This is a genomic window from Bradyrhizobium sp. AUGA SZCCT0105, from assembly GCF_018129565.1.
GTDB lineage: Bacteria > Pseudomonadota > Alphaproteobacteria > Rhizobiales > Xanthobacteraceae > Bradyrhizobium.
Genome location: NZ_JAFCMK010000001.1, coordinates 904,142 through 1,134,827 on the forward strand (window position 1 = coordinate 904,142; position 230,686 = coordinate 1,134,827).

The 230,686-nt window shown below is 64.0% G+C and carries 187 protein-coding genes, 1 tRNA gene and 3 pseudogenes (1 of these 191 only partly in view); 100 read left to right on the top strand and 91 right to left on the bottom strand.

Annotation, left to right across the window (positions count from 1 at the left end; translation table 11 throughout):
- Window positions 1-248, top strand: partial view of a hypothetical protein gene (locus tag JQ573_RS04345; protein ID WP_212311558.1) — the 3' portion only. The gene continues 85 nt to the left of window position 1, outside the view; the window shows 248 of its 333 coding nt (coding positions 86-333); its start codon lies off the left edge, out of view; it ends in the stop codon at window positions 246-248.
- Window positions 249-255: 7 nt separating this feature from the next.
- Here the strand turns inward: JQ573_RS04345 and glgA are convergent, their stop codons facing one another.
- Window positions 256-1,710, bottom strand: coding sequence for a glycogen synthase GlgA (glgA, locus tag JQ573_RS04350; protein WP_212311557.1), 1,455 nt, complete (start codon window positions 1,708-1,710; stop codon window positions 256-258).
- Complete coding sequence (glgC, locus tag JQ573_RS04355) at window positions 1,707-2,969, bottom strand: glucose-1-phosphate adenylyltransferase (protein WP_212311556.1); 1,263 nt, start codon at window positions 2,967-2,969, stop codon at window positions 1,707-1,709. Before glgC ends, glgA begins: the two co-directional genes overlap by 4 nt.
- A gap of 246 nt (window positions 2,970-3,215) precedes the next feature.
- Here glgC and JQ573_RS04360 point away from each other — a divergent pair, with 246 nt between their 5' ends.
- Entirely contained in the window at window positions 3,216-4,448 is a 1,233-nt protein-coding gene (locus tag JQ573_RS04360) for a rhodanese-like domain-containing protein (protein WP_212311555.1), read from the top strand.
- Between the two features lie 465 nt (window positions 4,449-4,913).
- On the opposite strand, the gene JQ573_RS04365 is transcribed toward JQ573_RS04360, so the two are convergent.
- From JQ573_RS04365 to JQ573_RS04375, 3 genes are all read right to left on the bottom strand, one after another.
- The gene (locus JQ573_RS04365; RefSeq protein ID WP_212311554.1) at window positions 4,914-5,918 is read right to left on the bottom strand and encodes a hypothetical protein; all 1,005 of its coding nucleotides are present in this window, start codon (window positions 5,916-5,918) and stop codon (window positions 4,914-4,916) included.
- Between the two features lie 495 nt (window positions 5,919-6,413).
- Complete coding sequence (locus tag JQ573_RS04370) at window positions 6,414-7,712, bottom strand: serine hydrolase (RefSeq protein ID WP_249131209.1); 1,299 nt, start codon at window positions 7,710-7,712, stop codon at window positions 6,414-6,416.
- Window positions 7,713-7,817: 105 nt separating this feature from the next.
- Entirely contained in the window at window positions 7,818-9,194 is a 1,377-nt protein-coding gene (locus tag JQ573_RS04375) for a PLP-dependent aminotransferase family protein (RefSeq protein ID WP_212311552.1), read from the bottom strand.
- Between the two features lie 81 nt (window positions 9,195-9,275).
- On the opposite strand from JQ573_RS04375, the gene JQ573_RS04380 reads away from it, so the two are divergent.
- Window positions 9,276-9,710: a DUF983 domain-containing protein gene (locus tag JQ573_RS04380; protein WP_249131210.1), complete on the top strand. Its 435-nt coding sequence runs from the start codon at window positions 9,276-9,278 to the stop codon at window positions 9,708-9,710.
- A gap of 245 nt (window positions 9,711-9,955) precedes the next feature.
- Here the strand turns inward: JQ573_RS04380 and JQ573_RS04385 are convergent, their stop codons facing one another.
- Window positions 9,956-11,155, bottom strand: a complete 1,200-nt coding sequence (locus tag JQ573_RS04385; RefSeq protein WP_249131323.1) for a multidrug effflux MFS transporter — start codon at window positions 11,153-11,155, stop codon at window positions 9,956-9,958.
- Window positions 11,156-11,471: 316 nt separating this feature from the next.
- Between JQ573_RS04385 and JQ573_RS04390 the strand changes: the two genes are divergently transcribed.
- The gene (locus JQ573_RS04390) at window positions 11,472-12,806 is read left to right on the top strand and encodes an MFS transporter (RefSeq protein ID WP_212311549.1); all 1,335 of its coding nucleotides are present in this window, start codon (window positions 11,472-11,474) and stop codon (window positions 12,804-12,806) included.
- 92 nt (window positions 12,807-12,898) lie between these two features.
- Here the strand turns inward: JQ573_RS04390 and JQ573_RS04395 are convergent, their stop codons facing one another.
- From JQ573_RS04395 to JQ573_RS04410, 4 genes are all read right to left on the bottom strand, one after another.
- Window positions 12,899-13,531, bottom strand: coding sequence for an aspartate/glutamate racemase family protein (locus JQ573_RS04395; RefSeq protein ID WP_212311548.1), 633 nt, complete (start codon window positions 13,529-13,531; stop codon window positions 12,899-12,901).
- A gap of 91 nt (window positions 13,532-13,622) precedes the next feature.
- Window positions 13,623-14,633: an amino acid ABC transporter substrate-binding protein gene (locus JQ573_RS04400; RefSeq protein WP_212311547.1), complete on the bottom strand. Its 1,011-nt coding sequence runs from the start codon at window positions 14,631-14,633 to the stop codon at window positions 13,623-13,625.
- A 13-nt stretch (window positions 14,634-14,646) separates the two neighbouring features.
- Complete coding sequence (locus JQ573_RS04405) at window positions 14,647-15,996, bottom strand: aspartate aminotransferase family protein (RefSeq protein WP_212311546.1); 1,350 nt, start codon at window positions 15,994-15,996, stop codon at window positions 14,647-14,649.
- Window positions 15,997-16,001: 5 nt separating this feature from the next.
- On the bottom strand, window positions 16,002-16,877 hold the full coding sequence (locus JQ573_RS04410) for a MurR/RpiR family transcriptional regulator (protein WP_212311545.1): 876 nt from the start codon (window positions 16,875-16,877) through the stop codon (window positions 16,002-16,004).
- Between the two features lie 108 nt (window positions 16,878-16,985).
- On the opposite strand from JQ573_RS04410, the gene JQ573_RS04415 reads away from it, so the two are divergent.
- The 14 genes from JQ573_RS04415 to hemC all read left to right on the top strand — a co-directional run bounded on the left by JQ573_RS04415 (window position 16,986) and on the right by hemC (window position 32,451).
- On the top strand, window positions 16,986-18,185 hold the full coding sequence (locus JQ573_RS04415; protein WP_212311544.1) for an ABC transporter permease subunit: 1,200 nt from the start codon (window positions 16,986-16,988) through the stop codon (window positions 18,183-18,185).
- A gap of 1 nt (window position 18,186) precedes the next feature.
- Entirely contained in the window at window positions 18,187-19,308 is a 1,122-nt protein-coding gene (locus JQ573_RS04420; RefSeq protein WP_212311543.1) for an amino acid ABC transporter permease, read from the top strand.
- Window positions 19,309-19,435: 127 nt separating this feature from the next.
- Window positions 19,436-20,230, top strand: a complete 795-nt coding sequence (locus JQ573_RS04425; RefSeq protein ID WP_212311542.1) for a FadR/GntR family transcriptional regulator — start codon at window positions 19,436-19,438, stop codon at window positions 20,228-20,230.
- Window positions 20,231-20,254: 24 nt separating this feature from the next.
- Window positions 20,255-21,673 (top strand): amidase family protein, encoded by a 1,419-nt coding sequence (locus JQ573_RS04430; RefSeq protein WP_212311541.1) that lies wholly within the window; start codon window positions 20,255-20,257, stop codon window positions 21,671-21,673.
- A gap of 41 nt (window positions 21,674-21,714) precedes the next feature.
- Window positions 21,715-23,160, top strand: a complete 1,446-nt coding sequence (locus tag JQ573_RS04435; protein WP_212311540.1) for an amidase family protein — start codon at window positions 21,715-21,717, stop codon at window positions 23,158-23,160.
- Window positions 23,161-23,377: 217 nt separating this feature from the next.
- Window positions 23,378-24,598 (top strand): ABC transporter substrate-binding protein, encoded by a 1,221-nt coding sequence (locus JQ573_RS04440; RefSeq protein ID WP_212311539.1) that lies wholly within the window; start codon window positions 23,378-23,380, stop codon window positions 24,596-24,598.
- A 404-nt stretch (window positions 24,599-25,002) separates the two neighbouring features.
- Window positions 25,003-25,755 carry a hypothetical protein gene (locus JQ573_RS04445; RefSeq protein ID WP_212311538.1) on the top strand — a complete coding sequence of 251 codons (753 nt, stop codon included), beginning with the start codon at window positions 25,003-25,005 and terminating at the stop codon, window positions 25,753-25,755.
- Between the two features lie 124 nt (window positions 25,756-25,879).
- On the top strand, window positions 25,880-27,472 hold the full coding sequence (locus tag JQ573_RS04450) for a flavin monoamine oxidase family protein (RefSeq protein WP_212311537.1): 1,593 nt from the start codon (window positions 25,880-25,882) through the stop codon (window positions 27,470-27,472).
- Window positions 27,469-27,879, top strand: coding sequence for a cytochrome c (locus JQ573_RS04455; protein WP_249131211.1), 411 nt, complete (start codon window positions 27,469-27,471; stop codon window positions 27,877-27,879). The genes JQ573_RS04450 and JQ573_RS04455 overlap by 4 nt, the downstream gene beginning before the upstream one ends.
- 20 nt (window positions 27,880-27,899) lie before the next feature.
- Window positions 27,900-28,388 (top strand): Rid family hydrolase, encoded by a 489-nt coding sequence (locus JQ573_RS04460; RefSeq protein ID WP_249131212.1) that lies wholly within the window; start codon window positions 27,900-27,902, stop codon window positions 28,386-28,388.
- A gap of 130 nt (window positions 28,389-28,518) precedes the next feature.
- Entirely contained in the window at window positions 28,519-29,937 is a 1,419-nt protein-coding gene (locus JQ573_RS04465) for a M20/M25/M40 family metallo-hydrolase (RefSeq protein WP_212311536.1), read from the top strand.
- Window positions 29,937-30,755: an aspartate dehydrogenase gene (locus JQ573_RS04470; RefSeq protein WP_212311535.1), complete on the top strand. Its 819-nt coding sequence runs from the start codon at window positions 29,937-29,939 to the stop codon at window positions 30,753-30,755. The genes JQ573_RS04465 and JQ573_RS04470 overlap by 1 nt, the downstream gene beginning before the upstream one ends.
- Window positions 30,755-31,375 (top strand): bifunctional nicotinamidase/pyrazinamidase, encoded by a 621-nt coding sequence (pncA, locus tag JQ573_RS04475; RefSeq protein ID WP_212311534.1) that lies wholly within the window; start codon window positions 30,755-30,757, stop codon window positions 31,373-31,375. Before JQ573_RS04470 ends, pncA begins: the two co-directional genes overlap by 1 nt.
- Before the next feature lie 65 nt (window positions 31,376-31,440).
- Entirely contained in the window at window positions 31,441-32,451 is a 1,011-nt protein-coding gene (hemC, locus tag JQ573_RS04480; RefSeq protein ID WP_212311533.1) for a hydroxymethylbilane synthase, read from the top strand.
- Between the two features lie 9 nt (window positions 32,452-32,460).
- Here hemC and JQ573_RS04485 read toward each other — a convergent pair whose 3' ends face one another.
- Genes JQ573_RS04485 through JQ573_RS04495 form a run of 3 tightly spaced genes read right to left on the bottom strand, consistent with a single transcriptional unit; the run spans window position 32,461 to window position 35,005 of the window.
- A complete protein-coding gene (locus JQ573_RS04485; RefSeq protein ID WP_212311532.1) occupies window positions 32,461-33,150 on the bottom strand; it encodes a DUF1045 domain-containing protein in 690 nt (229 codons plus the stop codon).
- A gap of 20 nt (window positions 33,151-33,170) precedes the next feature.
- Complete coding sequence (locus tag JQ573_RS04490) at window positions 33,171-34,343, bottom strand: alpha-D-ribose 1-methylphosphonate 5-triphosphate diphosphatase (RefSeq protein WP_312011355.1); 1,173 nt, start codon at window positions 34,341-34,343, stop codon at window positions 33,171-33,173.
- On the bottom strand, window positions 34,340-35,005 hold the full coding sequence (locus JQ573_RS04495) for a chloramphenicol acetyltransferase (protein WP_212311530.1): 666 nt from the start codon (window positions 35,003-35,005) through the stop codon (window positions 34,340-34,342). The genes JQ573_RS04490 and JQ573_RS04495 overlap by 4 nt, the downstream gene beginning before the upstream one ends.
- A 210-nt stretch (window positions 35,006-35,215) precedes the next feature.
- On the opposite strand from JQ573_RS04495, the gene phnC reads away from it, so the two are divergent.
- The 4 genes from phnC to phnE (JQ573_RS04515) all read left to right on the top strand — a co-directional run bounded on the left by phnC (window position 35,216) and on the right by phnE (JQ573_RS04515) (window position 38,847).
- Complete coding sequence (gene phnC, locus JQ573_RS04500; protein WP_212311529.1) at window positions 35,216-36,031, top strand: phosphonate ABC transporter ATP-binding protein; 816 nt, start codon at window positions 35,216-35,218, stop codon at window positions 36,029-36,031.
- A 75-nt stretch (window positions 36,032-36,106) separates the two neighbouring features.
- Window positions 36,107-37,036 carry a phosphonate ABC transporter substrate-binding protein gene (gene phnD, locus JQ573_RS04505; protein WP_092124685.1) on the top strand — a complete coding sequence of 310 codons (930 nt, stop codon included), beginning with the start codon at window positions 36,107-36,109 and terminating at the stop codon, window positions 37,034-37,036.
- An 81-nt stretch (window positions 37,037-37,117) separates the two neighbouring features.
- A complete protein-coding gene (gene phnE / locus JQ573_RS04510) occupies window positions 37,118-38,002 on the top strand; it encodes a phosphonate ABC transporter, permease protein PhnE (protein WP_173641362.1) in 885 nt (294 codons plus the stop codon).
- Window positions 37,999-38,847, top strand: a complete 849-nt coding sequence (phnE, locus tag JQ573_RS04515) for a phosphonate ABC transporter, permease protein PhnE (protein WP_212311528.1) — start codon at window positions 37,999-38,001, stop codon at window positions 38,845-38,847. The genes phnE (JQ573_RS04510) and phnE (JQ573_RS04515) overlap by 4 nt, the downstream gene beginning before the upstream one ends.
- A gap of 177 nt (window positions 38,848-39,024) precedes the next feature.
- On the opposite strand, the gene phnF is transcribed toward phnE (JQ573_RS04515), so the two are convergent.
- Window positions 39,025-39,750: a phosphonate metabolism transcriptional regulator PhnF gene (gene phnF, locus JQ573_RS04520; RefSeq protein WP_212311527.1), complete on the bottom strand. Its 726-nt coding sequence runs from the start codon at window positions 39,748-39,750 to the stop codon at window positions 39,025-39,027.
- 104 nt (window positions 39,751-39,854) lie between these two features.
- Here phnF and phnG point away from each other — a divergent pair, with 104 nt between their 5' ends.
- The 9 genes from phnG to JQ573_RS04565 are packed head-to-tail and all read left to right on the top strand — an operon-like array spanning window position 39,855 to window position 46,831.
- On the top strand, window positions 39,855-40,328 hold the full coding sequence (phnG, locus tag JQ573_RS04525) for a phosphonate C-P lyase system protein PhnG (protein WP_212311526.1): 474 nt from the start codon (window positions 39,855-39,857) through the stop codon (window positions 40,326-40,328).
- 4 nt (window positions 40,329-40,332) lie between these two features.
- Window positions 40,333-40,941 carry a phosphonate C-P lyase system protein PhnH gene (phnH, locus tag JQ573_RS04530; protein WP_212311525.1) on the top strand — a complete coding sequence of 203 codons (609 nt, stop codon included), beginning with the start codon at window positions 40,333-40,335 and terminating at the stop codon, window positions 40,939-40,941.
- A 3-nt stretch (window positions 40,942-40,944) separates the two neighbouring features.
- Window positions 40,945-42,048 carry a carbon-phosphorus lyase complex subunit PhnI gene (locus JQ573_RS04535; RefSeq protein ID WP_212311524.1) on the top strand — a complete coding sequence of 368 codons (1,104 nt, stop codon included), beginning with the start codon at window positions 40,945-40,947 and terminating at the stop codon, window positions 42,046-42,048.
- Window positions 42,045-42,929, top strand: coding sequence for an alpha-D-ribose 1-methylphosphonate 5-phosphate C-P-lyase PhnJ (locus JQ573_RS04540; RefSeq protein ID WP_212311523.1), 885 nt, complete (start codon window positions 42,045-42,047; stop codon window positions 42,927-42,929). The genes JQ573_RS04535 and JQ573_RS04540 overlap by 4 nt, the downstream gene beginning before the upstream one ends.
- The gene (phnK, locus tag JQ573_RS04545; protein WP_212311522.1) at window positions 42,922-43,719 is read left to right on the top strand and encodes a phosphonate C-P lyase system protein PhnK; all 798 of its coding nucleotides are present in this window, start codon (window positions 42,922-42,924) and stop codon (window positions 43,717-43,719) included. The genes JQ573_RS04540 and phnK overlap by 8 nt, the downstream gene beginning before the upstream one ends.
- A gap of 8 nt (window positions 43,720-43,727) precedes the next feature.
- A complete protein-coding gene (gene phnL, locus JQ573_RS04550; RefSeq protein WP_212311521.1) occupies window positions 43,728-44,426 on the top strand; it encodes a phosphonate C-P lyase system protein PhnL in 699 nt (232 codons plus the stop codon).
- Window positions 44,427-44,439: 13 nt separating this feature from the next.
- Window positions 44,440-45,594, top strand: coding sequence for an alpha-D-ribose 1-methylphosphonate 5-triphosphate diphosphatase (locus tag JQ573_RS04555; RefSeq protein WP_212311520.1), 1,155 nt, complete (start codon window positions 44,440-44,442; stop codon window positions 45,592-45,594).
- Window positions 45,591-46,184 (top strand): phosphonate metabolism protein/1,5-bisphosphokinase (PRPP-forming) PhnN, encoded by a 594-nt coding sequence (gene phnN, locus JQ573_RS04560; protein ID WP_212311519.1) that lies wholly within the window; start codon window positions 45,591-45,593, stop codon window positions 46,182-46,184. The genes JQ573_RS04555 and phnN overlap by 4 nt, the downstream gene beginning before the upstream one ends.
- A gap of 35 nt (window positions 46,185-46,219) precedes the next feature.
- Window positions 46,220-46,831: a pyridoxamine 5'-phosphate oxidase family protein gene (locus tag JQ573_RS04565; protein ID WP_212311518.1), complete on the top strand. Its 612-nt coding sequence runs from the start codon at window positions 46,220-46,222 to the stop codon at window positions 46,829-46,831.
- 24 nt (window positions 46,832-46,855) lie between these two features.
- Here the strand turns inward: JQ573_RS04565 and JQ573_RS04570 are convergent, their stop codons facing one another.
- Together JQ573_RS04570 and JQ573_RS04575 are read right to left on the bottom strand one after the other, a co-directional pair.
- Window positions 46,856-48,580, bottom strand: coding sequence for a SulP family inorganic anion transporter (locus tag JQ573_RS04570; protein WP_212311517.1), 1,725 nt, complete (start codon window positions 48,578-48,580; stop codon window positions 46,856-46,858).
- 51 nt (window positions 48,581-48,631) lie between these two features.
- On the bottom strand, window positions 48,632-49,228 hold the full coding sequence (locus JQ573_RS04575; protein ID WP_212311516.1) for a TetR/AcrR family transcriptional regulator: 597 nt from the start codon (window positions 49,226-49,228) through the stop codon (window positions 48,632-48,634).
- Window positions 49,229-49,432: 204 nt separating this feature from the next.
- On the opposite strand from JQ573_RS04575, the gene JQ573_RS04580 reads away from it, so the two are divergent.
- Both JQ573_RS04580 and JQ573_RS04585 read left to right on the top strand, forming a co-directional pair.
- The gene (locus tag JQ573_RS04580) at window positions 49,433-50,677 is read left to right on the top strand and encodes an efflux RND transporter periplasmic adaptor subunit (protein ID WP_212311515.1); all 1,245 of its coding nucleotides are present in this window, start codon (window positions 49,433-49,435) and stop codon (window positions 50,675-50,677) included.
- A gap of 23 nt (window positions 50,678-50,700) precedes the next feature.
- Window positions 50,701-53,883 carry an efflux RND transporter permease subunit gene (locus JQ573_RS04585; RefSeq protein ID WP_092124700.1) on the top strand — a complete coding sequence of 1,061 codons (3,183 nt, stop codon included), beginning with the start codon at window positions 50,701-50,703 and terminating at the stop codon, window positions 53,881-53,883.
- A gap of 39 nt (window positions 53,884-53,922) precedes the next feature.
- On the opposite strand, the gene JQ573_RS04590 is transcribed toward JQ573_RS04585, so the two are convergent.
- The 4 genes from JQ573_RS04590 to JQ573_RS04605 all read right to left on the bottom strand — a co-directional run bounded on the left by JQ573_RS04590 (window position 53,923) and on the right by JQ573_RS04605 (window position 56,840).
- Window positions 53,923-54,141 (bottom strand): hypothetical protein, encoded by a 219-nt coding sequence (locus JQ573_RS04590; protein ID WP_076828992.1) that lies wholly within the window; start codon window positions 54,139-54,141, stop codon window positions 53,923-53,925.
- A 243-nt stretch (window positions 54,142-54,384) separates the two neighbouring features.
- On the bottom strand, window positions 54,385-55,185 hold the full coding sequence (locus JQ573_RS04595) for an SDR family NAD(P)-dependent oxidoreductase (RefSeq protein WP_212311514.1): 801 nt from the start codon (window positions 55,183-55,185) through the stop codon (window positions 54,385-54,387).
- A 1-nt stretch (window position 55,186) separates the two neighbouring features.
- Entirely contained in the window at window positions 55,187-55,741 is a 555-nt protein-coding gene (locus tag JQ573_RS04600) for a carboxymuconolactone decarboxylase family protein (RefSeq protein WP_212311513.1), read from the bottom strand.
- A 148-nt stretch (window positions 55,742-55,889) separates the two neighbouring features.
- A complete protein-coding gene (locus JQ573_RS04605) occupies window positions 55,890-56,840 on the bottom strand; it encodes a hypothetical protein (protein ID WP_212311512.1) in 951 nt (316 codons plus the stop codon).
- A gap of 213 nt (window positions 56,841-57,053) precedes the next feature.
- On the opposite strand from JQ573_RS04605, the gene JQ573_RS04610 reads away from it, so the two are divergent.
- From JQ573_RS04610 to JQ573_RS04625, 4 genes are all read left to right on the top strand, one after another.
- Complete coding sequence (locus JQ573_RS04610; RefSeq protein ID WP_212311511.1) at window positions 57,054-60,527, top strand: indolepyruvate ferredoxin oxidoreductase family protein; 3,474 nt, start codon at window positions 57,054-57,056, stop codon at window positions 60,525-60,527.
- A 235-nt stretch (window positions 60,528-60,762) separates the two neighbouring features.
- On the top strand, window positions 60,763-61,194 hold the full coding sequence (locus tag JQ573_RS04615) for a hypothetical protein (RefSeq protein WP_212311510.1): 432 nt from the start codon (window positions 60,763-60,765) through the stop codon (window positions 61,192-61,194).
- A gap of 316 nt (window positions 61,195-61,510) precedes the next feature.
- The gene (locus JQ573_RS04620; RefSeq protein ID WP_212311509.1) at window positions 61,511-63,091 is read left to right on the top strand and encodes an alkaline phosphatase; all 1,581 of its coding nucleotides are present in this window, start codon (window positions 61,511-61,513) and stop codon (window positions 63,089-63,091) included.
- Between the two features lie 164 nt (window positions 63,092-63,255).
- Window positions 63,256-64,074 (top strand): aldo/keto reductase, encoded by an 819-nt coding sequence (locus JQ573_RS04625; protein WP_212311508.1) that lies wholly within the window; start codon window positions 63,256-63,258, stop codon window positions 64,072-64,074.
- Between the two features lie 91 nt (window positions 64,075-64,165).
- Here the strand turns inward: JQ573_RS04625 and JQ573_RS04630 are convergent, their stop codons facing one another.
- Window positions 64,166-64,384, bottom strand: coding sequence for a hypothetical protein (locus tag JQ573_RS04630; RefSeq protein WP_212311507.1), 219 nt, complete (start codon window positions 64,382-64,384; stop codon window positions 64,166-64,168).
- A 232-nt stretch (window positions 64,385-64,616) separates the two neighbouring features.
- Between JQ573_RS04630 and JQ573_RS04635 the strand changes: the two genes are divergently transcribed.
- From JQ573_RS04635 to hpaD, 3 genes are all read left to right on the top strand, one after another.
- Complete coding sequence (locus JQ573_RS04635; protein ID WP_212311506.1) at window positions 64,617-65,897, top strand: amidohydrolase family protein; 1,281 nt, start codon at window positions 64,617-64,619, stop codon at window positions 65,895-65,897.
- Window positions 65,898-65,959: 62 nt separating this feature from the next.
- Window positions 65,960-66,259, top strand: coding sequence for a helix-turn-helix domain-containing protein (locus JQ573_RS04640; protein ID WP_249131213.1), 300 nt, complete (start codon window positions 65,960-65,962; stop codon window positions 66,257-66,259).
- 23 nt (window positions 66,260-66,282) lie between these two features.
- A complete protein-coding gene (gene hpaD / locus JQ573_RS04645; RefSeq protein ID WP_212311505.1) occupies window positions 66,283-67,137 on the top strand; it encodes a 3,4-dihydroxyphenylacetate 2,3-dioxygenase in 855 nt (284 codons plus the stop codon).
- Window positions 67,138-67,155: 18 nt separating this feature from the next.
- On the opposite strand, the gene JQ573_RS04650 is transcribed toward hpaD, so the two are convergent.
- Both JQ573_RS04650 and JQ573_RS04655 read right to left on the bottom strand, forming a co-directional pair.
- Window positions 67,156-68,394, bottom strand: a complete 1,239-nt coding sequence (locus JQ573_RS04650; RefSeq protein ID WP_212311504.1) for a PLP-dependent aminotransferase family protein — start codon at window positions 68,392-68,394, stop codon at window positions 67,156-67,158.
- Between the two features lie 61 nt (window positions 68,395-68,455).
- Entirely contained in the window at window positions 68,456-68,998 is a 543-nt protein-coding gene (locus tag JQ573_RS04655; RefSeq protein WP_409334630.1) for a DUF3124 domain-containing protein, read from the bottom strand.
- 59 nt (window positions 68,999-69,057) lie between these two features.
- Between JQ573_RS04655 and JQ573_RS04660 the strand changes: the two genes are divergently transcribed.
- From JQ573_RS04660 to JQ573_RS04675, 4 genes are all read left to right on the top strand, one after another.
- On the top strand, window positions 69,058-70,803 hold the full coding sequence (locus JQ573_RS04660) for a cation:proton antiporter (protein ID WP_212311503.1): 1,746 nt from the start codon (window positions 69,058-69,060) through the stop codon (window positions 70,801-70,803).
- A gap of 256 nt (window positions 70,804-71,059) precedes the next feature.
- Window positions 71,060-72,136, top strand: coding sequence for a 3,4-dihydroxy-2-butanone-4-phosphate synthase (gene ribB, locus JQ573_RS04665; protein ID WP_050402376.1), 1,077 nt, complete (start codon window positions 71,060-71,062; stop codon window positions 72,134-72,136).
- Window positions 72,137-72,303: 167 nt separating this feature from the next.
- Entirely contained in the window at window positions 72,304-73,518 is a 1,215-nt protein-coding gene (locus tag JQ573_RS04670; RefSeq protein ID WP_173641390.1) for an acyl-CoA dehydrogenase, read from the top strand.
- 135 nt (window positions 73,519-73,653) lie between these two features.
- Window positions 73,654-74,571: an MBL fold metallo-hydrolase gene (locus JQ573_RS04675; RefSeq protein ID WP_212311502.1), complete on the top strand. Its 918-nt coding sequence runs from the start codon at window positions 73,654-73,656 to the stop codon at window positions 74,569-74,571.
- A 49-nt stretch (window positions 74,572-74,620) separates the two neighbouring features.
- On the opposite strand, the gene JQ573_RS04680 is transcribed toward JQ573_RS04675, so the two are convergent.
- Window positions 74,621-75,478 carry a DUF1499 domain-containing protein gene (locus tag JQ573_RS04680; RefSeq protein ID WP_212311501.1) on the bottom strand — a complete coding sequence of 286 codons (858 nt, stop codon included), beginning with the start codon at window positions 75,476-75,478 and terminating at the stop codon, window positions 74,621-74,623.
- A 270-nt stretch (window positions 75,479-75,748) separates the two neighbouring features.
- Window positions 75,749-77,377, bottom strand: a complete 1,629-nt coding sequence (locus JQ573_RS04685) for a fatty-acid--CoA ligase (protein ID WP_212311500.1) — start codon at window positions 77,375-77,377, stop codon at window positions 75,749-75,751.
- A gap of 76 nt (window positions 77,378-77,453) precedes the next feature.
- Between JQ573_RS04685 and JQ573_RS04690 the strand changes: the two genes are divergently transcribed.
- Window positions 77,454-78,680 carry an extensin family protein gene (locus tag JQ573_RS04690; protein ID WP_409334631.1) on the top strand — a complete coding sequence of 409 codons (1,227 nt, stop codon included), beginning with the start codon at window positions 77,454-77,456 and terminating at the stop codon, window positions 78,678-78,680.
- A gap of 26 nt (window positions 78,681-78,706) precedes the next feature.
- Here JQ573_RS04690 and JQ573_RS04695 read toward each other — a convergent pair whose 3' ends face one another.
- On the bottom strand, window positions 78,707-79,384 hold the full coding sequence (locus tag JQ573_RS04695) for a L,D-transpeptidase (RefSeq protein ID WP_212311499.1): 678 nt from the start codon (window positions 79,382-79,384) through the stop codon (window positions 78,707-78,709).
- Between the two features lie 362 nt (window positions 79,385-79,746).
- Here JQ573_RS04695 and JQ573_RS04700 point away from each other — a divergent pair, with 362 nt between their 5' ends.
- Together JQ573_RS04700 and JQ573_RS04705 are read left to right on the top strand one after the other, a co-directional pair.
- Window positions 79,747-80,724 carry a magnesium transporter CorA family protein gene (locus tag JQ573_RS04700; RefSeq protein ID WP_212311498.1) on the top strand — a complete coding sequence of 326 codons (978 nt, stop codon included), beginning with the start codon at window positions 79,747-79,749 and terminating at the stop codon, window positions 80,722-80,724.
- Between the two features lie 131 nt (window positions 80,725-80,855).
- Entirely contained in the window at window positions 80,856-81,077 is a 222-nt protein-coding gene (locus JQ573_RS04705) for a hypothetical protein (RefSeq protein WP_176532935.1), read from the top strand.
- A 143-nt stretch (window positions 81,078-81,220) separates the two neighbouring features.
- On the opposite strand, the gene JQ573_RS04710 is transcribed toward JQ573_RS04705, so the two are convergent.
- Window positions 81,221-81,973 (bottom strand): SDR family NAD(P)-dependent oxidoreductase, encoded by a 753-nt coding sequence (locus JQ573_RS04710; protein WP_092124720.1) that lies wholly within the window; start codon window positions 81,971-81,973, stop codon window positions 81,221-81,223.
- Between the two features lie 37 nt (window positions 81,974-82,010).
- Entirely contained in the window at window positions 82,011-82,652 is a 642-nt protein-coding gene (gene pdxH, locus JQ573_RS04715) for a pyridoxamine 5'-phosphate oxidase (protein ID WP_212311497.1), read from the bottom strand.
- 108 nt (window positions 82,653-82,760) lie between these two features.
- Between pdxH and JQ573_RS04720 the strand changes: the two genes are divergently transcribed.
- Together JQ573_RS04720 and JQ573_RS04725 are read left to right on the top strand one after the other, a co-directional pair.
- The gene (locus tag JQ573_RS04720; RefSeq protein WP_212311708.1) at window positions 82,761-83,168 is read left to right on the top strand and encodes an RT0821/Lpp0805 family surface protein; all 408 of its coding nucleotides are present in this window, start codon (window positions 82,761-82,763) and stop codon (window positions 83,166-83,168) included.
- Window positions 83,169-83,292: 124 nt separating this feature from the next.
- A complete protein-coding gene (locus tag JQ573_RS04725) occupies window positions 83,293-84,264 on the top strand; it encodes a DnaJ C-terminal domain-containing protein (RefSeq protein WP_212311496.1) in 972 nt (323 codons plus the stop codon).
- Between the two features lie 391 nt (window positions 84,265-84,655).
- Here the strand turns inward: JQ573_RS04725 and JQ573_RS04730 are convergent, their stop codons facing one another.
- Together JQ573_RS04730 and JQ573_RS04735 are read right to left on the bottom strand one after the other, a co-directional pair.
- Window positions 84,656-85,420 (bottom strand): anti-sigma factor, encoded by a 765-nt coding sequence (locus JQ573_RS04730; RefSeq protein WP_092124723.1) that lies wholly within the window; start codon window positions 85,418-85,420, stop codon window positions 84,656-84,658.
- Window positions 85,421-85,487: 67 nt separating this feature from the next.
- Complete coding sequence (locus JQ573_RS04735) at window positions 85,488-85,976, bottom strand: sigma-70 family RNA polymerase sigma factor (protein WP_092124724.1); 489 nt, start codon at window positions 85,974-85,976, stop codon at window positions 85,488-85,490.
- A 174-nt stretch (window positions 85,977-86,150) separates the two neighbouring features.
- On the opposite strand from JQ573_RS04735, the gene JQ573_RS04740 reads away from it, so the two are divergent.
- The 4 genes from JQ573_RS04740 (at window position 86,151) to JQ573_RS04755 (ending at window position 90,140) form a co-directional block, all read left to right on the top strand.
- Complete coding sequence (locus JQ573_RS04740; RefSeq protein WP_212311495.1) at window positions 86,151-86,750, top strand: histidine phosphatase family protein; 600 nt, start codon at window positions 86,151-86,153, stop codon at window positions 86,748-86,750.
- Between the two features lie 75 nt (window positions 86,751-86,825).
- Window positions 86,826-87,914, top strand: coding sequence for a chorismate synthase (gene aroC / locus JQ573_RS04745; protein WP_212311494.1), 1,089 nt, complete (start codon window positions 86,826-86,828; stop codon window positions 87,912-87,914).
- A 132-nt stretch (window positions 87,915-88,046) separates the two neighbouring features.
- Window positions 88,047-89,240, top strand: a complete 1,194-nt coding sequence (locus JQ573_RS04750; RefSeq protein WP_212311493.1) for an adenylate/guanylate cyclase domain-containing protein — start codon at window positions 88,047-88,049, stop codon at window positions 89,238-89,240.
- 12 nt (window positions 89,241-89,252) lie between these two features.
- Entirely contained in the window at window positions 89,253-90,140 is an 888-nt protein-coding gene (locus JQ573_RS04755) for a DMT family transporter (RefSeq protein ID WP_212311492.1), read from the top strand.
- A 6-nt stretch (window positions 90,141-90,146) separates the two neighbouring features.
- Here JQ573_RS04755 and clpS read toward each other — a convergent pair whose 3' ends face one another.
- Window positions 90,147-90,452, bottom strand: coding sequence for an ATP-dependent Clp protease adapter ClpS (gene clpS / locus JQ573_RS04760; RefSeq protein ID WP_212311491.1), 306 nt, complete (start codon window positions 90,450-90,452; stop codon window positions 90,147-90,149).
- A gap of 256 nt (window positions 90,453-90,708) precedes the next feature.
- Here clpS and JQ573_RS04765 point away from each other — a divergent pair, with 256 nt between their 5' ends.
- A complete protein-coding gene (locus JQ573_RS04765) occupies window positions 90,709-91,557 on the top strand; it encodes a DUF1194 domain-containing protein (protein WP_173641407.1) in 849 nt (282 codons plus the stop codon).
- Between the two features lie 204 nt (window positions 91,558-91,761).
- Here JQ573_RS04765 and JQ573_RS04770 read toward each other — a convergent pair whose 3' ends face one another.
- The 12 genes from JQ573_RS04770 to JQ573_RS04825 form a co-directional block, all read right to left on the bottom strand.
- A complete protein-coding gene (locus tag JQ573_RS04770) occupies window positions 91,762-92,607 on the bottom strand; it encodes a nucleotidyltransferase domain-containing protein (protein ID WP_212311490.1) in 846 nt (281 codons plus the stop codon).
- Window positions 92,608-92,661: 54 nt separating this feature from the next.
- Window positions 92,662-93,903 carry a class I SAM-dependent RNA methyltransferase gene (locus JQ573_RS04775; RefSeq protein WP_212311489.1) on the bottom strand — a complete coding sequence of 414 codons (1,242 nt, stop codon included), beginning with the start codon at window positions 93,901-93,903 and terminating at the stop codon, window positions 92,662-92,664.
- On the bottom strand, window positions 93,896-94,669 hold the full coding sequence (locus JQ573_RS04780) for a TlyA family RNA methyltransferase (protein ID WP_312011356.1): 774 nt from the start codon (window positions 94,667-94,669) through the stop codon (window positions 93,896-93,898). Before JQ573_RS04780 ends, JQ573_RS04775 begins: the two co-directional genes overlap by 8 nt.
- A complete protein-coding gene (locus tag JQ573_RS04785; RefSeq protein ID WP_212311488.1) occupies window positions 94,666-95,229 on the bottom strand; it encodes a nucleoside 2-deoxyribosyltransferase in 564 nt (187 codons plus the stop codon). The genes JQ573_RS04780 and JQ573_RS04785 overlap by 4 nt, the downstream gene beginning before the upstream one ends.
- A 136-nt stretch (window positions 95,230-95,365) precedes the next feature.
- Window positions 95,366-97,294 (bottom strand): 1-deoxy-D-xylulose-5-phosphate synthase, encoded by a 1,929-nt coding sequence (gene dxs / locus JQ573_RS04790; RefSeq protein ID WP_092124734.1) that lies wholly within the window; start codon window positions 97,292-97,294, stop codon window positions 95,366-95,368.
- Between the two features lie 546 nt (window positions 97,295-97,840).
- Window positions 97,841-98,092 carry an exodeoxyribonuclease VII small subunit gene (locus JQ573_RS04795; RefSeq protein ID WP_092124735.1) on the bottom strand — a complete coding sequence of 84 codons (252 nt, stop codon included), beginning with the start codon at window positions 98,090-98,092 and terminating at the stop codon, window positions 97,841-97,843.
- 125 nt (window positions 98,093-98,217) lie between these two features.
- Window positions 98,218-99,144 carry a histone deacetylase family protein gene (locus tag JQ573_RS04800; RefSeq protein WP_212311487.1) on the bottom strand — a complete coding sequence of 309 codons (927 nt, stop codon included), beginning with the start codon at window positions 99,142-99,144 and terminating at the stop codon, window positions 98,218-98,220.
- A gap of 109 nt (window positions 99,145-99,253) precedes the next feature.
- A complete protein-coding gene (locus tag JQ573_RS04805) occupies window positions 99,254-100,924 on the bottom strand; it encodes a bifunctional UDP-sugar hydrolase/5'-nucleotidase (protein ID WP_212311486.1) in 1,671 nt (556 codons plus the stop codon).
- A gap of 76 nt (window positions 100,925-101,000) precedes the next feature.
- Window positions 101,001-101,762 (bottom strand): crotonase/enoyl-CoA hydratase family protein, encoded by a 762-nt coding sequence (locus JQ573_RS04810; RefSeq protein WP_212311485.1) that lies wholly within the window; start codon window positions 101,760-101,762, stop codon window positions 101,001-101,003.
- 240 nt (window positions 101,763-102,002) lie between these two features.
- Window positions 102,003-102,731, bottom strand: a complete 729-nt coding sequence (locus JQ573_RS04815) for an alpha/beta fold hydrolase (RefSeq protein WP_212311484.1) — start codon at window positions 102,729-102,731, stop codon at window positions 102,003-102,005.
- 116 nt (window positions 102,732-102,847) lie between these two features.
- Entirely contained in the window at window positions 102,848-103,411 is a 564-nt protein-coding gene (locus JQ573_RS04820; protein ID WP_212311483.1) for a DinB family protein, read from the bottom strand.
- 25 nt (window positions 103,412-103,436) lie between these two features.
- Window positions 103,437-104,327 carry a LysR substrate-binding domain-containing protein gene (locus tag JQ573_RS04825; RefSeq protein ID WP_212311482.1) on the bottom strand — a complete coding sequence of 297 codons (891 nt, stop codon included), beginning with the start codon at window positions 104,325-104,327 and terminating at the stop codon, window positions 103,437-103,439.
- Window positions 104,328-104,513: 186 nt separating this feature from the next.
- On the opposite strand from JQ573_RS04825, the gene JQ573_RS04830 reads away from it, so the two are divergent.
- The 3 genes from JQ573_RS04830 to JQ573_RS04840 are packed head-to-tail and all read left to right on the top strand — an operon-like array spanning window position 104,514 to window position 106,340.
- Window positions 104,514-105,188, top strand: coding sequence for a hypothetical protein (locus tag JQ573_RS04830; RefSeq protein WP_212311481.1), 675 nt, complete (start codon window positions 104,514-104,516; stop codon window positions 105,186-105,188).
- Between the two features lie 16 nt (window positions 105,189-105,204).
- Entirely contained in the window at window positions 105,205-105,606 is a 402-nt protein-coding gene (locus JQ573_RS04835) for a nuclear transport factor 2 family protein (protein WP_212311480.1), read from the top strand.
- A 41-nt stretch (window positions 105,607-105,647) separates the two neighbouring features.
- Entirely contained in the window at window positions 105,648-106,340 is a 693-nt protein-coding gene (locus tag JQ573_RS04840; protein WP_212311479.1) for a VOC family protein, read from the top strand.
- Window positions 106,341-106,504: 164 nt separating this feature from the next.
- On the opposite strand, the gene JQ573_RS04845 is transcribed toward JQ573_RS04840, so the two are convergent.
- Window positions 106,505-106,738: a DUF6894 family protein gene (locus JQ573_RS04845; protein WP_212311478.1), complete on the bottom strand. Its 234-nt coding sequence runs from the start codon at window positions 106,736-106,738 to the stop codon at window positions 106,505-106,507.
- A 495-nt stretch (window positions 106,739-107,233) separates the two neighbouring features.
- On the opposite strand from JQ573_RS04845, the gene rpsU reads away from it, so the two are divergent.
- Both rpsU and JQ573_RS04855 read left to right on the top strand, forming a co-directional pair.
- On the top strand, window positions 107,234-107,530 hold the full coding sequence (rpsU, locus tag JQ573_RS04850) for a 30S ribosomal protein S21 (protein WP_092124744.1): 297 nt from the start codon (window positions 107,234-107,236) through the stop codon (window positions 107,528-107,530).
- A gap of 38 nt (window positions 107,531-107,568) precedes the next feature.
- Window positions 107,569-107,820, top strand: coding sequence for a hypothetical protein (locus tag JQ573_RS04855; protein ID WP_212311477.1), 252 nt, complete (start codon window positions 107,569-107,571; stop codon window positions 107,818-107,820).
- A 405-nt stretch (window positions 107,821-108,225) separates the two neighbouring features.
- Here the strand turns inward: JQ573_RS04855 and JQ573_RS04860 are convergent, their stop codons facing one another.
- The gene (locus JQ573_RS04860; protein WP_212311476.1) at window positions 108,226-110,004 is read right to left on the bottom strand and encodes an acyl-CoA dehydrogenase; all 1,779 of its coding nucleotides are present in this window, start codon (window positions 110,002-110,004) and stop codon (window positions 108,226-108,228) included.
- 220 nt (window positions 110,005-110,224) lie between these two features.
- Between JQ573_RS04860 and JQ573_RS04865 the strand changes: the two genes are divergently transcribed.
- Window positions 110,225-110,299, top strand: a tRNA-Gln gene (locus tag JQ573_RS04865).
- Between the two features lie 18 nt (window positions 110,300-110,317).
- Here JQ573_RS04865 and JQ573_RS04870 read toward each other — a convergent pair.
- Complete coding sequence (locus tag JQ573_RS04870) at window positions 110,318-111,625, bottom strand: hypothetical protein (RefSeq protein WP_212311475.1); 1,308 nt, start codon at window positions 111,623-111,625, stop codon at window positions 110,318-110,320.
- A gap of 956 nt (window positions 111,626-112,581) precedes the next feature.
- Between JQ573_RS04870 and JQ573_RS04875 the strand changes: the two genes are divergently transcribed.
- Both JQ573_RS04875 and JQ573_RS04880 read left to right on the top strand, forming a co-directional pair.
- Window positions 112,582-113,106 (top strand): MauE/DoxX family redox-associated membrane protein, encoded by a 525-nt coding sequence (locus JQ573_RS04875; protein ID WP_212311474.1) that lies wholly within the window; start codon window positions 112,582-112,584, stop codon window positions 113,104-113,106.
- Between the two features lie 254 nt (window positions 113,107-113,360).
- Entirely contained in the window at window positions 113,361-114,863 is a 1,503-nt protein-coding gene (locus tag JQ573_RS04880) for a chromosome partitioning protein ParB (protein WP_249131216.1), read from the top strand.
- Between the two features lie 1,714 nt (window positions 114,864-116,577).
- On the opposite strand, the gene JQ573_RS04885 is transcribed toward JQ573_RS04880, so the two are convergent.
- Together JQ573_RS04885 and JQ573_RS04890 are read right to left on the bottom strand one after the other, a co-directional pair.
- The gene (locus JQ573_RS04885; RefSeq protein WP_212311473.1) at window positions 116,578-117,723 is read right to left on the bottom strand and encodes an ATP-binding protein; all 1,146 of its coding nucleotides are present in this window, start codon (window positions 117,721-117,723) and stop codon (window positions 116,578-116,580) included.
- Between the two features lie 6 nt (window positions 117,724-117,729).
- On the bottom strand, window positions 117,730-118,119 hold the full coding sequence (locus JQ573_RS04890) for a hypothetical protein (RefSeq protein ID WP_212311472.1): 390 nt from the start codon (window positions 118,117-118,119) through the stop codon (window positions 117,730-117,732).
- A gap of 580 nt (window positions 118,120-118,699) precedes the next feature.
- On the opposite strand from JQ573_RS04890, the gene JQ573_RS04895 reads away from it, so the two are divergent.
- Window positions 118,700-119,191: a hypothetical protein gene (locus JQ573_RS04895; RefSeq protein ID WP_212311471.1), complete on the top strand. Its 492-nt coding sequence runs from the start codon at window positions 118,700-118,702 to the stop codon at window positions 119,189-119,191.
- A 358-nt stretch (window positions 119,192-119,549) separates the two neighbouring features.
- Here JQ573_RS04895 and JQ573_RS04900 read toward each other — a convergent pair whose 3' ends face one another.
- The 3 genes and pseudogenes from JQ573_RS04900 to JQ573_RS04915 all read right to left on the bottom strand — a co-directional run bounded on the left by JQ573_RS04900 (window position 119,550) and on the right by JQ573_RS04915 (window position 121,934).
- Window positions 119,550-120,101, bottom strand: coding sequence for a phospholipase effector Tle1 domain-containing protein (locus JQ573_RS04900; protein ID WP_212311470.1), 552 nt, complete (start codon window positions 120,099-120,101; stop codon window positions 119,550-119,552).
- A 22-nt stretch (window positions 120,102-120,123) separates the two neighbouring features.
- Window positions 120,124-120,693 (bottom strand): annotated as a pseudogene (locus JQ573_RS40880) (phospholipase effector Tle1 domain-containing protein); the annotation flags it as partial.
- A gap of 59 nt (window positions 120,694-120,752) precedes the next feature.
- Complete coding sequence (locus tag JQ573_RS04915; RefSeq protein ID WP_212311467.1) at window positions 120,753-121,934, bottom strand: hypothetical protein; 1,182 nt, start codon at window positions 121,932-121,934, stop codon at window positions 120,753-120,755.
- Window positions 121,935-123,127: 1,193 nt separating this feature from the next.
- Between JQ573_RS04915 and JQ573_RS04920 the strand changes: the two genes are divergently transcribed.
- From JQ573_RS04920 to JQ573_RS04940, 5 genes are all read left to right on the top strand, one after another.
- Window positions 123,128-123,928, top strand: coding sequence for a hypothetical protein (locus JQ573_RS04920; RefSeq protein WP_212311466.1), 801 nt, complete (start codon window positions 123,128-123,130; stop codon window positions 123,926-123,928).
- A gap of 567 nt (window positions 123,929-124,495) precedes the next feature.
- Window positions 124,496-126,922, top strand: a complete 2,427-nt coding sequence (locus tag JQ573_RS04925; RefSeq protein ID WP_212311465.1) for a hypothetical protein — start codon at window positions 124,496-124,498, stop codon at window positions 126,920-126,922.
- Window positions 126,923-126,945: 23 nt separating this feature from the next.
- A complete protein-coding gene (locus JQ573_RS04930; RefSeq protein ID WP_212311464.1) occupies window positions 126,946-128,049 on the top strand; it encodes a hypothetical protein in 1,104 nt (367 codons plus the stop codon).
- 56 nt (window positions 128,050-128,105) lie between these two features.
- Complete coding sequence (locus tag JQ573_RS04935; protein ID WP_212311463.1) at window positions 128,106-128,576, top strand: hypothetical protein; 471 nt, start codon at window positions 128,106-128,108, stop codon at window positions 128,574-128,576.
- A 120-nt stretch (window positions 128,577-128,696) separates the two neighbouring features.
- A complete protein-coding gene (locus JQ573_RS04940) occupies window positions 128,697-129,635 on the top strand; it encodes a S1/P1 nuclease (protein WP_212311462.1) in 939 nt (312 codons plus the stop codon).
- 428 nt (window positions 129,636-130,063) lie between these two features.
- Here the strand turns inward: JQ573_RS04940 and JQ573_RS04945 are convergent, their stop codons facing one another.
- Entirely contained in the window at window positions 130,064-130,423 is a 360-nt protein-coding gene (locus JQ573_RS04945) for a hypothetical protein (RefSeq protein ID WP_212311461.1), read from the bottom strand.
- Between the two features lie 1,134 nt (window positions 130,424-131,557).
- Here JQ573_RS04945 and JQ573_RS04950 point away from each other — a divergent pair.
- From JQ573_RS04950 to JQ573_RS05025, 16 genes are all read left to right on the top strand, one after another.
- A complete protein-coding gene (locus JQ573_RS04950) occupies window positions 131,558-134,515 on the top strand; it encodes an FG-GAP-like repeat-containing protein (protein ID WP_249131217.1) in 2,958 nt (985 codons plus the stop codon).
- Window positions 134,516-134,640: 125 nt separating this feature from the next.
- Window positions 134,641-138,228: an RHS repeat domain-containing protein gene (locus tag JQ573_RS04955; protein ID WP_212311460.1), complete on the top strand. Its 3,588-nt coding sequence runs from the start codon at window positions 134,641-134,643 to the stop codon at window positions 138,226-138,228.
- 6 nt (window positions 138,229-138,234) lie between these two features.
- Window positions 138,235-139,032 carry a hypothetical protein gene (locus JQ573_RS04960; protein ID WP_212311459.1) on the top strand — a complete coding sequence of 266 codons (798 nt, stop codon included), beginning with the start codon at window positions 138,235-138,237 and terminating at the stop codon, window positions 139,030-139,032.
- 432 nt (window positions 139,033-139,464) lie between these two features.
- Window positions 139,465-141,726, top strand: a complete 2,262-nt coding sequence (gene gspD / locus JQ573_RS04965) for a type II secretion system secretin GspD (RefSeq protein ID WP_249131218.1) — start codon at window positions 139,465-139,467, stop codon at window positions 141,724-141,726.
- The gene (locus tag JQ573_RS04970; protein WP_212311458.1) at window positions 141,726-142,946 is read left to right on the top strand and encodes a type II secretion system F family protein; all 1,221 of its coding nucleotides are present in this window, start codon (window positions 141,726-141,728) and stop codon (window positions 142,944-142,946) included. The genes gspD (JQ573_RS04965) and JQ573_RS04970 overlap by 1 nt, the downstream gene beginning before the upstream one ends.
- Window positions 142,943-143,410 (top strand): GspH/FimT family pseudopilin, encoded by a 468-nt coding sequence (locus JQ573_RS04975; RefSeq protein ID WP_212311457.1) that lies wholly within the window; start codon window positions 142,943-142,945, stop codon window positions 143,408-143,410. Before JQ573_RS04970 ends, JQ573_RS04975 begins: the two co-directional genes overlap by 4 nt.
- A gap of 22 nt (window positions 143,411-143,432) precedes the next feature.
- Window positions 143,433-143,945: a type II secretion system major pseudopilin GspG gene (gene gspG, locus JQ573_RS04980; protein WP_249131219.1), complete on the top strand. Its 513-nt coding sequence runs from the start codon at window positions 143,433-143,435 to the stop codon at window positions 143,943-143,945.
- 100 nt (window positions 143,946-144,045) lie between these two features.
- Window positions 144,046-144,477, top strand: a complete 432-nt coding sequence (locus tag JQ573_RS04985) for a prepilin-type N-terminal cleavage/methylation domain-containing protein (RefSeq protein ID WP_212311703.1) — start codon at window positions 144,046-144,048, stop codon at window positions 144,475-144,477.
- Window positions 144,474-145,163, top strand: a complete 690-nt coding sequence (locus tag JQ573_RS04990; protein WP_212311456.1) for a prepilin-type N-terminal cleavage/methylation domain-containing protein — start codon at window positions 144,474-144,476, stop codon at window positions 145,161-145,163. The genes JQ573_RS04985 and JQ573_RS04990 overlap by 4 nt, the downstream gene beginning before the upstream one ends.
- A 13-nt stretch (window positions 145,164-145,176) precedes the next feature.
- On the top strand, window positions 145,177-146,010 hold the full coding sequence (locus tag JQ573_RS04995; RefSeq protein WP_212311455.1) for a general secretion pathway protein GspK: 834 nt from the start codon (window positions 145,177-145,179) through the stop codon (window positions 146,008-146,010).
- 11 nt (window positions 146,011-146,021) lie between these two features.
- On the top strand, window positions 146,022-146,501 hold the full coding sequence (locus JQ573_RS05000) for an A24 family peptidase (protein WP_212311454.1): 480 nt from the start codon (window positions 146,022-146,024) through the stop codon (window positions 146,499-146,501).
- A gap of 2 nt (window positions 146,502-146,503) precedes the next feature.
- Window positions 146,504-148,279 carry an ATPase, T2SS/T4P/T4SS family gene (locus JQ573_RS05005; protein ID WP_312011357.1) on the top strand — a complete coding sequence of 592 codons (1,776 nt, stop codon included), beginning with the start codon at window positions 146,504-146,506 and terminating at the stop codon, window positions 148,277-148,279.
- A 43-nt stretch (window positions 148,280-148,322) separates the two neighbouring features.
- The gene (locus JQ573_RS05010) at window positions 148,323-149,465 is read left to right on the top strand and encodes a PilN domain-containing protein (RefSeq protein WP_212311452.1); all 1,143 of its coding nucleotides are present in this window, start codon (window positions 148,323-148,325) and stop codon (window positions 149,463-149,465) included.
- Window positions 149,462-150,043 carry a type II secretion system protein GspM gene (gene gspM, locus JQ573_RS05015; protein ID WP_212311451.1) on the top strand — a complete coding sequence of 194 codons (582 nt, stop codon included), beginning with the start codon at window positions 149,462-149,464 and terminating at the stop codon, window positions 150,041-150,043. The genes JQ573_RS05010 and gspM (JQ573_RS05015) overlap by 4 nt, the downstream gene beginning before the upstream one ends.
- Window positions 150,040-150,543, top strand: coding sequence for a hypothetical protein (locus tag JQ573_RS05020; protein WP_212311450.1), 504 nt, complete (start codon window positions 150,040-150,042; stop codon window positions 150,541-150,543). Before gspM (JQ573_RS05015) ends, JQ573_RS05020 begins: the two co-directional genes overlap by 4 nt.
- 433 nt (window positions 150,544-150,976) lie before the next feature.
- Window positions 150,977-152,515, top strand: a complete 1,539-nt coding sequence (locus JQ573_RS05025) for a hypothetical protein (RefSeq protein ID WP_212311449.1) — start codon at window positions 150,977-150,979, stop codon at window positions 152,513-152,515.
- A gap of 399 nt (window positions 152,516-152,914) precedes the next feature.
- On the opposite strand, the gene JQ573_RS05030 is transcribed toward JQ573_RS05025, so the two are convergent.
- From JQ573_RS05030 to JQ573_RS05040, 3 genes are all read right to left on the bottom strand, one after another.
- Window positions 152,915-153,388: a hypothetical protein gene (locus JQ573_RS05030; protein WP_212311448.1), complete on the bottom strand. Its 474-nt coding sequence runs from the start codon at window positions 153,386-153,388 to the stop codon at window positions 152,915-152,917.
- A gap of 339 nt (window positions 153,389-153,727) precedes the next feature.
- A complete protein-coding gene (locus JQ573_RS05035; RefSeq protein ID WP_212311447.1) occupies window positions 153,728-155,392 on the bottom strand; it encodes an HAD-IIIC family phosphatase in 1,665 nt (554 codons plus the stop codon).
- A gap of 246 nt (window positions 155,393-155,638) precedes the next feature.
- Window positions 155,639-155,938 (bottom strand): hotdog domain-containing protein, encoded by a 300-nt coding sequence (locus tag JQ573_RS05040; protein WP_212311446.1) that lies wholly within the window; start codon window positions 155,936-155,938, stop codon window positions 155,639-155,641.
- A 26-nt stretch (window positions 155,939-155,964) separates the two neighbouring features.
- Here JQ573_RS05040 and JQ573_RS05045 point away from each other — a divergent pair, with 26 nt between their 5' ends.
- The 3 genes from JQ573_RS05045 to JQ573_RS05055 all read left to right on the top strand — a co-directional run bounded on the left by JQ573_RS05045 (window position 155,965) and on the right by JQ573_RS05055 (window position 160,161).
- Window positions 155,965-158,460, top strand: a complete 2,496-nt coding sequence (locus tag JQ573_RS05045) for a carboxypeptidase-like regulatory domain-containing protein (protein ID WP_212311445.1) — start codon at window positions 155,965-155,967, stop codon at window positions 158,458-158,460.
- A gap of 362 nt (window positions 158,461-158,822) precedes the next feature.
- Complete coding sequence (locus JQ573_RS05050; RefSeq protein ID WP_212311444.1) at window positions 158,823-159,212, top strand: hypothetical protein; 390 nt, start codon at window positions 158,823-158,825, stop codon at window positions 159,210-159,212.
- A gap of 1 nt (window position 159,213) precedes the next feature.
- Window positions 159,214-160,161, top strand: a complete 948-nt coding sequence (locus JQ573_RS05055) for a UDP-glucuronic acid decarboxylase family protein (RefSeq protein WP_212311443.1) — start codon at window positions 159,214-159,216, stop codon at window positions 160,159-160,161.
- Window positions 160,162-160,201: 40 nt separating this feature from the next.
- On the opposite strand, the gene gspM (JQ573_RS05060) is transcribed toward JQ573_RS05055, so the two are convergent.
- The 12 genes and pseudogenes from gspM (JQ573_RS05060) to JQ573_RS05110 form a co-directional block, all read right to left on the bottom strand.
- On the bottom strand, window positions 160,202-160,774 hold the full coding sequence (gspM, locus tag JQ573_RS05060; protein WP_212311442.1) for a type II secretion system protein GspM: 573 nt from the start codon (window positions 160,772-160,774) through the stop codon (window positions 160,202-160,204).
- A 3-nt stretch (window positions 160,775-160,777) separates the two neighbouring features.
- Window positions 160,778-161,827, bottom strand: a complete 1,050-nt coding sequence (locus JQ573_RS05065; RefSeq protein WP_212311441.1) for a PilN domain-containing protein — start codon at window positions 161,825-161,827, stop codon at window positions 160,778-160,780.
- Complete coding sequence (locus JQ573_RS05070) at window positions 161,827-162,762, bottom strand: general secretion pathway protein GspK (protein WP_212311440.1); 936 nt, start codon at window positions 162,760-162,762, stop codon at window positions 161,827-161,829. Before JQ573_RS05070 ends, JQ573_RS05065 begins: the two co-directional genes overlap by 1 nt.
- Window positions 162,759-163,496 carry a type II secretion system protein J gene (locus JQ573_RS05075; protein WP_283815041.1) on the bottom strand — a complete coding sequence of 246 codons (738 nt, stop codon included), beginning with the start codon at window positions 163,494-163,496 and terminating at the stop codon, window positions 162,759-162,761. The genes JQ573_RS05070 and JQ573_RS05075 overlap by 4 nt, the downstream gene beginning before the upstream one ends.
- Window positions 163,493-163,963, bottom strand: a complete 471-nt coding sequence (locus JQ573_RS05080) for a prepilin-type N-terminal cleavage/methylation domain-containing protein (RefSeq protein WP_212408684.1) — start codon at window positions 163,961-163,963, stop codon at window positions 163,493-163,495. Before JQ573_RS05080 ends, JQ573_RS05075 begins: the two co-directional genes overlap by 4 nt.
- Window positions 163,932-164,381, bottom strand: coding sequence for a prepilin-type N-terminal cleavage/methylation domain-containing protein (locus JQ573_RS05085; protein ID WP_212311437.1), 450 nt, complete (start codon window positions 164,379-164,381; stop codon window positions 163,932-163,934). The genes JQ573_RS05080 and JQ573_RS05085 overlap by 32 nt, the downstream gene beginning before the upstream one ends.
- A gap of 9 nt (window positions 164,382-164,390) precedes the next feature.
- On the bottom strand, window positions 164,391-165,596 hold the full coding sequence (locus JQ573_RS05090; protein ID WP_212311436.1) for a type II secretion system F family protein: 1,206 nt from the start codon (window positions 165,594-165,596) through the stop codon (window positions 164,391-164,393).
- A gap of 7 nt (window positions 165,597-165,603) precedes the next feature.
- Entirely contained in the window at window positions 165,604-167,319 is a 1,716-nt protein-coding gene (locus tag JQ573_RS05095; protein WP_212311435.1) for a GspE/PulE family protein, read from the bottom strand.
- Window positions 167,320-167,497: 178 nt separating this feature from the next.
- A complete protein-coding gene (locus JQ573_RS05100) occupies window positions 167,498-168,130 on the bottom strand; it encodes an RNA polymerase sigma factor (RefSeq protein ID WP_212311434.1) in 633 nt (210 codons plus the stop codon).
- Window positions 168,131-168,369: 239 nt separating this feature from the next.
- Window positions 168,370-170,265, bottom strand: coding sequence for a lipopolysaccharide assembly protein LapB (locus tag JQ573_RS05105; RefSeq protein ID WP_249131220.1), 1,896 nt, complete (start codon window positions 170,263-170,265; stop codon window positions 168,370-168,372).
- Between the two features lie 129 nt (window positions 170,266-170,394).
- Window positions 170,395-170,829 (bottom strand): annotated as a pseudogene (locus JQ573_RS40885) (tetratricopeptide repeat protein); the annotation flags it as partial.
- An 85-nt stretch (window positions 170,830-170,914) separates the two neighbouring features.
- Window positions 170,915-172,972 (bottom strand): tetratricopeptide repeat protein, encoded by a 2,058-nt coding sequence (locus JQ573_RS05110; RefSeq protein ID WP_409334632.1) that lies wholly within the window; start codon window positions 172,970-172,972, stop codon window positions 170,915-170,917.
- Between the two features lie 498 nt (window positions 172,973-173,470).
- Between JQ573_RS05110 and JQ573_RS05115 the strand changes: the two genes are divergently transcribed.
- Window positions 173,471-175,402 carry a substrate-binding domain-containing protein gene (locus JQ573_RS05115; protein WP_212311431.1) on the top strand — a complete coding sequence of 644 codons (1,932 nt, stop codon included), beginning with the start codon at window positions 173,471-173,473 and terminating at the stop codon, window positions 175,400-175,402.
- A gap of 162 nt (window positions 175,403-175,564) precedes the next feature.
- Window positions 175,565-176,059: a type II secretion system major pseudopilin GspG gene (gene gspG, locus JQ573_RS05120; protein ID WP_212311702.1), complete on the top strand. Its 495-nt coding sequence runs from the start codon at window positions 175,565-175,567 to the stop codon at window positions 176,057-176,059.
- Window positions 176,060-176,066: 7 nt separating this feature from the next.
- Here the strand turns inward: gspG (JQ573_RS05120) and JQ573_RS05125 are convergent, their stop codons facing one another.
- The 3 genes from JQ573_RS05125 to JQ573_RS05135 all read right to left on the bottom strand — a co-directional run bounded on the left by JQ573_RS05125 (window position 176,067) and on the right by JQ573_RS05135 (window position 181,382).
- Window positions 176,067-176,783, bottom strand: a complete 717-nt coding sequence (locus tag JQ573_RS05125; protein WP_212311430.1) for a hypothetical protein — start codon at window positions 176,781-176,783, stop codon at window positions 176,067-176,069.
- A gap of 32 nt (window positions 176,784-176,815) precedes the next feature.
- Complete coding sequence (gene gspD, locus JQ573_RS05130) at window positions 176,816-179,125, bottom strand: type II secretion system secretin GspD (protein WP_312011358.1); 2,310 nt, start codon at window positions 179,123-179,125, stop codon at window positions 176,816-176,818.
- Window positions 179,126-179,234: 109 nt separating this feature from the next.
- Window positions 179,235-181,382: a hypothetical protein gene (locus tag JQ573_RS05135; protein WP_212311428.1), complete on the bottom strand. Its 2,148-nt coding sequence runs from the start codon at window positions 181,380-181,382 to the stop codon at window positions 179,235-179,237.
- A gap of 357 nt (window positions 181,383-181,739) precedes the next feature.
- Between JQ573_RS05135 and JQ573_RS05140 the strand changes: the two genes are divergently transcribed.
- From JQ573_RS05140 to JQ573_RS05150, 3 genes are all read left to right on the top strand, one after another.
- Window positions 181,740-182,246: a hypothetical protein gene (locus tag JQ573_RS05140; RefSeq protein WP_212311427.1), complete on the top strand. Its 507-nt coding sequence runs from the start codon at window positions 181,740-181,742 to the stop codon at window positions 182,244-182,246.
- A gap of 290 nt (window positions 182,247-182,536) precedes the next feature.
- Window positions 182,537-195,934: a filamentous haemagglutinin family protein gene (locus JQ573_RS05145; RefSeq protein ID WP_212311426.1), complete on the top strand. Its 13,398-nt coding sequence runs from the start codon at window positions 182,537-182,539 to the stop codon at window positions 195,932-195,934.
- Window positions 195,935-196,102: 168 nt separating this feature from the next.
- A complete protein-coding gene (locus JQ573_RS05150) occupies window positions 196,103-197,011 on the top strand; it encodes an FkbM family methyltransferase (RefSeq protein ID WP_212311425.1) in 909 nt (302 codons plus the stop codon).
- A gap of 115 nt (window positions 197,012-197,126) precedes the next feature.
- Here the strand turns inward: JQ573_RS05150 and JQ573_RS05155 are convergent, their stop codons facing one another.
- On the bottom strand, window positions 197,127-199,100 hold the full coding sequence (locus JQ573_RS05155; protein WP_212311424.1) for a substrate-binding domain-containing protein: 1,974 nt from the start codon (window positions 199,098-199,100) through the stop codon (window positions 197,127-197,129).
- 607 nt (window positions 199,101-199,707) lie between these two features.
- Between JQ573_RS05155 and JQ573_RS05160 the strand changes: the two genes are divergently transcribed.
- Entirely contained in the window at window positions 199,708-202,812 is a 3,105-nt protein-coding gene (locus JQ573_RS05160; RefSeq protein ID WP_212311423.1) for a DEAD/DEAH box helicase, read from the top strand.
- A gap of 841 nt (window positions 202,813-203,653) precedes the next feature.
- Complete coding sequence (locus tag JQ573_RS05165) at window positions 203,654-205,204, top strand: porin (protein WP_212311422.1); 1,551 nt, start codon at window positions 203,654-203,656, stop codon at window positions 205,202-205,204.
- 82 nt (window positions 205,205-205,286) lie between these two features.
- Here the strand turns inward: JQ573_RS05165 and JQ573_RS05170 are convergent, their stop codons facing one another.
- The 5 genes from JQ573_RS05170 to JQ573_RS05190 all read right to left on the bottom strand — a co-directional run bounded on the left by JQ573_RS05170 (window position 205,287) and on the right by JQ573_RS05190 (window position 209,361).
- Window positions 205,287-205,631, bottom strand: coding sequence for a hypothetical protein (locus JQ573_RS05170; RefSeq protein ID WP_212311421.1), 345 nt, complete (start codon window positions 205,629-205,631; stop codon window positions 205,287-205,289).
- Window positions 205,632-205,700: 69 nt separating this feature from the next.
- Window positions 205,701-206,735, bottom strand: coding sequence for an LLM class flavin-dependent oxidoreductase (locus JQ573_RS05175; RefSeq protein ID WP_212311420.1), 1,035 nt, complete (start codon window positions 206,733-206,735; stop codon window positions 205,701-205,703).
- Between the two features lie 224 nt (window positions 206,736-206,959).
- A complete protein-coding gene (locus JQ573_RS05180) occupies window positions 206,960-207,883 on the bottom strand; it encodes a glutathione S-transferase family protein (RefSeq protein WP_212311419.1) in 924 nt (307 codons plus the stop codon).
- A gap of 112 nt (window positions 207,884-207,995) precedes the next feature.
- Complete coding sequence (locus tag JQ573_RS05185) at window positions 207,996-208,754, bottom strand: SDR family NAD(P)-dependent oxidoreductase (protein WP_212311418.1); 759 nt, start codon at window positions 208,752-208,754, stop codon at window positions 207,996-207,998.
- A gap of 37 nt (window positions 208,755-208,791) precedes the next feature.
- Window positions 208,792-209,361, bottom strand: coding sequence for a TetR/AcrR family transcriptional regulator (locus JQ573_RS05190; RefSeq protein ID WP_212311417.1), 570 nt, complete (start codon window positions 209,359-209,361; stop codon window positions 208,792-208,794).
- A 103-nt stretch (window positions 209,362-209,464) separates the two neighbouring features.
- On the opposite strand from JQ573_RS05190, the gene JQ573_RS05195 reads away from it, so the two are divergent.
- Together JQ573_RS05195 and JQ573_RS05200 are read left to right on the top strand one after the other, a co-directional pair.
- Window positions 209,465-210,253 carry a crotonase/enoyl-CoA hydratase family protein gene (locus JQ573_RS05195; protein ID WP_212311416.1) on the top strand — a complete coding sequence of 263 codons (789 nt, stop codon included), beginning with the start codon at window positions 209,465-209,467 and terminating at the stop codon, window positions 210,251-210,253.
- A gap of 224 nt (window positions 210,254-210,477) precedes the next feature.
- Window positions 210,478-211,329, top strand: a complete 852-nt coding sequence (locus tag JQ573_RS05200) for a division plane positioning ATPase MipZ (protein WP_212311415.1) — start codon at window positions 210,478-210,480, stop codon at window positions 211,327-211,329.
- Between the two features lie 14 nt (window positions 211,330-211,343).
- On the opposite strand, the gene JQ573_RS05205 is transcribed toward JQ573_RS05200, so the two are convergent.
- The 4 genes from JQ573_RS05205 to JQ573_RS05220 all read right to left on the bottom strand — a co-directional run bounded on the left by JQ573_RS05205 (window position 211,344) and on the right by JQ573_RS05220 (window position 216,071).
- The gene (locus tag JQ573_RS05205) at window positions 211,344-212,849 is read right to left on the bottom strand and encodes a hypothetical protein (protein WP_212311414.1); all 1,506 of its coding nucleotides are present in this window, start codon (window positions 212,847-212,849) and stop codon (window positions 211,344-211,346) included.
- A 61-nt stretch (window positions 212,850-212,910) separates the two neighbouring features.
- Window positions 212,911-213,771 (bottom strand): sugar phosphate isomerase/epimerase, encoded by an 861-nt coding sequence (locus JQ573_RS05210; RefSeq protein ID WP_212311413.1) that lies wholly within the window; start codon window positions 213,769-213,771, stop codon window positions 212,911-212,913.
- 3 nt (window positions 213,772-213,774) lie between these two features.
- Entirely contained in the window at window positions 213,775-215,121 is a 1,347-nt protein-coding gene (locus JQ573_RS05215; protein ID WP_212311412.1) for an MFS transporter, read from the bottom strand.
- A 77-nt stretch (window positions 215,122-215,198) separates the two neighbouring features.
- Window positions 215,199-216,071, bottom strand: a complete 873-nt coding sequence (locus tag JQ573_RS05220; RefSeq protein ID WP_212311411.1) for a phytanoyl-CoA dioxygenase family protein — start codon at window positions 216,069-216,071, stop codon at window positions 215,199-215,201.
- A 98-nt stretch (window positions 216,072-216,169) separates the two neighbouring features.
- Between JQ573_RS05220 and JQ573_RS05225 the strand changes: the two genes are divergently transcribed.
- Window positions 216,170-217,180 (top strand): LacI family DNA-binding transcriptional regulator, encoded by a 1,011-nt coding sequence (locus JQ573_RS05225; RefSeq protein ID WP_212311410.1) that lies wholly within the window; start codon window positions 216,170-216,172, stop codon window positions 217,178-217,180.
- 50 nt (window positions 217,181-217,230) lie between these two features.
- Here the strand turns inward: JQ573_RS05225 and JQ573_RS05230 are convergent, their stop codons facing one another.
- The 8 genes from JQ573_RS05230 to JQ573_RS05265 form a co-directional block, all read right to left on the bottom strand.
- Window positions 217,231-217,764 carry an NADH-quinone oxidoreductase subunit B family protein gene (locus JQ573_RS05230; RefSeq protein ID WP_212311409.1) on the bottom strand — a complete coding sequence of 178 codons (534 nt, stop codon included), beginning with the start codon at window positions 217,762-217,764 and terminating at the stop codon, window positions 217,231-217,233.
- Window positions 217,765-217,776: 12 nt separating this feature from the next.
- A complete protein-coding gene (locus JQ573_RS05235; RefSeq protein WP_212311408.1) occupies window positions 217,777-219,288 on the bottom strand; it encodes an NADH-quinone oxidoreductase subunit C in 1,512 nt (503 codons plus the stop codon).
- A gap of 18 nt (window positions 219,289-219,306) precedes the next feature.
- The gene (locus JQ573_RS05240; protein WP_212311407.1) at window positions 219,307-220,755 is read right to left on the bottom strand and encodes a hydrogenase 4 subunit F; all 1,449 of its coding nucleotides are present in this window, start codon (window positions 220,753-220,755) and stop codon (window positions 219,307-219,309) included.
- The gene (locus JQ573_RS05245) at window positions 220,752-221,414 is read right to left on the bottom strand and encodes a hydrogenase-4 component E (protein ID WP_212311406.1); all 663 of its coding nucleotides are present in this window, start codon (window positions 221,412-221,414) and stop codon (window positions 220,752-220,754) included. Before JQ573_RS05245 ends, JQ573_RS05240 begins: the two co-directional genes overlap by 4 nt.
- Entirely contained in the window at window positions 221,414-222,370 is a 957-nt protein-coding gene (locus JQ573_RS05250; RefSeq protein WP_212311405.1) for a respiratory chain complex I subunit 1 family protein, read from the bottom strand. The genes JQ573_RS05245 and JQ573_RS05250 overlap by 1 nt, the downstream gene beginning before the upstream one ends.
- Window positions 222,361-224,376: a hydrogenase 4 subunit B gene (gene hyfB, locus JQ573_RS05255; RefSeq protein ID WP_249131223.1), complete on the bottom strand. Its 2,016-nt coding sequence runs from the start codon at window positions 224,374-224,376 to the stop codon at window positions 222,361-222,363. The genes JQ573_RS05250 and hyfB overlap by 10 nt, the downstream gene beginning before the upstream one ends.
- Window positions 224,373-224,645: a helix-turn-helix transcriptional regulator gene (locus JQ573_RS05260; protein ID WP_212311404.1), complete on the bottom strand. Its 273-nt coding sequence runs from the start codon at window positions 224,643-224,645 to the stop codon at window positions 224,373-224,375. Before JQ573_RS05260 ends, hyfB begins: the two co-directional genes overlap by 4 nt.
- A 152-nt stretch (window positions 224,646-224,797) precedes the next feature.
- Window positions 224,798-225,697, bottom strand: a complete 900-nt coding sequence (locus JQ573_RS05265; RefSeq protein ID WP_249131224.1) for a CHAD domain-containing protein — start codon at window positions 225,695-225,697, stop codon at window positions 224,798-224,800.
- Window positions 225,698-225,983: 286 nt separating this feature from the next.
- Between JQ573_RS05265 and JQ573_RS05270 the strand changes: the two genes are divergently transcribed.
- From JQ573_RS05270 to JQ573_RS05280, 3 genes and pseudogenes are all read left to right on the top strand, one after another.
- Entirely contained in the window at window positions 225,984-226,418 is a 435-nt protein-coding gene (locus tag JQ573_RS05270) for a MarR family winged helix-turn-helix transcriptional regulator (protein ID WP_212311403.1), read from the top strand.
- Window positions 226,419-226,495: 77 nt separating this feature from the next.
- Complete coding sequence (locus JQ573_RS05275) at window positions 226,496-227,263, top strand: enoyl-CoA hydratase-related protein (RefSeq protein ID WP_212311402.1); 768 nt, start codon at window positions 226,496-226,498, stop codon at window positions 227,261-227,263.
- A gap of 114 nt (window positions 227,264-227,377) precedes the next feature.
- A pseudogene (locus JQ573_RS05280) lies at window positions 227,378-228,268 on the top strand (aldose 1-epimerase family protein).
- Window positions 228,269-228,280: 12 nt separating this feature from the next.
- Here JQ573_RS05280 and JQ573_RS05285 read toward each other — a convergent pair.
- The 3 genes from JQ573_RS05285 to JQ573_RS05295 form a co-directional block, all read right to left on the bottom strand.
- Window positions 228,281-228,481 carry a hypothetical protein gene (locus JQ573_RS05285; RefSeq protein ID WP_212311401.1) on the bottom strand — a complete coding sequence of 67 codons (201 nt, stop codon included), beginning with the start codon at window positions 228,479-228,481 and terminating at the stop codon, window positions 228,281-228,283.
- Between the two features lie 81 nt (window positions 228,482-228,562).
- Window positions 228,563-229,564 (bottom strand): tryptophan--tRNA ligase, encoded by a 1,002-nt coding sequence (gene trpS / locus JQ573_RS05290; protein ID WP_212311400.1) that lies wholly within the window; start codon window positions 229,562-229,564, stop codon window positions 228,563-228,565.
- Between the two features lie 207 nt (window positions 229,565-229,771).
- Complete coding sequence (locus tag JQ573_RS05295; RefSeq protein WP_212311399.1) at window positions 229,772-230,506, bottom strand: SDR family NAD(P)-dependent oxidoreductase; 735 nt, start codon at window positions 230,504-230,506, stop codon at window positions 229,772-229,774.
- Window positions 230,507-230,686: the final 180 nt, after the last annotated feature.

Here is a 230,686-nt window from a genome sequence, read left to right on the forward strand (position 1 = left end):
GAACGCTCCAGGAAAAACTCGAGTCCTTGAGCCGGCATCAGCCCGAGCAGCGGGCGATGTGCCGGCTGCTGAGTGGTCTCGTCGGCAACTACATCGAGGCCTTTGACGAGGAGCCGCTGCCGGTCGCGGTCGCCGACCGCGCCTATGGCCGCCTGCTCGATCTCGTCGCAAGCCTCGATCTGAAGGGCAATCCCGACCGCCGCCTGGCCGACATCAACCGCATCGCGTCCTGCGATCTGTTGAACTGATCGCGCGTCATCCTCGCGCGGCGGCGAGCTCACGATAGAGCGCGGCGTAGCGGCCGGCGCGATTGTGCCAGGAGACGTCGGTGGCCATGCCGGCCTGCTGCAGCCGGCGCCACGTCACCTTGTCGTTGAACAGCAGGTTCGCTGTGCGCAAGCCATGGGCGAGCGCTTCCGAGGTCACGGGTGCGAACTTGACGCCGGTTGCAGGACTTCCTGTGGCCGCGGCTTCGTCGAAGCCGAGCACGGTGTCGGCAAGGCCGCCGACATTGGCAACGATCGGGACCGCGCCGTAGCGCAGCGCGCAGAGCTGGGTGAGGCCGCACGGCTCGAACCGCGACGGCACCGCGAGCGCATCGGAGCCTGCCTGGATCAGATGCGCCAGCGCCTCGTCATAGCCGATCACGACGGCGATCCGTCCGGGGTTGTCGCGCGCCAGCGCGGCGTAGCGATCCTGCAGATCGCGATCGCCGCTGCCGAGCAGCGCGAGCTGAATGCCTTCGCCGAGCAATGTCGGAATGTTCTCCAGCAGCAGGTCGAGGCCCTTCTGCCATGACAGCCGGCTGATGACGCCGAGCAGCATCGCATCCGGTGCCGGCTCGAGCCCGAAGCGCTGCTGCAGCGCCGCCTTGTTGGCGGCGCGCTCCGCGATTTGCCCGGCGCTGAAGCGCGCCGCGATGTCGGGATCGGTGGCCGGATTCCACACATCGATGTCGATGCCGTTGAGGATGCCGCTCAGCACGTCGGAGCGTTCGCGCAGCAGGCCGCCGAGCCCCATGCCGCCGTCGTCGCTCTGGATCTCCCGTGCATAGGTCGGCGACACCGTGGTGATGCGGTCGGCGAATTGCAGGCCGGCCTTCAACAGGCTGATGGTGCCGTAATATTCGACGCCGTGAAGCGAGTAGGCCTCGCCCGGAAGACCGAACGCAGCCAGCATGTCCGGCGAGAATTGCCCCTGATAGGCGAGGTTGTGCACTGTCATCACCGTGCCCGGCCGCGGTTGCCCACCATAATGCAGATAAGCCGGCGCGAGCCCGGCCTGCCAGTCATGCGCATGCACGATGTCGGGGACGAAGCCCTCGATCGCACCCCGGCCGATTTCGGCCGCCATCCGCGACAGCGCTGCGAAGCGGATGCCGTTGTCGGGCCAGTCGCGTCCGTCGGGACCGACATAGGGATTGCCGGGGCGCGCATAGAGATGCGGCGCGTCGAGCGCAACAAGATCGAGGCCGTCATGGGTGCCGCCGAGCACGCGGATCGGGCCGCCGTAAAATTCTCCCCGGTGCAGCAGCGTCTCCGCGGAGGCCAGCGCCTTGAGCACATCGGGATAGCCGGGCACCAGCGTCCGGGTGGCGACGCCGTGCTGTTTCAGCGCCGCCGGCAGCGCGCCGACCACGTCGGCGAGGCCGCCGGTCTTGATGATCGGGTAGACTTCCGAGGCGACCGCGAGGACGCGGATGGGCGTCATGTCGGGAGCCTGTCGATCATCGGTTGCGTGATCAGCGTGATCCCTTGCTCGGTAGTGCGGAAGCGCTTGCCGTCGAACTCGGGATCTTCGCCGACCACCAGCCCTTCCGGAATCCGCACGCCGCGATCGATCACGACGTTTCTGAGCCGCGCGCCGCGGCCGACATTCACATAGGGCATGATCACTGCGTTCTCGACATTGGCGTAGGAATTGACGTGGACGCCGGTGAACAGCAGCGACCGTCGCAGCGCCGCGCCCGAGATGATACAGGCGCCGGAGACCAGCGAGGTCACTGCCTGGCCGCGCCGTCCGTCCTCGTCGTGGACGAACTTGGCGGGCGGGGTGATCTCGGCATAGGTCCAGATCGGCCAGGCGCGGTCATAGAGATCGAGCTCCGGCACGACGTCGGTGAGATCGATGTTGGCGCCCCAATAGGCGTCGACGGTGCCGACGTCGCGCCAGTAGGAGCGGGGATCGTCGCCGGAACGGACGCAGGAATCGTTGAACTGATGCGCCACCGCGCGGCCGTGCTTGACGATATAGGGAATGATGTCCCTGCCGAAATCATGGTTGGAATTGGGATCGGCGGCATCGCGGCGCAATTCATCGAACAGGAATTGCGAGTCGAACACGTAGATGCCCATGCTGGCGAGCGACTTGTCGGGCTTGCCGGGCATCGGCGGCGGATCGGCCGGCTTCTCCAGGAACGACTGGATCAGGCCGTTGTCGTCGACATGCATGATGCCGAAGCCAGAGGATTCGGTGCGCGGCATCTCGAGGCAGCCGACGGTGACGTCGGCGCCGCTCTCGACATGCTGCTTCAGCATCACCTCGTAGTCCATCTTGTAGATATGGTCGCCGGCGAGCACCAGGATGTACTTGGTGCCGTGCGCCTCGAGGATGTCGATGTTCTGATACACGGCGTCCGCCGTGCCGAGATACCAGTTGGTCTCGGAGACGCGCTGGCTTGCGGGCAGGATGTCAAAACTCTCGTTTCGTTCCGGGCGGAAGAAGTTCCAGCCGCCTTGCAGATGTCGGATCAGGCTGTGCGCCTTGTACTGGGTCGCCACCGCGATGCGGCGGATGCCCGAGTTCACGGCGTTGGAGAGTGCGAAATCGATGATGCGGGACTTGCCGCCGAAATACACCGCCGGCTTGGCGCGCCTGTCGGTGAGCTCCTGAAGTCTGCTGCCGCGTCCGCCGGCCAGCACATAGGCGAGGGCGTGACGCGACAATGGTTCATTTCCGACTGATCTCATGGTCATCCTCCCAGAACTCCAGGCGTCGCCCCGCTACCTTCTCTTGTCCGGAAGGCCTGATCGGCGCCACGGGGCCGATTGGAACGTTAGCAAGCGCGCCCCGGTTGGGCAAAGCAGGATGGCGGATTTTCGTTCCCCGAATCCCGGCCTCCGAAGATCGGGGTTGCGGGCTGGTTAAGGCTATTGACGGCGCGCGATTTCGGCCTAGAGCAGGCCTGCGCATTTCCTGCCCAAGGCCGGCATCCCATGACCATTTCTTCCGTCACACCCCAGACCATCCGTGCAACGCTGTTGCTGCGCCGGGAGATCGCGCTGCTCGACGTCAGGCATGAGGCGGACTTCGCCACCGGCCATCCGCTGTTTGCCGCCAACATGGCGGCCGGCCGGATCGCGCTCGAAGCCGAGCTGCGCTTGCCGCGCAAGGACGTGCCGATCGTTCTCTATGACAATGGCGAGGGACTGGTCGCTGCCGCGGCCGGCCAGTTGCGGGCGCTGGGCTACAGCAACGTCGCGGCGCTTGCCGGTGGCTTGCAGGGCCGGAAGGCGGCCGGCTACGAGGTGTTCGAGGACGTCAATTCCTACGCCAAGGCCTTCGGCGAGTTGGTCGAGTCGCGCAGGCATACGCCGTCACTGAGCGCCGACGAGGTCGCCGCGCTGATATCGGACAAAGCCAACATCGCAATCCTCGACGTTCGCCGCTTCGACGAATATGCCACCATGAACATCCCGGGCTCGGTCAGCGTGCCCGGCGCCGAGCTGGTGCTGCGCGCCGGACACGCCGCGCCCGATCCCGACACCACCATCATCGTCAACTGCGCCGGCCGCACCCGCTCGATCATCGGCACGCAGTCGCTGATCAATGCCGGGCTGCCGAACAAGGTGCGGGCGCTGCGCAACGGCACGATCGGCTGGACGCTTGCGAAACACGATCTCGAGCACGGCGCCGGCAAGCGCGGCGGCGTCGGGCCATTCGAGGGCGCCGCCGACAATGCGCGCGACGTCGCCTATCGCGCCGGCGTCCGCCACATCGGCGCGGCTGAGCTTGCCGCGCTGGAAAAGGACGCACACCGCACGCTGTATCGCTTCGACGTCCGCGACGCCGAGGAATACGCCGCCGGTCATCTGGCCCGCTTCCGCCACTATGCGGGCGGCCAGCTGGTGCAGGAAATCGACATGGCCGCGCCGGTGCGCGGCGCCCGCATCGTGCTGACCGACGACAAGAGCATCCGCGCCGACATGACGGCGTCCTGGCTCGCGCAGATGGGCTGGGAGGTCTATGTGCTCGACGGCGGCTATGAGGCCCCACGCGAAGTCGGGCCGCCGCACGTTGTGCCGAGGCCGGATCCCGCGCACCGCTACCGGCGTCCCTATGAAGGCACCGGCGTCGCAGAGCAGGCGATGCAGGCCTATCTCGATTGGGAGTACGGCCTGGTCGACCAGCTGCGCCGTGACGGCACGCATGGGTTTTATGTGATCTAGCGGATGACGCGATAGCCTGCCGTCGCAAGGCCCACTGCTAAAATATCGAAAACAACCCCATGCAAAGTAGCCGGTGGCTGCCGCGTTCGACACGGCAACTTGACTCGTCGGGCAAATCAGCGGTATTCTTCCATTATTCCGAAATTGTGCAGACGCCCCTCTGCTTGCGCAGTGTCATCACCCGCGCATGCGGGTGATCCAGTATTCCAGAGACGGCAGTGCTTGAGCCGAGAGGCCGCGGCGTACTGGATCGCCCGGTCAAGCCGGGCGATGACAGCGGTGGACGAGGATATCGCCTCACATCCTCTCACGATGACGGCTTGTTTCGCGGCTAGACTGTAGACCCTCATGGTGAGGAGCCGGATCGCATCTATCGATGCGATCCGACCTAGGAGCGAGCTTCGCTCGTCTTGACCGCGCTAGCGGGAGTGGTGCACCGAGTTTGCCGTGAGACTCAGCCCGCCGCTACTTCGGCAGCGCCACCGGCGTCAGCTTGAACGGGCCGGGGTCCTTGCCCTTGTTGTCGCCGATCACATAGGACAGCTTGCCCTCGGCCACCCAGCCGACATCGCCGACCTGCGTCACCGAGACCGGCTCGGCCAGACCATCCTTGATGGTGTCGATGCTGGCCTCGCTGCCCTTCACCGTGACCTTGTCGAGCTTGCCGTTGCCCTCGATCAGCAGGAAGCCGCCGCCATGGGCGCGCAGCGCGTCGGCATGGTCGAGCGGCCGCGACGGCTTCAGCTCCGTCACGGCGCCCGCCTTGCCGTCCTTCATCTCGATCTTGAACAGCTTGGCTGGAATGAAGGTCGTAACATAGAGGTTGCCGTCGGCGCCGATCGCGATGCCGTCGAGCCCGACACCGTCCTTGGCCGGCGCGAGTTGCGGATCGGTCGCGAAGGTCGCCAGCGCCGTGCCGCCGGGCTTCAGGCTGTAGACGAACGGCGCGAAGGAATCGCTGACATAGGCGGTGCCGTCGGCGCCGACCACGATGTCGTTGCAGAACGATTTCGGGTCGCTCAGGGCAAAGCTGCCCTTCGGCGCGCCGCTCTTGAGATCGAAGGTCTTCAGCCAAGCGCCCTTGGCGTCGCTCGGCCCCGCGACGCCCATCGCGCTGATGTCGTTGGAGCAGACATAGAGCGTCCCGCTCTTCTCGTCGGCGAGCACGCCCAAGGTCGAGCGGCTGTCCGCAGCACCCGGCTTGACCAGTTGCTCGGCCTTGCCGCCCGAGATCTTGGTCACGCCGCCATGGTTGAAGCTGCCGACGTAAAGCGTCCCGTCGGAGGTCGAGGTCACGCTCTCCGGAAAACTCTTGTCGGGAACTCCGACCGGAGCGGTTTCGGCGCGGGCGATGCCGGCTGTGCCGAGCGCAAGGATGATGACTGCCGTGCTCAGAAGCGATGCGCGGCGGGTCTTGAGCAGTTCTCCCGTTGCGCGCGGATGTGCCGCGTCGCCGTTCTTCTTTATCATGATCGCGTTTCCTCAATGAACCTGGTTGGACCAGGCAGGAATTGTGAGGCGATCGTCTCCGGTCGATGGTTGTTGTCTGCAGGGTTCCCGACCGGATTGTTCACCCGCCTGCCTTGTCATCTCGATATATACGATAGTATATAGCGCAAGGAAAGCTGCAGAGAGGGAAGCAGCGAGCGCCGGAGGGCGCGTCATGGAACGGGAATTGGCGGCGTGCCACCAATGCGTGTGCTGCGCTGGCGTCATCGATGGGCTCGCCGACGATGGTGCAATCGGATTCGAACCACGGATCGGGCTGTTTGCGGATGAGTGTGCGTTCGTCTGCAACGAATGCACCGCGAGCCCTGCAACAAACTCAATGTCGTCCCTGCGAAAGCAGGGACCCATAACCACTGATGCTGATTATCTTGCGTTGCTGGAACGACGAGTCCCGGTCACAACATCCGCTGCGGAGTATGGGTCCCTGCTTTCGCAGGGACGACAGTGGTGCGGCGCTCAGTCCGGGCTGAACGCGTCGTACACCAGCTTCCGGAACGCCGGCGTGATGCGCTGGCGTTCGTTCTGGGTCTGCTCGAGCATGATGTAGATCATGTCGAGCTTCGGATCGACGCCGAAATAGGTGCCGCTGCCGCTGTCCCATTTCAATTCGCCGATCGAGCCGGGCGGCGGTGGCTTGGCAATGCCGGGATCGGTGCGCACGGCGATGCCGTAGCCGTAACCGAAACCGTCGCCGGGGAAGTACCAGTAGTCGCGGCCGACGCCGGAGCCCGGCCCGATATGGTCCGTGGTCATGGTCTTGAAGGCTAAGGGGCTAAGATAACGCTTGCCGTCGAGCTCGCCGCCATAGAGCAGCATCTGCGCAAAGCGCGCATAATCGAGAATGGTCGACACCAGGCCGCCGCCGCCGGATTCCCACTCCGGATGCGCGCGCCGGTCGTTCTCCCCCGCGATCAGGATCGTGTCCGAGGGCAGCGGCTCGGCCAGCCGCGTCCGTTCGGTTTCCGCATCGAGCACGTATCTTGTGTCGTTCATCTTCATCGGATCGAAGATGCGCTCCTTCTCGAACTGATAGAGCGTCTTGCCCGCGACGATCTCGATCACCCGGCCGAGCACATCGGTGGAATGACCGTAGCGCCACATCGTGCCGGGCTGCCGCGACAGCGGCAGCTTGGCCAGCCGCGCCACAAATTCCTTGTTGTCGAACTTGCCGTCGAACAGGTGTCCTGCGCGGTAGAGCTTCTGGATCCAGTCGGCGCCGATATATTCGTAGGTGATGCCCGAGGTGTGCCGCATCAGGTCCTCGATCGTGACCGGGCGGATCGGCGGCACCAGCTCGAGCTTGTCCAGATCGTTGCCGCCATCCGGCTCGATACCGACCTTCACGTCGGCGAAGGCCGGAATGTATTTCGACAGCGGGTCCTGCGGCGACAGCTTCCCTTCGTCGACCAGCATCATCGCGGCGGTGTTGGTGATCGGCTTGGTCATCGAATGTAGCGCGAACATCGTGTCCGGCCGCATCCGCGACCTGGTCGTGACGTCGCGATAGCCGAAGGTCTTCAGATAGACCGGCTTGCCGTGCTGCTGGATCAGGATGACTGCGCCTGGAATTTTTCCTGTCGCTACCTCGTTGTCGAAGAACGCGGTGATGCGTTCGAGCTTCTCCGGCGACGGGGCAGGGGCATCGGTGGCGCACACGGCACTCGATGTGACAAATGCAAGACACAAGATCACGGTCACTGCCTCACGAAGCGTCCGCACGGCAGTGTGGAATGCTCGATCGTATCCGCCTGACATTGAAAGCCGCCCCTGCCTGATGCCCTGGACGCCGCAGTTTTAGCGCAGGCGCCCCCGCACCATAATCATTTTCGGGCGAGTTTATTCCCTAACGATAGTTGAAATTCATACAATTTGCGTGGCGCCGACCGGCGTGCGCACGGCGTTCGACAGCACCTGCAGCGCCTGGCTCAGTTCGGCGCGATTGCGTGCGGCGCCGAGCGATACCCGCAAGCCGCGCGGCGCGGCATCACCTGCCGCAAAGGCGTCTTCGCCGACCACGGCGAGGCCGTTGCGCATCAGGTGCGACAGCAGGTCGGTGCCGTCGAAATGTTTTGGCAGCGGCATCCAGAGATGGTGGCTCGCCGGACGCGCCGCATAGGTAACGCCCTTGAGGAAGCGGGCCGCGAGCTGCTGGCGCGCCGCCGCCTCGTTGCGGATGGCGCGGATGATGTCGGCGGCGACACCGGAGCGCAGCCATTGCGTGACCAGCGCGACCATCAGCGATGGCGGCATCTGCATGGTGGCCTGCATGCCGGCGCGCATCCGCTGCTCGGCGCTCGCATCGGGCGCCAGCAGATAGGCGACGCGCAAGGCGGGCGCGATGCATTTGGCGATGCTCGCGGCGAGGTAGGTGCGTTCGGGAATCAGGGTTGCGATCGGCGCCACCTGCGGCTCGAGCGGGCCGTAGACGTCGTCCTCGATCAGGACGCAGCCGCGCTTCCTGATGATCTCGGCGATCGCCTTGCGGCGCGCCGCGCCCATCGTCGCCGTGGTCGGATTCTGCTGCGTCGGCACCAGATAGACAACCTTCGGCTTGTGCTTGCGGCAGGCCTCGTCGAGTGCGTCGGGACGGGCGCCTTCAGCGTCCATCGCAACGCCGACCAGGCGGACATCCAGCCGCGCCGCCGCGGCCTTGATGCCGGGAAACGTCAACGCCTCCGTCAGCACGACATCGCCGGGCGAGGTCAGCGCCAGCAGCGCGTTGAAGATGATCGCCTGCGACCCCGGATAGATCACGATGCGGTCGGCCGACGCCTGCGGCACGCGCGGCTGTAGCCACGCGGCACCGGCCTCGCGTTCGTCAGCGGTGCCGCCGGGACGCGTATAGCCGAGATAGGCGGAGAACCCGGCCTCGGAACGGATGGTCGCAAGTCCCTGCGCGATGCGCAGGTCGAGATTGGCCTCGACCGGCTGCGGCGGCAGGTTCATCGACAGGTCGATGTTGACGGGCGCGGGCAGGTCGGACGCCGCGCGCGCGGTGGTCTCCGAGACGAAGGTGCCCTGGCCGACGCGGGCGTCGAGCAGTCCGCGCCGCCGCGCCTCGCCATAGGCGCGCGTCACCGTGGTGAGATCGATGTCGAGCGCCGACGCCAGCGCACGGTGGGTCGGCAGCCGTTGGCCGCGCACCAGCCGGCCGCTCGCGATATCGGCGGCAAGCGCATCGACGATGCGTAGGAACATCGGGCCGTGCCATTCCGAAACCGTAGGGATCCAATCCATGCAATCCGGCGCTTTGTCTTTGATTGTATGCTCTCGAATTCATATTGTATGGATCATCAGATCAGGTCAAGGACGACGGTCATGACGGAGACGATTTCCCTTCCCAAGGCAATGTGGCGCGGCTTCACGATGAAGTGCCCGAACTGCGGGCGCGGCCATCTGTTCGGCCGCTTCCTCAAGGTGGCGGATCATTGCGAGGTCTGCGGCGAGGACTTCACCCCGCAGCGCGCGGACGATTTCCCGGCCTATCTCGTGATCGTGGTGGTCGGCCACGTCGTGGTGCCGGCGCTGCTCTGGATGGAGATGACCTACGCGCCGCCGGCCTGGCTGCAACTGGCGATCTGGCTGCCGTTCACGTTGTTCAGCGCGCTCGGACTATTGCAGCCGACCAAAGGCGCGATCGTCGGCTTGCAGTGGCAGCTCGGGATGGAGGGATTTGCGGCGACGCGGCGTGCGGCTGCGCCGGTGCGGGCGCGGACCAACGCCGGCACTGTAGGGCGGATTAGCGGAGCGTAATCCGCCGCTCCACTCGCGAGAAAGTTGGTGGGTTACGCCTTCGGCTAACCCACCCTACACAATTGCGTAGCCCGGATGAGCGAAGCGAGATCCGGGAACAGTAGCCCAGCATATCGCTTCGCTCATGCGGGCTACAGCGCTGGGTCAAATCAGGATCGTAGCCCGGATGGAGCGAAGCGAAATCCGGGGCTCGTGCCGCAGGCGATACCGTCCCGGATTTCGCTTCGCTCCATCCGGGCTACGGATCAAATCGGATGATGATGCGGCCGGAACATGCGGCCCTTTTCCGTCACCAGCACCACGGCGAGCGCGGCCAGCGTGCAGAGGAAGAAGCCGGTCGCAAACGGCAGCAACGTGCCGTCGTAGTCCTGGCCGATCGTGGTGCCGACGCCGATCCCGAGCAGGGTGGTGATGGTGCCGTAGAGCGAGGACGCAGTGCCGGCGATCTTGCCCTGCGGCTCCATCGCGAGCGCAGTGAAGTTCGCCATCATCAGCCCGAATGCGAACATCATCAGGCCGGCGAGGACCATGAACAGCGGCAGCGACAGCGTGTCGGTCTTCACGGCGAGGAACAGCGCGGCGGCGACGACGGCAAAACCGGTCAGCGCGGCGTGCGAGATCACCCGCATGCCGATGCGGCCGACGATGCGCGAATTGAGGAAGCCGGCGATCGCGACGCCGACCGCACACGCGGCGAAGGCGACCGGGAAGTAATGTCCGAGCTTGAAGACCTCGGTGAAGATCTGCTGCGAGGAGAACACGAAGGCAAACAGCGAGCCCTGCACGCCGCCGGCGGCGAGCGCGTAGCCGAGCGTCTGGCGGTTGGTGACGGTCTGACGAAACGCGGACAGCACCTCGGGGATCGCCAGCGACTTGCGCAATTCGAGCGGCAGCGTCTCCGGCATCCGCATCGCGCTCCAGACCAGCGCGATCACGCCGTAGATCATCAAGAGCACGAAGATGCCGCGCCAGTGCGTCAGCAGCATCACGGCCTGGCCGAATGACGGCGCGATCACCGGCACCGCGATGAACACCATCATCGCGAGCGACATCACGCTCGCCATGCGCCGGCCGGCATAGCAGTCGCGCACGATCGAGGTCGCGATCACGCGGGTTGCGGCGGTGCCGAGCCCTTGCAGCGCGCGCGCCAGCAGCAGCGTCTCGAACGACGGGGCCATGATCGCGAGCAGGCCGGCGATGGTGTAGACGGCCATGCCGCCGAGCAGCACCGGGCGGCGGCCGAAACGATCCGACAGCGGGCCCATCACGAACTGGCCGACGCCGAAGCCGACCAGGAAGATCGACAGCACCATCTGCGGACGGTTGGCGTCGGCGATCTGGAACGCAGATCGGATGTTCGGCAGCGCCGGCAGCATCATGTCCATCGCCAGCGGGTTGAGCGCCATGATGGAGGCGATGACGACGACGAATTCCGGAAAGCCCATCGGGCGGTGGCCTGAGGACACCCAGGCATCGGCATTGATGTCAGACACTTAAAACCTCTTGGAAGATTCCAGCATAGCGGCCTTGCTGCATTGCACAATCGGCGTTTTGGGATGGGAGACCGTCGGCGGCGGGTGAGGTAGCCGGGTCATGGAACCGGCCGCGAGGCCGTCGGCTGGTGCTATATCGTTGCTTCTGCAACTATTTTACTCGTCCTGCGCCGGAAGCTCTGCTATCCGGGTACCAGCATCCGTGCCGGGCAGGGCGCATCGCGGCCGATCATGCCCGTACGGACAAGAACGGGTTTGGGGAGGCCAAATGTCCATCGAAATCTCCGCGCGCTCGCGCGGCGCTACGCTGTCGGATGAGGAGCGCAAGGTCCTCACCGCAACGCTCGTCGGCACCACGATCGAGTGGTACGACTTCTTCGTCTACGCCCAGGCCGCGGGCCTGGTGTTCGGCGCGCTGTTCTTTGCGCCGATGAACGCGAACAATCCGCTGCTGGCGCAGATCGTCTCGTTCGCGACGCTCGGCCTCTCATTCCTGTTCCGCCCGTTAGGGGCCATCGTCTGCGGCCATCTCGGCGACCGCTTCGGCCGCAAGAACATGCTCGTCGTCACACTGCTGCTGATGGGCGCTGCGACCGCGCTGGTCGGTCTGCTGCCGACCTACGCGCAGATCGGCGCCTGGGCGCCGGCACTCCTGATTCTTCTCCGCATCCTGCAGGGCTTCTCGGCCGGCGGCGAATGGGGCGGCGCGGCGCTGATGTCGGTGGAATCGGCGCCGCGCGACAAGCGCAGCTTCTTCGGCTCGTTCCCGCAGATCGGCACGCCGCTCGGCATGATCCTGGCAACCGGCGTGTTGTGGGTGCTGACCGCGACGCTCGGCAAGCAGGCGATGATCGAATGGGGCTGGCGGATTCCGTTCCTGCTCTCGATCCTCCTGATCGTCGTCGGCATCGTGATCCGGCGCACCGTCGAGGAATCGCCGGTGTTCCTGGCGATGCAGCGGCGGCACAAGGAATCCTCCGCGCCGCTGCGGGAATTGATGCGCAATCATGCGAAGGAGATCCTGCGCACCGCGCTGATCTTCATGGCCAACAATGCGGCAGGTTACATCCTGATCGCGTTCATCATCAGCTACGGCACCAACACGCTGAAGATGCCGTCGGAGCAGCTGCTGCTGATCGGCACGCTGGCGGCAGTGAGCTGGTTCATCTTCACGCTGCTCGGCGGCATCCTCGGCGACAAGATCGGCCGCGTGCGCTGCTTCCAGATCGGCTACACCCTGATGGTGCTGTGGGCGGTGCCGATGTGGTTTTTGATCGACAGCAAGAACCTGCTGCTGTTCTTCATCAGCGCGGTCGGCCTCACCATCGCGCTCGGCCTGTCCTATGGCCCGCAAGCCGCGCTCTATGCCGAGCTGTTTCCGGCCAAGGTGCGCTATTCCGGCGTCTCGATCGGCTACGCGCTCGGCGCCATCTTCGGCGGCGCCTTCGCGCCGATGATCGCGCAATGGATCATCGGCACCTACGGCCAGTCCTGGCGCGTCGGCGTCTATATCGCGGTGCTGTCGCTGATCTCGCTGATCACGGTGTCGACCATCAAGGATCCGCAGGGCGTCGATCTGAACGTGAATGACGCAGGCGGGTAGGCACTGTAGGGCGGATTAGCCGAAGGCGTAATCCGCCACCGTTCCTCTGCCGCGGTGGATTACGCTGCGCTAATCCACCCTACGCAGCGGCGCTAACCGACGAGCATCGCCTTCAGCTTTCTGACCGCGCTGTCGGGCGTCGTCAGCACCTCGCGGTCGGTAACTTCCGCGACGCGTTCGGCCGCCGGCGCCATGCTGTACTGGGCGAGTGCGATCAGGTCGCAATCGCGCAAGTCCTTGGCTGCCTCGACCACGATGCGATCATGCTCGGCGCGGTCGCCGCGATCCAGCGCCGCCAGCGCGCCCTCGGCGAGTTTCGGCACCAACGTGACCGATGCAGGAAACTCCGGCGGCATCGACACCAGCGTCGGTGGGAAGGTCGAGAGCAGGCCGATGCGCTGTCCCTTCGCCACCGCCTGTTCGATCATCGCCTCGTTCGGCTTCAGCACCGGTATCGGCGCGTGCGCGCGCGCCACCGCCTCGATGCAGGGCCCGAACGCCGAGCAGGTGAAGAGAATGCCGTCGGCGCCGGTGCTTGCCGCGTAGCGGCCCATGGTGAGGAACCGCTCGGTCATGCGCTCGGTCAGCTTGCCGTCGCGCGCGAGGTCGGCCGAAAGGCTGTCGTCGAGCAGGTTCATCAGCCGCGCCTCCGGCCAATGGCGTGCGAATGAGGTCTCGATCGGGACGATCGAGTGCTTCAGGGCATGAATGAGGGTGATGCGCATGTTCGCTGTTTTCTTCTCCCTCTCCCCGCTCTTCGCGGGGAGAGGGTTGGGGTGAGGGGCTCTCTCCCCGTATGCGGGGCGAGGTGATCGGTTACTTGAACGGGATCGCGTACATCAAGCCACCCTTGCTCCAGGTGCCGTTGAGGCCGCGCTCGAGCTTCAAGGGGCTTGCCTTGCCGACATTGCGCTCGAAGATCTCGCCGTAATTGCCGCCGGCCTTGATCGCGGCGACCAGCCATTTGTTGTCGAGGCCGAGCCGCGAGCCGAGATCGCCGGACGCGCCGAGCAGGCGCTGGATCGCCGGGACCTGCGACTTCGTCATCTCGTCGACATTGGCCTGGGTGACGCCGAGCTCTTCGGCTTCGACGAGGCCGTAATGCAGCCAGGTGATGATGTCGCTCCAGACCTCGTCGCCGTTGCGGGTGAACGGGCCGAGCGGCTCCTTGCTGATGGTCTGCGGCAGCACGACGTAATCTTCCGCCTTTGGCGCGGCGGTCGCGACCGCGCCCGCGAGCGCCGAGGCGTCCTGGGTCATGGCATCGCAGCGGCCGCCGAAGAAGGTCTGGTACATGGTGTCGGGGCGGTCGAATACCAGCGGCTTCCAGTCGATGCCGTTGGCGCGGCCGTAATCGCCGAGCGTCACTTCATGCGTGGTACCCTGCGCGACGCAGACGGTGGCACCCTTGAGATCCTTCAGCTCCTTCACGCCGAGGTCCTTCTTCACCACAAAGCCCTGGCCGTCGTAGAAATTGACCGGACCCTGGCGCAGGCCGAGCGTGGTGCCGCGCAGATAGGTCTGTGTCGAGTTGCGGTAGAGCACGTCGATCTCGCCGGACTGCAGCGCCGTGAAGCGGTTCTGCGCGGTCAGCGCGACGTAGCGCACCTTATTGGCATCGCCGAGCACGCCGGCGGCAAGCGCACGGCAATAGTCGACATCGAGGCCCTTGAAGTTGCCCTGCGAGTCCGGCGCCGAGAAGCCGGCAAAGCCGGTCGACACGCCGCACACCAGCGTGCCGCGCTGCTTGATGGTGTCGAGCGTCGCCGCGCTTGCACCGGTGATGCTCGCGGCAAGAACGGTTGCAGTGATCAATCCCCTGTACATTTTACACCTCCTCCTAATGACCAATGTCCTTGAGCGCGCTGTCGACCGCAGCGCCGAGCCTTTCGACGATCATGTCGATGTCGCCGGAAGTTGCGATATAGGGCGGGGCGAGCAGCACATGGTCGCCGCGCTGGCCGTCGGCGGTGCCGCCCGACGGATAGCAGCCGAGTCCGCCGGCAAACGCTGTGGACTTGATCCGCTGATGCAGCTTCAGCTTGGGATCGAATGGCTGCCGCGTGCCGCGGTCGGCGACCAGCTCGATCCCCCAGAACAGGCCGCGTCCCCGGATGTCGCCGACATGGCGATGATTGCCGAAGCGTTCGGTAAGCCGCTGCTCGAGCTGGCGGCCGCGCGCCTTGACCTGGTCGAGCAGCTTCTCCTCGCTGATCACCTTCTGCACCTCGAGCGCGGCGGCGCAGGCGAGCGGATGCGCGAGATAAGTATGGCCGTGCTGGAACGCGCCGGAGCCGTTGCGCACGGTGTCGACGATGGTGCTGCTGGCAAGCATCGCGCCGATCGGTTGATAGCCGCCGCCGAGGCCCTTGGCGACGGCCTGGATGTCCGGCGAGATGCCTTCTTGCTCCCACGCATGCAGCGTGCCGGTGCGGCCCATGCCGCACATCACCTCGTCGAGGATTAAGAGCGCGCCGTGACGGTTGCAGATCTCGCGCACCGCCTTGAAGTAACCGTCCGGCGCCGGCACGCAGCCGGCGGTGGCGCCGACCACGGGCTCGGCGATGAAGGCGGCAACGTTCGCGGGGCCGAGCCGCTGGAATTCCGCCTCGAGCTCGGAGGCGAGCCGCGCCACAAACGCGGCCTCCGATTCATCGTCGCGCTTCTCGTGATAGGCAAAAGCGGGGGTGACATGGCTGAACGCGGGTGACAGCAGCGGCGCATACGGCTCGCGGCGCCAGGCATTGCCGCCGGCCGACAGCGCGCCGAGCGTGTTGCCGTGATAGCTCTGGCGGCGCGCGATGAAGCGCGCACGCTTCGGCTCGCCGCGCTCGATGAAATATTGCCGCGCCAGCTTGATCGAGGCCTCGATCGCCTCCGACCCGCCGCTGACGAAGTAGACATAGCCGAGACCGCCGGGCTCGTGGCCGACCAGCCGCTCGGCGAGTTCTTCCGCGGGCTCCGACGAGAAGAAGCCGGTATGCGCATAAGCAAGCTTGGACGCCTGCTTTGCGATCGCGGCGAGAATCCGCGGATGCTGATGCCCGAGGCAGGACACCGCGGCGCCGCCGGAGGAATCCAGAATGCGGTGGCCGTCCTCCGCGATCAGCCAGACACCGTCGCCGCCGACCGCTTTCGGCGGGGTTTCGCGCAGGCTGCGATGCATCACGCGGCTCTTGTTGGCGGCCATGACGCTCATCCTTTCTCGACAAAATATTGTGACATCTCGGCGAGCCGGCCCTCGGTCTGCTCCAGCCTGCGCTTTGCACCCGCGCCGCCCAGCGTGAAGGCGACGGCAGCAAGCGACTGGGCGACTGCGATCGCACCGGTGAGACTCGGGAAGAAACCGGGCGAGGAGGCGGCCTCGAACAGCAAGAGATGATCGGCGCCCTCGGCCATCGGCGCGCTGATCGTGTCGGCGATCGCGATCAGCGTGGCGCGCGCCTGATGCGCCGCACGCGCGGTCTCGACGCTGACCAATGTGTAGGGCGCAAAGCCGATCACGACCACGGCGTCTTCGGCGCGGAAGGCGCCGTGGTCGAGGTCGAACGGGCCGGAACCGCCGACCAGCTGCACTGCGTCGGGGCGGAACAGGCGAAGCTGATAGGTCAGGAGTTCCGCAACGCTGCGGCAGCTGCGAAAGCCCGTGATCCAGATCCGATTGGCGGCGTGCAGCGCACGCGCGGCGTCCGCGATCGCGCTCGCGGAAATCCGCGCAAGCCCGGCGGCTTCGGCCTCGATCTTGTCGTGCACCAGTTTGACATCGGCATTCGGCCCGGCGCGCCGGCCCTTGGCGCGGCCGGAGAACGGTGAGCCCTGCGCCGGCCGTCGCGCCTCGGTGAGTGCGGCGCGCAATTCGTCCCAGCCGGAATAGCCGAGCGCCTTGGCAAGACGGGTGAAGGATGCAGGATCGGCGCCGGCGACCGAGGCGAGCTCGCGCATCGAGCGGGTGGTGGCGTCGTAATCATTGGCTGCGACAAAACGCCCGACCTCCTGCAAACGCATCGGCAGCGACGGCAATGCGCTGCACAATTCGTTCAGGGGCGATGGTTTCGGCTGAGCCTGGGCCATGAAACATATGTTGCACGAATATCAATTTGGTGCAACATATGAAGTGCGCAGCCCCGAATAGGCTCTTGCGCATGGCAGAAGATCGCTTCTCACTGGGATCCTTGTGCTGTGACGACATCGACGCCGAAACGCCCTCCCGCCCGGGCTCCAAGTCGGTCCTGGCGCCTTTCGCTCAGCGATCCCCGCGTCGCCGGCCTGTTCTGGCAGGTCCTGGTGGTCGCCATCGCGGTCGCCGTCGTCGCCTGGCTGTGGTCGAACGCGGTCCATAATCTCTCGGTGCGGCGCATCTCGACCGGCTTCGCCTTCCTCGGCCGCGAAGCTGGCATGCCGATCGCGGATTCCTGGATCGATTACTCGCCGAAGAACACCTACCTGCGCGCCTTCATCGTCGGCATCGTCAACACGCTGCGCGTCGCTGTCATCGGCATCGTGCTGGCGACCGTGATCGGCACGCTGGTCGGTGTCGCGCGGCTGTCGTCGAACTGGCTGCTGGCGCGGCTCGCCGCCGTCTATGTCGAGGTGCTGCGCGACCTGCCGCTGCTGCTGCAGCTGTTGTTCTGGTACGTGCTGATGCAGGGCCTGCCGGCGGCGCGTCAGGCGTGGAAGCCGGTCGAGGGCGTGTTCCTTTCCAATCGCGGGCTCATCCTGCCGTCGGTCCCGCTGCAGGAGGCCAATTGGTGGACGATCCTGGCGCTGGTCGCTGGCGTGATCGTCTTCACCTTCGTCAGGCGCCGCCTGATCGCGCAGCAGGTGCTCGACGGCAGAGTGCGGCCGGCCTGGCCTTACGCGCTCGGCCTCGTGGTCGCGCTGCCCGCGCTGGTCTCGTGGCTTCTGGGCGCGAGCTGGAGCATCATGCTGCCGGAGCTGCGCGGCTTCAACTTCGTCGGCGGGCTGACGCTGGCGCCGGAATACTTTGCGCTGCTGATCGCGCTCGTCACCTACACTTCGGCGTTCATTGCCGAGATCGTGCGCAGCGGCATTCAGGCGGTGCCGCGCGGGCAGTCGGATGCCGCCAAGGCGCTCGGGCTGAAGCGCAGCTTCGTGTTGCAGCAGATCGTGCTGCCGCAGGCGCTGCGCGTCATCATCCCGCCGATGACCAGCCAGTATCTGAACCTGACGAAAAATTCCTCGCTCGCGGTCGCGGTCGGTTATCAGGACATCGTCTCGATCGCCAACACCACGCTGAACCAGACCGGGCAGGCGATCGAGTCGATCGCGCTGATCATGATGGTGTTCCTCACCATCAGCCTTGGCATCAGCCTGTTCATGAACTGGTACAACGCGCGGATCGCGCTGGTGGAGCGCTGAGATGAGCTCGGTCGCCCACCTTCCGCAGGATCCGCTGCCGATCGGGCCGCGACCCGCACCACGGGCGCTCGGCGGACATCTCACCGCGTGGCTGCGCGCCAATTTGTTCGCCTCGATCCCGTCCAGCATCATGACGCTGCTGCTGCTGTTCGTGCTCGGCAAGGCCTGCATCGGTCTCTGGCAATGGGGCATTGCCAACGCGATCTGGATCGTCTCCGGCAATGACAGCAGCGCCTGCCGCGCGCTGCGCGGCGTCGGCGCCTGCTGGGCTGTCGTCCCCGAGAAGTACCGCTTCATCCTGTTCGGCACCTATCCGTTCGACGAGCAGTGGCGGCCGGCGCTCGCGGTCCTGATCTTCATCGCGTTGTTCGCGGTCTCGAGCCGCCGCAGCTTCTGGCGCAAGGAGCTGTTCCTGCTGTGGGCCGCAGCCTTGATCGCGATCGGCTGCCTGATGTGGGGCGGCTTCCTTGGGCTGTCCTTTGTCACACAGGACCGCTGGGGCGGGCTGCCGGTGACCTTGATCCTCGCGACCTTCGGATTGGCGTTCGGTTTCCCGCTCGGAATTCTGGTCGCGCTCGGCCGCCGTTCGAGGTTGCCGGCGATCCGCTCGCTCTGCGTGCTCTATGTCGAATTGATCCGCGGCGTGCCGCTGATCAGCCTGTTGTTCATGGCGAGCGTGATGTTCCCGCTGTTCATGCCGGACGGCGTCAACATCGACAAATTGCTGCGCGCGCAGATCGCCTTCATCCTCTATGCCGGCGCCTACCTTGCGGAAGTGGTGCGCGGCGGCTTGCAGGCGGTGCCGCGTGGACAATATGAGGCCGCCGATGCGCTCGGGCTGTCGTACTGGGAGAAGAACGCGCTGATCGTGCTGCCGCAGGCGATCCGCCACGTGATCCCGCCGCTGGTCAACACCTTCATCGCCTTCTTCAAGGACACCAGCCTGGTGCTGATCATCGGCATCTTCGATTTGCTGACGACCGCCAAGACCGCGATCGTCCATCCGGCCTGGCAGTCGTTCAGCGTAGAGGTCTACGTCTTCGTCGGGGTGATCTACTTCGCGTTCTGCTTTGCGATGTCGCGCTACAGCCGCGGCCTCGAGGCTCAGCGCGGAACCAACTGAGCGATCGGCTCTCGCCAATTCCTGCAAATCCGGTCGGCCGTCATGCCCGGGATGAACCCCGGGTACGACGATCTTTTGGGGCGATCGCCTCTTGCCAAGCCGTCTCGATCCTATTTATGATCATAAAATGGATAAATCGGCTCTCCCCTCCCTGGACCCGTCGCGGCGCGCCTCGATCAAGCGCAAGCGCTCGGACGCCGTCGCCGATCTGATCCGCAGCCACATCTTCCAGGCCGGCTTGCAGCCGAACGACCGGCTGCCGCAGGAGGTTGAGCTGATCGAGATGTTCGGCTGCAGCCGCTCGACCATCCGCGAGGCGCTCAAATCACTGGAAGTGCAGGGGCTGGTGCAGAACACCACTGGTCCCGGCGGCGGCGCGCGGGTGGCGCCGGTGTCGATCAACCGGATCGTCGGCCTGCTCAGCAACTACTTCTATTTCCAGTCGATCAGCACCGCGCAGATCTATCAGATCCGCCGGCTGATCGAGCCGGAGCTCGCCTTCAGCGTGGTCGGCCATCTCACCGCGGCGCATTTCGCCGCGCTCGACAAGGCGATCGCGGTTCAGGAGCATCATCCCGGCGGCATCGCGGACTGGGAGCACCACCGCCACGCCGAGATCGATTTCCACGACATCCTGATCGAGGCCTGTCCCAATCCGCTGCTCGGCCTGGTCGCCCGCTTCGTCAATGAGGCGATCCGGCATCTGATCGGCAAGCTCGGTGTGCAGGAATTCGCATCCAGCTTCACCTGCGAGAACATCGAGTTTCACAAGCGCCTGATGGCCGCGTTCCGCTCCGGCAACGCCGCGCGCGCCCGGCGCGTGATGCTCGACCATGTGCTGAGCGCCGAAGCCGTGGTCGTTCCAGCGGAAGACCGCCGCATGGATCTGCCGGTGTTTTACCAGCCGTTGCGGCTCGACTGAACAACAGTGTTGGAGGAAGCGGTCATGGTCACGCGACGCGAGAATGAATTGTGGAGCTGGTCGGCCGTCGATCTGGCGCGCGCGATCGCGGCGCGTGTGATCTCGAGCCGGGAAGCCGTGCAATCCAGCCTCTACCGGATCGCGCAGGTCAATCCGGCGTTGAACGCCGTCGTTGAGGTGCTCGCCGATGAAGCGCTGGCCGCGGCGGATGCAGCGGACGCCGCGGTGAAATCCGGCGCGGAGCTCGGCATGCTGCACGGCGTGCCGGTCACGATCAAGGTCAATGTCGATCAGCGCGGCCACGCCACCACCAACGGCGTCGTCGCCTTCCGCGACGTCATCGCGACCGAGGACAGCCCGGTGGTCGCGAATTTCCGCAAGGCCGGCGCCGTCATTGTCGGCCGCACCAACACGCCGGCCTTCTCGCACCGCTGGTTCACCAACAACGATCTGCATGGCGCCACCTATAATCCCTGGAGCCGGCGGCTGACGCCGGGCGGCTCCAGCGGCGGCGCGGCATCGGCCGTCGCCTCCGGCATGGGCGCGATCGCACACGGCAATGATTTCGGCGGCTCGATCCGCTATCCCGCCTATGCCTGCGGCGTCGCCGGCCTGCGTCCGACCCCGGGACGAATTCCTTCGTTCAATCCGTCGGCGACTTCAGATCGTCCGATCACGGCGCAGATGATGTCGGTGCAGGGGCCGCTCGCGCGCTCGGTCGCCGATCTGCGCACGGGCCTCGCCGCAATGGCGCAGCCGGACGCGCGCGACGGCACATGGCTGCCGGTGCCCTTGCAAGGTGCGCCACTCAAGCGTCCGGTCGGCGTTGCGATCGCGGCGGCGCCGTTCGGTGACGAGACGCCGGAGGTCAGCGCAGCGGTGCGTGCCGCCGGACACTGGCTCGCCGAGGCCGGCTTTGCCGTGGAGGAGACCGTGCCGCCGCGGCTCGCGGAGGCCGCCGATCTCTGGCATCGGCTCGTCATCAATGAGGAGCGGCGCGTGCTCGCGCCGATGATCCGCAAGTTCGGCGACGTGAGGGCCCGCTACAATCTGGACGGCCATATTGCGTATGCGCCAGAGCTCGACGGCGATCAGGTGCTGGCCTGCTTCGAGCAGCGGCTGGCCATCGTGCGGGCCTGGCAGCTGTTCCAGGAACGTTGCCCGGTCATCATCCTGCCGGTCTCGGCGCAACTCCCGTTCCGCTTCGATCAGGATCAGGAAGACGCAACGGTGGTGCGCGCGCTGCTCGATGCGCAGCGGCCGCTGCTCGCCGTCCCCGCGCTCGGCTTTCCGTCGGTCGTGGTGCCGACGGGGACCGCCGGCGGCGTGCCGGTCGGCGTGCAGGTGATCGCCGGCCGCTTCCGCGAGGATGTCTGTCTCGCGGTCGCCGAGGTGATCGAGGCGCGTGCGTCGACGCTGACGCCGATCGACCCACGCGACTGAAGGCACGCGGTTTTCGGAACCATCAACAAACACTGAGGATCATGGGAGAGCACAACGTGACGAATGCACCGATCTGGCAATGGTCCGCCGTGGAGACGGCGGCGGCCATCAAGAAAAGCGAAGTGACGTCGGAGCAGGTGGTTCGTGCCCATCTTGACCGTATGCACGCGGCCAATCCGGCGCTCAATGCCGTCGTCGTCGATCTCGGCGACGCTGCGCTGAAGGCCGCCAAGGCCGCCGACGATGCGCTGGCGGCGAGCAAAGGGAAGGGCGGCGAGGTCGGACCGCTGCACGGCGTACCGGTCACGATCAAGATCAACATCGACGTCGAAGGCCAGGCCAATTCGAACGGCGTGGTCGCGTTCAAGGACAACATCGCGCCGGGCGACTCGCCGGTAACGGCCAATCTCAAGAAGGCTGGCGCAATCATCATCGGCCTGACCAACACGCCGGAATTCTCGCTGCGCGGCTTCACCGACAACCCGCTGCACGGCCTGACGCGCAATCCCTGGAACGCGGACGTGACCTGCGGCGGATCATCGGGCGGCGCCGGCGCGTCGATCGCGGCCGGCATCGGCACCATCGCGCATGGCAACGACATCGGCGGCTCGTTGCGCTGGCCGGCCCATTGCAACGGCATCGCCACCATCAAGCCGACCCAGGGCCGGATTCCGGCGTTCAATCCCAGCGCCACGGCGGAACGGCCGCTGATGGCGCAGTTCATGTCGTCGCAAGGACCGCTGGCGCGCCACGTCGCCGACGTGCGCCTCGGCTTGGAGGTGATGGCGCAGCGCGACCCGCGCGATCCCTGGTACGTGCCGGCGCCGTTGACGGGGCCGAAGCCTGCCGCACCGGTCAAGGTCGCGGTCGCAAAGATCCCTGAAGACATGGCGACCGATCGCGGCGTGATCGCGCTTCAGCGCAAGGCGGCCGATCATCTGGCCGATGCGGGCTATGCGGTCAGCGAGGTCGAGGTGCCCGATCTCAACAAGGTCTGGCAGCTCTGGTGCGATCTGATCATGACCGAGACCCGCGTGTTGCAGCAGGACCAGATGCTGGCGACGACGAGTGCCGACTTCCAGAAGACGTTCCACGGCTTCATGGCGCTGGCAAATCCGTTGGATCAGGCCGGCTACATGAAGGCGATCGCGGAGCGCTCGCGCCACATCAGGAACTGGATGACGTTCCTCGAGCAGTATCCGCTGGTGCTGATGCCGACCTCGGTGCGCAGGACGCCGGAGGTCAATGCCGATCTCGGCGGCGACCAGCGCGTCAAGGAGTTGTTCTGGAACGACCTGCGCTTCATTTCGTCGATGAACGTGCTGGGGCTGCCGGCAGCCGTGGTGCCGGTCGGCCTGCATGAGGGATTGCCGGTCGGTGTCCAGATCGTGGGCTCGCGCTATCGCGAGGACATGTGTCTCGATGCGGCCGAGGCGATCGAGCGCAAGGTCGGCATCCTGGCAAGGCAATTGTGGGAGCGGCGCTGAGGCGATTTCGAAACCATCCAGCACTGTAAGGAACGCCGCGGCGAGATCTCGTCGCGGCGTTCGTGCGATCGGCGACGCGCGTGTCGGCGCCCGGCCCACGTTCCTCCACCCGGAATTCTTGCGCGGAATCGCAGAGCGCCATGCCGGCCACGGGGTTGTCGGCGATCCTTGATTGCTTCAGGAGTTCGTCCGAACCATCCGAACCCTTGGGAACGAAATGTCCATCACGAAACGCTCGCCTGTCCTGCTCGCAATTGCGGCCGTGTGTCTCTCCTTTGCGGCCGGCGGAGCTCGCGCGGAGGACGGTGTCCTGCGGGTCGGCATCATCACCGACATGAGCGGGCAATATTCCGACGGCAACGGCCCGGGATCGGTGATCGCGGCGCAAATGGCCGCGGAGGAGATCGGCGGCAAGGTCGGTGGACGCAAGATCGAGATCATTTCGGCCGATCACCAGAACAAGCCCGACGTGGCAACCGGCATCGTGCGCAACTGGATCGACAACAAGGGTGTCGACGTGATCGCCGAAGGCGTCAATTCCGCGGTGGCGCTCGCGATCCAGACGGTCACGCGCGAACGCAAGAAGCTGTTTCTGATCTCGGGCTCCGGCTCATCTGACCTCACTGGCAAGCAGTGTTCGCCGACCAGCGTGCAGTGGACCTATGACACCTATGCCTCCTCGAACGCCACGGCGAAAGCCGTGGTCGCGCGCGGCGGCTCGCCCTGGTTCTTCCTCACGGCGGATTACGCGTTCGGCCAGGCGCTGGAGCGCGATGCCAGCAAGGCAGTGACATCGGCCGGCGGCAAGGTGCTCGGCGCGGTCCGGCATCCGTTCGACACCGCCGATTTCTCGTCCTTCCTGCTGCAGGCCCAGTCCTCCGGCGCCAAGATCCTGGCGCTCGCCAATGCCGGCTCCGACTTCCGCAACGCGGTGTCGCAGGCCGACGAGTTCAACATCCGCGCCAGCATGCAACTCGTCGCGCTGCAGGTGACGCTCACCGACGTGCCCGCGCTTGGCCTCGCGCATGCGCACGATCTGCTGTTCACCGATTCCTTCTATTGGGACCGCACGCCCGAGACGCGCGTCTTCGCCCAGGAATTCTTCAAGCGGCATGGCGCGATGCCGACGGCCTATCAGGCCGGCGTCAACTCGGCGCTGCGGCACTATTTCAAGGCGGTCGCCGCGACCAACTCGGTGGATTCGGAGACCGTGATCGCGCAGATGCGCAAGACCCCGGTGAATGATTTCTTTGCCCAGAACGGCGTGGTGCGCGAGGACGGCCGCATGGTGCACGACATGTATCTGATGCGCATCAAGAAGCCGGAAGAGTCCAAGAGCAAGTGGGATCTCTACGAATATCTCGCGACGGTGCCGGGCGACCAGGCCTTCCGTCCGCTCGATGAAGGTGGTTGCCCCTACCTCGCCAAGGCGCATTAGGACGCGAGGCGGTCAGACCAGAGCAGGCGTTCGGGCACGCAATTGTTGGGGCAGCGTTGATGCCCCGGCTTGACCGGGCGATCCAGTACGCCGCGGCTTCTCTATTCAAGCACCCGCGTCTCTGGAATACTGGATCGCCCGGTCGAGCCGGGCGATGACACCGAGATGAGGTGCGCAATAGCGGCGCGTCGTATCGCGCGAGAACCATCCTCATCGTCGTCCTGGCGAAAGCCAGGACCCATTACCCCCAATGGTCGTTGCTGCGCGACGCTGCGGACCCAATCCCTCTCACAATCACATGCGGTGGCTATGGGTCCCTGCTTTCGCAGCGACGACAGCTGTGATGAAATCAAGCGGAACGTAATCGTGGCGGCCGTAGCACCGCGCTCATATCAAGAGGCACCATGACCAACACCATCGAGGCTCCCGACGGCGGCTACCGCTTCATGCCCGGCGTCAGTCAGTATTCCTGCGGCGTCGGTGCGTTGCCCGGTTATGCCATCGAGCGGGTCAGGTTCTCCGAACCGGTATCCTTGAGCGCAGGGTTTGAACGGATTGCCGAGATCATCAGGGGCGCGGGCCGTCCGCTGACCGCTTTAGCGGCCTGCGAACTGCGCTCGCCGGCGCCGTTCACCGAGGACGGGTTCAAGGCATTCAACGAAATCTACATCAAGACGCTGGTCGCCTGGGGCGTGATGCGCGACGGCGTCAATCCGGTGGCGCGCAGCAACGTCTGTCCAAAGCTCGATCCGCCCGCCGAGCCGTCGTTCCACGCCTTCTGCTACACGGTGCCGGCGGCGAAGGATGCACCGACGAGCTTCGTCGTCGCCGGCAGCGGCGAGTCGGTCGAGGGCAACGCCAATTATCGCGATCATACTGTCGCGCTCGGCGACACCAGCCCGGCCGGCATCCTGGCGAAGGCGCAATTCGTGCTTGGCGAGATGGAACGCCGGATGAGCGCGTTCGGCGGTTCTTGGCGCGACACCACCGCGGTACAGCTCTACACCGTGCACGACGCTTATCCGGTGCTCGAAAGCGAGCTCGGCCGCCGTGGCGTGCTTCGCAACGGCCTGACCTGGCATTTCGACCGGCCGCCGGTGGTTGGACTCGACTATGAAATGGATTGCCGGCGTGTGCAACTCGAACGCGTAGTGTGATGGTTCGGTCGCGTGATGCATCAAAAGCGCGTGTGGGCACATGTGTAAGCGCGTACCCTTTCTTGACACGGGTCGCGTCAACCGTTTCCCTTCGCCATCGAAATCGGCGGCTGGGTGAACGCGGGTGCAGAATCAATCTGTGATCAGGCGGCGGGATTTGCTGGCGCTGATCGGGACCATCGCCGGCAGTTCGGCGGTGTATCAGGCGATGACGAGCCTCGGCTTCGCATCCGAGTCCGCCTACAAGGGCCCGCTCAAGCTCACCGGCGACGTGAAGGGCGCTTCGGTGCTGATTCTCGGCGCGGGGCTTGCCGGCATGACGGCGGCGCTGGAGCTGCGCAAGGCCGGCTACAAGGTCCAGATCCTCGAATTCAACAACCGCGCCGGCGGCCGCAACTGGTCGATCCGCGGCGGCGACAGTTTTACCGAGCTCGGCGGCTTCAAGCAGACCTGCCAGTTCGAGCAGGGGCTCTATCTCAATCCCGGCCCGTGGCGGATTCCCTATCATCACCGTGCGCTGCTCGATTACTGCCGCCGGCTCAACGTGACACTGGAACCCTTCATCCAGCTCAACCACAATGCCTATCTGCACGCGACGCGTGCATTCGACGGCAAGCCGCAGCGCTTTCGCAGCATCAAGGCGGATTTCCAGGGAGGCGTGTCGGAGCTGCTCGCGAAAGTCAGCCAGCAGGGCCGGCTCGACGAGTTCGTCAGCAAGGAAGACCAGGAGATCCTGCTGCAGGCACTGCGCGACTGGGGCGCGCTGGATCGCGACTACAAGTACAATGCCAATCTGCGCTCCGCCGACGTCCGCGGCTATGCGCGCGATCCCGGCGGCGGCCTGATGGGCGATCCGCTGCCCAGCGATCCGATCTCGCTGCAGGAGTTGTTGCGGTCGCGGATGTGGCGCTACGTCCAGAGCTTTGCGCACTATGATTTCCAGACCACCATGTTCCAGCCGGTCGGCGGCATGGACATGATCGGCAAGGCGTTCGCGCGCGAGGTCGGCGACCTCATCCGCTATAACGCCAAGGTCACGCAGATCCAGCAGAACGGCTCGGGCGTCACCGTGAGCTTTGTCGACACCGCCAGTCCCTCCGTGGTGCAGCAGGCGACCGCCGACTGGTGCATCTGCACCATTCCGCTGCCGATCCTGAGCCAGCTGCCGATCGACGTCGGCGGGCCGATGAAGAATGCGATCGATTCCTTGCCCTACGCCGCCTCGGTGAAGGTTGGGCTGCAGTTCAAGCGGCGGTTCTGGGAAGAGGATGAGGCGATCTATGGCGGCATCAGCTACACCGACCTGCCGATCCGGAATATCGGCTATCCGAACTATGGCTTCAACCGCAGCGGCCGCGGTGTCCTGCTCGGCGCCTATTTGTATGAGGGCGCCAATTCCTTCGAGTTCACGGCGATGACGCCGGCCGAGCGAGTCGCCAGCGCGGTCGAGTTCGGCGCCAAGATCCATCCGCAGTACAAAAGCGAGTTCGAGAACGGCGTTGCGGTGGCGTGGCATCGGGTGCCGTTCACGCTCGGCTGCGCCGGCGAATGGACCGAAGCCGGGCGGGCGCAGCATTACCGCAATCTCTGCCAGATCGACGGCCGCATCGCGCTGGCGGGCGAGCACGCTTCGCAGCTGCCGGCCTGGCAGGAGGGCGCCATTCTGTCCGCGCTCGACGCCATTACCCGATTGCACGAGCGCGTGGTGAAGACATGATGGTGCGGACAGGAACATCGGTTGTCGCTGCGCTGGCACTGCTGTCGGCGACTGCGGCCCTCGGGCAGGACAGCGGGGTGACCAAGCGCACCTTCTCTTCCGGCTACCGTTTCGTGGAGATGACCGGCGAGGAGCTGTTCGGCAATGTCTGCCAGGGCTGCCACATGCCGGATGCGACGGGCGCAAGCGGCGCCGGCACCTATCCCTCGCTCGCCGGCAACAAGAATCTCGAAACCGGCAGCTATCCGATCTACCTTGTCGTCAACGGCCGCCGCGGCATGCCGGCGTTCGGCGACATGATGACCGATGGTCAGGTCGCCGCTGTTGTGAACTATCTGCGGACGCACTTCGGCAACACCTATCAGGACGCGGTGACGACCAAGGATGTCCAGGACGCCCGCCGCTAACCACTTTGGAGAAGAGTTCGATGAAATTCATCGGTATCGCACTGGGCGCCGCGCTGTCGGTGATGGCGACCGCTGCCTCGGCTGACGTGGTCAGGCATCCGATTCCCAACTCGACCTTCCCTATCGCGCAGGCGGTGACGGTTACCGGCAACACCACGACGGTCTATGTCAGCGGCCAGGTGCCGCCGGTCGCCAACAAGGATGCCGATCCGTCGAGCCCGCAGGCCTATGGCGACACCAAGACCCAGACCGTCGGCGTGTTCAACCGCATCAAGGCCATTCTGGAAGGCCAGGGGCTTGGCATGGGCGACGTCGTCAAGATGCAGGTGTTCCTGGTGCACAGCACGGCTGCGCCGATGGACTTCAAGGCCTTCATGGAGGGCTACACCCAGTTCTTCGGCGGCAGCCAGCCGAACCTGCCGGCGCGCTCGGTGGTCGGCGTCGCCGCGCTCGCCAATCCCGGCTTCCTGGTCGAGATCGAGGTGATTGCGGCCAAGGACACCAAATAAGGACTCCAAATAGCCGGCGCGAAAGCGCGGAGCATGCGCGCGGAAATTGAAGGGCTCGCCGTCTTGCCAAAGCGCGTGCCGCCTGTCTGAATTCATCTCCAATCAGGTGGTGGAATTCCGGGAGAGCACGATGTCGCACAACGCCCGAAACATGGTTCGATCGCTGCAACTCGCGGCAGCGTTCGTTCCGGTCCTGCTCGCGTCCGGCGCGAGCGCGCAGGGACTGACCGAGCAGCAGCAATTTGCTCGCGGCATCTACCAGGAGCTGGTCGAGATCAACACGACCACCGCGACCGGCGATACGCAGAAGGCGGCGGAGGCGATGGGCGCGCGGCTCCGCGCGGCGGGCTTCCCCGAGGGCGACGTGCATGTGTTCTCGCCGGCACCGCACAAGGGCAATCTGGTGGCGCGGCTGCGCGGCTCCGGCGCGCGCAAGCCGATCCTGCTGGTCGCCCATATCGACGTCGTGCCCGCCAACCGCGAGGATTGGTCGGTCGATCCGTTCAAGCTCACCGAGCAGGACGGCTATTTCTACGGCCGCGGCTCGGGCGACGACAAATACATGGCGTCGGCCTTCATCACCAATCTGATCCGCTACAAGAAGGAGGGCTACAAGCCCGATCGTGACATCATCGTCGCGCTCGAGACCGACGAGGAGATCCTCGATTCCAACGGTCTCGGCATGCAGTGGCTGATCAAGAACCACCGCGACCTGATCGACGCCGAGTTCGCGCTCAACGAAGGCGGCGGCGTCGGCCTGAAGAACGGCAAGGCGATCCGCAACAGCGTGCAGACCAGCGAGAAGGTCTCGATCGGCTACCTGCTCACCGTGAAGGATCGCGGTGGCCATAGCTCGCTGCCGCGCAAGGACAATGCGATCTATCGGCTCGCCGAGGGCCTGGTGCGGCTCTCCAAATACGACTTCCCGATGAATCTCAACGAGACCACGCGGATCTATTTCACCAAGACCGCCGAGGTCGACAAGTCGCATGCCGACGATATCAAGGCCATTTTGGCGCCGCAGCCCGATCCGGCGGCGCTGGCGCGATTGTCGGAGAATCCCGGCTACAATGCGCAGCTCCGCACCACCTGCGTCGCGACCATGCTGGAGGGCGGCCACGCCATCAATGCGCTGCCACAGCTGGCAACCGCCAAGGTGAACTGCCGGATCCTGCCCGGCGAGCCGGTCGAAGGCGTTCAGGCGACGATCGAGCGCGTGCTCGCCGACAAGCAGATCGAGGTGACCCCGACCGGCAAAGCCGTGTTGAGCCCGCCGTCACCCTTGAACGAAGAGATCATGGGATCGGTCGAGAAGCTGTCGAAGGAGTTCTGGCCGAATGCCGAAATCGTTCCCGTGATGAGCACCGGTGCCACCGACGGCAGCTATCTGCGCAATGCCGGAATTCCGACCTACGGCCATTCCGGGCTGGGATCCGATGTCGATGACAACCGGGCTCACGGCAAGGACGAGCGCGTGCTCGTCAAATCGTTCTACGAGGGCGAGGAGTATCTCTATCGCCTGGTCAAGATGCTCGCCGGCGGGAAATGATGGCTGACAGCAAGACAAAGACACGTGTTGCGGTCGCAGGCCTCGGCGCGATCGGCACCGACGTCGTCAAGGCGCTCGATCAGGGCATCGAGGGCCTGACGCTGGTTGCGGTGTCAGCGAACAGTCCGGACAAGCACCGCGGCTGGGTCGAAGGGCTCAAGTCTGCGCCGAAGCTGCTGCCGATCGATGAGCTGGCTGAGGTCGCCGACATCGTGGTCGAGTGCGCGCCGAGCAAGCTGGTGCGCTCGATCGTGGCGCCGGTGGTCGCGCGCGGCAAGACCGCGATCGTGCTCAGCGTCGGTGCGCTGTTGCAGAATGAGGACCTGGTCGACCTCGCGAAGGCGCATGGCGGCCAGATCATCGTGCCGACCGGCGCGCTGATCGGGCTCGATGCCGTCACCGCGGCCGCGGTCGGGACCATCCATTCGGCGAAGCTGGTGACGCGGAAGCCGGTCGCGGGCCTCATCGGCGCGCCGCATCTGGTCGAGAACAACATCCGGATCGAGGGCATCACCGAGCCGCTGCGGATCTTCGAGGGCAGCGCGCGCGACGCGGCAAAGGGCTTTCCGGCCAATCTCAACGTCGCGGTGGCGCTGTCGCTCGCTGGCATCGGCCCCGATCGCACAAGGGTCGAGATCTGGGCTGATCCGACGGTGACGCGCAACACCCATCGGATCGAGGTCGATTCCGATTCCGCGCGGTTCTCGATGATGATCGAGAACATCCCCTCGGAGAATCCGAAGACCGGCCGCATCACCGCGCTATCGGTGGTCGCCTGCCTGCGCAAGCTGCGCGCGTCGTTGCGGATCGGGACGTGATGAAGATCGGGCCCGACGATCTCTTCCTGATCATCGACGTGCAGAACGATTTCTGCCCCGGCGGCGCGCTGGCGGTCGCCGACGGCGACGCCGTGGTGCCGGTGGTCAACCGGCTCGCGGCGCGCTTCGACCATGTCGTGCTGACCCAGGACTGGCATCCGGCCGGCCACAGCTCGTTTGCGACCTCGCATCCGGGCGCCGCGCCGTTCTCCTCGATCACCATGGCCTATGGGCCGCAGACGTTGTGGCCGGATCATTGCATCCAGGGCACCGCGGGCGCCGCGTTTCATCCCGAGCTCGCAACCGAGCGGGCCGAGCTCGTGATCCGCAAGGGGTTCCGGGCCGCGATCGATTCCTATTCGGCGTTCTTCGAGAACGACCTGATAACGCCGACCGGGCTCGCCGGCTATCTGCGCGAGCGCGGCCTCAGGCGCGTCGTGATGGCCGGGCTCGCCACTGATTTTTGCGTGCAGTATTCGGCGCTCGATGCGCGGCGGCTCGGCTTCGAGACCGCGGTCGTGCTGCCGGGCTGCCGCGCCATCGATCTCGGCGGTTCGCTTGCTGCCGCCACCGCGGCGATGCGCGAGGCCGGCGTGGCGCTCGTTGAGGAGATTCCCTGAGCGTGGCCGGGCCGGGGCAAAAACCATTGTTTTGACTGGCCTTTTGTTCTAATCCCCAGCCGTTGATGATCACGCGCAGCGGAGCTTTCGTGTCGGGACAGGTTTTGCGGATAGGGACGCGCAAGAGCGCGATGGCGCTCGCGCAGACGGACGAGGTCGCGCGGCTGCTGCGCGCCTCGGCGGGCGACCTTGCCGTCGAGATCGTCAAGTTCGAGACCCGCGGCGACCAGGACCAGACCAGCAAGCTGTTGCGTCACGGCGGCAAGGGCGGCGCCTTCGTCGCCGAGATCCGGGAAGCCATGCGTGCCGGCACGCTGCAGGCGGCGATGCATTCGCTGAAGGACGTGCCGGGCAACGAGGAGACGCCGGGTCTCGTCCTCGCCGCGATGCTGGCGCGCGATGCGGCCAATGACAGCTTGGTGTTGCGGCCGGGCCTGACGCTGGATGCGTTTCGCGCCTCGCGCGGCAAGGGCTTCATGATCGGCACCAATGCCGTGCGCCGTGCCGCCTATCTGCGGAGGCTGTTTCCGGAGGCGACGGTCATTCATTTCCGCGGTGCCGCCGACACGCGAATTGCAAAACTCGATCGCGGCGCCAAGCAGCGGCTGCCCGATGGCGGCGAGGTGGGGCCGGCGGATGCACTGGTGATGGCGCGCTCCGGCCTCGAGCGCATCGGCATGACCGCGCGCATCGCGCATGATTTCTCCGTCGACGAGATGCTGCCGGCGGTCGGCCAGGGCATCGTCGCGGTCGAATGCGTCGCGACCGACTGGGCGACGCGTGCGCGGCTTGCCGGGATCGACGATGCGCCGTCGCGGCTTGCAGCTGAGGCCGAGCGCGAGGTGCTGTGGGTGCTCAACGGCCATTGCAATTCGCCGATCGCCGGCCACGCCACGCTCGCTGGAAACGAGATGACGCTGCGCGCCTCGGTGCTCGACGAGGCCGGTGCCGGCTTCATCGAGGTGACGCGGCGCGGACCGGCGGACCGGCCGCGCGAGCTCGGCCGCGCCGTCGGGATGGAGCTGCTCGCGAAGGGCGCCGCCGAGATCATCGCCCGCACCCGGGTGGACGAGTAGCGTCCGCCGTTACGCTCGCAACGGCCAGCTGCGGATGATGCGGAAGCGAGAAGCTGGATCCGCTTGCCTGAACAGCGCGATGCGGTCGATCGCCAGCCGCGCAAGCTCGATCGCCGCGAACCGCTCGCGCAGCCGCGCCACGATCGGGCCGCGCCGCTCGTCGCTCAGCCGTCCGGTCAGCGTCATGTGGAAGCGGAATTCCTCCATGACATAAGGATAGCCCCAGCGATCGAGATAGTCGCGCTGCCGCTCCGTGAGCCGTTCGGGCTTGCGCCGCGCGCGATCTTGCGGCGTCAGCGGCGCACGGAATGCGTCGAACTCGGTGACGCAATCGGCGGCAAGCCGTTGCAGATCATCCGAGCGGCGCGCCGGGATCACGGCAATGAAGCCGCTGATGGCATCGACAACAGGTTCGATCACCGGAATGCGCCGCGCGCGGCCGGCGAACGCAGCGCAGGCGTCGAGCAGCTCGGACTCGTTCCTGCCATAGGCAAGCGCAGTGGGTGCCTTCAGCGTGGCGTGAAAACCGTATTTGCGCGGGTCCTCCGTCACCTCGCGCCAGTCGGGCGCGACGCCATCGGAAAACGGCAGGTCGTCGCCCGACACGGCATCGTAGCCGAGCAGTGTCGAACCGAAGCGGTGCAGGGCGCTGTCGGGTGACGGCGCATAATAGATCGCGTAGCGCGGAGTGTTGGCCATGGCGGCAGAACAGGTCCTGACTATGCTGCCGCAACCGTTTTGCGCGGTGCGAGCGAATGAACGAGGCAGCTCGCGTCCGCCAGATGCGCCAGCCGTCCGGCTGATATCACGGCGACGATGCGCGGCCGCAGCGGCACCTTGTCGTCGACGACGATGATGTCGGCGCGGCGGCCGGCGGCGATCACGCCGCGATCGGCAAGCCCTGCCGCGCGTGCCGGTGCCGACGAGATCAGGTCCCAGGCCTTCGCAAGCGGCAGGATGCCGTCGGCGGCGAGGCGGAACGCGGCGAGCAGTTGCGCCGGATAATAGTAGTCCGACGCCAGCACCGAGCAGAGGCCCTGTGCGATCATGTCGGATGCCTTGGTCCAGCCGGTGTGGCTGCCGCCGCGCACCACGTTCGGCGCGCCGAACACGATGAAGTCGCCGGCGGCGGCGGCGTCGCGCGCGGTCTCCTCATTGACCGGGAATTCAGCGATCGTGGCGCCGAGCGCGCGAAACTCCTGGCGCATCGCCGGGCTGTTGTCGTCATGCGAGAGCATCCGAATGTTCGCCGCGCGCGCAGCGGCCGCCAGTCGCGCGATCGAGGCGGGTACCTCGGGACGGCGCGCCACGATCCGATCGAGCATGTCGTTGACGGCTTCGATGGAGAGCCCGGTGCGTTCGGCGAGCTGGTTGCGCTTCTTCGGCTTGACGTTGCTGTGGTCGTTGAAGGCGAACAGATCGATGCGGCCTTCGCTGAGCCATTGAATGATCTCGGCCTCGGCCTCGAGATTGTGGGTCTCGTGACGCAGGTGGAAGCGTGTATCGGCGGCGAGCTGCGGCCGCAGCGCCTCGATCGCGTCGAGCAGCTTGCGTGCATTCTCCGCACTGCGCAGGCCAGGCTCCCAGGACCAGGTCGTGCCATGGAACACGGTGGTGATGCCGTTGGCGATCGCCTGCCGGTCGCTGTCGATCAGCGCCACGTCGGTCGGGAAGTCGACGCCGGGGCGCGGCATCATCTGCCGCTCGAACGCATCGCCGTGCAGATCGATGATGCCGGGCAGCACCAAGAGGCCGCCGGCATTGATGTGGAGCGCGGCGCGGCCCTGTTCGGCGTCGAGTGCGCCGATGTCGCGGCCGGTAGTGCGCAGCGAGGTCTCGACCAACGCACCGTCAACCAGCGTGCGTCCGCCTTCAATGAAAATGTCCGTCACCTTACGGCGCTCCATTGCTTGCTCTGTGATTGGGATACGGCCTCGGCCTCATACTTGTCGAGGAATTCCTCGACCACGAGTTTGCGGAAGTCGGGCAGGACACGACGAAGTGTTTCGTGATCCCAGTCCCACCACGCGAGCGCTGTCAGGCGATCCGCTGCTGTCTCGGAGAAGCGCCGCTTCACCGGCCGCGCCGGATTACCGGCAACGATGGTGTAGGCGGGCACATCCTTGGTCACGATCGCGCCTGCAGCGACGACAGCGCCGGTTCCGACGTTCCGGCCCGGCAGCAGGATCGCGCCATGACCGATCCAGACGTCATGGCCGATATGCACGTGATGCGCACGTCGCCAGTTGAAGAAATCGGTGTCGTCGCTCTCACCGGGAAAATAGGCGCTGGCGCGGTAGGTGAAATGTGCCTGCGTCGCGCGATGCATCGGGTGGTTGCCGGGATTGATGCGGGTCATCGCCGCGATCGAGCAGAACTTGCCGATCGAGGTGTAGGTGATCTGGCTGTCGTTCACGACGTAGGAATAGTCGTCCATGCTGACTTCAAGCAGGATGGTGCGCGCGCCGACCTCGGTATATTTGCCGAGCTTGCTCTCGCGCACCGACGCAGTCGGGTCGATCGTCGGCACAACCGAGAGTGTTTTTCCGGCCATCAGGGCCTCCGCAAATCTTGTAAATCTTTGGCTTCCGGGGAGATGCGGGCTCGTCATCAGGATGCTTGATGACAACATCATGACGTTGCGATGACGTCAAACGAACGGCAGGGAAGGGGTGTGGACGATCGCCGCACTGCAACGCCACGTCACATAACTGTCAAGCACCGGGGATAGCGATGGCCCAACGCGACGCGGTTGGAGCATTGCATGCTGGTGGTGGAAGGTTTGACGTGCCGGTTCGGCACAAAAGCCGCAGTCGATAACGCATCCTTTTCGATCGCGCCGGGCAGCTTTGTCGGCGTGATCGGCCGCTCCGGTGCCGGCAAGTCGACGCTGCTGCGGATGATCAACCGTCTCGCCGATCCGACCTCCGGCCGTATCCTGTTCGAAGGCACTGACGTGACCGCGCTGCGCGGCAAGGCGCTGCGGCAGTGGCGGGCGCGCTCGGCGATGATCTTCCAGCAATTCAATCTCGTCGGCCGCCTCGATGTGCTGACCAACGTTCTGATGGGCCGGCTCGCCCAGATCCCGTCCTGGCGTTCGCTGGCGCAGGTCTGGCCGGAGCAGGACAGGGCGCTCGCGCTGTCCGCGCTCGAGCAGTTCGACATCGCCCAGCTCGCGGCGCAGCGCGCCGATCAGCTCTCCGGCGGCCAGCAGCAGCGGGTCGCGATTGCCCGCGCGCTGGTGCAGGAACCCGACATCATTCTTGCCGACGAGCCGATCGCCTCGCTCGATCCGCGCAACACCAAGATCGTGATGGACGCGCTGCTGCGCATCAACAAGCATTTCGGCATCACGGTGCTCTGCAACCTGCACTCCCTCGACCTGGCGCGAAGCTATTGCGACCGCCTGATCGGCATGGCGGCGGGGCGCGTGGTGTTCGACGGCGCCCCCGCGGCGCTCACCGACCATATTGCCCGCGAGCTCTACGACCTCGAGGCCAATGACGTCATGGGCGCGGCCCCGATGCCCGCGCCCGACGGCGCAACTGCTCCGGCGCTCGGCACCGCTGCCGCGGCCTGAGCGGCGCATTTTCGAAAAACAGGGCAACCGGGCATTTCGCCCGGCCAACAGGCGTAACTACCAAAGAGGGGTAACATGATCACTCGTCGCATCATTCTGGCCGGCGCCGCCGCGCTGGCGTTTGCAGGATCGGCTTCGGCCGAGGACTGGAAGACCAAGTATCCGGAGATCACCTTCGCGGTGATTCCCGCCGAGAACGGCTCCGGCGTTACCGAGCGCTACGGTCCGCTCACCGAGTATCTGTCGAAGGAACTCGGCATCAAGGTGACCCTGCGCGTCGCCAACGACTACGCGGCCGTCATCGAGGGCCAGCGCGCCGGCAACATCCACATCGGTTACTACGGCCCGGCGTCGTTCGCCCGCGCTCGCCTCACCGGCGTCAAGACCGACGCGTTCGTGATCGACGTCAATGCCGACGGTTCGAAGGGCTATTATTCGGTGTTCTACGTGCTCGCCAAGAGCCCGTACCAGAAGGTCGAAGACCTCAAGGGCAAGAATATCGGCCTGGTCGATCCCAACTCGACCTCCGGCAACAACATGCCGCGTTTCAAGCTGAACCAGATGGGGATCGATCCGGAGACCTACTTCTCCAAGGTCGTCTTCACCGGCAGCCACGAGAACGCCGTGCTGGCGCTGGCGCAGGGCACCGTCGACGTCGCCGCCAATTGGTGGAATGCCGACGACGATTCCAACCTGACCCGCATGCTCGCCAAGAACATGGTGAAGTCGAGCGACGGCACGCCGCTGAAGAAGGAGGACTTCCGTATCATCGTGAAGTCCGACCTGATCATCAACTCGCCCTACGCCTATCTCGAGAGCCTTCCCGACGACATGAAGGCGAAGATCAAGCAGGCCTTCCTCGACATGCCGACGAAGGATCCGGAAGCCTTCAAGAAGCTGTCCGACGGCAAGAACCGTCCATGGCAGCCGGTCACCAACGCCGACTACGACAAGACCATCGAGCTGATCAAGTTCGTCGACGCTCTGCGCAAGAAGGGCTCCTGATCGCGCGTCGCCGCTGAATTGGGCCGGGTTTCGACAACCCGGCCCTTTTCGTTCCTCCCTCGAGCAGACTGGCCCGCATCGATGGCGACCGCCATTTCCATCCTTCCAGCGCAGCAATTGGCGACGCTGAACGATGCCTATCGCAAGGCGGTCGCGCGCAAGCGGCTCAAGGCGACGGTGGCGGCCGCGGTGTTCTGCGCGGCGCTGTTTATCGCGGCGCTCGGCGCCGATGTGAACCTGCACACGTTCTTCACCTATTTCGGCAACTTCGTCAGCTATTTCGACCGCATCCTGACGCTGGATTCCGGTGCCCGGGTCTGGACCGATCCGGTGGAATGGTTCTGGGGCCTGAAGAAATGGTTGCGGCTGCTCGGTGAGACCCTCCTGATCAGCTATGTCGGCACCTTGACCGGTGCCGTGTTTGCCTTTGCGCTGAATTTCTTCGCGGCCCAGAACACCTCGCCGGGACCATGGGTGCGCTTTACCGTCCGTCGCCTGCTCGAATTCGCCCGCACGGTGCCGGGTATCGTGTTCGCGCTGATCTTCGTGATCGCGTTCGGCCTCGGGCCGATGGCCGGCGTGCTGGCGATTGCGATCCACACCACCGGGGCGCTCGGCAAGCTGTTCGCCGAGATCGTCGAGAATGCCGACATGAAGCCGGTCGAGGGCATCCGCTCCACCGGCGCGAGCTGGCTGTCCTGCATGCGCTTTGCCATCCTGCCGCAGGTCTCGGCGGGCTACGCCAGCTATGCGCTGCTGCGCTTCGAGATCAACGTCCGCGAGGCGTCGGTGATGGGCTTCGTCGGCGCCGGCGGCATCGGCCAGGAGCTCGTGGTCGCGATCCGCAAGTTCTATTATTCCGACGTCAGCGCGATCCTCGTCACCATCATCGTCACCGTCTTCATCATCGACATCTCGACCGGCTGGCTGCGCGGCCGGCTGTTCGGCAAGGAGACCCGGCGATGAGCCAGCTGCCGAAGCCGGACACCGCGGACTTGCGTGCGAAATACCCCGGCGTGTTCGAACGCCCCGCGTCGGCGCGGCTGGCGATGCCGGCCACGATCGTGGCGGCGATCGCGATCTTTGCATACGGCCTGGTCGATCTCGACTTCTCGCCGTCCAGGCTGATCTCGGGAATGAGCCAGCTCGGCTGGATCACCATGATGATGATCCCGCCCAATCCCGGCGCGTCGTTCCCGCTCTACATGCAGGCGCTCGGCGAGACGCTGTCGATCGCGCTGCTCGGCACCACGCTTGCGGCGGTGCTGGCGCTGCCGGTCAGCCTCTTGGCGGCGCGCAACATCATCCCCTCGAACCTGATCCGCTTTCCGGTGCGCCGCTTCCTGGATTCGATCCGCGGCGTCGATACGCTGATCTGGGCGCTGGTCTGGATCAACGTCGTCGGTCTCGGCCCATTCGCCGGCGTGCTGGCGATCATGGTCTCCGACTTCGGCGCGTTCGGAAAGCTGTTCTCGGAGGCGATCGAGGCGGCCGATCGCAAGCAGGTCGAGGGCATCCGCGCCTCCGGCGGCAATGCGTTGCATGAAATCCGCTTCGGGCTGCTGCCGCAGGTGCTGCCTGTGATCGCCGGCCAGGTGCTCTACTTCATCGAGTCGAACACCCGTTCGGCCACCATCATCGGCATCGTCGGCGCCGGCGGCATTGGGCTCCAGCTCGCCGAGCAGATCCGCGTGCTGGAATGGCAGAAGGTGTCGTTCCTGATCCTGATGATCCTGATCGCGGTCGCCGCGATCGATTTCATCTCGAGCAAGCTGCGCTTTGCCATCATCGGCCAAAGGGCGGTGGTGTAGGAGGTCACCTCGGCCCGCGCTTGCGGGGAGAGGTCGGATTGCGCTCGGCGACGCGAAGCATCGTCCGGTGCAATCCGGGTGAGGGGTTTGTCCCCGTACTCACATCTGTCGGATTCGCGGAGGCAGCCCCTCACCCCAACCCTCTCCCCGCAAGAGCGGGGCGAGGGAGCAGAGAGATCAGCTATTCTCGACCAGAAACTCCACGCGTTCGGCGGCGAAGCGCGAGCGCTTGGTCACTAGCGGCCGGTCCAGCATATCGACGTCGGTCGCGTCGACCACCAGCACCGGCCGGCCCAGCGGCAGGTCGAGCCGCGCGGCGTCGGTCGCATCGGCGATCGCCGCGGTGATCCGGGTCGAGGCGCGGTGGTAATCCTTCACGCCGTAATGCCCGAGCAGCTTCGTCATCGAGCGAACGTCGGCGAACACGCTGCCGGCATCGGGAAACCGCTCGGCCGACAGCCAGGTGGTGGACACGCAGATCGGCGTCCGGTCCGCGAGCCGCACCGCTTCGATCCGGATCAGCGGCGCGCCGATCTTCAAACCCAGCTCGCGCGCGATCTCGCGGTTGGCGACGTCGTTGCCTGCATCGATCAGCTGGCCGCGCGGCTCGTGGCCCCCGGCGCCGACGATCTCCGAGAATCGCGTGCGTGAACGCAGCGGATAGGCAAGGCGCTGGGCTTCGACATAGGTGCCGCTGCCGCGCTCGGCGCGCACCAGGCCGCGCTCCGCCAATGCGGCGAGCGCCCGCCGCACTGTGTGGCGGTTGACCCGGTAAGTCTCGGCGATCTCCATCTCGCCGGGCAGCTTTTCGCCCGCAGCAAAGCGGCCGTCGGCGATGCCGCGCTCGATGCCGTCAGCGACCTGCCGCCACAAGGCGACGCCGGAACTTTCCTGCATGCTCATGGTGCGGTGATACCAGAAATCTTCGGTTTGTCACGAAACAGTCATGGCGCTCGGCTATCAAGTTGTCTAGTATCATAGACAACTTGATGCAAGCAAGGTTGCCCATGAATTCAACCACGAATTCGACCGGACCAGACAGCAAACAAGCCCAGCGCAAGGCCGCGATGACGGTGCTGGCGCACTCCGCCGTGGCCGACATCGCAGGCCGGCTGGCGGCGATCGCGGTGCCCAGCCACGAGAACCTGCGCGAGCCGGAGAACGGCCTCGTGATGATGCGCGGGCGGATCGGCGGTGACGGTGCGCCGTTCAACCTCGGCGAGGCGACGGTATCGCGCGCGGCGGTGCGGCTTGCGACCGGCGAGGTCGGCTTCGGCTACACGCTCGGCCGCGATGCGCACAAGGCGCAGATGATCGCGCTGTGCGACGCCATGGTGCAATCGGCGGAGCTGTCCGGCGAGGTCGAGGCCAAGGTGATCGCGCCGCTGCGTGTCGCGATGAATGCCGAACGCGCCCGCAAGGCTGCCGAGACCGCGGCTACCCGGGTTGATTTCTACACGATGGTGCGCGGTGAGGGATGATGCAATGACGACGATTGCCGAAATGCCCGCAGGCTTTGCCGACAAGGTGCTGTCGGCGCAATCCACATTCCGCTCCGTGATGGATGCGATGGCGCGCCCGGGCAGCGTGCAGCGCGTCGCCGCGAGCGCCGGAACGCCGGCTGGCATGATGCGCGGCGCGGCCGCGATCGCGCTGACGCTGTTCGATCACGACACGCCGATCTGGCTCGATGCCGCGATGTCGGCAACGCCGGATGTCGCCCGCTGGCTGAAGTTTCACGCCAGCGCGCCGGTGGTTACGGATTCCGCGATCGCAAGCTTCGCGCTGATCGGCGATGCCGCAAACCTGCCGGCGCTGGAGCGTTTCGCGTTCGGCAGCAGCGAATATCCTGACCGGTCGACCACGCTGGTCCTGCAGGTCGACAGCCTGACGCAGGGGCCGGCCTTCGAGCTGAAGGGACCCGGCATCGACGGCAGCGCGCTGCTGCAGGCGATGATCAAGCCGCGCGACCTGTTCCAGCGGCTGGCGATCAACGAAGCGCTGTTCCCGCGCGGCATCGACGTCGTGCTGGTCCATGACGACAAGATTGTCGCGATCCCGCGCACCACGCGGCTGATCGCAAGCGGAGTGTGAGCGATGTATGTAGCCGTCAAGGGAGGCGAGCGCGCCATCGAGAACGCTCATCGGCTGCTGGCGCATGAGCGGCGCGGCGATCGCGATGTGCCCGAGGTGTCGCTGGCGCAGATCTCCGGGCAGCTCGCGCTTGGTGTCGACCGCGTGATGACCGAAGGTTCGCTCTACGACCGCGAGCTTGCGGCGCTCGCGATCAAGCAGGCGCGCGGCGACATGATCGAGGCGATCTTCCTGGTTCGCGCCTTCCGCGCCACCCTGCCGCGCTTCGGCGCCACCGAGCCGGTCAATACCGGCGAGATGCAGGTACGGCGGCGCATCTCCTCGACCTTCAAGGACGTCCCGGGCGGCCAGATCCTGGGGCCGACCTTCGACTACACCCATCGCCTGCTCGATCCGCAACTCGCGGACGGCTTTGTGCCGGAACAGCCGGCGACCGCGGAAGCCTCGCAGGCGGCAACGCCGCGAGTCACCGACATTCTCGGCCGCGATGGCCTGATCGAATCGTCGCCGCGGGCCGATGCCGACGCGCCGGTCGGCGACCTCACCCGCGAACCGCTGAACTTCCCGGCCGATCGCGATCTGCGGCTGCAGAATCTGGCGCGCGGCGACGAGGGTTTTCTGCTCGCACTCGGCTATTCGACGCAGCGCGGCTACGGCCGCAATCATCCCTTCGCCGGCGAGATCCGCTTCGGCGAGGTCGAGGTCGAATTCTCAGCCGAAGACGTCGGCTTCGCGGTGCCGCTCGGCTCGATCGAGCTCACCGAGTGCCAGATGGTCAACCAGTTCAAGGGCTCGACGACCGAGGCGCCGTGCTTCACCCGTGGCTATGGCCTCGCCTTCGGCCAGAGCGAGCGCAAGACCATGTCGATGGCGCTGGTCGACCGCGCGCTGCGCGCACGCGAGCTCGGCGAGGAGGCCGCGGCGCCGGCGCAGGACGAGGAGTTCGTGATGTCGCACTCCGACAATGTCCAGTCGACCGGCTTCGTCGAGCATCTCAAGCTGCCGCACTACGTCGACTTCCAGTCCGAGCTCGGCCTGCTGCGCAAGCTGCGGCAGGAGTTCGCGGAAGCCAACGCGGCCGTGGAACTGCAGGAGGCCGCGGAATGAACGCGCCGACGTACAATTTCGCCTATCTCGACGAGCAGACCAAGCGGATGATTCGCCGCGCGATCCTGAAGGCGATCGCGATCCCCGGCTATCAGGTGCCGTTCGCGAGCCGCGAGATGCCGATGCCCTATGGCTGGGGCACCGGCGGCGTGCAGGTGACGGCTGCGATCCTCGGTCCCGACGACGTGCTGAAGGTGATCGACCAGGGTTCGGACGACACCACCAACGCGATCTCGATCCGCAAGTTCTTCGGCAAGACCGCTGGTGTCGCGACCACGACGTCAACGACGGACGCGACCGTGATCCAGACCCGGCACCGCATTCCCGAGGCGTCGCTGCATGCCGGGCAGGTGCTGGTCTATCAGGTGCCGATCCCCGAGCCGCTGCGCTTCCTCGAGCCGCGCGAGACCGAGACGCGGCGGATGCACGCGCTGGCCGAATACGGGCTGATGCATGTCAAGCTCTACGAGGACATCGCGCGCTTCGGCCATATCGCGACCGCCTACGCCTATCCGGTGAAGGTGAACGCGCGCTACGTGATGGACCCGTCGCCGACGCCGAAATTCGACAATCCGAAGATGGACAATTGCGCGGCGCTGCAGCTGTTCGGCGCCGGCCGCGAGAAGCGGATCTACGCGATCCCGCCCTACACCACTGTGGTCTCGCTGGATTTCGAGGATCATCCGTTCACGCGCTACCGCTTCGACGCACCCTGCGCGCTGTGCGGCGCCGATAATTCCTATCTCGACGAGATCGTCACCGACGACAAGGGCGGGCGGATGTTCGTCTGCTCCGACACCGACTTCTGCGAGCAGCGCCAGGCCACCGGCCATCACGGCACCGAGAGCGCGGCGCCGCACAAGGAGAAGGCGCATGTCTGAGCTCTCGAGCCTCGACAACGATCAGCCGCTGCTGGTGGCCGAGGGGCTTGCCAAGAATTACGGCCGGCTCCCGGCCTGCCGCGACGTTTCGTTCGCGCTCTATCCCGGTGAGGTGTTGGCGATCGTCGGCGAGTCCGGTTCGGGCAAGTCGACGCTGCTGCAACTGCTCTCCGCGCAGCTCGCGCCGAGCGCGGGCCGGGTGTCCTACCGGATGCGCGACGGCGTGCTGCGCGATCTCGCCGAGCTCGGCGAATCGGAGCGGCGCTTCCTGTTCCGCACCGACTGGGGCTTTGTGCATCAGGACCCGGCGCAGGGCCTGCGCATGGGCGTCTCGGCCGGCGCCAATGTCGGCGAGCGGCTGATGGCGGTCGGCTGGAATCACTACGGCCGGATCCGCGACACCGCATCGACCTGGCTCGATCGGGTCGAGATCGATGTCGGCCGCATCGACGATGCGCCGAAGACCTATTCCGGCGGCATGCGGCAGCGGCTGCAGATCGCGCGCAACCTCGTCACCGAGCCGCGGCTGGTGTTCATGGACGAGCCGACCGGCGGCCTCGACGTCTCGGTGCAGGCGCGCCTGCTCGATCTGATGCGCAATCTCGTCAGCGAGCTCGGCCTTGCCGCCATCGTCGTGACCCACGATCTCGCGGTCGCGCGCCTGCTGTCGCATCGCGTGATGGTGATGAAGGGCGGCCGCGTCATCGAGACCGGTCTCACCGACCAGGTGCTCGATGATCCCCGCGAGCCCTATACGCAGCTGCTCGTTTCCTCGATACTGCCGCCATGAGCTTGCCAATGACCGCGATGATCGAACTTGCCAACGCCGAGAAGACCTTCACCATGCATCTGCAAGGCGGCGTCGAGCTGCCGGTGGTGCGGGGCGTTTCGTTCCACGCCGATCCGGGCGAGTGCGTGGTGCTGTCGGGCCCGTCGGGCGCCGGCAAATCCTCGATCCTGAAGATGATCTTCGGCAATTATCGCTGCGACAGCGGCCGGATCGGCATCCGCCACCGCGGCAAGGTGATCGATCTCGCGACCGCCGAACCACGCCAGGTGCTGAGCATCCGCCGCTCGACCATCGGCTATGTCAGCCAGTTCCTGCGCGCGGTGCCGCGGGTGGCCACGATCGACGTCGTCGCCGAGCCGTTGATCGTCAACGGCGTGGCGCGCGAGGAGGCCCGCGAGCGCGCCGGGCGCCTGCTGCGTCGGCTCAACATTCCCGAGCGGCTGTGGACGTTGCCGCCCTCGACCTTCTCCGGCGGCGAGCAGCAGCGGGTCAATATCGCGCGCGGCTTCATCTCGGACCTGCCGATCCTGCTGCTAGACGAGCCGACCGCTTCGCTCGATGCGGCGAATCGCGCAGTGGTGGTCGAGCTGATTGCGGAGAAAAAGACCAAGGGCGTCGCGATGGTCGCGATTGTCCATGACGACGAGATCCGCCATCTGATCGCCGACCGTATCGTCGATGTGACCTCGTTCGCGGCTGCTGCCTGAAGGACCGTTTGAAATGACCGCCAAGCAAGACACCATCATCGGCAACGCCCGGCTGGTCCTCGCCGATCGCGTGATCGAGCAGGGCTGGGTTGCGATCGCTGACGGCAAGATCGCCGAATTCGGCGAGGGCAGGGCGCCCGAGGCAGCCGAGGATGCCGGCGGCGATCTCCTGATGCCCGGGCTGATCGAGCTGCACACCGACCATCTCGAAATGCACTACGTGCCGCGGCCGAAGGTGTTCTGGAATCCGGTCGCGGCCGTGATCTCCTATGACGGCCAGCTCGCGACCTCGGGCATCACCACGGTGCTGGACTCGCTTCGGGTCTGGCGCGAGGACGGCGCCGAGGATGTCGACGGCCGCGCCGGCGTGCTCGCGGCGGCGATCTCGGCCGCGCGCGAGGAGGACCTGCTGCGTGCCGATCACTTCCTGCATCTGCGCTGCGAGGTGCCGATGCCTGATGTCGTCGCCGAGGCCAAGGAGCTGATCGAGCGGCCCGACGTGCGGCTGATGTCGCTGATGGACCATACGCCGGGCCAGCGCCAGTTCCGCGACGAGGTGAAGCTGCGCGATTACTACCGCGGCAAGGGCGGCGGCATGACCGATGCCCAGCTCGACGTGCTGTTCGCGCGGCGCTTCGCCTATCAGAAGGAATATGCGGTGGCGAACACCCGCGCCATCGTCGCGCTGGCGCATCAGTACGGGATTCCGCTGGCGAGCCACGACGACACCACGGATGAAAACGTGGTCGACGCCGTCAACGACAAGGTCGCGGTCGCGGAATTCCCGACCACGATGGAAGCCGCGCGCGGGCTGCATGCCGCCGGCATCGACATCCTGATGGGCGCGCCGAACGTGGTGCGCGGCGGCTCGCACTCCGGCAACATCGCCGCCGTCGATCTCGCCAATGAGGGCATGCTCGATATCCTGTCGTCGGACTACATCCCCTCAAGCCTGCTGATGGCGGCGCTGCAACTGCCGCGGCATGTGCCGGCGATCGATCTTGCCGCCGCTGTCCGCACCGTGACCAAGACGCCCGCCGAAGCAGTCGGCCTGTCCGATCGCGGCGAGATCGCGGTCGGCAGGCGCGCCGATCTGATCCGCGTGCACGTCGCGCGCGATCTGCCTGTCGTGCGCAGCGTCTGGCGCGAAGGGGGGAGGGTCGCGTGACCGGTGCGTCCGTCGTCGCCGAGCAGCGCACCGCGATCGGTCCCGGCCGGTTGATCCTGGTGGTCGGCCCGAGCGGCGCCGGCAAGGACACGCTGCTGGGGCTGGCGAAGGGGGCCTGCGCCGACGATCGCGACATCGTGTTTCCCCGCCGCCTGATCACCCGCCAGGCCTCGGCCTCGGAAGACAATGAAGAGGTCAACGCGGAAGCCTTCCAGCGTGCGGTCGCCGCCGGCGATTACGCCATGCACTGGGAAGCGCACGGCCATCACTATGCGCTGTCGCGCGCGATCAACGATGAGATCCGCGCCGGGCGCACCGTGATCGCGAATGTCTCGCGCACGGTGATCGCAGCAGCGCGCCGCCACTACGCCAATGCCGTCGTGGTGTCGATCACGGCGCCGCCGGATGTGCTGGCCGCGCGGCTGGCTGCGCGGGCACGCAGCAGCGACGGCCTGCTCGCACAGCGGCTGGCCCGCACCGTCGACGAAAGCACATCGACGCCCGATTTCACCATCGTCAATTCCGGCACCGCCGACTATCACGCGCGACAGTTCGTCCGCATCATCAAGGGCGAGCGCTGGGACGAGTAGCAAGAGACGAACAGCCACAAAGGAGAACAGCACGAATGTCGGTGATTTCCACGATCGAGCAGCTTGAGGCGATCTACGGCTTCCCGAACGACGCGTCGACCGTGAAGGTCGCCGATCACGTGACGCCGCTCTATCGTGTGCTCATCGAGAAGTCGCCGTTCGTGTCGCTTGCGACCTCGGGCCCCGAGGGGCTCGACTGCTCGCCGCGCGGCGACCTGCCGGGCTTCGTGCGCATCCATGATGCGAAGACGCTGATGATGCCGGATCGCCGCGGCAACAATCGCTGCGATTCGCTGCGCAACATCGTTCGCGATCCTCGCGTCGGGCTATTGTTCCTGATTCCGGGTTCGGGCAGCACGCTGCGCGTCAACGGCCGCGCCTATGTCACCGCCGAGCCGGAGCTGTTGGCCTCCTTCAAGATGGAAGGCAAGGCGCCGCGCACGGTGATCGTGATGAATGTGGACGAGATCTACTTCCAGTGCGCCCGCGCGATCGTGCGCTCCGACCTCTGGAATCCGGACAAGCGGGTCGATCCGAAGGCTCTGCCGACGCCAGGCCAGATCCTGGCCGAGATGAGCGAGCACACGGTCGGCGGCGAAAAATACGATCGCGAATGGCCGGAGCGCGCGCGACAGACGATGTGGTGAACCGCCCGGATAGCCGGATTGAACCTAGGATTGAGTCCGGTCTTCCCAGTCCTCCCAGGCCACGTCGTCATTGATCTCGAGGTAGCGCGAAACGGCGACGCCGATGGTCGGGAAGAAGTTGTTCTCGCCAAGCTGCGCCAACAAGCCGAATTTCTTCAGCTTGTCCTTGACGGGATCCTTGAGCTCGGCAAAGCACAGCTCGATCTCCTTTGCATGCAATGCTTGGTCCAGCTCGGCGAGGACGTCGCCGGCAGTCACGTCCACGCTGGTGACCGGCTCGGCAGCAACCACCAGCCAGCGCACCGGCGTCGGCGACTTCGCCACCGCGTCCAGCGCACGCTCCTTGAAGAACTCGGCATTGGCAAAGAACAGCGGCGCATCCCACCGGAACAGGACCAGCCCGGGGATTTGGCGCGCGTCCGGATATCGCGTGATGTCGTGATAGCCCTTCACGCCGGAGGCGCGGCCCAGTACGGCGGAATGCGGGCGCCAGCCATCCCACAAGAACTCAACGATGGCGATCACGATGGCGAGGCCTATTCCCGGAATCACTCCCAGCACGGCCACGCCGACAAAGCAGACCACCGATAGCCAGAACTCCCACTGCTGAATGTCGTAGATTCGCTTGAGGTCGCCGACCTCAAACAGGCCGATCGCCGCGGCGATGACGACGGCGGCCAATGCGGCGGTGGGCAAGTGCTGAAGCAGGTTTGGTGCCATCAGCAGCAGAAAGGCGATGGCAAGCGCGCCGATGACGCTGGTCAATTGGGTGCGCGCCCCCGCAGCTTCTGCAACAGGCGTGCGCGAACCGCTGCTGCTGATCGGAAAGCCCTGAAAAAAGCCGGCCGCCAGATTGGCCGCGCCGAGCCCTACCATTTCCTGGTTGGGATCAACGCGATCGCCCAATCTTCCCGCATAAGCCCGCGAAAGCACGCTGGTGTCGGCGAATGACACCAGCGCGACGGCGCAACCGCCGATCAGCACTTGCACGATATCGCCATAGCCGATCCAGGGAATGGCGAAACCCGGCAGGCCCTCGGGAAGCGGACCCAGAACCTTCACGCCGAAGCGCGCCCCGAGATCGAGCACGCCGGTGACTGCCGTCGCCGCAACTACGGCGATCAGAATGCTCGGCAACCGCTTGTTCCGCGCGAGCAGCAGGATCACCGCCAAGGTGGCAAGGCCGATCCCGAGGGCGGCCCAATTGGTCTTTCCGTCACGGATCGCTCCGCCGATCGCCCAGAGGCTGCGCAAAGGTCCATCGCCTTCGATGGAGAAGCCGAACAGCTTTGGCAGCTGGCTGATCAGCACGGTCAGGGCGATTCCGTTCATGTAGCCGTAGCGGATCGGCTTGGACAGGAGCTCGGTCAAGAATCCTAACCGTGCGAGGCCCGCCACAATGCATATCGTTCCGGAGACGATGGCCATCATCGCGGCCAAGGTTACCGCGCGCAGGGAATCGCCGCCCGACAGTGGAACGACAACGCCAAGGATGACGGCTGCAAGCGCCGAGTCTGGTCCCAGGACGAGGATGCGGCTCGGCCCGAACAACGCGTACACGAGGAGCGGGATGATCGTGGCGTAAAGTCCGTAGATGCCGGGCAAGCCCGACGCTTCCGCGTAGGCGATGCCGACCGGGACCAGCATGGTCGCGAGCACAAGCCCGGCGAAGATGTCGTGTGGAAGCCACGCCGCTTCATACCGACGGAGCGTCTTGAGACCTGGCAGCCAGCCGGTCCAATGATTCATCGCCGGTCACTCCCAACCCCGTTGGAGCTCGCATGCGCTTGACGTGAACCGCTATCCTCTCGCCTGTTCCTCGAACGCTTTCAGCGACACCGCGGCGATCTCGCGCAATGCGTTGCGGTCGGAGGAGTAGGCCATCACGCCCATCCCAGCAGTGACGGCGGAGAGATAGCGCGCCAGCGCGGCGGGATCGGCGCTCTCAGCCAGATCACCCTCGGTTTTCGCGCGCATGAAGCGCTCGCGCAACTGGTCTTCAGTGTGCATTCGGCGTGCCGCCAGCTCAAACGGAACGTTCGCCGAGCCGGTACCGCAGGCAAGGCCACCCTGGACCAGCAGGCAGCCCGGCGGGTTTGCGGGATCGGTTTGGGCATCGGCGGTGCCGATCAGCAGCCGCTCGGCGACCTCGCGCGCGGTGGGGGCGCCCAAGACCCCTTCCATCCAGGCGTCGCGCTTTTCGGAGTAGCGGTCGAGCGCGGCCTTCAGCAGGCCTTCCTTGCTGCCGAAGGCGGCATAGAGGCTCGGCGGATTGATATTCATCGCCTCGGTGAGCTGGGCGATAGTGGTCCCCTCGTAACCGTGGCGCCAGAACACGTCCATGGCCCGGTCCAAAGCGGCGTCCGCGTCGAAGGCGCGGGGGCGTCCCATTCCCATTTTTGGTTGCTCCGTAAGCCGGGTGCCGTTTCTGTGACGGATTGTCCCTGGCTTATCCTCTTGTTGCACGTAGTGTTTTTCCGCGACTTCCCATTTCCCCACGAATGAGATAATAAATTCATAGTGCTTGATACATAAGTATCTTGCGGACCGGCGTCCAGCTCCACATCTGTAGCGAACACTACAGATATCTGGAGCGCGTGAATGCCCTCGTCAACCCAAAATCCCCGTACCGGCCGTTTCCGACGTGTCGTCGGCGGTGTTGTGATCCTCAGCGCCCTTGCGGTGGCCGGTTCGATTGCGACCGGCCATTATTTCCATGCTGCGCAGGCGACCGCTACCGCCGCCGCCACTGAATCGGCGGTGCCGGTGACCGTCTCCGTGATCCAGCCGCGGCCGACCACCCTGTTCGATGATTTCTCGGGCCGGCTCGAGGCCGTCGACCGCGTCCAGCTTCGGCCGCGGGTGGCGGGCGCGATTATGGCGACCAATTTCACCGAGGGCGCGCTGGTGAAGTCCGGCGACGTCCTGTTCAAGATCGACCCCGCGCCTTACGCGGCCGAGGTCGATCGGGCCCAGGCGCAGCTCGAGGCCGCGAAGGCCCGCGCGGTCTTTGCCGCAAACGAGGTCGAGCGCGGCGCACAGCTGGTCGGCAACAACATTGTCACCAAGCGCGACTTCGACCAGCGCGACAACACCAATCGCGAGGCGATCGCCAACGTCAAGGCCGCCGAAGCCGCGCTGCAGACCGCAAAGCTCAATCTCGACTACACCGAAGTCCGCGCACCGGTCGACGGCCGGGTCGGCCGGATCGAGATCACCGTCGGCAATCTCGTCGCGGCAGGCACCTCGTCGCCGGTCCTGACCTCGCTGGTCTCGGTCAATCCGATCTATGCGAGCTTCGATGCGGATGAAGAGGTCGTGCTGCGCGCGCTGAACTCGATCGCGGACGCGTCCGGCAGGCGCGGCAATCTCGATCAGATCCCGGTCGACATGGTGACGTCGGGCGGCCTCAGCGCCAAGGGGCACATCCAGCTGATCGACAACCAGGTCAACGGGCAGAGCGGCACCATCCGGGTCCGCGCCGTGTTCAAGAACGAAGACGGCCGGCTGATCCCCGGACAGTTCGCCCGCGTCCGCATGGGCCAGCCGAAAGAGCAGACGCTGGTGCTGATCGACGAGCGCGCCGTCGGCACTGACCAGGACAAGAAGTTCGTCATGCTGGTCGGCGACGACAGCCGCGCGGTCTATCGCTCCGTCACGCTCGGCGGCGCGGTCGATGGTCTGCGGATCGTGACCGCTGGCCTGAAATCCGGCGATCGCATCGTCGTCAACGGCCTGCAGCGCGTGCGTCCCGGCGCACTTCTGAAGATGGAAGTCGCCGAGATGGGCGCACGCGGCATGCAACAGGCATCCACTGAAACCAACCAGCACGTCGTGCAGCGCTAGGCGCTGCACGCGGGGGCGGAGCCATGAATCTCTCAAAATTCTTCATCGACCGGCCGATCTTCGCTGGCGTGCTATCGATCCTGATCTTCCTGGCCGGCCTGATCTCGCTGCTGGCAATGCCGATCTCGGAATACCCTGACGTGGTGCCGCCGTCGGTCGTCGTACGGGCGACCTATCCCGGTGCCAATCCGAAGGTGATCGCCGAGACGGTCGCGACCCCGATCGAGGAGCAGATCAACGGCGTCGAGGGCATGCTCTATATGTCGAGCCAGGCGACCACCGACGGCGCGATGACGCTGACGGTGACGTTCCGTCTCGGCACCGACCCCGACAAGGCGACCCAGCTGGTGCAGAACCGCGTGCAGCAGGCCGAGCCCCGCCTGCCTGCCGTGGTGCGCCAGCTCGGCATCATCACCAAGAAGAGCTCGCCCGACCTCACCATGGTCGTGCATCTGCTCTCGCCGAACAACCGTTACGACATGACGTATCTGCGCAACTACGCAGTGCTCAACGTCAAGGACCGGCTGGCGCGGATCGACGGCGTCGGCGACGTCCAGCTCTATGGCGCCGGCGACTATTCGATGCGGGTCTGGGTCGATCCGCAGAAGGCCGCCGAACATGCGCTGACCGCAAGCGACGTCGTTCGCGCGATCCAGGCGCAGAACGTCGAGGCCGCCGCCGGCGTGGTCGGCTCCTCGCCCAGCGTCAAAGGCCTCGACCTCCAGCTCTCCGTCAACGCCGAGGGACGGCTGTCGACCGAGGAACAGTTCGGCGACATCGTGGTGAAGACCGGCTCGGCCGGAGAGGTGGTGCGGCTGCGCGACGTCGCGCGGATCGAACTCGGCGCCTCCGAATACGGCCTGCGCTCGCTGCTCGACAACAAGCAGGCGGTCGCGATCCCGATCTTCCAGGCGCCGGGTTCGAACGCGCTGGAGATCTCCGACCACGTCCGCGCGACCATGGCCGAGATCAAGAAGAACATGCCGGAAGGCGTGTCGTACCAGATCGTCTACGATCCGACGCAATTCGTGCGCTCCTCGATCGAGGCCGTCATCCATACGCTGCTCGAGGCCATCGCGCTCGTCGTGCTGGTCGTGATCCTGTTCCTGCAGACCTGGCGCGCCTCGATCATCCCGCTGATCGCAGTCCCGGTGTCGATCGTCGGCACCTTCGCGGTGATGCATGTGTTCGGCTTCTCGATCAACGCGCTCAGCCTGTTCGGCCTCGTGCTCGCGATCGGCATCGTGGTCGACGACGCCATCGTCGTGGTCGAGAACGTCGAGCGCAACATCGAATCGGGCCTTTCGCCACGCGACGCCACCAACCAGGCGATGCGCGAAGTGTCCGGCCCGATCATCGCGATCGCGCTGGTGCTGATCGCAGTGTTCGTGCCGCTGGCCTTCATCTCCGGCCTCACCGGACAGTTCTACAAGCAGTTCGCGCTGACCATCGCGATCTCGACCGTGATCTCGGCGATCAACTCGCTGACGCTGTCGCCGGCGCTGTCGGCGCTGCTGTTGAAGGGACATGACGAGCCGAAGGATTGGCTGACCCGAGGCATGGAGAAGTCGCTGGGCTGGTTCTTCCGCGGCTTCAACAAGGTCTTCACCAAGTCGTCCGAGAACTACGGCCGTACCGTCACCAAGGTGATCTATGGCAAGGCCGTGGTGATCGGCCTCTACGTGCTGCTGATCGGCCTCACCGGCGTGCTATTCAAGCAGGTGCCGAGCGGCTTCGTGCCGGGCCAGGACAAACAGTATCTGGTCGGCTTTGCCCGGCTGCCCGACGGCGCGACGCTCGACCGCACCGAGGAAGTGATCCGCAAGATGAGCGACATCGCGCTGACCCAGCCGGGTGTCGAGAGCTCGGTGGCGTTTCCCGGCCTGTCGATCTCCGGCTTCACCAACTCGTCCAACGCCGGCATCGTGTTCTCGACCCTGAAGCCGTTCGACGAGCGCAAGGATCCGTCGCTCAGCGGCCCGGCGATCGCGGCGGCGCTCAACAAGAAATATGCCGGCATCCAGGATGCCTTCATCGCCATGTTCCCGCCGCCGCCGGTCAACGGCCTCGGCACCATCGGCGGCTTCAAGCTGCAGATCGAGGACCGTGCCGGCCTCGGTTATGAGGCGCTGAACGACGCGACCAAGGCGTTCATGACGGCGATGCAGAAGGCGCCGGAGATCGCCGGCGTGTTCTCGAGCTTCCAGGTCAACGTGCCGCAGCTGTTCGCCGACATCGATCGCACCAAGGCGTTGCAGCTCGGCGTGCCGGTCACGGAGGTCTTCAACACGCTGCAGATCTATCTCGGCTCCTACTATGTCAACGACTTCAACAAATTCGGCCGCACCTATTCGGTCTATGTGCAGGCGGACGCGCCGTTCCGCGCGCGTGCCGACGACATCAGGCAGTTGAAGGTGCGCTCGTCCTCGGGCGACATGGTGCCGTTGTCGGCCTTGCTGAAGGTCCGCCAGAGCGCGGGTCCGGAGCGTGCGATCCGCTACAACGGCTTCCTGTCGTCAGACATCAACGCCGCTGCGGCGCCCGGCTTTTCGTCCGGCCAGGCGCAGGAGGCGGCAACGCGGATCGCGGCCGAAACGCTGCCGCCGGGTTTTGCCTTCGAATGGACCGACCTGACCTATCAGGAGTTCATCGCCGGCAATTCCGGAATCTGGGTGTTTCCGCTCGCGATCCTGTTGGTGTTCCTGGTGCTCGCCGCGCTCTACGAGAGCCTGGCGCTGCCGCTGTCGATCATCATGATCGTGCCGATGGGCCTCTTGGCCGCGATGTTCGGCGTCTGGCTGTCGAAGGGTGACAACAACGTCTTCACCCAGATCGGCCTGATCGTGCTGGTCGGATTGTCGGCCAAGAACGCCATCCTGATCGTCGAATTCGCGCGCGAGCTCGAATTCGCCGGGCGCTCCCCGATCCGCGCTGCGATCGAGGCGAGCCGGCTGCGGCTGCGGCCGATCCTGATGACGTCGATGGCGTTCATCATGGGTGTGCTGCCGCTGGTGCTGTCGACCGGCGCGGGCTCGGAGATGCGGCGCGCGATGGGCGTCGCGGTGTTCTCCGGCATGATCGGCGTCACCGTGTTCGGCCTGTTCCTGACGCCGGTGTTCTATGTGCTGCTGCGCACGGTCACCGGCATGAAGCCGCTGACGCAGCACGGCGAGGCGACTATCCCCGGAAAAGCACACGCGGCATGATGCCGCGTGTGTGTAAGCCTCGTGTCAGTTTGAAGGGAATCAGGCTGCGATATCGAGCAACAATTGCGACGAGCCGCGGACCAGCACCTTGCGGCCCGCGGGCGTCAGTTCAAACGAATCTCCACGCACCGCAACATAACCGAGCGTGATCAGGCTCTCGACGGCGAACCGGTTCAGCCGTGAAGGGTTTGCTGCGGGAGCCCGCAACGCTTTCAGTGCATCCCACTGATCGGGTCTGAGTTCGAATTCTTCGCTCATTGGTCCAGGCACTCCAGAAGTTCTTGGCGTGCGAGATACAGAGCGCAGATGAATTTCGTGCGACCACAACGAGTCAGGATTTCGATTTATGTGGACGCGCCGTCACATCGCCGTGTCATTGGAATACTTCAAGTTTTTCGAATCATTGTGGCGCATTGCCACGTGATGCCGTCACAGTGATTAATCGCACATCGTCACACAGGTTAATCGTCTCAATTAACCGGCCGGATTCCTCGCTATTCGTTAACCGCGCCGCACGCTGGCGCCGCCATCGACCGGCAACGTCACACCGGTGACGAAATTCGCCTCATCCGAGGCGAGGAACAGCGCGGCATTGGCGACGTCCCAGCCGGTGCCCATCTTGTGGCGCAGCGGCACCTTGCTGTCACGTTCAGCCTCGACCTCGGCGCGGCTCTTCTTGAATTCGCGTGCGCGCGTGTCCACCGCCATCGGCGTGTTCATCAATCCCGGCAGGATCACGTTGGCGCGAATGCCATATTGCGCATTCTGGTAGGCGAGCTGTTCAGTGAAGGCGATCATCGCTGACTTGGTCGCCTTGTAGGCGACGTATGGATAGGTCGTGATCGCGGCCATCGACGAGATGTTGATGATCGAGCCGCGCTGCTGCTGGCGCATGATCGGGATCACATGCTTGGCGGCGAGGATGCAGCTCTTCAGGTTGATCGCCACGCAGCGGTCGAACGCCTCCTCGGTAATGTCGAGCAGCTCGGCATCGCCGCCGGAGAGGCTGACGCCGACATTGTTGTGCAGGATGTCGACGCTGCCCCAGCGGCCATGCGCATCCGCCACCATCGCCTTGATGTCGGCATTTTTGGTGACGTCGGCCTTGAAGGCAACCGCAATGCCGCCCTTGGCCGCGATCAGGTCGACGGTTTCCTGCGCCGACGCCAGATTGTGATCGACGCACAGCACCTTGGCGCCTTCGCGCGCGAAGGTCAGCGCGGTGGCGCGGCCGTTGCCGATGCCCTCGCCGGGGCTCTGGCCGGCGCCGACGACGATGGCGACGCGATCTTGCAGGCGCATGTCACTTCACTCCCGGGATCGGGTACTGCTGCAGTACCTCTTTGTAGGTTGGCTCATTGTCGATCTGCATGGTGGCGAGCACGCGCACCACGGCGCAGTAGAACGCGATGGTCAGCACCAGGTCGGTCATGTGCTCGTCGGACAGATGCTGCTTGATCTCGGCGAAGGTCGCCTCCGACATCGCGAGCTCGCGCACCATCTCGCGGGCGCCCTTGAGGACCGCCTTTGCCAGCGGCTCGAGTTTGGACGGCTTGCCCTCGGTCTCGCCGATCAGGCCCTGGATGTCGTCGTCGGTGACGCCGAACTCCTTGCCGATCTTCACATGATGGGTGAATTCGTATTCCGACTTCTCGAGCCAGCCGACCTGCAGGATCGCAAGCTCGCGCAGCCGCGGGTCGAGCTTGCTCTTGAAGCGGATGTAGCCGCCGATGCCGTTGAAGGCGCGCGCCATGTCCGGCGAGTTCACCAGCAGCTTGTGCAGATTGGTGTTGCGCTTGAGCATGTCGCGATATTCGGGGGCGACCTGGTCGGCTTCGAGATAGGGCAGGCGGGCCATTGTTGTTGTCCTTGCTTCGGCGGCTTGCGAAGGGGCGGCTGAAGCGCGATGAGATTGGGGTTGAATCGTCATCGCGCTTTAGTTCATTGTTTGAGCATGATCTTTTCGGAAAACCGCTTCGCACTTTTCCGGATCATGCTTTAGCGCTTCAGCCGTAAAGCGCTTTGTGCTCGCGCTCGTAGTTGGCGTAGGAGTCCTTCATGCTGGCGCCGTTGAGCAGCATGGTCGCGACCACGGCGTTGTCGGCATCGAACACGGTCGAGCGCACCCACATGCTCTCGGTGCGCTTGCTGCCCGAGAGCGCCACGACCTCGCGCTCGACCCAATAGGTCTCGCCCGGGAACAGCGGCCCGCGCAGCAGGCGGATCTCCTGATCGGCGAACAGCCCGACGGCCGGGCCGCGGACCGGTAGCCGGTCCTCGCGCGCGCGATACTGGAACAGCACGCTCAGCATCTCCATCGGGATGATGGCGCGGCCCCAGGGATTGTACTCCAGCGAATAATAATCCGACGGCTCGGTGATCACCTTGAGCTTGTCGGCCAGCGAGAACGGATAGAGATCGCCCATGTTCTGGTCGAAATCCATCTTGATCGCCTGCCGGGCCGTCTTCATGCCGACCTTGATGTCGGCGAGGATCACGGGATCGGTCAGCGGCTTCAATTCGCCGAGCCTGCGGGCGAGCGCCGTCTCCGTGCCGTCACCGTCGATCGAGGCGGTGCCGCGCAGGATCTCGGTGCCGTCGCGCTTGATCATCCCGATCGTGCAAACGGTCTGGCCCGGCTTCGGCTTCTCGATCTGGGCCTGCACCTCTTCGCCTTCGAACACCGGATTGCGGTAGTGCGCGGACAGGCATCCGGTCATGAACCAGGTCCGGCCCCAGATCCGCTCGCACAGCGGCGCGAACTGGCTGAAATGGGTCGGTCCCTCGATGGTGCCGCCGCGGAAGCCGAGCTTCTGCGCGGTTGCATCGTCGTGAATCGAAGCGTGGGAGTCGTAGGTCTGGGCCTGCAGCATCTGCTTCGGGCTGCGCCAGGGACCCACCAGCAGATTACCGTTCTCCACGATTTCCGTCGTGAATGCGGATTCGACTTTAATCATCCTTGGTCTCCCTTTGCGCGCCACCGTTTCAAAGAAGCCGGGGTTCGGCAAGCCTCGCAAAGCAACAAGGCCGCAACATGAGATATGTGCTGCGGCCATGGAACGGGGCTGTTCATGCATAACAAAATCAGTGCATGCTGATGCATGATCATGGGCAAGAGAATGAGACCGGTTCGGACCGGCGTGACTTGATCGGCGGGGAGCCTGAAACTGATGGCGTTGATGGAAGTTGGACTGGACGACAAGTACCGGTTGGATACGAAACGAATCTTCCTCTCCGGTACCCAGGCTCTGGTCCGATTGCCGATGTTGCAGCGCGAACGCGACCGCGCGCACGGGCTGAATACCGCAGGTTTCATCTCCGGTTATCGCGGTTCGCCGCTCGGCATGTACGACCACGCGCTGTGGCGCGCCAAATCGTTCCTCAAGGAGCACGACATCGCCTTCGTTCCCGGCCTCAACGAGGACCTGGCGGCGACCGCGGTGTGGGGCAGCCAGCAGGTCGGCATGTTCCCCGGCGCCAAGGTCGATGGCGTGTTCGGCATCTGGTATGGCAAGGGTCCCGGCGTCGACCGCTCGCTCGACGCGCTCAAGCACGCCAATTCGGCCGGCACCTCGCCGAATGGCGGCGTGATCGCGCTGGCCGGCGACGACCATGGCTGCCAATCCTCCACCCTCGCACACCAGAGCGAGCAGGTGTTCGCCTCGGCGTTGATGCCGGTGGTCAACCCGGCGACGCTGCAGGATTATCTCGACCTCGGCATCCTCGGCTTCGCACTGTCGCGCTATTCCGGCTGCTGGGTCGGCTTCAAGGCGATCTCGGAGACGGTCGAAAGCTCGGCCTCGATCGTCAGCGATCCCGATCGCATCAAGATCATCATGCCCGACGATTTCGAGATGCCGCTCGGCGGGCTGTCGATCCGCTGGCCGGATCCGCCGCTGGAGGCCGAGCGCAGGCTGCACGGGCCCAAGATGGAGGCGGTCGCGGCCTTCGCCCGCGCTAACCGGTTCGACCGCATCGTGCTGGATTCGAAGCCGGCGCGGCTCGGCATCATGGCGACCGGCAAGGCCTATCTCGATCTGCGCCAGGCGCTCGCCGATCTCGGCATCACCGATGCCGAGGCCCAGGCGCTGGGCCTGCGCATCTACAAGGTGGCGCTGACCTGGCCGCTGGAGGCGCGCGGCGCGCGCGACTTCGCCGAGGGCTTGCAGGATGTGCTGGTCGTCGAGGAGAAGCGCGGCTTCATCGAGGACCAGCTGGTCCGCATCCTCTACAACATGGACGCGTCGAAGCGTCCATCCGTGGTCGGCAAGCGCGACGAGAGCGGCGCGCCGCTGCTGCCGAGCGAGGGCGAGCTGACGCCGACCATGGTGGCGGCCGCCGTCGTCGCGCGGTTGCGCAGGCTCGGCCACCGTAGTCCGATGCTGGAGCAACGTCTGGCAAAACTCGAGGCGTTCGATCGCCCGGCCGAGGGCACGGGCACGGCGAAGCTGCAGCGCACGCCGTATTTCTGCTCGGGCTGCCCGCACAACTCGTCGACCAAGATTCCGGAAGGCAGCCGCGCCATGGCCGGTATCGGCTGTCACGGCATGGCGCTGTCGGTACCGAACCGCAACACCCAGACCATCTCGCATATGGGCGCCGAGGGCGTGAGCTGGATCGGGCAGGCGCCGTTCACCAGCGAACAGCACGTGTTCCAGAATCTCGGCGACGGCACCTACACGCATTCCGGTCTCTTAGCTTTGCGCGCCGCTGCCGCAGCCGGCGTCAACATCACCTACAAGATCCTCTACAACGACGCGGTCGCAATGACCGGCGGCCAGCCGGCCGAAGGCGGCTTCACGGTCGCGCAGATCGCGCACCAGGTCGCGGCCGAGGGCACCAAGCGGCTGGCGATCGTCTCCGACGATCCCGACAAATATCCCGCCAATTACTTCCCGTCCGGCGCCACCATCCACCATCGCCGCGAGCTCGACGCCGTGCAGCGCACCTTGCGCGAGATCGAGGGCCTCACTGTCCTGATCTATGACCAGACCTGCGCTGCCGAGAAGCGCCGCCGCCGCAAGCGCGGGCTGTTTCCCGATCCGGCCAAGCGCGTCTTCATCAATGAGCGCGTCTGCGAAGGCTGCGGCGATTGTTCGGTGGCGTCGAACTGCGTCTCGGTGCAGCCGCTGGAGACCGAGCTCGGCCGCAAGCGTCGCATCGACCAGTCGAACTGCAACAAGGATTTTTCCTGCATCGAGGGCTTTTGCCCGAGCTTCGTGATGGTGCAGGATCCCAAGCTGCGCAAGGCCGACCGCACCGCCGCCGATCCCAAGGCGCTGTTCGCCGACCTGCCGGCGCCGCCTGCGGCCGCGTTGAGCAGCCCCTACAACATCCTGATCACCGGCATCGGCGGCACCGGCGTCATCACCATCGGCGCGCTGCTCGGCATGGCCGCGCATGTCGAGGGGCTCGCCTGCTCGACGCTCGACTTCACCGGCCTGTCGCAGAAGAACGGCGCGGTCATGAGCCATGTCCGACTTGCGCCCACGTCCGACATGCTGACCACGGTCCGCGTCGCGCCCGGCAATGCCAATCTGATCCTCGGCTGCGACCTCGTCGTCGCCACCAGCGTGCCGGCGCTGAGCCGCGCCGAGCGCGGTGTCACCCGCGCCGTCGTCAACGCCGATTTGTTGCCGACCGCGAGCTTCGTGATCGATCCCGATATCGACTTTGAAGCCAGCTCGATGCGCGACGCGCTGAACGGCGCGGTGAGACCGGATGATCTCGACATCCTCGATGCCACCGGGCTTGCCACCGCGCTGATGGGCGACAGCATCGCCACCAACGCCTTCATGCTCGGCTTCGCGTTCCAGCGCGGCGCGATCCCGCTGTCGCTCGAGGCCATCCTGAAGGCGATCGAGCTCAACGGCGCCGCGATCGAGATGAACAAGACCGCGTTCTCGTGGGGCCGGCTCGCCGCGCACGATCTGCCGCGCGTGGTCAGCGCCGCACGCTTCAAGAATGCTGGCGCGGCACCGGCGAAGAAGACGCTCGATGAGGCGATCGCGTTCCGCGCCAAGTTCCTCACCGACTATCAGGACGCGGCCTACGCCAAGCGCTATCTCGATGACGTCGCGCGCGTCCGCTCCGCTGAAGCCGCGGCAGCGCCGGGCTCGCAGGACCTGACCGAGGCCTTTGCAAAGGGCCTGTTCAAGCTGATGGCCTACAAGGACGAATACGAAGTCGCGCGGCTCTATTCCGACGGCGAGTTCAGCAAGGCGTTGAAGGAGCAGTTCGAGGGCAATTCCGGCTTGAAGGTCCTGCTGGCGCCGCCGCTGCTGGCACAGCGCGATCCCGTCACCGGGCGTTTGCAGAAGCGCGAGTTCGGGCCGTGGATCTTCAAGGCGTTCGGCCTGCTGGCGGGTCTGAAGGGCCTGCGCGGCACCGCGTTCGACATCTTCGGCTACACCGCCGAGCGCAAGATGGAGCGTGCGCTGCCGGTGGATTACTCGGCGATGATCCTGCGTCACCTCGACGGCAAGAAGCCGCTCGATTTGCCGCGCCTCGTGACGCTGGCCAAGGCTGCGGACCTCGTGCGCGGCTATGGCCACATCAAGGAAGGCAACGTCGCGCGTTACCGCACCGAATGCGCGCGGCTGGAGCGTGCGATCGGCCAGCCGCTGGCGCAGGCAGCGGAGTAGGCTGGAGCGTATTCGAGCGAAGTGGCTACCGGTTCGCGTGAAGAAAACGCGTCAAAACAAGAACCTAGAAACCCGTTCCGATACCATCGGAACGGCGCTCCAGGTGGCGGGCAGCGGAACTTTCCACAGCCGCCTTGGTTGACCGGTAACCCTGCCCGTAAGCCATGGCTGGATTCGCGCGGCCGGGCTCCTACATGATGGCTGTTCTGTTCGAGTGATTTCAGGAGGCCCTTTGATGGTCCTGAAAAGCGCTTTTGTTGCAACTGTTTGCACCGCGTGCCTGGCGTTGGGTGGCGTGGCGTTGGCTGACGACTATCGCCCAAGCGAGTTCTTCAGCCTCGATCTCTCGCGGGCCGTGCTCTCGCCGAAGCCGCTTGGCCCGCCGGCGCAGTTCGAGCCGGTTCCGGTCGAGGCGAAGACCGACCACGGACCTGATCAGCGCGCCAGTGTCGAACCGAAGGTCGAGCAGCCGAAAGTCGAGCCGCAGAAGGCGGTGCGGACCAGCAGGGTGACGGCACCGCATGAACGCAAGCGCGCAGTGGCGCAGGTTCCGGCCCGCACCAAGCTCGCACGGCGCCATTCGAACCCGCTCGATGCGGAAGCCCGCGACACCAGGATCCAGACCTGGCCGTGCCGCACCGGCGGCATCTGCAACTGGCAGCGGTGAGAGTGCCCGCCGCGCCTGTGCTCTCCCGACGTGCGCCAATCCCAAACCCGTCATCCTGAGGAGCGCGCTCTTGCGCGCGTCTCGAAGGATCGACGGCCCGTCTGTGGCCGATTCATCCTTCGAGGCTCGCTCCGCTCGCGCCTCAGGATGACGGGTTTGGCGTTTGCGCGCTTGGCGCCTGACGCCACCGTTCCGATCTCCATATCCCCGAGTCATCCCGCCGTCGCAAAACCGTCGGCGCAGAGTCAAGAAACCGTAAGGGCGGAGTCAAACGGCGCGGGCAAAACCTTCGTTGCGATTCGACGAAGGTTGTTCGATGCCGACAGCGATCTCCGCGAGGGGGCGAGGCCTCACAAGGCGTCAGCTTCTGGTGCGCTCGGCGTCCACGGCCGCGCTGGCAGGATTGGGCGCGCTGGCAAGGCCCTACCTGAGCCGCGCCGCGGATCGTCCCGCGATCGCGGGCATCCAGTCCGGCGACGTCGCCAGCAATTCTGCTGTCATCTGGGCCCGCGCCGACCGCGCCGCGCGGATGCATATCGAATGCGCAGGGGTCGAGAGCTTCGCCACCATCCTGCGCACGGCGTCCGCCGATGCGCTGCCCGAGCGCGACTTCACCGCCAAGCTGCTGCTCGATGGCCTGCCGCCGGGACAGGACCTGTTCTATCGGGTCCGCTTCGAGGATCGCGACGGCATCGCCGGCGAAAGCCGCATTGGGCACTTCCGCACCGCGCCGGTCGACCGCCGCTCGATCTCCTTCGTCTGGTCCGGTGACGTGGTCGGGCAGGGCTGGGGCATCGACCCCGCGCGCGGCGGCCTGCGCAGTTATCGCACCATGCTGAACGAGCGCCCGGATTTCTTCATCCATTCTGGCGATCACATCTATGCCGATTGCACGGTGCCGCCGCAGCAGACCCTGCCCAACGGCGAGATCTGGCGTAACATCGTCACCGAGGAGAAATCGGTGGTCGCGCACAGCCTCGAACAGTTTCGCGGCAACTACAAATACAACTGGCTCGACGAGAATTTCCGCGCCTTCCATACCGAGGTGCCGATGTTCGCGCAGTGGGACGACCATGAGGTGGCCGACGACTGGTCGCCAATCGGCACCGCCGATGCGACCGGTTACGACACGGACGGCACCTCGCGCCTGGTGGCACGGGCGCGCCGCGCCTTCCACGAATTCATGCCGATGCGGCTGATGCCGGAGCGCGACGGCCGGGTCTATCGTAAGATCCCCTACGGGCCGCTGCTCGACGTCTTCATCATCGACATGCGCTCTTATCGCGATTCCAGCTGGAACAAGCAGGGCGACCCGGACCAGGCATTCATCCTCGGCCAAAGCCAACTCGCCTGGCTGAAGCGGGAGCTGGTGGCATCAGATGCCGTCTGGAAGGTGATCGCCGCGGATCTGCCGATCGGCCTCGTCAGCCTGGACGCCGTCGCGCTCGGCGACGGCCCGCCGGAGCGGCGCGAGCACGAGATCGCCGATCTCTTGTCCTTCATGAAGCGCGCCGGCATTCGCAATACGGTCTGGCTCACCGCCGACATGCACTACACCGCCGCGCATCATTATGATCCGAACCGCGCCGTGTTTCAGGAGTTCGAGCCGTTCTGGGAATTCGTCTCCGGCCCGCTGCATGCCGGCACCTGGTCGCCGGGCGAGCTCGACAACACCTTTGGCCCGAAGGCGATGTACCAGAAGGGCTGCTCGGCCGAGCAGGGCGACAATCTCGCGCCGTGCTTCGGCCTGCAATTCTTCGGCCGCGTCGACATCGACGGCAGGACCGGCGTGATGAAAGTAACGCTGAAGGACGTCGACAACCACGATCTCTGGTCGGTCGACATCGAGCCCCGGCCGGATGCGCGGCCCGGCCAGATCATGGCGCAACATATCTAGGCTCGCGAAAGCCGTCGCGACATCTTGATTGCGGGCGCCTTGCCCGAAGGGCCGGTTTGCGGGCAGACTGCGTGCTGGCAGTTCTGCCAATTTCATTCCCACCAGACGATTTGCTGGCGTGACGTCGTCGATGACATCGGCGTCCCACGCGTCAGGAGCTATCCATGGACAATCTGCAGACACAGGGCATCAGCCTGCCGCAGCTCGGGCTCGGCACCTTCCGCATGCAGGGCGATGCCTGCCGCGCGGCGGTCGAGAGCGCGCTCGGGCTCGGCTACCGGCATATCGACACCGCCGAGATGTACGGCAATGAGGAGGCGATCGGGGCCGCGATCGCCGACGCGAAGGTCGCGCGCAAGGACCTGCATGTGACCACCAAGGTCTGGCACGAGAACCTGGCGCCGGATGCGATCCGGAGAGCGTTCGACACCAGCCTGAAGAAGCTGCGTCTCGACCACGTCGACCTCTATCTGGTGCATTGGCCGTCGCGGAACATGAAGCTGCCGGCTGTCTTCGAGACGCTGATGCAGCTGAAGCAGGAGGGCCGCACCCGCGCGATCGGCGTCGCCAATTTCACCACCGCACTGCTCAAGACCGTTGTCGAGGACATCAAGGCGCCGATCGCCTGCAACCAGATCGAATATCACGCGATGCTGGACCAGACGCCGGTGCGCAAATGTCTCGCCGCGAAGTCGATCCCGCTGGTGGCCTATTGTCCGCTCGCCCAGGGTCGTTTCGCAACCGACGAGACGCTGGCGAAAATCGGCAGCAAGCATGCTGCGACCGCAGCGCAGGTGGCGCTGAAATGGCTGCTCGACCAGGAGGGCGTTGCGGCCATACCGAAGGCCTCGCGCGCAGAAAGCCAGAAGGCCAATCTCGACGCGCTGAAGGTCAAGCTCGACGACGACGACCGCAAGGCGATCGCTGCGCTGCGCAAGGACATGCGCTGCGTCAATCCGGGCTTTGCTCCGGCGTGGGACTGAGTCCTGCGAGCATCGGATGAGGACGTAGAACAAGAAAATGGCTCCGCGAGGAGCCATTTCCGTTGTGTCGGTCTATCGTATGTGTCGGTACTTAGTAGCGGTCCCGCCTGATCACCATCGCGCGGTCATGGTCGTGATGCCAGCCGCGATGCCAGCCACGGTCATGGCGCATCTCGGCCCGCGAGCCCCAGCCACGATCCCAGTGGTGATGGCCGCCGCGCTTGATCACGACGGTCTCGGCGCTCGCGATCGACGGAACGGCCACTGCAAGGGCACCAATCGCCGCAAGAACAAAACCAAACTTTTTCATCTCATCCTCCTCAAATGATGCGAGGAGGCAACCGTGCAGGCGTTGAAACGTTCCTCAGGAACCGAGTGAGTTTTCTGAACGCTTGTTCAGCAACGGCCCCAACGCAACGCTCGCCGCGCGTTCGCTGCACAACCGATGCGTGAGCGTGGCTGCATCTTTCGGTGGCCTTGCCTAACCCCGGCGTCCGACGCATCATCGCGCCATAAGTATCAATGTTTGGGGGGACGTTGCCGTGGGTGAATTTTCACGCCGGGATTTTTTGAAAGGTACGGGATCGGCCGCTGCTGCTGTGATCGCAGGGCCGGCCGCTGCGGCGATGGGGCCGGACGACAAATTCGACCTCGTGATCAAGAGCGGCGACGTGATCGATCCCAGCCAGTCGCTGCGCGGCAAGCGCGACATCGGCATCCGCTGGGGTCTGATCGAGGCGATCGAAGACGAGATCCCTGCCGCGCGCGCCGCCAAGACCATCGACGCATCGGGCAAGCTCGTGATGCCGGGCCTCGTCGATTTGCACTGCCACGTCTATCCCTACGGCTCGGCGATCGGCATTCCCGCCGACGAGCTGGTGCAGTTCCAGGGCACCACGACCGTCGTCTCGGCCGGCGATGCCGGCGTCAACAATCTCGCGGCGCTGCGGCGCTTCATCGTCGCGCAATCGCGGACGCGGATCTATGCCTTCGTCCATATCGCCAACAACGGCCTGTCGGCCTTCCCGGTGGCCGAGCTCTACAACATCGACAACGCCCAGGTCGAAGCCTGCGCGATGGCGCTCGCCGAGAACCCTGACTTCCTGATCGGGGTCAAGGTGCGGATGTCGGAAAACGTCATCTTCAAGCACGGCGTCGAGCCGCTGAAGCGCGGCATCCAGGCCTGTGAGATGTGCGGCTGGCCGGCGCGGATGATGGTGCATATCGGCGGCGTCGAGACCAGGGAGTTGATGTCCGGCATCCTCGACCTGCTGCGGCCGGGCGATATCCTCACCCACGCCTATTCCGGCGCGCCGAACATGTCCGGCGCCTTCACCAACATCGTGCAGGACGGCAAGCTGTTGCCGGCGGCGCTCGCGGCCAAGCAGCGCGGCGTGCTGTTCGACGTCGGCCATGGCGGCGGCAGCTTCGATTTCACGGTGGCCGAGATCGCGATCCCTGCCGGCTGCACGCCCGACACGATCTCCTCCGACATCCACGTGTTCTCGGGCAATTCGCCCGGCATCCCGTTCCTGCCGAACGTGATGAGCAAGTTCCTGGCGATGGGCTCCTCGCTGGAGCAGGTGGTGGCGATGGCGACCTCGGTGCCGGCGCGGATCATCAACCGGACCCCGAAAATCGGCACGCTGCAGCGCGGCGCGCCCGGCGATGTCGCGATCATGGACCTCATCGAAGGCCCGGTCTCCTTCGTCGACACCCGCAACAACAAGCGCGACGGCAATCTGCAACTGAAGCCGGTGCAGACCGTGGTCAACGGCGTGCCGTTCGGCCGGCCCTATCAGGCGCCGTTTTCGGTACGATAGCGGCAAGCCCCGCCGGCTTCCTGTCATTGATACTTGTCAAGGACAGGAAATCCCGCTCGTCGATGATGAGCTATCATGAGGGGCATGTCGTGACCGGGAATCGTTCCTCCATAGACCGATCGGTACGTTCTTCCGCGCCTGGCGGTGCGACGTTTTCCGAAAGCGATTTCCTCCTGCAGCTGGGCGCGGCTGTGCGCGGGGCACGGGCGAATATCGGTATGACACGTCGCGAGCTCGCCCGCCGATCCGGCGTGTCGCAGCGCTACATTGCTCTCATAGAATCGGGCAAGGGCAACGTCTCGATCGTGCTGCTGCTGCGCATTTTGAACGCGTTCCGCAGTGACGCGCCCAAAGCGGCCTGACCGGGAAGGGGAGGATCACGCCGATGGGTGAACTCGTTCTTGCTGCCAAGGTCAGCCACGTACCGTCCCTGATGCTGTCGGAACGCCCGGATCACCCACTGCATGACGCGCGGGCCGGCGCGGTCGCGGCATTGCATGAGCTCGGCCGGCGCGCCAGAGAACGCGGCGTGTCCACCTTCGTGGTGTTCGATACCCATTGGCTGTCCAATTTCGGCTACCACGTCAACGCCAATACCCGGCATCGCGGCTCGTTCACGAGCCACGAGGCACCGCAGATGATCAAGGACCTGCGCTACGACTGGCCGGGGAATACCGCGCTTGCGGAAGCGATTGCACGCGAGGCGGCAGGCGACGGCCTCAATGTGATGGCGCACCGCGTCGAAAGCCTCGGTCTTGAATACGGCACCATCGTCCCGATGCACTACCTGAACCAAGATGGCTCGGCCAAGGTCGTGTCCGTCGCATCGCCGCTCTTCACGTCGATCGAGGAAAGCAGGCTGCTCGGCGAGGCGACCCGCCGTGCGGTCGCGCTGTCCGGCGAGCGGGTCGCGCTGCTCGCCAGCGGATCGCTGTCGCATCGGCTATTGCCGAACAAGCAGCTCGGGCCCGAAGCCTGGACGTCGATCGCCAGTGAATTCAACCGCCAGGTCGATCTGCGCGTTCTCGAGCTGTGGCAGCAGCGCCGTTACCGGGAGTTCCTCGACATGCTCCCGGATTACGCCACGAGGTGTAACGGCGAGGGCGGAATGGCCGATACCATCATGCTGTTTGCCGCGCTGGGCTGGTACGATTTTCGTGGCGCCGCCGAGCAACTCTGCGACTACTTCCCGTCGAGCGGCAGCGGCCAGGTGCATGTGGAATTTCACCTGACCGCGTGAGACGGCGAATGCGGATCGCTAGCCGCGCTTCTCCACATTGCTGCTGCGCGCCGGCACGCCGAACTCCTTGCGGCACACTTCGGCCAGCACCGCGACGCCTTCGCGGATCTGCTCATGCGAGGGGCTGGCGAAGCAGAGGCGGAGCCGGCTGCCGGAATGCGCCTTGCTGGTCGACCATTCCGGTCCCGGATTGATCGAGACCCCGGCGGCAAGCGCCGCCTGATAGAGCTTCATGGTGTCGACATTGTCGGGCAGCTTGACCCAGAGGAAGATGCCGCCCTTCGGCGCCTCGAATTCGGCCGCAGTGCCGAACTGCTCGTTCAGCGCCTCCATCAGCGTGTCGAGCTTGGCGCGCAGGCCCTTGGTCAGCCGCGGCACGTGGGTCGCAAAATGCGGCGCGCAATATTCCGAGAGCACCATCTGCTCCAGCGCGCCGGAGCCGGCGTCGGTCTTCAGCGGCAGCATCCGCGACATGATTTCCCAGGGCGCGACGATGAAGCCGACCCGCAGCGCCGGCGCGATCGACTTCGAGAACGAGCCGATATGGATCACGCCGCCATGCTTGCTCATGGCATAGATCGCGGGCGGCCGTTCGCCGTTCCAGATCAGATCGGCATAGCAATCGTCCTCGAAGATCGGCACGCCGTATTCTCTCGACAGCTTCAGCATCTCGGCGCGGCGGCTTTCGGGGAGGATCGAGCCGGTCGGGTTCTGCACGGTCGGAATGGTGTAGATGTATTTCGGCGTGATGCCGCGCCGCTTGTGATCGGCGAGCGCTGCGGCCAGCGCATCGATCCGGATGCCGTCGCCATCGAGGGGAATGCCGACCGCGCTGACGCCGAGCCGGGTCAGCCGGTTCAGCGAACCCTGATAGGTTTCCTGCTCGATCAGCACGGTGTCGCCCTTGGCGAGCAATGTGTGATTGACCAGGTCGAGCGCCTGCAGCGAGCCGGAGACGATCATGATCTCGTCCGGCGTGCAGGCAATGCCGGCATCGCGCTTCAGCTTTTCGGTCAGGAACTGGCGCAACGGCAGATAGCCCTGCGGCCCGTGCGCGAGGTTGTAGGTCGCGAGATTCCTGCCCTCGCGCTTCAGCACGGCATTGACGGCTTCCAGCAGCCCGTCGACCGGCACCTGGTCGGGATCGTTGTTGCCGCCGACGAAGCTGTATTTGGCGAGCCCGGTCCAGCGCGCGGCCGGCGCAGGCAGGCCGGCCGGAAGCAGCGGTGCAAAGTCGAACTGGGCTGAGGTGGACATGGACGTTTCGCTCCGTGTTGTTGTCGTTGAGAAGGCCCGTGGTAGGGGGCCCTCCATGAAGTCAATTCTTGCCGGTCAGCCTGATCGGGCGACCCTGGCTGATGAAGGCATAGTGCCCGGCACCGACGCTGCCGACCATCAATGCCTCGACCGCCGGTTCCGCGATCTCGCCGGCCGCCGCCCAATCGACCACGAAATTCGCGCCGGTGCCGCCGCGGGTATCGGTCGTGGCGATCGAGATCTCGACGGTCGCAAACGGTTTTAGCGCGATCGGCGATTTGAGGTAACTCTCCACCATCTTGCCTGATGTGTCGAAATAGGCGATCCGCTTCAGCACCAGCGGCCTCGTCTCGGAGGCGTTGTGCACGCTGAGCGTCACCGAAAAATCGGCCCTGAGCTTGCCCTGGCTCATCGACACGCTGGAATAGACCGGCACGTAGAATGCACCGGAGGCGGTGAGGCCTTCCGATGGCATCGCGGTCAGCGAGTTCGCAAAATTTTGTTCAATACTTCCGGGGGATTGTGCTAGCGCCTCTGTCATGCGCACGGTGGGCAGGCAGAGCAAAACTGCCAAGAAAATGCCGCCTGCGCGGATGTGACACATTGCTCGGTTGATCCTCACGCCCGGCCCTCTAGGTTGCGGCAACAGGAAGTCTTTGACGTATGCATGAACTCATTCGCGATATCACGCTCTGTATCCTGTTTGCCTGGGGGATTGGGCTGCTCGCCCATTTCTCCCGGCAACCGCTGATACTGGCCTACCTTATCGCCGGCTTTTTCATTGGTCCATTCGGCATGGGCTGGATCAAGTCCCAGGAGTCGATCAGCGTCATCTCCGAGCTCGGCCTGATCTTCATGCTGTTCATGATCGGGCTGGAAATCGACCTCAAGAAGATCATCCGTGCCGGCAAGGTCATCCTGTTCGCCGGCGCCGGCGAGCTGATCGGCGGCTGCCTGATCGGCGTGGCGTTCTTTGCCGGGATCGGGCTTGCGATTGGCGGCGGCAAGTTCGATGCGGTCTATCTCTGCGTCGCCTGCGCGCTGTCCTCGACCGTGATCATCGTCAAGGTGCTCTACGAGAAGCGCGAGCTGGATACGTTGCCGGGCCGCATCACGCTCGGCGTGCTGGTGCTGCAGGACATCTTCGCGATCCTGTTCCTGGCGGTGCAGCCGAGCCTGGACAATCTGCAGATCAGCGTCGTGCTGCTGTCGATCGCCCGCGTCGCGGTGCTGGTCGCGACCGCGCTGGTGCTCAGCCGCTACGTGCTGCCGCGGCTGTTCCACCAGATCGCGCGCCGGCCCGAGCTGGTGCTGCTCGGCGCGCTCGCCTGGTGCTTCCTGATCGGCGAGATCGCCGAGCGGCTGCATCTGTCGCGTGAGATGGGCTCGCTGGTCGCCGGCGTCTCGATCTCGACCTTTCCCTACGCGCTCGACGTTACTGCCAAAGTCACGACACTGCGGGATTTCTTCATCACGCTGTTTTTCGTCGCGCTCGGCATGACGATCCCGATCCCAGGCTTACAGGTGATCTGGCTCGCGCTTGTCATCGCGGCCTTCACGGTGGTGAGCCGCCTGGTCACGACGTTCACGCCGCTCTATCTGATGAAGCAGGGCCTGCGCGCCAGCCTGCTGCCGGCGATCAATCTGGCGCAGATTTCCGAGTTCTCGCTGGTGGTGATCCAGACCGGCGTTGCCGCCAACCATATCGGGACCGAAACCGCGAATGCGGTCTCATTCGCCTTCGTGGTGCTGGCGGTGCTCTCGACCTTCGCGATGGCCCGCAGCGACCAGATCGTGCGCGGCCTGATCGGTCCGTTGAAGCGGATCGGGCTGCGTGACCTCGACCATCGACGCGAGGGCGGCGGCGCGTCCGGGCAGGAGGGCGGCCAGGAGGAGGGACATGGCGAAATCCGGCGCATCGTCATCCTCGGCTTTTTCCGCGCCGCGAGCGCGCTGATCAGCCAGATCGAGCGGCAGAACCAGTCGTTGCTCGAGCAGATCAGCGTCATCGACTTCAACCCGCTGGTGTTCCGCACGCTGACCGACCGCGGCATGCATGTGATCTATGGCGACATCAGCAATGTCGATACGCTGGTTCATGCCGGCATCGGCAAGGCCGAGATCATCATCCTGAGCGTGCCTGATTTCCTCTTGGTCGGTGCCGACAATGAGAAGCTGGTGCGCCACGTCCGCGCCCTGAACCCGACCGCGAAGGTTGTTGCCACCGCCGATCTCCTGACCGGTGTCGACGACCTCTACACCGCCGGCGCCGACTACGTCACGGTGACCCGGCTCAGCGACGCCGGCGAGCTCTATTCGGTGATCGAGGCCGCCGATGCCGGCCTGCTCGACGACAAGCGCGCCGAGCTGGACGCCCAGCTCAGCGACCGGCGCGAGGTGCTGCCGTAGGCGAGCATGATCCGGAAAAGTGGGGACCGGTTTTCCGACAAGATCATGCTCAAACAAGGCAGCCTTGTAGCCCGGATGGAGCGAAGCGAAATCCGGGGACCGCGCACGCGGAAATGTCCTTCGCTCCATCCGGGCTACAGGCTCCTGTCACCGTCCTGGTATGCCTGCCGGACGCATGGCGGGTTGCATAATGATACTGGCGCTGACATCGGAACCCGGCTAATCCACTGCCTGCATAAAGCGAGATGTCAGGACAATGGCCGATACGATCCAGGAAGTGCTGCAAGCCTTTGCGAAGGGTGAACTCGTCGTCGTCACCGACGATGACGATCGGGAAGGCGAGGGCGATTTGATCGTCGCGGCGTCGTTCTGCACGGCGGAAAAGATGGCCTTCATCATCCGTCACACCTCCGGCATCGTGTGCGCGCCGATCACGACCGAGGATGCCCGCCGGCTGCGGCTCGACCCGATGGTGGCGCATAACGAGTCCAACCACACCACGGCCTTCACCGTCTCGATCGACTACAAGCCCGATGGCGGCACCGGCATCTCCGCCGACGAACGCGCCTCCTGCTGCCGCGCGCTCGCCAATCCCAACGCCGGCGCCAACGATTTTGCGCGCCCCGGCCACATCTTCCCGCTGATCGCGCGCGACGGCGGCGTGCTGCTGCGCTCCGGTCACACCGAGGCTGCGGTCGATCTGTGCCGGCTCTCCGGCCTGCCGCCGGTCGGCGTCATCAGCGAGCTGATGAACGACGATGGAACCGTGATGAAGGGCGAGCAGGTCGCGAAATTCGCCGCCGCCCACAAGCTCAAGCATGTCACGATCGCGGACATGATCGCCTATCGCCAGGCGCGCGAGAAGCTGATCGAGCGGGTCGCGACCTTCACCACCGAAAGCCCGATCGGCCCGCTGCAAGGCTATGCCTATCGCTCGCCCTTCGACGAGATCATGCATGCCGCCTTCGTCTATAACGGCATCGGGGATGGCCGGGACGTGCTGACCCGGCTGCACAAGCCCAATATCGTGACAGACCTCTTCACCGGTCCGGCGCGGATGGAAGCCGTGTTGCGGCACTTCAAGGATGCCGGCCGCGGCGTGCTGGTCTATCTGCGCGACGGTGCCGCCGGTGTTCCGGTCCAGCCGGTGAGCGAGCAGAAATCGGCGGAGGCCGATCGCAACAAGCAATGGCGCGAGGTCGGCGTCGGCGCACAGATCCTGCGCGATCTCGGCATCACCTCGATCCGCCACCTGACCTCTTCGGTGCACGACTACAAGGGTTTGTCCGGTTTCGGCATCGAGATCGTGTCGAACGAGAGGCTGGAGTGCTAGCATAGCACCCGTCATTCCGGGGCGATGCGTCAGCATCGAACCCGGAATCTCGGGATTTTACGCTCTCGCGTGCCCCGGAATGACGACAACCCAATTCAATTGCGCTTCGCAGCATAGCGCTTTAATTTATCCGCCAATTTCCGAGAGACGATGCGAAAGGATGTTTCATGAGCGTGCGCCCCCAGGCCAAGGACAAGCCGGCTGCCGCCAGCTTCCAGTGGGATGATCCGTTCCTGCTCGACGACCAGCTCACCGAAGACGAGCGCCTGATCCGCGACACGGCGCGGGCCTATGCGCAGGACAAGCTGTTGCCGCGGGTCACCAAGGCCTATCTGGAAGAGAAGACCGACCGCGAGATCTTCAACGAGATGGGTGAGCTCGGCCTGATCGGCGTGACGCTGCCCGAGGAATATGGCTGTGCCAATGCGAGCTACGTGGCCTATGGCCTGGTGGCGCGCGAGATCGAGCGCGTCGATAGCGGCTATCGCTCGATGAACTCGGTGCAGTCGTCGCTGGTGATGTATCCGATCTACGCCTATGGCGACGAGAACCAGCGCAAGAAGTATCTCCCCAAGCTCGCGACCGGCGAATGGGTCGGCTGCTTCGGCCTGACCGAGCCGGACGCCGGTTCCGATCCCGGCGGCATGAAGACTCGTGCCGAGAAGGTGGCCGACGGCTACAAGCTCAACGGCGCCAAGATGTGGATCTCGAATGCGCCGATCGCCGACGTGTTCGTGGTGTGGGCCAAGTCGGCCGCCCATGACAACCAGATCCGCGGCTTCATCCTGGAGAAGGGCATGAAGGGCCTGTCGGCGCCGAAGATCGGCGGCAAGCTCTCGCTGCGTGCCTCGATCACCGGCGAGATCGTGCTCGACAACGTCGTGGTGCCGGAAAGCGCACTGCTGCCCAACGTCTCCGGCCTCAAGGGCCCGTTCGGCTGCCTCAACCGCGCCCGCTACGGCATCTCCTGGGGCGCGCTCGGCGCCGCCGAGGATTGCATGCACCGCGCACGTCAGTACACGCTCGACCGCAAGCAGTTTGGCCGCCCGCTCGCCGCCACCCAGCTGGTGCAGAAGAAGCTCGCCGATATGGAGACCGAGATCGCGCTCGGCCTGCAGGCCTCGTTGCGCGTCGGCCGCCTGATGGACGAGGGCAAGATGGCGCCCGAGATGATCTCGATCGTCAAGCGCAACAATTGCGGCAAGTCGCTCGACATCGCCCGCATGGCGCGCGACATGCACGGCGGCAACGGCATCCAGATCGAGTATCACGTGATGCGTCACGCCGCGAACCTCGAGACAGTGAACACCTATGAGGGCACGCACGACGTCCATGCGCTGATCCTCGGCCGCGCGATCACCGGCATCCAGGCGTTCTCGTAAAGCGGCGCCCACCTAAACGTCGTCATGGCCGCGCTTGTCGCGGCCATCCACGTCTTGGGGCTCGCAACGTGGATGCCCGGGACAAGCCCGGGCATGACGAGTTCAAAGAGAATCCGGACATCACGGACAAAAGCCATGGCCGACAACGACGACATCCCGTTCAACCGCGATTTTCCGCTGAAGGCCGGCGTGGTCGAGCAGGTCCGCCCCGGCGTGCGCCGTGTCCTCTGCAACAATCCGAGCCCGTTCACCTTCACCGGCACGGTCAGCTACATCGTAGGTCAGGGCAAGGTCGCGATCATCGATCCCGGTCCCGACGATGAGGCGCATGCGAAGGCGCTGCTCGATGCGGTCAAGGGCGAAACCGTGACGCATATCCTGGTCACCCATACCCATCGCGACCATTCGCCGAACACGCCGCGGATCAAGGCTGCGACCGGCGCGCCGGTCTATGCCGAGGGGCCGCACCGCGCCTCGCGCCCGCGCTTCGAAAGCGAGAAGCACAATCCGGAATCCGGCGCCGACCGCGATTTCCGGCCCGACATCGAGGTCAAGCACGGCGACGTGATCGAGGGCGCGGGCTTCGCGCTGGAGGCGGTCGCGACGCCCGGCCACACCGCCAACCACCTGGCGTTCGCGTGGGCCGAGCGCAGCATCAATTTCGTCGGCGACCATGTGATGGGCTGGTCGACCTCGATCGTGGCGCCGCCGGACGGTTCGATGATCGACTACATGGCCTCGCTGGAGCGGCTGGAGCAGCGGCCCGAGCAGATCTATTTCTCGGGCCACGGCCCGGAGATTCGGGAAGGCCCGCGCTATGTCCGTTTCCTGGCGCGGCATCGCCGGGCGCGCGAAGCGTCGATCCTGCATCGCCTCGGCAAGGGCGAGGCCGACATCCCGACCATGGTGCGGGCGATCTATATCGGGCTCGACCCGCGCCTCGCCAATGCCGCCGGCTATTCGGTGCTGGCGCATCTGGAGGATCTGGTCGCGCGCGGCATCGTGGCGACGGATGGCGATCCGGTGATCGGCGGAACGTACCGGATAGCCTGACTGTCATTCCGGGGTTCGCGCTGCGCGCGCCCCGGAATGACGAGGTGAATCACTTCTTCACCGACTTCGCCGGCGGCGCCTTCGGCGCGACCGGGGCCGCCTTCTTCGCCGGCTTGGCGTTTTCGTTGTCGGCGGCGGAGTTGAGGTCCTCGATCAGCTTCTTGACGCGCGCGGCATTGCTGCCGAGATCGGCGTCGAAATAGCGCGAGGCGGAGCGGATATCGACGCGCGAGTCCTCGTCGTCGGGCGTGACCCGGATCGAGACGTCCTCGCGGAAGCCCATGATCGGCGTGCGGGCCACCGCCTCGATGCGGCCGATCCGGCGCGGCGGCTGCGGCGCGCGTGCGTCGATGACGAGCCATTTGCGGCGGTTCACCAGCCGCAAGGTCATCTCATAGGCACGGTCGACCGGGGTTTCCAGTTCGACGGTTTCGATATCGGGATAGGCGGCGCGCTGCTTCTCGGCCGAATAGAGGCCGGCATAGGCGGCCGGGTTGGTGCCTTCGCCGGTGCGCAGCCGCGCCAGCGCCTCGAATTTCGGCGGGTCGATCGCGTCGGTGGTGACGTCGTAGATCCGCGGCAGCTTGCGGTACTGATAGGTGAGATAGGCCGGGTAGCCGAGGATCGCGGCGTCGATCAGGAACGCGAGCAGGATCCGGCCCATGCCGCGGGTGCCGTTCTGCCAGATCGCGGCGAAGGCGGCCAGCCCGAGCAGGATCGACAGGCCGGCCAAGCCCAGCGCGCCGAAGAAGGTGGCCAGCGCCGGTTTGACCTCCAGGAACCCGAAGCGAACGATGATGATCGAGACCACCACCGCGACGACGGAGAAGATGGCGAGGTTGCGCGACCAGGTGGCGAGACCGGACACGGGCTCCTGCTGGTAGGGAGCGGAAAACCTGCGCGCCATCGTCGAAAAATCTGCCGGTTGAGATGTCCTTGGGCGACCTCAGCCGCCGCCAATGATCGTGTGAGACCACGGACCTGCGGCGAATTCAAGGGATTTGGGGGACGAAGCGTCCTGGACAGGCGGCCATGCCCCGGCCACGGCGTCAACCAGGGTCATTCAAGCCGCAGCAGCTTCGTAGCCCGGATGGAGCAAAGCGAAATCCGGGGCAGGTCTTTCCGTCGAACGCCGAACCCCGGATTGCGCTTCGCTCCATCCGGGCTACGGTTTTCCCTACGCCGCGGCGGTCGGGAAGGTGTAATCCTTGAACTGGTCGCGCAGCGCGGTCTTCAGGATCTTGCCGGTCGCGGTGTGGGGGATGCCGTCGACGAAAGCGACGTCGTCGGGCATCCACCATTTGGCGATCTTGCCGTCCATGAATTTCAGGATGTCCTCGCGGGTGGCGCTCTCGCCCTGCTTGAGCTGCACGATCAGCAGCGGCCGCTCGTCCCATTTGGGGTGATGGACGCCGATCACGGCCGCTTCCGCGACCGCCGGGTGGCCGACCGCGAGGTTCTCGAGATCGATCGAGGAGATCCATTCGCCGCCGGACTTGATCACGTCCTTGGAGCGGTCGGTGATCCGCATGTAGCCGTGCTCGTCCATCGTCGAGACGTCGCCGGTGTCGAAAAAGCCGGCATCGTCGAGGATGTTGCTATCGACCCGGAAGTAGGCTTTTGCGATCGCGGGGCCGGAGACCTTGAGACGGCCGAAGGTCTTGCCGTCCCACGGCAGCTCCTTGCCGGCATCGTCGGTGATCTTCATCTCCACGCCGAACGGCGGGTAGCCCTGGGTCTGCAGGATGTCGAGCCGCTCCTCGCCGGTGCGCGTGTTGAATGGCGGCTTCAGCGTGGCCAGCGTGCCGAGCGGGCTCATCTCGGTCATGCCCCAGGCGTGGCGCACCTGGCTGCCCATGTCGAGGAACGCCTTGATCATCGAGCGCGGCATCGCCGAACCGCCGCAGATCACCATCTGCAGATCCGGCAGCTTGACATTGTTGGCCGCCATGTATTGCAGCAGCATCAGCCACACCGTCGGGACACCCGCGGTATGGGTGACCTTCTCGGTCGACAGCAGTTCGTATACCGAGGCGCCATCGAGCTTCGGGCCGGGCATCACCAGCTTGGTGCCCATCGACGGCGCGGAGAACGCGATGCCCCAGCTGTTGGCATGGAACAAGGGCACCACCGGAAGCATTGTGTCCGACGCGGAGGTGCCGAGCGCGTCCTTCGAGTTGGCCATCAGCGCGTGCAACACGTTGGACCGGTGCGAATAGAGCACACCCTTGGGATCGCCCGTCGTGCCGGAGGTGTAGCACATCGCTGCGGCGGTGTTCTCGTCGAAGGTCTTCCACTCGAACTTGCCGTCGGATGCCGCGATCCAGTCCTCATAGGCGACCGCGTTCTTCAGCGTGGTCTGCGGCATGTGCGCCTTGTCGGTCAGCACCACGTAGCGCTCGACGCTCGGCAGCTGGCTGGCGATCTTCTCCAGCACCGGAACGAAGGTGAGGTCGGTGACGACGATGCGGTCCTGGGCGTGGTTGACGATCCAGGCGATCTGTTCCGGAAACAGTCGTGGATTGACCGTATGGCAGATCGCGCCGATCCCCATGATGCCGTACCAGACCTCGAGGTGGCGCCAGGTGTTCCAGGCGATGGTGGCGACGCGATCGCCGAGCTTGATGCCGTCGCGCTCGAGGCTCTGCGAGACCTTCAGCGCGCGCGCATGGATCTGGGCGTAGTTGGTGCGATGAATGGGGCCTTCGACCGACCGGGTCACGACTTCCTGCGTGCCGTGATATTTGGCGGCGTGCTCAATAATCTTGTGACATAGCAAGGGCCAATCTTGCATCAAGCCAAGCATACGCAAATCCCTCCTCGATCCTCACGCATGATCCGCCGGCATCTTGGACGGCCGGCAGTAAAATCATGGAACTGACATGAACTGTAGCGCGGAGAAAGCAAGCCGAAAATGGCCTGATGGCGCGTTTCGTCGCGGGGGCGCGGCAATGGTTACCGCTGCCGCCGCGCTGCTCTGCCTTGGCATGCAAGCGGGGCCCGCGCAGGCCGGCCGCGGCGCGCCTGGCTTTCCCTGGGACGATCTGTTCGGCACCCGGCCGCACAGGGCGCACAAGGCGGTCCGCCGCTCAGCGGTGCCGCTGCCGAAGCCACGCCCCGCGGAGGCGCCGGCAGCAACTGACGCGCCTGCGGCAGCTCACGCGCCTGAGGCAGCTCACGCGCCTGTGGCCGCGGAGCCCGAGCCGCCAGCGGCTGCGGCACCGCCACAGGCCGCGCCTGCCGAGGCTGCCAGGCCCGGCGAGACGGCCAGGCCGACCGAAGCAGCCAAGCCTGCCGAGCCTCAGAGGCCGCAGCTTTCGGCCTGCCGGCAGGCGCTGACCGAGGAGATCGCGATCGCGCCGAGCATTCCGGATATCCACGGCGCCGGCGGCTGCGGCGGCGAGGATCTGGTGCGGCTCGAGGCCATCGTGCTGCCGGACAAGCGCAAGGTCGCGGTCAAGCCCGCGGCGATCCTCCGCTGCAAGATGGCAAGTGCAGTCGCCGACTGGGTCCGCACCGATATCGCGCCGCTGGCGCAGAGCCTCGGGGGCGGGATCAGCAATCTCGACAATTTCGACTCGTTCGAGTGCCGCGGCCGCAACCGCATCGCCGGCGCGCAGCTCTCCGAACATGGCCGCGCCAATGCGCTCGACGTGCGCGCCTTCGGTCTCGCCAACGGCAAGTCGATCTCGCTGACCGACCGCAGCGTGCCGCGCGATCTGCGCGAGACCGTGCTGCATTCGGTCTGCGCCCGCTTCTCCACCGTGCTCGGCCCGGGCTCGGACTGGTACCACGAGGACCACGTCCATCTCGACCTGATCGAGCGTCGCAACAATTACCGGATCTGCCAGTGGAACGTTGACGATCCTCTGCCGCGTGTCGCGCCGCTGTTGCCGGCCGAGCGCCCCGGAGAGGCGCCGCCGCGCGAGGTCGCCGCAAAATCGGACGCGTCCAAGCCGGACTCATCCAAGCCAGACCGATCCGAAGCCGACCGCGGCAAGGCCGATGAGCCGGATGCGGCGAAATCAGATGATGCGGCCGCGCCCGACGGCGCTGCCGAGACCAAGCCGCAGCCAACAAAAAAGCGCCGGCAAAGCCGGCGCCTTTGATCGCGATTGCTGCGACGTGATTGCGATCAGTAGGTCGTGCCGCCGGCGCCCTGCAGGGCCATCTGCGGCTTGTAGGGCGAGTCGCCGTGCTTCGGCTCCAGCACCACGACGATGGTGCCGAGCTTGACGCGGTTGTAGAGGTCGATGACGTCCTCGTTGGTCATGCGGATGCAGCCCGAGGAGATCGACGAGCCGATGTATTCCGGCTGGTTGGTGCCGTGGATGCGGAACAGCGTGTCCTTGCCGCCCGAGTAGAGATACATCGCGCGCGAGCCCATCGGATTGTCCGGGCCGGGGGCCACGAAGGTCGGAACGCCGAGGCGCGAGATTTCGCCGGGGGTGGGATGCCAAGCCGGCCATTCGGTCATGCTGCCGACCTTGGCAATGCCGGACCATGCCATGGCTTCTTCGCCGACGGTGATGCCGTAGCGGATCGCCTTGCCGTCGTTCAGCACGTAGTAGAGGTAATGGTTGTCGGAATCGACCACGATCGAGCCGGCGGCTTCCTTGCGGTGATATTCGACGATGGCGCGGCGGAACGGCTCGGCCACCGGCGTCTTGACGTAGCTGGTCTTGGCCAGCAGTTCCTTGTCATGCGGCTTGAAGGCGGCGGTGTTGGTGGCCTCATAGGTTGTGGCCTGCATGCAACCCGACAACATCAGGCCTGCGGCCAGGATCCCAAAGGTAACTTTGAACGACGACATGATTACGTTCCAATCGAAAATCCGCGCCTCAAAGCGCCACGATTGCGCCCTAAACGCCACGATTCCATGACGGGCATTATTGCCGAAACGTGCCATTATTCCCAGAGTTTAGATGCCTTTCCCGCATCGCGGGACGTCGCCTGTGGCTTTTTTGCCGCAAGTCTTCTGGTGTGGGGCCAGTTTTTGTGCAAACAGGCAACGCTTGTTCAATCGATGCTGCTTCGACGTCACATTCACCGCCGCCTTGCCGCCACAAAGGTGGATGTCCGGTTAATCGCCCGGTCATGAAGCGCCAGCCAGAATCGCGCTAAGTCGACGGGTCTTGCCAGCCCTGTTCCCAATCCTGTGTCTCGGAGTTCGTGATGCTGTCGGTGTTCGTTCCCTCCGATTTCTCTCTCAAGAAGGCCGCCGTCACCGACCTCGGCGTGCTGCCGGAGGGCGCGGTCTGGGTCGACCTGGTGAACCCGACCGTCGAGGAGGACCGGGCCGTCGAGAAGCTCGCGGGGATTGCGGTTCCGACCCGGGAAGACATGCAGGAGATCGAGATCTCCAGCCGGCTCTATATCGAGAACAGCGCGCGCTACATGACCGCGACGCTGATGTGCCAGTCTGACACCGATATGCCGCGCACCACGGCGGTCACCTTCATCCTGACCGGCCATCGGCTGGTCACGGTGCGCTACGACCTGCCGAAGCCGTTCGCACTGGTCGAGAACAAGCTGGCCCGGGCCTGTTCCCCCGGCCTCACCGGCGAGCAGGTGCTGATGGAACTGCTGGATGCGGTGATCGACCGCTGCGCCGACATTCTGGAGCGCTGCGGGGCCGACATCGACCAGGTCTCCCATGACATCTTCGAACCGGAGAGCCAGCGCCACGGCCACGCCAAGCAGTATTCGCAGATCCTGATCGCGATTGGCCGCAAGGGCGACCTGACCTCGAAGGTCCGCGAAAGCCTGGTCTCGATCGGCCGCCTCGTCACGTTCCTTTCGGCGATCGTGGAGGGCGTGAAATGGTCCAAGGACATGCGCGAGCAGCTCAAGACCATGCAGCGTGACGTGGCCTCACTGACCGACCACGCTTCCTATCTCTCCAACAAGATCACCTTCGTGCTCGACGCCATGCTCGGCGTGGTCAATCTGGAACAGAACAACATCATCAAGCTGTTCTCGGTGATGGCGGTGGTGCTGATGCCGCCGACGCTGATCGCCTCGGTCTACGGCATGAATTTCAAGGCAATGCCGGAACTCGAATGGGCGCACGGCTATCCGTATGCGCTGGTGCTGATGCTGATCGCGGCGATCGTGCCGTACTGGATTTTCAAGTGGAAAAAGTGGCTGTAGCGCTGGTTCCACACGTCGCGTTTTGGGACGCGCTTTCTGCCTTATTTCCTCTGCTAAAATTTGAGCGTTGCGCTGAACGTTTGGGCGAAACTTGTCTGCGATAACGCCCGCCTCGAAGCCGGAGGACAGCAATGGTTGAGAAGATCATAACGCCACGGCGTAACGTCATCGACTTTGCGCGCTATCAACACGACCGCGCAGCAGGCAAGGTGCAGGCGATCTCGCCGAGACTTTGCCGCTACTGTGGCGCTGCGTTGCTGGATGGCGAGGACGAAGACGATTGCTCCAGCGCGTTGAACGACATCGCGCTGCAGCCGCTTGAGAAGAAATCTCGTCGGTTTTATGCGGACTAGAGGCTGAGGCCTTTTGGAGGCAGAAGCCTCGTCTGCGTCGTTACGCCTACAATCGAAGCAATCCCAACGTGACGGCCGCGGCGGCGGCCGGGATCGCCTCGAACCTCTCGCTTCCTTCCCCGAAATAACATCCAAACCACAGCTCAGACGTGCTGGCCACCGTTGATGTGGATCTCGGCGCCGTTCACGTAGGAGCTGGTTTCCGTGCACAGCACGTAGATGATCTTGGCGACCTCGTCCGGAGTGCCAAGGCGATGCATCGGGATTTGCTGGTCGACGATCTTCTCGGTGCCCGGCGACAGGATCGAAGTATCGATCTCGCCCGGTGCGATCGAATTGACGCGCACGCCGACGCGGCCGAAGTCGGATGCCATTTCCCGCGTCAGTGAAGCCAGCGCGGCTTTCGAGGTCGCATAGGCAACGCCGGCGAACGGATGCACGCGCGAGCCGGCGATCGAGGTGACATTCACCACCGCGCCCTTGGCGTGCCTGAGCTCGTCGATCAGTCCACGGGCCAGCATGATGGGCGCGAAGAAGTTGACGCGGAACACGTGCAGCCACGTCTCGATATCGGTGTCCATGGTCCCGAGCCGCGCGCCGCCCGCCCCCTTCGGCGAGATCGCGGCATTGTTGACCAGCGCGTGCAACTCGTCGTTCACCAACCGTTTGCGGATCTCGCTGATGGCGCGAACCGTGTCGTCATGGTCGCCGAAATCGACCTCGATGTGATCTTCCGGTCCAGCGCCCCAGGGGCAGACTTCCGGAAATGCATGCCGCGAGCAGGTGATGACGCGCCAGCCGGCGGAAGCAAACCGGATCGCGGTGGCGTGACCGATGCCGCGGCTGGCACCGGTCAGGAGCAGGGTACGGCGCGGCGCGTTGGAAGGAGGGGACATGGTGTCTTTCAGGTTGGCGTCTTTTAAGCTGTCGTCATCACGGATAGAGCCGCACCTTCGACCATGCGCTGCCGGCGCCGTCGCGGCGGAATTCGATGCGGTCGTGCAGGCGGAACGGGCGGTCGTGCCAGAACTCGAAGCGCTGCGGCGTGATCCGCCAGCCGCTCCAGCCCGGCGGACGCGGCACCTCGCCGATGACGTATCTCGCGCCGGCCTTGGCGATCGCCTGCTCGAACGCGAAGCGACTCTCCAGCGGCTGCGATTGCTTGCTGGCCCAGGCGCCGATTTGCGCCTGCTTCGGCCGGGTGGCGAAATAGGCGTCGGCCTCGGCGTCCGTCACCGGCGTCACCGCCCCGCGGATGCGCACCTGACGGCGCAGCGATTTCCAGTGAAACAGTAAAGCGGCCTTAGGGTTTGCGGCCAATTCGCGGCCCTTGGCGCTGGCAATGTGGCTGTAGAACACGAAGCCGTCGGCATCGAAGCCCTTCATCAGCACCATCCGCACGTCGGGCAGCCCGTCGGCATCGACGGTTGCGAGCGCCATCGCGTTCGGATCGTTCGGCTCGGACTTGACCGCTTCCGCAAACCATTCGCCGAACAGGGCGAACGGCTCCTCCGCCGCGGTGAAATCACCCGATGTTAACGGTGTCGGGTGTTTGATGGAGGTCGTGTCGGTCATGTCAGGAGTCCCGATTTGCATTCGCCCGCGTCCGAGAGCGCGTTTCTAGCCCTATATAGGGCATGGGCGCGCGTTGGCCTATCGGCGATCCACCCTGCGGGCGCGGTGGTGACCTTGATCCTGATCGGCGTCGGTGCAAGCGGCTGCAGCCTGTCGCGCACCGATGCTTTCGCCAAGATGGACGACAAGGATGTGACGGGCTCGATCAACCCGACCCAGGTCAGCGCAGTGATGCCGACCGACAGCGATCTCGCGTTTGCCCGCAACGCCGCCTCCGACGTGCTGACCAAGGGCGACAAGGATTCCAGCCAGCCCTGGGAAAATCCCCAGACCGGCGCACGCGGCTCGGTGACGCCACTGGCCCAGGCCTATGCGGGCGAGGACGGCAAGACGTGCCGGGATTTTCTCGCCAGCTATGTCAATGGAGCCACCGAGACCTGGCTGCAGGGCGCCGCCTGCAAGTCTGGACAAGGCCGGTGGCAAATCCATAGCCTGAAGCCTTGGAGTAAGTCCTGAAAGTTCCGGCCGATGCCGGCGCCAAGCTAGTTGCAAAAATGCCACTGAGCCCCCACATGAAGGCAAAGTGGGCCCGGATGGGTTCCCGGCCACAACTGATTTTCCCGTGAAGGAGACGTGACGGATGCGCGACCCCTATGAGGTCTTGGGGGTGCAGCGGAGCGCCAGCGCTGCGACGATCAAGAGCGCCTATCGCAAGCTCGCCAAGAAGCATCACCCTGATAACAACAAGAATGACCCGAAGGCGGCTGCCCGCTTTGCGGAGATCAACACGGCCAACGAGATCGTCGGCGACGAGGACAAGCGCAAGCAGTTCGACCGCGGCGAGATCGATGCCGACGGCAAGCCGCGCTTCCAGGGATTCCCCGGCGGCGGCGCCGGCGCCGGCGGCCGTGCCGGTCCCGGCGGCTTCGAGTACAGTTTCCGCGGCGGCCCCGGCCCCGGCGGCGGCATGGGTGGCGGCAGCTTCGAGGACATCCTCAACAGCATGTTCGGCAACGCCGCGCGTGGCGGCGCTGGCGCGCGCGGAGGGCGGGCCAGCCCGTTTGAATTCGAAGGCGGCGGGGTCGGCGTCGACCTCGATCTTTCGGTCGCCATGACGGTGTCGCTGGAGGAATCGGCGGGGGGCGGCGACAAGCGCGTCCGCCTGCCGACCGGCCGTGAGCTCAACGTCAAGATCCCGCCCGGCGTCACCGCAGGCCAGCAGATCCGGCTGAAGGGGCAGGGCGACACCGCGCAAGGCCACCCGCCCGGCGACCTCCTGATCACGATCTCGATCGCGCCGCATCCGTTCTTCAAGGTCGACGGCAACGATCTCCGGATCGATCTGCCCATTACCCTCTACGAGGCGGTGCTGGGCGGCAAGGTCCGCGTGCCGACGCTCGGCAGCGCGGTCGAACTGTCGATCCCGAAGAACACCTCGAGCGGCCGTACCTTCCGCCTCAAGGGCAAGGGGCTGTCGAAGGCGGGCGCCGTCGGCGACCTCTATGTCACGACCCGCATCATCCTACCCGACGGGAACGATGCCGAGCTTGAGGCATTGATGCAGACGTGGCGGGAGCGAAATTCCTACAATCCGCGCAGCGATCTCGGCTGACCGCCGAGAGCGCGCCCCAAAAGACGCAAGAGACGCGAAACTGCACCACCCCGGACTCTATCGGGGTAGACGCAGCCGTTGCGAGGGCGTCAATGGATGACCGGCCGTCCGAAGTCCAAAATCTGCGGCGTGCAGATCGGACTCCGGAGAAAGAGTGCGGCCTCGAGAGGGGGACCAGCGCGGTACACAAAACCCCAATCGAGGCCGCGTGCGCCGATCGGCGGATCGGGCGCGGATCATCTTCGCGTGAGCATCCGGTACGACAATGAGACGCGTCCATGACGCGAATCGAAATTTTCAATGTCGGAATTGGGACGCCGAGTGAGGCTGGATTCACTTGCTCGAAACGGCACAATGGAGGCGGCTGATCGCCCCGTAAATCTACGGGAGATCAGCCGCCGTTCTTCTCCATCTGATCGTAGACGGCCTGCGCGACCTGGGTCAGGCGCGTGCGGTCGGTGCCGCCGCTGACGACATAGGCGACGCCGCGATCGGCCCAGAACAGCGCGCCGTCGCCGCCCTGGACGGCATAGCGCATCTGGGTCGCCTCGGTTTTCGCCTTGGCGGTGTAGACCGTGAAGCGCTCGCCGGACGTGCTCTCATACATCAGGAACGACGCCGGCCCGCTCGGCCCCGGCAGCAGGCGGCCGCCGACCAGCTTCAGCCCGGTGAGGTCGGGCGCGCGGACGTCCCAGCCGCAGCGCTTGGTCAGCCATTGCTGCAGATGGTCGCGCTCGCTGCCCGGCACCTCGACGGGATGACGGACCTCGACCACGTAGAGCCGGTGCGCATCCAGCGCATCGAGCGTGAAGCTCTGGAAGGCCGACGGCGTCGCCGCGGCGCCGCGCGCGATCCAGCCGACGCCACCGCCGGCGATGAAGGCCATCAGCGTCGCCGCCACCGCGCCATAGACCCAGCGGCGCGGCTGGCGCACCAGCCGCTCGAGCTCGAGCCGCTTCGGCACCGCCTCGTCCAGCACCGTGTCGTAGCGCGCATGCAATGTCTCGGCCATCGCGCGCCATGACTGCACCCGCGCCGCGTCGTCGGGATGCGTGGCGAGCCACGCCTCGACATCGCCACGGCGTTCGGCCGGCAGCTCGTTGTCGACGTACGCGTGGAGCTCGTCTTCGGTGACGGGGATGTTCGGGTCGGTCATATCAATCGTCTCTGCCAAATCTTGTTCGAAAAACGTTCATGCATAACATCTGTCATCGCGCACATTATCATTTCACCCGCCGGAGCGCCGGGCGCTGGCCCTCGATCGAGGCCCGTACATGGGCGCGCGCGCGGGCGAGGCGGGACATCACCGTGCCGATCGGCACGCCCTGGATGTCAGCGACCTCCCGGTAGCTCATGCCCTCCAGCATCACGAGCAGCAGCACCGAGCGCTGCTCCTCGACCAGCGTCGACAGCGCGCGTTCGATGTCGCGTCCCTCGGCCTCGGTGCCGCTGGCGTCGGCATTGTTGTCGAGCAGCGGCATGAAGGCCGGCCGCCGCGCCAGCGAGCGCCTCCGGTTCTTGTTCAGATTGGTCAGGATCGTGTACAGCCAGCTCCTGACGTCGCCGCCGAGAAACAGCCGCTCCGAGCGCAGCGCGCGCACCAGCGTGTCCTGCACCAAATCATCGGCGATATCCGAGTCACGCACCAGCGCGCGCGCATAGCGGCGGAGCGCTGGAATCATGGCTTCGACACTTTGACGAAACGCGGTCATGCATCCCAGTCTTCGATGGTTGCGGCGATAGCCGCCTTGCTCAACATAACACCCTAACGGCGTGGCTATTCCGGTTGCACCGAGCTGTGCGCATAGCGCCTCGGCTGCGGCCGATTTGGGCTTGTCGCCAGCCGAAGTGCTGGTGTACCTCCGGGCCAGAAAAATTCGAAGCGAATGCCGGTGCCAACGATCTACTACATCCGCCACGGCGAGACCTCATGGAACGCCGAAGGCCGGCTTCAGGGCGTGCAGGATATTGCTCTCAACGAGCGCGGCCGCGCCCAGGCGGCACAATCCGGCCGCATCCTCGCGGATCTCCTGGCGCGCGACGGCCATGACAAGACGACGCTGCCGTTCGTCGCAAGCCCACTGCTCCGGGCCCGCGCGACCATGGAGCTGGTGCGCACCGAGCTGGGCCTGCCGCCGGGCGACTACGCCCTCGACGCGCGGCTGCGCGAGATCGCTTACGGGACGTGGGAAGGCTCGACGTTGGCAGAGGCGCAGGCCGCCGACCCCGTCGTCTATGCCCGCCGCCTGGCCGAGAAGTGGACGGTGTCGCCGGAGGGCGGCGAGAGCTATGTCGACGTGCAGGCGCGGATGACCGAGTGGTACGGCTCGGTGACGTCGGACACCGTCGCCGTCGCCCATGGCGGCACGGCGCGGGCGCTGATGGTGGCGCTCGGCTTCGAGACGCCGGCCTCGGCCGCCGACCTCACAATCGAGCAGGGAGCGGTCTACGTGTTCAGCGCGGCTGGCCTGCGGAAATATAGTTAAGGGCGCCCGGCCAGCCACGTCCTTGGGGTCATGAAACCCGTTTGACGCTGCCGACCCTGCGCGTTACGACACGCTATGTCCTTCAATACTTTCGGCCATATGTTCCGCGTCACGACCTTCGGCGAGAGCCATGGGGTCGCGATCGGCTGCGTGGTGGACGGCTGCCCGCCGATGATCCCTCTGACGGTGGAGGAGATCCAGCGCGACCTCGACCGCCGCCGGCCCGGGCAGTCGCGTTTCACCACCCAGCGCCAGGAGCCGGATGCGGTGAAGATACTGTCCGGCGTGATGGCGCATCCGGAAAGCGGCGTGCAGGTCACGACCGGCACGCCGATCGCGCTCCTGATCGAGAACACCGACCAGCGCTCGAAGGATTATTCCGAGATCAAGGACAAGTTCCGCCCCGGCCATGCCGACTTCACCTATGAGGCGAAATACGGCCTGCGCGACTATCGCGGCGGCGGGCGTTCCTCCGCGCGCGAGACCGCTACCCGCGTCGCGGCGGGTGCGATCGCGCGCAAGGTCCTGCCCGAGGTGAAGGTGCGCGGCGCGCTGGTGCAGATGGGCCCGCACAAGATCGACCGCGAGAAGTGGGACTGGGACGAGATCGCCAACAACCCGTTCTTCTGTCCCGACAAGGACAAGGCGGCGTTCTTCGAAAGCTATCTCGACGGCATCAGGAAGAGCGGCTCCTCGATCGGCGCCGTCATCGAGGTCGTCGCCGAGGGCGTGCCGGCCGGGCTCGGCGCGCCGATCTACGCCAAGCTCGACAGCGATCTGGCTTCCGCGATGATGAGCATCAACGCGGTCAAGGGCGTCGAGATCGGTGCCGGCTTCGGCGCCGCCGAACTCACCGGCGAGGAGAACGCCGACGAGATGCGGACCGGCAACAACGGAACGCGTTTCCTCTCCAACCATGCTGGCGGCATGCTCGGCGGCATCTCGACCGGCCAGCCGGTGGTGGTGCGCTTTGCGGTCAAGCCGACGTCCTCGATCCTGACCACGCGCCGGACCGTGGACCGCAAGGGCGCCGACACCGACATCCTGACCAAGGGCCGCCACGACCCCTGCGTCGGCATCCGCGCGGTGCCGGTGGGCGAGGCCATGATGGCCTGCGTGCTGGCGGATCATTTTCTGCGCGACCGCGGGCAGACCGGGCGCTAAGGCGCGATCACTGCGCCTTAGCTTCTTGTTTGGGCATGATCTTTTCGGAAAACCGCTTCACACTTTTCCGGATCATGCCTTAGCCCCTATATACTGGTAGCTACCGGATCGGGTGCTCGCCTGGGGAATGCCATGAACGCGTCGGAGCTTCGGGACATCATCGAATGGATGATCGGCGGCGCGCGTTCGGCACCGACCCCGGCGCAAATGATGGCGGAATGCTGCGAACGCCTGGTGCGGGCCGGCCTGCCGCTGTGGCGCGTCGGCGTCTTCGTGCGCACGCTGCATCCCGAGATCTACGGCCGCCATTTCATCTGGAGGCTTGGCGCCGAGGTCGAGACCGGCACGGTCGATCACAACATCCTGGACGCCCCGGAATTTGCCGTCAGCCCGCTGGCGATCGTCCTCAAGCAGGGCGTTGAAGTGCGCGCGCGGCTCGACGACCCCGCCAGCACCCGCTTTCCGATCGTCGTGGATCTGCAGGCGGAGGGTGTCACCGACTACATCGCGGTGCCGCTGATCAACACCGCCGGCCCCCCGAACGCCTCGAGCTGGACCACCAAGCAGCCGGGCGGCTTCACCGACGAGCAGCTCGATGCGATCCGCTCGATCACCATCCCGCTGTCGCGTTACATCGAGATCGTCACGCTGCGCCGCACCGCGACGCTGCTGCTCGACACTTACGTCGGAAACCGGGCCGGCGAGCGCATCCTGGGCGGCCAGATCAGGCGCGGTAGCGCCGACACCATGGATGCGGCGATCTGGCTGTCCGACCTGCGCGGCTTCACCGCGCTGTCCGACCGCTTGCCGTCCGAAACCGTCGTGGAGATCCTCAACCTCTACTTCGATTGCCAGGTCACCGCGATCCGCGACCATGGCGGCGAGGTGCTCAAGTTCATGGGCGACGGCCTGCTCGCGGTGTTTCCGGTCGACGAATATCTCGGCGACGAGGCGCAGGTTTGCTCGCGGGTGCTGGAGGCTGCGCGCGAGTCGCGCGCCGGCGTCGAGGCGCTGCAATTCCCCAATGGCGACGCGGTGGAGCGCTTCCGCTTCGGCGTCGCGCTGCATCTCGGGCGCGTGCTCTACGGCAATATCGGCGGCGGCAACCGGCTCGACTTCACCTGCATCGGTCCGGCGGTCAATCTCGCCGCGCGGCTCGAGAAGATCGCCGGCCGCCTCGGCCGCACCGTGGTGGCTTCCGAGCGCTTCGCCGGCATTCACGACAGCGGCTGGAGCGATCTCGGCGAGTTTCCGATCGCGGGATTTGCCAAGGCCGAACGCGTCTACGGCCTGTTCGACGAGGCGCCGATTGCGGCGGCCGGCTAGCGGCTGCGTGCGGTGGCCGACAAGGACGCGCAACATCGCACCGGGATCGCGCTGGTCGTGGCGGCTGCCGCGGCCTGGAGCACCGCGCCGTTCTTCACCCGGCTGCTGCACTTCGATTCCTGGACCATCCTGTTCTGGCGCGGGTTGTTCGGTGGCGGCGCGATTGCGCTCTTCCTGGTTGCCACGCAGGGCTGGCGCGGCGCGCGCGATCTCGTCGTGATGCCCGCGAGCGGATGGCTGGTGGCCGGCCTCTCGACCTTCGGCATGGTGACGTTCATTCCGGCGCTGCAACTGACCAGCGTCGCCAATGTCGCCATTCTCATCGCGATGCAGCCGTTTGCGGCGGCCGCGATCGCCCGGCTTTGGCTCGGTGAGCGGGTGCGGCCCGGCACATTGCTCGCAAGCCTTGTCGCACTCGCAGGTGTGGCGATTACCGTCAGCGGCGCCGGCGGCATCACGGATTACAGGGGCATCGGCCTTGCCTGCGTGATGGTGCTGGCGATTTCGCTGATGACGGTGGTGATCCGGCGGCACAAGGGTACGCCGATGATTGCCGCCGCGGCGCTCTCGAACTTTCTCGGCAGCGCCGTGAGCTTGCCGCTGGGGCTCGGCGTCGGCGCGGTCACCGGCACCGATCTCGGCGTGCTCGCGATGTTCGGGGCATGCCAGGTCGGTCTCGGCCTCACCCTGTTTACGGTCGGCTCGAGATTGCTGCCGTCCGCGCAGGCGTCGCTGATCGCCACGCTTGAAACGCCGCTGATGCCGTTCTGGGTGTGGCTGGCGTTTGCCGAGGTGCCGTCGCCGCGCGCCCTGATCGGCGGCGCGCTGGTGATGGGGGCGGTCGTCGCCGACATTGCGCTGAGCCAGCGGGCGCAGCTCGCGCGGCCAGCGGGCGGGTGATGGCCGCTACTCCTCGGGCTCGGTGGTGAACAGCAGCGGATAACCCTTGGCGCGGCCGGCGTCGGTGGCGCGCGTCGCCTTGGTCTCGGCGATATCCCTGGCAAACACCGCAACCACGCAGACGCCGCGCTGATGCGCGGTCAGCATCACCTTGTAGGCCTGGTCGTCGGTCATGCGGAATTCACCCTTCAGCACGGTGACGACGAATTCGCGCGGCGTGTAGTCGTCGTTGACCAGGATCACCTTGTGTAGGCGCGGCCGCTCGACCTTGGTCTTGGTCCTGGTTCTCGGCTTGACGACGGTATCGGGCATCGCACTCCCTCGCGATTGCCCGTAAGAATACCGTCTTCCTGCACGTGTTGGAACCGTTCGATTTGCACGGCGTCATTGCGGCAACCGCACGGCGCGTGTTGCCGCATTCGGGCAAGCGACGTCCAACCTGCTAGCGACTAACTTGCGGGCCTCTAACTTGCAGGCCTCTAACTTGAATGTGAAGGACAGATGATATCTGCGCTTTTCGCCGCCTGATTTGCGTGTCACCATGACGGGACACGACGGGAGGGCCGCAATGCGCTGGTATGTCTCGATCGGAGCGGTGCTTGTCGCGGGCATGTTGGCCAGCGGCGATGTGGCCGGTGTTGCCGCGCCCGGCCCGGGAACACAGACAGGCCGGCTGGCCGAAAAGGAATCCACGCCGAGCGTCGACATCGAGTTGATCATCGCGGTCGACGTCTCCTACTCGATGGACATGGACGAGCTCGCGATCCAGCGCGAGGGCTATGCGCAAGCGATCGTTTCCAAGGAGTTCCTGCAAGCGCTGAAGGCCGGCCCGAACGGCAAGATCTCGATCACCTATTTCGAATGGGCCGCCTCCAACGACCAGAAGGTCATCATTCCCTGGCGGGTGATCGACGGCCCCGAATCCGCCGATGCAGTCTCCGCCGAGATCATGAAGACGCCGGTGCGCCGCGCCTCGCGCACCTCGATCTCGGGCGCGATCTATTTCGCGATCCCGATGTTCGACGAGAATCCGCATCGCGGCCTGCGCCGCGTGATCGATATTTCCGGCGACGGCCCCAACAACAACGGCACGCCGATCACGCCCGCGCGCGATGCAGCGCTCGACAAGGGCATCGTCATCAACGGCCTGCCGATCATGGTGAAGGAGCCGTCCTACTCGACGATGGATATCGAAAATCTCGACTACTACTACGAGGACTGCGTGATCGGCGGGCCCGGCTCCTTCGTGGTGTCGATCAAGGATCGCGAGAAGTTCAAGGAAGCGATCCGCACCAAGCTGCTGCTCGAGGTCGCCGGCCGCACCCCCGAGCGCCCGATCGTGCGGACCGCCGAGAAGGAGCCGCGGGTCAGTTGCACGATCGGCGAGAAGATCTGGCAGGATCGCTGGGGGCGGTAGCGATTGCGTAGCCTTGTAGATTCGTAGGGTGGATTAGCCGAAGGCGTAATCCACCGCTTCTTGCGCAAGACATGGCGGGTTACGCTGCGCTAACCCGCCCTACAAATCTTCCGACGTCGTTCTTCAGTTTGTAGGATGGGTAGAGCGCAGCGAAACCCGTCAATTTCGTTTCGCCGCGATGGGTTTCGCTGCGCTCTACCCATCCTACGGTTGTTCGCTAACCCCCGAGCAAATATCTTGAACGTCGCTCTCGAGTTCGCGGAGCGTCTGCATCGCGACGGCGTGCTCGGCGGCGCCGATCTGCCGCCACACCTCGGCAACGCGCCCGGCGAGGCCACGCACCGTCACCGGAAAATTCGCCGCCTGCGCCAACGCGCCCTTTTCGTTGATCAGATACTGCCCGTTCAGTGCAAACAGCGCCTGCGCGATACACGCCAGCGCGCGATAGGCGCAGCCGGCGATATGCGTGCCGTCGCCGCGCGGCACGGTAAGCTCGGCATTCTCGATCGCGAACAGGACTTCCCATTGAAAGCGCCGGACCAGCGCCTCGCGCAGGGCCGGCGGGTAAGGCGCAGTCTTCGCCTTCAGCGCCGCGATGAGGCCATCGGGATCATGCAGGGCACGGCACAGCGCCACCTCGCCCATCCAGATCGCCGAGCAGAAGCCGTGCGGATGGCCCGGCTGGTAGTGCATGCTGATCTCGCCGTTCCGGCAGGCATCGATCACCATCGTGACCTGGTCGATGCTGCGGTAGAGCAGGTCGACCTTGCGACCGCCGATCGCAAGCCAGGCGCCGCCGACGATCCAGGGTCCCCATTCGCCGACCGCCGTCACATGGGCAGCGGTGGGATCATCGACCAGGCCCGTGACCGCCGCGCGCAGCCGATCGACGTCCAGCGCGGCGCTGTCCCGGTAGTAGAGGCCGAGATCGGTGTCGGAGGCCTCATGCGCCGTGCCGCGCGCCCGCGAGCCGCCGAGCACGATGGCGGCGACGCCCGGTACGCCAGCAAGGACGGGAATGATGCGCGCGAGCACCGGATCGTGGGACATGCGACGCGGATTATAGCGAGACCGCCGCGGGGCTGCGATAGTCGCAGCAATGTCTCAGCGCGCAAACCGCGCCACCAGCTCGACATGCGGGGTGTGGCGGAACTGATCGACCGGGGTGACGCCGGCGATCTTGTAGCCGCCATCGATCAGGATCTTTGCGTCGCGCGCAAACGTCGCGGCGTTGCAGGACACCGCGACGACCACCGGCACCTTGCTCGCCGCAAGCTGGGTGACCAGCGCCTGCGCGCCTTGCCGGGGCGGATCGAACACGACGGCGTCGTAGTCGCGCAATTCCTGCGGCATCAGCGGGCGTCGGAACAGGTCGCGCGCCTCGGCCCTGAGCGGCTTCAGCCCCGGTGTCGATTGCGCAGCCTTCTGCAGCGCCGCGATCGCGCCGGCGTCGCTGTCGAAGGCGGTGACCCGCGCCTTCTCGGCGAGGCGGAGCGCAAACGGGCCGACGCCGCAAAACAGATCGGCGATGTGCTTGGCGCGTCCGCAATGCTCGCGAACCAGCGCCGCAAGCGTCTCCTCACCCTTGGCGGTCGCCTGCAGGAACGAGCCCGGCGGCAGCACGACCTTCACCTTTCCGATCGCAATCTCGGGCGAGCCGCGCTGCAGCACCAGCTCGCCATGCCGTGTCAGGCGTGTCAGCCGGTGTTTCTCGGCGACCCGCGACAGAGTGGTGATCAGGCTGGTCGGCAGCGCGCCGGAGCCGCGCACATCGACGTCGAGGCCATTGAGGGTCGCGGTCACCTGGATGTCGAGCGGCTTGCCGATCGAGATCAGCGGCTCGGCTGTGGCCCAGGCCGCCTCGAGCGCGCCGTCGAGCGCCGGATCGAGGATCGGACAGCGGTCGACCGGGATGATGTCGTGCGAACCGGCCGCAGCGAAGCCGACCTTGAGCACCTCATGGGTGCCCATGCGTCCGTGCAGCGTGATGCGGCGGCGGCCCGAGCCATGGGCGTCGAGCAGCGGCGCGACTTCGGCCGCGACCTTTGCCTGCGCCAGCGTCTCGACCACGATGTTGCGTTTCCAGGCGCGGTAGGGCGCGTCATTCCAGTGCTGGATCGCGCAGCCGCCGCAGACGCCGAAATGCGGGCAGAACGGCGTGATCCGCTCGGGGCTTTCCTGCATCACCCGCACCAGCCGCCGCCGGTCGGGATGATTGCCCGGAACGTCGTCGACCTCGACCGTTTCGCCGGCCAGCGTGTAGGGCACGAAGATCGATTGCGCGCCGTCGATCGCGACGCCGTCGCCGCGATGGCCGACATGGTCGATGGTGAGACGCTCAGCCACGGCGCGCGCCGAGGAAGAATTCGATGTTGCCGTCGCCGCCCGTGATCGATGATGGGAACACCTGAATGTCGGTGCAGCCGAGCGAGGCGGCAAAGGCGGCGATATCGTCGCAGATCTCCTGGTGCACCATCGCGTTGCGGATGACGCCGCGCTTGGCGTGTTTGCGCGCCGCCTCGAATTGCGGCTTGATCAGCGCCAGGAGATGCATCGGCGCCGCCGCCAGCGACAGCGCCACCGGCAGCACCAGCTTCAGCGAGATGAAGCTGACGTCGATCACGACGACGTCGGGCCGCGCCGGCAGCCGCTTGCCCTCGAAATTCCTGATGTCGGTCTCCTCCATCGAGACGATCTTCGGATGCCCCTGCAGCGAGGGATGCAGCTGGCCGTGGCCGACATCGATGGCGAAGACGAGACTCGCACCATTGGCAAGCAGCACTTCGGTGAAGCCGCCGGTCGAGGCGCCGACATCGAGGCAGACATGGCCCTCGATGTCGATCGGATAGTGCTCGAGCGCGCCGGCGAGCTTGACGCCGCCGCGCGAGACATAGGGATGCGCCGGTTCGGCCGTGAGTGCGGCGCCGGGCGCCACGATCTCGGAGGCTTTTGCAATCTGTTTGCCGTCGGCGGTGACGAGGCCGGCGTCGATTGCGGCGCGGGCCCGGGCCCGGCTTTCGAACAGGCCGCGCTCGACCAGCAGCACGTCGATGCGCTTGCCGGCGGATGCGTCGTTGTCGTTGTCGCCCGGCTTGGTCACTTGCTTGGTCACTTGGCGGCCTGCCGGCGCTGCGCGGCGGCGAGCCGCACGCAGGTCTCGAAGGAGGTGAGGTCGTGCCAGAGGTCGGCCGCAGGCTCCCTCGGCGTCACCAGCGGACTGCCGTGCAGCTCGAGCGCATGCATCATCATCAGATTGTCTGGCAAGCCAAACTCTTCCACCGTCAGTCCCTCCGCGTCGATCAGGCGTCCGTCGGATGCCGGCACGACCTGCTGCAGCCGCGCCACGCGATTGGCGTAGGACGTGGGATCGTTCGAATAAGCGAGGCACAGCTTGCCGCGTCCCGCCATGTAGCCGAGTTCGTAGACGGTGCCTGCGTCGGCACTGGGGCCGCGGAACGGCGTCAAATTGGCGATGACGGCGTCGGCCGACTCCATCATCGCCTCGTTGCTTTTGAAGATGGTGAGTGAAGCGCCGGCGGCTGTGGGATTGATGCTGTTGTCGAGCGGATAGAGTCCAGTCAGCCCGTGATAGGCGCACACCTCCGCCTTGCGGCGGCCGATTTCCACGGCATCCGGCAGGAACACGTCAGGACCTGCCAGATAGATTTTCATGGACTTGCCGGCACCAGGGGCACCGCCCGAGCAATGAGAGCGTTTTCAAGCGAAGTGGGTATCGACTTCGCGTGAAGAAAGCGCGTCAAAACAAAAATCCAGAGCTCCGTTCCGATTCAATCGGAACGGAAAGGCTCTAGGCGAGCTTGACGGTCTCGGTCTTGTAGTCCTTGCCGAGGGTTTCGAAGACCTTGGCAACGATGCTCTTGGCGTCGAGACCCGCGCGGGCATACATCGCCGCCGGCGAGTCGTGGTCGAGGAACACGTCGGGCAGGATCATCGAGCGGAACTTGAGCATGCCGCTGTCCAGCATGGCGTTGTCGGAGAGGAACTGCATGACATGCGAGCCGAAGCCGCCGATCGAGCCTTCCTCGATGGTGATCAGGATCTCGTGGTCGCGGGCGAGCTTCATGATCATCTCCTCGTCGAGCGGCTTCATGAAGCGCGCGTCGGCGATCGTGGCGGACAGGCCGTGGGCGGCGAGCTCGTCGGCAGCCTTCTCGCACTCGGCGAGGCGGGTGCCGAACGACAGCAGCGCGACCTGCTTGCCCTCGCGGACGATGCGGCCCTTGCCGATCTCCAGGGGAATGCCGACTTCCGGCATCTCGACGCCGCGGCCCTCGCCGCGCGGATAGCGCAGTGCGCTCGGACGATCGTTGATCGCAACCTGCGTCGCCACCATGTGAACCATTTCCGCCTCGTCGGAGGCCGCCATGATCACGAAGTTCGGCAGGCAGCCGAGATAGGCGTTGTCGAACGAACCGGCGTGCGTCGCGCCGTCGGCGCCGACCAGGCCGGCGCGGTCGATCGCGAAGCGGACCGGAAGGCTCTGGATCGCGACGTCATGGACCACCTGGTCATAGCCGCGCTGCAGGAAGGTCGAATAGATCGCGCAGAACGGCTTGTAGCCTTCGGTTGCGAGGCCGGCGGCGAACGTCACCGCGTGCTGCTCGGCGATGCCGACGTCGAAGGTGCGGTCCGGGAACGCCTTGTTGAAGATGTCGACGCCGGTGCCCGACGGCATCGCCGCGGTGATGGCGACGATCTTGTCATCCTTCTGCGCTTCCTTGACGAGGCTCTGGCCGAACACGTTCTGGTAGGCCGGCGCATTCGGCTTGGCCTTGGCCTGGGTGCCGGTCGCGACGTCGAACTTGACCACGGCGTGGTACTTGTCGGCGGAAGCCTCGGCCGGGCCATAACCCTTGCCCTTCTGGGTCACGACGTGAACCAGGATCGGACCGGTCTCCATGTCGCGGACGTTCTTCAGCACCGGCAGCAGATGGTCGAGATTGTGGCCGTCGATCGGGCCGACATAATAGAAGCCGAGCTCCTCGAACAGCGTGCCGCCGTCCATCATGAAGCCGCGGGAATATTCCTCGACGCGGTTGGCGCGGTTGGCGAGGATCTTTGGCAGGCGCTTGTTGATCTGCTTGGCCGCCTCGCGCAGCGAACGGTAGGTCTTGCCGGAGTAGAGGCGCGACAGATAGGCGCTCATCGCGCCGACCGGCGGGGCGATCGACATGTCGTTGTCGTTGAGGATCACGATCAGGCGCGAGTTCATCGCGCCGGCGTTGTTCATGGCCTCATAGGCCATGCCCGCCGACATCGCGCCGTCACCGATCACGGCGATAACGTTGTTCTTGCCGCCGGAGAGGTCGCGCGCCACGGCCATGCCGAGGCCGGCCGAGATCGAGGTCGAGGAGTGCGCGGCGCCGAACGGATCGTAGTCGCTCTCGGTGCGCTTGGTGAAGCCGGAGAGGCCACCGCCGGTGCGCAGGGTGCGGATGCGGTCGCGGCGACCGGTCAGGATCTTGTGCGGATAGGCCTGGTGGCCGACGTCCCAGATCAGGCGGTCGCGCGGGGTGTCGAAGATGTAGTGGATGGCGGTGGTCAGTTCGACCACGCCGAGGCCGGCGCCGAAATGGCCGCCGGTCACCGACACGGCGTCGATGGTTTCCTGGCGGAGCTCGTCGGCAACCTGCCGCACCTGCTCGACCTTCAGCTTGCGCAGGTCATCCGGCGTGTGAATAGTGTCAAGAAGCGGCGTTTTACTAAATGTGGTCACAGCGAATTTCCAATTTTTGCCTGTCGGAACGAACGGCCCGACGCGAGATGGGTTGGCGCGCTCACCGCGCAGCGAATTCCAGACACTGGGTGCCGTCCCGGCAGGCCCTGCCTGGTTGTAAGCCTAGATTCACTCCGGATTGGACCACGTGATATGCATCACCTTGGTCGCTCTTCACCCGTCCCGGTTCAGTTTTGTCGAACCATTTGAGATGCATGCCGCCCGAATAATTCGGGCCGCCCGCCACCCTCAAATGCCCATAGAACTGGAAGCATTACACCAAAGCCGTAACCAAAGCCAACCCGATAGGCGGCGCAGGGTTCCTATGCGCTGTTTTGAAAAACCTAGACTTTTCAATGCTTGGGGCCAAAGGCGGGTTCCAATTTGGCCATTTTAGCGGCAGCCGGCCGGTCCGGATCGGCCGGATTCGCAGCCGCAGCCGGTTGCCGCGGTCACTCCGCGGCGTGATGGATTGCCGGAAATAGGCAGCAACAATTGCCCGCCATCGCGGACATCCTGTCGCAGGGTTGCGCCTCGCGGCGCTAGCTACTGCACGTCGAGCGGCTCGGTGCCGGTCGGCTGGCCCGAGGCGTCGGTGGTGATCTTGTCGACGCGGGCTTCGGCCTGGCGCAGCAATTCCTCGCACCGCCGCTTCAGCGCCTCGCCGCGCTCATAGATCGCGACCGATTCCTCAAGCGGGACCTTGCCGTCCTCGAGCCGCTTGACGATCGATTCGAGTTCCTCGATCGCGCGTTCAAAGGAGAGCTTCTTGACGTCGGCTTGAGCGTTTTCGGCCATTATGTGTTCCCGGTGCGCCGATCAGACCGTGATCGGATCTTGTCGTCCAAACATGACCTGTCGCAGGCCATGCTTGCCCCGGCGCAGAATCAATCGAATTTTTGCGGGGGTATTGTGGCGGGGATTTACCCGCCCATCAATGCGGTGACGTGAGATGCCACCGACTCTTTCAGGCCCTCGAGGTCGTAGCCGCCCTCCAGCACGGAGACGACGCGGCCGCCGGCGCCCTTGTCGGCGAGGTCCATCAGCTTGCGCGTGACCCAGCCGAAATCCTCGCCGGTCAGGTTGATCGAGGCCAGTGGATCGCGGTGATGCGCGTCGAAGCCCGCCGAGATGACGACGAGTTCGGGGGAGAACTTCTCGAGCTGCGGCAGGATCAGGTTCTCGAAGGCGGAGCGGAATTTGGTGCCGCCGTCGCCGGGCGCCAGCGGCGCGTTGACGACGGTGTCATGCTCGCCGCGCTCGCCTGAAGCGCCGGTGCCGGGGAACAGCGGCATCTGATGCGTCGAGCAGTACATCACGGTCGGATCGGCCCAGAAGATATCCTGCGTGCCGTTGCCGTGGTGGACGTCGAAATCGATGATCGCGGCGCGCTTGATGCCGTATTTGCGCTGCGCGTGGCGCGCGGCGATCGCGACATTGTCGAAGAAGCAGAAGCCCATCGGCGTCGACTTCTCGGCGTGATGCCCGGGCGGGCGCACCGCGACGAAGGCGTTCTGGTGCGCGCCGGTCATCACCGCATCGGTCGCCGCCACCGCGCCGCCGACGCCGCGCATCACGGCCTCCCAGGTGCCCGGCGACATCGAGGTGTCGCCGTCGATATAGATCATGCCGGAGGTCGGCGCGATGTGGCGCAGCTCGCCGACATAGTGCTCGCCGTGACAAAGCAGCACGCTGTCGAGGTCGCCTTCCGGCGCGAGATCGCGCACCAGCGCCTTGAAGCGGTCTTCGCCGAGCACCTCGGCAACCGCGCGCAGCCGGTCGGGGCGTTCGGGATGTCCGGGTGGGGTCAGGTGATCGAGGCAGGCGGTGTGCGTCAGAAGCAGTGTCATGCAAATTCCCGGCGCATTGGGGGGCGCGTGCGAGGAGCGTCTAATTTAGGCCGTTACCGGCCCGCCGGAAAGGCCTGTCTCCGCCCCACTGATGTTCCATGCCCGCACTTCAATTGATCCGCTCGATCCGCTTTCCGGCCGCCGGGCCGACCGGGCTGTTGGCCTTGAAATAGGCATAGAGCGCATCGACGTCGTAGATGCCGAACTGCTGCGCCGTTCCTTCCTTGAACACCGTGAAGCCGTCGCCGCCCTCGGCGAGATAATGGTTCACGGTGACGCGGTAGCTCGCAGCCGGGTCGATCGGCTTGCCGTCGAGCGACATCCGCGCGGCGATGATGCGCGCGCCGTCGGGCTTGCTCGCATCCCACGCATAGGCAAAGCCCTTCGAGACCTGCAGGGCGCGCGGCCGTTTCGGGTCGGCCCATTGCTGCTCCAGCACGTCCTTGAGCTGCTTGCCGGTCAGCGTCATCGTCACCAGCTGGTTGCGGAACGGCTGGCTGGCGAAGATGTCGGCATAGGTGACGGCGCCGTCCTCGCGCTTGACGATGTCGGTGCGCACGCCGCCGGGATTGGTGAAGGCGATCACCGCGCCGCCATTCGGCTCCGAGCTGGTGGCAAGCAACTGCGCGTCGGCGACGATATCGCCGAGCGGGCTTTCGCCGGTCTCGGCCGGCGTGCGCGACAGCGTTTCCGTCACCGAGCCCGCCGCGCGGTTGGCGATCGGCGCGGCCAGCCGGTCGTAGGATTCCAAAAGCGCGCTCTGCTCCGGGTCCTTGGCTGTGCCGCCGATCTTCACGATGGTGTTGTCGGCCTTGGCGCTGATCACGTCATGGCTGTTCGGATCGAGCCGAAGGTCGATCGCGGTGACCAGCGTGCCGTATTTGTCGCCTGATGTGACGAGCCGCCCGTCGATCTCGCAGACATAGGCCTGGTGGGTGTGGCCGGAGATCACGACGTCGACGGCGCGATCGAACTTCTTGACGATGTCGACGATCGGCCCCGAGATGCCCGGGCATTCATTATAGTCGCCGGTCGGAAAGCCGCCTTCGTGGATCAAGACCACGATCGCCTCGACGCCCTTCGCCTTCAGCTCGGGGACCAGCGCATTGACGGTCTCGGCCTCGTCGCGGAAGTCGAGGCTGGCGACGCCGGCCGGCGACACCAGGTTCGGCGTGTTCTTCAGCGTCAGCCCGATGAACGCGACCGGTATGCCGTCGAATTCCTTGATCTCGTAGGGCGGAAACACCGGCTTGCCTGAGGCCTTGTCGATCGTGGAGGCGGCCAGATAGCGGAATTTGGCCCCCAGGAAGGGATGCGGCCCCAGGCACTTGTCGACCGGGTGGCAGCCGCCATTCTGCATCCGCAGGAGCTCGTCCTTGCCCTCGTCGAATTCGTGGTTGCCGACCGACGAGATCGCAAGCCCCATCATCGACAGCGACTCGATGGTCGGCTCGTCGTGAAACATCGCCGACAAAAACGGGCTCGCGCCGATCAGGTCGCCGGCCGCGACGAAGATATTGTTCTTGTGGCCTTCACGCAGCTGCTTGACGACGGTCGCCACCCGCTCGGCGCCGCCGGCGGGCACCATGATCTTCTTGGTCGCATCAGCGGGATCGGTGACGCGGATGCCGCCCGGTGGCGGCCGCAGATAGCCGTGGAAATCGTTGATCGCGAGAATCCGCAGGTTCACCGGCGCTGCGGTCTGCGCCAGGCAGGGGCCTGCCGCGGCCAGTCCGAGTGTGCAGAGCGCGGCGAGGGGCGTAAGGCGGGGCTGTCTCATGATCTGTCCATGGCATGCACGATCATGGAACACACGATCATGGCGCGACGCCACTACAATTTTGCGACGCTTCGTCTCAATCCTTCGTGCGCGCCATGAAGGCCTTGAAGGCGCTGACCGCCTCGTTGGAGCGCATCCGCTCGCTGAACAGATGGTTCTCCTGCTCGATGCGGCGCGTGACGTCCTCGGGCGGCAGCCGGATCAGGCGGCGCGAGATCGCCACCGCGTCGGCCGGCAGCGCGCAGATCTCGCGTGCCACCTTGTGCGCCTCGACCTCGGCATGTCCCGGCGCCACCACGGTGTTGACGAAACCGGCCACGCGGGCGTCGTCGGCCGACATGGTGCGGCCCATCACCAGCATTGCGAAGGCGCGCTGATGGCCCATCGTGCGCGGCATCAGCAGGCTGGAGGCGCCTTCCGGCACCAGGCCGAAATTGGAGAATGGCGTCGAGAACAGCGCGGCCTTGCTCGCCAGCACATAGTCGCAGTGAAACAGCATCGTGGTGCCGATGCCCATCGCGACGCCGTCGACGGCGGCAATGATCGGCTTCACATTGTGGGCCAGCGAATACAGGAACTTGACCAGGTCGGAGGCGGGCGGCGTCTCGCCGGTCGAGGTGCCCTGCGCGAGCAGGTCCTCGATGTCGTTGCCCGCGGTGAACACGCCGGAGCCGCCGGTGATGATCAGGCAGCGGATCTTCGGATTGTTCTGCGCCTTGTCGATCGCATCGCTGATCGCGCGAAACATCTCCTGGGTGATCGCGTTCTTCTTCTCGGGCCTGCGCAGCCGGATCACGCGTGTGGCGGCTTCGTCGGTGACTATGACATGCGCGGTCATCAAGCAGTCCCAGAGTAAGCGGTCCGAGTGTCGGCCGGCAGCGTCGCCGGCGGAGGTCGTGACTGCTATCCTACATGATCCCGTGCAAGCCCCAAGGGCTCCAGCGTGTTCTGCTCTGCTTTTCCCCGTGGGCGAGCATGAGAACGGCGCAATGCAGTTAACCGGAATTCGCGATTTGCAAGGCGCCGGCCGCGCAAGCCGAACCGGCGCCGTCGCACGTAACCCTGCATCGTGCTCCGCTCAGCCGCGCCCGACGAACGAGCCGATGCCGCGGCCGACCTCCACGCCGTGATGAAGCAGGGCGCCGAGATGATCGCCTGGGACCGACATCGCGTCCAGGCCGTTCTCCGCGGCAAAGCGCTGCATCGGCACATGTGGTGCGTCGTCCTGTCCGTTCCAGAGCAGCACCGGCACGCGCGAGGACAGCACGGCGTCCCTGGCGCCATCGATCTGGCCGAGCGCATCGAAGCAGGCACGCACGCCGCCCTCGAGGTCGGACGTTACCCATCCCGTGAGCTGCGGCGCGGTACGGCGCGCAAACGTCATGAAGGCGCCATAGGTCAGCGGGCCGGCGTTGCCGCGCGGAAATCCGGTGAGGAAGTCCCAGCCGCCGATTGCCAGCGACGCCAGCCGCGCCGGGAAGAACCGGGCGACGCCGACCGCCACCCAGCCGCCCATCGAATGTCCGACCACATGGGCGCGCTCGTGGCCGAGATCGTCGATCACGGCGACGATATCGCCGGCACGTTGTTCCTGATCGTAGAATTCGGGATCGGCGGGCTTGTCGCTCAGGCCATGTCCGAGCGAATCGACGCAGACGACTCGAAAGCGATCGGCGAGCGCGTCGACGACGCCGCACTGCTTCCAGCTGGCGGCGTTGAGCAGCAGGCCGTGCTGCAGCACGATCAGCGGCCCGGACCCTTCAACGGTGTAATGGATGCGCTGGCCCCGATGATTGGCGAATGGCATGTCTGGAGTTCCCCACGTTTCACCTGAGGTGAGCGCGGAGGCGTCGGGATTCAAGACCTTGTTCCGGATCGGGAACCGATCCGCACCGCCGCCACATCGCTTGCGGAACCCGGCGTTCAGCCGCCCCAGACGATGGCTTCGCTCCAGCCAAGGTCCTTGAACTCGGCCGCCCGGAGCGGCGCCTCGCCGGCGGCGAAGAATTCGTCGAGCTGCGGCGGCTTGACCGTGGTTTCGGACAGCATGGCATGGGCCTGGCCGCGATGATGGATCTGGTGCTGAAACAGATGCATCAGAAGGCGATCGCGCCGCTCGGTCTGCACCGAGCTGTCGCGATTGATCTTGACCACGTCATCGAGCCGTTCAGGCGTCAGCGCATCGCAGTGAACGATCAGGCGCTGGTCGATCGCGCCTTGCGCTGCTTGCAGCGCCGCGACCGCCGGGTAGGGCACCTCGTTCGCCCACGCCTTCGGCCCGAGCCAGCCACCTTCGAGCGCGTCGACGTAGAACAGATCGATGACATGGATGTGGTTCAGCGTCGCCTGCAGGCTCGGGAAGAAGCCGGTCCGCGCGGCGGCGAACTCCGCCTGGCCGAGACTGCCGCATGTTGTGAGCAGGCGATGATTGGCCCAGGCGTTGTTGTAAGCAAAGGCGCGAAAGGTCTGAACGAGGCCTGCGGGCATTTCGGTCCTCACTGGATTGAAGGGATCAGGCCGGCGCCGCGGCCAGCCGGCCGACCCGCGACAGCAATAGTTTCAGGATCGGCGATTTATTGGCCTTGTGATAGGCGATCACAAGATCCAGCGTCGGCGCCTCGCCCTGCACCGGCCGCGTCTTAATGCTATCGGGCAGATAGCGCGCCGTGTAGGCCGGCAGCAGCATCACGCCATGCGTCGAAGTGATCATCGATATCGCATGCACAACATTATGCACCTCGTGCTCCGGCCTCGGATCGACGCCGGCGCGGTTGAAATAGTCCAGCACGACGCGGCGCACCGCCGGCGCTGATTTGGACGGCAGATAGAAGGTCTCGCCCGCGATGTCTTCCGGCGCGACGGCTGACTGCGCCGCCAGCCGATGGTTGCTCGGAAACACGTACACCAGCGGATCGGTGCGCACGCGCTTGTACGCCAGATCCTCCATGCTCTCGTCGGCCCGCATGAAGGCCGCGTCGAGCTTGCGCCGCATCAGGGCCTTGGCGAGCAAGGGCGAGTAGTCGCTCGACAGGCGGATGTCGATGCCGGGAAATTCCTCGCGCAACACGCGGGTCACCTCGGGCAGCAGATCGATTTCGGCGCCCGACAGGAAGCCGAGCGAGAAGACAGGCTTCGGCGGCTGGGCTGCGCGCAGCGCCGCTTCCTTGGCGGCCTCGGCCTGCAACAGCGCCATGCGGGCATGGTCGAGAAACGCCTTGCCGGCCGCGGTCAGCTCGATGCCCTGCGCGCCGCGATTCAACAGTTGCACGCCGACCTCCTCCTCGAGATCGCGGATCTGCCGGCTGAGCGAAGGCTGCGAGGTGTGGAGCTTCTGCTCGGCGGCAACCGTGAGGCTGCCGGCATCGGCCACGGCAACGAAGTAGCGGAGATGCCGGAGCTCCATCGCACTCTCCCATTCACGGCCTGCCAAGTCTCGTTGCCATCTCTCACAGGCATCTCTCGCAGGCATGGGGCCAGCTTACAAAGTCTTTTTCAAGCCGGCCAGCGCCCTCTATAGCGAAGCGTATTCCGATTGCGGGTTCTGCCTCGCAGGCAGAGGGCCGCGCGAAAACCAGGCCGGAGCTTGCGCATGCGGATGAGCCTCGGAGCATTGCTGTTGCCGCTGCTGGTGCTGACCGGGTTCGGCGGTGCTGCCGCGCAATCTTCCGGCAATCAAACGAGGGCAAGTGCCATGGATGCGGACGTCGCAACGATCAAGCAGGCACTCGCCGGAAATTGGGAGAGCATCGCGCCCGAGATCCGGCCGAGCAAGAATCCCGACGGCTCCATCAAGCCGTTCTATCTCAAGCGCGCCTTCACCTATCAGTCCTCCGACCGGTTCGAGCTCGTGGTCGTTAACTCGGCCGATCCGTATGGCAAGGTGCCGCTGGCGCGGATCAGGATCGTCGGGCACATGCAGTGGCAGGGCGCGCATCCGATCGCACCGGGCGCGCAGAAGGTCGACTTCGTCGCCGACGAGGCCTACGAGGTCACGCCGTTGGCGCAGGGGTTTGCCGATGTGCTCAACAAAATCGCCTCTGCCGGCTACGCGCCGTGGGCGGTCGACGCGCCGCAGAGCATCTTCGGCAAATCCTTCGCACCGTTTGCGCTGAAGGAAGGCACCAACTTCATGGAATACGACCTGGTCTATCTCAGGGGCGACCTGTTGTTCTGGGGCGCCCGCAATGTCGACGGCCGCGGCTTCGACACCGAGCAGAATCGTCCGACCAATCTGCAGATTCCGCTGGTCCGCAAGCAACCCTGATATCAGGAACGAAGCTATGGATGCGTCGAACCAAGATCGCCGCGTCCAGTTCGTGCTGGACGCGTTCGATACCCTGTTCAACAGGCGCGACTATGCCGCCGCCGAGCGGCTCTGGTCGCCGCGCTACATTCAGCACAGCGCGCACATTGCGCCGGGCCGGGACGGGCTGTTCGATCTCGTCAAGGGCTTGCCCGCGACGCTGCGCTATGAGAACCATGTCGGTGCGGCGAGCGGCGATTTCGTCATTCTGCACGGCCGGTTCAGCGGTCATGGTCTGCCGGCGGCATGGGTCGTCGCCGACATCGTGCGCATGGAGGGTGACGTGCTCGCCGAGCACTGGGACGTCATCCAGGATGAGGCGACGCGCGAACAGTCGCGCAGCGGACTGCCGATGTTCGGCGATCGCTTTCCCGGCTGAGCCGGCCCAGCGAGCGCGCACGGCGGCTGGGGAGACCGGACATGCAACTCGCGAAGAACGTGATCGACGTCGGCCTTTCCACCAACAATCTGGAGCCGATGCTCCGGTTCTGGCAGCAGGATGCCGGCGTTCGCTTCGACCACATGTTGCCGATCCGGCGCGGACAGAAGCAGTACCGGCACGACGCGCATGGTTCGGTGATCAAGCTCAACCATCATGTCGAGCCGCTGCCGGATGCGGCACCGAGCGGCTATCGCGAAGTGATCGTTGCGCGCGACGGCGTTGGAGCGCCGCAGCACATGGCTGATCCCGACGGCAACAGCGTTTGCCTAGTGGCGCCCGGACATGACGGTATCACCCAGATTGCCGTTTCCATGGCCGTGCGCGACCTCGCCGCGCATCGGAGGTTCTACGGAGACATTCTCGGTTTCGCCGAGCAATCCTGGTCGGGCGGTCCGGCGTTTCGCCTCGGCGAGAGCCTGATCCTGCTCAGGGAAGATCCGGCCGCGACCGTCGATCCGGTTCGTGGCGCGCGCGGCTGGCGCTACATCACGCTGCAAGTCGCCGATATCGACGCGGTGCACGATGACCTGCGTGCCAGGGGCGTGCGCGAGGGCCTCGCGCCGGTGACGCTTGGCGAGGTCGCGCGGATTTCCATGATCCTCGATCCGGACGGCAACTGGATCGAACTGTCCCGTCGCGCATCGATCGTCGGCAGCCTGTCCGACCACTAGAGCGTTTTCGAGCGAAGTGGCCGCCGGTTCGCGTGAAGAAAACGCGTCAAAGCAATCTAGAGCTTCGGTTCTGATCTGATCAGAACCGAAAATGCTCTCGACGTGATCGAACCGGCGCGCCTTCGCCGGCCAAATTATTGACGTTCGGTTGCGCGCCGATGCACTTAACGCCGCGTTATGCCCTGGTTGAGGCTGACCTGAAACAGCGGCCCTTCGTCCGTGCGGACCTCGAACGCCAACAAATTGTGTTTGTCCAACGGCGGGTTGTCTTTCGCCATGCTGAGCAATGACTGCATCGCTTCGTGGGCAGCAGTCTCCTCGTCGCGCAGCTCGATACCCTGCCTGTCGGCATAGAGTTCCTCGCCGTTGCGGATGTCGAAATAATAGCGGGTTGCCAATTGCGGCTCCCTCCTTGCGATGGGAGCTGCCCAGGCTCTCGAGTGCCGGCGCGCTGAACTCACCGGCAGCGTCGCACTCTGCGTCAGCAGGTTCGAATTTGCTACTCAACAATGATATCGATTCAAGGAACCGCTCACGCACTCGCTCGGGCCCGCTACGGTCTTCCGGCTACGATCTCGAACGCTTGAAGCGCGAGAGATAAATCCCGGAACTGGCAATTGCACCTTGCATAGCTGGTATAAGTGTATACTTGTATTGTATCGACTGGCCTTGAGCCTTGTAGATCGGTCCCAGGGGACCCTTTTCCAAAGACATCGTCGGATGAAAGGGAAGGCGCAGTGCTATCAGCACTGCAGCTGAAGCTTTCGTCACCTTGTTGATCGGCTGCCGTTTCACGGATGTACTGGAATGGCAGTGCGGCCCGCTCTGTCACCGATAGAGCGGGCATTCGTATTTGTGCGCTTGACGTGTCTTCTACCGCGAGAGGTGATCCGTTGCAGGTTCTTGTCAGGGACAACAATATCGACCAGGCACTGCGCGTTCTAAAGAAGAAGATGCAGCGCGAAGGCGTCTTCAGAGAGATGAAGCGCCGCCGCTCGTTCGAAAAGCCTTCGGAAAGAAAGATTCGGGAGAAAGCCGAGGCCGCGCGGCGAGCCCGCAAGCTTGCCCGCAAGCAGGCGATACGGGACGGATTGATTGCGGCTCCGCCGAAGAAGCCCAGATTGCTGGCGCCGAAATTCCCGGCACTCAGTCAATTGGCACCGCGAACCAGCGGCCCCCGAGAGAGTTAGTCCTCCGTACCGCAATCCTGTTGGAGGGAGCGTGCAAGATGAAGCAGCGACCTTATCGAGGCGATGGATGTCTCCAGGAACGCATCTCTGACGAACTCTGTCGTCGGCGAGCCGAAGACCGGGATGTTCGATCCCAGGATGAGAAGCGACGGCAACGTGCGCAGAACCTGGCCGGCACGGCCATCAACGCCATGACAGATCATTCGGCCAGCCGGATCGATCAGTCTGCCCGCAAGCATGATCTGCTGGACGGTCCCCGGGAGTTTCGCTCGTCTCGCCGGGATCGTTGATCGGCACCCGACTTCCCTGTGCCCTCTGTTCAAGAGAGGGCGGAACGAGAATGCAAAAAGCTCGGACTAATCAGGTCGCGGGAACGCGAAGGTAGGGTCCACGGCAGCGTCACGTACTCGCCGTCGTCCTGGCGAAAGCCAGCACCCATTGCCCCAAATACGCATCGTTGCGCGACGCTGGGGCCACGATCTCGTTCACAATCAAATGCGGTGGTGATGGGTGCTGGCTTTCGCCAGGACGACAACGATGAGTCCCGCTTGCAACCTCCGCCACGGAGTATGGGTCCCTGCTTTCGCAGGGACGACAGTTGCGATGAGGCACGACGTGCACGTCAATGGAGCGGGATGGGCCTATGGCGAGTACGGCGCTTTGGGCCTTCTCCCGCAATCGCAGCGGAAAGCGTCCTACCCCGCCAGCACCACATCCGCGCCGGTCACCGCCTCGGCGCTCTCCGTCACGGTCTTCTCCAGCGACGGCGCCTGCACCGAGATGTTCTCGGCGAAGAAGCGCGCCAGTGCGACGTAGCGCTGCGGCTCGGCCTCGCCGTTCGCTTTCGCGGCCAGCGCTTCGCTTGCGAGCATGCAGCCGCCGAGCGTGGCGCCGAACAGCCGCAAATACGGTGTCGCGCCGGCCAGCGCCTCGTTTGGCGCCGAGGCCAGCCGCTCGAGCAACCATTTGCTGGTGCGCTCGAGCGCTGCATGGGCGTCGCGCAGCTTCGTGCCTGTGGTGCCGAATGCCGGATCGTTGGAGGTCTCGACCTGCTTGATGGTGGCGGCGAGCTCGTCGAGCAGCGCCCACACCGAGGCGCCGCCATTGGCGCCGAGCTTGCGGGTGACGAGGTCGATCGACTGGATGCCGTTGGTGCCCTCATAGATCGAGGTGATGCGGGCGTCGCGGTAATGCTGCGCGGCGCCGGTCTCCTCGATGAAGCCCATGCCGCCGTGGACCTGCACGCCGAGATAGGCGACCTCGTTGCCGATGTCGGTGGAGAACGCCTTGGCGATCGGGGTCAGCAGCGCGCCGCGTGCTGCGGCGTCCGCGCGCACCTTGGCGTCCTTGGCGCGCACCGAGACGTCGAGCGCGACCGCGGTGGCGTAGCAGATCGTGCGCGCCGCAGCCGTCATGCTGCGCATTTGCATCAGCATGCGCTTGACGTCGGGATGCACGATGATCGGATCCATCCCGTCGCCCTTGTGGCCGATCACCTTGCCTTGGCGGCGCTCCTGCGCATAGGCCAACGCTTGCTGATAGGCGCGGTCGGCAATGCCGACGCCTTCGAGGCCGACGCCGAGCCGGGCCTGGTTCATCATCGTGAACATGCAGCGCATGCCCGCGTTCTCCTCGCCGATCAGAAAGCCGATCGCGCCGCCCTTGTCGCCCATGGTCATGGTGCAGGTTGGCGAGGCGTGCATGCCGAGCTTGTGCTCGACGCCGGAGGCATGGATGTCGTTGCGCTCGCCGAGCGAGCCGTCGGTATTGACCATGAATTTCGGAACCAGGAACAGCGAGATTCCCTTGGTGCCGGCGGGCGCATCGGGCAATCGTGCGAGCACGAAGTGCACGATGTTGTCGGTCATGTCGTGCTCGCCATAGGTGATGAAGATCTTGGTGCCCTTGATGCGGTAGGTGCCGTCAGGCGCGCGTTCGGCGCGGGTGCGCAGCGCGCCGACGTCGGAGCCGGCGTTGGGCTCGGTGAGCTGCATGGTGCCGGTCCATTCGCCGGTGACGAGCTTCTCGAGATAGACCTTCTTCAGCTCGGCGCTGCCATGAGCATCGAGCGCCTCGATCGCGGACAGCGTCAGCAAGGGGCAGAGGCCGAAGGCGACGTTCGATGCGCTCCAGATCTCGGTGCAGGCGGCGTTGATCGCGAGCGGCAGGCCCTGGCCGCCGAACGCTTCCGGCCCCGACACTGCGTTCCATCCCGCGGCGGTCCAGCGCTGATAGGCGTCGGGCCAGCCGGGTGCGGTCGTCACCTTGCCGTTGTCGAGCTTGATGCCGTGCTCGTCGCCGACCTTGTTCAGCGGCGCCAGCACTTCGGAGGCGAACTTGCCGGCTTCTTCCAGCACGGCAGCGGTGATGTCGCCGTCGAAATCGCCGTAGTGGCCGGCCGCCACGGCGGCAGCGAGCCCCGCGCCATGGTTGAGGGACAGCAGGATATCGTTGATCGGCGCACGGTAGGTCATGGCGTTACTCCCGACGAGGCGTTTGGAAATTGTCTTCCCATGAAACCAGCGGCCTCTCAACTGTCCGAGCGGACATCGCCCGGTCTGTTTCGGCCACCGCGGCGTCGCCCGATAATGAGGGTGCCGGCATCAACCTGCGGCTTTCCTGCCTTTTCGCGCGCCGCCCTGTTGAAATGGCGGGACTCACCCTATAGACCGGCGTGGCCTTCGATCGGCGCGTTGGGGCGTAGCCAAGCGGTAAGGCAGCGGATTTTGATTCCGCCATTCGGAGGTTCGATCCCTCCCGCCCCAGCCATTATAACGCATTGATTAGTCATGCGATTTTTGAAGATTCTTGTTCTGTGTTCTGAACGTCGTCAGCGGTCGCATTCTGAACGTCTGTTGCCGTTTGGTTCGCCAGCAGGTGCGCATGCCGCTTCCGAGTCGCAGACAGCATTCGGGTTTCGGTCCGCTTGGCGTAGCCGGCATAGCTCTCCCGGGTTCGGTGCGCGGATAGGGCGCGGCCCTGTCCCTCGGTCAGTTCCGCCTCCTCGAGCTCAGTCATCCCGCCGTGTCGACAGGCGTCCAGGGTGAACTCCTTGGGGAGACCGATATCCTTTCTCATCCGCTGAACGATCTTCTGCATGCCGGAGAACGAGTAGGGCCTGGAGACGGATTTTTGGCCCTCGTCCGAGGCACGACGGCGCCTGGGTAAAACCTCCCGCAGGATCATCGGGACACCACGGCGCGTCAGCTTCGCCAGCACCGCCTCAGCCTCCTCGTAGAATTTGACAACCTCACCGGTAACCAAGCGCTCTTCCAGGGGATGGTCGATCACGGCACCGGTCTTGTGGTGTTCAATCCGAATGGTTGGCTTGGGCCCGGTTCGGTAGCCGCCCCACTTGATATGGCCGGCAATCACGTTTTCCGGACGCTGAAGCCACTCGAAGCAGATGACCGCGGCTGCGGCACATTCAGGTTCGCCGCGCTCTACGCAGCCGTGCGCGAACGTATAGACTTGCTCGCGGGTCACTGCGTGCTTCACCAATTTGACCCGGGTCGCCATGGTGACACCCAGCCAGGGATTAGGAATGTCCTGTGGAAACTCGACAGGGTGCAGCCGGTGAACGACGCGCCATGCCTTGCGACAAAGCACGACAAGCTTTTCGGCGGTCCTGAGCCGGTTGCCCTTCCCACCGTTGACGAACGTGTCATACAGCTTGTCGGCGCCCAGCGGGGTTACTGCCTTGATCGGCCGTCCGCCGACGCGATCGCCTCGTTTGGTCAGTGTGTCGCAGATCTCGCGCATGTTCCATTCGTAATTTCGGCGCGATCGCGGTTTGACCTTCTCCAAATACGCTCGGCTCTGTCGATACTCCCTAAAGAGCCAGTCGATCGTACCGATCCGCGGCGCATCTTCGCTCGAGACCGGGAGCCCCTTGCGGATATCCATCCATTCATCGAATAGGCCGTTCAACGTATCTGCCCGGCCGCCTTCGCCGCAAGCCTTGGCATAGTCGGTGCCCAAGGGCTCGTTCTGCACCGGGCAGCCCATTTTCCGATAGCGCGTCGGGACGTTGTAGTAGAACGCCGTCCGACCGGCCGCGAGCACCTTCGGAATGACGTGACGCGGCAGTTGCACGCTCACAAATCCTCGGCGAGGTCGCCGGGTACGAGGTCCGGAGCTATCGCCCGGTCCAGATCGTCTCTCAACCACAGCTGGCGCCTTCCTTCCTTGATCCGTGGTTGAGGATACTCGATGCCGACTCGTTTGAGAAACGCCTCGACGGTCGTCTCACCGCAATATCCGGCGGCAATTGCGGCCGGCATGCGCCGAGGCCAGGAACCGGTTGGAATGATGGCGCAGCGTCGCATGGCGAAGGCTCAACGTTGTCGTCACATGATACGGTCTGCCGCGCCAGCTCATGGTGGTGGCTGATCGCTCGTCAGGATAATTGTATCTGCGGAGCGTCGGTCTTGCTGCAGAATTGTCCATGCCATCCAGCACACCAATCGTCGCTCACTCAATACCAAGCCAATCAAAATTGCTGCATCTTGCGCACAGATCGGAATGCTTGCGTCATCTGAGTATGACCAACCGCCGTTTGGTCAAGTCGATCATCTTCGCGTCATTGCATCACGCTATTTGACTTGCTCTTTGTCCTGCCTGTCCGCTTCGATCGCCGCCTCAGCGGCCCGGGTATCAGGATGGGAGTCTGGACGGTGATTGCATTGCGCATAGCTGTCACCGTCCCGTGAGATTGGCGTGAACTGGCAATCCTGGATCCGGCTTGCCTGATATCAGTTTCGCTTAAGCTCAATTCTAGAGGCCTCGTGCCCGGGCTGAATTTTTCAGAAGTGGGTCGCCTGAGGTGCGCTGAGTATGATGAGATCGCTATCCATTTCCACAGCACCCCTGCGGAAGGCCGACTGCTTCATGCCACCATTGGCGGCCGTGCCGTGCGTGGTGGCGGAGTCCAGGTGGGATACACGCGCGACGACGCGTGAGGCATCGGCAACGTCGGCCGGCCCCGGCTCTCTTGTTGGAGTGACCGAGACAAGGATCGGCGAGGCCGCCATGATTGTCGAGGCCCTGTAATGGTCTGGCAAAATGATCCGCTGCTCCGCGTGTTGGCTTCGGGCTCCATCCTCGTTGTGCTGGCGCGGGCGGTGGTTGAGAAGGTGTTCGCTTATAGTCGCTTCGTTTCGAACGTGAGGGATTACCGTCTTCTGCCTGCCGCATCAGCTCCCTTTGCCGCCGCTGCACTAATGGCGGCCGAGATGGCGGCGATGAGCTGTTTGTTGGTGTCGCCGTATGCTGCCGGCGGCGCCTTGCTATCAATTTTGCTCTTCGCAGGTTGCGCCGTCGCCATGGCGGCCGCGCTGGTGGCCGGCCGAGCTGAGATCGATTGCGCATGTGGCGGGAACGGCCAAGTGGTCAGCTGGCCGTTGGTCGTGCGCAATATTGTATTGGTTGTGATTGCGGGCTCCATCCTCCTGCCAACCGATAGCAGTGCCTTGTCTCGGCCAAAGATTTTGCTGGGGCTGGCTGCACTTCTCGCCGCCTATCTCCTGCTCGCGATTGCCGAAAGAGCCATGGAGAGATGGGGCGCCATAAGGTGACCCGAATCCCGCTCCCGCTCGTGAGGTCAGAATGGACGGTATGGTGTTCGATTTTGGATGTCGTCCCGCGATCCGATCTCAAGATGCGCGATAGGCGTTCAGTTTCTATTGCGGCGGTCGGCGCACGACAGATTGCAGACTTGGGGCGGTGGTTGCTCGCATGCTTCGGAAATGAGCGAGTACACGAAAGAGGAAGTGCATCGGCGCCGCGAGGTGCAGGTCGATTGACGTTGGGGGCGGTTTCGCCGAAATTGATGCAGGTCTACCGCGATGGCGATCTGACCCTTGAGCAGCTGATGGCGTTTGCCATCACGGATGATCATGCCCGGCAGGAAGCCCTCTATGAGCGCCTGCCCTTTGACCCGGATGCCTCGACCATCCGCCGTCTGCTCACCGAAACCCATGTCGCCGCCACGGATCGCCGCGTGCGCTTTGTTGGCCTCGAGGCCTACACGGAAGCGGGTGGCACGGTGCTGCGCGACCTCTTTACCGAGGATCGTGGCGGCTATCTGGAAGACGTCTCACTGCTCGATCTCTTGGTGACGGCAAGGCTCAATCGCGAGGCGGATGCCTTGCGGGCGGCCGAGGGATGGCGGTGGACCGAAGCTCATCTCGACTTCCCGCATGCTCACGGCATGCGTCGCGTCTACCCGCATCCGGTCGAGCTATCGGCGGAGGATCAGGCCGCCCTTCAGGCAGTGCAGACCGAGTTCGACCGGCTGACCGAGCAGCATCAGGCGGCCGAGGAACTGCCTGACGAGGTGGACACGCGGTTCGGCGGATTGGAGGCCGAAATCGAGCGGCTGGAGGCAAAGCGGCAGGCCTACGATCCCGCCGACGTCGCGCGCGGCGGCGCTTTCGTGGTCCTCAATCACGATGGCGCGGTGCGGATCGAGCGCGGCTTTATCCGTCCCGGAGACGAGAAACCCGAGGTTGAAACCGGGCCGGACAGCGATGCCGAGGGGCGGGATGGCGAGGACCGGGGAGGCGAGGAAGCCGCGCCGGACGGTGAGGACGACGAGGGCGCGAGTGACGAGGAGGACGAGGACCAGAAGCTGTCCGACGCGCTCGTCCGCGACCTCACTGCGCACCGAACCTTGGGGCTGCGGCTCAATCTGAGTGAGCAGCCTGACGTTGCGATGGTAGCGCTTACCCACGCACTCGCCGCCCAAATCTTCTATGTCGGTGCGGCGGCGCATGTGGTCGGCATCCAGCCGGTGAAGACTGATCTGGCCGCGCACGCGGACGGGATCGAGGACACGCCGGCAGGCAAGGCGTGGTCGGATCGCCATGCCAATTGGGCACGGCAGATGCCCAAGGACGTCGCCGGACTGTGGGAATTCGTGGCCGAACTCGACCACGACAGCCGCATGGCGCTGTTCGCGCATTGCGTCTCCCTGACGGTCAATGCGGTCAAATTGCCATTTGACCGGAGGCCGCGCGCTCTGGCGGCGGCCCGCCGTCTGGCGGAGGCCGTGGCCCTCGACATGACCGCCTACTGGCGGCCGACGGTGCGGAGTTATCTCGGCCGCGTCACCAAAGCGGGCATTCTGGCGGCGGTCCGCGAAGCCGTCGGCGCGGAGGCGGCCGAGCGCATGTCGGACATGAAGAAGGCCGACATGGCGCAGGCCGCAGAGCAGCTGTTGGCGGCGACCGGCTGGCTGCCGTCGTTGCTGCGGACAGCCGTGCCGCAGGGGCAAACCGCTATGCAAAGCGAGGCGCAGGACAGCGAACCGCATTCGCAAGCTGCGGAGTGAAACCAGCGCCGGGGCCGCGCGGGCGGCTCCGGCGGGGTCAGAAAATTTCGGCCGCGCACCATCACCTCGCGTTCAAAACGTTCCCTGATCGGGATTGGCTGAACAGCGTAACCCGATGCGATGAGATCGATCGCCTCCTTGGTCGTGTCCTGCGATACAAGGAAAGCGCGCTGCCCAGCGAAGGGCCATAGCAGATCGGCAAGCGGTCCACCGCGCGTGGAGGCCGCCTTAAACAATCGCGACCAGAGAATCGCCAGCCGGTTCCGCTCGATAACCTCGTGGATCAGCTGAAGCGCTTCGTCTTCAGATGCTTCCCTCAGCCGCGACGAAAACGCTTGAACGAGGCTGACGGCATTGTTGCTGTGCCGATCGTCCAGGTTCCAGGCCCGTATGTGGCTCTGGTCATTGATCAGCCTGCCGGTCGATGTGCCAACGTTTACGGTGATCTCTTCGGCTGACTCATCGAGCGGATGTGCATCGTTGACGTATGCTTCCAGTCCCGCGAGGAGGGCCCTGACGCCTTCAACCGGATGCGATTGCAGGAACCGAGGAAAGGCTTCTTTTAATGTCCATCGCGCCATCTCATAATCTTGGCGCCGGTTGCTGCTTAGCGGCAAAATCTGGCTGTTTCCGATGGAGGTTGCCTCATCGTTTGTGACGGCGTGGCTAAAGATGGCCTTGTATATGTCGGGCACAAATGTCGGGTCGATTGCTCCGATTTTGACCACGTTTCGCGCGAGCCACGGCATGTCTTCATGGGCATGGTCCCGCAAGCGGTCTGGCGTCAGCAGCTGTTCCAAACATCGGCGCGATGCGGCGGGGTCGCTTGCGAAGGTGTCGGCGACAAAGCCGACTGCGGCTGATGCAATTTGAGACCATTGGCCGGTCTGACGAACGGCGTAGTCCAGGAGCCGCCGTGAAGCTTGTCCGAGCTCGGTCGATTGCTGCGGGTTCAGATCGCGTTCCGAAAGCAGGAAAAGCAACGTGCGCAGCGGCCAGGCCATATCGGGGATATGTGTGCTGACTGCGGATGCTAAATAGCACCACGGGTCAAGCTGGAGAACTTGGCCATCTTCGATCCGGACAGAGAGCGGCCCCACGATGTGGGAGAACGCCTGAAACGCCAGCTGCCGGGTGGCCGGAGGTGCTGAAAGCAACGCCACGAAGCCGCGCATATCGTCGGAAATCGCGGGAAGCTCGCATGCTGCGCGGGCAGCGACACTGCGTGCTACGGGATCGGAAGTGTGGTCACCGGCGAAATGCACGACGGCTTGCCAGAATTGCTGATGTCCGGTTGGTCCTGTGACCCACAAATCTTGCAGCGCATAGGAAAGAACTGGGGCCAGCATCAAGCCGAGGCCACGATCCCGGCGCAAGAGATTGCCGGTGGCCTCGACATCCGCAGGATCAATGAAGACGCGGCTGGCAGCATAGTCGAAGAGGATGTGGTGACGAAATGCGACGTAGCGGTCGCCAGATACACCGATGAGTACGTTGTGGCGCATCAGGTTATCGAACGCTGTCGTGTCACTTTGCGCGACGGTCAAACGGTTCGCTTGCAAGCCGCGGTTTGCGACCATCTGTCCGACTGCGGTCTTGAGACACAGATCGGCACCGCTGCCGAGAGGCGTGATACGATGCTGCCAGTAGAGCGCAAGCAGTTCGACTTGGAGGCTCACGCCGCCGAGTACATCCGGAGAGACGCCGTCGCCGATCAGGTCGGCCAGCAAGCGCGTGTTGAACGGCACGCGAGCAAGGTCGCGCAACCGACCGCCCGCGCCATCGAGAGCGGCTGCGATCGAGGGCGCCCCGTGTTGAGCTGATTTAGCTCATCGTCGGACCAGCGAGGAACGTGGAGGTGTCGCACCCTGGGAAAGGCGGGATCGACATATCGGGCCGATGGTGGTCGGCCTTCGAACAGGTTCTTAAACTGTTCGCCGAGCTTGAGATCGAATGTCCGGATGGATGCGATGACGCGCCAGCGATGGCCTGGAAGTTCGAGCACTTCGGCGATAAGCGAGCGGAAGACAGCCTCGCTCCGGCCGCCGCGGGTAGCGTCAAGTGCATCAATGAACAGAAAGGCAGGACCGGCGCCGGGCCAGTTTTCGAGAACCTCCCGGACGCCATGCTCAAGTTCCAGCGTGATGCGTAGTTCGTCGAGAGACTCGACAAGAAGGTGGTCTACCGCCAGCTCTATGACTTCATTGCCTGACGCGCGCAGATGTTCGGCTGCCGCACTGACGACAGCGCTCTTGCCTGCGCCGGGTTCACCGACGAGAACTAGCGATCCCCCGTTAGCCGCATCGACTGTTGCGGCCGTGCAGTCGCGCTCAATCTTAATCTCGACATCGCCAATCCGGGTTTCTTCGTATTGGGTCAGATGTGCCTGAACACGCGTGCTGTAGTTTCGCAGACGGTCAACGTCGGGACGATAACGTGGCGCGGCGCGAAGGCGCACGCCACGGCTCGCCAAAGCTTGACGCAGATCGCCAGCGTTCGTTCCGCGCCTCGTCGCCATAAGGCGGGCGCATAGCTGTTCGACAGCCGCGAAAGCTGCGAGTGCATCGGCCGCGGCTTCAGTGACATGCACGAGCGTCTCGACGGCGGCGGTGCGGTCCGGACCATCCAGGTTGAAATCGATGATCGAAAGAAGCCGTATAAGCGAGTCTAGCTCGTCGTTGGTAGGTACGGCGCCGTTGATCTGCTGCCAAGCGCTTGCGAGCAGCGTGCGCAATTTGTCGAGAGCTTGCTGTTGGCTTTGAGGGAGCGGAGCGGTTGCGGGCGCCTGCGTTGAATTCAGCGCAAGAGCCAGGTCACGTTTGATGGTACTCGGGGCATCGGGCCCGACCGCAATGAGCATCCGGTCTTATCCGGGAATGAACGGCCGGTCCCAGCCGCGTTCACCCGTTCCGGAAGCGCAAGCCTGAAACTGCCGAACAATCTGTTCGGCTGTTTTTCCGAGTTCGCTGTCCAGTCGCGTCGAAAGGGAAAGGCTGGTCTTTGCTTGAACGAAGACCCATCCTCCGGCGCTGGTTTCGACGAGAATGTCGTCGAGCGGGGTTTCGGTTTCAAACCGGATGGAACGAACAGCCGCGTTGCCAAGCCGAAGTCGATCGTCGAGGCTGCGATCGGCAAGAAGACGGCAAGCGAATGTTGCGCCGACCGCCGCCTGGAAACTCACCCCGGCGGCGGTGGCATTGCCGCCGCCTGTGGCGAGAAGTTCGTCTTCTGTAGGTGATTGCCGGTCGGGTGCCATGGGACAATCGAACTCAATGGTGCGGGCGGCCCGGGCCGAACCGGCCCAGCTCTTTCGAGCCGAGGGATTTTCGTACCACTACGGCTTTCGCCGCCTCGCCTTGGCGCGTTCGCGCTGTCGGCTCGTTTGTGGTCTGGACTACCTTCACCGTAGCGCGTTCGCGCTTTAGGTGCTGCTGGTCTGGTTTCTACACCTTCACGCCGTTCCTTCGAACGGCGCGCTTGGCTGGGGATTGCCTGTTACCGGGTTCCCCGAGTTTGGGCAGCTCTGCACCGCGGGTTTCCCCGGGGGCACTCAAAATGCTTAAGTCCCTTGCGTCTACCAATTCTGCCACGCCCGCGTGACGTCATCCTAGCGGGCGGATGCCCTTAGGCCAACGAAGAATTGCTATAGCGGATTCTCCGGTGATTGCAGTGTTTTTTGCTCTTTGCGGGTTTCTTTGGCTTTGGCCGCCGCACGTTGACAACCGCGGCGTCGACCATGCTCTTGATATGCGAGGCGTAGAAATCCTCAATCATCTGCACGCTGGTCCGGCAGTTCTTGCGTCCGGACCTTCCAGCAACCGGAAGCAAATGTAGCTATGTCGCAGGCTGTAGAAAGTTCTGCGCTGTCCTTCGCGGTCGAGTTTGAGATTAAGCTCACCAAGGATGATGTTGAAAAGGTTGTGGTGCTTGCAGGGGAAAAAATGGTCGTCGGGCTTTGGCTTGCGGCGTTCAAGAATGCGTTTGAAGGGGTGGACGGCGCCGGGCATGCTCTTGCAGAAGCCAACCCCGTGTTTGCCACGCACGTCGATTTCAAGAATGGTTTGGCGACTGCTGTCGCTGGCGTCAAGAAGGCTGCGATGGCCGAAGCTGCCGCACTACGCCTTGCCGGAAGGGGCTGGCTTTCTGATATCGATTCATTTCGTAAGGATTGCCTGCTCAAGGGAATAGACGACGTCGATTTGACCTCACTTATGCAGAGCAAATCGAACGCTTCGAAGCGAGTGCAGAGCCCGGTCGCTTTCGGCTATGAACGGTTCGGGTTTGGCGGAACGCCTGTGGTCGCCAACTCTAACTTAGGTAGGAACTGACTGCTTGCTCGCGTGAGGAACGAGATTTGCCGGGACGGCCAGCCGACGGTGCCCGCTACCGTCGGTCGAATGCAGGGTTGAGCTCAGCTCGAGTGCGGGAGGTGAGTTTCGGGATGACCTCAATGCATCTTATCTCCAAAGGCACTTTTGAGGTCGAAAACCACCTTAGCCCAGGAATGATCCAGGTAACCCATTGAAATCGCGGCAAATGAGACCGCCGCTCCGAGCGCACCATAAACCCACACAATGCGCTATCATCGTCGGGTCGGAGGACGCCGAGCGTCGTCTATCGTGTATCTCGCCATGGTTCGGTGACGCCCCGGCCACGCGCCTCCGCGGTGAGGTTCCTGGCGAAGCTTCACTCGACAATTGGCAGACCGGTGAACGTGCCGCCATTGAATAAGGGCACTAGGTTTTCCGGCTTATACGGCCCCAAGCCGCCAACTCCTTTGGCGTCGTCGGAGCAGATCTGCGCGGAGCCTGAGTGGCGGGGCAGAACACTGCGGTGGACGCTCTCATTGATGGTGGTAGTCGGTTTGCCGTTTTCATCGAGGGTGCAGTAAAGGCTTTCATTGAACTTGACCGGGCACTTCTTCATTCCGATATCCCGGATAGTCGGATGGTAACGGTCCAACGCGAACAGGCCCAAAAAGGGGTCATGTGAGGGCGCTGTCGGCTTGAGCATGGTGGGATCGGGAAGGCAAGTCCAGTCCAAGACAAGACCGACTCCTTCGGCCTGTTTTGCTATCCAAACCAGCGGGATGTCGGCACGGGTACGGGTGTTGTAGCCGCCGCCGACGTTGGAGTGAGCACCGGCAAACCAGACCTGCTGAATCGTGGCACCTGCGGGGAGGTCGCCGGTCCAGAACGTGGGGCCTGTCGTGCCGGTGTTTATCGATGGCGAGAGCATGCGCCGCGTGCTTCACGAACGGTGACGGGGTTGTATCGTGGAACGCGAACTTCTCCTTGTTGCTGGCCGCCAGAAGGCTGCCCGGTATGCCAAGGCTTCCCACGTGTCCCAGACTCCGAGGAACGTAATGCTGGGCTCCAGGTGGCGTTTCGCCTTGTACGCTTCAGCAAAGGCCTTGGGCGAATGAGGCTTAGGGCTGCGGTAGTATTTCCAGGCATCGGGCAGAGTGCCGAGCCACTGGCGAAATAGAATTCCGCAAGCTGTGATCAGGCCCGCAAGACTACGGGCGGTGAAACGCGCCGTGCGAGAACCGGAAAGGATAGATCTCGTCGTTGGGCAGATAGTTCTGCGCGATGAATTGATAAGCAGAGCGAATATTGTCATCGACGCCGACGCCGGTGGCCTCTTCGATCCAGCTCTCAAGCTTTAAGCCTGTCGTTCCTACGCCCCGTAAATCGAGGACGATCTGCAACGTGCCACCGGTTTGCTGGGAGCCGTGGATTGATCGTGCGAGAAGCGCGACGTTCGTGTCGTCGGTCTGGGCGTCGTCCGCGTTCCAGGTGCCATCACAGCAGACGATAATGCGCTTCATCACCGCATCTCATTGTCTTAGGTCAGGATGAAGACACAGCTTGAGATGCGCCGGCGATTTCAGTTCGTGAGCCTGACCGTAAAGGCTGAATTGAGATCGGTCGTCTGGATGCTCATGTTGCGAAGCTGAATCAGGATATCAAACAGCATCGCTGTGTGTGCCGAGTCTGCAGGCACGCAATAGAAACCGCCGCCATAGGCGACTCCCGAGAAGCAGTCTCTGCCGGCGCCATTCGTAATGTTCAGATAGGGCTCACCCGATTGAATGACGAGCGTCGATTCCTTGGTATGATAGTTGGCAATGTTGTATTTCGGCTGACGGAGGAGGTCGCCGAAGTGGTTAAATGCGCCGATAGGCGACCGGAACCCGAACTCAACCTCGACGTCGCCAAATCCCGGGAGGGATACGAGAGGGGATTGCTGCCCCTTGCCGACCTTCAGGGAGCCGCACTTTGGCTCGGGGACGTTCTCCGATGCCTGGTTCGGATTAAAGCAAATATGCCCCACAGGCGATTGAGCGCTCTTGTCTGAACCGGTGTCTCCGGACCCACCGCCCCCCGATTTGCCAGCCTTTGACGAAGGTGCGGGGAGCAGCTCCACCGACAGTCCGGCTAGTACGAACACGGCGAGGTAGTTGACGAAAAGCGTGTAATTGCAGGGTTTGGCGAGGTTAATGAGTTTCTCAGGAGATGCCTGATCGTACTGCATCTGACAATCGTCAGCGGTGTCATTAATCGTATCGCCGGTGAACGTGTACACGCGCCCGGATGCCGTCTGACGGAACGTGATTTGGCGGAGGATAGCGTTGAACACGGGTTCGCGAGGATGGGCGGCCAACAGTAGTGCAGCTTCGCGAGGCGTGATCGGCGAGAGCATTGCCGTCTGAAAGGCCGTCGACACCAAGGGATTGGACTGGAAGCCGCTGCTGACGCCGCTCGTCACTGAATTTGACACCTGGAACTGATGCTGGGCGACGGTTTGTGCTGGACCAATGGTGACAGTCGGCAGTCCGGTATTCAGGGACTCGGATTGACCACCAGTTATCTGAGTGATGGCAACGAAATTGAGGGGCTGCATGCGACTGGCACGCAGAATGTTCAGCAAGGTTTCCGTGTTCAGTGCACCTTGGGAGTTCTTGTTGGCATCGTCGATTCGAGAGCCAAACTGATCGACGGCTGCGCACGAGGCAGCCAACAGCGCTGCGCACAGGCAAAGTACTGCGCGAGACCGACGGATCGACATTGCTACTCGTCCTTCAGGGGCACTCGTGTGGTCGTCGATGAGCCTGGCTTTCCAGGCAACGGCGTGGCCCTGGATTGCTGTTTGGGAGGGGCAGCCTTCTGCGGCTTTGAACCCGAGTCGCCCTGTTTGGTCGTTGGTCCAGAAGGTGAGTCCGTGCCCGCCATGGCTGCACCGCCGATCAATGTGGCCAGGAATATGAAAATGAAGCGCAACATAATTGATGCCCGAAAATAATTTGGACCTTAAGCGGCCTTTTCAACAATCGCAAGGGAGATTGCAGCACAAGCCCAGTACAACCCACACCTAATCGCTGCCTGGGCCGATCGACGCCGGTGACGGCTGCGTTCGGGTGCCGCCCGTACACCTCGACACAGGGCGAGGCCAGATGTCCGGCGCTGTGCGTCTTGACCGGGGGCTATCGGCGCCTCCGGACTCTCGAGTGCAGCCGAAGCTGGGCGGTTCGGAAGCGGCAGTGCTCTCGATGCCCAAGTAGTCGCCCCTGGTCGATGGCAGCGACAGAGCCGGGCCCGATCTGCATAAAGGTCGAGCACGTCGCCCCTCGATAAGTGGCTCGAGCATTTTGGCGGATTCTGCGTCGGATGCGGACGATTTCCGTTCCTGCTCTGATCGACGACGTCGGACGGTGGCCGATCCGGAACCGGCGGGTCGCCTTTGCCGTTTGCGGGCTCAGCCTCGTGTTTACGAACAAAAAGTGCATGTATCTGGTGCCGTCGTCGCGCGAGGGCCAATGAGAACCCAGTAAGATATTGATCTTCTTGGTGGGCCCGGCAGGACTCGAACCGGCAACCGGACCGTTTTGGGTGGCCAGTGGCGTCACGCAGATAGGGTGGCTCGCTCCCACAGCGACTAAGTCCTGTCTGAAGCGGAGCCAAAAAACACTCCTGAGCGCGAAGTGCACTTACCCTCGCAGCATCGGCAATCGAATTGCAGGTCATAATGCCAGGGTTGCCGAAGCGAGATTGAATGAGAGAAGGGAGCCAAATCCGCGCTCCGTACGTTCTTCAAATTCACTGTCCATCCAAATTACTCCGTTGCTTCGTCCTCGCCTTCTTCCGGCACACATTGAATTTTACGCGCGGAGCGTTCAAACTTGCGTCGAATATGGCTGAGGGTGAGTATGCTGATCCGTTGGAAAGGCGATGTACCTGCTCTCGCATAATCCGGGAGGCATCATGACCGACGAAGAGCGCGAGGAACTAATTTGGCGCAGGATTTCGGAGAAGGTTGCAGACGGCGTCGATAAACAGATCAAGTCACGGTATTTCTGGGCGGCGCTGGTGTTTGCGATCGCTTCCTGGTTTGGAGGCATCGCGCTGATCAAGAGCGCCGTGGAGTCGGAAGTATCCAAGATGTTGGAGCCCGCGCGCAAGGCGGCTGCAATGTACGAAGTAATGGCTAAGCAGCTCTCCGGACAGGTCGAAGGACTTCAGAATAAAGTCGCGACGGTAGATGCCACTGTCAAGGACTCAAAAGAGAGGGCCGAATCCGTACGGGATGACGAAAGGAAGCTGGAAGATGAGCTCGCTACCTTCAGGTCGGCTGCGGAGTCCGCGATGGACGGAATCAACAACCGGATGGAAACGCTACGCAAGACGATTTCCGGACTGGAGGGGCAGGGAAACAAGTCCGAGATTCTCGCAAGACTGAACGCGCCACATGTAACTGTCCGGCTTGGTGGCAGCGTGCCCGCAGATTTCCCTGCAAAACTCAGTGCGAGGATGTCCGAGGGAGGAAAATACGCTGTGACCGTTGAGGGGGGACGCCCCTTCGTCGGGAATTCAAGCCTACGTCTTTTCTACAACGGAGATGAGGCCACCGCGAAGGAGATTGCTGGCGTCACGGCCGAAGCTCTCGGACAGCTCGGTGTGCAAGATGCTTCGATACCTCTCGTGAATCTTTCTGGGCTTCCAATAAAGCCACCGGAGGGGTCGTTTGAAGTCTGGTTGAATGTATCTAACGGACAGTTGCGTTAGTTGGTTTGGTTTCGGGCGGATTCTCGTCGGACAATCAAGGCTCTGGATGACACTGAATTCCAAGACCGGCTTTTTTCGATAGATTCGATCGGCAGTATTGGCTCGGCAAAACAGATTCGAGCGGGCCCAATCGAAGGCCAATGTCACAGTTTAGAGGTTCAGTACAAATCCATCCAGCCTAAGCGAGAAATCCAAGGCCCTCCTTCTGCGCGCGCTCGCAGGAGAAGCGGGGCTGGTATTCGGCCGCTTGGCGTGCTGTCCCGTTATCAGTCCTACGGACCATTCCGGGTCGATCGAGCGCCCCGCCCCCGACCATAATTTCCGCGGCTACTCGCACAACCTGGCTTGCAGAAGATCAATTTATGATTGTACAGTAGGGCGCCCGAAAGACATCAGGTCAGGCGACCTTTTCATTAGTTATCCTCGGCTCCGGGACGTTGCTGTCGTTTTGGCGGCGGCTTCCGGGACGCAGAACGTTGGTAATTCAAATCTTCATTTCTCGCGGTCCCGGCTGAAGAGCCTTATTGCGACCCTTCGCCACCGCATGGCCTCACGGAGCGAAATCATATGAGCAGGAAGCCGGCGGCGCGGCCGCCCAAGGATGTGATGGCGATCCAAACCCGCCGCCCGATGGGCAACAAGAGCATCTTCCCGCCGCGCCGGGATTACACGTCGCTTTCGCTCAAGGACCTGCTGGATGCCCGCGAAGCCTACCACGTCTACCTGTCGCAACTCGACAACGTCATCGCGACCGCAATCGGCCGCTACTGCATCCACCAGGACGACTGGTACGCGCAGAATCCACCAGACCGGCCGCGGCCAAAAAACGTCGCCCGCGTCACGGCGCCGCGCACCCTCGCAAACTCCGTCATTCGGCCTTGGTCGTGGCCGGCCGTTCTGGTGTTTGTGAGGCAGTGGGAGCAGCCCCACCGGCTTGGCAGTGACATCGTTCCGAGCACTCTGTATCTGCCTGACGGCCGCGTCGTCCCCACGTGCGTTATAGCGGCGCCACCTGATGAAGAATTACCGCTGCCTAGCGACGGGCCCTTTCACGCAAGCCATCTCTTGGGCGGCGGTTATGCCTGTCTCCGCGAGCACCAGGGCGAGCAGGCGCTCGGCACCTTCGCATGCCTTGTGCGCAAGGGAGGCTCCTACTACGCGCTGACCAATCGCCATGTCGCCGGCGGCGACGAGGAAGTTGTCAAAGCCTATATTCGCGGTGCATACGAGCCCGTCGGGACAACCTCGAACATTGCTGTCGACCGCCAGCCGATGGCCGCCGCGTTTCCCCTGTGGGGCCAACAGAGCGCACTGCTGACCCTCGATGCGGGGCTCGTCAAGATCACCGACATCAATGATTGGACCTCCCAGGCCTTCGGTATCGGCGAGATCGGCGAGATGTTCGATGCCACCGAGCATTCCGTCACGCTCGATTTGATCGGCTGCCCGGTGCGCGCCTTTGGCGGCGCCAGCGGCGTCATCGAAGGCGAGGTGAGAGCGCTGTTCTTCCGCTATGAGGTGGTTGGCGGCCAAGAACATGTGACCGACATGCTCATCGGTCCGCGCCGCAACGACGACAACGCCAAGATCAAGAACCCGAAGATAGAGCACCCCCTGACTCGCCCCGGAGACTCCGGAACGCTGTGGTTCTACGACCCGCCCTCCAAGCCGCGGGCCGCGGACGGTAACGAGGATCTTGGTGCGGACCCCGAACTCGCCGAGGCGGGCCTTCATGCGCGCCGCTTGCGGCCGATCGCCATGCAATGGGGGGGACAGCGGGTTCGCTCCAACGACGGAAAACGAAGCGCCTATGCACTGGGATCGTTCCTCTCCACAATCTGCCGCTCGCTCGATGCTGAAGTCGTGCGCAACTGGAGCCTCGGCCACGACGAGTATTGGGGTAAGGTTGGCCACTTCTCCATCGGCTGGAAGGCCTGCGATGAGCTGTCCGGAGATCTCGGGAAGCTGATGAAGCTCAATCAGGCACGTATAGGTTTTCCCGACGAGACCATCGCGCAGGGTAAGGAATTTCGTGTCGGCCGCGAGGGGTTCGTGCCGCTCGCGGATGTGCCCGATTACGTCTGGGTCCACAGTTGGCGGCAGGCTGAATCCATTCAGCATTTCGCCGATATCGATATTCAAGACATCAATGGCGGCCCCTCGATGCTCAAACGCTGCGTCGATGATCCGGATAATATCGCGGCCAGTGTTTGGAAGGATTATTTCGACGGCTTCGCCAATGCCGGCGTCGGTCCCGAGGAAGGTGCGTTGCCGTTCCGCGTCTGGCAGATATGGGACGCGATGGTCGCGTATCTGCAGGCCAAGGACGTTCTGCGCTTCGTCGCCGCCGCTGGCGTCATGGCGCACTATGTCGGCGACGCCTCGCAGCCTCTCCACTGCTCCTATCTGCATCACGGTGTTCCGCCGATGCGCAAGGTTGGTGGCCGCAACTATCCCGTTCCTCGCGACAGTGAGGAGTTCAAAGCATTTAAGGCCACGCCCGAGGCAAAGATCCACGGCATCTACGAAGAAAACATGCTGGAGGTCGATACCGCGAGCGCGCTCGCGGCGATAGACAATGAACTGAGTGGACGAAGCGCTCTCAAGGTTGATAAATCGGGGCACGGTGCAGCCAAGGCCGTCATCACCCTGATGGCCGACGCGCAAAAGCGCCTTGAACCCATGACGATCATCGAAGCCGATGATCCCAGCCAACCCCCATCGAAGCGCGCCGCCGCTCTCTGGAACAACCGTACGATCCAGAAGGCCACCGTCAAATCGTTAGCAGATAGCGTGCAAGTCCTTGCTGCACTCTGGAGTTCAGCCTGGGCACAGGGCGGCGGTGCCTCGCTCACGAAGACCGCGAAGGCCAAGATCAGGGAATATACTGAAGACGAGCTGCAGCCCGTCTACCGCAACGACCACAAATTCGTGCCGAGTCTGAGCCTCGATGACATGGTCAAGAGCGGCAAGTTTGAACCACCCAAAACGTAAATTGCTCGTCCAGGAAACCAGCCATGACGGTCATTCCCCGCCGGCTCTACACGTCGAACGATCTGCTCGGTGGCTTCAACCCCTGGGATCCCATGGGGTACACGCTCTCGCAAGATTTTGCGATCTATCGTGAGTTCGTTGCAAATGGCGGACCGCTGCCGGCATCGCTCGCCATTCGTGCCGCGCAGGCCGAGCACGACGCGGCTATGGCAGATGCCTTGCGGATCTTTCTGAAGACCGTTCAACGCCCGCTTGTCGGCGTCATGGGCGGTCACAGCCTGCCGCGCGACAATGCCGCGTATAGGGCGATTGCTCATCTCGCCCGAGACCTCGCGCGGGAATGTTTTCTTCTCGTCACTGGTGGCGGGCCGGGTGTGATGGAAGCGGCGCATCTTGGCGTCGCCTTTTCCTCTAGTCCTGACGGCCTGCTTGACGAAGCGATCGGCGTCATAAGCAAGGCGCCCAATGCGCCATCCCTTGATGATCTCTTTGAAGATGATTGGACGATCAAGAGTGATAGGCTCGCAGCCATCGCTCAGGCCCGCGATTGGCTGAAGGCCGCGATTGACGCGCGTGCCAAGGCGCCGCCCATTCTTCCGGTGAGTCTCGCCATTCCGACCTGGCTCTACGGCGCCGAGCCGACCATGCCCTTCGCCACCCATTACGCCAAGTATTTTCAGAACAGCTTGCGTGAGGAAGCCCTCATTCTCAATTCACGAGCAGGTATCATCTATGGCCGTGGCGGCGGCGGGACGATGCGCGAAATCTTCCAGGACGTCGAACGCAACTTCTATGCTCAAAAACTGGAAGACGTGACGCCTATGGTCTTCTTCGATGGCGATGACTTTTGGCGCACGGACGCCGATATCGGCCCCACTGGAGCCACCAGGCCAGGTATTCAGGTTGAACCGATGATCCGTCATATCCTCACCTATGGCCTCACATCGCCCAAAAGACCAAAGGTCGATGTTGACGCCTGCCTCAAGGAAAAGCTCCTGTTCACGACCGACCATGCCGCCGTCATCCATGCTCTGCGCAGCCATGAGGACACATCGCAACGCAATCTCAGCTTCGCGCTCGCGGCCGAGCCATTGAAGATCAGTACGCTGCGAATGAACCGGCGCTAAAGTCCGGGCGTTGGGGCAACACGCCATTCTCAGGCGACATCTGCGCGGAGGCTTCTATGCAAGCAGGTCGATTGCTCATCATGCGTCACGCAGAGAAATCCGAAGACCCGGATGATCCTCATCTGTCTCCCGCCGGACAGAGAAGAGCTCAACAGCTTGCTACCTACATACCGCATAGCTTTGCAACACCGTCCTATCTGTTTGCGACCGCCAGGTCCAAACACAGTTACAGACCAATAGAGACGCTCGATCCGCTATCCTTCGCTACGAAGATTTCGATCGATGATTCCTTCGCCGATCAGGACTATGGCGCACTTGCGCATCATCTTCTAAGGAAAGACTGCTTTGAGGGCGTGATCACCGCGGTGTGCTGGCATCACGGCAACATTCCATCAATGATGCACACGCTTGGGCTCGCTGACACCACTTATCCTGATCCATGGGATCGCACCGTCTTCAATCTGATCCTCGATGTAACGTTCTCGGGCGGGCAACCGTCCGTCCACAAGGTCATCGAGCCGTTTTGAACGGGGGCTCGGCAGCCCCATTCCTAGCGGCACGGGTGACGCCGGGAGCAACCTTCGAACCGCCGCCCCGGATGTAGCATTTTACGCGGCGTGACCGGCCGCATCGTCAGGAGGATATCAATGCGCACGATTGCCGCAGCTGCCGCCTTCACGTGGTTCTCGCTTTCTCCCGCCGTGGCTTGGTGGGACGAAGGGCATATGCAAATCGCCTATCTAGCCTACAAGCAACTCGACCCGGTGGTTAAAGAGCACGCAGATGCGCTCCTGAGGATCAATCCCGACTACGCGAACTGGATCGCCGGCGCTCCGGCAGGAGCCGAGAAGCTATATGCCTTCGTGCACGCAGCGACCTGGGCCGACGACATCAAGACCAAGGAAGATTACTACGACGATCAGGTCAAAGATTCGACCGCCAAGCAGATCGTGCCCTACGGCCATCTCAAGCATGCCTATTGGCACTTCAAAGATACCCTGTATACGCCAGATGGCACGTTGCTTCCACCGCCGGATCCGGTGGACGCCGTCACGCAGCTCAAGGCACTGCTCGCCAAGCTACCATCATCGGCGAGTGCATCGGACCCCATGCGTTCCTATAGCCTTGTCTGGACACTTCATCTCGTGGGTGACTTGCATCAACCGCTGCATGCGATCGCCCGGTACACGGCGCAGCTACCCGACAATGGCGGCGATCGCGGCGGCAATGCGGAGAAGGTCATGCCGGCAACCGGCGAAACTGTCCTGCTCCATGCCTACTGGGACAGCTTGTTCGGTGGCTATTCGTCGGTGTTCGGAGCGATTGCTGATGCTGACGACAAGTTCAATGGCCTGAAGAATGTCACGCCGGACACGGCCAAGGCGCAAATTCTTGATCCTGCCGTTTGGGCGCAGGAAAGCTTCGAGCTTGCCAAGCAGAACGCCTATGCATCGCCGATCCCGAACGATGCGACCCCGGTTCAGCTTACCAGGGACTATGAAAGTAACGCGCGAAACGTGGCACGAAGCCAAGCGGCACTCGCAGCGGCGAGATTGGCCAATCTGCTTAACCAGACGCTAAAATAGACATCGAGGCGACGCGCCGTTGCGGCAGCTGGCCGGCATAACTCTCAGCTTCGCTTGCGCTATTTTTGGTGAGGTTGAGGCTCGACGTTCAGGCTCTTGGCCGATCATACTATAATGAGCAGTCGCTTGCCAGCTCTTGGGAAGCTGCGGCGGTCGTCTTTGGTACGTCTCCACTGAAGCAGTACAATAAGTAAGTACTGCGAACGCCAGACAGCGGAGACCGCCGTCCAGCGCAGCGCGAATGGGCTAGCTCGGCAATCCGTCCGGCACGGTCAAGCCGCGGAGTCTTGTGCCAGTCTAGGTAGGTCGGCATGTCGAGTGACAGGGGCTACCAGCGCTTGTTGGCTCGCCTCCGCCACTCGCCCATGGCTTCCTCAGACTTGGCGCAAGTTTGTAAAGATCGGGTTGGAAACTTCCTCCACGCCAGTCTACAGCATGAATATCTGCGCCACACTCAGATTGAGCCCGTAGGATGCACCGGTCGGATAGGGAGGAATGGGCTGATCCGGCCATTCGCCCTTGCCATTATCACCGCGGAGCCACGCCCACTGCGTTACTCCATTGACGCAGGGAGCGATCGCGGTGCCATTCGTGCGCGACCCGCCCGAAGGTAATACCGAGATTGTCTGGTTAACATAACTGCCCGGTGTGTATGCGGAAGCGCCAGATGCGGGTGACCGGAATGCCACCGCAAGGTCGGCGATGCTTGTTCCTGTCCCGCTGGTGATGATCAAGAAACCCCGAATATCGACCGCAAGCGCCGTCGCTGGCACTCCGATGCTTTTCAAGTCTAGGTCGTGCCATGCGTTCGGGGTTGGGATCGCACCTGCGGGTTGGCCGCATAGTTGGAAAACGCCAGTAGCAGTATTGAGAAAGACAGCGGGGAATTCGACGGGGGACAGTGAAGGTATCAGGACATTAGTCGCGGTCTGCCATGGCATTGAGGTGGTTCCCTAGGTTAATTCGCTTGTGGGCGATTGCGCCACGGCGACACTTGACATACGAACTTCGCCAAACGTGTGACAATCTAAGATTGATGTATAGTGAAATAGGCATGAGGGTTGTGAGTAGCGGTGAGGCACTAGGCGGCGCCGCTGCCGCCTGGTGTCGTGCTCGCTACCTTCGCTCTTGCAAGCGCTCCGACACAGTCTCACCTCGGGGCATCATACCTTCCAGGTAGGTCGGATCGTCGAGTGACAACGGTACGTCTATCCCGACCGCGCGCAATCGTTGGGTAGTCGCGGCTGTGTTTCCGGCAGAGCTATTTCGCCCGGCCCGGTGCATCATCGGGACGGAGCGTGTGCGAAGCTAGTTCCATCCAGAGGTCGCGCGCGATTTCCTCGCGGGCGTGCTGGGGGCAGGTATCGCGGTGAGCCATTCGAAGGCGCCGGCCTCGGGCTCATAGAACGGGAATCTTCTTTGCTGCCGTGACCGCTGTTTTCGGGCGCAAGAACGGTACTCCGCACCGGCGTAACACCACTGGAAGCTTTGCAACGAGTGGAAGCTTCCGGGGTGGCGCACGCTGCGCATGATTCGTTCGTTGTCGTCCGGTCGCGTGACGCGCAAGCGGTCCAAAGCCAGCTAGGATTTCGAACGCCATCGACGACCGAATACCAGACGGGTGCCGCGCTGCTTTGCGGATGGCTTCCACTCAGGCTCCTCAGCTCGCAGCACCGCTGCCGCGGCTTACTTGCTGCTGGTCTGACCGGTTAGACGTTCTAATCCCGGTGAGAGCGAATGTTTGGAGAGCGGTCGTGCGACAAAACCGATGTGCTCTCAGCGCCGTTCCGGCGCGCCTATGTCGCAAAAAGAAAGTTAGTTTTGGAAAAGTTGTCGATCTGGTTGACGGCTCGCACAGGTTTTGTATCTAGAGGTTGTATTCTGTTGCTGAGTTTTGCGCCGATTGGAAGGGGAATTGGGGGATGCAGGTGGATCGCATCGTTGGCCGTCGCCAACGCGTGTTTGCGTACGTGTCCAAGGCGGTTTTTGCTCTATCTGCTTTTCATCTAGCTCTGCTTCCAACTGGCGCCTCTGCTGGCACGATGGCGCTTCAGGGCCAGTTCACAGTTGGTCAGAGTGGGGCCGGCACCTACAGTATTCCTATCGCGGTGCCGCCAGGAACGGCCGGCATGGCTCCGACTCTGTCTCTCCAATACAGCAGTCAGGATGGCGACGGTCTGCTGGGAATGGGGTGGACCCTCGCCGGCTTGCCGTCGATCGCGCGCTGTTCGCGAACGTTGGCGCAGGATGGTGTGGTCGGTAGCGTAAATTATGATGCTAACGATCGCTTTTGCCTGGATGGGCAGCGGCTCGTCGCTTTCAACGGCGTTTATGGAGCCGATGGCACCGAGTATCGCACCGAGATTGACGCGTTCTCGAAGGTCATTTCCCACGGTACCGCTGGCAGCGGGCCGGCCTGGTTCGAAGTGCACACGAAGTCCGGCCAAGTGATGGAGTTCGGACGTACGGCCGATTCGCTTATTCTGGCTCAGGGAAAGACCACCGCGCGATTGTGGGCGGTCAACAAGGTGAGTGACGTCAAGACCAACTATTTCGCGGTTACCTACATCAACGACGCGATTAATGGCCAATATTATCCGAGCAGGATCGATTATACTGGCAACGTAACGGCGTCTGTAGGCGCCTACAATTCCGTGCAGTTCGTTTATGCAGCTAAGCCAGATATCGCTCCGCGCTATCAGGCCGGATCGCTGTCTCAGACCACCGTCCGCCTGAGCGACGTCAAAACCTATGCCGGAGCTAACCTCACGACAGACTATCAACTTGCTTACGACCGAAGCCCATCCACTCAGTCCGGCCGGCTAACGAGTGTGACAGTGTGTGATGGGAGTGGCAACTGCCTTCCCTCAACTGTCTTCGCGGCACAGAACGGCGCATCGGCGCCAACTCAGAATTTGTTGAACCTTGAGAACGCCGATGGCACCTATATCGGTTGGACGGCGACTTTCGCTGATTTTAACGGGGACGGAAAGACTGACATCTTCTGGGATAATCAGTATCCCAACACGGACGGTCGGTCGACTGGCAATCGCATCATCTGGATGAGCAACGGCGATGGCACGTTTACGGCAACCTCGAATGTCGCTGGAGCTGATGGTTACTACAGGGGGTGGCATGCCTTGTTCGGCGACTTCAATGGTGACGGAAAGAGCGACATTCTATGGGATGACGCGAGCGGCTATTCGGACGGCAGGTCATCTGGCCATCGCATACTTTGGATCAGCAATGGTGACGGCACATTCAACATAATTGGCAACGTTGCCGGCGTAGACGGCTATTATATCGGCTGGCGCGCTTACCTCGTCGATCTGAACGGAGATGGAAAGACCGACATCTGGTGGGACAATCAGGCCGGTTATTCAGACGGCCGTTCGTCGGGCAATCGGAATGCTTGGATCAGCAATGGTGACGGAACGTTCTCCACCATCGGCAATGTTGCGGGGGCGGACGGCTACTTCATTGGGTGGCGTGCACAGTTCGCAGATATCAATGGTGATGGAAAGACGGACATTGTCTGGGACTACAGCAACTATGCGGATGGTCGATCGTCCGGCACCAGGATTCTTTGGATCAACAGCGGGAACAGTTCGTTCGCTCAGACCAATAACTTTGCCGGCGCAGACGGCTACTACATTGGGTGGCGAGCTTTGTTCGCTGATTTCAATGGCGATGGAAAGACCGACATCCTGTGGGACTACCAAGATGGCTACAATGATGGCCGTTCGTCGGGGAAGCGCGTGTTGTGGCTCAGCAAGGGGGACGGGACGTTTGCGAACATCTCGAACGTTGCAGGGGTCGATGGCTATTATGTCGGATGGCGTTGCCTGTTTGCAGACTTCAATGGTGACGGCAAGGCCGACATTTTGTGGGACAATGAGTCTGCGGATGGCCGGTCTCTGGGCCAGCGGATTCTGTGGCTCAGCAACGGCGACGGCACCTTTTCGATAAACTTCAACGTTGGCGGGTTCGATAGCTACTACAACGGATGGTTCCCGACGCTCGCTGATTTCAACGGCGATGGCAAGGCGGATGTATTTTGGAATCTGGTCGATCCGGGCACGCTATCTAACGTCAGTACGCTGCCTAACGCCAATCAGGCCCAATGGGCCGCAATGGGGGGGGCAACGCCCAATCAATCCAACGTCCCTTCGCAGGGCAAGCGGAGCATGTGGTTAAGTGATGGTGTCTCGCCGGATTTGGTTGGCACAATAACGACTGGCCTTGGCGCAAAGACGGCGATCTCATACTTGCCGCTGTCGAACGGCAGTGTCTACAGCAAGGATACGACCGCGGTTTATCCGCAGGTGGACTGGCAATCCGCGATGAATGTGGTGTCGCAGGTCGGCGTTTCGAATGGCGTCGGGGGAACGTATAGCTCGACGTATCGGTATGCTGGGGCAAAGCTCGATTTGAGCGGAAGAGGTTTCCTTGGGTTCCGGCAGATGACGGTAAAGGATCTTCAGACCAACATCTCCGACTCGACGACGTACCGGCAGGACTTCCCGTATATTGGCCTGGTATCGTCAGCGACACGGACCATCGGCACGCAGACGCTGGGCCAGTCGATCAACACCTATCAATTCAGCAACCTGCTCGGTGGGACAGCGATCAGTCCCGGAAGCGCGCCCTACCGGGTGGCGTTGTCGCAGAACGTCTCGACTGGCTTCGACTTGGATGGCTCAGCACTGCCGGCAGTGACCACGACGAACCAGTACGACGCCTACAACAATGCGACACAGGTCGTGGTGTCGACGCCGGACGGCTTCAGCAAGACGACAGCGAATACCTACACCAATGACTACACCAATTGGTATCTCGGCCGGCTGACTCGGGCCTCGGTCACCAGCGTCGCGCCGTAGCGTGCGGCGCTAAGCGCTCTCTCGCGTTTTTTTGTCGATCAAGTTCGGCGCTCGTTGGCGTCTCGCGGAGCTGCGTGCGAATCCAGACGTAAAGAATTCCTTTTGGGGTTTTGGGGAATAATGCCATGAGCAAGATCGCGACCTGGTCGATGGTGGCTGCTGCCGTCGTGATGCTGTCAACCCAGGCCTGGGCCGACACCATCACGCGCACCTCATCGTTCGGTTATGATTCCACCGGATTGCTGAATCAGGAAGTGGTGGAGCCCGATACCCCGGCATTGCGGCTGCAGACCGATTACACTTGCGACGCCTTTGGCAACAAGTTGACCGTCACGGTAAGCGGCGCCGACATCGCGAGCCGCGGCAGCAGCAGCTCGTTCGACGCCAAAGGCCAATTCGCCACCACCAACACCAATGCGCTCGGCCAGAGCGAAAGCCTTCAGTACGATGCGCGGCTAGGCAAGCCGACCAGCCAGACCGGGCCCAACGGCCTGACCACAACCTTCAGCTACGACAGCTTCGGCCGCAAGATCGGCGAGGTGCACGCCGACGGCACCCAGGCCAAGCTGGCCTACAAATTCTGCAGCGGATACGCCGGTGGCACCGCCACCTGTCCGGCCGGTGCGGTATACCTGATCACGACGTCGTCCTACGCGGCTGACGGCACTACGTTGAACGCGCCGACTGTCACCGTCTATTTCGATATGCTCGAGCGCGAGACCTCGCGCGAAACCCAGGGTTTTGACGGCAGCACCGTGCGTGCCGTCAAGCAATACGATGCACTCAGCCGGGTCTCGCTGACCAGCAGGCCCTATGCTGCCTCCGGCGGCACGCCGCAATACACCACGTATACCTATGATGCGCTGGGGCGCGTGGTGACCCAGACTGAGCCCGATGGCAGCGTGACCACCAGTGCCTATCACGGGCTGACGGTCACCGCGACCAACGCGCTGAGCCAGACCCGCACGGTCATCAAGAACAGCCAAAGCCAGGTGGTGTCGGTCACCGACGCGCTCGGCAAGACCATGACTTATGCCTATGACGCCGTCGGCAACATGGTGCAGACCACCGATCCCGACAGCAATGTGGTGAAAGCTGGTTACGATTTGCGGGGCCGCAAGATCTCGAGCCTCGATCCTGATCTCGGCTACTGGACTTACACCTACAACACGCTTGGGCAGGCCGTCAGCCAGACCGATGCCAAGGGCCAGGTCACGACGATCAGCTACGACAAGCTTAATCGCATGGTGCAGCGCGTCGAACCTGACATGACCAGTGTCTGGACCTACGACACCGCGGCGCATGGTATCGGCAAGCTCGCCTCATCAGCCATCATCGCAGGCACCGGCAATGGCTTTGCCCGCAGTATCAGCTATGACGCGCTGGGCCGCCCCGCGCAGGTATCGACCACCATCGATGACGCAAGCTACGTGATGGCGGCGGCCTATGACGCCAACAGTCGTCTCACCAAGGTGACCTATCCGTCCGGCTTCACCGCTCGCTATGGCTACAACAGTCTTGGTTACGCCAACCAGTTGCTCGATGACGCAACCGGCCAGGTGCACTGGACCGCGAACGCGATGGACGCGGAAGGTCATCTGACCCAGCAGACCGCGGGTAACGGCCTCGCCACCGTCCGCACCTTCAGCGCGACTACCGGCCGGCTCTCCGCCATCGTCACCGGCACCGCCGGCGCTGTCCAGAATCTCTCCTATACCTATGATCGGCTCGGTAACCCGCTGTCGCGTAGCGATGCCAACACCAATCTGAGCGAGAGCTTTGGCTACGACGCGCTGAACCGCCTGACCACGGCAACCGTCAGCCTGGCCGCGGGGCCGCTGATCAAGAACTTCTCCTATAGCGCGATCGGCAACATCATCTCGAAGTCGGACGTCGGCACCTACAGCTACGCGACGGCCGGTTCACCCCTCCCACATGCGGTTGCTGGCATAAGCGGCGGGGCGATCAGCGCCACCTTTACCTATGATCCGAACGGCAACCAGACCGCAGGGCTTGGCCGCTCGATCACCTATACCTCCTATAACAAGCCCGCGAGCATCACCCAGGGCACGCGGACCATCAGCTTCCAGGACGACACCGAGCACCAGCGCTTCAAGCAGGTGACGCCGGAGGGCACCACGCTCTATGTCGCCGCGTTCGGCGTCCTGGCGGAGATCAGCAATCCCGGCACTAGCTCGGCCAAGTGGACCGAATATCTCTCGGTCGGCAACGCCAAGGTCGGCATGCGCACCCTCCAGGTCGCCTCGGAGACGCTGACCACGCGCTATTTCCACACCGACCATCTCGGCTCGATCTCGGTCATCACCGACGAGACCGGCACCATCGTAGAGCGGCTCTCCTATGACGCCTGGGGCAAGCGGCGCAATGCCGACGGCAGCGACGATACCGCCGGCAGCATCACCAGCCAGACCACACGCGGCTTCACCGGCGAGGAGGAGCTCTCCGTCGCGGGCCTCGTGCACCTGAATGGCCGGGTCTACGATCCGCTGCTGGCGCGATTCACGTCCGCGGATCCAACCGTTACCGATCCAATGAATGCTCAAGGGTGGAATCGATATTCCTACGTCGGCAACGATCCGCTCGCCTTTACCGATCCCAACGGATTCTCCTGGTTCTCGAACTTCTTCCACTCCGTCGGCAACTTCTTCAGCGGCATCGCTCGCGATGTCACGCATTTCCTCCAGACCAATGCGATCGCAAGAGCCATCCTGCAGATCGGCGCGACGGTCCTTCTGAATGTAGTTTTACCCGGATTGGGCTTGCTCACGGCTGGAAGCATGGCACTCGCTGTCGCCTCAGCTGCAGGCGGCGCCGTAATCGCAACTGGACTATCCGGCGGCAATCTCGGACAGATATTGAGGGCAGGAGTGATAGCAGGCGCGACTGCCTTCGCGTTCAGTGGAGTGGGGGAACTCACCGGCCATACACCTGAATTCGGCACGCCCCAGTATGCTGCAAATGTGGCCGGCCATGCCGCGGTCGGTTGTTTGTCGTCGGTTGCGTCGGGTAGTCAGTGCGGTTCAGGCGCGCTGTCGGGTGCTGTCGGTTCGGCACTGTCGCCCCTCACCAACTCCGTGTTTCGGGCGCCGCAGGAGAACCTGGAGGCTCGGGTCGGCGGGACTATTATTTCGGCTGCCGCCGGGGGGCTCGCTTCGCTTGCAGGAGGTGGCAAGTTCGAGAATGGCGCTGTGACCGGCGCGTTTGGCTATTTGTTTAACGCGGGCGCCGGACTCGTTAAGCGCGGCGTTGATGCAATGTTGAACGGCCAAGATGCGCATCGCGCGCTTCAAGATTGGCTCGAACGACAGCCGATACCGGGCCTCTTTACTGAAGCGGCATCTGACAGCAATGGCACGTCATTTTCGGGACGAGTCGACATCGGAAACTCCGTGACAGGCGAAATTTGGGAGATTAAGCCAAATAATCTTGCAGGCTATTTTGCAGCTCGAGTGATGGCTGAATTCTATTCGATCACTGCTCAAGGTAGCGCCTACCAGCCCGGCGGAGCTTTGCCATTGCCAGTCGCGCCGCTCATAGGAACAAGAGGAAGCTACACCTACGTGAACGCGGGCGATGGCGCTATTCTTTGGAGCCCCTATCGGTCAGCAACACAAGGAGTTAGTCTGTCTGAGGCAGCTCGAGGGAATGCGTTTTTCGCTCCAACGTCAGCTAGTAGTCTTCTTCTAAGGTAGTGATCGATGGAAGTGCGCCCGCTGCTCGGCATACTGATGAGATGGCCCGGTCGAGTTGCGACGCAGCTCGCATTTGAGAGCTTGGGCTTTTCAATTCATAAAGAGTGGCAAGACAGAGTTATTCGTTTTTGCGGCGAGCAGCAGGCTGGCGTGCTCAATCGATACTGGGACGAAGTTGCGCTGGAGACAATGCAATCTCTTGGGAAGGGTAATTCGGATCAGAGAAGGTTTGTGGTCGAACCAACGTACCGCTCGGCTTTTCTGGATGATCTCTTCGCCGCAAGAGATTTCGTGGAGCCAGGATTTCCAAATCCACCGCTAGTTAAGTCCATGTTCGATCGTTTCAAGAAATTTTGGTTCGATGCGGAATTTCGGGCAAGGGAGGCTGAAGTCTTTGGCCGTCTTCGGATGGCCGAGGCTGGCCAATTCGGAATTGAACCAGTCGGCGAGTTTGTTCAGAAGAGCGATGTCATTCCCTTTGTGGAAAGATACTGTTCCGCGTTAGCTTTCGAGCGTCACCGTGGTCGTTGGCGTCGAAAGGCGACGTGTGGCCTTATCTTTGAGGTCGGGATTGAACTTGGCGGCAATCGGTTTCGTCTGAAACCTCCACTGAAATTCCGCATATATCATAAGGACGACGTTGAATATGTCTTCGAAACGGAAGGCGTTGCTGTCTTAGATCGGTTGGTTCCCGGAGTTGCACAGTACTTTCCTGGCGAGAACGCGACCGAGTATATTCTTGGTGTCAAGGCGCAGATCGAATTGTTCAGTACCATTGCTTGTTCATTGACCGAACTTGAATAGCGGCAAGTCCGAATAGGATTGATCTTGCGGATGACACGCTTGTCTCATCCTATCCGCTGCCGATTCACAACTCTTGATGAGATTGTGCCGACGCGGCGTTGTGCGAATCTGGCTTCCATGGTCGGCCCTTCATGCAGATCAGAAGTACTATCGTTCGAAATCAACATGTGGTTGTGGAGAACCGCAATTGCGGTTTGATACATCGTTGCGACTACTAGATTGTGGCGGTAGGCAAGATGCTGATGCGAAGGCGGCGCCAGCGTATGTGGTGAGAGTATCCTTCAATCGACGCTCCGCTGGCAACTTCAGCGGCATTCGAGTTGCGATGTACAGTGCACGCTCGGGGCGTAGTAGGCGGTTCGTGTTGAGAAGTAGGATGCGGGCTCGTAGGGCAATTGAAGTGTAGCGCCGGGTCGGCAGGGAGCATTTGCGTTGGGATTCGAAGCCTCCCGATTTTGGATCCAGGCGTTGCCCCTCGCGCTCTGGCTCTCGGGGTGCCAGACGGTTGAGGATCGGTCTGCGATTGCTGAGCGGGCGTACGCATCGACGCCAGCGTCGGCTAAAGGGCATAGCCGGGCGGAACCGTCGTCAGAAGAACCTGGCGGGACACTTCTACTCTCCAATCCGCGTGGTGGGCGGTCCACGATCATCGAAGGGTCCGGTCGCTTTGTCGGCGAGCCGCCGACGGGGTCGATCAACCCCGCTTCCGAAGATGTGACCGATGGCGTTACGATCAATCTGGTCAGCGTTCCCGCGCCGCAGGCTGCGAAGACGATTCTGGGCGATATCTTAGCCGTCAAATATACGGTCGATCCCGGCATCGAAGGCAAGATCACGATTCAGACGCCCAAGCCGGTGGCAAAATCCAGCGTCATCGATCTGTTTCAGGCGGCGCTGCGGTCGAACAACGCCGCCATGGTCAACAACAAGGGGATCTACCGGATTGTCGCTGCGGACCAGACTGCCGTAGGCAGCAGCTTCCGCACTGATGATGCGCCGGATACGGAAATGATCGGTTCGGGCTTGCAAGTCGTGCAACTCAAATACGTTTCTGCTTCTGAAATCCGTCGCGTGCTCGAGACGATCGCACCCAAGGACGGTATTGTCCGCGTCGACGACGCGCGCAACCTGATCACTCTGGCAGGCAATCGTCAGGATATTGCGGCGATGATGGACGCAATCGCGCTGTTCGATATCGATACGATGAAGGGCATGTCGTTTGCGATCGTTCCGGTGAAGACGTCGCAGCCAGATGCAATAGCCGGGGAATTGAAGACAGTATTTGCAGCCGAGCGCGACGGTCCGATGGCCGGCATGGTGCGCTTTGTGCCGAACAAGCGGCTTGGAGCCATCCTCGTGATTTCGCCGCAGGCCGAATATCTTCGTCGTGCGGAGACCTGGATTCGACGGCTCGATGCGCAGGCCCAGGGCAGCGAGAAGGAGCTGTTCACTTACTCCGTGCAGAACAGGCGCGCCCAGGAGCTGGTCGACGTCTTGCAGTCGATGTTCTCGAATGAAGTGACGGGAACTGCGACAGCCAAGCGAAATGTTGCGCCGAACTATCAAGAGGCCAGCGTTCAATCCACGCAGCCGCAACAATCGCAGGGCTTTGGTTCGCAGGCATCGAGTGGTGTCACCGGTTCTATCGGATCCGGGGGCGGTGGCTTCGGAAGCGGCGGTACTATCCGTGCGCCAGCGACGCAGACGGCAAGCCCGGGCAGCTCCGGGACGGCAGTTCAGCTTGGCAAGGAGGGAGATACCGACGGTCCGCGCGTGAAGATCGTGGCCGACGAAGCGAAAAACGCGATTCTGGTCGAGGCGACGAAGGCCGATTATCAGCGCATCCTGCGCGTGATGGGGAGGCTCGACCGTATGCCGAACCAGGTGATGATCGAAGCAACCATCGCCGAGGTTACATTGAACGATGACCTGAAATTCGGCGTGCGCTGGTACATGCAGCAAAAGAGCGCCGGATACACCTTCAGTGACGCAGCTTCCGGCGCTATCGGCTCAGTATTTCCAGGCTTCTCTTATGCGCTGACCGCTGCGAACGTTGCTGCGACGCTCAATACGTTGAGTGACATTACGAAGGTCAACGTCATCTCGTCGCCCTCGCTGACTGTGATGGACAACAAGCCAGCGGTCCTCCAGATCGGCGATCAGGTGCCGATCACAACCCAATCGGCGGCAGGTGTCATTACACCCGGTGCGCCAATCGTCAATTCGGTGAGTTACAAGGACACCGGCGTCATTCTTTCGATCATACCGCGGATCAATGAAAGCGGACGCGTCCTGCTCGATATCCAGCAGGAGGTCTCCAACGTTGCGCAAACGACGACGTCGAACATAGATTCGCCAACCATCCGGCAGCGCAGGATTCAGACCAGCGTCGTGGTGAACGACAACGACGCTTTGGTGCTTGGCGGAATGATCCAGGACGAACGGACGACCGCGCGAACGCAGATACCGATACTTGGTGATATTCCTTTCATCGGCAACCTCGCGTCGAACAAGGACAATCTGATTCACAAGACGGAGCTGATCATTCTGATCCGGCCGCACGTCGTTCGAAATCTCGACGAGGCAAGATCCATCACGGACGATTACCGTCGGTACATGGCAATCGAAGGGCCGCATAAGCGCAGGCAATCACGCCAGAGTCCCGAAGAGGTGGGACGCAGGATACTTGACTGATGCCGACCTTCCGCTACCGGGCCTACGGATTGGATGGTGGCCTTGCCGAAGGGGCGATTGACGCCGCATCGGTGGATGCGGCCAGTGAGATCCTCTGGTCGCAGGGGCTGACCCCATTCCAGATGCGTGCGTCTGCCGAGGGCGGCACGAAATGGTGGAATCGCGAGATAACGATCGGAGGCGGCTCCGAGCCGGCGGATCTCGTCGCGTTCACGCGCGAGTTTGCAATGTTGAGCGCCGCCGAGATTGCGCTGGATGATGCGTTGCGGATCCTGCAAACGCAGGCCTCGTCGTCGCGACTGCGGGCGCTGGTCGAGGGTCTGCTCTCCGAGGTGCTGAACGGTGCGCCGCTGTCTGACGCGATGCAAAAGCAAGCCAAGGTGTTTCCGGCGGACTATATTGCTGTCGTGAGGGCAGCGGAGACCGGCGGCACGCTCTCCGAGGTGCTGACCGAGCTGGCTGAGCTGCTCGAGCGAAGGGCGGAAATCCGGTCGCGTGTCCAGTCGGCGCTGATCTATCCGACCATGCTGGTCACGCTCAGCCTTGGTGCGCTTGCGATTATCATCGGAGGTCTTATCCCTTCGATCGCGCCCGTGTTCGGCCAAAGCGGCAAGCCGATGCCCGGTACCATCAAGTTCATGCTGGGCTTGAGGGATCACTGGGCTCAAATTGTCGGCGGGATGGCCGTCGTAGCGATGGGCTCATGGGCAAGTGTTGCCGTCGCCATGCGCCGCAATGATGCCCGCGTTGAGCTCGATCGTCTCAAGTTGAAGTTCCCGGTGATTGGCGCCTTCCTGCTTCAACAGGAAGCCGCGCGGTTTGCACGGACGCTTGGAACAATGCTCAAAGCCGGTGTGCCGCTGATTCAGGCGACGAAATCGGCGAGCAGCGTCATTTCGAACTGCTACATTGCATCGTCGCTGGGCCGCGCGATCGAGGCTGTTCACCAGGGAAGCGCGCTGCACCGCGCGCTCCGGAATGAGGCTGTCCTGCCTGCGATCGCCCTTCAGATGATCTCGGTGGGTGAGGAAGCGGGGAAGCTCGATCGTATGCTGATGCGGGTCGCAATCATGCTCGAGCGGCAGACTCAAAGCAGCATCGACCGGTTCATGGCAGCGCTTGCGCCAGCCTTGACGGTCGGCATCGCGGTCATGGTCGGAGCCTTGATCATGCCTGTCATGAACGCCGTTCTGAGCATCAATGACCTGGCCGGGCGATGAGGGCGCATGTGAATAGTCGTTGGCGACGGATCGCGGGGTTCACCTTGATCGAGATGTTGGTCGTGTTGGCCATACTGGCGCTGGCCGCCACGTTCGCCGTGCCAATGCTTTCGAGCGGCTCGGAAGGTGTTCGGTTGGACGTGGCCGCCGGCGAATTGACGAACGCCCTGCGTGTAACGCGATCGGCTGCCATTACAAGCAACCGACCCACGGTCCTGACGATCGATGTCAATCGGAGAAGGTTCAAGTCGTCAGTTGTTGCCGAGCGCACATTCGATGCCGGCATAGACGCAAAGCTCACCTTTGCAGCGGGAATAGGATCGAGAGGATCGGAAGGGGAGTTCAGGTTCTTTCCCGATGGCTCATCAACGGGAGGGGACGTGACACTGTCAATGCGAGGCAAGCAGACAAAGCTGTGTGTCGATTGGTTGACCGGAACTGTGCGCGCCGCGTCAGCCTGTTGAAGCGGCGATAGGGGCGGGAGGCATGAAGGAAATGGTGGGCAAAATGAAGATAGATGTTGTTGCCTTGTTGGCAAGGCTCGGTCAGCGCCGGAAGGCCGGCAGCTGTGATTACCGTTCGCGCCGTTCCGAGGCGGGCTTCACGCTGGTCGAGATGCTTGTCGTGATCACGATCATCGGCCTCATCATGGGACTCGTTGGCCCGCGCGTTCTGAGCTACCTCTCTGACTCCAAGGTGAAGACCGCGCGGATTCAAATTCAGGGATTCTCCTCGGCGCTCGATCTGTTCTATTTGGACAATGGGCGCTATCCGAACTCGTCGGAAGGACTGGGGGCGCTGGCCAAGCGACCGGATGGCGCCGCTGCCTGGAATGGTCCCTATCTGAACGGTGGGGCTGTACCGAACGATCCGTGGGGACGGCCCTATGTTTACAAGTTCCCCGGGCAGCACGGGCCTTATGACGTCGTTTCGCTTGGGCCTGAGGGGCGCGAGGGCGATGCATCTGCGGGTGCGTTGATTTCCAATTCGCAGCAGTGAGGTGACACCGATGCGCGGTCGGCTGGCATCGCAAGGGAGGGCTCATCCTGGTGCCGCGACGGTTAGCAGTCGTTGGGCTGCCGAGGCATGGTTGCGCTCGATGCGAAGTCGGGCGGCGCGTCGGGGACGCCGATCGGGCTCCGTGGAGAGCGAGGCCGGGTTTACTTTGGTTGAGATCATCGTCGCGCTTGCAATCCTGTCGGCCGGATTGAGCCTCGTTCTCGGAATGATATCCAGCGCGCTGCAGAGAACCGCATCCGCCGAGAAAATGGCTACAGCCGGCTCAATCGCACAGTCTCTCATGGCCAAGGTCGGGACCGAGGTGCCGGTCGGACGAGAGGAGCGTGAGGGCAAGTACCCCGACGGATACCGATGGCGCGTCAGAATGCAGCCGTTAGCCGAGGCAAATCAAGGCGAAGGACGGCTTGGGCTCTATGCCTTATCCACCGAGGTGGAATGGGGGGAGGGAGCGGACGCGCGCTCCTTTGCGCTTACGACATTACGGCTTGGTCCAAGGGTTACGCGGCGATGACCCGGGACATCGCTGCAGCGGCAAGCCATGGCACAGATGATGAGGCAGGCTTCACGCTGGTCGAATTGCTCGTTGGGTTGGCGCTGTTCAGCCTCCTCGCAACGATGCTGTTCGGCAACGTGCGGTTTGGTTTACAGGCCTGGCAGAGAGGCAGCGTCAACACCGAGCGCTTCGAGCGCATCATGATCTCCCAGGATCTTCTGCGGCGTGCGATCGGAAATTTCTACCCCATGCTGGTGCGAGGAGAAGCGATCCAGCCATATATCGACTTCGACGGAGCAAAGGAGGCCATCAGCTTCTTGGGGTATGCGCCGACGGTCGCGAACGGTGGCCGCTTCCGGTTCAAGGTCTTTGTCGAGAGGCAGCACGGCGAAACTAGTCTGGTCGTGAACGCCGCGCCCGAGCTCGCGGATCCGAACGTATCGTCGAATGCGACAAGAACCATCCTGCTCTCCGGAATAGAGCGTGCCGAGTTTGCCTACTTCGGTACTCCGGCGCCAGGGCAGGACCCGCAGTGGAACGACAGCTGGACGAAGCGAACCGATATCCCAAGCCTTGTCCGCATCCGTGTCGTGACAGCTCCCGGCGTCCCCGAACTATGGCCAGATCTATTGATCGCCCCGCGCATCCAGGCCGACGTCGCTTGCGTCTATGAGCCGATCACCATGCGATGCCGCGGGCGCTAGGACGGAGGGATCGATGCCGATCGTTTCTGTGCTGTGGGGGTTAGGCTTGCTGACGGCCATTTCGCTGTCACTGCTGTGGAATGGCACGCAGTCCTACCGGCTGGCACAAAATGGCCTGGAGATGGCCCGCGTCAACGCGACGGTCGATGCCGGCATCAATCGTGCGGTCGCGGCTTTGCTCGATCCACGGGCGGATCGAAGATGGCGGACGGATGGAGGCGTGCAAAGCTTCGAGTTTGAGGGCGTTCCCATCAAGGTGTCGGTTCAGGACGAGCTCGGCAGGATCGACCTCAATCAGGCCGAGCCGACGCTGCTCGCTGGTCTTCTCAGGTCTGCAGGCCTTGATGTAAGCGCTGCCGGCAGTCTGACCGACAAGATCGTCGACTGGCGGACGGCAACCCAGCTGAAGCGGCTCAATGGCGCAAAGGAACAAGATTATCGCGCACACGGAAGCACATATCTTCCACGTAACGGTCCGTTCCAAAGCGTCGATGAGCTCTTGCTCGTCATGGATATGACGCCGGAGCTGCTACGGCGGATTGAACCGGCGTTGACGGTCTATTCGGGCCGGCAATTCATCGATCCGCAGCTGGCGCCTCGCGCTGCCTTACTGGCGCTCCCCAATATGTCGGCGGAGGGCGTCGAAGCGCTATTGGCTGCCCGGGCCAATCAGCAAGTGTCGCTGGGAGCATTGGGAGGTGACATCGCGGCCTCGCTGCGAGGCCGCGCGTTTGCGATCCGCACTGAATTCGAATGGTCGAACAGAAAGATCGTGAATGAAGCGATCGTGCGGCTGACCGATAACCCAAATCAGCCCTACTGGCTGCTTGACTGGAGGGCCAGATGATCCCTGTTTCTTTGCACATCCTGATCGCATCGAAAGCCGTGTTTGGTTGCCTTCTGGTCAGTCTGATCCTGGTCATGTCGGTCATCGACGTGCGAGAGATGATCCTGCCGAACAGCCTCAACTGGTTACTGGCTGCCGGTGGAGCCGGCCAGGCGATCCTCCTCGGCTTGCCTCGGCCAGTTGACGCGGTTCTCGGAGCAGCCTTCGCTTTCGCCGTCCTTTCGACGATTGCATCTCTATTCCGGAGGGTTCGCGGTATCGACGGGCTCGGGCTCGGAGACCAGAAGTTCTCGGCAGCAGCAGGACTTTGGATCGGATGGAGTGCAATCCCCTCGATGCTGCTGGTTGCCTCCTGCTCGGCTCTGCTGTTCGCGGCGATCAGATCCACGCAAGGTGGCGGCTTCGGCCGCACATCGCGGCTGCCGTTCGGGCCGTTCCTTGGGATCGGCACGATCGCATGCTGGCTGGCGGCCGTCGCGGTGAGGACCTAGTCGTGGAACGAGCGGCGACGATTCAAGATCGTCAAGCGAGCGCCGAAGCGATAGCTGAAGCGGCGCCGCCGGTGCCCCGCTTCGCCGACGGCGTCCGGTTCGAGGAGGAGTTTGGCCGCTTTCTCGTTGCGGAGAACGTGGTCGACCATATCGTCCTCGATCGCGCAACCAACGCGGCGCGCAAGACCGGAGAGCGGCTGGATCGGGTTCTAACCAAGCTCGGACTGGTTGCCGAGAACCAACTTGCCGTTACCTTCGCAAAATTTCTTTGCCTCGATCTGGTTCTGGCGGCTGATCTGCCTCTTGAATGCGTCCTTCCCGAAGTCATTGAGGCCGACTTCGTACGCCGCAACCGCATCCTGCCCATCGCCCTCGCCGACAACACGCTCTCGGTAGGGGTTGTGGATCCGCTCAATCCGGAGCCGGTACGGGCATTGGCCTATCTCACCGGCCTGACAATGGAGGTTAGGCTTTTTGCGCTTGCCGATTTCGAGAAGGCATTTGACACCCTCTATGCCGTCCGGACCAAGGATGCCAGCAACGGGTCCTTTGGCAACGGCGAAGCCAGCGAAATCGACGTCCAGCGCCTGCGCGACATCGCAAGCGAGGCGCCGGTCATCCGGCTCGTCAACCAGATCATTGCCGGCGCGGTGGAGGTACAAGCCTCAGACATTCACATTGAACCCAACGTCGACCAGGTCGTCGTGCGCTACCGCGTCGACGGAATGCTACGAACGGCGCAGGTGCTGGCGCCGGCGCTGCGCGCGGCCATCACCTCGCGCCTCAAAATCATGTCCAAGCTGGACATTGCGGAACGGCGCATGCCGCAAGACGGACGTATCAAGATTGCGATCAGAGGCATCGACATTGACTTTCGAGTATCGACGATTCCGACGATCTTCGGCGAAAGCGTCGTGCTGCGCATCCTCGATCGCTCGCGCGTCACGCTCGACTTTGCCGAGCTCGGATTTCCGGCCGGTCAGATCTCAGCATTTGACCAATTGCTGCATGAGCCGAACGGCATCATCCTCGTGACCGGTCCGACGGGCAGCGGCAAGACGACCACGCTCTACACCGCATTGAAATCGCTCAACAGCTCGGATCGCAAGATCTTCTCTGTCGAAGATCCCATCGAATACCAGTTGAGAGGCATCAATCAGGTCCAGGTACAGGCGGAAATCGGAATGGACTTTCCGCACGCGCTGAGGGCCATCTTGCGACAGGATCCGGACATCATCATGATCGGTGAGATCCGTGATCTTGAAGCGGCGCGGATCGCGATTCAATCTTCACTGACCGGTCATCTCGTCCTTTCGACCCTTCATACCAATAGCGCCGCGGCTGCCATTACCCGGTTGATCGATATCGGGGTCGAAAACTATCTGCTGGCCTCGACGATCAAGGGCGTCGTGGCGCAACGTCTGGTCCGCAAGATATGCCGGCATTGTGCTTGCGAGCACAGGCAGGCCCAGCATTGGGAAAGTGAATTCGTCCGCATCATTCCTCAGATCGAATCGTTCGGTAAGCCAAACATTCTTGAAGCGCGTGGTTGCACGGAGTGCGGCGGAACCGGCTTCTCGGGCCGGTCCACGATCGCCGAAGTTCTGATGATCGACGACGAGTTTCATGGCCTCATACTGGCGAATGCATCCGATGACCAGATCGGAAAATCGGCACGCGCGCGGGGCATGCTCAACATGTATGAAATGGGGGCTACGAGGGTCTGGCGAGGGGAGACGACGATCGACGAGGTCCTGCGCGCGACGCGGATGGGATGACCAACCATGAGCGTCCCCGGAGAGACCGGCTAAAGAGGCAATCATGCGGCTATCGGCAAACCAGCTAAGCCTGGGACGAGTGCGAAAATACGGGCATCGCTTCGGTGCCTGGTGGGTAAGCGAGCTCCTGCAGTTGCTTCCCGGAAGGCTGGTGGAGCTGTTTTCGCACCGTGAACAGCGGTATCTGGCTGTCGCTTCCGACCAAGGGACGGTTATCCTTGAGCTCCTGAACGGCAGGCGGTCGTTGATCGGGGCTGATCGGATCGCAATGTCGGACGGCGGCGCATCGGCATGCATTGATCGATTCCTGACCGACCGCGGGCTTGATCGGCGCGATGTCGAGATCGGAATCCGGCTTTTGCCCGAAAGCATATTTGCCAGACGATTGGTGTTGCCGGCGGAAGCGCGCAACGATGTCGAAGCAGTCGTTGCCCGAGATCTCACGAACAAGACTCCGTTCAAAATGGATGACGTCTATACCGATCATTCTGCAGGGAACGACACCGAGGATGAGCGATTTGAAGTCTGGCAATGGGTCGTCCGTCGTCAATTTGTTGATCTTGCTCTGACACCGCTCCGGCTCGGAATGGCGGATGTCAATTTCGTCTTGTCGGACAGCAGCGCGGCCACGCAGCCGGTGCCGTTTGTCAGCTTGCGGCGGGGCGCGGAGATCCACTCGTCCTGGACCGCGCGGCTCTCGTCTTTTCTCTGCTGTAGCGCGGTATTGCTGTTCTTCGTCGCACTCGGCCTGAAGTACTGGAACCAGCAAGTCATGCTGGACAGCCTCGAAGCAGAGATTGTGACAGCAGGCGCGAAAGCCAAGCAGGTTCGTGGCCAGGTCGATCAGCTGCAGGAGAAGCGTGCCTCCCTTCTTCGGTTGCGGCTGCAACGGAGTGAGGCTCCAGGATTGGGTGATCTATGGGAGGAGACGACACGGATACTGCCATCGCATTCATGGCTGACGGAGTTTCGGCTGACGGAATCCGCAGACAAGCACGAGCAGCAGCTGTCATTGACGGGGTTCTCCGGTGCGGCGCCGAGCCTGGTTGGCATCGTCGATAGCTCGCCGCTGTTCATTGACGCAACGCTGACTTCTCCCATCGCACTCGATGCATCTGAAGGCCGCGAACGCTTTGCACTGCAGGCGAAGGTGAGGCGCTCCGAGATCAAGGATATCCCGCGATGAAGGGGATACTCACTGATGGCCGGCGCCGTCGGCAGCTATTGTTCATAGCGGGAAACTTGGTGGCGTGTGCGCTGGTAGCCGGCATCGTTGTTATCCCGATCGTGACGTTCTTCACCGATCGCGATAGTCGCATTGCAGAACAACAGAAAGTGCTTGCGCGGCTGTCGGCGATTTCTGCCCAGGCTGCGGCGGTGCAGTCGATCGTGTCCGATACCAAGGCCCAGATGCAGGGTGGAGAGTTCCTGACCGGGCCGAATGAGAGCGTGATCAGTGCTGACCTCCAGACACGCCTGAAGGCGCTCGCCGAAGCGGCAGGTGCGCGCTTGCGTGCTGTCCAGGCGCTCCCCGTCAAGGTCTCGGATCAGATCAGATACAGCGGATCACGGATCGAGATCTTTGGACCGCTTCAATCCATTCTCCGTGCGGTTCATGCGATCGAGAATGCGAAGCCGTATCTGTTTGTCAGCGGTGCGACGTTGAAGATGGTCCCCGCAACCGGGCAGGGAGGGATTCAGGAACCCGGGATCCAGGCGCAACTGGATATTTTCGGTGCCATCCAGGTTGGAGGTCAGCCATGAGATGGCAGGGCGCTCCGCTCCGGGCCAGTGGTCTGTTGATATTGCTGGGAGTCAATGCCGGCCTGGTGGGATGGATCTGGAGTCTGGCTGCATCGAACAACGCAGCCCGTATCGACGGCAGTCGATGGGCCGTCAATTGGTCCGACATCGGTGCGAAGGCAACCAATCAGAGGCCGCTCAACAGCTATCAGCGGATTCTGGCGCATCCTGTGTTCTTCAAGTCGCGCGAGCCCTTCGTTCCTGCACCATCTCCGCCACCGCCGTCTCCAGGAGCGCCGCCGCCAGTCGTTCTGGCTGATCCCGGCCTGGCGGTCGGCGGCGTGATGATCAGGAACGGCTCGAGCAAGGCCTATTTGTATAGCAAGGCCGGTATGGGCGCTGGGTGGAGTGGTGAAGGCGAGACGTTTCAGGGATGGAAGGTCAAGTCGGTCGAAAAAGGTGGCGTCAAGCTTGAGCAGGCCGGGCGTTCGATCGAGCTACTGCTTTATCCCGGCGAGTGAGGGGTGAGCAATTGCATGCGCGAAGATGAGGATGCGCAGGATTGGTAGCGGGCGCTGCTGGGCGACTACTGCTGGGTTTTGGGCTGGGGTGGTGGGCTTTGACTGGAAGAATGTTTGGACGTCGGTCGCGCGAAGGTACTAGCGCGGCCTCAAGAAGGGCCGTGGTGGCCGCAATCGCCGCAGCGTGGATCGGGCCGCTGGCCGATTGGGCGTGGACCTCGTTCGCTCCCAGGTAGGCGGCGCCATCCGACGAGGTGATATGTCCGCTCGTGATAGCCGTCGAAGGTGATCACTCGCACGCCTCGTGCCACTCATACAGGTTGTCGTAGAGCGGTCATGCACGCGACATATCTTCTCTTGGTCTCGCGACCGGACACACGAAACTCGTGTGTGGCAACGTCGCTGAACTCACCAACCAAGCATGGGTACATCAATGATGTGGATCAACACCAAAGCCAAAGCGACCAGTCTGATGCGACGAGCAGTCGCTCTTGTATGCGCTACCTTGCTTATGCTGGGTCTATCAGTGACAGCGTATGCTGATGCGTTGACGCTTCAGTGGCAGCAAGATGTTACAGCGTCCTACGCTGGCGATCCTCAATATGGGAACGCATCAAGCCCTATCGGCTGGGGTTACATGGATCCAATGGTCGTAACGATCCCAAGCGGTCCAAACGCGGGCCAATATGCCCTCGTTTTCTACTCCTGCACCAACTCGAATGGGGTGCCAAAGTCCTTTTATTGCGTCTATCTTACCAAGAACGGCGTGGTTGCATCTGACGCGATGATTATGGGCCAAACCGCCCTTCCCAGCGGTCTCACGGGCGCCGAGGCGTACCAACCTCCCATGCTCTTTTTCAACAGCAGTACCAACACGATCTATTTGGCATTCTGGGTTCTCACAACCGATGGGCGTTCGCTCGTGCAACTGTTTTCCTTGGTCCCGCCGGGCTCTCATTGGACGGCGGTCAGCAGTTACGTTGGCGATGTCGGTAACTCCTTCAACTATCTCGGAGGCGCGATGGATCCGAAGACCGGTGACATCGTCATCGCAGGCCATGGCGAAAGGCCGAATGTTCGGACGTTAGAAGTGACAAAAGTCACAGCTGCGAGCGGCTATGCAACCTGGGCACCTTCGCAGATCGTGACCTCGTATCCTACTTCACCAGCAGCGTATTGGAATCCAGCGTATCCGCACGTCGCGATCCGAAGTGATGGGATCGCACCAAGCACTGGTGGCACGCTAAGCATTCTTGCAGTGCTTGCCAATGGTGCCCCTTGCGTAGATCCTGGCAAACCGGGCGATGGGCTCATTACAACAAGCTATAAAGACGTTGTGAATTATGAGGGAAAATTCGGAGGGGCAATCTCTGGCACCTGGAGCGATGCCGCACCTGACGCCGGTGCTGATGGGCATGGAGACAGCTGCTATTGGGCGAGCGAACGGTTTCCACTTGCGCATTTCAGTGACGGAACCTCCGTCTATTCGATCGAGCGAGCGACCGATCTGATAAGCTACGATCCAAACAACAAGTGGGGCTCCAATGCGATGCCTAACTGGAACCGTCGCTTCAAATTGTACAAGGATGGCGCGGTCATCGTTGCCGATCTCGGATCGCTGTTCACGTCGTATTTTACCTACTCAAGCAACATTGATGCGATGTCGATGACAAAACTGGACAACGGCAACTTTGTATTCTTTGCCAACAACCGTGGACCAGCCGGCTACAGCTTGCCCATAACTTATCCGAATTTTGGCGTGACGTGGTCGAAAGATCTGTCGACGTTTGCTCCCGCACAATACATCGCCACCCTGTTTGGGCCTGGCACGAGTGTCAAGGTTGCTCAGCCGAACAGCAACGGCATGACGTCGGTGCCCTTCCTAGACTTTTTCGTTTCCGGCAATATGTATAACGCCAGTAACGTCAATACCGATCATCAATTCAGGTATTGGCGATATACGCTTCAGTAGCTGAACGTCGCGAATCGGATCGAGCGCTAGCTCGGCTCGAGAGGCGACGAAGAAGAAAAACAAGGCGCGAAGAATCGGGAGGCCGCCAGCCGAGGCGGCCTCCTTCTTCGTTTTATCGCAGTCCGGAGACAGATAGCTGATCTGCGCGATGGTCGATGCGGCTGCGATTTCGACCAGTGTGGCCATGAGTCGAGTGTTTCCTGTCAGCTGCAGCTCTTCGATGAGTACCGCGGCGGCGGCATGGATCCCGCGATGCTCTGTAGTTTCGGTATGCGTCCAGTTTCGTCGTCGGCTTCTCAGCCCGATGCGGCGACTTTCGCAAGCACTCCGGTTTCGAGTTCGGAGCATTCGCATGGTTGATGTGCGCAGTTGCCCCTCTTGATAGCTTCACCTGTACTCCTACCAATCGTCGAAGGGAATGCAGGGGATAATCTGGCGGTCCAGATACAAGTCGCGATTCATCGTCGAGCTTGGGGACAAACCACGGCCGTCGGTGCCGCCTTCAAATATCAGCAGACTTGGGAACGCTATGGCAGGCGCCGGTAGGCCATGGCCAGTAACCACGCCGCCTGACGAGACAAACCTGAGAGTCACTCCCAGCTGGCTGGGCAGTGAGGAAACGCTGCCACGGCCATGCACCAAAGTGAAAACGGCCGCTGAGAGTCGCTCCGCTTCCCATTCCTTTCCGGTGTCATAGCCAGCAGCTGACGCATCGAGGGCGCTCAACTGGTTCTTGCGACGAAGCATTTTGCAGGCGACGAAGCATTCTGAATTGCCGTCTAACCTATTGATTCGATTGGACGCCGAACCGGCCCGGAATTCAGAACCGACGTTGATATTGCTTGAAATCCTCGCTGATTTTGATCCCGCCATTCGGAGGTTCGATCCCTCCCGCCCCAGCCATCCCGTGCGCGGCAGCTAAGTACCTGAAAAGGCACGTGTACTGGCCGAAACTGGCCGGCTTCCGTGCGCTGGCATCCGTCTCCGTGACGTCGACAGCATCCGGGGCGAAAGCATTGAAAATCTCTCGCCCGTCGCTGCAAGTTCCCGTTTTGGCGGCGAATCCGCCGATTCGATCGCGGCTGCCAGCCAAGACGGTCGTCCTGGTTGACCGTCTTCGGCCAGGAAAGCGCGGCGCGGCCGGCCAGCGTGAGATCCGGTTGCTGCGGTTACCGCTCCGCGGTCAGCGGCGCGAAGCGCGAACGCCAGACCTCAGGCATTTTCGGCGTCTCGAATAACCTCGAACGGCAGGGACGGGACGTCGTATTCGGTGATGTCCAGCTTCCAGATGTGGTGGTCATCCGTGCCGCCGGCCGGCGCAAATCCGAGCTTCTTGTACAGGTCGCGCACCAACCCGTTCTTGGCGGTGGGGAGGTAGCTTCCCTCCAGCGTGTCGACGCCATTCAAACGGCAATGGCGGACGAGCTCGGCAATGATGGCTTCCTCAACCCGTCTGCCGAGGACGCGGCAGCTCATCAACCAGGTGTCGATGTCGTAGGTCGTGTCCTTCTTTCGCGCGATCACGACGCCGATGACCCCGTTGTCGCCAAAGCGGTCGCGAAGCCTGATCTGGAAGGTCAGGCAATCGGGCGAACGCGACATGGTCTCGACTTCGGAATGCGTGTAGCGCCGCGTCGTCAGATTGAACTGATTGGTCTTGTTGATGAGCTGCGCGATCCGCCCCAGATTGACGGCATCGAACGCGTGGAATTCGATCGTCATGCCGAGCGACGCCAGGAATTCTTCCATGTCGCGGGACTTCGCCGACAGCTCGGCGCGCTGGGCATTTGCCTGATAGAGGTCGCCGCGCTGACGATCCTCTTCGGAAAACGTCACGGCTTCGAAATAGCCCGCGTTCAGGAGCGTGCGCGCGTAGAGCGAAGGATCGGTGGGCAGCTCGGGCACGGCCACCATCGGCAGCGCCTCTCGGACCTGGCTCCGCTCGGCGGGGTTGTCGTCGAGCAGCACCATGGAATCCAGCCCGATATTTAGCGTCTTGGCGATCGCTTCGATGTTGGTCGCCTTGTCGCTCCAGTTGGCCTGAAAGACCGCAATATGGTCCAGCTTCAGCAACATCTCGGGATGTTCCCGGAACGGCTGTCGCGCGACTTCATCCGTATTCTTCGAGGACACCGCCAGGATGACGCCGCGATCGCGCAGCTGAAGCGCCGTTCGCTGGATTTCGGAGAAGGCTTCTCCGACCCCGTCGCCCTGTCCGAGAACGATCCCTTCGAGTCCGTCGTCGCCGATCGTGCCGCCCCAGATCGTGTTGTCGAGATCGAGCACGAGGCATTTGCGGGCGTTGCCGCGGATGGCGCCAAGCAGGCGTCCAACATATTCAACGTAGACCGGCACCATCGTTTGCGCGAATGGCAGCTTGTAGAGATTCCACTGCACGGGATTGTGCCAGTTCTGGGTGCCGATCGATTCCGCCAGGGCGGCGACGTCGAGTATGTAGTCACCCCGCTTGGCGGCGAGCTCGCGAAGGCCGTCGTTAAAGTCCTGAATCTGGCGACGCAGCGACATGGATACTTGCGCGTCCATGCTTCCGAACAGTGGTTGCGGAGGGCAGGCAACGGTCTGGAAAATGACCGGCACCCCGGCGCCGCGCTCGAGACCTTCACGTATCATGCCCACGTAGTCGAGGGCGGACTGGTTCGACGAGCTGCTGCCGCCGTCGTTGAGGGGCAATCCGTGAAAATCGAGCGCCAGCAGAACGGCGTCGGGCTTGCAGGAGTTGATCGCAGAGGATGAATCGAGCGCTTCCTGCACAACCTGATCGTAATCAGCTTGAGTCACGTGGAGCAGGACGCCATGACGCGCGGCGCCTGCGGCAAGGGCAGGGGCGAACAGGCATGTCGTACCGTTGCCGAGCAATCCAAGATGAAATTCGCGAAGCGGCGAAATCGCCTTCTTCTTGGTTCGCGCGCGTTCGATGCTCTTCGAAAGGCGCGTGAGCTGGTCCGTGTTGAGGTTTTTGGCGGCAAGTGCGGCGATCTCGGCGCCGTTCGGCTCGTCGGATGCGTCAAGCACGCTGCATAGCGCCTTGAAGTCCGTCGGCGGCGCCTCTAACCAGGGCAGTTCTTGAAGCTGAAACGTCATGGCGTCGACCCTAGGATGGAATCATTCTTCTAGAAGTTTGGATCCGGCGGTGCCGCTGGCTATCAGTTTCTCACCCGCGTACACCCGAAACTTCAGGCTGACGGTATGGGTGGATTGCGACACATGAGTGAGCTCGCCGTTAAAGGTCGCTTCCTCGTCGATGTAGAGCGGCTTGTTGAAGTCGATCCGCCAGCTCGTCGCCAGCCCGAGGTCGCCCGGCAAGTGCATTCCGACCAGATGCGAAAGTCTCGCGACCGTGAGCGCGCCGTACACCACCGGCCCGGCGAGACGCTCAGGGTGCCCTTCGATGTCATGCCGCAACCCGCTTCTTCAATGAAGAACTCGGTTTGACGATATCGGATTCGCTTTGGCCGCAAGGGAGTCCGGGAATCTCGTCGCTTTTTGTTGGCCCGGGACAATTGAATCGATCTCCTTCGGGCATCGGCTCTGAACCCACTTTTGCCCTGCTGTTGCGAGAATGGCATCGCGGAAACATCGACCATTTCCATAGCTGGCACGAGGACGGTCAATTGGCCCTCCGAACGGAGATCCAGCCGCCGCTTGCCCTGTCCGCGGCACGATCGAGCCTGAGTATGTCTTCTGCCGGTCTGCCTCCTCAGCCAAGCCGCAACGTGAGATTCTACTTCTCCGCGGCGCCGCCTGCCGACCTTTCGATCATGCTGCACGATAGTAAAGGTGGATCGACCATCTTTGGTCCGGGAGATATCGCTCGCGGACAAGACATTCAGTTTGAAGTCGGATCGCTCGGCCGGATCGTCGAGGTGATCGTCCCGCTTCGGTCGAACAGCGCGGCGCGCCCTGTAGATCCGATGTCGATCGACCGGATTGAGTTTATCGCACCTTCCTGCGCGGCTGGGTGTTCCGCCTCCCTTACCACGGTGGAGCGTGATCATTTCAGCCGGCACACGGTTCTATCCGAAATCCCTTGGCTGGAAGCTTGGAACGTTCGCCCCGCCGTACTGACGTCCCACGGCGGCAACACGCTCGTTCAGGACTTCGGCGTCCCGGGAAAGGTTTGGAAGTTTACTGCCTTCAATCACCCCGCCCTCGTCGATACGCATGTGCCGCTTGCCGACCAGAAGCAGAGCCATGCCTACCACTCCGACCTTTTGAGAAAGCTTGGGGTGCTCGCGGTCTGGTCCTATTTTCCTGTGGATGTGAAAGACATATTCGCTGTTCCTGACGGGCCTGAAGTCCAGCACGGGCTGCTGCCGCTCTCGTCGACCTATCAGCAGCTCTACGATCTACCTCGTGCGACAGCGCCAGCGTTGGACACTAGCGGTGAAGACAAGTTTGATGCGTCGGCGCGAACCTTGCTCGCGGATATTCCCGAGGACGAAAGAAAGGAGCTCTATTGCGGTCCGAGCTGCAACACGGCTCAGGGTAACGCCCTCGCAATGCTGATTGCTTCTCACCTCCAATCGATCAGCCGCGGCAAGAAAGTGAAGGGCCTGATCTACACCCATTTCGGCTCCGAGGACGGAACCGCGGTTTTTCGGGCCTCGCCGGAGGAGCCGGTGACGCCGGCCGTTCGGAAATGGATGCGACGGTTTGCAAACTACGTCTATGACTTCGACGGCTCGATCGGTACCGGCCGGCGCATCTGGTCACCCCCGGCGAACACGTGGGTTCGGTACCAGGTGATGCATTCCAACATCGCCTCTCACCTCGCAATCGACAAATCCACGATCTCGATCACGCCGTGGACAGACCCGGTCACGCAAACAACCTGGCCCGATATGCGCGCCGGCACGCGCGACCTTCACGGACTCACGGTTTACGTTCCAGATGTCGAACACGCCTCGGTGAGGATCGGCGACAACGAGACGCAATCATTTACCCGCAACCCGCCGGATGAAACCGGCAGGACGTCGATCACATTGGTCGACGATCAGGCGCCGACCTCAATCATCGGCCGGGTCTCCTTGAAGGACCGCGCAAGCATCGAAGCGCTATCAGGAGATTTCACCGACGCATCGGCAGCCAATTCCTATGTCAGTCTTGCAACCGACAAACTCGGCGACGCAAGCGTCGTTATCAAACCCTGGCGGCTCGACCTCTGGAACACGAGCCACCTGCAGCTTGCTGTTCGTAAGCGCTGTGCAAGCAAGGATGGCGAGAGCTGCCTCGGATCCCGTTTCAAGATTGAATTGCTGATGCAGGATGGCGGCACGGTTTCCATTCTGGAAGATCAGCCACCGGATAGGCGTGTGTCATCCAGCACATGGTCTGTCCCGCGTCTGAAAAAGCTCGATGAGTGGGTATCGCATACGCTCGATGTGACGCAGTTGGCTTGGACCAAATTCATCGACGAGGGCGACGACTGGCGTCGGCCACCTCTCCCGCTCGGGAGGGTCAAGGAGGTGAGGGTGTCGTTGATGAACGCGCCTGCCGGCACGACGCTCGACGTGCAAAATTTCAGGGCTTTGCGACCCTCCGGGAACGGTCAGGCTTCAGACGGGTCCAAGTTGGTCGCGGGCCGCGTCACCCTGGACGGCCGGATGCCCGCGCCGGGAATGGAAGTACGCGCGGCGACAGAGTCCGGACGCATCAGCTCTACCGCGACCGATCAGGACGGGTATTATTTCTTCCCCGGACAGCCGAATGGGCAAATCGTGAGCATCCGCGCTCAACTGGGCTCCCGGCAGTGCTTCCCAAGGCAGGGGCGCCGCATCGAGATCGGCAAGGACGAAGCCGAGCTCGACATTGAACTGGGGCGGAACCTGCAATTCTCGGGCAGATCATCTCTGTCTCCAGCCAATGCCGTCGCTGATCTACAAGCTTGCGAAGCGATGCCGGAGCTTTTGGTGCAAGAGCGGTAGTTGCCGATATCGTTTGGCGAGGAGCCTTCCGCCGTGTTGACCTGCGAAAAATTTTGCGGGTTAGGGTCGCCTGAATCGTCGCAGTTCACCGAGAGCTCTCGCGTTGCGCGAGGTGGTGTCAGCTCACTTCGTGCACCGTAGCAAACGCAAGCTCTGCAGGATGGCCCGCCGCGAACGCTCGGCACTGCGCAGGCATTCACGCATCGCACTGCGGACGAGACAATTACAACGGGAAACGCCATAAAACTGCAATGGCGCGATGCTATCCTTCATTGCCTGCCACGCGGCAGCTGCAATCAATGTCCGCAGTGCGTTCGCCTCACATGCATCGCTCATCTTATCAACGGCTCGTTGTGACGGCGATGGCGGCGATGCTCTCGTCTGCTGCGGACGCGGCTGAATTTACCATCGTCAACGCCTCGAACACGCCGCTGCAGCACCTCTACATTTCGCCGTGCGGGGCAGGGCAATGGGGGCCGGACCAGTTTGCCGGGGCGTTGCCGCCTTCGCGATTTCACACGGTCTCGCGCATCGTGCCGGGCTGCTACGATATCCAATTCGTGGTTGCTCCCTGGAATAGCTGTGTCCTTGCCGGCGCGTCGCTTCGCCGCAACGAAGTCTGGAAGATCACACAGTGGACGGTGTTCGGCTCGCAGAGCGGCGATTGCTCGCATGTCGCGCGCTATGTTCCCGCGGCTCGACGTGCGTGGGTCTGGCAACCGGCTTCAAGCCCCGACATGAAGAGAGAGTGACGTGGCAAAGGTGCTGGTGACCGGCGGAGCCGGATTTCTAGGTTCGCATCTGTGCGAGCGGCTGGTCGGGCAGGGCCACGATGTGCTCTGCGTCGACAACTACTTCACCGGCAGCAGGGCCAACATCGCGCATCTGATCGGCAGTCCACGCTTCGAGATCATGCGCCACGATGTGACGTTTCCGCTCTATGTCGAAGTCGACCAGATCTACAATCTGGCGTGCCCCGCTTCGCCGATCCATTACCAGTTCGACCCGGTGCAAACGACCAAGACCAGCGTCCACGGCGCCATCAACATGCTCGGACTTGCCAAGCGCGTGAAGGCCAAGATCCTCCAGGCCTCGACCTCGGAGGTCTATGGCGATCCGGAAATCCATCCGCAGGTCGAATCCTACTGGGGACACGTCAATCCGATCGGGCTGCGCTCCTGCTATGACGAAGGCAAGCGCTGCGCCGAGACGCTGTTCTTCGACTATTGGCGCCAGCACGGCCTCCGGATCAAGGTTGTGCGGATATTCAATACCTACGGTCCCCGCATGCACCCCAACGATGGTCGTGTGGTGTCGAACTTCATCGTCCAGGCGCTCGGCGGCAACGACATCACCATCTACGGAGATGGCCGCCAGACCCGCAGCTTCTGCTACGTCGACGATCTGATCGAGGCGATGATCCGGGCCATGAACACGCCCAACGATTTCACCGGGCCGATCAACATCGGCAATCCCAGGGAGTTCACCATCCGCGAGCTGGCCGAGCAGGTCATTGCAATGACCGGATCAAGAAGCAGGCTGGTGTTCGCGCCGCTGCCGTCCGATGATCCTCGTCAGAGGCAGCCGGACATTTCGCTGGCGCGCGCTGTGCTGGGCTGGGAACCGACCATTGATCTCGGCCGTGGCCTCGAGCGAACGATCGATTACTTCCGGAGCCAGTTGAGAGCAGCGGCCGAATAGCATCCTTTGAGTTCGCCCGCCCTTGCACGGTTGCGATCGATCAAGCCGTCCGGCGGCGCCAGAAAGCGTGCACCGTCAGAGTGACCTTCAGGACCGGATCGGCGGCAGTTCGCTCGGTTGATCCCCCCGGCTGCACCAGCAATGCGTCGACGAACACATAGGGCGCGCCGCTTTCAAGCCGGTACAGCAACGTCTGCAATGCCGCCAGCGAGGCATTGAGGGAGATCTGGAGCCTGATGGCGTCGTTCTTGTCGTCGCGATCAGCGGGAATCCCGGACGAGACCAGCACTGCGTGCTGGTTCAGCACCAGTTCGGACAGATAAGCCTGGAGCTGCGCGGTGGCGAGGCCGCTGGTCGGCGCATCGAGGAAAGCCGCCGCCGGCGCAGCGAGGCGTTGGGTCTGTGTACGCTTGTTGGCGGTCGGCCGCGAACGCAGCTCGAGCGCCGCCAGTTCGTCGCGCTGTTCGGCGAGGTGCTGCAGGGCGCTGGAGCGTGCCTGCAACGCGCCCGCAATCGCGATCGCGCAGATCAGCAGCAGCGCGCAGAAACCGCCGGTCGCGAGAACTTGCTCGCGGTTGATGTCGAAGTTGAGGTTCAGCTTCGCCTTCAGCACGCTTCACTCTCCATCGATCCTGACATGCGGCTCGACGCGTGCCTCGATGTGAAACACGAAGCGAGCGCCGTCGGCATTGCGCGTTGTCGGGGCAAAGAAATGCACATCCCTGAAATGTCCGGAGCGCTCGAGCGGTGCGATCAGCGACGGTGCGTCGCCGGCGAGGCCGACGATGCGCAGCGTCGAGCCGTCCATATTCAGCTCCGTCAGATAGGACGTGTCGGGGAGGGCGCGCGACAGTGCTTCGACGACGACCACCGCGACCGGCGATGTCTCCTTCAGGGCGCGCGCGCGTTCAGCCGGCGCCAGCGAGGCGATCGCCTCTTTCGACGAATTGCCCTTGATCTGGCGCTGCAGCGTCGCAAGGCGCGATCCGATCTCGTCGCTCTCGCTGTCCGCGGATGCAGCGTTCATGAAGGCCCAGACGTTGACCACCAGCGTCAGACAGACCGCCGCGACCATCAGGCCGACGACGATTCGGCGCGTCCGCGAGAGATTGCTGTCGGTCGCCTCAGCGAGGCGGGACCACAGTGTGACCGTTCCGTCACCGCGGTCCTTGTCCGCGACGACCCGGTCGACCCGCAGCCCCAACGCGCCGAGCTGGCCGCACGCCTCGTCGAGTGTCGCGCGCGAGGTGGCGAGGATCTCGACATTGAGGATGTTTGCATCCGCGGTGGTTGCCACATTGAAGCCGTAGGCGGCCTGGCTCGCCCGCCACGGAAACAGCCGCTCGATCTGGTTGCGCACGATGCCGGCTAGCAGATCGCGTGCCTGCGCCGGAACATTCATCGCGCGCGAAACGATATCGGAGGCAGGAAGCTCGAGAATGACGAAGGATTTCTGTGCGGCGCGGATGATCTCATCCGGTAGCGCGTTTTCCGCAGCCCCCGCCGCGAAGGTCGATCTCGCCGATTTCGTCGCGTCTTCAACGACCCAGTCGCTGCCGACCCTCGTCACCTTCAACCAGTGCCTGGCGCGGCGCCGCTCCTGCCAGCCGAGCCACAGACGGGCGAGGATGTCGATCCAGCGCCGCATGATCAATTCGATGTTCATCAGCGCGCCTCCAGCGATGCGACGACGCCTGTCCTTGCGAACCGCGATATCGGTGTCCAGGCTAGGACCCGATACGGTTGCTTGTCGTCGGGGAGCAGCACGATGAACGCCCTGGCTGCGGCGCTGTATCCGCCGGTCGTGCCGGCGACGAGGTCCACCGCGACCACATGCGTCTGCGGAACCTTCAGGTATTTCTGCGCCGGTCCGAGCAGGAAGGAGAGCCGCTCGGGATCAACGAACGGCGAGCTCCGCATGTCGAGGAAGGCATCAAGATGCTCCGCATCGAACGACGGCAAGGCCCGCAGCACCGCGACCGGCGCGGTGAGCGGATTGACGCCGTCGCTGCCGAAGACGGTGATCAGGGGCGCCATCGCTGCCATCCATTGCGGCTGCATGCCGGGGATATCAGCGATCTGCCCAATATCGGTGAACGGCGCGGGCGCTGCCGCCGGCTGGTCAGGTGTACCGGGTGCCGGTGGCTTCGCCGCATCGCCCGGCCGCGGCTGCGCATCGTTCGATCGCGCTTGCCCTGCGATGTCGCGCAGCGCGACGATCCGTTGCGCGACGATGCCGGCATCGTCATCCTCGGCACCGACATAGCGGAGCAGTGAGGCGAGCAGTTCGACCGGTGCCTTTCCGATGTCGATCCGGCCGCCCTCATCGCTGATGGTAAGCTGAACGGATCCGGTCGCGAATGTCAGCGTAGCGGTGCGCTCGGCGGGCGGGGCGTCTCGCAGCGCCGCAACAATACCGGCGGCGGCCTCGAGACCCGCGGTCAGGAGTCCGTCGGCTTGCAAACGCTCCCGGTCGATCCGAGCGATGCCGGCGAGGCTGCGAAACGTCGTCGACGTTGCCATGGCGAGGGCGGCGCACAGCGCGATCGCCCATAGCACAGCGAGCAGGACCATGCCGCGTTGGGTGCGAAGGCTGCTCATCGGCGCGCTCCCGGCGGCGGGTCCTTGGCCGGCGTCTCTTTCGGCGACGCGGACTTGCCAGTGACGCAGTCGGCGCCGGCGCCGGGCTGGGCGCAGCCGATCGGCGCGTCGGCGCGCAGCGTGAACTGAACGCCGGGCAACAGATCGGCCCCGCTCGCGCGGTCTCGAACGGTCAGCCGCACCAAGCGCGGCAAGAGCGGCTGCCCGATCCATGTCGTGCTCCAGGACAAGGTGCCGTCCGGACCAGTGCTTCCGAATGCAAACGCAATGTCGATATGGCCTTCGATCACAACGACGGGGTCCTGCAGCGCGACGCTCGCAAACGGCGTGCGTTGTTCTTGCCATCGAGCACGGCGCCGGACCAGATGGTTGACGCCATCCGTCTCCTCGACCTGCAGGCTGACCACTTCCTCACCCCGGCCGCCGCCCGCATTGCTTCCGGTGACGAACGTCATCTGGTTCGCATCGCCGTTGAAAGCGGCCGTCGCGTCCGCGCCGTTACCCTGTTTCACTTGCCGGGCGGACCCGATGTCCGCCGCGAGGCGGTCGACCGCGAGCAGCAACTGATCCGTCTTTCCCACCAGGCCTGTCCTGCGATCGAAGTTCAGCGCAACGTTGTTGATCAGAGCAGCAGTTGCGGCGATTACCGCAGATCCGATCGCGAGCGCGGCCAGCACCTCGATCAGCGTGAAGCCGGATGCCGCACGGAGCCCGCTTCGAAGCGCTGCGCTCATTCGTCGGCTCCCAATCCGAGCCGCAGCGTATCCGCGCTGACCATCTGTCCGGGCGCCCACGACACCGTCGCAACGAGATGGTAGGCGATCCAGTTTGGGCGTTTGGCTCCGGGCTCCTCCTTCTTGTCCGGTGCGGCTGCGGCCGGCGCGTCCCGCCGCACGGCCATGGCATCGACGAACATGGGCTCCGATGTGACGGACCAGCGCAGACCGGCGGTCTCGCCGTCACGCGTTCCATTGACGAGGATCGAACGGTCGACCGGCGAATCCAGGATCGTGCGCAACATGACCTGTGCCGCAATACGGCCGTCGATCCGGTCCGCGATCCGGCGCGCGTAAAACAGATGCGGACCGAGCACCGACACGAACGCCAGCAGCAGCGCCAATGCCACCAGCGCCTCGATCAAGGTGAACCCCGCATTCGCCGAACGCGGTTCAGGGCAGATCGACCGCAACGCGGCCATCATACCAGTTGACGTCCACCTCATAGCGCACATTCTCCCACGAGAATTTCAGCACCGATCCGGTCGAAGCGCCGTCCGGCTCGAACCGCACCACCGCCTGTCGTCCCGACCAGAGCTCGTTCACGCCGATCACATCGACCCGGACGTCGCGAGGGATCGCAATCGTGCCGGCCTGCCCGACGATCGTCCGCGCATTTCCGTCGAGCGACACGCGGCGGCTTTGCCCGGTGAGAATTGCCGCAAGCCGCTCGCGTCGCAGCAGCGCGGCGGTCTGCAGCGTCAAGGCCTTCAGGCTGGCGCGCCCGGTGCCCGGAACCATCGTCACCACCAGCGATGCCAACATCGCGATGATCAGCATCACCGCCATCATCTCGATCAGGGTGGAGCCCGCCGTCGAACCGGTGATCGTCGCGCGCGTCATCAGCCATTCCTACATCGCAAGCTCGGTGATGCTGAGCAGTGCACTCATGATCGATACCACCAGCGTTCCGATACCGATGCTGACTGCGATGATGGTGATCGGTCCGATCGCACCCATCAGCCGGTCGAGGCCGATGGCGAGCCGCTGCTCATAAAGGTCGGCGGCGTGCTGCGCGATGGCCGACAGGTCTCCGGTCTCGTCACCGACCCGGAGCATGCGGACCGCAAGCGGCGGCACCAGGTCGCTCTCGGCCAGCGCCTCGATGAAGCGGCGGCCGTTGCGCACCTGCTCGTGCACCTTATCGACGGCCGCCGCGTAGCGGGGCTCGGTCATGATATCGCGCAGGATCTTCAGCGCGGTCGGCAAGGCGACCCCGTTCTCGACCAGCAGCCCGAGCGTCCCGATGAAGCGGGCGGTGCGACGATCATGCATCGGGCCGGAGATGCCGGGAATGGTCGCGAGCAAAGACATCAGCGATGCGCGCGCGGCCGGCTGACGCAGGATCAGCCAACCCAGCACCAGCACCGCGCCGCAGCCGCCAAGGAACGTGTCGAGATGGGCGCGCAGCCAGGTGGACATCGTGAGCGCAAAGGCCGCGCCGGAATTGAGACGTCCGCGCAGCTCGCTGAATACCGACTCGAATTGCGGCACGACATAGAGCAGGAAGAAAAACAGGATGACGAGCGCCGACCCGACCAGGAACATCGGATAGCGGACCGCCGACGTGATCCGTTGCGACAACTGCTCGCGCCGGGTCCGGTCCTCGACGATCGCCCGCAGCACCACTTCCAGCTTGCCGGACGCTTCGCCGGCGCGCACCATCGCGATGTAGATTGGCTCGATGATCTGGTTGTGGCGCTCGAGTGCCTCGGCGAAGCCGTCGCCGCCGGAGACCGCGGAGCGCAGCCCGCCGGCAAAGCGGGCCACCGCCTTGTTGGTGTCTTCCTCCAGCGTCTGGAGCGCAGCTTCCAGCGTCAGTCCGGAGCGAAGCAGCAGCGCCAGCAGGCGCAGGAACGTGGTCAGCTCGCGTTGCCGGGGCAGGCTCCCGCCCGAAACGCTGGCGCGCAGCGCGCTGCGGCCTGCGATCTCGGCCTCGACCGGCAGGTGGCCGAGATACTCGATGCGCCGCAGCACCTCCTCGCGCGAGGGCGCGTCGACGTCGCCGAGAATGATCTCGCCGGCCTTGGTCAATGCGCGGTAGCGGTAGTGCGGCATGACCGTCCTACAGGCTCATGGTCAGGCGGAAGATCTCGTCGAGCGTGGTCTGTCCGGCGCGCAATTTTGCGACACCATCCTCCGTCATCGAAATCATGCCGGCGCGCCGGGCCTCGGCTTCGAGCTCGGAGGCATCGGTCTTCGGGCCGATCGACCGTCGCAGCGTCGCGCCGATCTCCATGATCTCGAACACGCCCTTGCGTCCGCGGAAGCCTGTGTTGCTGCACCAATCGCAGCCCTTGGGCCGGCAGACCACCTCGCCAGCCTCGATGCCAAGCGCCGCATAGCGTTCATCCGCCGCGATATCCGCTGCCGACAGGGTGTAATGTTGCTTGCAGTGGTCGCACAGGATCCGGACCAGCCGCTGCGCCACGATCACCCGCGCGCACGATGCCAGCAGGAAGCTCTCGATTCCCATGTCGATCAGGCGCGTCACGGCGCCCGCGGCGGTGTTGGTGTGCAGCGTCGTCAGCACCAGATGGCCGGTCAGCGCAGCGTGGACGCCGATATGGGCGGTCTCGGCATCGCGCATCTCGCCAACCATGATGACGTCGGGGTCGAGCCGCATGAAGGAGCGCAGCGCGGATGCGAAGGTGAGCCCGATGCCTGGATGCACCTGGGTCTGGGTGATACCCGGGATCTGATACTCGACGGGGTCCTCGATGGTCAGGATCTTGCGGGTGGGTTCATTGATCGCGGCAAGCGATGCCGCGAGCGTCGTCGTCTTGCCGGACCCGGTCGGGCCGGTGACGATGACCATTCCGTATGGTGCAAGCAACGCCTTGCGCAGAACCGCCTCGTGATGCGCGTTGAGCCCGATCTGGTCGAGCGAGACCAGGCCGGCTCCCTTGCGCAACAGCCGAATGACGGCGCATTCGCCGTGCATCGTCGGCATGGTGGCGACCCGCAGGTCGATCTCGTTGCCGCCGACCAGGATGTGGGCGCGCCCGTCCTGCGACAGCCGGCGCTCGGTGATGTTAAGGCCGGCCATGATCTTGAGGCGTGACAGGATGCCCTTGGCCATCGCCATCGGCGGTGCCGGCACGTTCTTCAGCATGCCGTCGACGCGCAGGCGAACCTGCAGTGTATTGCCGGTCGGCTCGATGTGCAGATCGGTCGCCCGCTGCTCGACGGCCAGGCGGAGCAGGTCGTCAAGCGCTCGCACCACCGGCGCACCGCGCGCGAGGTCGCGCAGATTGTCGAGATCGTCCTCGCCACCGGCCGTCCCGGGCTGCGGGGCGTCGCTTGTTTGATCGGGTTCGAGCCGTAGCGACAATGCGGCTTCCAGATCGTCGGCGGTCGCTGCCGCAAGCGCGACCGGCCGGCGCAGCATGAGTTCGACCGCGCGCAACGTTTCATCGTCAATCGGGGAGGCCAGTGCGAGACGTAACGTCCCGGCCGCGCCCTCGTAGGGAAAGAGGCGCTCCTCCTTGAGGAAGCGGGTCGACATCTCGCCGCCGGCAAAGCGCCCGTCGACCAGATCGTCGCGACGAACCCGGTCGCATCGGTAAAAGCTGGCCAGCTCGTCGGCCAGCGCCGAGGGTGTCAGCTTGGAGATGGCGCTCCAGTCGACATGGCCGGCTGATCCGTCGGCGTGACGCGGGCGAGCAGCCCCTTCATCCTTCTGGCTGTCGCGCAATGCGCCCTTGCCGGCGAGATACGTCATGAAGTCGACCGGCGGTGCGGCCGGTGTCGCAGGCGCATCGCTCTCATGCGCTAGCATCGCGCAACTCCGATTGAACCGGCCTGCACAGCTGGTCGACTATGCCGTGCGGCTGCTGGCCGCGTGATCGTCGCGCAGAGCGTTGCCGAACGTGGTGAAGACATTGCACCTCAAGCGCCGGGCGCGATGTGGCCACCTCGGCACGACGGACGATATGGATTTGTCTTGCCATTGCGCATCACCTGCTGCCGCCCAAGGGCAATCGCCGGTCGAGCACCGTATCGCCATCGCCGGCTGGATGCAGCGCCGCGCGCTCCCGCTCGGTGAATGGAAATCGGCGCCGAAACGCAGCCCGCGGCATATGCGCGTTCCGATCGATGCACACCGCGCAATGCACCAGCGCCTGCTTGATCTCGACCTGGACCGTGCGCACGCTGATGCCGAACCGTTTTGCCACTTGTTGCAACGGTACTTCTTCAACACATATCGCCATGAAGATCTCCCGGCGACGGGTCGGTAGCTCCTGGATGGCGCGGCGCAGCGCTCCGATCTCGGATCGCGCCTCGATGATGCGGTCCGGGCCGGGAGTATCGTCCGGTAGATCGAATAGCGCATCCGCTTGCGGCACTGTGCGACGGCGCCGTTCGGCAACGCGCCGATTGCTGATGGCGCTCATCGCCACGCGGAACAGATATGCAGGCAAATCGCGAACGGGTCCGATGCCGTCTGCCTTGCTCAAGCGCAGAAACGTATCCTGCAAGGCCTCGTCGGCGAGATCGGCCGACCCGGTCCGGCGCGTCAAACGTTGTTTGAGATCGTCGTAGCTTGTGACGAGGAGCGCGAGCAACGCCGTTCGATTGGTGTCGCTCATTGCAGGGGCCCCATCCCCAACCGCGGCAATCGTCACATTTCAAGTCGGTCGCGACACTTCTATCTGTGGTTGGTGACATGGAAATGAAACCACAACGAGTGCTCACGTCGCGACATGCCGCGTCACAGTCGATGATGCAGAATTGATTTTTGTCCGGTGTGATTGCGCATTCCCCAAGTCTATCGCGGACATCGGCTGCGACGCGGGCAACAACGCGATCACCGGCAACGCAACGCATGTCACGATAGTCCGTTGATGACTGTGTTCCGCTGCGCTGTAAGCGTCCGTTGAAGTCCGTGTAGCGCGGCCGTACTTGCGGCATCGATCGCCAGCGCTTCATGGAAACTTGCCGATGCTTCATCGGGTCGTTCGAGCATGAGATAGACGTCGGCAAGTGCACAATGGGCGGTTACGCGGCGCGGATCGAGTGCAACTGCGTGTTTCAGGCTGATTTCGGCGCCCTGCGAATTGCCGCGTGCGGCGCATGCGCGCCCAAGCGCTTCGTAGAATTCCGAAGATTGCTGCTGATTGATCTTCGTCGCTGCCAGGAAATGCGGCATGGCGTTATCGAGATCGCCAAGTTCGCACAATGCCAGTGCATATTGCGCATGCAGTGCGTCACTGGCGGGGGCGAGTTCCAGCGCCTTGCGGTAGTGCTGATGAAGTTGGCGCTTCACCATATCGGCGTGCATGCCGCTCGGCTGCTCATCACGGCCAAGCTTCCGCAGCGCATTTGCGTATGCCGCGTGAGCGTCGACGCTCGTTGGCGCAAGCTCGACCGCCTTGCGGTACTGAGCAACCGCCTGTTCCGTCCTATGCGTCGCGATCAGCACGTCAGCGAGCGCGATGCGCGCCGGCGGCAGATTGGGCGCCGCCGCCACCGCGGTCTGCAACAGCGTGTACGCGCGCTCATGATGGCCGAAGCCGAGCTCGATCGCGCCGAGATTGCACAGTGTGTTGATGTGTCCGTGGTCGAGGGAAAGGACATGCTCGAATAGTTTCGCTGCGCGATCCGGTTTGCCTGCACGATGCTGGCGGCACGCCTCGACGAACAGGGCATCGCATACCAGCGCGTCGCCCTCGTCATGGGGCACCGTCATCTTGAGCGCGGAGTTCGTGATCGGGTCCGCGATCGGTTCCGCCGGCAACGCAGACCCGGCCCCGGCGAGGGACCTGAGTTCGCAGTTCAACCGTCCGATCACTTCAGCCCAATCGCCCGGTCTTGCTTGCCGGAATAGCCGGGCTTGTGGATACCACGGGGTATCGTTGCGATCGCGGAGCCAACGCCAATCGCTGCCATTGGCGAGCAGGATCCAGACCGGCTTGCCCATCGCGCCGGCCAGATGCGCGATGGCACTGTCGATCGAGACGACGAGGTCGAGATTGCCGATGATCGCGGCGGCATCGGCGAAGGATGCCGCATCGATCTGCGCACCGGTATCGAGGATGCGATCGTCGAAGTCGGCGAGCTGCTCGCGCCCGCGTCCGATCTGCAGGCTGACAAATCGTGCGCCCGGACAGTCGAGCAGGGGGCGTAGCAGATCGAGCCGGATCGAGCGGCGCTGATCATTGAGATGGCCGGGATTGCCTTGCCACACCAGGCCAACGGACATGCCGGGGCCGGAGTTGCCGCCGAGGCGCTCGCGCCATCGCGTGACCAGATCCGGATCGGGGATGACATAGGGAGCTGCCGCCGGAACCGTGTCGATCTGGGTATCGAAGATCAGCGGCAAGGACAGCAGCGGCAGGTGGACGTCGAATGCCGGCGCTGCGGTCGCGTCGCTGACGACAGCATCGACGCCTGCGACGGTTTGCATCAGGGACAGCAAGACTGGCGGCGTTCGCAGGATCACGCGGCCGCCCCGCGCTTTCACCATCGGTGCGTAGCGCACGAATTGAAGGGTGTCGCCAAAGCCTTGCTCGGATTGCAGCAGGATGGTCCTGCCGGCAAGATCCTCACCCTGCCAGCGCGGCCGGTCGGTCGAGATCAGATGCCTGTTGACACGCGGATCCGACAGCCGCCCCTCATATTCCGCCCAGGCCGCCGACCAGTTGCCGACGCCGAACAGGCAGACGGCGAGCACGGTGCGCAGCTCTGTGCGGGTGGGATATCGTTCCAGCGCGTCGTGCAGCAACGCGATGCCCGCGTCGTGCCGGTTGGTGTCGCTGAGCAGCCATCCGAAATCGACGATCGCATCGATGTAATCGGGGGAACTCCTGATCAGGTCGCGGAATACGTCGTCGGCGAAATCGCTCAGCTCGAGCATCGCCAGTGCGCGGGCGAGGCCGAGCTGCGCCGCCGCATTGTCCGGCCGCAGCGTCAGCGCGGCGGTGTAGGCGGCCAGCGCCTGCGGGTACTGGCGGCTCTTCAGCAGCAGAACGCCGAGATTGCCATGCGCCTCGCCGTCGGCGGGATTGAGCCTGACCGCTTCCTCGATCAGCTCCAGCGCGCGCTCGTCCTCGTTCCGCTGCAGCGCGATCACGCCGCGGATATGCAGGACGTGCGACCGCACCTCGGGTTCCTGCTCCATCGTCTCGAGCAGCAGATCCGCGCTGTCCAGCTGGCCGTCACGAAACAGCACGATGGCGCGGTCCATGACAGTCTGGATGAATTCCGCGCGCCGCCCGGATGAAGCCTGATTGAGCATCGCCAGCCCTGCACGCATCGTCTGCGCTTCGCTGAACCCTGCTTTCGACATCGACGCACCCTTTGACTGTCGACCTGCGTGTCCTTCGCGATACTGCGGAGGACCGCACCCTTGTCCGCTTCGCCTGCGATCGCGGCTAGGCCACCGCGTTCGCGCGGGTCTCGCACCACTCCGCCCAGAGTTTCATCAGTTCGCGGGAGAGATTGTCGGCGAAACGCGGGGCGTCGCAGAGCGGTGAGGCGGCTACGCGGTCGCGCAGGGTGCGGCGCAACTCGGCGAGTTCATCGCGCCGGTGCGTCCAGCCAACTGCCATCGCCACGTAGTCGTCGATGCTGTGCGTGCAAAAGCTGCCCAGCCCCGCTGCGGTGAGGTGGGCCGCCGAGTGACGGCCGGCGAAGGTGTCGCCGACGAAAGTCACGGTCGGAACGCCCATCCACATCGCCTCGAGCGTCGTGACGCCGGCAGAATAAGGAAACGGATCGAGCGCGATATCGACCTCGCCATAGGCCACCAGCAGCTTGTCCTGCTCGGTTTCGCCGACCAGCTCGACCCGCTCGCGCGGAACGCCGCCCTGGCCGAGCACGTTGTAGACCGCGTCGCGCGTGCTGGTCTCGCCGAGGCCGCCGTAAACCATCAGGATGCGCGAGTCCGGCACTTGCGCGAGAATCCGCGCCCAAGCCTTGCCAAGCTCGCTGTTGAGCTTGGCCGGACGATTGAAGCAGCCGAACGTGAAGCGGCCACCGCTCAAGCTTGGCAGCGGCGGCACCTCGGGGGCCTTCGCCGGCGGATGATAGCAGACATAGCAGTCGGGCAGGCGGATCGGGCGCTCGACATAGCTCGCGTCATGCTCCGGCGGAATCTCGACCGGATCGGCGATCAGGCCGTCATAGGTATCGAGCCCGACCGTGCCGACATAGCCGGCCCAGCTGAGCTGGATCGGCGCCGCGCGCATTGCGAACAGCGAGAGGCGGTTGCCGGCGGTGTGGCCGGCGAGATCGAACAGGACGTCGACACGGTCCTCGGCAATCTGCCGTCCCAGCGCCGGGTCGTCCATCCCGGATACGTCGCGCCAGGAGAGCGAGATCTCCTTGTAGCGTTCGCTGAAGTCGTCGTCTTGCCGCTTGCTGTCGGTCTTGTAGCAGAAGATCTCGTAGCCGAGTGCGGCGAGCGCCTCGAAGGCGCGCAGGACGAGGAACGAGACCGCATGGCGATGCAGGTCCGCCGACACCAGGCCGAGCCGCGGCTTGCGCGCCGGATCCGGCGCGTTGGCGAATGCAAGACGACTGAACGGCGCGCTCGGCCGGTAGAGCACCGCCCATCGCCTGTGCTCGCGCAGCAGCTCCTCGCGGGTCACGCCTGGTTTGTGCTGAAGTGCGAACAGCAGGGTTCCGGCGATGCCGGCGCTACCGGGATCGAGCTCGCCTGCGCGCCGATAGGCTGCGACGGCCTCCTCGATGCGGCCCTGTCCGAGCAATCCGAAGCCGCGGCCGACATGATGCTCCGCCTGCAGGGGATCGATTGCGAGCGCGCGATCGACATAAGAGAGTCCGCGCTCGAACGCGCGATGATTGATCAGGAAGTGACCATAGAGATATTGCGGCAGCGCGACAGTCGGCGCGCTCTCGGCGGCGATCTCGAACAACCGCGCCGCCTGCTGGTCGCGCGCGGCGACACCGAAGTTCATGCCGAGTTCGATGATCGCCTTGTAATTGTCGCTGTCGATCGTTGAGGCGGCGCGGAGATCGTCGACCGCCTTGTCGAACTGTCCGTCCATCACATAGGCGAGGCCGCGGGTACGGTAGGCTTCGCCATATCCGGCATCGAGCTCGATCGCCTTGTCCAGCGCCGCGAGCGCCTCGCTGCGCCGGTTCTCGGTCAGAAGCGCGAGACCGAGACTGTATTGTGCGAGCGGCATGTTCGGCAGCAGACGCAGCCCATCCTGGAGATAGGGAATGCCGTCCCGGGTGCGTCCGGTGCGGGCAAGGCAGGTGCCGATTTCGGCAAGCGCCGGCGCATGCGTCGGTGTCACCCTGAGTTCCGCGGCGAATGCCTCGCGCGCGTCGTCGAAACGATCGAACCGGCACAGCGCAACGCCCTTGCAATAATTGAAGCCGGACTGGTCGGGCGCGAGCCGCGCGGCTTCGTTGAATGCGCGCAGTGCCTGGCGCCAGCGATCCTGCCGTGCGTGCGCCACGCCCTCTTGATGCAGAGCTTGCGCCCGCTTCAAGTTGGTTGCCGGATAATTTGTCAGCGGGCGCGCCAAAATTGCATGGCCGCCATGCCCCACACGAATCGCAAGACGTCCGCTCGAGTTGTCTTCCATGTGGGAGGCCTCGCTTGAATGAAAGCCCGCAGAGATTGCTCTATCGATAGTTTGCGATCATACGGCGAGCCATCGGACGAGGAGTCCATAGAGCATCCGATGTGGTATTGCCAAGATGTTTTTCGGATGCTCATCGAAAATAATCCCTGCGCGAAGCCGATCGTCGAATTGTCTATCAGACGTGAAGTCAATCATCGGCGACGGAGACATGACGTCGACGGCAGAGATACTTTCTTGATCGTAGATTTGTTCCAACAAATCTTGATTGAGTGGCAAAATAAACTTCTTCTTGTTTGAAGATTACTTTGCGCTCTGATGACGACGCGATGACGATGTGCCGGTGGTGATCAACCCCACAGGAACAGCGCAATGAAAATGCAATCGTCCAGATACATGCTCGGCACCGCCTCGGTGCTCGCCCTGCTCGCGTCCTCGACCATCACGCCCGCGAACGCGCAGGCCTCCACCGCCACGGCCGGTATCTACGCGGGCGGCAGCACGCTCGCCTCGGAAGCCTTCCGGCAGATCTTCGACTGTTACATGGGCGGCATCGTCGGCTCCGGCACCACTTATCCCGACGGCTTCGCGTTCGACTCCAGCTTCCCGGCCCGGGGCAAACTGCCGACCACCTGCACGCTGGTGAGCGTGCCGGTGCAAGGCATGTATGCCGGTGTCGGCAGCGGCAACGGCGTGCGCGGCTTCATCACCAACAATCCGCGGCAGTGGTACAACGGCACGGTCACGCCGAACGCGTCGGCCAACATTTCGATCGCCACGCCGCTGCCCGCGAACCAACCCGCGATGATCGACCTCGCCAATCCGGGAAGCCCGGCGACCAAGTTCGGCAGCTATCCCTATCCGCGCGTCGATATCGGCCTGTCGGACTCGCCGCTCGGCAGCACCCTGGCGGCGCTCACGACATCGTCGGTCAGCTTCAACCCGACGCAGGGCTGGACCACCACCGGCGGCGCGCTGACCCAGATCACGCTGAACAGCACCTCGACGGCGTCGGTCGCCTATCAGACGACCGTGTACGGCAATCCGATCCAGATCCCGGCTTTCGAAGTCAACGTCGCGATCGGCGTCAACACCAGCACGATGACGGTGAACTCGTCGGTCGCGGGCGCAGGCACCACGCCCGGCACCCAGGCCAACCAGGGCGCCGCCATCCAGCTCACCACGGGGCAACTGTGCGCGATCTTCACCGGTCTGGTCACCGACTGGAACGATGTCACCGCCAACAAGATCCCGTACCTGGACAAGACCGGGACGCAGCAGCTCGCGGCTTTCAATTACGCCAACGCCAACAGCGGGGGAACGCTGCAGGCCTATTCGAGCTCGTCGCTGCCGATCAAGATCGTGTACCGCGGCGATGGCAGCGGCACGAGCTTCATCCTGACCAACTATCTCAAGGCGGTCTGCCCGCTGCTCGATTCCACCGGTGCGTTCGGCTACACCTCGATCTTCAACACCACGACCCTGCCGAGCACGTCCTTCAGCAACCTGATCACCCGTATCAACGCCGTCCGCGGCGCGGGTGGCTGGAACAACACGACGGCGACAAACGCCTGGGTCCCCGCGACCGGCAGTGGTGGCGTGGCATCGGCGATCAGCACCGGCAGCGGCAATGCAGGCCGCATCGGATATGTCAGCGCCGACTTCACCCAGCCCTACACCACCCAGGTTGGGACCATCGCCGCGCCGCTCTCGGCAGCGCTGCAGAACGAGCAGCTCCGCAGCGCGGGGACCTACGTTCCGAACAACTCTGTGACCCCGCCGGCCACCCGTCCGGCGAACTTGACGTTCATCGCGCCGACGCCGGCTGGCGCCAACGCCGCATGGGGTGACACCAGGCTCAAGACGCCGTCCACGACCTGGACCTGGAACGACTACAACATCTATGCCAACGTGTTCGGCGCCGTCACCCAGTCCGGCGTGACCGTGACGGGCCTGCCGGTGCTGCCGCTCACGAACAGGCTGAACGCCTATCCGCTCAGCGGCACCACCTTCCTCGACCTGTATAGCTGCTACAATGTCCAGGCCGACTCCAACCGCGTCACCAACCTTGTCAACTTCCTGACGACGTACATTGCCGGCGCCGATTCCGGCGATGGCAACTTTGATCCGGATGTCTCGGCGGTGGTCCAGAACGCAGGCTTCCACCTGGTTCCGGTCAATTATGCCCAGAACATCAAGAAGCAGTACTGGGGCTCTTTGACGACCGCCATCTCCGCCGCGGCCGCCACCCAGGCGAACGGCTGCCTGAACGTTGCCAACGGCGCCAGCGGCGGCGCCAAGTAAAGCGACGCGGTTGCGGGTGGCGCAATTCCGGTTGCGCCACGCCAGGACAGTGTCAAGCACATGACGCGACCGGGCGCCTCTTCGAGGCGCCCGGAATTATTCGCTGGGCGCCGACAACAACCGTGACGGCTCTCGACCTTGAAGCTCACCGGACAAACAACGATGCCGAAGCAAAATGCGATCCTGACTTCGCGGCGTATCGGTCGGAACGCGACGCGGCAGAGCGAGCGCGGATTCACGCTTGTCGAGATGCTGGTTGTCATCGCCATTATCGGCTTGATCATGGGGCTGGTCGGCCCACGCGTGCTGAGTTACCTGAGTGAATCGAAGGTCAAGGCCGCCAAGATCCAGATGCGGAGCTTTGCGAGCGCACTCGACCTGTTCCAGCTCGATACCGGCCGTTACCCGTCGACTGCGGAGGGGCTCACGGCGCTGGTGCAGCGGACGTCAGGCGCTGCCAACTGGAACGGTCCCTACCTCAAGGGCGGAATGGTTCCAAATGACCCATGGAGCCATCCTTATATCTATCGGGCGCCCGGCGAACATGATGCTTACGATATCCTCTCTTATGGCTCCGATGGCCAGGAGGGAGGCAGCGGGACTGCCGGAGACATCTCGTTGGAGAAGCTGACCAGCGCCGCCAGCAACGAGCAATGACACCGCCTTACCTCTTCTGCCATGGCAACGCGTGCGCCCCGGGTTTGCCCGCGGCCTCGTGCGCGCGCTGATCGGCCCCTTGCGATCTCGTCGTTCCGTCTTCCGGTTGATGATCGAGCCCGGCAAGCCAGCGATCGTCAGGCGATGTTGGCGGCGGGGCGTGGCGTCCTGGCCGATCGGTCATGATGGCGCCCATGGCGCGCAGATCGTCGGGCGTCAGCCACGCGATCTCGTGGGCGTGCGTCGCCAGCATCTGTCCGATGATGCGCGGCGGCACGCCGAACCCGCTTGCGATGCGCGCCATGGCGATGGTCGCCTCTTCGGTTTGCGCGGTCTCATGGCCGAATTTATCGGACACGCCGTGGACGCCGATCGCGGCCTCATAGCTGGCGAATTTCTCGTTTCCCGCCGCGAATACGATGAAGCAGGCCGACGCGCAGCGCGATCCGGCCGCAACGATAGTCGGCAGCTTCGCCCTGCGGATCAGGCCGGCGAGCTTGACCGCCTCGGCGAGGCTGCCGCCCGGTGAATCGAGCCGTACGGCCGAGATCAGGCGGTTGCCGTCATTGGCCGCCTTGATCAGTGTTTCCGCAGCCTCCGTGTCGCCTTGGGCGACATCGCCGCTGAGCGCGATGATGGTGACGTCGCCTTTGAGAGCCACGCTGCTCAGCTCGGCGGCGGTCGCGGCCGTGCCGAAGATGGCCGCTCCCAGGACCCGCAGCATGGATGACACCATCGCCATCGGCGGCCTCGGTCTCATTTGCGCGCGACAGATGGCGGTGCCGCGCCCGGCGCATCGAAGGTCGAGGGTGCGCGCCGCATGCTGTCGAGACGCTCGCGGAATTCCTCGGCCACCACCTGGGCGTCGTGGCCGTTGCGCACCAGCTTCGTCGTGACGAACACGATGATCTCGGAGCGGAGCTTGGTGTCGCTCTTCTGGCTGAGCAGGTCGCCGAGATATTTGATCTGGTTGAGGCCGGGCAATCCGGCCACCGAACGCTCGTCGTCCTCCTTGATGAGACCGCCGAGCAGCACGGTCTGGCCGCTGCTGGTGCCGACCGTCGAATGGATCCGCCGCTGCGAGATGGTGGGCGTCAGGTTCTGGGCGCTCGCGCCGCCCGGATTGACGACATTGGAGACCTCCTGCTCGATCTCGAGCTCGATCGATCCGTTCGGATGCACGTGCGGCAGAACCTTCAGGATGATGCCGGTGTTCTGCCGGCTGATGCTACTCACCACATTGAGGCCGGTGACGGTGCTGCCGGTCGAAATCGGCACCTGGTCGCCGACCTCGAGGATCGCCGGCTCGTTGTCGGAGACCACGAGCGACGGAGCCGACAGCACCTTGACGGTGGTCAGGGTGGACAGCGCGTTGAGCACCAGCTTGGGGTTGGCCTCGGCACCGAGCAGCAGGTTGAATCCCGGCAGCACCCGTGCGAGCAGCGCGGTCTGGGCGGCGGATTGCGCGGCGCCGAACAGGCCGACCGAACCCTTGTCGGGGCCGGCGCCGGCGTTGGCGCTGGTCAGATAGGCCTGCACGCCATACTGCAGCTGGTCGGTGAGTGTAACCTCGGCGACCATGGCATCGACGGCGACTTGCAGCCGCGGCCGATCCAGCGACTCGATCGCCCGCTCGATCACGAGATAGTCCTCCTGGTTGGAATAGACCATGATCGCATTGGTCGATTTGTCGGCGGTGACCCGAACATTCTGAAATATGCCGCGCGGAAGCGAGCCCAGCCCGGTCCCGCCGCCGCCCGGTCCCGCAGTATCCTGGTCGTCGTCCTTGCGATCGGAGAATCCGACCTGGGCCGCGCCGTTGCGATTGGCGGTGCCGGAATTGTCGGTGCCGCCCTGGGTGGCCGTCGTCGGATTGTTGCTGCTGCTGAGCGTGCCGGCACCGAGCGAGTCGATCCGCGATGTCGTTCCGCTCTGACCGGGCGCGGTCGGACTGGTCTGGCCGTCACCGGCCGATTGCGAGCTGCGGCCGACGAACATCTCGTTGAGGATGCGGGCAATGCTGCGCGCGTTGCCGAAGCGCAGGCTGTAGACCCGCACCGTCGTGCCGGTGGGATCGGAGCGGTCCAGCCGCCGCACCCATTGGGTGGCGCGTTCCAGCACCTTGCTGTTCTTGCTCACTGCCAGCACCGCGTTCATGCGCGACACCGGCTGAAACTTGATCACGCCCTGTCCCTGTCCGCCGTCGGCGGTGTCGAAGACTTTCTCGAGCTCGCGGATCATGGTCTCGGGCGCGGTCGACTTCAGCGGATAGAGCCCGACCGATTGATTGCGCAGCCACTCCACATCGAGCGTGCCGATGACGCCGAGCGCCGCCTGGCGCTCGGAGGCGGTGCCCTGGATCAACAGCACGTTGCGGGCCTGATCGACGCGCACAGCGCCGGGTCGCGACAGGAAGCTTTCCGCGGTCTTGCCGATCGCGGCGGCAGAGACAAAGCGCAAGGGTACGATCGAGACGCCATAGCCGGGCTGTCCGGCCCCGACGACCGAGACGCCGGCGCCGGCTGCCTCCGGCAGCGGCACGATGCGGATCAGATTGTCCTCGCGCAGCAGCGCCGCGTTCGACATTCGCAGCACGCTCTCGAAGATCGGCAACACGTCCTTGCGCGGAATCCGCTGTGCGGAGGCCAGCGTGATCACGCCCTGCACGCGCGGGTCGACGACGTAGTTCATTCCGAGGCTGTCACCGACCACGGATTTCACCACCGTCGGAATATCGGCATTGTCAAAGTTCAGCTCGATGCCGCCGCCCTCGCTGACGACGTCGCTGTCGACGGCGTTCGCCAGGCGGGTCGTCGCCGTTGTGGCGGCGTCTCGTTGCGCGGGCGCCGGCGCGAGATCCTGATCGGCGCCGGGAAACACCATCGGCTGCGTGCGCGCGGATGCCGTTACGGCGGAGGAGGTCCCGCCGACCGGGCCGTTCCAGCGCGCGCGCAAGTCGGCATCGCGGATCGGGTCGGTCACCTGGTCGCGGCCAGGCAAGTCGATGCCCTTGTCCATCATGCAGCCGCCAAGCAGGCCGGCGAGCGCAAGCCAGGTGCCGGTCACGGCGCCAACCGACGCCATGCGCGGGAGGCAGGACGGTTGGAGACGTTGCGCGACCGGCCCCTCTTGTCCGCCTCGCGGGGGTGCCGCGGTGTCACCGGCAGATCGGTTGTCAATGCGCATCGCTTGCTGCCTTCCAGGGACGATCGGCAGGAGCCAGGCTGCTGCCGGCGAGATCCTCGACCTCGTTGACCAGCGCCTCGGCGCGACCGATCAGTGCGCGGGCGTAAGGCGGATTGAGCGGTCGATGCCCGAAAGCCGCGCCATCGAGTTGCGTGTTGATCTCGCGTGTCAGGGCGCCTCGTCTCGCAGTGATCGCGCCGATCGTGTCGAGATAGCGCTGATAGCCGACGTCGCCGCCCTTGATGGCTTGGGTCGCAAGGGCAAGGCCGTTGCGTCCGAGTTGGCCGAGCGGATCGTTGATCGTCTTGGCGGCGCGCGCCAGATCCCTGTAGGTCTCGCGATCGATTGCGAGCTCCGCTGGCAGCGCGTTCGCTTCGAGCGCATCCACAAGCACGACGCCGTCGTGGATGTAGCGGTCGATCAGGCCCAGCAATGCCAGCATGGTGGGCCGCAGGTCCGCGTGGTGCGAGAGGATGTCCGGTGTCTCGCCACGGTGAGCTATGCCCGGTCCGGCCATGCCGAACCAGCTGCCACCGAGAATCTGCGCGATGTCGCCGCGCACCCACGCCGTGTCGGAATTGACCGCAATGCAGGCCGGCGGCTGTGCGCAATCGGCGCGGCTGGCGGCCGTCCGGATGATGTAGTCGGGATCGGCGAACATCAGGACATGCGGGGTGCGCGCGGGGCTTGCCGTGACCATGTGCATGAGCTGCATCTGGGCGCGGTCCGCGACCATCGATGTCAGGCGATCGCTCTTGCCGGTGACCGGGTTGACGATGCCAAGCTTGCCGACGTCCTGCGCGAGCGTGCGCGTCAGCGGATCGGTGGATAGCGGATTGCCGCGAATGTAGAACGGCGGCGTGTTGCCGGCTTGAACATTGAATGCGGTGACGTTGCGCCGCTCGGTCGCGAGCAGCCGATCGATGGCGATGCTAATCGCGCCGGTCGGCCCGTAGCTGCACGGCACCGCGACGCCATCGCACGCCGGCGGGCTGGGTGGCCCGCCGACAAAGCGGTCGTTGCCTGTGGGCACCACGACGAACAGCGTGTTGCGCGTGGAGATCCCGCTTGCCGCGAGCCGGTCGATAAAGGCCTTGAAGGCCGCATCGTCGGCCGCGAGCCTTGCGACATGGTCACGTTCGCCGGGGCCGAGGGCGCGCCGGCGCGCGGCGGCCGGCCGGTGCGCATTGCCGATTCCGACATAGATCACCGGGACGCCGGCCTCCAGCATCGCCGCGGCATAGCCGAGCGATTGGGCGGCCGTTGTCTCCGACGCGCCGGGAAAGCCGGGGTGGCCTGCGTCGTCGTCGATGATGTCGCCGCCAAGATCCTTGACCGGGCCGTCCGGCGAGATCACCGGCTGCACATTGCGGTTTCCGAACAACGCGCTGAAGCCGGCGTAGCCGCCCGGCTCATCGGGCAGCAGATCGGGACGCGCATTGGCGTTGCTGCACAATGCACTGCCGCGGGCGCAATGGATGGCGATGCCGAGCAGATCGGCGTGCGCTTTGATCGGATCGCCGGCCGCAGCGCGCAGTTCGGACGCGCCGAGCGTGGCCGCGATTTCGGGGCCGATCTCCTGCAGCGTCAGACCTGTCGTTGCGAACGCGCCGACGTCGCAGCCGGCGGCGGTGAACGGCACCCAGGGCGCGGGCACGGTCTTGCCGGTGTCGGCCAGCATCAGCGGCTTGCCGTCGCTGCTGTTCGCGGTCCAGTAGGCGAAGGCGCTGGCGAAGCCAACGCTGCCGTCGCTGCGGAACGCAGCGCTGCTGTCGCCGATCGGCACGCCCATGCGGTCGCCATGCAAACCGGTCAGGATCGTGAGCGCGTCCGTGGCTGTCTGGGCCAGCGGCGAGGTCTGGTGATTGCTCCCGATGATTCCGTCGCGCGTGATGAAATCGCGCAAATGTGGCATCTGCTCGAGGTCCGACGGAACGTTCGGATTGTCGCGGCGCAGGTGAACGTTGTCGAGCTCGATCTGCACGACGCGCTTGATCACACCGCCGCGCGAGCGCAGCTCGCACGCGGCGAGCGCCTGTCCGGCCCCGGTGCTGCACGTCACAATGCAATCCAGCGCCAGGAACAGGGCGCCGAGCAGCAGCGGCATGAGGCCGGCACGGATGCGACTCGAACGCATGACGCCACGTCTTTGATACCGGTGTTTCGTCTCGACGATCTTGGTGTCGACGGAAGCCGCAGCGTCGGCTGGATGCCGTCTACTGCACGCTTGGAGTGTGAGCGGCTTGGATGACGCCGTCGTTACAACAGCTCTCGCGCGACGTGCATGGCGACAATGCCCGGCTGTGATTCATCTTCACAGATTTGACGCATACACGCTGCGATGCGCGACACCTTGCGCGCCGCGTGCAACGAGAAGGCTTGCAACACGCACGCTGCTGGCGCAGGTTGATAGTTGCACGCGCGGATGACGATCCGTCGACGCTGGTGCACATAGACGCACGCAACTACACGCAGACAAATGGACAGCCGGCAGATGTCGATCGCATTGCAGTCGTTGATGGTCGCTGTGCTTTGTCTTTGCGCGTCGTTTGCGCGCGCTGCGGAAGTTCCAGCAGGTGGCGAGGTCGTCGCCGACAATCCGGTGGAGCTCCAGCCGCTGCAACAGCTGAGTGCGACCAGGGACAAGCCGCTGTTCTCGGCCGCACGGCGGCCGCCTGCGAAGCCGGTCGCGCCGGTGGCGCGGCAGGAACCGCCGCCACCGCCACCGCCGCCGCCGAGCGTGGTGGTGCTCGGCATCGTTAGCGAGAACGGCGACGGTCACGCCGCGATTCGGGCGGCGAGCAAGGGCGACAAGGTGCTGCGTGTCCGCACGGGGGACGACGTGAGCGGCTGGAAGGTCGAGCGGATCGAGCCGCGCCGGCTTGTGCTCAAACAGGGCGAGCGCTCGGTGGATTTCGCCTTGTTCACCGGTGCGGCGAAGCCCCCGAAGCCTGCCGAGCGGCCGATCCGGCAGACCAAGACAGCAGCGCCAACCAATTGACGCGGCGCTGTTTTTGGCCTGCTCGGTGAATTGCCTGTTCGCGCCGAGGTTGAGTTCCACCGCAGGGTTAAAACTTTTTTGCGAAATCGCTTCGCGTTAGCCCCTCTCAAACTGTCTTAGAAACAGGAGAGGCGTCCCGAACTGTCGGGCGTGTCCGCTTGGGGGCGGCTGCGCCGGTTGAGTTGCGCGCCTTTCATCGAGTTGTCGGCATCGGGCCAACTGGTTGCAGGCTGGCCGGTGCCTTGTTGCGTCACGATCGTTCGCATCGCCTGCTGCATTGGAAGGCCCGCATGCATTCGCTCCCTCGCTCGACCTCGCGCCGTGGCCTGTTGCTCGCAGGTGTAAGTTCGATCGCGATCGCAATGGGCTCGCCCGCGGCAGCGCGCCCGTTCGGCACGTGGGGTGGCGTCAGCACCGCGGCCACGCAGGCGGCGGTCAGCGCGGCGCAGGCAGCCGCACAGCAGGCGCAGCAGGCCGCGCAGAACTCGCAAGCGTCGATGACGCGGGCCGCGCAGGCGATCCAGGCATTGCAGGCGGCCCAGAGCGTCGCGCGCGGGCTTGCAGCGAACGCGCCGAGCACGGTGCCCAACGGTCTCAATGCGGGCGGCCTGGTGCCGAACACCGGTCTCGCCGCGTCCGGCGTCGCTAATCCCGTCACCAACTGGGTCGGCGCCAACACGCCGACGCAGACCAGCAGCGGCAGCCAGACCACGGTCAATATCAACCAGACCCAGGCCCGGGCGGTGTTGAACTGGCAGTCGTTCAACGTCGGCAGGGACACCACAGTCAATTTCAACCAGCAGGGCAACGCGAACTGGGCGGCGCTGAACAAGATCGCATCGACCGGCGTGCCGAGCCAGATACTGGGATCGATCAGGGCCGATGGTGCGGTCTATCTGATCAACCAGAACGGCATCATCTTCGGCGGCACCAGCCAGATCAACGTTCACACCCTGATCGCATCGACGCTGGACCTTCCGTCCAAGCTGAGCGGCAGCAACTATCAGGTTTATCTGCAGAGCGGACTGTTCTCGCTGTTGGGCGACCCGTTGACCGCCGGTGTTCCTGCCAACGCTGCGTCGGGAGCCACGATCTTCAACCAGGGCAATGGTGGAAAGGTCATAGTCCAGCCTGGCGCGACCATCGACACGACGGGCAAGCTGAGCGCGAATGGCGACGGCGGTTATGTGGCGTTGCTCGCTGACGGCGGCGTCAGCAACGCCGGTGCGATCAACACCAGGAATGGCCAGATCATCCTTGCTTCGGACGCTTCCGTCACCTTGGCAACGCCGCTGTCGACAGCCGTCGGCACTCAGACGGCGATGCAGGTCGTCGTTGGCACAACCGGCAACGCCGCCGTCAACCCGCTACCGTCCGGCTCCGGGGTGGTCACCAACCAGGCCTCCGGGCTGCTGGTGTCGAACTCCGGCGCAGTCACGCTGGCCGGCGGGTCGATCAACCAGCTCGGGGCCATCGTCGCCAGCACCGCGACCACGCGCACCGGCTCAATCAAATTGACGACGGTCTGCGGGCAGGGCGCATGCTTACCCGGAACCGATGGCAATATCGTGCTGGGGGCGGCAAGCCTCACGTCGATCCTGCCGGATGAGACCAGCGGAACCCTGCCGACCGCGACGCTCAATACACCGACGTCGGCGAACGGCGTCCGCAACGCGCCGTATTTCCAGACGGTGCTGCAGCCGCAGATCAATATCACGGCGGTGGGCAGTGTCGACGTGCAGGGCAGCGGCGCGGGCGGCGCCGGTGCCTTGATCAAGGCGCCCGGCGCCGCGCTGACGATCGGCGCCGACAGTGTTAACGGCACGGTCCTGCTTGAGAAGGGCAGCACCGTCGATCTCTCCGGTATCGCCGGCGTGACGCTGCCGATGTCGATCAACCAGATCAGCATCCTCGTCACCGCGGCCGAGGTGGCCGACAGTCCGCTCGCCCAGGCCCTGATCGGCAAGACCGTCACCATCGATGCGCGGCTCAGCGGCACGCGCGCCGACGGCGTGCAGTGGGTCGGCTCGCCGCTGCTCAACGCGGCCGGCTATGTCGGCCTGATCCCGCAGAGCATCGACCAGATCCTCACCGTCGGCGGCAATTTCACGACGTCGGGAAAGAATGTCGTGCAGCAGCCGGGCGCGAGCATCAACGTGTCGGCCGGCTACGTGCAGTACACCGGCGGCATGATCAGCACCACCCGCTTGCTCGGTGCCGACGGGCGCATCTACGACATCGGCCGCGCCGATCCCACCATCGCCTATGTCGGCGTCGGCAGTGGCTTCACGGTGCTGCACAAGGTCAACGGCGTCGTCGATACGAAGCTGACCGAAATCTATCTCAGTCCATGGGGCGGCGGCAGCAATACGCACTATGAGGCGAGCTACGTCACCGGCGCCAATGCCGGCTCGGTCACCGTCGCGGCCATCAATCCGATCGTCAATGACATCATCGGCAATGTGGTGGCGGGCAGCCGCCAGCGCGCGCTGGCGGGCTCGTCGAATCTCTCGCCCGCCGACCAGATGCCGAAGGGCGCGTCGCTGAGCATCACTTTCACGGCTCAGACTGGGACCGGCAACCAGAACAACGTGGTGCTTACGTCGCAGGCGGATGCCGGGCCGGATCCGTACGGCCTCAGCGGCCTGAGCTTCGCCAACGCGGCGAACTGGTCGCCCGGGCTTGCCAACGGCCTATTTCCGATGTTCACCGACGTGCTCTCCAATTCATCGCTGGGTGCCGTCTCGATCAAGGGTGCGCAGCGGCTCGACATGGCGACGAACGCCGTTCTGTCGGTGCGGCCCGGCGGCAGCATCACGCTCGACAACGTCGTCACCATCGACGGTACACTCAGCGCACCGGCCGGGCAGATCAGCCTCACCGGCTTCACCTATCCCACGCAGAAGCAGCCAGCGCAGCCGCCGGTTCCGGCCCTGGTCATCGGACCACATGCAGTGCTCGACGTACGCGGTCGTTGGGTTAACGACAGCGGCCTGTCGGCGGATCAGCTCGAGGGGCGCGCCTACGTCAACGGCGGCAGCGTGAGTATCTCGACGATTGCTGCCAGCAACGGGCCGGTCAGAGGTGACGGCGCGTTCATCGACGTCACCCAGAGCATTGTGCTCTTGCCCGGAAGCGTGATCGACCTGTCGGGCGGCGGTTATGTCGATACGACCGGGAAAGTGAAGATCGGGTCCGATGGCCTGCCGGTCGGGAAGGGTGGCAGTTTGACACTCTCCCTCTACACCGGCACCTTTTCCGGTCATCCCGGTAACCAAGACGGCGATTCCGGCTTCAACGTTCCTCCGCATGGAACCAATCCTGACGGCACCGTCAACCATCCCGATCAGGCCAATGTGCTGCTCGGGGGCACGATCTACGCGGGCGGCTTCGACGGCGGTGGGACGCTGACGCTGCAGGCATCGACCATTGTGGTCGACGGCGCGACCGCGGACGTTACGTCATATGCTTCCGGCGCGACGGCCAACGCCATCGCAAACAATACCAGAATTCCGGTGCCGGGCTTCGCAGTATCGGACGCGAAGGCCGGCCAGCTCGTTCTGCCGCCCTCGTTCTTCACCAGCGGCAGCTTCTCTCAATACACTTTGACCGACGCCTATGGTGGCACCACGATCACCGCTGGCACGCAGCTGCTGCTGCAACGGCAGCCGACCGCCCTGCTCTCGGGCCGCGAGGTGCAGATTCCGACCGGCGCGCGGGTGCGCGACTTCGCATCGTTGGGACTGCTGCCGGACGGCCTGCGCAAGCCGGTCAGCCTGACGCTGGGCGGAACGAATGTGCTGGTTGATCGCGGCGCTGCCATCGTCACCGATCCGCTGGCCACGGTCACGCTCAGTCCGATTGGGACGGCCGACATTCTCGGCAGCATCGTTGTGCCCGCAGGTAGCATCACCGCTGGCAGCATCGCCGCTGCGGGCTCCGTAGTGCGCATCGGCGCCACCGCCACGCTCGATGTGAGTGGCGTATTCGTGCCCAATCCGCAGGTGAAAACCTATTCCACCGGCACGGTGCGCGATGGCGGCACCATCTCGCTGTTGGCCACCACCGTGGTGGCGGAGCCGGGCGCGCAGTTCAATCTGAAGGGCGCAGCCGTGACCGCGGAAAGCAACCTGATCCAGGTGCCACAGAGCGGTTTCGGACCGCACTTCGTCGGGCAGGCAGCCTGGAGCAACGGCGGCAGTCTGCTGCTCTCCGGCACGACGGTCTATTTTGCCGGCACCGTCGATGCGGCCGGCGGCGCGCCGCTTGCAGCCGGCGGCAGCCTGACCATTGGCGTCATCAACAACAATGCGATTGGAGCCCCGCCGACGCCGGACAGCATCGTGGTGGAGCAGCCAGGCGTGGTCGCAACGAACCTGCCGGCTTCGGGCGCGACGGCCACACCGGGCGCATTCATTGGGGCCGATACGCTGAGCAACAGCGGCTTCGATTCCGTGACGCTCAATGGTCGAACCATTGCGTTCGACGGCTCGCTCAATGTCGCGATCCCCGGCGCGCTGACCCTTTATGCGCGCAACGGGCGTTTTGCGATTGCGGATGCATCCGTCGTCAATCTCAACGCCGGCTATGTCCGTGTGGTCGGCGGCACCGGCGCCCTCGGATCGATCGTGCCGGCCGCCGGCGCCGGCGTATTGAACGTGACGGCGCAATGGATCGACCTCGAGCGCGGCATTGGGCTCGACAATGTCGGCGACGCGAACTTCACAAGTGCCGGCGCCATCCGGTTGCTGCCGAACTACTATGGCTTTGTCGACGGCGGTCCAGGCTCAGGAGAGACGATCTTTGGCGGCGCGCTGGCCGTTCCGGGCAATCTCACGCTGCGTGCGGCCGAAATCTATCCGGTCAGCAACACCGCCTTCCTGTTGATGTCGACCGGCACGTCACTCTCCGCCAGTACCGTCACCATTGCACAGAACGGTGTGCCGACGGCACCGCTCTCGGCCGGCGGAAGCATCGTGGTGAGCGCGCAGACTATCGTGCAGGGCGGCACGCTCTGGGCGCCGCTTGGCAACATCATCCTGGGCTTGCGGACGGCCAGCGACCTCCCGACTCAGATCGGCCGCGCGATCAAGAACGCGACTGGCGTCGACTTTACCCAACAGGCATTAGCGTCGACGGGGAGCGTGAAGTTGACCGCGGGCAGCCTGACCTCGGTCTCGGCGGCGGGCCTTGTGATCCCCGACGGCTACACCATCGACGGCACCACCTGGTACGAGGGCAATAACATCAGCACAGCCATCGTGCCGCCGGTGCTCGCCGCGCCGCCCAGCAAATCGATCAGCCTGTTCGGCACCGATGTGGCGACCCAATCCGGCGCCGTTCTCGATCTCAACGGCGGTGGTGATGTCTATGCGACCGAGTTTGTCGCAGGCACCGGCGGCAGCCGCAACGTGCTCGCGACCTACCAGCAGAACCTTGCCAACGGCAGCATCACATCGACCTACGCTGACGGTCGCCAGGTCTACGCCCTGGTGCCGACCTATTCGGCGACTGTTGCAGCCTACGATTCCAATCTTGCCTTCGCTCCATATTATTCTGGCCTGGTGATTCCGGCCGGTGCCAACGCCACGGCCGCAGCCGGTGCCAGGCAGCCGTTCGCGAACGGGATCGCACCGGGCCAGTCGGTGACTATCGGCGGCGGCAGCGGCATCCCAGCCGGCAGCTACACGCTGCTGCCGGGAATGTATGCAACGCTGCCCGGCGCCTACCGCGTGGTCCAGGTTGCCAACAACGTCAATCCGAATGCGGTCGCGAGCACCTTCAGCGCTGACGGCTCGCAATATATCGCCGGCACACTCGGCAATACGTTGACCGGCGCGCGTTCGTCGCAATCGGCCGTGTTCCAGTTGCAGTCGCAAGCGGTGTGGTCGCGATACTCCCGCATCGACATCACCTCCGGCACGACGTTCTTCCGCAACCAGGCGCTCGCCGCGGGCAAGGCGCCGCCGCCGCTGCCGATCGACGGCGGTGTACTGGTGCTCGGCGCCATCAACTCGCTCGACCTTGCCGGCACCAACCGCTTCGCGCCGGGCACCAGCGATCTCGCGCCGGGCCTCGTCGGCGGCGGCGGCCAGGTGCAGATCGGCGGTAGCAACATCCTGATCCGCGCCGCCGACCAGGCGGTGCCGGTGGGCGATTGCCTTGCCGGAAGCGCGCCGGGCTGCACCGGTTCGGTCAACTACCTCGTGCTCGATGCCGATCAGATCAGCCGCCTCGGGGCGTCATCGGTGTTGATCGGCGGCACCGCGCAGGTCGTCGATGGCGTGCAGAACATCACCGCCAGCGCGCTCAATCTTGAGGTCCTGACCGACGCGGCGCATCCGTTGACCGGGCCCGAGCTGCTCCTTGTCTCGCTTGCCGGTGATGGAAATCTCGTTACCGGCAGGGGTCTTGTCATCGGTGACGGCAGCGTTGTCAGGGCAATCGGCGCAGTGCCGGGCGGTACCGACCGTGACATCACGATCGGCGCGCTTCCGGTCAAACAGTCCGACGGCAGCTATGTCTTCGCCAGCGGCGACGGCGCGCTGCTGCGCGTCTCGAACGGCTCGACGGTGAAGGTCAGCCGGATTTATGTCCCCGGGCAATATGCGGGCAACGGTCCGCCGCCGAGCAGCCAGACACCGCTAGGCGCCTTCTCGATCGGCGCCGGCGCGGTCATCGACGGCGGCAATGCGCTGACGCTCGACACCAGCGGCAGCGGCACGCTCGCCTCCAACGCCATCCTGAACGCCAGGAACTATGACATCGCCGGATCGGTCATCAACATCGGCGGCGGCAGCACCGGCATTGTGCTGAATCCCGCGGTGCTGGCGAATTTCAACGATGCGGTCTCGGTCCGGCTGCGCAGCGCGACCGTGATCAACCTGTACGACGCCAACGGACTGCAGATCGGCGATGCCGCGCATCCGATCGGCACGCTGACCTTCGACAGCGCCGGGCTCTACAGCCAGGGTGGCAACACCACCGTCAATGCCACCAACATCGATCTCGCCAACACCAGTGGCGCGACCGGCACGGGCATCACCGGCGCCGGCGGCATCCTCACGCTCAATGCTTCGCAGGTCATCACCGAGGACGTTGGCACCAAGCACCTTGGTGGCTTCAGCCAGATTTATTTCAACGCCGGCAGGGCGATTGCATTCAGCGGCAACGGCACGCTCGATACAGGATCGGTTGCGGCTGCGGCGCTGCTGTTCGATATCGGCGGAGTAACGATCGCGAACCCCGGCACCGGCTATACCAGCATCCCGGACGTGACCATCTCGGGCGGCGGCGGATCCGGCGCCCAAGCCGCCGCGTTGCTTGGCGTGGTCAGCTTTGCCGTTGTCAGCGGCGGTTCGGGCTACAGCAATGGCGATCTGGTCACGGTGTCCGGAACCGACAATAATGGCAACCCGGTCACGGCGACCGGTACGGCCATCGTCAATGCCAACGGTGCGGTCACCGGCATCAAGCTCACCTCGTCCGGTTCCGGCTTCCCCGGCTTTGTCGACTCCATCTCCGTCGATAGCGCCACCGGGGACGGCGGCGCCCAGTTGACCGCGGCGCTGGGCGTGGTCGGCGTGTCCGTCACCAATCCGGGCTCCGGTTACACCAGTATGCCGACCTTCTCCTTCGCGAACGGCGGGGGCGGCGTGGCGACGACGGCGCAGGCCGTCGTCAATGTGACGGGAATCAATCTGACCAATCCGGGTGACGGTTACCTGGGCACCCCGACCATCAAGATCAGCGGATCCGGCACGACGGCGACAGCCACCGTGTCCGGCGGCGCCGTCACCGGAGTGACGCTGATCAATGCCGGTACCGGCTATTCGAGCCTGCCGACGGTGACGTTCTCGGGCGGCGGCGCTGCCGCCGCGAACATGGTGCTGTCCGCGCCGGCATTCGTCGTCAACAGCGGCGCGACGCAATCGCTGAGCACGCTGGGCAATGTCAGTCTGATCACCGGCGCGGGCACCAGGCCCGCCAGCGTCGCCAGCAATATCGGCGGCGTTCTCGCTGTCGCGGGCGGGTCGATCACGGACAGCGCGACGATCCAGGCGCTGTCCGGCAAGGTCAGCCTGACCGCGACCGCGGGCGACGTTGTGCTGGGTAGCGGCGCTCTCATCGATGCGTCCGGCTCGCGCATCACGATCCTCGACGTGGTCCAGGACGCGCCGGGCGGCAATGTGCAACTCGCGTCGACCACCGGCAATGTGATCGTCGGGCAGGGCGCCACCGTCAGCGTCGCCGGGGCAGGCCGCGGCTTTGCAGGATCGTTGTCGATCCTGGCTGCGAACGCCGCGTCGCTCGACGGCGCGCTCGACGGCAGCGCCGCGTTCAAGGACCTCGGCGGCAGTTTCACCTTGCAGGCAGGAAGCCTCGGCGGGGCGGCCGGCCTGCCGCTCGCGGCATTCAGCGGCGGCTTCTCGGTGCGGCTCGGCACCGGCGACATCCGCATCGAGGCTGGCCAGACGCTCAACTCCGGCAAGGTGCTGCTGGTTGCCAATAATGGCAGCGTGGTCGTCAACGGCACCATCGATGCGAGCGGGCCGAGCGGCGGCCAGATCTCGCTCTACGGCGCCGGCGTTACCGCAGGCGGCGTGACCACGGGCGGCGTCAGCATCGGCGGCAGCGCCGTCCTCAAGGCGTCCTACGCTGCAGGCGATCCGTCCGATCCGGCCTACGCCGCCGCCAGCCTGGTGCAGACCGGCGGCACCATCACGCTGGGCACCACCGGCACGCCCGATTCAAACGGTGGCGTCAACGCCACCTATGGCTACCAGAACATCTCGACCTCGGGCGCTATCAGCGTCGCGCCGGGTGCGCTGTTCGACGTCAGCGGCGGCCCGGGTGGCGCGAACATCAACAATGCCGGCGGGGCGGTCATCATCCGCGCGCCGATCCTCACCAACAACACCGTCAACGTCGATTTCCGCGGCACCGTCATCGGCGTGGTCGATGGCGGCGGCAATCCGATCGGCAAGGGTGTCGTGCTCAATCCCTACGCGGTGTGGAGCACCACCGACAGCTCGACCGGCGCGCAGCATTTCGACGGCATCATCGATCCGGCCGGATGGTTCGATGCCGCCGGCAATCCGTTGCCGGGCACCGATCAGCACGGCAACACGACCGATCAGAACGGCAATGCGATCGTGGCGCCGACGCCGCAGGCGCCGCTGGCGACCGGTACGATCTTCATCGTGACGGCGCCGAATGCCGATCACGTCGGCTTCTATCAGAACACGCTGGCGAGCTTCGTGCAGAACCTTGCCGTGACGCCGGCAGGAGGCGGAGCGAGCTTCGCCAATATGCATGTGCGGCCCGAGATCGATCTGATCAATCCGAGCCTCGACATCAACAAGGGCAACATCACGGTCGCCAGCAACTGGAATCTGGGCGCAGGCAGCGTCGATGCATCCGGCCACGTCTCGCTGGTGTATCGCACCGCGACCGGCGGCGAGCCGGGAACGTTGCTCCTGCAGGCGAGGAACAACGTCAACATCAACGCGACGGTGAGCGACGGCTTCTTCGTCAACTACAAGGCTCCCCAAGGCGCAGATGCGTCCGCGCTCTACGCGAGCGAGCTCAATTCGAGTCTCTACAACGCCTATCACGGCATGTTCAACAGCAACGGCGTCCTGCAATACAGTTCAAGCGGAATCGCCGATTATCTGGTCAAAACCGGCGGCTCGTGGTCCGGTCTGCCGTCGTCGCCGGCGTCGCCCAGCGCGTCCTTCTTCGGATTGTCGCAGGCAGCTTACGACGCACTTCGGCTACAGTTCGAGCTGGCGCAGCCGTTCGTCATTTCCTCCGGCGATGCGAGGGTCGTCGATCAATACAATCAGTACTATTCCGAGTATCTGAGGATGTTCCGTGCCTACGAAACCGAGCTGATCGGGGTCAATGTCAACGGGATCAATCCGTCGACGGGCGTTTCGGCACGCGGCGGGATCGTGCTGTCCTATGCAGACTTCGTCGATTACACCAGCACGATACCGGGTAGCGCTGGACTGAATCCGTCTCGCAACGCGATCCCGGCCGCGCCGACCCTATCGTCGGAGTATTTCAACCTGGGAACGGGCATCGGCAATTTCTTGATCAGTCCCAACGGCAACCTGATCGCCCGGACGGGAGACTATGCGTCAAAGTGGACGGCCTATTTCCTCAGTGTCATCAACACCAACCTGCTGAACAGCGGTAAGTCTAGGCTGAACATTTATATCCCCCGCGAGATCCTCACGGCGGGCGGCGGCATGGACTATGCGGCCGGACTTGACTACGCAAACGGCGTTCTCGCCGCGATTGCGGTAACGCCGCCGGCGCCGCCGCCGGCCTACGACACGGTGCGGAGCACCTACCTGCCGTCGTCAAGTTCGCCCCCTCCCGCCGACCGGATCGCGAACAATCCATCGGTCTACAACCCGGTCGGGGGCGGCTACGGCATCGTCTACAACGCCACGGCGGCGTCGCAACTGATGTCGGCGGCCGTGAGCGGGAAGGGGAGCTTCTCCTACGACATCGTCGCCGGCGCGGCGTTTGCGGGCAACGCGCCGTCGGCCGATCCAAACGCCGTGGTTTCTTTGTCATCGCAGTCGCCGGCGGTCACAGGCGACGTCGCCATCGATGGCCACACCTCATATCTGAACCCGCTGTCGCCGCTTGGAACCAAGACAGTCTACATCCCGACCCTCGTACGCACTGGCACCGGCTCCATCACGATAACGGCGGCCGGCAATGTCGAACTGCGCGATCAGGTAGCGCCGGGCGCGGTCTACACCGCTGGCGCTGCCGTGGCCACGCCGGCGGATTTCAATGCGCCGACCGTACCTGCGCTCTACACCCTCCAGCCGAACGGGCTCGTCAGCGCACCGGCCTGGGCCAGCGCCGGCGGCGCGGTCACCGTGACCGCCGGCGGATCGATCATCGGCATCGAGATGCCGATCGACGCAGACGGCAGCCAGACCGGCGTGACCGGCGCTTCGACCGGCCAGATGTGGAGCGACTGGTACATTCACTATGGCCTCTCCAACGGCACGTCGACGCCGTTCGCGGCTTGCGCCGCCGCGGGCTCGGTCGCCTGCCAGACCGCGGCCTGGATCAACTATGCCACCTTCTTCCAGGGCTTCGGCGCACTCGGCGGCGGCAACATCAGTTTGGCCGCGGGGGCCGATATCATCGATATCGGCGCGTCGTTGCCGGAGACGCTCGTGGTCGGCGGCGGTTTCACGTCGGCCAATCCGCCCAAGGTGACGTACTACGGCGGCGGCAATCTCAGCGTGACCGCAGGCGGCAACCTCCTGAGCAGTGATTTCCTGGTCGGCCGCGGCGCGGGTCTGATCCGGGTGGGCGGCGCGGTCCAGGCCACGACCAGCAATCCGTTGAACGGGGGCCTGCCGACGCTCGGGATCACAAACGACGGGAGTTCCGTCGCCGGCACCTACGCACTACCCTTGCTGCTGGCGGTGCAGGACGGGTTCATTACGCTGGCTGCTCGTGGTTCGGTGACGCTCGGCAACGTCTACGATCCTGCTGCGCTGCCGCTCAATGCCGGGGTGCAAACAAATGCCGGTCGCTACCTGCCTGGTGCAAACAGCGATAGCAATGTCGCATGGAGCAATTATTTCACCAGCTACGGCTCAGGCAGCGGGGTTTCTCTAACGAGCCTCACGGGCGACATGACAGGTCCGACAGTTTCGTCGACCGGCGGATCGATCGCCGGGCTTTTTGTGCACAATGCCGGGAGTGGTAGTTTTGCACTCGGAGGAGACGCGAACGCCTCGATTGTCGGGCTGCTGCTGCCCGCCACGTTCGAACTGACGGCGCTCAACGGAAATCTGACTCTCAGCAAAACGGACGTAAGCAACGTACTGCCTAGCAACAATGGCAACGTCAGCCTCGTCGCGGCCGGAACCATTGACCTCGGACTAGGTCTTGCGATGCCCGATCTTGATCCCAGCGTCGCGCGATACATCGGCTCAACCACCATCAGTGATTCAACCACGTTGGTCAGCAACTCCATCAACCCGCTCGGGCTGCCGTGGGCCAACTTGACCCAGGCGCTGCATGCGGACGATTCGGTGCCCGTCGTCATCGCCGCCGGCAAGGACATTTATGCCGTCAACCCCGTAAGCAATTTCGCGGCCAGCTTGACGCTGATCAAGCCGGCGCGGATCGAAGCGGGCAACAACATCTATGCGGGGATCGCCCCGGGTGGCGGCGTTTCGACGACCAGCAACGGCACGCCGCTGTCTGGCGCCAGTAGCTTTAATTTCATCGGCCAGAACAACAACGCGACCGACATCACCAGCATCGTTGCCGGTAACGATCTCGTCGGCGGCTCCTACCTTCTCTATGGTCCCGGCACCTTCGTGCTGCAGGCCGGGCACGATCTGGGTCCGTTCTCGGCATCCGATACATCGACCCGCGGCATCGCGACGCTCGGCAACGGAAGCGCGGTCGGCGGCGCATTCGCTGGTCTGCCGACAAATCCTCTCAAGCCGTATCTGCCGTCCAAGGGCGCCGAGCTCGATCTGCTGTTCGGCGTGAAGCCCGGCATCAACTATGCGGCGGCAATCGCCGATTATGTCGATCCGGCGCAAGCCGGCGCCGGCGGCATCGACTTCCTCACCGACATCGCCGCTGTCCTCGGCCAGCCGCGCGATCAGGCCTGGGCCACCTTCCAGGGCCTGTCGCCGGCGCGGCAGCAACTGCTCGTCAACCGCGCCTTCCTCGATTTCCTGATCCAGGTGGGCAAGGACTTCAAGAATCCGGCGAGCCCCTATTTTGGACAGAATGCACGGGCCTACACCGCGATCTCCACTCTCTTCCCGGCCGGCTACGGCTACACCGACAACAGCCTGGGCATCGATGGCAAGGCCGCGCCGAAGATCGCGACCGGCAGGTTCAACGTCGCGGCCTCCGTGCTCGAGACCCAGATGGGTGGCGACATCAACATCCTCGGGCCGGGCGGCGGCATCACCGTCGGTCACTCCTCGCTGGATACCTTGAGTCCGAGCCAGGAGGGCATCCTGACACTCGGCGGCGGCACCATCCGTGCCTTTGCCAACGACTCGATCCTGGTCAATCAGAGTCGCATCATGACCCAGCAGGGCGGCGACATCGGCCTGTTCACCGCCAATGGCGACATCAGCGCCGGCGCCGGACCGAAGACCTATGTTTCGAGCCCGGCGCTCAGCGAGATCTGCACCGTTGACGGCTATTGCTACATCAACCCGCAGGGGCTGGTGACGGGCGCCGGCATCGCCGCGCTGGTCACGCTGCCCGGGCAGGATCCGACCAAAAGCAACGTTACTTTGGTTGCGCCGCGCGGCACCATCGACCTCGGCGCGGCGGGCATCCGCGGCAACGCGATCACGCTGGTCGCGCCGGTCGTGCTCAACGCGTTCAACCTGCAGGCCACCGGCACGGTGACGGGCCTCGCCTCCACGCCAACGCCGAGCACCACGCTGTCCGCGGTCACCAACAACGCAACGGCTGCGACCCAGCAGGCCGGCCAGCCGGCGCCGAACAAGCCCAACGACCAGCCTTCGATCGTGATTGTCGAGGTCTTGGGCTATGGCGGCAGCGGCGGCGATGACGCGACGCCGAGCAACAGCGGCAGTGGCAGTAACCAGAAGCCGAACGGCAGCGACGACGAGCGCCGTCGCCGCGGCGGTGGGCAGTAGCAGTCCTTGCCGCGGTCATGTCGGCAATCTCCATAAGCCCGGGTGAGCGAAGCGACACCCGGGTTCGCATGCGGATCGGATCCCGCTGCGCTCATCCGGGCTACGCAATGCCCTTCAGCTCACCGTTCAGAGGAACAGAGACGCACTTCGTGCTCTCTGTAAGGTCCCATGACGTCATCCGCATCAATCGCGTCCACGCCATCAGCGTCATCTGCCGACACTGATGCTCTGGGCGCCCTGCTTGTACCCGAACGCCTCACTGCGGTGGTCGATATCGGCGCCAACCCGATCGACGTCCCGCCCTATGTGCCGCTGCTGCAGAAGCGGCTGTGCCGGCTGTTCGGCTTCGAGCCGCAGCCGAGCGCGTTGGCCGAGCTGAATGCCCGCAAGAGCGAGCTCGAAACCTATTTGCCCTACGTCATTGGCAACGGCGAGCAAGCGCGCCTTCGCATCTGTGCCGCGCCCGGCATGACCAGCCTGCTGGAGCCCGATCCCGTGATGCTGAAGCACTTTCAGGGATTCAACGAATGGGGCCGCATCCTCGCCGACAGCAAGATCGCGACCCACCGGCTCGATGACATCGGCGAGATCGATGCGTTGGACTACCTCAAGATCGACGTGCAGGGCTCGGAGCTTGCGATCTTCCAGAATGGGCGGCGGCGGCTCGCAGACGCGGTCCTCGTCCAGACCGAGGTCTCGTTTCTCCCGCTGTACAAGCAGCAGCCGGTGTTCGGCGAGATCGACCTCGAGCTGCGCAGCCAGGGCTTCATTCCCCATGCCCTGATGGCGATCGACAAGCGCATGATCTGGCCGATGCGCGGCGTCAATCCCTATGAGGCGTTCAATCAGCTGGTCGAGGCCGACGCCGTCTATGTCCGCGATTTCACCAAGGCCGACGCGATGAGCCCCGAGCAGCTCAAGCATCTCGCGCTGGTCGCCCATCACTGCTACGGCTCCTACGATCTCGCGGCGATCTGCGTCCAGCATTTGCTCAACCGCGCTGCGATCGTCCCCCATGCGGGAAGCCACTATTTCGAGCTCGCCGCGGCGCACCGCGCCGCCGCCAAGATCGGCTGAGAGGCCGGCTGAGAGACCGGCAGAAAACAGCCGGGCCCCGATCAAGAGCCCGGCTGCTGAGCCTTGCGTGAAATCGTGATCCGGATCGTCCCGGATCACGATCTCATATTGGGTGTTACTTCGCGCCGCCGGTGACGCCCGTGCAGCCGTCGGTCTGCGTACCCGACGTGCTGTAGGCGGCGATCGCGGTCGACGAACCGCCGGCCGCGCTCGAGGTCAGGTAGGCATTCAGGACGTTGGTCGCCCACACGCCGTCGAGCTCGTGGAAGCCGTTGTTGCGGATGACCTTGGCGACGTTCGGATCGTAGCCTGGGTTGTCGGCGTTCGAGGTTGCCGGATTGTAGTTCGGCAGCCCGGTGACCGATCCGCCGTAGAACCAGGCAAGCCAGTTCTTCACGGCGGGCACCCTCGTCCCGGCGGTGTCGCCGTAGCAGCTATACGCGTTGAGGAAGCTCGCGCCGGTGATCGGATAGTCGGCCTGCGACTGCAGCGGGATGCCGATCACGGACAGGCCGTCATAGGTCACGCCGCCGACGACGGTGCCGGCGGGATAGACCTGCGCATACAGGTTCCAGGCATCATAGCTGCTAGAAATGTCCGGGGCGGTCAGGTTGGCGAACGCCAGCTCGGCATTGTTCGGCGTCGGCGGAACGAAGTTCTGTGCCCTTCCGTTGCTGCCGACCTGGCCCGGATGATAGACGCCGAGCAGGCGCTGCCGTTCGTTCTGGACACTGGCCGACAGCGGAGCCGCCGCGGAGATCGTGGTACCGGCGATTTCCTCGGTCACGGTCTGCGCATAGGGCTGCGTGAAGTCGGCGCTGAGATAACCGATGCGGCCGGCGAAGCGCGGGTCCGTGCCGATCTTCAGCGCTTCGTGGTTGCTGCCCGAGGCGCTGATCCAGTGCGGATCCGGACGTTCCTCGTCTTCATCCACGTCATAGGGGTCGCTGTGGTCGGAGCTCTTCACCGCCCTGATGTTGTCGAGCAGGCGGGAGAATTTGCCCGACGGCAGGTTGGCGGTGGTGCTGCCGCCGACGCCGACACCGGAGAAGATCTTCTTGTAGTTGTAGGTGCCGGTCGGGTCGAGCAGCGGGCAGAGGTTGGCGAGGTAGTTGGTGAGGATGAAGCTCGCGCCGGCATCATCCGCGCGGTAGACCACCTTGATCGGCAGCCGGCCGCTGGTATAGGCGACCGGGGTCAGCGAGCCGTTGGTGTTGGCGTCGTAGAAGTGCTGGAATTGCTGCACGCCGTTGGCGTCGAGCGCGGGGATCAGCGTCGAGGTGTCGTGCCAGTCCGTCACGGTCGCCGAGAAGATCGCGCAGAGCTGGGCGGCCGAGAGCTGGATCGCGCCGCCGGCCTGGCTGTTCGGCGACAGCGCCGACTGGTTGGTCCAGGTCACGCCCGAGGCGGAATTGGAGGTGTTGACCGCAATCGCAACCGGGACCTCCATGGCCGGGACCTGGATCGGCGCGCCGACGGCCGCGGTGTTGAAGCTGGCGTTCGATTTGCTCAGGGCGCCGATCAGCAGCGTGTTCTGCCAATTGGTCGACGGGACGAAATTGCTGAACGAGATGGTGGTCAGGCTTGCAATCGAGCTGGCGAGCGGCGCGTCGCTGGCGGCGAAGTCGAGCCGCGGATAGGGATAGCTCTTGAAGGCCGAATTGGCGGTGTCGCGGAACGGCGGCTTGGCCGAGGGCTTGCGCACCACGGCCGGCGCGGAGTCCGGGCTGCCGCGGAACAGTTGCCGCGCATCGTCGGCGATGTAGGCGCGCTGGCCGTTGCCGGAGCCGACGGCCGCGAACAGGCCCTCGACCGATGTCGAGAACATGGTGCAGCTGGTCGGCAGCAGGTTCGGGCTCGGCGTTGCGGTCGAGAAGCTCGGCGAGAACGCCTGGCCGTCATTGGCCAGCGTCGCGCCCGCATAGCAGTCGAAGATCTGCCGCAGCGCCAGCGACGACAGCGTGCTGCCGCCGCCGTAGATGCCGGTTTGGGCCGCAGCTGGTTGCTGGGCTCCGATCATGGCGGCGGCCGACAACACGACCAGCGAGGTCGTGCCCAGCACGCGTTCGGCGAACGATTTCGTCTTCATGATAACCTTCCCTGTTTTTGTTGCGTGACGCAGCAGCGCCGCGCGACCGCCTGACGGCCGAGTGATGTCCAGAACGTCTTGTTCGATGGCTTGTGAATGGGACGGCGATGAAGAAGACCTTGCAGGAACGTCTCAAGACAATCGAAGCTGTTCGCCGCGCAGAGCGAACAGCCCTGCGCGTCGTCGTCGGCATCGGCGCCGATGTGGCTCACACCCCTTAGACAATCTGAGCTGGCGCGACGCGCAGCTGGCCTGTGGTGATTTTTCGGGCCGGTGAATTCTCGGAGGCCCGGGTGGCGCGATCCAATGTGAAGGCTGGATTACAATCAGAATGGTGGCGCGGAGCGAGGCATCCCCCGATGCCGCAATTGATCCCGAACCTGCCGCTATCCAACGCGAGTGCGAGACTGTAATGAGAGCGCTGGCCACGGGCGTCGGGGGGCGCTGGCGGGCCGCGATCGACTTGACGTGCCCAGGCGATCGGACTTTACGACATAACGATGGATTTGACGTGGCGAATACCAAGAAGGCCCGCGCGGCTGCTGGCGCGAAGAAGAACAGCAAGGGATTGACGCGTTCCGGGATCTCATCCTCCTCGCCACTCGGCATGCTGGCGCTGCATCTTCTCGAGCAATGGAAGAAGTCCGGGCGCGACGGCATCGTCTTCCTTGCGGAAAGCGAGAACAGGGCCGAGCGCCTCGGCAGCGTGCTGCATTCGCTCGATCCTTCGCTCGAGGTGCTGGTGTTCCCGAGGCTGAATACCTTGCCGTTTGACGGGCTGGAGCCGGCGCACGAGATCGCCGGCCGGCGGAGCTCGGTGTTGCGGCGTCTTGCAAAGAGCAGGAAGCCGGTCTTCCTGGTGTCGACGGCAGAGGCGATCATGGAACGGTTGCCGCTGCCCGCGAGCTGGGGCCGCCTCAGCATCAGCCTGAAGGTCGGTGCGCGCTATTCCGAGCAGGATCTCAAGGATCGTCTGGAATCTCTGGGATACGATCTCGACGAAGAGGCGGACTATCCCGGAAGCGTCCTGTTCCACGGAATGACGTTCGAAGTGTTTCCTGCCGGCGCCCTCGGGCCGTACAGGATCGAGCATTCCGGTGGCGTGATCCGCAGGATCGTCGGGGTCGATCCCTACGAACACGACGTCGTGTTCGACACCCAGGAGCTGCTGATCGATCCGATGTCGGAACGGATTGCGTTGGGAGGCAAGCGGGCACAGCGGGCGGCGCTGCCGGATTATTGTGAGCGCGCCCACTGGATCGCGGACGCCGGAGTTGCGGGTCATGCCGATAGCTGGCTGAGCACGATCAAGGAGGCGGCCGGCCGCAGAGAGACGGATCGCGACTACTTCGGCCCCGTCGACTGGAAGCGGCTGACCAAGCGCATGAGTGCGCTGCCTCGCAAGGCGGCCTTCACCCCGACGCCCGATTTCTCGAAGGTCGCCTCGTCGCGAAAGGCGCTCCGCGCATTTGTCGCCGACGCGCAGCGCGCCGGATCGCGGCTGGTGTTTGTCGCGGCGGTGGAGGACGACCTGCGCGCGATCGAGCGCATGAGCGGGATCAAGGCGGAGCGCGTCGGAGATTGGAGCGAGGCGGCGAAGGGGCGGGGTGGCGAAGCGGCGCTGCTGGCTGACTTCGATACCGGCTTCATCGGTTCGGGCCGCAAGCCGCTTGTCGTCGTCACGGCGACCGACGTGCTCGGCAGCCGGGCCCATCATCCGCAGCCCATGGCCAGAGCCTGGAGTGCGGCTTTCGATCATCCCGACGTGCCGGTGCGCGGCGCGGTCGTCGTTCATCTGCCGCGCGGGCTGGCCGTGCTCGATGGCTTGCAAACCCTCGACATGGGAAAGGGATCATCGCGCGAGATGATCAGGCTGGGATTTGCCGGGGATGATGCCATGCTCGTTCCGCCCGCCGACCTTGCGCTGATCTGGCCGTATGCGGCGGAGCGCGGCAAGCTGACCTTGGACAAGGCGGACGGAAGCACGTGGTGGGCGCGACGGACCAAGGCGGAGCAGGAAATTCAACTTGCCGCCAAGGCGCTTGCCAAACACATCGCGCAGCGACGCCGCCGGCGCGCTCCCAAGCTGGTCGCTCCCGGTCCCGCATATGAGCGGTTCGTCGCGCGCTTTCCATATTTCACGACAGTCGACCAGGCGAAGGCGATTCGGGACGTGCTGGATGATCTTGCGTCGGGTCATCCGATGGACCGGGTCGTCTGCGGCGACGTCGGGTTTGGCAAGACCGAGGTTGCCTTGCGCGCGGCGGCGGCCGTTGCCCTGTCTGGCAAGCAGGTTGCTGTCGTCGTGCCGACGACCGTTCTGGCAAGACAGCACGTCGCAACGTTCCGCAAACGGTTTGCCCCGCTCGGCATCGAGGTCGGAAGCTTGTCGCGCGCGACGTCGGCTGCGGAGCTGAAGCAGACGAAGGAAGGCCTGCGAAGCGGAAAGATGAAGATCGTGGTCGGCACGCAGGCGATCGCATCGAAGGACGTGAGATTCGCCAAGCTGAGCCTGGTCATTGTCGACGAAGAGCAGCACTTCGGAGCGGCGGAGAAGGCGAAGCTTTCGGGCCTGGCGAAGAGCGTCCATACGCTTTGGATGAGTGCCACGCCGATCCCGCGCACGCTTGCGGCAGGTCTCGCCGGATTCAGGGACCTGAGCGTGATCGCATCCCCGCCGGTCCATCGGCTTCCGGTCGTGACCAAGATCGCGCCACTTTCGGACGCCGCCATTGCCGCTGCACTGCTGCGCGAGCAGCGACGTCACGGGCAAAGCTTCCTGATCTGTCCGCGCATCCAGGATCTGGATCCGCTGTTGGCGCGCGTGCAGGCGGTGGCCCCGGAGCTGCGCATCGTTTGCCTGCATGGCAAGCTACCGGCCGACGAGATTGACGATCGAATGATGAGCTTCGTCGAAGGCGAGGCCGACGTGTTGCTGGCGACCAACATCGTGGAAAGCGGTCTCGACATTCCCCGGGCGAACACCATCGTGGTCTGCTGGCCGGAAAAGTTTGGTCTGGCACAGCTCCACCAGCTCAGAGGGCGGGTAGGACGCGGTGGCACGCGCGCCTTCGCGTACATGCTGACGGAATCGAACTCGGAGCAATCCGGCAAGCGGTTGGCCGTTCTCGAGGAGTTCAGCAGACCGGGCGCCGGTTTCGCGATCAGCGAGCGCGATCTGGACCTCAGAGGTGCTGGAGATCTGCTTTCCGAGCGGCAATCCGGCCACGTGCAGGTTTTCGGGCCGGTGCTCTACAGCCATCTTCTGAAGCAGGCTTCGGAGAAGGCGAACGACCGCTCCGCCGATCTGTGGGTGCCCGATCTCAACCTTCCACTCGCCGACCTGCTGCCCCGGAGTTATGTGCAATCGGAATCCATGCGCCTTGAAATCTATGGCCGCGTCGCGAGGTGCCGAAGCGAAGACGATCTGGAAGATCTGGAGGAAGAGACCTCTCGCCGCTTCGGCAAGCTGCCGCCGGCCGGCCGGGATTTCTTCACAGCGGCAAGGCTCAGGATCGACTGCAAGCGGCGAGGTATCGTGAGGCTCGACGTCGGGCCGGAGGCCGTCGCAGCGACGTTCCTCCCGGGGAGGCTGCCCAAATCCAGAGCACGGTCGCTACAACGCGACGGCGATCGCGTCTTTTATTCAGGCAAGACAAACGAACCGCCGTTCGAGCGGATCGATGATCTGCTGGATATCTTGGACGAGTGAGTACGGCGTTACTCCTGGCCAAGCCTTCGTCGTTGGCGATCTCCGATGCGACCGACCGCGCCGCGCTTCACGGCGCCGCCTGACTCTCGTCAGATGCGAGTCTGGTGACTGCATAGGAGCGCATCGCCCCTTGTGAGTGCATCACGCGCGCAGTGGAGATATTTCACTGCGTAGCGTCTGCGGAGAACAAATCGACTATTCCGTGCGCTGACATCGCCGTGACATGTAGCGCCGGTAGTGGACATATGAGGCGCTCCGTCCGTCGTCTTCCGGCCTGCTCCGAGCAATCGGAATGCCCCTTTCAGGCGCGAGTCGACGGTATTTGGGGCGGGCTATGTCGTTCAGATACCGGCATTTTCGAGCCGAAATATTGTGCACGGAGCCGGAATCAGCGGTGCCGGAACGGGCACCGATTTTCGCTTTCTCGGCAGGACGACGCGTTTTGCACACCGTTCCACCCGGTGTTGCCCAAACTTGTGTCCGCTAGCGGTATCTCAAATATTGGCGTTATATTTCAATTGCTTGTCGATATGCCGCAGTTCAAATGCCCGTGATATTTGTGCAACATTTGCCCGAAAACAGCCGCAACTCGGCTCAACGCGAGCGGTCTTTTGTTGCGTGATCGGGGGCCTTCTGTCTCATATGGAACTGCGACGGAGGGGGGCATCCCAAGGTCGTCCCGTTTTAGGTGGTTCGCTTAAGTCCCTCGCGTTCATGCGGGTGTGTCCGAAGGCGCGAAGCGACTGAGCGGGGATTTAAGGGACAAAGGGAACCAACCTGAGGGTGTTTTACCCGGCGGATCCGGAACCTTCCCTGAGATAGAGCAACTTGGAGGTTTAACATGAAGATGGTTAAGAGCCTTATCCTCGGCTCGGCGGCGGCTCTCGTCGCGGTCGGCGGAGCTCAGGCGGCCGATCTTCCCGTCAAGGCCAAAGCGGTCGAGTACGTGAAGATTTGCTCCCTGTATGGTCCCGGTTTCTACTACATCCCGGGCACCGATACCTGTATCAAGCTGGGCGGCTACCTGCGTGCCGACGTCGTCGTGAACTCGAACTCGGATCACACCGGCAACACCTCGGGTGCCGGCGGTGCGAACAACCGGTTCACCAACGGCTATACTTGGCGCTCTCGTGAAGACCTGAACATCGATACGCGCACGGCGACCGAATACGGTGTCGTCCGTACCTTCTTCGATGCGACCTTCTCGTGGACGTCGGACACCTACGCCGGACAGGGTAACGGCGCGACCGTTTACTCGCCGATCGGCGCGGTTCAGGCTCCGAACAACGCCAACTCCGGCGCGGTTGCAGGCGGTACGGTCGGCGTCTACTACGCCTTCATCCAGTTCGCCGGCTTCACCATGGGTAAGGCGGTCTCGCAGTTCTCGGCTCCGTGGGCCAACTATCCGGGCAACAACTTCGACGGTCTCGTCGGCGGCGGCGGTACGATCACTGGTGTGAACCAGTTCACCTACACCGCTCAGTTCGGCAACGGCGTGTCGCTGTCTCTGTCGGCTCAGGATCAGACGGCCTACTACCAGGCTGGCGTGAACAACATCCTCGCGGGTGGCGCTTACGGCACCAGCGACTACGCCGGCACGATTTCTCCGGACCTCGTCGCGATGCTGCGCGTCGACCAGGCTTGGGGTCTGTTCCAGGCGTCGTTCGCGGCGCATGACAACCACGCGGCCTACTACGGCGGCACTGAGTTGACCGGTCATCCGGACGACAAGTGGGGCTGGGCTGGTCAGTTGGCCTTGTCGATCAAGAACATCCCGACCGGACCTGGCGATACCATCAACGTCCAGGGCGTCTATACCAACGGTGCGACGCGCTACAACATCCAGGACCTCGCTGGTTCGGCTGGTGCGAACACCATTTATGGTGGAACCGGTCTGCCCGGCGCGTACCAGAGCGTTGGTATCGGCGTTGCTCCTGACAGCGTGTTCGGTGCCATCGGTGGCGTCAACACCGGGCAGCAGCTGGTCACGACCTGGGGTTTCCGCGGTGCATACGTGCACAACTGGAGCCCCTACTGGAACACCTCGATCTACGGTGCTTATGCCGGCATCACCTACAACGATACGGCTAAGACCCTCCTCTGCGGCGTCGGTGGCGTGGGCGGCTCGGTTCGTACCACCCTCAATGCTCTGGGCGGCGTGATGACGACCTGCAACCCCGACTACAACATCGCGCAGATTGGTACCCAGACCCAGTGGACCCCGGTCAAGAACCTGACCTTCACGGCAGACCTGACCTACACCCACCTGGATCAGAAGTACGCTGGTACGGTCTCGGCGCCCAGCGCCGCGATCGGCAAGCCTGCCGCTCTTTACGAGCTGAAGGACCAGAATACGGTTACCCTGCTGCTCCGCGCTCAGCGCAACTGGTAATACCGGTTGATCTGACTGCAAGTTAACAGAGCCCCCGGTGGAAACGCCGGGGGTTTTGCTTTGTTCAGCCACGCAGCAGCTCTCACAAGAGCGCCATCTTCTTGTACGATGTCATATTCTGTTCATTAATGCTTACCCGCCCCACCGATGGATCGTTTGGCAACCGATGACGGTAGCTCAACAAATAATTCGCCTCATTCGCGAGCAACCAGGTCTTACCGAACGCCAGATTGCCGAGCGCATCTTCGGCGAGGAAGGCTCCATACAGCGCGTCAATCCAACGTGTCGAAAGTTGGTGGCAGCCGGCTGGCTGGAGCGGCACGGCCGAGGATGGGCGGCGGACCCGTTCACGTATCACGCCGCAAGGCCCGATCTCTGAGCCAAGATTGGGGCTGATCCGATTGTCCCGGGCAGCCGGGCTTCGCATGGTCTATCTTCAACTTGTCCCCGGCGTCCAAACGCCGGGGGGTTGCTTTGCGTGGCTGGCTCTTGCCGATCAGGCGACGAGCATATCGCGCACCATCGGCACCACCTTGCTGCCGTAGAGCTCGATGCTTGTCATCAGCTTCTCGTGCGGCATCGGGCCTGCCGAATATTTCAGCTGGAAGCGCGCAGCGCCGAGCGCCTTCACGGTCGCCGCGATCTTGCGGGCGACGGTTTCCGGCCCGCCGACATAGAGCGAACCGTGCTCGGCCTCAGCCACGAACTCGTCGCGGCTCATCGGCGGCCAGCCGCGCTCCTTGCCGATCCGGTCACGCATGACCTTGTAGTCGGGCCACAGCTCCTCCCGAGCTTGCGCGTCGGTCTCGGCAACGTAGCCCGGCGAATGCACGCCGATCGGCTTCGGCGTCCGGCCGAACTGCTGGTAGGCCCGCTGGTGCAGGTCGACATAGGGCGCAAAGCGCTTGGGATCGCCGCCGATGATGGCGAGCATCAGCGGCAGGTCATAATGCGCCGCGCGCACCACCGATTCCGGGCTGCCGCCGACGCCGATCCAGGTCTTCAGCCGGCCGTGCTCGACCGGCGGATAGACCGACTGGCCGCTGAGCGGCGGTCGCAGCTTGCCCTGCCAGCTCACCGGCTCCTGCTTCAGGAGTTCGGTGAACAGGTCGAGCTTCTCCTCGAACAGCTCGCTGTATTGCCGCAGGTCGAAGCCGAACAGCGGGAACGACTCGGTGAAGGAGCCGCGGCCGAGGATCACCTCGGCACGGCCGTTCGAGACCGCGTCGACGGTTGCGAAGCGCTGGAAGACGCGGATCGGATCGTCCGAGCTCAGCACGGTCACCGCCGAGCCGAGGCGGATGTTTTGGGTGCGCGCGGCGATGGCCGCCAGCACGGTCTCGGGGGAGGAGATCGCGAAGTCGGCCCGGTGGTGCTCGCCGAGCCCGATGAAATCGATCCCGAGCTGATCGGCCAGCACCGCCTCGTCGACGACGTTGCGGATCACCTGGGCGTGGGACAGCGGCGTACCGGCGGCGTCCTTGGTGACGTCGCCGAATGTGTCGAGCCCGAATTCGAGAGAGGTCGTCATCAATCAGTCCAGTTGTCGGCGTGGCGGAGCATCCGCCACGGGCCACCCATCGCACGCAGGCCGAAAGGTCGTGTTGCTGCGGAGATGTCCGCAAGCCTGCGCTGTGGAGCCTTCGGTTGGAGATGCAGTGGAGCTATTGCCTGTTCGCGGCCCGACAAGGTCACGCCGCGAAACGCAGCGTTTCCAGGTCGCTTGTACTCGGCCTGCGGCCGAGGCTGCGGCGATCAGCCCGGGATGACCAGGAAGCCGGCCCGCGGGAAATGCACCACGACCTCGCCTGTGCGTTCGTCGGACCGGCGGATCGCGATGTGTTGCGCCGACAGCGAGACGATCTCGCCGCGGACTGGGATCTTGCCGTAGTCGTCCGGCATCACGCTGACGATGTCGCCGGGCTTGCGACCGTTCGGATCCAGAGGGTCGCCGAAAACAGGCGACTCCGGCCGCGACTTCGCCGCGATCTCGAGCGCGTCGGCTGACGACATCTCCGTGCGCGCGCCGTGGCCAATCGCGCGGACGCGCTCCTCCCAGGCCGCAAGGCGCGGCAAGGGCTTCACGATCTCGTCGATCGTGGCGACGCTCTGCCGTGCGTACCACACATTCATGTAAGCGCTGACGTCGGCGAGGCTGAACTCGCCGAACAGCCACTGTCGGCCGTCACCGAGTTGCGCCTCGATCCAGTCGACATTGGCGCGGAACTGGTCGCGCATCTGCGGCAGCGCCGCGGCCATGGCGGCGACATCGAACTTGGCGCCGCGCAGCTTCTCGCGATCCTCGATGAAATCCTGCGGGACCTTGTCGCCGATGAAGCCGAACGCGAGGGTGACCGTGTTCTGGAAGAACGGCCGGTCGGTCCACATGCCGAGCGCCCAGGGCATCCCGGCATGGCCCGCGGGAAACAGCGTCGGCGTCGGATAGCGCCGCTCCAGCTCGCGGATAATGATCTGGGTGTCACAATAGATGTCCGCGCCGATCTGCATCGTCGGTGTACGGCGATAGCCGCCGGTCATCGGCATCAGATCCGGCCTCGGCATGATCCGGGAAATCCGTACCGAGTTCCAGGCGAGCTTCTTGAATCCGAAGATGATGCGGATTTTCTCTGAGAACGGCGATTGATCGAAATGATGCAGGATCGGCGTGGGCTGCGACATGGCCTTCTCCCGGCATAGGGCTGCGATCTCCTCGGACCTTGTCGCACAGCCTGACAAGATTTCGGCGGATCGCAACCCATTTCCTTTGGAGAACGACGACGGCGCCGTGCCGTCAGAACGATTCCGCCCATGGCCGCAGGTCGAGCTCCAGCGTCCATGCGCTGCGATGCTGATGATGCAGCACCCAATAGGCGTCCGCGATGGCTGCGATGTTGAGCAGCCCGTCCGGACCGCGGTCGTCCTTCAATTGCGGGCGCATGCTCAGCAGGCGATCGCCCTCGATGCCGCCGTCGACCACGACATGGCCGACATGAATGCCCTGCGGCCCGAACTCCCGCGCCACGCTCTGCGCCAGCGCGCGCAGCGCGGCCTTGGCGGAGGCGAATGGCGAGTAGTTGGCCTTGCCGCGCAACGAGCCACTGGCGCCGGTGAACACCAGCGTGCCGCCGCCGCGCGCAAGCAGGGCAGGGATCGCGGCCTGTGCGAGCTGGAATCCGCCGAGCGCGTGTTCGCGCCAGTGCTCCTCGAAGCGCTGCTCGGTGACCTTGAGGAACGGCGCCGGCCGGTTGGAGCCTGCATTGTGCACGGCCATCGCCAGCGGCGCGAGCTTCCCGGCAGCCTCGACGAAGCGGGCGACATCCGCGGCAGTTGAGGCATCGCCCACGACATGGGTGACCCTGGCGCCGGTTGCTGCGAGTTCAGCCGCGGTCGCGGCGAGCTTCTCGGCGTTGCGCCCGGCGATCGCGACGGGATAGCCACCGGCCGCAAAGCGGCGCGCGATCGCGGCGCCGAGGCCGTGGGATGCGCCGACGCCGGCAATCAGCACGCTTCCCTGCACAGCGGTCGGCTCGAGGGCGGATCGGTCGTTCATGGCTCACTCCATCAAGGTGCCCGCGGCGCGGGCGAAATCATTGGTCGGACGCCATCGCGACGATGGCATCGCGCACCGTCCGCAGAATGGCATCGGACCGCTTCGGATCGGTGATGACGCGCGAGATCGCGAGTGCGCCGACCATCGCACTCACCGCGACGATTGCGCCGCTGTCGTCAGCGTCGCCGAACGTCTCGGCGACCTTGGCGATGAAGGATTCGATGTGCGGTTCCATCACCGCGCGGCACTGCTCATCGGCGCGGCCGACATCGGAGATCAGCGCGCCGATCGCGCAGCCCGACTTCGGCGAGTCGCGATGGCTGCGGCTGAGATAGCTTCGCACCAGGGCGTTGACGCTGACCGGCTTGTCGGGATCGCGCGACGCGCGCGCCGACGCCTCACCCAAGGTCAGCGCCTGTTCCAGCGCCGCGGCGATCAGGTCGGAACGCGAGGCGAAGTGGCCATAGAAGCCGCCATGGGTCAGCTTCACCTGCTGCATCAGGCTTCCGATGCTGAGCGCGTCGAGCCCCTTGTCGCGGATCTGCGTCGCAGCCTCGTTCAGGATGCGCTCACGGCTCCTAGCCTTGTCGGCCTGGGAATGGCCCATTTCGCAGTGCCCCTGTTTGACTCTCTTCCTGGATTATGACCATCATGCATCTGAATGACAACCATCATCCAGAAAATTTCAGTCACAAAGCAGGGAGGAACAGATGTCCGGCAGCGCGAGCGAAGGGCGGGTCCGCCACGAGCGGCATGATCACATCCTGAAGGTCATCATCGACAATCCGGCGAAGAAGAACGCCTTCAGCCCGGAGATGATGGCTGAGCTGTCCGACGCGCTGACGCTGCTCGACAATGATGACGGGCTCTGGGTCGGCGTGCTGTGTGCCGCCGGCGGCAGTTTCACCGCGGGTCTCGACATGCCGAAGTTCTTTGGTCCGACGGCGAGCCGCAAGCCGCTGCCGGAGGGCAATGTCGATCCCTTTGGACTGTCGAAGCGGTGCCGGAAGCCGATCATCACGGCGGTGCAGGGCATCGTGTTCACCGTCGGCATCGAGATGATGCTGGCCGGCGATATCGTCATTGCCGCCGACGACAGCCGGTTCTGCCAGATGGAAGCCAGGCGCGGCATCGCGCCGCTGGCCGGCGCGCATTTCCGCTACATCAGCCGCGCCGGGTGGGGTGATGCGATGTATCACCTCTTGCTGTGCGACGAGTTCAGTGCCGCAGAAGCGCATCGGATCGGCCTCGTGCAGGAAGTCGTGCCGGCCGGTCAGCAGATCGAGCGCGCGATGGCGCTTGCAGAGATCATCGCGCGCAACGCGCCGCTTGGAATCCAGGTGACGAAAGAGGCGGGCCGCAAGTTCATCGAAGCCGGCGAGCAGGCGGCAATTGCGATCATCCCGCAGATCCGCGAACGCGTGCTCAACACATCAGATGCGGCCGAGGGCATCAAGTCGTTCGTCGAGCGCCGCGCCGCGGTGTTCCAGGGACGCTAGTCGCAGCGGCGCTGGTCCCTGGGGCGCTAGTCTCAGCGGCGCTCGCTGCGTTCACGATACGTGCTCGGATTGCGGTTGTGACAATGTTGTCGCAGCCGCATCAATTTCGATCACGATGATCGTGCGACGACTCTTGTCGAGATTCGTCGAATCAGGGAGATTCGAATCCATTCATTAAATGCTATTTCGTCCTGCTTTCACTCAAGCGTCCGGTATGGATTCCCATGACAAACGCACGAGTAATTGTTGTCGGAAATAACAAGGGCGGCTCGGGCAAGTCGACAATTGCCATGCATGTCGCCATCGCGCTGATCAAGGCGGGTCAGCGTGTCGCCACCATCGATCTCGACAACAAGCAGAAGTCGCTGACGCACTACGTCGATAACCGGCGGGATTGGGCGCGGCAAACCTCGCTGAATCTCGATATCCCGGCGCATATGTGCTTCGAGACGGTGAGCGGCAGAAGCAGTGAAGTCGAGACGCTCGGCCGCAGCGCGCTTGCCGAGATCGTCGAGCGGCTCAGCCGGTCGCACGATTTCGTCGTCATCGACTGCCCCGGCCACGACACCTATCTGACGACGTTCACGCATTCGCTGGCGAACACGCTGATTACGCCGCTGAACGACAGCTTCCTCGACTTCGACGTGCTCGGCACCGTCGATCCTAACGACTTCAAGGTGACCGGCATCAGCCACTATTCGAAGATGGTGGAGGAAGCGCGGCGCGAGCGCCGCGCGCAGGATCAGCCGGCATTCGAGTGGGTGGTGCTGCGCAACCGCCTCTCGACGATTGGTTCACGCAACAAGCGGCTGGTCGGCGAAGCCCTCAACGAACTATCGAAGACCCTGAGTTTCCGCCTGGTCGACGGCCTGGTCGAGCGGGTGATCTTCCGCGAGTTCTATCCGCGCGGATTGACCGCGGTCGACGACGTCAATCAGCTCGCGCTCGGTGGCCGGCCGACCATGTCGCATGTCACCGCATGGCTCGAGATGGAGCGGCTGATGACCGCCATCATGCTGGGTCACCTGGTGGCGCGCCCGTCGGAATCCGCCGACGTCAGTCGCGACGCGGCGTAGACGCGGTCGGATCGTTACCGGCAGTTGGTGTTGCCCGCATTGGCAACGGTCAGGAACGTGATCGTTGCGGGAGCGAAGACGATTGCTCCCGCCGGGGCCGGCTCGCCATTCAGGGCGGGCATCTGGTCGGAAGGCCCAAGCGCAAGCGTGCGGCCATTGAGCTGAACATTGCCGTCGACAGGCCTTTCGCTCGCCAATGTGTAGCGTTGCGATGCCGCCGACATCGTCAGCTTGCGCCGCATCCGCCGGTCATTGTTGATGACGAGCAGGGCTATTCCATCAGGCAGATCGCGCGCGCAATGCGCATAGACGTGGAGACCGGGTTGCTCGCCGACGCCGGCATCGAGCACGGTGGTTCCCATCAGCCGTCGCCATAGCAGCGCGGTCCAGTAGTTCGGCCGCGGCAGATGGGTTTGCTCGTCGAGCAGCCCGTAGTCGCTCGCGGCAAGCGTGTTGTGCATCACCACTTGAACGCCCGCCTTGGCAAGCTGCCCGAGCTGATCGAGATAGCGGAACGTATCGGTGAAGGTCGCAGCCCAGCGATTGCCGCCGCACGCGGTCTCCGCGGTCTCGGTCAGCCAGATCGGCTTGCCCGGTGCAAGCCGCTCGCGCAGCGCCCGGTAGAAGGCGAGTGTCTTGCCGGCTCGTGCCAGCCATTGGTCTGACAAGGCCTGCTGTGCCGTGCGATCGCCGGAGCATCGCGCCGAGAGCGCGCCATAATGATGGTAGGAGACCGCGTCGATGCCCGCCGCTGAAACCGCAAAGAGGGCCTTTGTATCCACGCCGATTCCGATCGTGCCTGGGCCGAGGATCGCCGCGTCGGGCGCGGTGTCCTTCATGAATGCGCGGAACGTTGCGAAATCGCGGCCGTAGGCCGCGGCATCGTAGTGCTCGGGGGCGCCGCCGATGGCCGGCAGATCGGGCTCGTTCATGAACTCCGCTGCGGTGATCTGCCCGCCGGCCGATCGCGTGAAAGCGAGAAGCTGCCGGGCCTGTTCGGAGCTCCATCGGCCGTCAGCGTCGCGCGTGCCGGCGCTGATCGCTAAAGATGTGACGAGGGGGGCGTCGACGGCGTGCGAGAAGTCGATCACGCCCTGCCACTGCTGTCGCGTCAGCACGCCCTTGAAGCCGGCCGGTGGCGCCGATGGTGGCGCGTCGGAATCCGTAAAGAACGTGCTGTTGGCCCAGGTCCCGCTCACGCGAAGGTAGGCGGGAGCGAGCGCTGCTGCGAGCTTGCGTAGCCTGCTATCGTGCAGATCGATCGGCGTGCGCGCCGCGAACCGGTCCGGCTTCGCACCCCGCCGTGCGACGGCATAGGGTTTCCAAAATCGACCGCCGGTCACCTCGACCATCTCGATGTTGTAGGACTGGAAGCGCGGGTCGATGGTCGCAACTCGCGGCATGGCGGCGACGTCGAGCGTCAGCTCTGCCGCGGCGGCCTTCGGCTCGGCAAAGGCCGCAATGGCGAGCACAATGACGCAGGCGAGGCGTCGAGGAGGATGAACCCGGTGGTCGCGCATAAGGGCGTCACGGCATTCTGATTGGCGCTTCGCCGCAGCATGCAGCCGCAGCTTCTCTGGATCAACTCGATGCCGCGCCGTTTGGCTCGTTCGCGATGCGATCCCACAGCGCGCGGATCATGTCCTTCATGACCAGCGCGTCCTGCCAGCGGTCGGACAATTCCCTGCCGTCGGGTCCGGTGATGGCATAGGGCGGGGGACCGAGCTCGCACAGGAAGGTCAGGGTCGCATCGGGCCCGGCGCGCTTCCGCCAGGAGCGGATGCCGTAGTCCCACCAGTCCATGAACAGCGACACCCAGCCCTGATGCTGTGGAAAGCCGAGCGAGATCTGCACCTGCTCGCGGCTCGCGATGCGGCCGTGAATGCCCCAGGCATGGTCGAGGATGCGGTGGATCATCGCATGATTGACGTCGTCGATCGGCCAGGCGAATTCGCGGCCGACCAGATAGTGCGAGAGGTCGGCGGTCAGCCGCAGATCGGGGAAGCAGTCGAGCAGATCGAGCGTGAAGAGCAGGTCGGTCGTCATGCGGTCGCGATGGGTCTCGACATGCACGGCGACGCCGGCCTCCGTGCCAAGCCGCCGCCAGTCTTCGAGCAGGGGAATGCAATCTGCGATCCGGCGCGGCCGAATGTCCGGCTGCAGGTTGACATGATCGGCGCCGAGCTCCGCCACCAGCTCGAGCACCGGCTTCAGATCGTCAACATTCTTCGGATAGCATTGCGCCTGCCAGATCATGCCATGCGCGCGAAGGAAGCCTGTCACCTCGCGCGCGAAAGCGGGATCGATGAAGCGCACGCCGGCGCCGTCAAACGCGGCATCGCGGATCATCGCGAGCTGGGTTTGCAGCGGCCATTCGTCCTCATCCGCCAGCCGTCGCTCCATCGCCCAGAGCGACTGCAGGACGCGCAGTTGCTGCGCCACCGATCAAGCCCGTGCCGGGATCGCTGCGGGCAGCTCGGCCTGCTCGCTCGCGTCTTCGGCGATGTTCTCCTGATAGGTCTCCGGTCCGATCCAGATCGCAACCACCGTACAAGCCGACAGGAACATCGCGTAGCAGGCAACCGGCCACCAGGTGCCGTAGGCCGCCACCAACGCGGTGGCGACGAACGGCGCCGGGCCGCCTGACAGAAGCGAGCCGAGCTCACGCGCGAAGGCAAAGCCGGCGAAGCGGCGTTGCGGCGGGAACAGTTCGGCGAAATACGCCGCTTGCGGCCCGAACATTGCCGCCGTCACCACGGCGCGTGCCAGTATGAACGCAAGCGCAATCATGACCCATTCCTTGGTGCCGACCATCCAGAAGAACGGGAAGGAAAGCGCCACGCCGGCCAGCGCGCCGAACATGTAGACCGGCCGCCGTCCGATCCGGTCCGACAACGCCGCAAAGCCGAGGATGGCGAACAGCTCGATCGTGAAGGCCAGCATCAGAGCACTGAGCGCCTCCGCTTTCGGTACGCCCAACGTGGTGATGACGTAGCTCAGGCCGAACACCGGGAAGAAATAGCCGAGCCCGTTTTCGGCCATCCGGGCGCCGAGCACGACGAAGAAGTTGCGCGGGTGCCGGCGCAACGCCTCCATCGCCGGATTGCTCTCGACCTTGCCGCGCGCGACCACCGCCTGGGTGTAGACCGGCGTCTCGGTGATCCGCATACGGACGAAGATGCCGACGACGATCAGGAGGAAGCTCGCCAGGAACGGCAGCCGCCAACCCCAGCTCATCAGGGCCTCGCGCGGCAGCATCGTCACCAGCGCGAAGGCGGCGGCGGCGAGCAGATTGCCGACGGAGACACCGAGCGGCGCGAAGCCGCCCCAGAAGCCGCGATGCTTCGGCGGCGCGTTCTCCACGAGGTAGATCACCGCGCCGCCATACTCGGCACCGGCGCCGAGGCCCTGGATGACGCGCATCGCGACCAGGAGGATCGGCGCCCACACGCCGATCTGCGCATAAGTCGGCAGGAAGCCGATCGCGGTGGTGCCGATGCCGATCATCAACAGCGTTGCGACCAGCACCGGCTTGCGGCCATAGCGATCGCCGAGGATGCCGAATATGAGGCCGCCGAACGGCCGCACCACGAAGCCGACGCCGAAGGTCAGGAACGACAGCAGCGTGCCGACCACCGGATCGCTCTTCGGAAAGAACAGCTCGCCGAACACCAGCGCGGCCGCGGTGCCATACAGGAAGAAATCGTACCATTCGAGCGCGGAGCCGATGCTTGCGGCCAGGATCACACGCAGGCGCGATGTGCGAGCGCCATCTGTTGCCATCTCGGTCATTCGTTTCCCCGTTGTTTTGTTTTTTATGTCTTGAAAGCAGCAATGCCCGCGGCTGGCCGCGGGCATTGTCGTCAGTCTCAGGCGGCGCGCGTGAAGTAGGATTTCTTCGACGCCGACTGGGTCTCGTAGATCGATCCTTGTCGCTTGGCTGGCGGCAGCGGCATCCGTACCGGCACGTCGGTCAGCCGCGGTGTGACCACCGGCGGACCCGCCAGCAGGCGGCTGTTGAATTCGTCAAAGTCCTTCACGCCCATCAGCGGCCAGGCGTCGCTGGCGGCCACTTCATAGAGAAGCAGGTTGCGCGGCCGGTCCGACGTGTTGGTCGCCGAGCCGTGCAGCGCGCGCACGTGGTGGAACGACATGCTGCCGGCCTTGCCCATGCAGGGCACCGCGCGCTTGATATCGTCCTGGATCTGGTCCGGATCGATCAAGCCGGCGAAGCAGCCGTCCTCGCCGTGATGATCCCACATCGTGCTGCCGGTGTGCGATCCCGGCGTCACCAGCATCGGGCCGTTCTCGATATCGCAATCGTCGAGCAGCACGCCGATCGCGAGGATGTCGTCATTGGTGTGCGGATAGAACGCCCAGTCCTGATGCCACTCGACCGGCGAGCCGTATTGCGCCGACTTCATGTTGAGCTTGGCGCCGTGCAGCCGAAGCCCGGGGCCGATCAACTTGGTGAGGATCGAGATCACGGCGGGGCTGCGGACGATCTCGTCGAAGATCGGGTGCACCTTGTGCGGCGCCTTGATGCGGCGGACGCGCGGAGTCTCCGGCGTATGGCCCGGCTCGAGGTCGTAGACGTCGGTGTGCTCGCTGACAGCAGCGGCGCCGGCCACCAGCTCGGCGAGTACCGTGCGGACCTTGCCGAGGGTCTCCTGGTTCAGCACCTCGGGGACCACGATCACCCCGTCGCGCTTGTAGGCCTGGGCCTGCTCGTCCGAAATCATGCCGCTTCTCCCCTATTGTTTCATGTTAGCGCTAACATTAGGCAATGCTAGCGCTAACATCATGGCTTGGCAACCCGGAATCGTGCAGGGTCCGGCCCATGAGCTCCGACCTGACCGAACCCGGGACCGGCCCGACCGGTGCCGCGCCCACCCTTTCAGAGGTGGCCAAGCGCGCCGGCGTCTCCTCGATCACGGTGAGCCGGGTGGTGCGGATGCCTGACCTCGTCGCCCCCGAGACCCGGGCGCGGGTCGAGCGGGCGATGCGCGACCTCGGCTATGTCCCGAACCTGGTGGCAGGCGCGCTGGCGAGTGCACGGACCAATTCGGTCGGCGTGTTGGTGCCGACCATCGCCAACTCGATCTTCGCCGACACGGTGCAGGGTCTGTCCGACAAGCTCGAGCCGCTCGGCTTCTCCGTGATCCTGGCGCAGTCGCGCTACGATGCGGTGCGCGAGGATCGCGTGCTGGCGGCGCTGCTGTCGCGGCGGCCGGAGGCGATCATCATGGTCGGCTCGCCGGCGACCGAGGAGGGCAGCCGCCTGCTGCGCAATGCGCGGATTCCGATCGTCGAGACCTGGGATCTGCCGGCCAACCCGATCGATGCGGTCGCGGGCTTCGACAATTACCAGGCCGGTGTCGCTGTCGCGAAGCATCTGGTTGCACAAGGGCGCAGGCAGCTCGCCTTCATCGGCGGCGATGATCCGCGCGGCACGCGGCGCTGGTTCGGCTTCCGGGACGAGGCGCTGGCAAGCGGTCTCGCCGAGCCGCGCCGGCTGATCCTCGACCGCAAGGATTCCGGCAGCGTGGCGGCGCATGCGCGCCTGCCCGATGTCGACGCGGTGTTCGCCGCCAACGATGCGCATGCGATCGGCTTCATGTCGGGGCTGCGCAAGGCCGGCCTGCTGCGCGACGGGCCCGCGTCGGCACAGCCGGTCGCCGTGATCGGGCTCGGCGATCTCGAAATGGGCCAGCTGATCTCGCCGACATTGAGCACGATCAGCGTGCATGGTGACGCGATCGGCCGCACCGCGGCGACGCTGATGCTGGAGCGCGGCGGTGAGCGCCGCATCGATCTCGGCTTCGAGCTGGTGCTGCGCGACAGCGGTTAGCGATCGCCGGCCGCTACAGGCGGGCGCAGGTCGCTAACGCGTCTCTGCTCTCATTTTGCCGCGGTGCCGGACTCCGCCACCTCGATCAAGCTGATGAGGCCACGCAGAATGGCCATCGGCGAAGGAGGGCAACCCGGAATATGGAGATCGACAGGTACAACTGCCGAGACCCCGCCAACCACCGCATAGCTGCCGGCAAAGCATCCGCCATCCCTGGCGCAATCGCCCACAGCGACGACCCATTTGGGATCGGGGGTCGCGCGGTATGTGCGCTCCAGCGCCTCGCGCATGTTCTGCGTGACCGGACCTGTGACGAGCAGGACATCGGCGTGACGCGGCGAGGCGACGAACCGGATTCCAAACCGTTCGACATCGTAATACGCATTGCTCAGCGCGTGAATTTCCAGCTCGCATCCATTGCACGAGCCTGCATCGACCTCGCGGATCGAAAGGCTGCGGCCGAGGCGTCGTCGTGCGGTGCGACCGACCGTGGCCGCGAGCTCCGCGAGCGCAGTGTCGTCCGGACGCGGCGCCTGTTCGGTCAAGGGCTGGCGAAACAGGCTCTGGAACAAAAGTTTGCGCATCGCCTGCGGTCCTCAGAGGTCCTGCCCCGAATAGGAGCAGTTGAACGACTTGTTGCAGAGTGGGAAGTCCGCCACGATGTTGCCTTCGATCGCTGCCTCGAGCAGGGGCCACTGAAACCATGACGGATCGCGCAGATGACATCGCTCGATCCGATCGCCGTTCAGGCGCAGCCAGGCCAGAATGTCGCCCCGGAAACCTTCGACCAGCGCGATGCCTTCGCAAGGCTCGGTCGCACCTTGCAGCGACACTCTGACGGGGCCGCCCTCGAGGCCGATCAGGATCTGGTCCGTCAGCGCAAGACTCTGCTCGACTTCCCGGATCCGGATCCAGACGCGGGCGTTGACGTCGCCATCGCTGAGAACGGGGACGTCGAAACGCAGACCATCATAGGGGAGATAGCCGGGGCTGCGTCGGGCGTCATGGTTGCGGCCGCTTGCGCGCCCGACATAGCCACCGGCTGCGAATTGCCGGGCGAGCGCCGGGGTCACGATGCCGGTGGTGACGGTGCGATCCTGCAACGAGGCGGTGTTGTCGTAGAGTTCGACCAGCGCAGGGAAATGCCGGCGGATCTGGTCGAGCGCGGCCCGGATTGCGTTGGGTCCGTCGCTGGCGATGTCGCGTGCGACGCCGCCGGGAACGATAAGGTCGCGCATCAGGCGGTGGCCGAATGCAACGTCGGCCGCGCGCAGCACGCACTCGCGCAGCACGGCGCAATGTGCCTGCATCAGCGCAAATGACGCATCGTTGCAGATTGCTCCGATGTCACCGAGATGATTGGCCAGTCGCTCGAGCTCGGCCATCAGCGCACGCAGCAACAGCGCGCGGGGGGGCACGGCAATCTGCTGCGCGGCCTCGACGGCTTGCGCGAATGCCAGTCCATAGGCGACCGTGCTGTCGCCGGAGACCCGGCCGGCGAGCCGCGCGGCCTGCTCGATGGTGCTCCCAGCCATCAGCCCTTCGATGCCCTTATGGGTGTAGCCGAGCCGCTGCTCCAGGCGGACCACGGTCTCGCCGCTCGCCGTAAAGCGGAAATGTCCGGGCTCGATGATGCCGGCATGCACGGGGCCGACCGGAATCTGATGCAGGCTGTCCCCTTCGGCCGGAAGGAATTGATAAGGCGCCGCATCCGGTGATGCATCGAGACGTTCGCCCAGCGGGAAACGCATTTGCCATCGGCCATGATCGAGCCAGGGACGGGGATCCGGCGTGCCCGCGGCCTGAAGCCCGAACAGGTCGTGGACGGTGCGCTCCAGTCGGAGCGCCGGAGGATGATAGGCCGCGACCGACGGGAATTGGCGATCGGGACAATCCAGGCTGATCACGCCGATATCGGAGGTGCGGTCGTCGAGGATGGCCATATGCACGCACGATGCTTCGCCCCATAGCCCGAGCAGGCTCAAGCCGCCATCGGCGAGGGCGCTGGCGGCGGAGCGCCAGACGTCGTCGTCCACCACTGCGCGTGGCCACGGATAGTGCCGTTCGACCTTGCGGCCCGCCTGGATCAGATCGATCAATTTCGGCATATCCCGTTCTCCCTCGCGCTAGCCCAGGAGGTTGGCGACGTGCTGGAACCAGACAACCAGCGGTCCCGGAAGGTAGATGCCCGCAGTCAGCACCAGCGCGAAATGCGCGAACATCGGCAAATAGGATGCATCCGCCGGCGCGACACTGCCGCGCGGCTCGCCGAAAGCAAGGCTGGTCAGGCGCAGGATCAGCGCGCCGAGGGCAAGCAGCAGGCCGAAGACCAGCGGGATGGCGAGCAGCGGCTGGCGCGCGAAGGTGGAACTGACGATGAGAAATTCGCTCATGAAGATGCCGAGCGGCGGCAGGCCGGCGATCGCGACCACGCCGATCACGAGACTCCAGCCGAGGGCCGGATGGGTTTCGGTCAGGCCGCGAATGTTGGCGATCCGCTGCGTGCCCTTCACCTGTGCGATGTGGCCGACGGCGTAGAAGATCCCCGACTTGGTGAGGCTGTGCATCACCATGTGCAGCAGGCCGGCAAAGTTGGCGAGCGGGCCACCCATCCCGAACGCAAACACGATGATGCCCATGTGCTCGATCGAGGAATAGGCGAACAGCCGTTTGATGTCGCGGCGGCGGTAAAGCATGAAGGCTGCGAACAGCAGCGAGGTCAGCCCCATCGTCACCATCAGCGGGCCCGGCGATATCGCATCCGGATTGGCGGCGAGCAGGATCTTGAAGCGGAGCACAGCGTAGAGCGCAACGTTGAGCAAGAGGCCGGAGAGCACGGCGGAGATCGGGGTCGGGCCCTCGGCGTGGGCATCCGGCAGCCAGGCGTGCAGCGGCGCCAGGCCAACCTTGGTGCCGTATCCGAGCAGCAGGAAGATGAAGGCGACGTTGAGCAATGCCGGGTCGAACGTCGCCGCGCGGCTGATCAACACCGTCCAGACCATGGCGTCCTGGCCCTCGCCGATGACCGGCCGTGCCGCCATGTACACTAGGATCGTACCGAACAGCGCGAGCGCGATACCGACGCTGCCGAGGATGAAATACTTCCAGGCGGCCTCCAGCGCCGCATGGGTCCGGTAGATGCCGACCATCAGGACGGTGGTCAGCGTGGCGATCTCGACTGCAACCCACATCAGGCCGATATTGTTCGACACGAATGCGAGGTTCATGCCGAACATCATGACCTGATACATGGCATGGTAGAATCGCAGATAGCCCGGCGTGAGCCGCCCGGTCTCGAGTTCGTGGGCGATATAGCTCGCGCTGAACACGCTCGTGGTGAAGCCCACGAAGGTGTTGAGTACGATGAAGACGATGTTGAGATCGTCAATCAGCAGGTACGGGCTGGGTTGCGGGCGCTCGATGACGAGCAGCGAAAGCGCGGCCAGCAAGGTGCCGAGACTGGCGAGGATATTGAGCGCTGCGGTCAGGCGGTAGCCGGGCAGCGCCGCAAGCACCGCCGCGGCGCAGATCGGTATCAGTAGAACCCAGGCGACCGCATCCGACGCCGCAGTCATCGCCGCTCTCCCCTGAATTCATCGAGTGCGCCGACGTCGACGGTGTCGAACCGCTCCCGAATCCGGAACAGGAACACGCCGATGACGATGAACGCGATCAGGATCGAAAACGCGACGCTGATCTCCACGACGAGCGGCATGCCCTTGGCGCCGGTCGCGGCCAGCACCAATCCGTTCTCCAGCGACATGAAGCCGACGACCTGGCTGACCGCGTTGCGTCGCGTCACCATGACGAGCAATCCCAGCAGCACCACCGACAGTGCAAAGGCGAGGTCTTCCCGCGCCAGCGGATCGGCGGCGCCGGTCACGCGGAGCATCACCATCATGGAGAGGGCGACGAGCCCCATGCCCGCCAGCATGGTCAGGCCGATACCTACCGAGGTCTCGATATCGCGATGAATGCCGAGCTGCTTGACGATCCGGTGCAGCGCCACCGGGATGATGGTCGCCTTGAAGACCAGCGCGATCACGGCCGTCACGTAGAGATGCGGTGCGTTCTGCACGTAGGCCTGCCACGCGACCGAAAGCGCCAGCACCACTGCATGAAGTGCGAAGATGTTCAGCAGCGCATACAGGCGGTCCTGGTACAGCATCATGAAGCTGATCAGCACAAGCCCGCCGGCGAGCAGATGGGCGATGTCGAAGGCGAGGTTATGCATCAGAAGCTCCGTGACACGAACCGAAGCAGCGTGCCGAGCAGGCCGAGCATGAGCGCGGCGCCGAGGAACTCGGGGACACGGAAAACCCGCACCTTCGCCGTCGCGGTCTCGAACACGGCAAGCAGGAAGCTTGCGACCGCAAGCTTGAGGATGTAGGCGGCGACGCTCACCAGATAGGACAGCGGACCCGCACCCTCGGTGGTGATCTGCCACGGGAAGAACACGCAGATGATCAGGGAAATGTACAGCAGCAGCTTGAGAAAGGCGCCAAACTCGATCATGGCAAGGTGACGCCCGGAATACTCGAGGATCATCGCCTCGTGCACCATGGTCAGCTCCAGATGCGTCGCCGGGTTGTCGACCGGGATGCGCGCGTTTTCGGCAAGCGCCACCATGATGAGGGCAATCATCGCCATGCCGAGCGAGACGCGCAGTCCCACTTCGGACGACGCCATGAAGGTCGCGACCGTTGACAGCTGGGTGGAGCCGGCAATGAGCGCGACGCAGAACACCATCAACAACATGGCTGGCTCGGCCAACGCTGCGATCATCACCTCGCGGCTGGAGCCGATGCCGCCGAAGCTGGTGCCGACATCCATGCCGGCAAGTGCGAGGAAGAAGCGCGCGCTGCCGAGCAGGGCGACGATCGCGATCAGGTCGGCGCTCCAGTTGAATTGCAAGCCGGTCGCAAATGTCGGGACCAGCGCCGCGGCGACCCAGATGGCCGCGAACGTTATGTAGGGCGTGACACGGAACAGCCAGGACGCGTTTTCGGCGAGCACGACCTCTTTGCGAAGCAGCCGCAGCAGGTCGCGGTAGGGTTGGAAGATCGACGCTCCCCTCCGACGCAACAGGCGGGCCTTGACCTTGCGCACGACGCCGGTCAGCAGCGGCGCGAGCAGCAGCACGAGCGTCATCTGGCCCAACTGAACGAGGATGTCCGAGATCACGACCATATCGCGAGCGCCAGCAGCAATGTGACGAGGGTTACGAACACCAGACTGAGGTAGCGGCGAATGGTCAGGAACTGGAGCTGGTTCAGCCGATCGGCGCAAAACCAAACGACGTCAGTCACGGGCGTATATAACCGCTCCCAGACCAGATCGTGCATATCGACCCTGAAGCGGGCCGGCCGCAATTCGCCCGGCGAAGGCATGTCGACATGCTCGCGGGCCTGGAAAACCAAGGTGCCGAACACGCGGCGGATCGGCTGGACGAAGCTCGCTCCGGAATACTGTGCGGCCGGTGTCGGATCGGTGAAGCCGCAACCCCAGGCCGGCCCGCGCCTGATCGCGCGCGACGCGAAGCGATGGATGAAATACACCGCCAGTGATGCCGCGGCCGTGATGAAAACAAAGACGAGCAATCCATTATAGGAACTACGGCTCTCCTCGATCGGCACGATCGAGAGCCAGGGGTCGTTCGCCTGAACCGGCATCCGGTGGCCGATGATGGCCTGTGCGACGGGCGAGAGCGCGTCGATCACAACGCCCGGCAGAATGCCGGCGAGGAAGCAGAGCGCGGCGAGGCTGAACATCGCGGCAAGCGAATAGCGATCGACTTCGCTTGCGGCTTGCGCGGCCGGGCTCCGCGCGCGGCCGAGGAACGTGATGCCGAAGGCCTTGACGAAGCATGCGGCGGCGAGCGCCGCCGCCAGCGCCAACAGGGCGCCGACTGCGGGCACCATGATCTTCAGTAGCCATTGCGGCAGATCGGGACTCTGCAGAACGGCCTGAAACATCAGCCATTCGGAGACGAACCCGTTGAACGGCGGAAGCGCCGAGATCGCAACGCAGCCGACGAGAAAGACGAAGCTGGTGAGCGGCATGCGGTGGATCAGGCCGCCCAGCTTCTCCATGTCGCGTTCGCCGGTCGACGTCAGCACGGCGCCGGCGCAGAAGAACAGCAGGCTCTTGAAGAACGAATGGTTGAGCACGTGGAACAATGCCGCCGTGAAGGCGAGGGCCGCTGCCAGGCCGAGGCCGTTCGCCTGAAATGCCAGTGCAAGGCCGAGGCTTGCGAAGATGACGCCGATGTTCTCGATCGTGCTGTAGGCGAGCAGGCGCTTGAGATCCTTTTCCATCAGCGCATAGAGGATCCCCATCACAGCGGTCGCGCCGCCGAGGACCAGCACCACGACACCCGCCGACCAGCTTGGCGGCCCGAGCAGATCGAACACGACGCGGATGAACCCATAGATCGCGACCTTGGTCATCACGCCGCTCATCAGCGCCGAGACATGGCTTGGTGCTGCGGGATGGGCCAGCGGCAGCCACACGTGCAACGGAACCAGGCCGGCTTTTGATCCGGCGCCGAGCAGCATCAGCGCGAGCACCAGGGCGGCTTCGGACGGGGTGTGCTGGGCGCTGCGGATGGCCGCAAAACCGTAGCTGCCGCCAGATCCCGACAGCAGGCCGAAAGCGAGCAACAAAGCGAGCGTTCCGAAGCTTGCCATGACGAGATAGACGTAGCCCGCGCGCGCATTGTCCGCATCGCGGTGGTGCGCCATCACGAGCGCCCAGGACGCAAGCGACATGAATTCCCAGCACAGCAGGTAGGTGAACGCATCGTCGGCCAGCACAACGAGGTTCATCCCGGCCAGGAATGCCGGAAAGAAGGGAAGGATGCGCTGCGGCGCGGACTCGTGATTGCCATAGCCGAGGCCATAAAGACTTGCGGCCGCACCGCCGAGATTGACCACGGCAAGAAAGAATGCCGCGAGCGCGTCGAGGCGGAAATGCGATCCCAGCCACGGCAAGCCGATCGGCAGTATCAGTTCCGTCGCGCTGGCGTGGGAGATGAGCGAGAACAGGGCTCCGGCCAATGCGACCAGCGAAATCGCAAAGGTCGCGCCGTAGACGATGGCTGTCGATCGGCGCGATCGGGTCGTTGCGATTGCGAGAGCGGTCGTTCCCAGCAGTGCGGCAACACACCAGACCTGCTGAGTGACCGCCTGGATCATGTCTGCACCTTCGGCGAGCCGGATCCGGCCTTCAGTCGCACGCCGCGGCCGCCGCCGCTGCTGACGGCGCCCTCGTTGACGACCTCGACGCCGGCCGTGCCGAGCGCGTCGATCAGTTTCACAAGCGAGTCGACATTGCCGCGAATGGTGCCCTCGCTCGCCTCCATGCGCTGGATGGTCGGCACCGAAAGTCCGGACAGCTCGGCGAGCTGCCTTTGGTCAATGCCAAGCAAGGCTCTGGCAGCCCGGAGCTGCGCCGCGGTGATCATCGATCAAAGCCGTCGATTGAGAGTCGGGTCTGTTTGGATGTCATTTATGCACATCAAGTAGTGATGCGGCAAGTCCAATAAGTGATGTTTTATACATCAATTCTAGCGCAACCATCAATTCGGGCCCGCATCCGCGCCGCCGCCGATGCGCTTCAGTTGGCGATCTTCCGGTAGACGTCTGCAGCGCGGCGCAGCAGGCGGCTCTTGCGTTTGCGCTCATGCACGCGCTGGTGCTTGGCCTTGCGCTCGTCGGCGCGCCGCGCGAGGGCATCGGCACTTTCGAGCAGCGCGCGGCGGACCTCGTCATCGTTCAATTCGCCGAGTAGCTGCTGCCCCTTGCGCAGATGCTTGAGGACGGTCCGCCATGACGCGTATTCGTCGGGGGGCAATCCGCCTTCCGAGAACTCGATGGCGTAGCGCAGCCGCTTGCTGGCGAGACGGACGCGGTGGCGCTTGTTCTTGCCCATGCCCTGCAGCCCGCGGCTCTTCTGGCACAGCTTGCCATGCCAGCGCGCCAGGCGGCGCGCGTGAAAGACCGAGACCGGCACGGCGCGCCGTTGCGCGGCACGGCGGTTCTGCCGCGTGCTCCAGGGGCCGCTGCCGACCCAGTCCCACATGCCGTCGAACCATTGCCAGTAACGGTCGCTTTGCAAGGCTTCCTTGAGCGCTTCGAACGCATCGGTTCGCGCTGTCTGGAGCATGCGCTCTTCCGGCAGCCCTTTGCTGTTGTCGATCGCAACGTCGAGGTCGCGCGTTGCGCTGAGATAGGCGCTCAGCCATTTCAACTCGGATTTCAGCCGCGTCCATTCGGTGTCCGCCACCATCGGGCCGTAGAAGGCGATCGCCGCCTTCAGCCGCGTCAGTGCAATGCGGGTCTGGTGGAGCGCTGTGGGATCGCCGGAGCTCAGGGCCTCGTGGTTGGTTGCGACTTCCTCGAGGCATTCGGACAGGATCAGGCGAAACGCGGTCTCACAACGCATGGCTTCGCTGAGATGGCGTAGCCGCTTCGGGCGGACAACGCGGTCCCTGTCCGAACTTGCCGCTGACGTCATGACACTCTCGTGACCCCGCCCGAGCCGCAATGCAAACCGCGGCTCCCGGATGGAAGATTTCCCGTTTGGTCGTTGTCGATCAAGGGTTTTCTGCTGGAGCGCAGTGCAGCGGTCCGGCGTCGCGATCAAAATGTCGCAATCAAAGCGGTTGAGAGGGCTCATTTGCGTATTTTACGGGCCTTGGATGCCGGTGCATTGAGGCGCCGCAAAACGGCAAACGGAAATCGCCAGATATTTCGCGCACGAAGTATCTTGATATTTCGCACGCGAAATATATAACAGCGACATGAAAGCGGAACACCGGTTGATCTTCCTTCTGACCGTGGCCTATCGGCGGCTGCAGCGCGCCATCGAGCAGGAGACGGCCGCGCACGATCTGACGTCGGCGCAGGCGGGCGTGCTGTTCTTCCTCGGGCGCAATGACGGCGCGCTGATCGGCGACGTCTCGCAGGCGGTCGACATCGTGCCGTCGGCGATGACGGGGCTAGCCGACCGGATGGAGCGTGCGGGTCTCGTGAAGCGACGGCGCGACGGTGAGGACGGGCGCAGCCAGCGGCTCCATCTGACCGCCGCGGGGCAGGAGCTCGGCAAGCGCGCCGCAACGCGGACCAGGGTGATCAACAACCGTCTGATGGACGGGTTTTCGGAAGCGGAGATCGACGTGGTATCGCGCTGGCTGACCAGCCTGCAAGAGAAATTTCCGAAGGACAAGGACGGCTAGCGTGCCTTCAAGCGAAACGGGTACCGGTTCGCGTCACGAAAACGCGTCCAACAAGCAGCAAGCAACAGGAGTGAGACATGAGTGAAGTGGTCGTAGCACTGGACGGTGGCGTTCTCACCGTGACGATGGCGCGTCCGGACAAGAAGAACGCGATCACCAACGCGATGTATGGCACGATGGCCGACGCGCTCGAACGCGCGGAAGGCGATTCTGCAATCCGCACCGTCCTGTTGCAGGGCGACGGCGACAGCTTTACCGCGGGCAACGACCTCGCCGATTTCGCGGCGGTGTCGCGCGGCGTGCAGGGCGAGCGTCACGTGACGCGCTTCCTTGCCGGGCTTGCCAAGGCGACGCGGCCGCTGGTTGCCGCGGTGCAGGGCAATGCGGTCGGCATCGGCACGACCATGCTGCTGCATTGCGACCTCGTCTACCTCGCGCCGACCGCGCGGCTGATCACGCCGTTCGTCAATCTTGCGCTGGTGCCGGAGGCGGCGTCGACCTATCTGCTGCCGCAGCGCATCGGCTATGCGCGGGCCTATGCGATGTTCGCGCTCGGCGAGCCGGTCGAGGCGGAGACCGCGGTCTCCATCGGTCTTGCCAATGCCGTGGTGCCGCTTGCGGATCTCCGCGCCAAGGCCCGCGCGGCGGCGGATGCGCTGGCGAAGCGGCCGTTCGGCTCGCTCCAGCACACCAAGGCGCTGATGCGCGATCCCGCCAGGATCAGCGCGCAAATGGCGCGCGAGGGCGAAATCTTCCAGCAGCGGCTGATGAGCGCGGAAGCGCGGGAGGCCTTTGCCGCGTTTGCCGAGCGGCGGCAGCCTGATTTCTCCAAGATCGCCGGTTAGGCTTGTGGTTTGAGGGCCGCCACGCAGCGGGCGGCCCCCTTCGCTTTGGGGTTGACGGCTTCGCCGGCATCGAACATCTCGTGTCAGGGCATGGCGCAACCGGCGAGGCGAGGCATGAGCGACAGTCATACGCTGCGCGGCGATGGAATCGCCGTGACCATCCTGGCGCAAGGCGCCGAATTGTCGTCGCTCAGGAATGCCGACGGAACCGAGTTGCTGTGGCAGGCCGGCCCGCAATGGCCGCGCCATGCGCCGATCCTGTTCCCGATCGTCGGCCGGTTGAAGAACGACACGCTGCGCCACCGTGGCAAAACCTATCCGATGACGCAGCACGGCTTTGCGCGGGATCGCCGCTTTGCCTGGCTGGAGCAGGGACCGTGATCGTGCAAGCTCGCGCTCACCGACGATGCGGAAACCCGTGCGCGCTACCCCTTCGCGTTCAGGCTCGAGGTCACCTACACCGTAGACGGCGCCGATCTCGATGTCGCCTTCGATGTCATCAACACCGGCGACGAGATGCTACCGGCCTCGCTCGGTGGTCATCCCGCCTTCAACTGGCCGCTGGTGCCGGGGCTGCCGAAGGAGGCTTACACGCTGACCTTCGGCAAGACTGAACCTGCGCCGATCCGGCGGCTGAAGAATGGATTGATGCGGCCACAGCCTGAACCCAATCCGGTCAAGGGCAGAACGCTTGCGCTGTCGGAGGAGCTGTTCGATGACGACGCGATGGTCTTCGATCAGGTCGCAAGTACATCGATCCTCTTCACAGCGACACTAGGCCCGGCAGCAGCCACACAAGGCCCGGCGATCGAAATGTCCTGGCGCGGCTTCCGCGAGCTCGGCATCTGGTCGAAGGTCGGCGGCGCGCCGTTCCTTTGCATCGAGCCGTGGCACGGTTTTGCCAGCCCCGCGGAGTTCGATGGCGAGTTCGCCGACAAGCCTGGCCTGATGCACATCGCGCCGGGCGCACGTCGGTCGCTGGGCTATCGCATTCGCGTGAGCTGATCGCAGATCAGGTCAATGCGCGCGGCTGCCGAGCGCACCCGTGAGCGCGCCGACCGATGGCGGGTTTTCATGCGCCCAGGCCTCGTGTGCGGCGAGATCGCGATAATGCTCGGCCATGCGCAGCAGCCGCTCGCGGATGCCGGCATCTTCCTCGCCCTTGGCCTGATCGGCCAGTTGCGCGGCGCGTTCGAGAAGCGTTTTCGGATCGATCACGACAAGCTCCAAATCCGGTTTCGCCAAGCGGACAACGGCCATAGCCAAGCACAGTTCCTGCCACGCTTTGATGACGGGCGTTCAGAGCTGGAACAAGCCAAACCCCTCCATGACGTCGCGCCTGGTGCGCTCGGTAATCTCCCGCGCTTTCACGGTTCCGCGCCGGATCACGTCGACGACGTGGTCGCGATCGTTGGCCAGCTCGGCGCGCCGTGTCCGGATCGGTGCGATCAGGGCTTGCAGGATATCCTCCAGCCGCCGCTTGACGGTCATATCGCCGAGACCGCCGCGCCGATAGCGCGCCTTCAGTTCTTCGACGGCGTCGTGATCGTCGTCGAACGCGTCGAGATAGGTGAAGACGACATTGCCCTCGACCTTGCCGGGGTCGGCGACACGCAGATGATCGGGGTCGGTGAACATCGCGCGCACCGCGGCCGAGATGTCATCGGGCGAGGCCGAAAGCGGAATCGCGTTGCCCGCGGACTTGCTCATCTTCGCGCGTCCATCGACGCCGGGCAGCCGCCCCGCGCGCGGGATGATAGCTTCGGCTTCCTGCAGCAGCGTACGGCTCGCGAGCGCGTTGACCCGCCTGATAATCTCGTTGGTCTGCTCGATCAGGGGCGCCTGATCCTCGCCGACCGGCACGATTGTGGCGCGAAACGCGGTGATATCGGCGGCCTGCGCCACCGGGTAGCACAGGAAACCTGCCGGGATGTCGCGTCCGAAACCGCGTGCGCGGATCTCGTCCTTGATGGTGGGGTTGCGTTCCAGCCGCGCGACGGTGACGAGGTTGAGATAGAGCATCGACAGTTCCGCCAGCGCCGGGAGCTGCGATTGCAGGCAGATCGAGGTTCGATGGGGATCGATCCCGACGGCAAGATAATCCAGCGCGACCTCGATGACGTTGCTGCGGACCTTGCCGATATCGTGAGCATTGTCGGTTAGCGCCTGCATGTCGGCAAGCAGCAGGAACTGCTCGTGACTGTCCTGAAATTTCAGGCGGCTTCGGAGCGAGCCGGCGTAATGGCCGAGATGCAGCGGCCCGGTGGTGCGGTCGCCGGTGAGGATGATCGGTTTGGTCATTTGTATCTCCATTCGGTTGAATGGGGACACCGCATGCGGGCTGGATGATGCCAAACAAAAAGGCCGCCCAATGCGGCGGCCCCGAAGATGCATGAACGCGTTCGGCCCGCCTGTCAGTCGGCGAGCCACCAGAAATTGGCGATGAGGTTCGATCGGTTCATGCCGCAAGCGGTAGGGCAAACCTACGATGCGGTCAAGCCAGCATGCCTAGTTGAACGCCATGCCGCCGCTCATCGCGATGGTCTGCCCCGTCATGTAGGGATTGTTGACCAGCAGCATCACGGCCTGCGCCACTTCCTCGGCTGTGCCGAAGCGGCCGATCGGGATCCGGCTGACGAGGCCGCTCTGTCCCTTCATCATGTCGGTCTCGATCAGCGACGGCGCGACGGCGTTGACGGTGATGCCCTCCTTGACGAGGCGCGCGGCGTAGCCGCGGGTCATTCCCTCCATCGCCGCCTTCGAGGCGTTGTAGTGCGGCCCGATCGCGCCGGCGCCGCGGGCAGCGCCGGAGGAGATGTTGACGATGCGGCCCCATTTCCGGGTGCGCATCATCGGCAGCACGGCTTGCGTGCAGAGGAATGCCGATTTGAGGTTGACCGCGATGGTGCGGTCGAAATCCTCTTCGGTGAGGTCGTCGACACCCCTGACGATCGCGATCCCGGCATTGTTGACGAGGATGTCGACCGGGCCGAGCTCGGATTTGGCGCGTTCGACCAGGCTGGCGACAGCGGCGGCTTCCGAGACGTCGGCGCCGAGAGCGGCGGCCCGGCCGCCGGCGGCTATGATGCTCTTCGCCAGCGCTTCCGCTTCAGCCGACCGTTCGCGATAATTGATCGCGACGGCAGCGCCGGCGTCCGCCAGCATCTTGACGATGGCTGCACCAATGCCGCGCGAGCCGCCGGTCACCAGCGCCACATGTCCGTGCAGACTGTTTGTCGTCATCGGCTGTTCTCCTTTGCGAATGCAGAGAGGTTCGCAAAGCGGGAGGCGAGGTGCAACGCAACCCTGCTCAAATCTGCGTTGCCGCGGACGCCATTGCGGCAAAAAACCGGCATCTGGGGCCGGAATCGGCCTTGCGTCCGGCGCGGGCCGGCGTCAAAGGTTGGGGCATCGTCCCGTCCA

Bases quoted from the DNA above. Each gene is read 5' to 3' on its own strand.
- JQ573_RS04610 (WP_212311511.1), top strand. From the start codon at position 57,054: ATGGCGTTGATGGAAGTTGGACTGGACGACAAGTACCGGTTGGATACG.
- JQ573_RS05065 (WP_212311441.1), bottom strand. From the start codon at position 161,827: ATGAACATCGAATTGATCATGCGGCGCTGGATCGACATCCTCGCCCGT.
- JQ573_RS04830 (WP_212311481.1), top strand. From the start codon at position 104,514: ATGCGGATGAGCCTCGGAGCATTGCTGTTGCCGCTGCTGGTGCTGACC.
- JQ573_RS04555 (WP_212311520.1), top strand. From the start codon at position 44,440: ATGACCGCCAAGCAAGACACCATCATCGGCAACGCCCGGCTGGTCCTC.
- JQ573_RS04825 (WP_212311482.1), bottom strand. From the start codon at position 104,327: ATGGAGCTCCGGCATCTCCGCTACTTCGTTGCCGTGGCCGATGCCGGC.
- JQ573_RS05100 (WP_212311434.1), bottom strand. From the start codon at position 168,130: ATGAGCGACACCAATCGAACGGCGTTGCTCGCGCTCCTCGTCACAAGC.
- JQ573_RS04460 (WP_249131212.1), top strand. From the start codon at position 27,900: ATGAAATTCATCGGTATCGCACTGGGCGCCGCGCTGTCGGTGATGGCG.
- JQ573_RS05275 (WP_212311402.1), top strand. From the start codon at position 226,496: ATGAGTGAAGTGGTCGTAGCACTGGACGGTGGCGTTCTCACCGTGACG.
- JQ573_RS04370 (WP_249131209.1), bottom strand. From the start codon at position 7,712: ATGTCAGGCGGATACGATCGAGCATTCCACACTGCCGTGCGGACGCTT.
- JQ573_RS05115 (WP_212311431.1), top strand. From the start codon at position 173,471: ATGAAAATGCAATCGTCCAGATACATGCTCGGCACCGCCTCGGTGCTC.
- JQ573_RS04690 (WP_409334631.1), top strand. From the start codon at position 77,454: ATGAACTGTAGCGCGGAGAAAGCAAGCCGAAAATGGCCTGATGGCGCG.
- JQ573_RS04420 (WP_212311543.1), top strand. From the start codon at position 18,187: ATGAGCTCGGTCGCCCACCTTCCGCAGGATCCGCTGCCGATCGGGCCG.
- pncA (WP_212311534.1), top strand. From the start codon at position 30,755: ATGAAGATCGGGCCCGACGATCTCTTCCTGATCATCGACGTGCAGAAC.
- clpS (WP_212311491.1), bottom strand. From the start codon at position 90,452: ATGCCCGATACCGTCGTCAAGCCGAGAACCAGGACCAAGACCAAGGTC.
- JQ573_RS04470 (WP_212311535.1), top strand. From the start codon at position 29,937: ATGGCTGACAGCAAGACAAAGACACGTGTTGCGGTCGCAGGCCTCGGC.
- JQ573_RS05215 (WP_212311412.1), bottom strand. From the start codon at position 215,121: ATGACCGAGATGGCAACAGATGGCGCTCGCACATCGCGCCTGCGTGTG.
- JQ573_RS04570 (WP_212311517.1), bottom strand. From the start codon at position 48,580: ATGAATCATTGGACCGGCTGGCTGCCAGGTCTCAAGACGCTCCGTCGG.
- JQ573_RS04385 (WP_249131323.1), bottom strand. From the start codon at position 11,155: ATGGGCTTTCCGGAATTCGTCGTCGTCATCGCCTCCATCATGGCGCTC.
- JQ573_RS04495 (WP_212311530.1), bottom strand. From the start codon at position 35,005: ATGGCCGGAAAAACACTCTCGGTTGTGCCGACGATCGACCCGACTGCG.
- JQ573_RS04735 (WP_092124724.1), bottom strand. From the start codon at position 85,976: ATGACCGCGTTTCGTCAAAGTGTCGAAGCCATGATTCCAGCGCTCCGC.
- phnC (WP_212311529.1), top strand. From the start codon at position 35,216: ATGCTGGTGGTGGAAGGTTTGACGTGCCGGTTCGGCACAAAAGCCGCA.
- JQ573_RS04835 (WP_212311480.1), top strand. From the start codon at position 105,205: ATGGATGCGTCGAACCAAGATCGCCGCGTCCAGTTCGTGCTGGACGCG.
- ribB (WP_050402376.1), top strand. From the start codon at position 71,060: ATGGCCGATACGATCCAGGAAGTGCTGCAAGCCTTTGCGAAGGGTGAA.
- JQ573_RS05225 (WP_212311410.1), top strand. From the start codon at position 216,170: ATGAGCTCCGACCTGACCGAACCCGGGACCGGCCCGACCGGTGCCGCG.
- JQ573_RS04675 (WP_212311502.1), top strand. From the start codon at position 73,654: ATGGCCGACAACGACGACATCCCGTTCAACCGCGATTTTCCGCTGAAG.
- JQ573_RS04595 (WP_212311514.1), bottom strand. From the start codon at position 55,185: ATGCGCCTGCAAGATCGCGTCGCCATCGTCGTCGGCGCCGGCCAGAGC.
- JQ573_RS05070 (WP_212311440.1), bottom strand. From the start codon at position 162,762: ATGAGCAGCCTTCGCACCCAACGCGGCATGGTCCTGCTCGCTGTGCTA.
- phnH (WP_212311525.1), top strand. From the start codon at position 40,333: ATGACGACGATTGCCGAAATGCCCGCAGGCTTTGCCGACAAGGTGCTG.
- glgA (WP_212311557.1), bottom strand. From the start codon at position 1,710: ATGACGCCCATCCGCGTCCTCGCGGTCGCCTCGGAAGTCTACCCGATC.
- JQ573_RS04765 (WP_173641407.1), top strand. From the start codon at position 90,709: ATGCGCTGGTATGTCTCGATCGGAGCGGTGCTTGTCGCGGGCATGTTG.
- JQ573_RS04795 (WP_092124735.1), bottom strand. From the start codon at position 98,092: ATGGCCGAAAACGCTCAAGCCGACGTCAAGAAGCTCTCCTTTGAACGC.
- JQ573_RS04800 (WP_212311487.1), bottom strand. From the start codon at position 99,144: ATGACACTGCTTCTGACGCACACCGCCTGCCTCGATCACCTGACCCCA.
- JQ573_RS04930 (WP_212311464.1), top strand. From the start codon at position 126,946: ATGACGGTCATTCCCCGCCGGCTCTACACGTCGAACGATCTGCTCGGT.
- JQ573_RS04955 (WP_212311460.1), top strand. From the start codon at position 134,641: ATGAGCAAGATCGCGACCTGGTCGATGGTGGCTGCTGCCGTCGTGATG.
- JQ573_RS05050 (WP_212311444.1), top strand. From the start codon at position 158,823: ATGGCGGCGATGCTCTCGTCTGCTGCGGACGCGGCTGAATTTACCATC.
- phnD (WP_092124685.1), top strand. From the start codon at position 36,107: ATGATCACTCGTCGCATCATTCTGGCCGGCGCCGCCGCGCTGGCGTTT.
- JQ573_RS04585 (WP_092124700.1), top strand. From the start codon at position 50,701: ATGAATCTCTCAAAATTCTTCATCGACCGGCCGATCTTCGCTGGCGTG.
- JQ573_RS05220 (WP_212311411.1), bottom strand. From the start codon at position 216,071: ATGATTTCGGACGAGCAGGCCCAGGCCTACAAGCGCGACGGGGTGATC.
- JQ573_RS04820 (WP_212311483.1), bottom strand. From the start codon at position 103,411: ATGCCCGCAGGCCTCGTTCAGACCTTTCGCGCCTTTGCTTACAACAAC.
- JQ573_RS05150 (WP_212311425.1), top strand. From the start codon at position 196,103: ATGACGTCATCCGCATCAATCGCGTCCACGCCATCAGCGTCATCTGCC.
- JQ573_RS04440 (WP_212311539.1), top strand. From the start codon at position 23,378: ATGTCCATCACGAAACGCTCGCCTGTCCTGCTCGCAATTGCGGCCGTG.
- JQ573_RS04710 (WP_092124720.1), bottom strand. From the start codon at position 81,973: ATGTCCCCTCCTTCCAACGCGCCGCGCCGTACCCTGCTCCTGACCGGT.
- JQ573_RS05160 (WP_212311423.1), top strand. From the start codon at position 199,708: ATGCTGGCGCTGCATCTTCTCGAGCAATGGAAGAAGTCCGGGCGCGAC.
- JQ573_RS04810 (WP_212311485.1), bottom strand. From the start codon at position 101,762: ATGACCGCGCATGTCATAGTCACCGACGAAGCCGCCACACGCGTGATC.
- JQ573_RS04600 (WP_212311513.1), bottom strand. From the start codon at position 55,741: ATGGCCCGCCTGCCCTATCTCGAAGCCGACCAGGTCGCCCCCGAATAT.
- JQ573_RS04410 (WP_212311545.1), bottom strand. From the start codon at position 16,877: ATGGCCCAGGCTCAGCCGAAACCATCGCCCCTGAACGAATTGTGCAGC.
- JQ573_RS05030 (WP_212311448.1), bottom strand. From the start codon at position 153,388: ATGGCGGGATCAAAATCAGCGAGGATTTCAAGCAATATCAACGTCGGT.
- JQ573_RS04695 (WP_212311499.1), bottom strand. From the start codon at position 79,384: ATGTCGTCGTTCAAAGTTACCTTTGGGATCCTGGCCGCAGGCCTGATG.
- JQ573_RS04395 (WP_212311548.1), bottom strand. From the start codon at position 13,531: ATGCGCATCACCCTCATTCATGCCCTGAAGCACTCGATCGTCCCGATC.
- JQ573_RS05195 (WP_212311416.1), top strand. From the start codon at position 209,465: ATGTCCGGCAGCGCGAGCGAAGGGCGGGTCCGCCACGAGCGGCATGAT.
- JQ573_RS04485 (WP_212311532.1), bottom strand. From the start codon at position 33,150: ATGGCCAACACTCCGCGCTACGCGATCTATTATGCGCCGTCACCCGAC.
- JQ573_RS05125 (WP_212311430.1), bottom strand. From the start codon at position 176,783: ATGCTGCGGGTCCTGGGAGCGGCCATCTTCGGCACGGCCGCGACCGCC.
- JQ573_RS05230 (WP_212311409.1), bottom strand. From the start codon at position 217,764: ATGCGCAAACTTTTGTTCCAGAGCCTGTTTCGCCAGCCCTTGACCGAA.
- JQ573_RS05295 (WP_212311399.1), bottom strand. From the start codon at position 230,506: ATGACGACAAACAGTCTGCACGGACATGTGGCGCTGGTGACCGGCGGC.
- JQ573_RS04935 (WP_212311463.1), top strand. From the start codon at position 128,106: ATGCAAGCAGGTCGATTGCTCATCATGCGTCACGCAGAGAAATCCGAA.
- JQ573_RS04540 (WP_212311523.1), top strand. From the start codon at position 42,045: ATGAACGCGCCGACGTACAATTTCGCCTATCTCGACGAGCAGACCAAG.
- JQ573_RS05265 (WP_249131224.1), bottom strand. From the start codon at position 225,697: ATGACGTCAGCGGCAAGTTCGGACAGGGACCGCGTTGTCCGCCCGAAG.
- JQ573_RS04670 (WP_173641390.1), top strand. From the start codon at position 72,304: ATGAGCGTGCGCCCCCAGGCCAAGGACAAGCCGGCTGCCGCCAGCTTC.
- JQ573_RS04705 (WP_176532935.1), top strand. From the start codon at position 80,856: ATGGTTGAGAAGATCATAACGCCACGGCGTAACGTCATCGACTTTGCG.
- JQ573_RS05270 (WP_212311403.1), top strand. From the start codon at position 225,984: ATGAAAGCGGAACACCGGTTGATCTTCCTTCTGACCGTGGCCTATCGG.
- JQ573_RS04985 (WP_212311703.1), top strand. From the start codon at position 144,046: ATGCGAAGTCGGGCGGCGCGTCGGGGACGCCGATCGGGCTCCGTGGAG.
- hemC (WP_212311533.1), top strand. From the start codon at position 31,441: ATGATCACGCGCAGCGGAGCTTTCGTGTCGGGACAGGTTTTGCGGATA.
- JQ573_RS04390 (WP_212311549.1), top strand. From the start codon at position 11,472: ATGTCCATCGAAATCTCCGCGCGCTCGCGCGGCGCTACGCTGTCGGAT.
- JQ573_RS04425 (WP_212311542.1), top strand. From the start codon at position 19,436: ATGGATAAATCGGCTCTCCCCTCCCTGGACCCGTCGCGGCGCGCCTCG.
- JQ573_RS04400 (WP_212311547.1), bottom strand. From the start codon at position 14,633: ATGTACAGGGGATTGATCACTGCAACCGTTCTTGCCGCGAGCATCACC.
- JQ573_RS05135 (WP_212311428.1), bottom strand. From the start codon at position 181,382: ATGCGTTCGAGTCGCATCCGTGCCGGCCTCATGCCGCTGCTGCTCGGC.
- JQ573_RS04615 (WP_212311510.1), top strand. From the start codon at position 60,763: ATGGTCCTGAAAAGCGCTTTTGTTGCAACTGTTTGCACCGCGTGCCTG.
- JQ573_RS04895 (WP_212311471.1), top strand. From the start codon at position 118,700: ATGTCGCAGGCTGTAGAAAGTTCTGCGCTGTCCTTCGCGGTCGAGTTT.
- JQ573_RS05080 (WP_212408684.1), bottom strand. From the start codon at position 163,963: ATGATGGCCGCGTTGCGGTCGATCTGCCCTGAACCGCGTTCGGCGAAT.
- JQ573_RS04700 (WP_212311498.1), top strand. From the start codon at position 79,747: ATGCTGTCGGTGTTCGTTCCCTCCGATTTCTCTCTCAAGAAGGCCGCC.
- JQ573_RS04445 (WP_212311538.1), top strand. From the start codon at position 25,003: ATGACCAACACCATCGAGGCTCCCGACGGCGGCTACCGCTTCATGCCC.
- JQ573_RS05145 (WP_212311426.1), top strand. From the start codon at position 182,537: ATGCATTCGCTCCCTCGCTCGACCTCGCGCCGTGGCCTGTTGCTCGCA.
- JQ573_RS05200 (WP_212311415.1), top strand. From the start codon at position 210,478: ATGACAAACGCACGAGTAATTGTTGTCGGAAATAACAAGGGCGGCTCG.
- JQ573_RS04565 (WP_212311518.1), top strand. From the start codon at position 46,220: ATGTCGGTGATTTCCACGATCGAGCAGCTTGAGGCGATCTACGGCTTC.
- JQ573_RS05090 (WP_212311436.1), bottom strand. From the start codon at position 165,596: ATGCCGCACTACCGCTACCGCGCATTGACCAAGGCCGGCGAGATCATT.
- phnE (WP_173641362.1), top strand. From the start codon at position 37,118: ATGGCGACCGCCATTTCCATCCTTCCAGCGCAGCAATTGGCGACGCTG.
- JQ573_RS04365 (WP_212311554.1), bottom strand. From the start codon at position 5,918: ATGATAAAGAAGAACGGCGACGCGGCACATCCGCGCGCAACGGGAGAA.
- JQ573_RS05165 (WP_212311422.1), top strand. From the start codon at position 203,654: ATGAAGATGGTTAAGAGCCTTATCCTCGGCTCGGCGGCGGCTCTCGTC.
- JQ573_RS04815 (WP_212311484.1), bottom strand. From the start codon at position 102,731: ATGCCATTCGCCAATCATCGGGGCCAGCGCATCCATTACACCGTTGAA.
- JQ573_RS04435 (WP_212311540.1), top strand. From the start codon at position 21,715: ATGGGAGAGCACAACGTGACGAATGCACCGATCTGGCAATGGTCCGCC.
- JQ573_RS05240 (WP_212311407.1), bottom strand. From the start codon at position 220,755: ATGACTGCGGCGTCGGATGCGGTCGCCTGGGTTCTACTGATACCGATC.
- JQ573_RS04840 (WP_212311479.1), top strand. From the start codon at position 105,648: ATGCAACTCGCGAAGAACGTGATCGACGTCGGCCTTTCCACCAACAAT.
- JQ573_RS04430 (WP_212311541.1), top strand. From the start codon at position 20,255: ATGGTCACGCGACGCGAGAATGAATTGTGGAGCTGGTCGGCCGTCGAT.
- JQ573_RS04620 (WP_212311509.1), top strand. From the start codon at position 61,511: ATGCCGACAGCGATCTCCGCGAGGGGGCGAGGCCTCACAAGGCGTCAG.
- phnK (WP_212311522.1), top strand. From the start codon at position 42,922: ATGTCTGAGCTCTCGAGCCTCGACAACGATCAGCCGCTGCTGGTGGCC.
- gspG (WP_212311702.1), top strand. From the start codon at position 175,565: ATGCCGAAGCAAAATGCGATCCTGACTTCGCGGCGTATCGGTCGGAAC.
- JQ573_RS04375 (WP_212311552.1), bottom strand. From the start codon at position 9,194: ATGGATTGGATCCCTACGGTTTCGGAATGGCACGGCCCGATGTTCCTA.
- JQ573_RS04730 (WP_092124723.1), bottom strand. From the start codon at position 85,420: ATGACCGACCCGAACATCCCCGTCACCGAAGACGAGCTCCACGCGTAC.
- aroC (WP_212311494.1), top strand. From the start codon at position 86,826: ATGTCCTTCAATACTTTCGGCCATATGTTCCGCGTCACGACCTTCGGC.
- JQ573_RS05075 (WP_283815041.1), bottom strand. From the start codon at position 163,496: ATGAGCGCAGCGCTTCGAAGCGGGCTCCGTGCGGCATCCGGCTTCACG.
- JQ573_RS04360 (WP_212311555.1), top strand. From the start codon at position 3,216: ATGACCATTTCTTCCGTCACACCCCAGACCATCCGTGCAACGCTGTTG.
- JQ573_RS04890 (WP_212311472.1), bottom strand. From the start codon at position 118,119: ATGGCACCCGACCGGCAATCACCTACAGAAGACGAACTTCTCGCCACA.
- JQ573_RS04740 (WP_212311495.1), top strand. From the start codon at position 86,151: ATGCCGGTGCCAACGATCTACTACATCCGCCACGGCGAGACCTCATGG.
- JQ573_RS04915 (WP_212311467.1), bottom strand. From the start codon at position 121,934: ATGTCGATCCGTCGGTCTCGCGCAGTACTTTGCCTGTGCGCAGCGCTG.
- JQ573_RS04660 (WP_212311503.1), top strand. From the start codon at position 69,058: ATGCATGAACTCATTCGCGATATCACGCTCTGTATCCTGTTTGCCTGG.
- JQ573_RS05155 (WP_212311424.1), bottom strand. From the start codon at position 199,100: ATGAAGACGAAATCGTTCGCCGAACGCGTGCTGGGCACGACCTCGCTG.
- JQ573_RS04860 (WP_212311476.1), bottom strand. From the start codon at position 110,004: ATGACCTACCGTGCGCCGATCAACGATATCCTGCTGTCCCTCAACCAT.
- JQ573_RS04625 (WP_212311508.1), top strand. From the start codon at position 63,256: ATGGACAATCTGCAGACACAGGGCATCAGCCTGCCGCAGCTCGGGCTC.
- JQ573_RS05140 (WP_212311427.1), top strand. From the start codon at position 181,740: ATGTCGATCGCATTGCAGTCGTTGATGGTCGCTGTGCTTTGTCTTTGC.
- phnG (WP_212311526.1), top strand. From the start codon at position 39,855: ATGAATTCAACCACGAATTCGACCGGACCAGACAGCAAACAAGCCCAG.
- JQ573_RS04970 (WP_212311458.1), top strand. From the start codon at position 141,726: ATGCCGACCTTCCGCTACCGGGCCTACGGATTGGATGGTGGCCTTGCC.
- JQ573_RS04855 (WP_212311477.1), top strand. From the start codon at position 107,569: ATGAAGCAGCGACCTTATCGAGGCGATGGATGTCTCCAGGAACGCATC.
- JQ573_RS04785 (WP_212311488.1), bottom strand. From the start codon at position 95,229: ATGAAAATCTATCTGGCAGGTCCTGACGTGTTCCTGCCGGATGCCGTG.
- JQ573_RS05025 (WP_212311449.1), top strand. From the start codon at position 150,977: ATGATGTGGATCAACACCAAAGCCAAAGCGACCAGTCTGATGCGACGA.
- phnL (WP_212311521.1), top strand. From the start codon at position 43,728: ATGACCGCGATGATCGAACTTGCCAACGCCGAGAAGACCTTCACCATG.
- hyfB (WP_249131223.1), bottom strand. From the start codon at position 224,376: ATGATCCAGGCGGTCACTCAGCAGGTCTGGTGTGTTGCCGCACTGCTG.
- JQ573_RS05170 (WP_212311421.1), bottom strand. From the start codon at position 205,631: ATGCGAAGCCCGGCTGCCCGGGACAATCGGATCAGCCCCAATCTTGGC.
- phnF (WP_212311527.1), bottom strand. From the start codon at position 39,750: ATGAGCATGCAGGAAAGTTCCGGCGTCGCCTTGTGGCGGCAGGTCGCT.
- JQ573_RS04805 (WP_212311486.1), bottom strand. From the start codon at position 100,924: ATGAGACAGCCCCGCCTTACGCCCCTCGCCGCGCTCTGCACACTCGGA.
- JQ573_RS04725 (WP_212311496.1), top strand. From the start codon at position 83,293: ATGCGCGACCCCTATGAGGTCTTGGGGGTGCAGCGGAGCGCCAGCGCT.
- JQ573_RS05180 (WP_212311419.1), bottom strand. From the start codon at position 207,883: ATGTCGCAGCCCACGCCGATCCTGCATCATTTCGATCAATCGCCGTTC.
- JQ573_RS05010 (WP_212311452.1), top strand. From the start codon at position 148,323: ATGCGGCTATCGGCAAACCAGCTAAGCCTGGGACGAGTGCGAAAATAC.
- JQ573_RS04885 (WP_212311473.1), bottom strand. From the start codon at position 117,723: ATGCTCATTGCGGTCGGGCCCGATGCCCCGAGTACCATCAAACGTGAC.
- JQ573_RS04630 (WP_212311507.1), bottom strand. From the start codon at position 64,384: ATGAAAAAGTTTGGTTTTGTTCTTGCGGCGATTGGTGCCCTTGCAGTG.
- JQ573_RS04925 (WP_212311465.1), top strand. From the start codon at position 124,496: ATGAGCAGGAAGCCGGCGGCGCGGCCGCCCAAGGATGTGATGGCGATC.
- gspM (WP_212311451.1), top strand. From the start codon at position 149,462: ATGAAGGGGATACTCACTGATGGCCGGCGCCGTCGGCAGCTATTGTTC.
- JQ573_RS04680 (WP_212311501.1), bottom strand. From the start codon at position 75,478: ATGGCGCGCAGGTTTTCCGCTCCCTACCAGCAGGAGCCCGTGTCCGGT.
- JQ573_RS04580 (WP_212311515.1), top strand. From the start codon at position 49,433: ATGCCCTCGTCAACCCAAAATCCCCGTACCGGCCGTTTCCGACGTGTC.
- trpS (WP_212311400.1), bottom strand. From the start codon at position 229,564: ATGACCAAACCGATCATCCTCACCGGCGACCGCACCACCGGGCCGCTG.
- JQ573_RS04455 (WP_249131211.1), top strand. From the start codon at position 27,469: ATGATGGTGCGGACAGGAACATCGGTTGTCGCTGCGCTGGCACTGCTG.
- JQ573_RS04465 (WP_212311536.1), top strand. From the start codon at position 28,519: ATGTCGCACAACGCCCGAAACATGGTTCGATCGCTGCAACTCGCGGCA.
- JQ573_RS05095 (WP_212311435.1), bottom strand. From the start codon at position 167,319: ATGCTAGCGCATGAGAGCGATGCGCCTGCGACACCGGCCGCACCGCCG.
- JQ573_RS05020 (WP_212311450.1), top strand. From the start codon at position 150,040: ATGAGATGGCAGGGCGCTCCGCTCCGGGCCAGTGGTCTGTTGATATTG.
- JQ573_RS05190 (WP_212311417.1), bottom strand. From the start codon at position 209,361: ATGGGCCATTCCCAGGCCGACAAGGCTAGGAGCCGTGAGCGCATCCTG.
- JQ573_RS05250 (WP_212311405.1), bottom strand. From the start codon at position 222,370: ATGGTCGTGATCTCGGACATCCTCGTTCAGTTGGGCCAGATGACGCTC.
- glgC (WP_212311556.1), bottom strand. From the start codon at position 2,969: ATGAGATCAGTCGGAAATGAACCATTGTCGCGTCACGCCCTCGCCTAT.
- JQ573_RS04770 (WP_212311490.1), bottom strand. From the start codon at position 92,607: ATGTCCCACGATCCGGTGCTCGCGCGCATCATTCCCGTCCTTGCTGGC.
- JQ573_RS04880 (WP_249131216.1), top strand. From the start codon at position 113,361: ATGCAGGTCTACCGCGATGGCGATCTGACCCTTGAGCAGCTGATGGCG.
- JQ573_RS05175 (WP_212311420.1), bottom strand. From the start codon at position 206,735: ATGACGACCTCTCTCGAATTCGGGCTCGACACATTCGGCGACGTCACC.
- JQ573_RS05185 (WP_212311418.1), bottom strand. From the start codon at position 208,754: ATGAACGACCGATCCGCCCTCGAGCCGACCGCTGTGCAGGGAAGCGTG.
- JQ573_RS04405 (WP_212311546.1), bottom strand. From the start codon at position 15,996: ATGGCCGCCAACAAGAGCCGCGTGATGCATCGCAGCCTGCGCGAAACC.
- JQ573_RS04605 (WP_212311512.1), bottom strand. From the start codon at position 56,840: ATGATTAAAGTCGAATCCGCATTCACGACGGAAATCGTGGAGAACGGT.
- JQ573_RS05260 (WP_212311404.1), bottom strand. From the start codon at position 224,645: ATGATCACCGCGGCGCAGCTCCGGGCTGCCAGAGCCTTGCTTGGCATT.
- JQ573_RS04875 (WP_212311474.1), top strand. From the start codon at position 112,582: ATGGTCTGGCAAAATGATCCGCTGCTCCGCGTGTTGGCTTCGGGCTCC.
- JQ573_RS04950 (WP_249131217.1), top strand. From the start codon at position 131,558: ATGCAGGTGGATCGCATCGTTGGCCGTCGCCAACGCGTGTTTGCGTAC.
- JQ573_RS05085 (WP_212311437.1), bottom strand. From the start codon at position 164,381: ATGACGCGCGCGACGATCACCGGTTCGACGGCGGGCTCCACCCTGATC.
- hpaD (WP_212311505.1), top strand. From the start codon at position 66,283: ATGGGTGAACTCGTTCTTGCTGCCAAGGTCAGCCACGTACCGTCCCTG.
- JQ573_RS04590 (WP_076828992.1), bottom strand. From the start codon at position 54,141: ATGAGCGAAGAATTCGAACTCAGACCCGATCAGTGGGATGCACTGAAA.
- JQ573_RS04975 (WP_212311457.1), top strand. From the start codon at position 142,943: ATGAGGGCGCATGTGAATAGTCGTTGGCGACGGATCGCGGGGTTCACC.
- JQ573_RS04655 (WP_409334630.1), bottom strand. From the start codon at position 68,998: ATGTGTCACATCCGCGCAGGCGGCATTTTCTTGGCAGTTTTGCTCTGC.
- JQ573_RS04995 (WP_212311455.1), top strand. From the start codon at position 145,177: ATGCCGATCGTTTCTGTGCTGTGGGGGTTAGGCTTGCTGACGGCCATT.
- JQ573_RS04685 (WP_212311500.1), bottom strand. From the start codon at position 77,377: ATGCTTGGCTTGATGCAAGATTGGCCCTTGCTATGTCACAAGATTATT.
- JQ573_RS04990 (WP_212311456.1), top strand. From the start codon at position 144,474: ATGACCCGGGACATCGCTGCAGCGGCAAGCCATGGCACAGATGATGAG.
- JQ573_RS04535 (WP_212311524.1), top strand. From the start codon at position 40,945: ATGTATGTAGCCGTCAAGGGAGGCGAGCGCGCCATCGAGAACGCTCAT.
- gspG (WP_249131219.1), top strand. From the start codon at position 143,433: ATGAAGGAAATGGTGGGCAAAATGAAGATAGATGTTGTTGCCTTGTTG.
- JQ573_RS04960 (WP_212311459.1), top strand. From the start codon at position 138,235: ATGGAAGTGCGCCCGCTGCTCGGCATACTGATGAGATGGCCCGGTCGA.
- JQ573_RS05235 (WP_212311408.1), bottom strand. From the start codon at position 219,288: ATGCCGAAATTGATCGATCTGATCCAGGCGGGCCGCAAGGTCGAACGG.
- JQ573_RS04380 (WP_249131210.1), top strand. From the start codon at position 9,276: ATGACGGAGACGATTTCCCTTCCCAAGGCAATGTGGCGCGGCTTCACG.
- JQ573_RS04920 (WP_212311466.1), top strand. From the start codon at position 123,128: ATGACCGACGAAGAGCGCGAGGAACTAATTTGGCGCAGGATTTCGGAG.
- JQ573_RS04575 (WP_212311516.1), bottom strand. From the start codon at position 49,228: ATGGGAATGGGACGCCCCCGCGCCTTCGACGCGGACGCCGCTTTGGAC.
- JQ573_RS04940 (WP_212311462.1), top strand. From the start codon at position 128,697: ATGCGCACGATTGCCGCAGCTGCCGCCTTCACGTGGTTCTCGCTTTCT.
- JQ573_RS04640 (WP_249131213.1), top strand. From the start codon at position 65,960: ATGATGAGCTATCATGAGGGGCATGTCGTGACCGGGAATCGTTCCTCC.
- JQ573_RS04900 (WP_212311470.1), bottom strand. From the start codon at position 120,101: ATGCTCTCGCCATCGATAAACACCGGCACGACAGGCCCCACGTTCTGG.
- JQ573_RS04750 (WP_212311493.1), top strand. From the start codon at position 88,047: ATGAACGCGTCGGAGCTTCGGGACATCATCGAATGGATGATCGGCGGC.
- JQ573_RS05245 (WP_212311406.1), bottom strand. From the start codon at position 221,414: ATGCATAACCTCGCCTTCGACATCGCCCATCTGCTCGCCGGCGGGCTT.
- JQ573_RS04650 (WP_212311504.1), bottom strand. From the start codon at position 68,394: ATGTCCACCTCAGCCCAGTTCGACTTTGCACCGCTGCTTCCGGCCGGC.
- pdxH (WP_212311497.1), bottom strand. From the start codon at position 82,652: ATGACCGACACGACCTCCATCAAACACCCGACACCGTTAACATCGGGT.
- phnE (WP_212311528.1), top strand. From the start codon at position 37,999: ATGAGCCAGCTGCCGAAGCCGGACACCGCGGACTTGCGTGCGAAATAC.
- JQ573_RS05205 (WP_212311414.1), bottom strand. From the start codon at position 212,849: ATGCGCGACCACCGGGTTCATCCTCCTCGACGCCTCGCCTGCGTCATT.